Source organism: Scandinavium manionii, from assembly GCF_024764775.1.
Taxonomy (GTDB): Bacteria; Pseudomonadota; Gammaproteobacteria; order Enterobacterales; family Enterobacteriaceae; genus Scandinavium; species Scandinavium manionii.
This window is the reverse complement of record NZ_JALIGC010000035.1, coordinates 115,167-345,852: the sequence shown is the minus strand read 5'-3', so window position 1 is coordinate 345,852 and position 230,686 is coordinate 115,167. Positions and strand designations below refer to the sequence as shown.

At 54.9% G+C, this 230,686-nt stretch carries 198 protein-coding genes, 1 tRNA gene and 7 pseudogenes (2 of these 206 only partly in view); 124 read left to right on the top strand and 82 right to left on the bottom strand.

The features are described from left to right. From cysB to acnA, 5 genes are all read left to right on the top strand, one after another. A protein-coding gene (gene cysB, locus MUU51_RS07815) for an HTH-type transcriptional regulator CysB (protein ID WP_097161090.1) crosses the window boundary here: on the top strand, window positions 1-416 show its end. 559 nt of this gene lie to the left of the window's left edge; only the last 416 of its 975 coding nucleotides appear in the window; its start codon lies beyond the left edge, outside the window; the stop codon is at window positions 414-416. Window positions 417-740: 324 nt separating this feature from the next. Continuing rightward, a complete protein-coding gene (locus MUU51_RS07810; protein ID WP_509908846.1) occupies window positions 741-902 on the top strand; it encodes a YmiA family putative membrane protein in 162 nt (53 codons plus the stop codon). A 2-nt stretch (window positions 903-904) separates the two neighbouring features. Further along, the gene (locus MUU51_RS22300; RefSeq protein WP_159774542.1) at window positions 905-1,072 is read left to right on the top strand and encodes a YciX family protein; all 168 of its coding nucleotides are present in this window, start codon (window positions 905-907) and stop codon (window positions 1,070-1,072) included. Between the two features lie 127 nt (window positions 1,073-1,199). Next, window positions 1,200-1,298: a small membrane protein YmiC gene (gene ymiC, locus MUU51_RS07805; protein WP_235033676.1), complete on the top strand. Its 99-nt coding sequence runs from the start codon at window positions 1,200-1,202 to the stop codon at window positions 1,296-1,298. A gap of 173 nt (window positions 1,299-1,471) precedes the next feature. Continuing rightward, window positions 1,472-4,147 (top strand): aconitate hydratase AcnA, encoded by a 2,676-nt coding sequence (acnA, locus tag MUU51_RS07800; protein WP_159774544.1) that lies wholly within the window; start codon window positions 1,472-1,474, stop codon window positions 4,145-4,147. Between the two features lie 87 nt (window positions 4,148-4,234). Here the strand turns inward: acnA and trpS are convergent, their stop codons facing one another. Both trpS and ribA read right to left on the bottom strand, forming a co-directional pair. Then, window positions 4,235-5,254, bottom strand: coding sequence for a tryptophan--tRNA ligase (gene trpS, locus MUU51_RS07795; protein WP_258967525.1), 1,020 nt, complete (start codon window positions 5,252-5,254; stop codon window positions 4,235-4,237). A 236-nt stretch (window positions 5,255-5,490) separates the two neighbouring features. Continuing rightward, complete coding sequence (gene ribA, locus MUU51_RS07790; RefSeq protein WP_166665165.1) at window positions 5,491-6,081, bottom strand: GTP cyclohydrolase II; 591 nt, start codon at window positions 6,079-6,081, stop codon at window positions 5,491-5,493. A 179-nt stretch (window positions 6,082-6,260) separates the two neighbouring features. On the opposite strand from ribA, the gene pgpB reads away from it, so the two are divergent. The 5 genes from pgpB to yciH all read left to right on the top strand — a co-directional run bounded on the left by pgpB (window position 6,261) and on the right by yciH (window position 9,906). Further along, on the top strand, window positions 6,261-7,025 hold the full coding sequence (gene pgpB, locus MUU51_RS07785) for a phosphatidylglycerophosphatase B (protein WP_258967547.1): 765 nt from the start codon (window positions 6,261-6,263) through the stop codon (window positions 7,023-7,025). Window positions 7,026-7,176: 151 nt separating this feature from the next. After that, entirely contained in the window at window positions 7,177-7,485 is a 309-nt protein-coding gene (locus MUU51_RS07780; protein ID WP_159774548.1) for a LapA family protein, read from the top strand. Between the two features lie 6 nt (window positions 7,486-7,491). Next, window positions 7,492-8,661: a lipopolysaccharide assembly protein LapB gene (gene lapB, locus MUU51_RS07775; protein WP_159774550.1), complete on the top strand. Its 1,170-nt coding sequence runs from the start codon at window positions 7,492-7,494 to the stop codon at window positions 8,659-8,661. Window positions 8,662-8,854: 193 nt separating this feature from the next. Beyond that, window positions 8,855-9,580, top strand: coding sequence for an orotidine-5'-phosphate decarboxylase (gene pyrF / locus MUU51_RS07770; protein WP_159774552.1), 726 nt, complete (start codon window positions 8,855-8,857; stop codon window positions 9,578-9,580). Then, on the top strand, window positions 9,580-9,906 hold the full coding sequence (yciH, locus tag MUU51_RS07765) for a stress response translation initiation inhibitor YciH (RefSeq protein ID WP_159774554.1): 327 nt from the start codon (window positions 9,580-9,582) through the stop codon (window positions 9,904-9,906). Before pyrF ends, yciH begins: the two co-directional genes overlap by 1 nt. A 130-nt stretch (window positions 9,907-10,036) precedes the next feature. On the opposite strand, the gene osmB is transcribed toward yciH, so the two are convergent. The 3 genes from osmB to MUU51_RS07750 all read right to left on the bottom strand — a co-directional run bounded on the left by osmB (window position 10,037) and on the right by MUU51_RS07750 (window position 11,529). Beyond that, a complete protein-coding gene (gene osmB / locus MUU51_RS07760; protein WP_159758852.1) occupies window positions 10,037-10,255 on the bottom strand; it encodes an osmotically-inducible lipoprotein OsmB in 219 nt (72 codons plus the stop codon). Between the two features lie 323 nt (window positions 10,256-10,578). Beyond that, window positions 10,579-11,328, bottom strand: coding sequence for a DNA-binding transcriptional regulator YciT (gene yciT / locus MUU51_RS07755; protein WP_258967524.1), 750 nt, complete (start codon window positions 11,326-11,328; stop codon window positions 10,579-10,581). 18 nt (window positions 11,329-11,346) lie between these two features. After that, the gene (locus tag MUU51_RS07750; protein ID WP_110507940.1) at window positions 11,347-11,529 is read right to left on the bottom strand and encodes a YciZ family protein; all 183 of its coding nucleotides are present in this window, start codon (window positions 11,527-11,529) and stop codon (window positions 11,347-11,349) included. Between the two features lie 201 nt (window positions 11,530-11,730). On the opposite strand from MUU51_RS07750, the pseudogene MUU51_RS07745 reads away from it, so the two are divergent. Next, window positions 11,731-11,835: pseudogene (locus MUU51_RS07745) on the top strand (crotonase/enoyl-CoA hydratase family protein); the annotation flags it as partial. Here the strand turns inward: MUU51_RS07745 and pdeR are convergent. From pdeR to MUU51_RS07695, 10 genes are all read right to left on the bottom strand, one after another. Next, window positions 11,832-13,823 carry a cyclic di-GMP phosphodiesterase gene (gene pdeR, locus MUU51_RS07740; protein ID WP_159774558.1) on the bottom strand — a complete coding sequence of 664 codons (1,992 nt, stop codon included), beginning with the start codon at window positions 13,821-13,823 and terminating at the stop codon, window positions 11,832-11,834. The pseudogene MUU51_RS07745 and the gene pdeR sit on opposite strands and share 4 nt — an antisense overlap. 197 nt (window positions 13,824-14,020) lie before the next feature. Next, window positions 14,021-15,961, bottom strand: a complete 1,941-nt coding sequence (locus MUU51_RS07735) for an exoribonuclease II (RefSeq protein WP_258967523.1) — start codon at window positions 15,959-15,961, stop codon at window positions 14,021-14,023. An 81-nt stretch (window positions 15,962-16,042) separates the two neighbouring features. After that, window positions 16,043-17,188 carry a carboxymuconolactone decarboxylase family protein gene (locus MUU51_RS07730; RefSeq protein WP_258967522.1) on the bottom strand — a complete coding sequence of 382 codons (1,146 nt, stop codon included), beginning with the start codon at window positions 17,186-17,188 and terminating at the stop codon, window positions 16,043-16,045. A 147-nt stretch (window positions 17,189-17,335) separates the two neighbouring features. Further along, complete coding sequence (gene fabI, locus MUU51_RS07725; protein WP_159774564.1) at window positions 17,336-18,124, bottom strand: enoyl-ACP reductase FabI; 789 nt, start codon at window positions 18,122-18,124, stop codon at window positions 17,336-17,338. Between the two features lie 120 nt (window positions 18,125-18,244). Next, window positions 18,245-19,051 (bottom strand): putrescine export ABC transporter ATP-binding protein SapF, encoded by an 807-nt coding sequence (gene sapF / locus MUU51_RS07720; protein WP_159774566.1) that lies wholly within the window; start codon window positions 19,049-19,051, stop codon window positions 18,245-18,247. A gap of 1 nt (window position 19,052) precedes the next feature. Further along, entirely contained in the window at window positions 19,053-20,045 is a 993-nt protein-coding gene (gene sapD, locus MUU51_RS07715) for a putrescine export ABC transporter ATP-binding protein SapD (protein ID WP_159774568.1), read from the bottom strand. Continuing rightward, window positions 20,045-20,935 (bottom strand): putrescine export ABC transporter permease SapC, encoded by an 891-nt coding sequence (gene sapC, locus MUU51_RS07710; protein ID WP_159774570.1) that lies wholly within the window; start codon window positions 20,933-20,935, stop codon window positions 20,045-20,047. Before sapC ends, sapD begins: the two co-directional genes overlap by 1 nt. After that, window positions 20,922-21,887 (bottom strand): putrescine export ABC transporter permease SapB, encoded by a 966-nt coding sequence (gene sapB / locus MUU51_RS07705; protein ID WP_159774572.1) that lies wholly within the window; start codon window positions 21,885-21,887, stop codon window positions 20,922-20,924. The genes sapC and sapB overlap by 14 nt, the downstream gene beginning before the upstream one ends. Further along, complete coding sequence (sapA, locus tag MUU51_RS07700) at window positions 21,884-23,533, bottom strand: ABC transporter substrate-binding protein SapA (protein ID WP_258967521.1); 1,650 nt, start codon at window positions 23,531-23,533, stop codon at window positions 21,884-21,886. The genes sapB and sapA overlap by 4 nt, the downstream gene beginning before the upstream one ends. Window positions 23,534-23,623: 90 nt before the next feature. After that, window positions 23,624-25,939: a helix-turn-helix transcriptional regulator gene (locus MUU51_RS07695; RefSeq protein ID WP_258967520.1), complete on the bottom strand. Its 2,316-nt coding sequence runs from the start codon at window positions 25,937-25,939 to the stop codon at window positions 23,624-23,626. 172 nt (window positions 25,940-26,111) lie between these two features. Between MUU51_RS07695 and MUU51_RS07690 the strand changes: the two genes are divergently transcribed. Both MUU51_RS07690 and MUU51_RS07685 read left to right on the top strand, forming a co-directional pair. Beyond that, on the top strand, window positions 26,112-27,281 hold the full coding sequence (locus tag MUU51_RS07690; RefSeq protein WP_159774578.1) for a M20 aminoacylase family protein: 1,170 nt from the start codon (window positions 26,112-26,114) through the stop codon (window positions 27,279-27,281). 27 nt (window positions 27,282-27,308) lie between these two features. Beyond that, complete coding sequence (locus MUU51_RS07685; RefSeq protein ID WP_159774580.1) at window positions 27,309-28,703, top strand: MFS transporter; 1,395 nt, start codon at window positions 27,309-27,311, stop codon at window positions 28,701-28,703. A gap of 21 nt (window positions 28,704-28,724) precedes the next feature. On the opposite strand, the gene pspF is transcribed toward MUU51_RS07685, so the two are convergent. Continuing rightward, window positions 28,725-29,708 (bottom strand): phage shock protein operon transcriptional activator, encoded by a 984-nt coding sequence (gene pspF, locus MUU51_RS07680; RefSeq protein ID WP_258967519.1) that lies wholly within the window; start codon window positions 29,706-29,708, stop codon window positions 28,725-28,727. Window positions 29,709-29,866: 158 nt separating this feature from the next. On the opposite strand from pspF, the gene pspA reads away from it, so the two are divergent. The 15 genes and pseudogenes from pspA to MUU51_RS07605 all read left to right on the top strand — a co-directional run bounded on the left by pspA (window position 29,867) and on the right by MUU51_RS07605 (window position 44,329). Then, window positions 29,867-30,535, top strand: coding sequence for a phage shock protein PspA (pspA, locus tag MUU51_RS07675; RefSeq protein WP_133459929.1), 669 nt, complete (start codon window positions 29,867-29,869; stop codon window positions 30,533-30,535). Window positions 30,536-30,589: 54 nt separating this feature from the next. Continuing rightward, on the top strand, window positions 30,590-30,811 hold the full coding sequence (gene pspB, locus MUU51_RS07670; RefSeq protein ID WP_159774586.1) for an envelope stress response membrane protein PspB: 222 nt from the start codon (window positions 30,590-30,592) through the stop codon (window positions 30,809-30,811). Further along, window positions 30,811-31,170: an envelope stress response membrane protein PspC gene (pspC, locus tag MUU51_RS07665; protein WP_258967518.1), complete on the top strand. Its 360-nt coding sequence runs from the start codon at window positions 30,811-30,813 to the stop codon at window positions 31,168-31,170. The genes pspB and pspC overlap by 1 nt, the downstream gene beginning before the upstream one ends. 16 nt (window positions 31,171-31,186) lie before the next feature. Next, complete coding sequence (pspD, locus tag MUU51_RS07660) at window positions 31,187-31,408, top strand: phage shock protein PspD (RefSeq protein WP_159774588.1); 222 nt, start codon at window positions 31,187-31,189, stop codon at window positions 31,406-31,408. 217 nt (window positions 31,409-31,625) lie between these two features. After that, a complete protein-coding gene (locus MUU51_RS07655; protein WP_309582918.1) occupies window positions 31,626-33,311 on the top strand; it encodes an alpha-amylase family glycosyl hydrolase in 1,686 nt (561 codons plus the stop codon). A gap of 12 nt (window positions 33,312-33,323) precedes the next feature. Continuing rightward, window positions 33,324-34,613 carry an ABC transporter substrate-binding protein gene (locus MUU51_RS07650; RefSeq protein ID WP_159774592.1) on the top strand — a complete coding sequence of 430 codons (1,290 nt, stop codon included), beginning with the start codon at window positions 33,324-33,326 and terminating at the stop codon, window positions 34,611-34,613. Window positions 34,614-34,633: 20 nt separating this feature from the next. After that, window positions 34,634-35,515, top strand: a complete 882-nt coding sequence (locus MUU51_RS07645; protein ID WP_258967545.1) for a carbohydrate ABC transporter permease — start codon at window positions 34,634-34,636, stop codon at window positions 35,513-35,515. Beyond that, window positions 35,502-36,347, top strand: a complete 846-nt coding sequence (locus tag MUU51_RS07640) for a carbohydrate ABC transporter permease (RefSeq protein WP_258967517.1) — start codon at window positions 35,502-35,504, stop codon at window positions 36,345-36,347. Before MUU51_RS07645 ends, MUU51_RS07640 begins: the two co-directional genes overlap by 14 nt. 27 nt (window positions 36,348-36,374) lie before the next feature. Then, the gene (ycjQ, locus tag MUU51_RS07635; protein WP_159774596.1) at window positions 36,375-37,427 is read left to right on the top strand and encodes a D-guloside 3-dehydrogenase; all 1,053 of its coding nucleotides are present in this window, start codon (window positions 36,375-36,377) and stop codon (window positions 37,425-37,427) included. A gap of 19 nt (window positions 37,428-37,446) precedes the next feature. Beyond that, window positions 37,447-38,235 carry a 3-dehydro-D-guloside 4-epimerase gene (ycjR, locus tag MUU51_RS07630; protein WP_159774598.1) on the top strand — a complete coding sequence of 263 codons (789 nt, stop codon included), beginning with the start codon at window positions 37,447-37,449 and terminating at the stop codon, window positions 38,233-38,235. An 11-nt stretch (window positions 38,236-38,246) separates the two neighbouring features. After that, window positions 38,247-39,305, top strand: a complete 1,059-nt coding sequence (ycjS, locus tag MUU51_RS07625) for a D-glucoside 3-dehydrogenase (protein ID WP_258967516.1) — start codon at window positions 38,247-38,249, stop codon at window positions 39,303-39,305. Continuing rightward, window positions 39,299-41,572, top strand: coding sequence for a glycoside hydrolase family 65 protein (locus MUU51_RS07620; RefSeq protein ID WP_258967544.1), 2,274 nt, complete (start codon window positions 39,299-39,301; stop codon window positions 41,570-41,572). Before ycjS ends, MUU51_RS07620 begins: the two co-directional genes overlap by 7 nt. Beyond that, window positions 41,569-42,129: pseudogene (gene pgmB / locus MUU51_RS07615) on the top strand (beta-phosphoglucomutase); the annotation flags it as partial. The gene MUU51_RS07620 and the pseudogene pgmB, both read left to right, overlap by 4 nt. A gap of 130 nt (window positions 42,130-42,259) precedes the next feature. Beyond that, window positions 42,260-43,345 carry an ABC transporter ATP-binding protein gene (locus MUU51_RS07610; protein WP_159774604.1) on the top strand — a complete coding sequence of 362 codons (1,086 nt, stop codon included), beginning with the start codon at window positions 42,260-42,262 and terminating at the stop codon, window positions 43,343-43,345. Window positions 43,346-43,417: 72 nt separating this feature from the next. Next, entirely contained in the window at window positions 43,418-44,329 is a 912-nt protein-coding gene (locus tag MUU51_RS07605; protein ID WP_159774606.1) for an OmpG family monomeric porin, read from the top strand. 31 nt (window positions 44,330-44,360) lie between these two features. Here the strand turns inward: MUU51_RS07605 and MUU51_RS07600 are convergent, their stop codons facing one another. After that, window positions 44,361-45,371 (bottom strand): LacI family DNA-binding transcriptional regulator, encoded by a 1,011-nt coding sequence (locus MUU51_RS07600; RefSeq protein ID WP_159465364.1) that lies wholly within the window; start codon window positions 45,369-45,371, stop codon window positions 44,361-44,363. Between the two features lie 151 nt (window positions 45,372-45,522). On the opposite strand from MUU51_RS07600, the gene MUU51_RS07595 reads away from it, so the two are divergent. The 3 genes from MUU51_RS07595 to tyrR all read left to right on the top strand — a co-directional run bounded on the left by MUU51_RS07595 (window position 45,523) and on the right by tyrR (window position 49,732). After that, window positions 45,523-46,920 (top strand): YcjX family GTP-binding protein, encoded by a 1,398-nt coding sequence (locus MUU51_RS07595; RefSeq protein WP_258967515.1) that lies wholly within the window; start codon window positions 45,523-45,525, stop codon window positions 46,918-46,920. Further along, a complete protein-coding gene (locus MUU51_RS07590) occupies window positions 46,917-47,966 on the top strand; it encodes a YcjF family protein (protein WP_159774610.1) in 1,050 nt (349 codons plus the stop codon). The genes MUU51_RS07595 and MUU51_RS07590 overlap by 4 nt, the downstream gene beginning before the upstream one ends. A gap of 224 nt (window positions 47,967-48,190) precedes the next feature. Then, on the top strand, window positions 48,191-49,732 hold the full coding sequence (gene tyrR, locus MUU51_RS07585) for a transcriptional regulator TyrR (protein WP_258967514.1): 1,542 nt from the start codon (window positions 48,191-48,193) through the stop codon (window positions 49,730-49,732). A 40-nt stretch (window positions 49,733-49,772) separates the two neighbouring features. On the opposite strand, the gene tpx is transcribed toward tyrR, so the two are convergent. Further along, on the bottom strand, window positions 49,773-50,279 hold the full coding sequence (gene tpx / locus MUU51_RS07580; protein ID WP_258967513.1) for a thiol peroxidase: 507 nt from the start codon (window positions 50,277-50,279) through the stop codon (window positions 49,773-49,775). A 102-nt stretch (window positions 50,280-50,381) separates the two neighbouring features. Between tpx and ycjG the strand changes: the two genes are divergently transcribed. After that, window positions 50,382-51,347, top strand: coding sequence for an L-Ala-D/L-Glu epimerase (ycjG, locus tag MUU51_RS07575; protein ID WP_258967512.1), 966 nt, complete (start codon window positions 50,382-50,384; stop codon window positions 51,345-51,347). 313 nt (window positions 51,348-51,660) lie between these two features. On the opposite strand, the gene mpaA is transcribed toward ycjG, so the two are convergent. Together mpaA and MUU51_RS07565 are read right to left on the bottom strand one after the other, a co-directional pair. Next, window positions 51,661-52,386 (bottom strand): murein tripeptide amidase MpaA, encoded by a 726-nt coding sequence (mpaA, locus tag MUU51_RS07570; protein ID WP_159774616.1) that lies wholly within the window; start codon window positions 52,384-52,386, stop codon window positions 51,661-51,663. Between the two features lie 118 nt (window positions 52,387-52,504). Next, the gene (locus tag MUU51_RS07565) at window positions 52,505-61,084 is read right to left on the bottom strand and encodes a glycoside hydrolase family 94 protein (RefSeq protein ID WP_258967511.1); all 8,580 of its coding nucleotides are present in this window, start codon (window positions 61,082-61,084) and stop codon (window positions 52,505-52,507) included. A 492-nt stretch (window positions 61,085-61,576) separates the two neighbouring features. Between MUU51_RS07565 and MUU51_RS07560 the strand changes: the two genes are divergently transcribed. Continuing rightward, entirely contained in the window at window positions 61,577-63,193 is a 1,617-nt protein-coding gene (locus MUU51_RS07560) for a peptide ABC transporter substrate-binding protein (protein ID WP_159774620.1), read from the top strand. A 130-nt stretch (window positions 63,194-63,323) separates the two neighbouring features. Beyond that, entirely contained in the window at window positions 63,324-63,536 is a 213-nt protein-coding gene (locus tag MUU51_RS07555; RefSeq protein WP_258967510.1) for a hypothetical protein, read from the top strand. A gap of 76 nt (window positions 63,537-63,612) precedes the next feature. Here the strand turns inward: MUU51_RS07555 and MUU51_RS07550 are convergent, their stop codons facing one another. Next, window positions 63,613-64,026 carry a nucleotidyl cyclase domain-containing protein gene (locus MUU51_RS07550; protein WP_258967509.1) on the bottom strand — a complete coding sequence of 138 codons (414 nt, stop codon included), beginning with the start codon at window positions 64,024-64,026 and terminating at the stop codon, window positions 63,613-63,615. An 81-nt stretch (window positions 64,027-64,107) separates the two neighbouring features. After that, window positions 64,108-66,228: a putative bifunctional diguanylate cyclase/phosphodiesterase gene (locus MUU51_RS07545; RefSeq protein ID WP_258967543.1), complete on the bottom strand. Its 2,121-nt coding sequence runs from the start codon at window positions 66,226-66,228 to the stop codon at window positions 64,108-64,110. Between the two features lie 437 nt (window positions 66,229-66,665). Here MUU51_RS07545 and MUU51_RS07540 point away from each other — a divergent pair, with 437 nt between their 5' ends. The 3 genes from MUU51_RS07540 to ynaL all read left to right on the top strand — a co-directional run bounded on the left by MUU51_RS07540 (window position 66,666) and on the right by ynaL (window position 69,454). After that, window positions 66,666-67,835, top strand: coding sequence for a methyl-accepting chemotaxis protein (locus tag MUU51_RS07540; RefSeq protein ID WP_258967508.1), 1,170 nt, complete (start codon window positions 66,666-66,668; stop codon window positions 67,833-67,835). Between the two features lie 223 nt (window positions 67,836-68,058). Further along, entirely contained in the window at window positions 68,059-69,042 is a 984-nt protein-coding gene (gene zntB / locus MUU51_RS07535; RefSeq protein WP_159774628.1) for a zinc transporter ZntB, read from the top strand. Between the two features lie 274 nt (window positions 69,043-69,316). Continuing rightward, window positions 69,317-69,454: a proline-rich small protein YnaL gene (gene ynaL / locus MUU51_RS07530; RefSeq protein WP_159774631.1), complete on the top strand. Its 138-nt coding sequence runs from the start codon at window positions 69,317-69,319 to the stop codon at window positions 69,452-69,454. 54 nt (window positions 69,455-69,508) lie between these two features. Here the strand turns inward: ynaL and ttcA are convergent, their stop codons facing one another. The 4 genes from ttcA to nifJ all read right to left on the bottom strand — a co-directional run bounded on the left by ttcA (window position 69,509) and on the right by nifJ (window position 76,202). After that, window positions 69,509-70,444 (bottom strand): tRNA 2-thiocytidine(32) synthetase TtcA, encoded by a 936-nt coding sequence (ttcA, locus tag MUU51_RS07525; protein ID WP_258967507.1) that lies wholly within the window; start codon window positions 70,442-70,444, stop codon window positions 69,509-69,511. Window positions 70,445-70,614: 170 nt separating this feature from the next. Continuing rightward, window positions 70,615-70,779 carry a hypothetical protein gene (locus tag MUU51_RS07520; RefSeq protein ID WP_258967506.1) on the bottom strand — a complete coding sequence of 55 codons (165 nt, stop codon included), beginning with the start codon at window positions 70,777-70,779 and terminating at the stop codon, window positions 70,615-70,617. A 377-nt stretch (window positions 70,780-71,156) separates the two neighbouring features. After that, window positions 71,157-72,314 (bottom strand): porin OmpC, encoded by a 1,158-nt coding sequence (ompC, locus tag MUU51_RS07515; RefSeq protein WP_159774637.1) that lies wholly within the window; start codon window positions 72,312-72,314, stop codon window positions 71,157-71,159. A gap of 363 nt (window positions 72,315-72,677) precedes the next feature. Then, the gene (gene nifJ, locus MUU51_RS07510) at window positions 72,678-76,202 is read right to left on the bottom strand and encodes a pyruvate:ferredoxin (flavodoxin) oxidoreductase (protein ID WP_258967505.1); all 3,525 of its coding nucleotides are present in this window, start codon (window positions 76,200-76,202) and stop codon (window positions 72,678-72,680) included. 275 nt (window positions 76,203-76,477) lie between these two features. Between nifJ and MUU51_RS07505 the strand changes: the two genes are divergently transcribed. After that, entirely contained in the window at window positions 76,478-76,744 is a 267-nt protein-coding gene (locus MUU51_RS07505; RefSeq protein WP_159758936.1) for a putative hemolysin, read from the top strand. Here the strand turns inward: MUU51_RS07505 and hslJ are convergent, their stop codons facing one another. Together hslJ and MUU51_RS07495 are read right to left on the bottom strand one after the other, a co-directional pair. Continuing rightward, window positions 76,745-77,164, bottom strand: a complete 420-nt coding sequence (gene hslJ / locus MUU51_RS07500; protein ID WP_374684593.1) for a heat shock protein HslJ — start codon at window positions 77,162-77,164, stop codon at window positions 76,745-76,747. A 116-nt stretch (window positions 77,165-77,280) separates the two neighbouring features. Beyond that, on the bottom strand, window positions 77,281-78,270 hold the full coding sequence (locus MUU51_RS07495; protein ID WP_159774644.1) for a 2-hydroxyacid dehydrogenase: 990 nt from the start codon (window positions 78,268-78,270) through the stop codon (window positions 77,281-77,283). 256 nt (window positions 78,271-78,526) lie between these two features. On the opposite strand from MUU51_RS07495, the gene MUU51_RS07490 reads away from it, so the two are divergent. From MUU51_RS07490 to MUU51_RS07480, 3 genes are read left to right on the top strand one after another with little or no spacing between them, the layout of a single operon-like run. Next, complete coding sequence (locus MUU51_RS07490) at window positions 78,527-81,166, top strand: YdbH family protein (protein ID WP_258967504.1); 2,640 nt, start codon at window positions 78,527-78,529, stop codon at window positions 81,164-81,166. After that, window positions 81,166-81,357, top strand: a complete 192-nt coding sequence (locus tag MUU51_RS07485; protein ID WP_159774648.1) for a YnbE family lipoprotein — start codon at window positions 81,166-81,168, stop codon at window positions 81,355-81,357. Before MUU51_RS07490 ends, MUU51_RS07485 begins: the two co-directional genes overlap by 1 nt. Window positions 81,358-81,367: 10 nt before the next feature. Then, on the top strand, window positions 81,368-81,691 hold the full coding sequence (locus MUU51_RS07480; RefSeq protein ID WP_258967503.1) for a YdbL family probable chaperone protein: 324 nt from the start codon (window positions 81,368-81,370) through the stop codon (window positions 81,689-81,691). Here MUU51_RS07480 and feaR read toward each other — a convergent pair whose 3' ends face one another. Further along, window positions 81,692-82,600, bottom strand: a complete 909-nt coding sequence (gene feaR, locus MUU51_RS07475) for a transcriptional regulator FeaR (protein WP_159774650.1) — start codon at window positions 82,598-82,600, stop codon at window positions 81,692-81,694. It lies immediately after the preceding gene. 232 nt (window positions 82,601-82,832) lie between these two features. Between feaR and MUU51_RS07470 the strand changes: the two genes are divergently transcribed. Then, window positions 82,833-84,332: an aldehyde dehydrogenase family protein gene (locus tag MUU51_RS07470; protein WP_159774652.1), complete on the top strand. Its 1,500-nt coding sequence runs from the start codon at window positions 82,833-82,835 to the stop codon at window positions 84,330-84,332. Between the two features lie 112 nt (window positions 84,333-84,444). Here the strand turns inward: MUU51_RS07470 and nadS are convergent, their stop codons facing one another. From nadS to paaZ, 5 genes are all read right to left on the bottom strand, one after another. Continuing rightward, window positions 84,445-84,729 carry a NadS family protein gene (nadS, locus tag MUU51_RS07465; protein ID WP_159774654.1) on the bottom strand — a complete coding sequence of 95 codons (285 nt, stop codon included), beginning with the start codon at window positions 84,727-84,729 and terminating at the stop codon, window positions 84,445-84,447. 1 nt (window position 84,730) lies between these two features. Continuing rightward, window positions 84,731-85,063, bottom strand: a complete 333-nt coding sequence (locus MUU51_RS07460) for a type II toxin-antitoxin system RelE/ParE family toxin (RefSeq protein WP_258967502.1) — start codon at window positions 85,061-85,063, stop codon at window positions 84,731-84,733. 201 nt (window positions 85,064-85,264) lie between these two features. Continuing rightward, complete coding sequence (locus MUU51_RS07455) at window positions 85,265-85,531, bottom strand: GAPES1 domain-containing protein (protein WP_258967501.1); 267 nt, start codon at window positions 85,529-85,531, stop codon at window positions 85,265-85,267. A 117-nt stretch (window positions 85,532-85,648) separates the two neighbouring features. Continuing rightward, window positions 85,649-87,916 (bottom strand): primary-amine oxidase, encoded by a 2,268-nt coding sequence (gene tynA / locus MUU51_RS07450; RefSeq protein ID WP_159774656.1) that lies wholly within the window; start codon window positions 87,914-87,916, stop codon window positions 85,649-85,651. A 167-nt stretch (window positions 87,917-88,083) separates the two neighbouring features. Beyond that, the gene (paaZ, locus tag MUU51_RS07445) at window positions 88,084-90,123 is read right to left on the bottom strand and encodes a phenylacetic acid degradation bifunctional protein PaaZ (protein ID WP_258967500.1); all 2,040 of its coding nucleotides are present in this window, start codon (window positions 90,121-90,123) and stop codon (window positions 88,084-88,086) included. A gap of 287 nt (window positions 90,124-90,410) precedes the next feature. Here paaZ and paaA point away from each other — a divergent pair, with 287 nt between their 5' ends. From paaA to MUU51_RS07370, 15 genes are all read left to right on the top strand, one after another. Further along, window positions 90,411-91,340: a 1,2-phenylacetyl-CoA epoxidase subunit PaaA gene (gene paaA / locus MUU51_RS07440; RefSeq protein ID WP_235033680.1), complete on the top strand. Its 930-nt coding sequence runs from the start codon at window positions 90,411-90,413 to the stop codon at window positions 91,338-91,340. An 11-nt stretch (window positions 91,341-91,351) separates the two neighbouring features. Then, window positions 91,352-91,639, top strand: a complete 288-nt coding sequence (gene paaB, locus MUU51_RS07435; protein WP_097161024.1) for a 1,2-phenylacetyl-CoA epoxidase subunit PaaB — start codon at window positions 91,352-91,354, stop codon at window positions 91,637-91,639. A 7-nt stretch (window positions 91,640-91,646) separates the two neighbouring features. After that, a complete protein-coding gene (gene paaC / locus MUU51_RS07430; protein WP_258967499.1) occupies window positions 91,647-92,402 on the top strand; it encodes a 1,2-phenylacetyl-CoA epoxidase subunit PaaC in 756 nt (251 codons plus the stop codon). A gap of 11 nt (window positions 92,403-92,413) precedes the next feature. Then, entirely contained in the window at window positions 92,414-92,911 is a 498-nt protein-coding gene (gene paaD, locus MUU51_RS07425) for a 1,2-phenylacetyl-CoA epoxidase subunit PaaD (protein ID WP_159774662.1), read from the top strand. A gap of 7 nt (window positions 92,912-92,918) precedes the next feature. After that, window positions 92,919-93,989, top strand: coding sequence for a 1,2-phenylacetyl-CoA epoxidase subunit PaaE (gene paaE / locus MUU51_RS07420; RefSeq protein ID WP_258967498.1), 1,071 nt, complete (start codon window positions 92,919-92,921; stop codon window positions 93,987-93,989). Continuing rightward, on the top strand, window positions 93,986-94,753 hold the full coding sequence (gene paaF, locus MUU51_RS07415) for a 2,3-dehydroadipyl-CoA hydratase PaaF (protein WP_258967497.1): 768 nt from the start codon (window positions 93,986-93,988) through the stop codon (window positions 94,751-94,753). The genes paaE and paaF overlap by 4 nt, the downstream gene beginning before the upstream one ends. Before the next feature lie 2 nt (window positions 94,754-94,755). Continuing rightward, on the top strand, window positions 94,756-95,544 hold the full coding sequence (gene paaG, locus MUU51_RS07410) for a 2-(1,2-epoxy-1,2-dihydrophenyl)acetyl-CoA isomerase PaaG (protein ID WP_258967496.1): 789 nt from the start codon (window positions 94,756-94,758) through the stop codon (window positions 95,542-95,544). 2 nt (window positions 95,545-95,546) lie between these two features. After that, window positions 95,547-96,971: a 3-hydroxyacyl-CoA dehydrogenase PaaH gene (gene paaH, locus MUU51_RS07405; protein WP_159774670.1), complete on the top strand. Its 1,425-nt coding sequence runs from the start codon at window positions 95,547-95,549 to the stop codon at window positions 96,969-96,971. Next, complete coding sequence (paaI, locus tag MUU51_RS07400) at window positions 96,961-97,386, top strand: hydroxyphenylacetyl-CoA thioesterase PaaI (RefSeq protein ID WP_125355051.1); 426 nt, start codon at window positions 96,961-96,963, stop codon at window positions 97,384-97,386. The genes paaH and paaI overlap by 11 nt, the downstream gene beginning before the upstream one ends. After that, the gene (gene pcaF, locus MUU51_RS07395) at window positions 97,386-98,591 is read left to right on the top strand and encodes a 3-oxoadipyl-CoA thiolase (protein WP_258967495.1); all 1,206 of its coding nucleotides are present in this window, start codon (window positions 97,386-97,388) and stop codon (window positions 98,589-98,591) included. Before paaI ends, pcaF begins: the two co-directional genes overlap by 1 nt. 26 nt (window positions 98,592-98,617) lie before the next feature. Then, window positions 98,618-99,931 (top strand): phenylacetate--CoA ligase PaaK, encoded by a 1,314-nt coding sequence (gene paaK / locus MUU51_RS07390; protein ID WP_159774674.1) that lies wholly within the window; start codon window positions 98,618-98,620, stop codon window positions 99,929-99,931. Window positions 99,932-100,035: 104 nt separating this feature from the next. Next, the gene (gene paaX / locus MUU51_RS07385) at window positions 100,036-100,971 is read left to right on the top strand and encodes a phenylacetic acid degradation operon negative regulatory protein PaaX (RefSeq protein WP_159774676.1); all 936 of its coding nucleotides are present in this window, start codon (window positions 100,036-100,038) and stop codon (window positions 100,969-100,971) included. An 11-nt stretch (window positions 100,972-100,982) separates the two neighbouring features. After that, window positions 100,983-101,579, top strand: coding sequence for a phenylacetic acid degradation protein PaaY (paaY, locus tag MUU51_RS07380; protein WP_159774678.1), 597 nt, complete (start codon window positions 100,983-100,985; stop codon window positions 101,577-101,579). 403 nt (window positions 101,580-101,982) lie between these two features. Continuing rightward, window positions 101,983-103,962 carry an alkyl/aryl-sulfatase gene (locus MUU51_RS07375; protein WP_159774680.1) on the top strand — a complete coding sequence of 660 codons (1,980 nt, stop codon included), beginning with the start codon at window positions 101,983-101,985 and terminating at the stop codon, window positions 103,960-103,962. 54 nt (window positions 103,963-104,016) lie between these two features. Continuing rightward, entirely contained in the window at window positions 104,017-104,811 is a 795-nt protein-coding gene (locus tag MUU51_RS07370; protein ID WP_258967494.1) for a hypothetical protein, read from the top strand. A 236-nt stretch (window positions 104,812-105,047) separates the two neighbouring features. Here MUU51_RS07370 and azoR read toward each other — a convergent pair whose 3' ends face one another. Then, window positions 105,048-105,653: an FMN-dependent NADH-azoreductase gene (gene azoR, locus MUU51_RS07365; RefSeq protein WP_110508068.1), complete on the bottom strand. Its 606-nt coding sequence runs from the start codon at window positions 105,651-105,653 to the stop codon at window positions 105,048-105,050. Window positions 105,654-105,854: 201 nt separating this feature from the next. Between azoR and hrpA the strand changes: the two genes are divergently transcribed. Then, the gene (hrpA, locus tag MUU51_RS07360) at window positions 105,855-109,757 is read left to right on the top strand and encodes an ATP-dependent RNA helicase HrpA (RefSeq protein ID WP_258967493.1); all 3,903 of its coding nucleotides are present in this window, start codon (window positions 105,855-105,857) and stop codon (window positions 109,755-109,757) included. A 60-nt stretch (window positions 109,758-109,817) separates the two neighbouring features. On the opposite strand, the gene MUU51_RS07355 is transcribed toward hrpA, so the two are convergent. Together MUU51_RS07355 and MUU51_RS22180 are read right to left on the bottom strand one after the other, a co-directional pair. Next, the gene (locus tag MUU51_RS07355) at window positions 109,818-110,477 is read right to left on the bottom strand and encodes an O-methyltransferase (protein ID WP_258967492.1); all 660 of its coding nucleotides are present in this window, start codon (window positions 110,475-110,477) and stop codon (window positions 109,818-109,820) included. 21 nt (window positions 110,478-110,498) lie between these two features. Next, window positions 110,499-110,619 (bottom strand): annotated as a pseudogene (locus tag MUU51_RS22180) (hypothetical protein); the annotation flags it as partial. A gap of 84 nt (window positions 110,620-110,703) precedes the next feature. Here MUU51_RS22180 and MUU51_RS07350 point away from each other — a divergent pair. From MUU51_RS07350 to MUU51_RS07340, 3 genes are all read left to right on the top strand, one after another. Beyond that, complete coding sequence (locus tag MUU51_RS07350) at window positions 110,704-111,501, top strand: YdcF family protein (protein ID WP_286174155.1); 798 nt, start codon at window positions 110,704-110,706, stop codon at window positions 111,499-111,501. A gap of 209 nt (window positions 111,502-111,710) precedes the next feature. Next, a complete protein-coding gene (aldA, locus tag MUU51_RS07345; protein WP_258967491.1) occupies window positions 111,711-113,150 on the top strand; it encodes an aldehyde dehydrogenase in 1,440 nt (479 codons plus the stop codon). A gap of 115 nt (window positions 113,151-113,265) precedes the next feature. Further along, complete coding sequence (locus MUU51_RS07340; RefSeq protein WP_258967542.1) at window positions 113,266-113,682, top strand: GFA family protein; 417 nt, start codon at window positions 113,266-113,268, stop codon at window positions 113,680-113,682. 107 nt (window positions 113,683-113,789) lie between these two features. Here MUU51_RS07340 and MUU51_RS07335 read toward each other — a convergent pair whose 3' ends face one another. Continuing rightward, window positions 113,790-114,680: an alpha/beta hydrolase gene (locus tag MUU51_RS07335; protein ID WP_374684789.1), complete on the bottom strand. Its 891-nt coding sequence runs from the start codon at window positions 114,678-114,680 to the stop codon at window positions 113,790-113,792. 143 nt (window positions 114,681-114,823) lie between these two features. Then, window positions 114,824-115,825, bottom strand: a complete 1,002-nt coding sequence (gap, locus tag MUU51_RS07330; RefSeq protein ID WP_258967489.1) for a type I glyceraldehyde-3-phosphate dehydrogenase — start codon at window positions 115,823-115,825, stop codon at window positions 114,824-114,826. A 192-nt stretch (window positions 115,826-116,017) separates the two neighbouring features. Here gap and cybB point away from each other — a divergent pair, with 192 nt between their 5' ends. Continuing rightward, window positions 116,018-116,545, top strand: a complete 528-nt coding sequence (gene cybB, locus MUU51_RS07325) for a cytochrome b561 (protein ID WP_258967488.1) — start codon at window positions 116,018-116,020, stop codon at window positions 116,543-116,545. Window positions 116,546-116,663: 118 nt separating this feature from the next. On the opposite strand, the gene MUU51_RS07320 is transcribed toward cybB, so the two are convergent. The 3 genes from MUU51_RS07320 to pcaH all read right to left on the bottom strand — a co-directional run bounded on the left by MUU51_RS07320 (window position 116,664) and on the right by pcaH (window position 119,113). After that, on the bottom strand, window positions 116,664-117,590 hold the full coding sequence (locus MUU51_RS07320) for a LysR substrate-binding domain-containing protein (protein WP_159774696.1): 927 nt from the start codon (window positions 117,588-117,590) through the stop codon (window positions 116,664-116,666). 165 nt (window positions 117,591-117,755) lie between these two features. Next, the gene (pcaG, locus tag MUU51_RS07315; RefSeq protein ID WP_258967487.1) at window positions 117,756-118,376 is read right to left on the bottom strand and encodes a protocatechuate 3,4-dioxygenase subunit alpha; all 621 of its coding nucleotides are present in this window, start codon (window positions 118,374-118,376) and stop codon (window positions 117,756-117,758) included. Then, complete coding sequence (gene pcaH, locus MUU51_RS07310) at window positions 118,373-119,113, bottom strand: protocatechuate 3,4-dioxygenase subunit beta (RefSeq protein WP_159774700.1); 741 nt, start codon at window positions 119,111-119,113, stop codon at window positions 118,373-118,375. Before pcaH ends, pcaG begins: the two co-directional genes overlap by 4 nt. A gap of 239 nt (window positions 119,114-119,352) precedes the next feature. Between pcaH and hglS the strand changes: the two genes are divergently transcribed. Further along, on the top strand, window positions 119,353-120,696 hold the full coding sequence (gene hglS / locus MUU51_RS07305) for a 2-oxoadipate dioxygenase/decarboxylase HglS (protein ID WP_258967486.1): 1,344 nt from the start codon (window positions 119,353-119,355) through the stop codon (window positions 120,694-120,696). Window positions 120,697-120,772: 76 nt separating this feature from the next. Beyond that, window positions 120,773-122,281, top strand: a complete 1,509-nt coding sequence (locus MUU51_RS07300) for a carboxylesterase/lipase family protein (RefSeq protein WP_258967485.1) — start codon at window positions 120,773-120,775, stop codon at window positions 122,279-122,281. Here MUU51_RS07300 and MUU51_RS07295 read toward each other — a convergent pair. Together MUU51_RS07295 and MUU51_RS07290 are read right to left on the bottom strand one after the other, a co-directional pair. Continuing rightward, window positions 122,220-123,116, bottom strand: coding sequence for a LysR family transcriptional regulator (locus MUU51_RS07295; RefSeq protein ID WP_258967484.1), 897 nt, complete (start codon window positions 123,114-123,116; stop codon window positions 122,220-122,222). The two genes, MUU51_RS07300 and MUU51_RS07295, sit on opposite strands and share 62 nt — an antisense overlap. Before the next feature lie 46 nt (window positions 123,117-123,162). Continuing rightward, entirely contained in the window at window positions 123,163-124,773 is a 1,611-nt protein-coding gene (locus tag MUU51_RS07290; RefSeq protein ID WP_258967483.1) for an FAD-NAD(P)-binding protein, read from the bottom strand. 148 nt (window positions 124,774-124,921) lie between these two features. Here MUU51_RS07290 and MUU51_RS07285 point away from each other — a divergent pair, with 148 nt between their 5' ends. The 3 genes from MUU51_RS07285 to MUU51_RS07275 all read left to right on the top strand — a co-directional run bounded on the left by MUU51_RS07285 (window position 124,922) and on the right by MUU51_RS07275 (window position 128,755). Further along, complete coding sequence (locus MUU51_RS07285) at window positions 124,922-126,091, top strand: pyridoxal phosphate-dependent aminotransferase (RefSeq protein ID WP_258967482.1); 1,170 nt, start codon at window positions 124,922-124,924, stop codon at window positions 126,089-126,091. A 12-nt stretch (window positions 126,092-126,103) separates the two neighbouring features. After that, window positions 126,104-126,877 (top strand): ABC transporter substrate-binding protein, encoded by a 774-nt coding sequence (locus tag MUU51_RS07280; protein WP_159774712.1) that lies wholly within the window; start codon window positions 126,104-126,106, stop codon window positions 126,875-126,877. A 222-nt stretch (window positions 126,878-127,099) separates the two neighbouring features. Next, the gene (locus MUU51_RS07275) at window positions 127,100-128,755 is read left to right on the top strand and encodes a glucan biosynthesis protein D (RefSeq protein ID WP_159774714.1); all 1,656 of its coding nucleotides are present in this window, start codon (window positions 127,100-127,102) and stop codon (window positions 128,753-128,755) included. Window positions 128,756-128,846: 91 nt separating this feature from the next. Here MUU51_RS07275 and hpxO read toward each other — a convergent pair whose 3' ends face one another. Then, window positions 128,847-130,004 carry an FAD-dependent urate hydroxylase HpxO gene (hpxO, locus tag MUU51_RS07270; RefSeq protein WP_159774716.1) on the bottom strand — a complete coding sequence of 386 codons (1,158 nt, stop codon included), beginning with the start codon at window positions 130,002-130,004 and terminating at the stop codon, window positions 128,847-128,849. 163 nt (window positions 130,005-130,167) lie between these two features. Between hpxO and rimL the strand changes: the two genes are divergently transcribed. Beyond that, window positions 130,168-130,734 carry a 50S ribosomal protein L7/L12-serine acetyltransferase gene (gene rimL / locus MUU51_RS07265; RefSeq protein ID WP_258967481.1) on the top strand — a complete coding sequence of 189 codons (567 nt, stop codon included), beginning with the start codon at window positions 130,168-130,170 and terminating at the stop codon, window positions 130,732-130,734. Here the strand turns inward: rimL and ydcK are convergent. Then, window positions 130,726-131,706: a YdcK family protein gene (gene ydcK / locus MUU51_RS07260; RefSeq protein WP_258967480.1), complete on the bottom strand. Its 981-nt coding sequence runs from the start codon at window positions 131,704-131,706 to the stop codon at window positions 130,726-130,728. The genes rimL and ydcK overlap by 9 nt on opposite strands. Before the next feature lie 119 nt (window positions 131,707-131,825). Here ydcK and tehB point away from each other — a divergent pair, with 119 nt between their 5' ends. Continuing rightward, entirely contained in the window at window positions 131,826-132,422 is a 597-nt protein-coding gene (gene tehB, locus MUU51_RS07255; protein ID WP_258967479.1) for a tellurite resistance methyltransferase TehB, read from the top strand. On the opposite strand, the gene pepT is transcribed toward tehB, so the two are convergent. Next, window positions 132,419-133,651 carry a peptidase T gene (gene pepT, locus MUU51_RS07250; RefSeq protein ID WP_258967478.1) on the bottom strand — a complete coding sequence of 411 codons (1,233 nt, stop codon included), beginning with the start codon at window positions 133,649-133,651 and terminating at the stop codon, window positions 132,419-132,421. The genes tehB and pepT overlap by 4 nt on opposite strands. 93 nt (window positions 133,652-133,744) lie before the next feature. Here pepT and MUU51_RS07245 point away from each other — a divergent pair, with 93 nt between their 5' ends. Together MUU51_RS07245 and MUU51_RS07240 are read left to right on the top strand one after the other, a co-directional pair. Next, complete coding sequence (locus MUU51_RS07245) at window positions 133,745-135,337, top strand: ABC transporter substrate-binding protein (RefSeq protein ID WP_159774727.1); 1,593 nt, start codon at window positions 133,745-133,747, stop codon at window positions 135,335-135,337. Window positions 135,338-135,474: 137 nt separating this feature from the next. Next, window positions 135,475-136,143: a DUF3313 domain-containing protein gene (locus MUU51_RS07240; protein ID WP_258967477.1), complete on the top strand. Its 669-nt coding sequence runs from the start codon at window positions 135,475-135,477 to the stop codon at window positions 136,141-136,143. Between the two features lie 45 nt (window positions 136,144-136,188). Here MUU51_RS07240 and MUU51_RS07235 read toward each other — a convergent pair whose 3' ends face one another. Continuing rightward, entirely contained in the window at window positions 136,189-137,097 is a 909-nt protein-coding gene (locus MUU51_RS07235; protein ID WP_159774731.1) for a DMT family transporter, read from the bottom strand. Window positions 137,098-137,283: 186 nt separating this feature from the next. On the opposite strand from MUU51_RS07235, the gene MUU51_RS07230 reads away from it, so the two are divergent. After that, on the top strand, window positions 137,284-138,156 hold the full coding sequence (locus tag MUU51_RS07230) for a helix-turn-helix domain-containing protein (protein WP_159774733.1): 873 nt from the start codon (window positions 137,284-137,286) through the stop codon (window positions 138,154-138,156). Here MUU51_RS07230 and MUU51_RS07225 read toward each other — a convergent pair. After that, window positions 138,136-139,296 (bottom strand): annotated as a pseudogene (locus tag MUU51_RS07225) (benzoate/H(+) symporter BenE family transporter). The gene MUU51_RS07230 and the pseudogene MUU51_RS07225 overlap by 21 nt on opposite strands. Window positions 139,297-139,386: 90 nt before the next feature. Here MUU51_RS07225 and MUU51_RS07220 point away from each other — a divergent pair. Then, window positions 139,387-139,929, top strand: a complete 543-nt coding sequence (locus MUU51_RS07220) for a helix-turn-helix domain-containing protein (protein WP_258967476.1) — start codon at window positions 139,387-139,389, stop codon at window positions 139,927-139,929. A 359-nt stretch (window positions 139,930-140,288) separates the two neighbouring features. Then, a complete protein-coding gene (locus tag MUU51_RS07215) occupies window positions 140,289-142,250 on the top strand; it encodes a peptidase U32 family protein (RefSeq protein WP_258967475.1) in 1,962 nt (653 codons plus the stop codon). Between the two features lie 51 nt (window positions 142,251-142,301). On the opposite strand, the gene MUU51_RS07210 is transcribed toward MUU51_RS07215, so the two are convergent. Genes MUU51_RS07210 through MUU51_RS07200 form a run of 3 tightly spaced genes read right to left on the bottom strand, consistent with a single transcriptional unit; the run spans window position 142,302 to window position 144,834 of the window. After that, window positions 142,302-142,427, bottom strand: coding sequence for a DUF2474 domain-containing protein (locus MUU51_RS07210; protein ID WP_258967474.1), 126 nt, complete (start codon window positions 142,425-142,427; stop codon window positions 142,302-142,304). Beyond that, window positions 142,427-143,437, bottom strand: a complete 1,011-nt coding sequence (gene cydB / locus MUU51_RS07205; RefSeq protein WP_258967473.1) for a cytochrome d ubiquinol oxidase subunit II — start codon at window positions 143,435-143,437, stop codon at window positions 142,427-142,429. Before cydB ends, MUU51_RS07210 begins: the two co-directional genes overlap by 1 nt. Continuing rightward, window positions 143,437-144,834 carry a cytochrome ubiquinol oxidase subunit I gene (locus tag MUU51_RS07200; protein ID WP_258967472.1) on the bottom strand — a complete coding sequence of 466 codons (1,398 nt, stop codon included), beginning with the start codon at window positions 144,832-144,834 and terminating at the stop codon, window positions 143,437-143,439. Before MUU51_RS07200 ends, cydB begins: the two co-directional genes overlap by 1 nt. Window positions 144,835-144,983: 149 nt before the next feature. Between MUU51_RS07200 and MUU51_RS07195 the strand changes: the two genes are divergently transcribed. From MUU51_RS07195 to patD, 6 genes are all read left to right on the top strand, one after another. After that, window positions 144,984-146,399 (top strand): aminotransferase-like domain-containing protein, encoded by a 1,416-nt coding sequence (locus MUU51_RS07195; protein ID WP_258967541.1) that lies wholly within the window; start codon window positions 144,984-144,986, stop codon window positions 146,397-146,399. 313 nt (window positions 146,400-146,712) lie between these two features. After that, window positions 146,713-147,858: a putative ABC transporter substrate-binding protein YdcS gene (gene ydcS, locus MUU51_RS07190; protein ID WP_159774747.1), complete on the top strand. Its 1,146-nt coding sequence runs from the start codon at window positions 146,713-146,715 to the stop codon at window positions 147,856-147,858. Window positions 147,859-147,875: 17 nt separating this feature from the next. Continuing rightward, window positions 147,876-148,892, top strand: a complete 1,017-nt coding sequence (locus MUU51_RS07185; protein ID WP_258967471.1) for an ABC transporter ATP-binding protein — start codon at window positions 147,876-147,878, stop codon at window positions 148,890-148,892. Beyond that, window positions 148,889-149,830: an ABC transporter permease gene (locus MUU51_RS07180; protein ID WP_159774751.1), complete on the top strand. Its 942-nt coding sequence runs from the start codon at window positions 148,889-148,891 to the stop codon at window positions 149,828-149,830. The genes MUU51_RS07185 and MUU51_RS07180 overlap by 4 nt, the downstream gene beginning before the upstream one ends. Then, window positions 149,820-150,626 carry an ABC transporter permease gene (locus tag MUU51_RS07175; protein WP_258967470.1) on the top strand — a complete coding sequence of 269 codons (807 nt, stop codon included), beginning with the start codon at window positions 149,820-149,822 and terminating at the stop codon, window positions 150,624-150,626. The genes MUU51_RS07180 and MUU51_RS07175 overlap by 11 nt, the downstream gene beginning before the upstream one ends. 21 nt (window positions 150,627-150,647) lie before the next feature. Beyond that, a complete protein-coding gene (patD, locus tag MUU51_RS07170) occupies window positions 150,648-152,072 on the top strand; it encodes an aminobutyraldehyde dehydrogenase (protein ID WP_258967469.1) in 1,425 nt (474 codons plus the stop codon). 107 nt (window positions 152,073-152,179) lie between these two features. Here patD and MUU51_RS07165 read toward each other — a convergent pair whose 3' ends face one another. Continuing rightward, window positions 152,180-153,022, bottom strand: coding sequence for an MBL fold metallo-hydrolase (locus MUU51_RS07165; protein ID WP_159776944.1), 843 nt, complete (start codon window positions 153,020-153,022; stop codon window positions 152,180-152,182). Window positions 153,023-153,185: 163 nt separating this feature from the next. Between MUU51_RS07165 and MUU51_RS07160 the strand changes: the two genes are divergently transcribed. The 4 genes from MUU51_RS07160 to MUU51_RS07145 all read left to right on the top strand — a co-directional run bounded on the left by MUU51_RS07160 (window position 153,186) and on the right by MUU51_RS07145 (window position 154,642). Continuing rightward, window positions 153,186-153,263 (top strand) — tRNA-Lys (locus tag MUU51_RS07160). Window positions 153,264-153,358: 95 nt separating this feature from the next. After that, window positions 153,359-153,583, top strand: coding sequence for a hypothetical protein (locus tag MUU51_RS07155; RefSeq protein WP_110508110.1), 225 nt, complete (start codon window positions 153,359-153,361; stop codon window positions 153,581-153,583). 197 nt (window positions 153,584-153,780) lie between these two features. Next, window positions 153,781-154,317 (top strand): GNAT family N-acetyltransferase, encoded by a 537-nt coding sequence (locus MUU51_RS07150; protein ID WP_159776945.1) that lies wholly within the window; start codon window positions 153,781-153,783, stop codon window positions 154,315-154,317. A 76-nt stretch (window positions 154,318-154,393) separates the two neighbouring features. After that, window positions 154,394-154,642, top strand: a complete 249-nt coding sequence (locus MUU51_RS07145) for a hypothetical protein (RefSeq protein ID WP_200849745.1) — start codon at window positions 154,394-154,396, stop codon at window positions 154,640-154,642. A 51-nt stretch (window positions 154,643-154,693) separates the two neighbouring features. Here the strand turns inward: MUU51_RS07145 and yncL are convergent, their stop codons facing one another. Beyond that, window positions 154,694-154,786, bottom strand: coding sequence for a stress response membrane protein YncL (gene yncL, locus MUU51_RS07140; protein WP_159776946.1), 93 nt, complete (start codon window positions 154,784-154,786; stop codon window positions 154,694-154,696). 182 nt (window positions 154,787-154,968) lie between these two features. On the opposite strand from yncL, the gene MUU51_RS07135 reads away from it, so the two are divergent. Both MUU51_RS07135 and MUU51_RS07130 read left to right on the top strand, forming a co-directional pair. Further along, a complete protein-coding gene (locus MUU51_RS07135; protein ID WP_110508114.1) occupies window positions 154,969-155,142 on the top strand; it encodes a GhoT/OrtT family toxin in 174 nt (57 codons plus the stop codon). 71 nt (window positions 155,143-155,213) lie between these two features. Further along, window positions 155,214-155,978, top strand: a complete 765-nt coding sequence (locus MUU51_RS07130; protein ID WP_258967468.1) for an alpha/beta fold hydrolase — start codon at window positions 155,214-155,216, stop codon at window positions 155,976-155,978. Here MUU51_RS07130 and MUU51_RS07125 read toward each other — a convergent pair. After that, window positions 155,963-157,396 (bottom strand): aldehyde dehydrogenase, encoded by a 1,434-nt coding sequence (locus MUU51_RS07125; protein ID WP_258967467.1) that lies wholly within the window; start codon window positions 157,394-157,396, stop codon window positions 155,963-155,965. The genes MUU51_RS07130 and MUU51_RS07125 overlap by 16 nt on opposite strands. 170 nt (window positions 157,397-157,566) lie before the next feature. Here MUU51_RS07125 and MUU51_RS07120 point away from each other — a divergent pair, with 170 nt between their 5' ends. Next, window positions 157,567-157,896 carry a hypothetical protein gene (locus tag MUU51_RS07120; RefSeq protein WP_258967466.1) on the top strand — a complete coding sequence of 110 codons (330 nt, stop codon included), beginning with the start codon at window positions 157,567-157,569 and terminating at the stop codon, window positions 157,894-157,896. A gap of 133 nt (window positions 157,897-158,029) precedes the next feature. On the opposite strand, the gene MUU51_RS07115 is transcribed toward MUU51_RS07120, so the two are convergent. The 3 genes from MUU51_RS07115 to MUU51_RS07105 form a co-directional block, all read right to left on the bottom strand. After that, the gene (locus tag MUU51_RS07115; protein ID WP_258967465.1) at window positions 158,030-158,611 is read right to left on the bottom strand and encodes a nuclear transport factor 2 family protein; all 582 of its coding nucleotides are present in this window, start codon (window positions 158,609-158,611) and stop codon (window positions 158,030-158,032) included. Window positions 158,612-158,788: 177 nt separating this feature from the next. Continuing rightward, on the bottom strand, window positions 158,789-160,402 hold the full coding sequence (locus tag MUU51_RS07110) for an FGGY-family carbohydrate kinase (RefSeq protein ID WP_258967464.1): 1,614 nt from the start codon (window positions 160,400-160,402) through the stop codon (window positions 158,789-158,791). Between the two features lie 22 nt (window positions 160,403-160,424). Beyond that, window positions 160,425-161,174 carry an SDR family oxidoreductase gene (locus tag MUU51_RS07105; RefSeq protein WP_159776952.1) on the bottom strand — a complete coding sequence of 250 codons (750 nt, stop codon included), beginning with the start codon at window positions 161,172-161,174 and terminating at the stop codon, window positions 160,425-160,427. 122 nt (window positions 161,175-161,296) lie between these two features. On the opposite strand from MUU51_RS07105, the gene MUU51_RS07100 reads away from it, so the two are divergent. Next, complete coding sequence (locus tag MUU51_RS07100) at window positions 161,297-162,319, top strand: LacI family DNA-binding transcriptional regulator (protein ID WP_258967463.1); 1,023 nt, start codon at window positions 161,297-161,299, stop codon at window positions 162,317-162,319. On the opposite strand, the gene MUU51_RS07095 is transcribed toward MUU51_RS07100, so the two are convergent. After that, window positions 162,316-163,257 (bottom strand): sugar-binding transcriptional regulator, encoded by a 942-nt coding sequence (locus tag MUU51_RS07095; protein ID WP_159776955.1) that lies wholly within the window; start codon window positions 163,255-163,257, stop codon window positions 162,316-162,318. The two genes, MUU51_RS07100 and MUU51_RS07095, sit on opposite strands and share 4 nt — an antisense overlap. A 212-nt stretch (window positions 163,258-163,469) precedes the next feature. Between MUU51_RS07095 and dalD the strand changes: the two genes are divergently transcribed. From dalD to MUU51_RS07075, 4 genes are all read left to right on the top strand, one after another. Next, window positions 163,470-164,834: a D-arabinitol 4-dehydrogenase gene (dalD, locus tag MUU51_RS07090; protein ID WP_258967462.1), complete on the top strand. Its 1,365-nt coding sequence runs from the start codon at window positions 163,470-163,472 to the stop codon at window positions 164,832-164,834. Window positions 164,835-164,844: 10 nt separating this feature from the next. Then, the gene (gene xylB, locus MUU51_RS07085; RefSeq protein ID WP_258967461.1) at window positions 164,845-166,308 is read left to right on the top strand and encodes a xylulokinase; all 1,464 of its coding nucleotides are present in this window, start codon (window positions 164,845-164,847) and stop codon (window positions 166,306-166,308) included. Between the two features lie 64 nt (window positions 166,309-166,372). Continuing rightward, window positions 166,373-167,653 (top strand): RbtT/DalT/CsbX family MFS transporter, encoded by a 1,281-nt coding sequence (locus MUU51_RS07080; RefSeq protein ID WP_159768732.1) that lies wholly within the window; start codon window positions 166,373-166,375, stop codon window positions 167,651-167,653. A 51-nt stretch (window positions 167,654-167,704) separates the two neighbouring features. Then, the gene (locus MUU51_RS07075) at window positions 167,705-168,358 is read left to right on the top strand and encodes an HAD family hydrolase (protein WP_159768729.1); all 654 of its coding nucleotides are present in this window, start codon (window positions 167,705-167,707) and stop codon (window positions 168,356-168,358) included. 92 nt (window positions 168,359-168,450) lie between these two features. Here MUU51_RS07075 and MUU51_RS07070 read toward each other — a convergent pair whose 3' ends face one another. Genes MUU51_RS07070 through MUU51_RS07060 form a run of 3 tightly spaced genes read right to left on the bottom strand, consistent with a single transcriptional unit; the run spans window position 168,451 to window position 171,566 of the window. Then, window positions 168,451-169,710: a sugar ABC transporter permease gene (locus MUU51_RS07070; protein ID WP_258967460.1), complete on the bottom strand. Its 1,260-nt coding sequence runs from the start codon at window positions 169,708-169,710 to the stop codon at window positions 168,451-168,453. A gap of 3 nt (window positions 169,711-169,713) precedes the next feature. Continuing rightward, window positions 169,714-170,526, bottom strand: coding sequence for an ATP-binding cassette domain-containing protein (locus MUU51_RS07065; RefSeq protein WP_258967459.1), 813 nt, complete (start codon window positions 170,524-170,526; stop codon window positions 169,714-169,716). A 50-nt stretch (window positions 170,527-170,576) separates the two neighbouring features. Next, on the bottom strand, window positions 170,577-171,566 hold the full coding sequence (locus tag MUU51_RS07060; protein ID WP_374684788.1) for an ABC transporter substrate-binding protein: 990 nt from the start codon (window positions 171,564-171,566) through the stop codon (window positions 170,577-170,579). A 457-nt stretch (window positions 171,567-172,023) separates the two neighbouring features. Between MUU51_RS07060 and MUU51_RS07055 the strand changes: the two genes are divergently transcribed. From MUU51_RS07055 to MUU51_RS07030, 6 genes and pseudogenes are all read left to right on the top strand, one after another. After that, window positions 172,024-173,385, top strand: a complete 1,362-nt coding sequence (locus MUU51_RS07055) for an MFS transporter (RefSeq protein ID WP_258967457.1) — start codon at window positions 172,024-172,026, stop codon at window positions 173,383-173,385. An 18-nt stretch (window positions 173,386-173,403) separates the two neighbouring features. Beyond that, window positions 173,404-175,755 (top strand): beta-glucosidase, encoded by a 2,352-nt coding sequence (locus MUU51_RS07050; protein WP_258967456.1) that lies wholly within the window; start codon window positions 173,404-173,406, stop codon window positions 175,753-175,755. A gap of 23 nt (window positions 175,756-175,778) precedes the next feature. Then, window positions 175,779-176,753, top strand: coding sequence for an AraC family transcriptional regulator (locus MUU51_RS07045; protein ID WP_258967455.1), 975 nt, complete (start codon window positions 175,779-175,781; stop codon window positions 176,751-176,753). Between the two features lie 230 nt (window positions 176,754-176,983). Beyond that, a pseudogene (locus tag MUU51_RS07040) lies at window positions 176,984-177,283 on the top strand (pentapeptide repeat-containing protein); the annotation flags it as partial. A 48-nt stretch (window positions 177,284-177,331) separates the two neighbouring features. Then, window positions 177,332-178,186, top strand: coding sequence for a colanic acid biosynthesis glycosyltransferase WcaA (gene wcaA / locus MUU51_RS07035; protein WP_258967540.1), 855 nt, complete (start codon window positions 177,332-177,334; stop codon window positions 178,184-178,186). A 534-nt stretch (window positions 178,187-178,720) separates the two neighbouring features. Next, window positions 178,721-179,551, top strand: a complete 831-nt coding sequence (locus MUU51_RS07030; protein ID WP_258967454.1) for a DMT family transporter — start codon at window positions 178,721-178,723, stop codon at window positions 179,549-179,551. 264 nt (window positions 179,552-179,815) lie between these two features. Here the strand turns inward: MUU51_RS07030 and MUU51_RS07025 are convergent, their stop codons facing one another. From MUU51_RS07025 to MUU51_RS07010, 4 genes are read right to left on the bottom strand one after another with little or no spacing between them, the layout of a single operon-like run. Further along, a complete protein-coding gene (locus MUU51_RS07025; protein WP_159768705.1) occupies window positions 179,816-180,400 on the bottom strand; it encodes a dihydrofolate reductase family protein in 585 nt (194 codons plus the stop codon). 52 nt (window positions 180,401-180,452) lie between these two features. Continuing rightward, entirely contained in the window at window positions 180,453-182,594 is a 2,142-nt protein-coding gene (locus MUU51_RS07020) for a virulence factor SrfC family protein (RefSeq protein WP_258967453.1), read from the bottom strand. Beyond that, window positions 182,591-185,572 (bottom strand): virulence factor SrfB, encoded by a 2,982-nt coding sequence (locus MUU51_RS07015; protein ID WP_258967452.1) that lies wholly within the window; start codon window positions 185,570-185,572, stop codon window positions 182,591-182,593. Before MUU51_RS07015 ends, MUU51_RS07020 begins: the two co-directional genes overlap by 4 nt. Then, a complete protein-coding gene (locus MUU51_RS07010) occupies window positions 185,572-186,897 on the bottom strand; it encodes an SrfA family protein (protein ID WP_258967451.1) in 1,326 nt (441 codons plus the stop codon). Before MUU51_RS07010 ends, MUU51_RS07015 begins: the two co-directional genes overlap by 1 nt. A gap of 281 nt (window positions 186,898-187,178) precedes the next feature. On the opposite strand from MUU51_RS07010, the gene MUU51_RS07005 reads away from it, so the two are divergent. The 7 genes from MUU51_RS07005 to MUU51_RS06975 all read left to right on the top strand — a co-directional run bounded on the left by MUU51_RS07005 (window position 187,179) and on the right by MUU51_RS06975 (window position 194,785). Continuing rightward, entirely contained in the window at window positions 187,179-188,786 is a 1,608-nt protein-coding gene (locus tag MUU51_RS07005) for an ABC transporter substrate-binding protein (protein ID WP_258967450.1), read from the top strand. A gap of 9 nt (window positions 188,787-188,795) precedes the next feature. Further along, on the top strand, window positions 188,796-189,029 hold the full coding sequence (locus tag MUU51_RS07000) for a DUF2526 family protein (RefSeq protein ID WP_159768690.1): 234 nt from the start codon (window positions 188,796-188,798) through the stop codon (window positions 189,027-189,029). Window positions 189,030-189,588: 559 nt separating this feature from the next. Continuing rightward, window positions 189,589-191,475, top strand: coding sequence for a type VI secretion system Vgr family protein (locus MUU51_RS06995; protein WP_235033614.1), 1,887 nt, complete (start codon window positions 189,589-189,591; stop codon window positions 191,473-191,475). 39 nt (window positions 191,476-191,514) lie between these two features. Continuing rightward, entirely contained in the window at window positions 191,515-192,393 is an 879-nt protein-coding gene (locus tag MUU51_RS06990; protein ID WP_258967449.1) for a hypothetical protein, read from the top strand. After that, on the top strand, window positions 192,393-193,514 hold the full coding sequence (locus MUU51_RS06985) for a PAAR-like protein (RefSeq protein WP_258967448.1): 1,122 nt from the start codon (window positions 192,393-192,395) through the stop codon (window positions 193,512-193,514). The genes MUU51_RS06990 and MUU51_RS06985 overlap by 1 nt, the downstream gene beginning before the upstream one ends. Before the next feature lie 10 nt (window positions 193,515-193,524). Then, window positions 193,525-194,097, top strand: a complete 573-nt coding sequence (locus MUU51_RS06980) for a DUF8188 family protein (RefSeq protein WP_159768681.1) — start codon at window positions 193,525-193,527, stop codon at window positions 194,095-194,097. Between the two features lie 115 nt (window positions 194,098-194,212). Then, complete coding sequence (locus tag MUU51_RS06975) at window positions 194,213-194,785, top strand: DUF8188 family protein (protein ID WP_258967447.1); 573 nt, start codon at window positions 194,213-194,215, stop codon at window positions 194,783-194,785. A gap of 94 nt (window positions 194,786-194,879) precedes the next feature. Here the strand turns inward: MUU51_RS06975 and MUU51_RS06970 are convergent, their stop codons facing one another. Together MUU51_RS06970 and MUU51_RS06965 are read right to left on the bottom strand one after the other, a co-directional pair. Then, a complete protein-coding gene (locus MUU51_RS06970) occupies window positions 194,880-195,329 on the bottom strand; it encodes a DMT family transporter (RefSeq protein ID WP_258967446.1) in 450 nt (149 codons plus the stop codon). Then, window positions 195,326-195,844 carry a GNAT family N-acetyltransferase gene (locus MUU51_RS06965; RefSeq protein ID WP_258967445.1) on the bottom strand — a complete coding sequence of 173 codons (519 nt, stop codon included), beginning with the start codon at window positions 195,842-195,844 and terminating at the stop codon, window positions 195,326-195,328. The genes MUU51_RS06970 and MUU51_RS06965 overlap by 4 nt, the downstream gene beginning before the upstream one ends. A 119-nt stretch (window positions 195,845-195,963) precedes the next feature. Between MUU51_RS06965 and MUU51_RS06960 the strand changes: the two genes are divergently transcribed. From MUU51_RS06960 to MUU51_RS06950, 3 genes are all read left to right on the top strand, one after another. Further along, window positions 195,964-196,539: a helix-turn-helix domain-containing protein gene (locus MUU51_RS06960; RefSeq protein ID WP_110508130.1), complete on the top strand. Its 576-nt coding sequence runs from the start codon at window positions 195,964-195,966 to the stop codon at window positions 196,537-196,539. A gap of 65 nt (window positions 196,540-196,604) precedes the next feature. Beyond that, window positions 196,605-197,642: an NADPH-dependent curcumin/dihydrocurcumin reductase gene (curA, locus tag MUU51_RS06955; RefSeq protein ID WP_159768669.1), complete on the top strand. Its 1,038-nt coding sequence runs from the start codon at window positions 196,605-196,607 to the stop codon at window positions 197,640-197,642. A 262-nt stretch (window positions 197,643-197,904) separates the two neighbouring features. Continuing rightward, on the top strand, window positions 197,905-198,564 hold the full coding sequence (locus tag MUU51_RS06950) for a GntR family transcriptional regulator (protein ID WP_159768666.1): 660 nt from the start codon (window positions 197,905-197,907) through the stop codon (window positions 198,562-198,564). 85 nt (window positions 198,565-198,649) lie between these two features. Here the strand turns inward: MUU51_RS06950 and pqqU are convergent, their stop codons facing one another. Beyond that, the gene (gene pqqU, locus MUU51_RS06945) at window positions 198,650-200,764 is read right to left on the bottom strand and encodes a TonB-dependent receptor PqqU (protein ID WP_258967444.1); all 2,115 of its coding nucleotides are present in this window, start codon (window positions 200,762-200,764) and stop codon (window positions 198,650-198,652) included. 257 nt (window positions 200,765-201,021) lie between these two features. Here pqqU and yncE point away from each other — a divergent pair, with 257 nt between their 5' ends. After that, a complete protein-coding gene (gene yncE, locus MUU51_RS06940) occupies window positions 201,022-202,083 on the top strand; it encodes a 7-bladed beta-propeller protein YncE (protein WP_159768660.1) in 1,062 nt (353 codons plus the stop codon). An 82-nt stretch (window positions 202,084-202,165) separates the two neighbouring features. Here yncE and ansP read toward each other — a convergent pair whose 3' ends face one another. Continuing rightward, window positions 202,166-203,629: an L-asparagine permease gene (ansP, locus tag MUU51_RS06935; RefSeq protein ID WP_258967443.1), complete on the bottom strand. Its 1,464-nt coding sequence runs from the start codon at window positions 203,627-203,629 to the stop codon at window positions 202,166-202,168. Between the two features lie 272 nt (window positions 203,630-203,901). Continuing rightward, window positions 203,902-204,012 (bottom strand): annotated as a pseudogene (locus MUU51_RS06930) (LysR family transcriptional regulator); the annotation flags it as partial. A gap of 96 nt (window positions 204,013-204,108) precedes the next feature. Here MUU51_RS06930 and MUU51_RS06925 point away from each other — a divergent pair. From MUU51_RS06925 to MUU51_RS06885, 10 genes and pseudogenes are all read left to right on the top strand, one after another. Continuing rightward, the gene (locus MUU51_RS06925) at window positions 204,109-204,507 is read left to right on the top strand and encodes a (R)-mandelonitrile lyase (protein ID WP_258967442.1); all 399 of its coding nucleotides are present in this window, start codon (window positions 204,109-204,111) and stop codon (window positions 204,505-204,507) included. Between the two features lie 38 nt (window positions 204,508-204,545). Further along, window positions 204,546-205,091, top strand: a pseudogene (locus MUU51_RS06920) (AAA family ATPase). A gap of 98 nt (window positions 205,092-205,189) precedes the next feature. Then, the gene (locus tag MUU51_RS06915; RefSeq protein ID WP_258967441.1) at window positions 205,190-206,191 is read left to right on the top strand and encodes an MsnO8 family LLM class oxidoreductase; all 1,002 of its coding nucleotides are present in this window, start codon (window positions 205,190-205,192) and stop codon (window positions 206,189-206,191) included. Then, a complete protein-coding gene (locus MUU51_RS06910) occupies window positions 206,188-207,309 on the top strand; it encodes an amidohydrolase (RefSeq protein ID WP_258967440.1) in 1,122 nt (373 codons plus the stop codon). The genes MUU51_RS06915 and MUU51_RS06910 overlap by 4 nt, the downstream gene beginning before the upstream one ends. Window positions 207,310-207,351: 42 nt before the next feature. After that, a complete protein-coding gene (locus MUU51_RS22295; RefSeq protein WP_159768642.1) occupies window positions 207,352-208,665 on the top strand; it encodes an LLM class flavin-dependent oxidoreductase in 1,314 nt (437 codons plus the stop codon). 40 nt (window positions 208,666-208,705) lie between these two features. After that, window positions 208,706-209,638, top strand: a complete 933-nt coding sequence (locus MUU51_RS22290) for an ABC transporter substrate-binding protein (protein WP_509908845.1) — start codon at window positions 208,706-208,708, stop codon at window positions 209,636-209,638. Between the two features lie 11 nt (window positions 209,639-209,649). Further along, window positions 209,650-210,159, top strand: coding sequence for a GNAT family N-acetyltransferase (locus MUU51_RS06900; RefSeq protein ID WP_159768636.1), 510 nt, complete (start codon window positions 209,650-209,652; stop codon window positions 210,157-210,159). A 9-nt stretch (window positions 210,160-210,168) separates the two neighbouring features. Beyond that, window positions 210,169-211,089: an amino acid ABC transporter permease gene (locus tag MUU51_RS06895; protein WP_258967439.1), complete on the top strand. Its 921-nt coding sequence runs from the start codon at window positions 210,169-210,171 to the stop codon at window positions 211,087-211,089. After that, the gene (locus tag MUU51_RS06890; protein WP_258967438.1) at window positions 211,073-211,849 is read left to right on the top strand and encodes an amino acid ABC transporter ATP-binding protein; all 777 of its coding nucleotides are present in this window, start codon (window positions 211,073-211,075) and stop codon (window positions 211,847-211,849) included. Before MUU51_RS06895 ends, MUU51_RS06890 begins: the two co-directional genes overlap by 17 nt. A 44-nt stretch (window positions 211,850-211,893) precedes the next feature. After that, window positions 211,894-212,745 (top strand): transporter substrate-binding domain-containing protein, encoded by an 852-nt coding sequence (locus MUU51_RS06885; RefSeq protein ID WP_258967539.1) that lies wholly within the window; start codon window positions 211,894-211,896, stop codon window positions 212,743-212,745. A 29-nt stretch (window positions 212,746-212,774) separates the two neighbouring features. On the opposite strand, the gene MUU51_RS06880 is transcribed toward MUU51_RS06885, so the two are convergent. Continuing rightward, window positions 212,775-214,112, bottom strand: a complete 1,338-nt coding sequence (locus MUU51_RS06880) for a gluconate:H+ symporter (RefSeq protein ID WP_258967437.1) — start codon at window positions 214,110-214,112, stop codon at window positions 212,775-212,777. A 57-nt stretch (window positions 214,113-214,169) separates the two neighbouring features. After that, window positions 214,170-215,237, bottom strand: coding sequence for a mannonate dehydratase (gene uxuA, locus MUU51_RS06875; protein WP_258967436.1), 1,068 nt, complete (start codon window positions 215,235-215,237; stop codon window positions 214,170-214,172). 191 nt (window positions 215,238-215,428) lie between these two features. Here uxuA and MUU51_RS06870 point away from each other — a divergent pair, with 191 nt between their 5' ends. Continuing rightward, window positions 215,429-216,061, top strand: a complete 633-nt coding sequence (locus tag MUU51_RS06870; RefSeq protein ID WP_258967435.1) for a glutathione S-transferase family protein — start codon at window positions 215,429-215,431, stop codon at window positions 216,059-216,061. Between the two features lie 47 nt (window positions 216,062-216,108). Then, the gene (gene pptA, locus MUU51_RS06865; RefSeq protein WP_159768618.1) at window positions 216,109-216,339 is read left to right on the top strand and encodes a tautomerase PptA; all 231 of its coding nucleotides are present in this window, start codon (window positions 216,109-216,111) and stop codon (window positions 216,337-216,339) included. Between the two features lie 102 nt (window positions 216,340-216,441). Here pptA and MUU51_RS06860 read toward each other — a convergent pair whose 3' ends face one another. Genes MUU51_RS06860 through MUU51_RS06845 form a run of 4 tightly spaced genes read right to left on the bottom strand, consistent with a single transcriptional unit; the run spans window position 216,442 to window position 220,452 of the window. Continuing rightward, window positions 216,442-217,866, bottom strand: a complete 1,425-nt coding sequence (locus MUU51_RS06860; protein ID WP_258967434.1) for an amidohydrolase family protein — start codon at window positions 217,864-217,866, stop codon at window positions 216,442-216,444. 8 nt (window positions 217,867-217,874) lie between these two features. After that, on the bottom strand, window positions 217,875-218,669 hold the full coding sequence (locus tag MUU51_RS06855; RefSeq protein ID WP_159768612.1) for an ABC transporter permease: 795 nt from the start codon (window positions 218,667-218,669) through the stop codon (window positions 217,875-217,877). After that, complete coding sequence (locus tag MUU51_RS06850; RefSeq protein ID WP_258967433.1) at window positions 218,662-219,480, bottom strand: ABC transporter ATP-binding protein; 819 nt, start codon at window positions 219,478-219,480, stop codon at window positions 218,662-218,664. The genes MUU51_RS06855 and MUU51_RS06850 overlap by 8 nt, the downstream gene beginning before the upstream one ends. 9 nt (window positions 219,481-219,489) lie before the next feature. Further along, window positions 219,490-220,452 (bottom strand): ABC transporter substrate-binding protein, encoded by a 963-nt coding sequence (locus MUU51_RS06845; protein ID WP_235033622.1) that lies wholly within the window; start codon window positions 220,450-220,452, stop codon window positions 219,490-219,492. Window positions 220,453-220,987: 535 nt separating this feature from the next. Between MUU51_RS06845 and MUU51_RS06840 the strand changes: the two genes are divergently transcribed. Beyond that, window positions 220,988-221,968, top strand: coding sequence for an isopenicillin N synthase family dioxygenase (locus MUU51_RS06840; RefSeq protein ID WP_258967432.1), 981 nt, complete (start codon window positions 220,988-220,990; stop codon window positions 221,966-221,968). Here MUU51_RS06840 and MUU51_RS06835 read toward each other — a convergent pair whose 3' ends face one another. After that, the gene (locus MUU51_RS06835) at window positions 221,969-222,541 is read right to left on the bottom strand and encodes a flavin reductase family protein (RefSeq protein ID WP_159768600.1); all 573 of its coding nucleotides are present in this window, start codon (window positions 222,539-222,541) and stop codon (window positions 221,969-221,971) included. It abuts the gene before it with no gap. 152 nt (window positions 222,542-222,693) lie between these two features. Here MUU51_RS06835 and nhoA point away from each other — a divergent pair, with 152 nt between their 5' ends. Together nhoA and pbp4b are read left to right on the top strand one after the other, a co-directional pair. Beyond that, window positions 222,694-223,539, top strand: a complete 846-nt coding sequence (gene nhoA, locus MUU51_RS06830; protein WP_159768597.1) for an N-hydroxyarylamine O-acetyltransferase — start codon at window positions 222,694-222,696, stop codon at window positions 223,537-223,539. Between the two features lie 81 nt (window positions 223,540-223,620). Then, on the top strand, window positions 223,621-224,919 hold the full coding sequence (gene pbp4b / locus MUU51_RS06825) for a penicillin binding protein PBP4B (protein ID WP_258967538.1): 1,299 nt from the start codon (window positions 223,621-223,623) through the stop codon (window positions 224,917-224,919). Window positions 224,920-224,959: 40 nt separating this feature from the next. Here the strand turns inward: pbp4b and narI are convergent, their stop codons facing one another. The 4 genes in view from narI to MUU51_RS06805 are tightly spaced (each overlapping or abutting the next) and all read right to left on the bottom strand, a layout consistent with a single transcriptional unit that may run on beyond the window. After that, window positions 224,960-225,640: a respiratory nitrate reductase subunit gamma gene (narI, locus tag MUU51_RS06820; RefSeq protein WP_258967431.1), complete on the bottom strand. Its 681-nt coding sequence runs from the start codon at window positions 225,638-225,640 to the stop codon at window positions 224,960-224,962. Next, a complete protein-coding gene (gene narJ / locus MUU51_RS06815) occupies window positions 225,637-226,335 on the bottom strand; it encodes a nitrate reductase molybdenum cofactor assembly chaperone (protein ID WP_258967430.1) in 699 nt (232 codons plus the stop codon). Before narJ ends, narI begins: the two co-directional genes overlap by 4 nt. Next, window positions 226,335-227,879 carry a nitrate reductase subunit beta gene (narH, locus tag MUU51_RS06810; protein WP_258967429.1) on the bottom strand — a complete coding sequence of 515 codons (1,545 nt, stop codon included), beginning with the start codon at window positions 227,877-227,879 and terminating at the stop codon, window positions 226,335-226,337. The genes narJ and narH overlap by 1 nt, the downstream gene beginning before the upstream one ends. After that, a protein-coding gene (locus tag MUU51_RS06805; protein WP_258967428.1) for a nitrate reductase subunit alpha crosses the window boundary here: on the bottom strand, window positions 227,876-230,686 show its 3' portion. Its footprint extends 930 nt past the window's final position; the window shows 2,811 of its 3,741 coding nt (coding positions 931-3,741); the start codon falls outside the window, past its right edge; the stop codon is at window positions 227,876-227,878. The genes narH and MUU51_RS06805 overlap by 4 nt, the downstream gene beginning before the upstream one ends.

The window sequence follows — 230,686 nt, the reverse complement described above, 5'->3', positions numbered from 1 at the left end:
AAGAACTGGCGCAGTATCCACTGGTCACGTACACCTTTGGTTTCACCGGGCGTTCAGAACTGGACACCGCTTTCAATCGCGCAGGGCTTACGCCGCGTATCGTGTTCACGGCGACCGATGCCGACGTTATTAAAACCTATGTGCGTCTGGGTCTGGGCGTGGGCGTGATTGCGAGCATGGCCGTCGACCCGGTTTCCGATCCTGATCTTATCAAGCTCGAGGCAGGCGACATCTTCAGCCACAGCACCACCAAGATTGGTTTCCGTCGCAGCACTTTCCTGCGCAGCTACATGTATGATTTTATTCAGCGCTTTGCACCGCATTTGACTCGCGACGTGGTCGATACCGCTGTGGCATTGCGCTCCAATGAAGATATCGAAGAGATGTTTAAAGATATCAAATTACCTGAGAAATAATTTCTCAGGGTATTAATGATATCCCTGGCAACGGGGATATCGTGAATTAGATCACTTAACGTAAATTAAAATCTCCCTCATTTGCATTTATCCTTTTTCTGGTTTCCATTCCCAGGCCCTCTCGTCCCATTAATCTGCTGTTAAAACTCGACAAAAGTAGAAACTATTTTGCCGCTACGCAAATTTTTATCGTCAATTATTTATTTGCCGTCAAAGATTGAAGATCCAATGGGTAACCATTCGTAAAATCGCTGGATTTTTAGCGCTTTTTTTATTAGGATTTATCTCAATGATGATTACTGGTACCGATTGTTTGGTGCGATAATGATAAGTGACGCCGATTGTATGAGGTCAGCAATGCCAGCAGGACGTGAAGAACCGCAGAGGGATGCTGAGCTGAAGCGAAAAGCCTGGCGGGCGGTATTCCTGGGCTCCGCGCTGTTTTGGGTGGTTGTTGCGCTACTCATCTGGAAATATTGGGGTTAAAAATGGTTGTTTCTGGTCAGAGTCTGCCCGAGAAGGCCACATGTCAATCAAATGACAAACCGCAAGACCGCAAAAAGGGGCCGGTAACCGTTCCTGCTTCCTGGAAACTGACGGCTCAGCAGAAGGGTTTTATTGATTCCTTCGCTGATGCCGACGATAAAAAAAGCTAATCATTCAATTTAATATTTCGGTGAGTTTGCAGTACGTTCGTTTTTGTACTCGTTAATAAATACACCACAGCAATAAGACCACTGCCTGAATAGGCGGTCAGAATGAATAACTATGGGTGTTAATATAATGAATACTAACCGTAACCTGAAATACTGGTCATGGATTGGAGCGTTTACATTCTCAGTCCTTTTCTGGTGCCAGCTGGTCTGGATGCTCATCAAATAATCCTCTGATAAACCCGGTGCTTACGCCGGGTTTACTCTTTTTTGCCTGTCACGTTTCCCTGCCATTTATCAATTCGGGTTGTTATCAAAGCGTTACGTTGTGGTTGTGTTATCTTTATAGACAGACCCTGAGGAGCATCAGGGTTTCGCAATCCCTGTCATTAAGGAGGAGCTATGTCGTCAACCCTACGAGAAGCCAGTAAGGACACGTTACAGGCCCAAGCCAAAACGTATCACTATTACAGCCTGCCGCTAGCCGCCAAAACTCTGGGCGATATTTCTCGCCTGCCAAAATCACTCAAGGTCCTGCTTGAAAACCTGCTGCGCTGGCAGGACGGTGATTCCGTAACTGAAGAAGATATTTATGCGTTGGCGGGGTGGCTGAAAAATGCCCATGCCGATCGTGAAATTGCCTATCGTCCAGCGCGTGTGCTGATGCAGGACTTTACCGGTGTGCCTGCCGTGGTCGATCTCGCGGCGATGCGTGAGGCCGTGAAACGCCTCGGCGGTGACACCGCGAAAGTAAACCCACTTTCACCGGTCGACCTCGTGATTGACCACTCGGTTACCGTCGATCAGTTCGGTGATGACGAGGCGTTCGGCGAAAACGTGCGCCTGGAAATGGAACGTAACCACGAACGCTACGTATTCCTGCGCTGGGGCCAACAGGCATTCAGCCGCTTCAGCGTCGTTCCGCCGGGCACCGGTATTTGTCATCAGGTTAACCTGGAATATCTCGGCAAAGCGGTGTGGAGTGAGTTACAGGACGGAGAGTGGATTGCTTATCCGGACACGCTGGTCGGTACCGATTCCCACACCACAATGATCAACGGTCTCGGCGTTTTAGGCTGGGGCGTCGGCGGGATTGAAGCCGAAGCCGCGATGCTCGGCCAGCCGGTATCCATGCTTATCCCGGATGTTGTCGGATTCAAACTGACCGGCAAATTGGCGGAAGGCATCACCGCCACTGACCTCGTGTTGACCGTCACCCAGATGCTGCGTAAGCACGGCGTGGTGGGCAAATTTGTTGAATTCTACGGTGACGGGCTGGACTCGTTGCCGCTGGCAGACCGCGCCACCATCGCCAATATGGCGCCGGAATACGGCGCGACCTGCGGTTTCTTCCCTATTGATGGCGTCACGCTTGAGTACATGCGCCTCAGCGGTCGCAGCGACGATCAAATCGAACTGGTGGAAGCCTACGCCAAAGCGCAGGGAATGTGGCGTAATACCGGGGATGAGCCGGTATTTACCAGCACACTTGAGCTGGATATGAATAGTGTTGAGGCGAGTCTTGCTGGGCCGAAACGTCCACAGGATCGCGTGGCGCTCGGCGACGTGCCGAAAGCCTTTGCGCAGAGTTCTGAGCTGGAACTGAACACCGCGCAGAAAGACCGCAATCCGGTCGACTATACGTTGAACGGGCATCAGTATCAGCTTCCGGAAGGCGCGGTGGTTATTGCCGCCATCACCTCTTGTACCAATACTTCCAACCCTAGCGTGTTAATGGCCGCCGGGTTGCTGGCGAAAAAAGCCGTCAAAATTGGCCTTCAACGTCAGCCATGGGTGAAAGCGTCACTCGCGCCAGGCTCTAAAGTGGTGTCAGATTACCTGGCTCACGCCAAACTCACGCCGTACCTCGATGAACTGGGCTTTAATCTGGTGGGTTACGGTTGTACCACCTGTATCGGTAACTCAGGTCCGTTGCCGGACCCGATAGAAACGGCCATCAAGAAAGGTGATTTAACCGTGGGGGCTGTGCTTTCTGGTAACCGTAACTTTGAAGGACGTATTCATCCACTGGTGAAAACCAACTGGCTGGCGTCGCCGCCGCTGGTGGTGGCGTATGCGCTGGCAGGTAACATGAATATCAACCTGGTGACCGACCCGCTGGGACATGACCGCAAGGGCGATCCGGTGTATCTGAAAGATATCTGGCCGAGCGGCAAAGAGATTGCTCGCGCTGTGGAAGAAGTATCGACCGAGATGTTCCGCAAAGAGTACGCTGAAGTGTTCGAAGGCACGCCGGAATGGAAAGCGATTCAGGTCGATAAATCAGACACCTATGGCTGGCAGCAGGACTCAACCTACATCCGTCTGTCACCGTTCTTTGATGAAATGGGGATAGAACCGGACCCGGTGCAGGATATTCACGGTGCACGCATACTGGCAATACTCGGTGACTCGGTGACTACCGATCACATTTCGCCGGCAGGGAGTATTAAACCGGACAGCCCGGCAGGGCGTTATCTGCAAAATCATGGCGTCGAACGTCGCGATTTTAACTCCTACGGCTCCCGTCGCGGCAACCATGAAGTGATGATGCGCGGCACCTTCGCCAACATCCGTATTCGTAACGAAATGGTACCCGGCATTGAAGGCGGTATGACCCGTCATCTGCCCGGTACGGAAGTCGTTTCGATTTACGATGCCGCGATGCGCTATCAGGAGCAGGGCACACCACTGGCGGTCATTGCCGGGAAAGAGTATGGCTCGGGTTCCAGCCGCGACTGGGCAGCAAAAGGTCCGCGTCTGCTTGGCATCCGGGTGGTTATCTCGGAATCGTTCGAGCGTATTCACCGCTCTAATCTGATCGGAATGGGGATTTTGCCGCTTGAGTTCCCGGCCGGCGTTACCCGCCAAACACTGGGGCTGACAGGCGAAGAGCAGATTGACATCGTTGACCTGCAAAAGCTGAAACCGGGAGCCACTGTGCCGGTGACGCTGACCCGCGCGAATGGTAAAAAAGAGGTGATTGATTGCCGCTGTCGTATCGACACGGCGACGGAACTGACCTATTACCAGAACGACGGGATCCTGCATTACGTGATCCGTAATATGCTACGTTAACCCAAAAATAGCCCGGCGGCGCAAGTTTGCCAGGCCTACGGACCCAGCTGTAGGCGTGGCAAGCGCAGCGTCACCGGACGTGATAGCTCAGAACATCACCGGTAAGCCCAGCCCGCGTTTAACGGCAAGCAGCGTTTTTTGCGTATGCTCATGGGCTTTCTCACTGCCTTGCTTCAATATTCCCAGCAGTGTTTCTTTGTCGGTAATCAGCTGCTGACGGCGTTCGCGAATAGGGGCCAGCAGTGTCTGCAGGCAGTCTTCCAGCTCATTTTTGCACTGTCTGTCGCCGAGTCCCCCTTGTTGATAGTGCGCTTTCATGTCAGCCACTTTTTCGCTATCAGGATGGAACGCATCGAGGTAAGTGAACACGATGTTGCCTTCAATTTTACCCGGATCGCTAATGCGCAAATGCGAGGGATCGGTGTACATCGCGCTAACGGCACGCTGGATCTCCTGTTCGTTGGCGGAAAGTGTCAGCGTATTGCCGAGCGATTTCGACATTTTGGCTGAACCGTCAATGCCCGGCAGGCGTCCGTTGGCGCTCAGTAAGGCCTGACAGTGACGCAGAACCGGGGCGTTCATCAGACTGTTCATCTTGTGCACAATTTCATTGGTCTGCTCAATCATCGGTAACTGATCGTCACCGACAGGCACAAGGTCAGCGCCGAAGGCGGTGATATCGGCAGCCTGGCTGATGGGATAGACCAAAAATCCCGTGGGCAGCGAGCGGGCAAAGCCTTTCTGCTGAATTTCATGTTTGACCGTTGGATTACGCTCCACGCGCGAAACGGTGACGATGTTCATATACAGCATGGTCAGTTCTGCCAGCGCGGGAAGGGCGGATTGCAGGCAAATGGTGGTCCGAAGCGGATCGATGCCCACCGCCAGGTAATCGGCCATCACCTCAAGGATATTACTGGCGATTTTTTCGGGTCGGGAGCCGTTATCGGTCAAACCCTGCAAATCGGCAATCAGAACAAATTGCGGATGCAATTGCTGTAGCGCAACGCGCTGGCGCAGTGAACCCACGTAGTGGCCGAGATGTAATGGGCCAGTTGGGCGGTCGCCAGTTAAAATACAATGAGATGTCGCGGTTGGATGTGTCATCAGAAGCTCCTGTTTTGACCACCGGAGACGGTTCTGTTGACAGAGTGGACGCCTTCCGGCGGCCTGAACTAAAAAAAAGATAAAGGGGTATCAGGCGGCCTAAATTAAGGCTGCCACCAACGAGAAGTGAGGGAGATACGCGTGCTATTCATGTTTCGACCTTACACCAGTTCAGGCGCAGGCACAATCAACAGGTTCATGCTGGATAGGCGGTGCCCGCAGGCACCGCAACAGAATTAATTGCCAAGCAGATGGCCCATCTTGGCGGCTTTGGTATCGAGATAATGCTCGTTCTTCGGGTTGCGGCCGACAATCAACGGCACGCGTTCAACGATGTTGATCCCGGCTTCGGTCAGGATTTCGACCTTTTTCGGGTTGTTGGTCAGCAGACGCACTTCATCCACCCCCAGCAGCTTGAACATATCCGCGCACAGAGTGAAATCACGTTCGTCGGCGGCAAAGCCCAACTGGTGATTCGCTTCCACGGTGTCATAGCCCTGATCCTGTAACGCATAGGCGCGAATCTTATTCAGCAACCCAATGTTACGACCTTCCTGACGATGATAAAGCAGAATACCGCGACCTTCTTCAGCGATGTGCGCCAACGCCGCTTCCAGCTGGAAACCGCAGTCGCAGCGCAGGCTGAACAGGGCGTCGCCGGTCAGACATTCGGAATGTACGCGCGACAGCACCGGTGTTTTCCCAGAAATATCGCCGAACACCAGGGCGACGTGATCTTGCCCGGTTGCCAGTTCTTCAAAGCCCACCATCAGGAAATCGCCCCAAGGGGTTGGCAGTTTGGCTTCTGCCACACGTTTAAGCTGCATGTGATTCTCCAGATTATATCGGCATGCATGTGCCTTCTGTTTGCGCCTATTTTGCCACAATGCCGGAGCTTCACCTAATGGCTGACGGTTGTCTGCTGCTTAAGCGCACAATTCAGCCTCTTTCACCGTTATGGCTTTTTTCAGTTATGATTGTGATGTTTAAGGAAAAAGGAGACATGATGCTTTCTATCGCCAGACGAACCGCGGCAGGAGCTGCCGTGCTACTCGTGATGCCGGTTGCGGTATGGATTTCCGGCTGGACGTGGCAACCCGGACACAATGCCTGGTGGTTGAAGATGCTCTACTGGGTAACGGAAACCGTGACGCAGCCGTGGGGCATCATCACTCATGTCATTCTTTGCGCCTGGTTTTTGTGGTGCCTGCGTTTTCGCCTGCGCGCCGCATTAACGCTCTTTGCGATCCTGGCTGCGGCAATTCTTATCGGGCAGGGGGCTAAATCCTGGGTGAAGGACCGCGTCCAGGAGCCAAGACCGTTTGTTATCTGGCTGGAAAAAACGCAGCAGGTGCCGGTGGAGGAGTTCTACACTTTAAAGCGTAAGGACCGGGCACACTTAGTGAAACAACAGCTGGCCGACAAGAATGATTTACCAGCCTTTTTACGACATCACTGGCAGAAAGAGACCGGGTTTGCCTTCCCGTCAGGTCACACGATGTTTGCTGCCAGTTGGGCGCTGCTGGGCGTGGGGCTGCTGTGGCCGCGTCGTCGCACAATAACCATCGCGGTTCTGCTGGTGTGGGCAACAGCGGTAATGGGCAGCCGTTTGCTGCTGGGGATGCACTGGCCGCGCGATTTAGTGGTCGCCACCCTGATGTCCTGGCTGCTGGTGACGCTTGCCACCTGGTTTGCGCAAAAACTCTGTGGCCCGTTGACGCCGCCAGGGGAAGAAGCAAGGGAAATCCGAAACCGCGAGTCTGAAGAGTGACGCAGGTTGATTTCGGTCGTTTCCACCCACAAATCCGTAGCTGGCAGCACGCTTGGCAGTTTCGCCGTTGCGGCGAAGATGGTACTTTATAAGGCTGGAAGCGAAAGATCGAACATGATTTATTCACATAAACCACATAACGGGAAGTAATGTGAAATATTTACTCATTTTCTTATTGGTGTTGGCGATTTTCGTTGTCTCCGTCACCCTTGGCGCGCAAAACGATCAGCAGGTCACTTTTAACTATCTGCTGGCGCAAGGGGAGTTTCGGATCTCCACTCTGTTAGCGGTGCTTTTTGCCGCTGGATTTGCCATCGGCTGGCTGATTTGCGGCATGTTCTGGCTGCGTACTCGCGTCTCACTGCTGCGCGCTGAGCGCAAAATTAAACGCCTTGAGCAACAAATTAACCCGGTCACTCCCGCTTCGTCTGCGCCGGTCGTTCCGGCTGTGAAGGAATAACTTTCTATGTTGGAGTTGTTGTTTCTGCTTTTGCCCGTCGCCGCCGCGTATGGCTGGTACATGGGCCGCAGAAGTGCACAACAGTCCAAACAGGACGATGCTAGCCGCCTCTCCCGTGACTACGTCGCGGGCGTAAACTTCCTGCTCAGCAATCAGCAGGACAAAGCGGTGGACCTGTTCCTCGACATGCTTAAAGAGGATACCGGCACCGTTGAGGCGCACCTGACGCTCGGCAACCTGTTCCGCTCGCGTGGTGAAGTCGACCGCGCTATTCGCATTCACCAGACCTTAATGGAAAGCGCCTCGCTGACCTATGACCAGCGCCTGCTGGCAGTGCAGCAACTGGGCCGTGACTACATGGCTGCGGGTCTGTATGACCGCGCAGAAGACATGTTCAGCCAGCTGGTGGATGAAACTGAATTCCGTATTAGCGCGCTTCAGCAGCTGCTGCAAATTTACCAGGCAACCAGCGACTGGCAAAAAGCCATCGACGTCGCGGAGCGTCTGGTCAAACTCGGAAAAGAAAAACACCGCCCTGAAATAGCCCATTTCTGGTGCGAACTGGCCCTGCAGCAAATGGGCAACAGCGACATGGATAAAGCCATGACATTGCTGAAAAAGGGCGCCGCCGCCGATCGTAACAGCGCGCGCGTGTCTATCATGATGGGACGGGTGTTTATGACCAATGGTGATTACGCCAAAGCGGTGGAATCACTGCAGCGCGTTATCGATCAGGACCGTGAACTGGTCAGCGAAACCCTGGAAATGCTGCAAACCTGCTACCAGCAACTCGGTAAAGATGAAGAATGGGAACACTTCCTGCGTCGCGCAGTGGAAGAGAATACCGGTGCCACCGCCGAGCTGATGCTGGCGCAAATCATGGAACAGCGCGAAGGTGCTGATACCGCACAAACCTACGTCACCCGCCAGCTTCAGCGCCACCCGACCATGCGAGTGTTCCATAAGTTAATGGATTACCACCTCAATGAAGCGGAAGAAGGGCGCGCGAAAGACAGCTTGATGGTGCTGCGGGACATGGTTGGCGAACAGGTGCGCAGCAAACCGCGCTATCGCTGCCAGAAATGCGGCTTCACCGCCTACACGCTTTACTGGCACTGTCCTTCCTGCCGAGCCTGGTCCTCGGTCAAACCTATCCGCGGCCTCGACGGTCAGTAATTTTTAAAAAACCGATGCATTAGTTACAACATACTTGTTCGTTTTCAACATGCCTATTGTGGCATCGAGCCCGCCATCGCTGGGCAGGTGAAAACCGGAAAATGCAGCCTGTCAATTTCATGCTGTCGCAGGTAGAATGCACGCCGTTTACCGTTTTTACGCCGGTTGCGGCCCACAACAAGAAGGTCTGGTCATGACGTCTGAATCCCGTATTGTTACTTCCTCTCCCGTAGTTGTTGCCCTTGATTATGATAATCGCGACAAAGCGCTGGCTTTCGTCGATCGTATCGACCCGCGCGACTGCCGTCTGAAAGTAGGCAAAGAGATGTTCACGCTGTTTGGGCCACAGCTGGTGCGAGACCTGCAACAGCGCGGGTTTGATATCTTCCTCGATCTGAAATTCCACGACATTCCCAACACCACTGCGCATGCGGTTGCCGCTGCCGCTGATTTAGGTGTCTGGATGGTGAATGTCCATGCCACCGGTGGTGCACGTATGATGACCGCCGCGCGTGAGGCGCTGTTATCGTTTGGCAAAGATGCGCCGCTACTGATTGCCGTCACCGTTCTGACCAGCATGGAAGCCAGCGATTTACAGGATTTGGGCATTTCGCTTTCTCCGGCGGATCATGCGGCGAAGCTGGCGGCGCTCACCCAGCGTTGCGGTCTGGATGGGGTCGTATGCTCAGCTCAGGAAGCCGTACGCTTCAAGCAGGAACTGGGCCAGGCATTTAAACTGATTACTCCGGGCATTCGTCCTGCGGGCAGCGATGCGGGCGATCAGCGTCGAATCATGACCCCAGAACAGGCGCAGATGGCGGGCGTTGACTACATGGTGATTGGACGCCCGGTGACTCAGTCAGTTGACCCGGCGCAAACGCTGCGTCAGATTAACGCATCGCTTACAAAGGAGGCCTAATGAACGATTCCAACAGCCGTCTGGTGTATTCCACCGACAGCGGTCGAATTGACGAACCGAAAGCGGCTGTCGAGCGTCCAAAAGGCGACGGCATTGTGCGCATTCAGCGTCAGACCAGCGGACGTAAAGGCAAAGGCGTGTGTTTGATTACCGGCATTGATGCCGATGATGCCGAACTTACGAAAATTGCCGCCGAACTGAAAAAGAAATGTGGCTGCGGTGGGGCGCTGAAAGACGGCGTGATTGAAATTCAGGGCGACAAACGTGACCTGATTAAATCCCTGCTTGAAGCCAAAGGCATGAAGGTCAAACTGGCTGGCGGTTAACGTCACCTGTTTTCCATTATTGTCGTCAGATATAAAAAGGCCACGCAATTGCGTGGCTTTTTTACAGGTGAAAGTAGTGTGTGTAAGTCAGACCTGAATATCGTTTTCTTTATTATTTCCCTAAAGGGAATTATTTACCGACCTGGTGACCAATAATACCACCGACTGCTGCCCCGCCCAGAGTACCTAGCGTGCTACCGTCGGTCAGCACGGCGCCACCGAGGGCACCCGCGCCCGCACCGATAGCGGTGTTACGGTCACGTTTGGACCAGTTTGAACATGCACTCAGGGACATGATCAGCGTTGCAGCCAGCACGGCCGCGGTCATTTTTTTGCTCATTGAAGTCATAAAGTTCTCTCCTGAATAATATCTCCACGAAAGTGCCTACATTCAGTTTAGTCCTGAAGGGAAACCGTTCGGCATTCATGGAATTGTGTTGCGCAGGTGTTACTAAAATCACGCAAGTGATAGTCACTTCCTGTTATATCGCTAACATTAATTTTACGTCGTCGGGCGAGAACAGGGAGGTAAAAAATCTTAATTGGTGCGTCAGAAGAATCCTAGATATGACAGGGTGTTGAAGAATGAAACAGAATGGAAATATCGGGACGTGGAGTATTTAAGCAGAATATTATGCGGAAAGAAGCAACCCCCGCGGACGGGGGCTTTTTTCATGGACGTTTAACGATATCTACCGTTAAACCAGAGTGTTCGAGCAGATGCTTATGCTCGGCAGAAAGGCCATCATCGGTGATGACGCGATTAAACTTCTGCATTGGGCCAAGCGGGTAAGGGTGAACCGCGCCAAACTTCGAGCTGTCGCTCAGTACAATGGTTTCACACTCTTTATCCAGCACAGCGCTCACCACATCCGCACGCATCATATCGCGACCGGTGAAGCCGGTATCATGTTGCCAACCGTCCACCCCAATAAAAGCTTTGCTGAAATGCACCTGCTGAATGAACTGGCGGGTTAGAGGTCCAACCATACTTTCGCTTTTCTTCTGATAAATGCCCCCGAGTAAAATCACTTCGCCCGGTGTTTCTTTCAGGAGATGCGCAATATAGCTGCTGACGGTGATGATGGTAATCCCCGGCTGCTCAGAGAGCGCGCGGGCGAGCAGGGCGTTGCTGCTACCGTTCTCGATAAACACCGTTTCGCCTGGGCTGACAAGGCGGGCAGCCCAGGCGGCAAGTTCACGTTTGAGCGAGAAATTGTTCATCATTCGCGTCTCGACGTCTTCGCTGTCGAGCGGCACGGCGAAGCCATGAGTACGGCGCAGATAACTTTGTTTTTCCAGCAGATTCAGATCCTGACGGATAGTCACCTCTGAAACCCCGGTCATCAGGGCGAGATCGGCAACGCTCATGCGTCCTTTGTCGATCACCATTTGCAAAATAGATTGTTGTCGGGCGTTCATATCAAGGTCACTACTGTTTTAAATTTCCCAAGGGGATTTAGGCTGAGCGGATTTTTGTTCCTGCTCGCCGGACGCCTGAGCCAAAAGCTCTGCTTTCAGGATTTCGAGATTGTTAATTGCAGAGTGGTAATCACCCGCCACCAGAATATCCAGCACGGTATCAACACGTTGAGCTAACTGGCGCGCATCGAGGTTTGACATAGGCAATCCTGAGAGAAAAGTAAGAAAAATCAATGATGCAAAAAAAGGGGGCAAAAGAGAAGCGGAAAATGTCATGGGCTAAAAACACATAACGAAAAATTATAAATTACGACTCCGGATATCCGCAAGAAATGGCCTGGATTAGCCTGATAATGTGCGCAATGGGCGACGTGAAGCGCTGCGGCCTATGTGCGGGCCTGTGTGGACGCCGGATTCTGTCTCGAGGACAAAGACATTGCCTATATGGAGCGTCTGGTCATGTTGCAGAACCGGCGTACCCAGGTCTCGCTGCGCAAAGCCAGCTAACGCAGCTTGCGGGTCTGACGTCGCTTTAGCCAGCGCTCAAACACGGCAGCGGGCATTGGCTTAGCAAATAAGAAACCTTGCCGCTCGTTGACGCCATTCTTGGTCAGAAAGGCGTCTTCTTTCGCGCTTTCCACGCCTTCAGCGATCACCTGTAAATTCAGCGCCTGGGCCACTGCCACGATGGCGCGCACCAGTGATTGCGCGACGGGCTGCTTATGCACATCGCGCACGAACACCTGATCCAGTTTGATGGCGTCAATTGGGAAACGGGCCAGCTGTGAAAGCGACGAATATCCAGTACCGAAGTCATCCAGATGCACCTGCGCCCCGAGCGCGCTGAACTGCTGGATAACCGACTGCGCTAGCTCCTCGTTTTCAATCAGGCAACTTTCCGTCAATTCGACGTCGATAGGGCAATATTCAAAATTCAGGTCACGTAACGCCTGTTTTAAATCACTGAAAATGGTCTGGTCGGCAAGCTGACGCGCCGACACGTTCACCGCCACGCGCAGGTTAATGCCTTTGTCACGCCATAGCGCCACCTGGCGCACCACGTCGAGCATAACCCAGCGCCCGAGCGGCACAATCAGCCCGGACTCTTCGGCGTAGGAGATAAATTCGGCCGGCCCTATTAGCCCGCGTTCCGGCGACTCCCACCGGACTAAGGCTTCCAGGCTGCGAACTTCACCGCGCCAGGTGATTTTCGGCTGGTAGTGAATCACCAGTTGGTTGTTATCCAGCGCTTTACGCAGGTTGGTGTCGAGCCACAAATACTCAAACACGCGCTGGTTCATTTCCGGGGAGAAGACGCAGAATTTTCCGCGACCGCCTTCTTTGGCGGTGTACATGGCGGTATCGGCGTTACGGATCAGGCTTTCTTTGTCGTTCCCGTGTTGAGGGGCGAGGGAAATGCCGAGCGAACAGCCAGAATAGACTTCAATCAGCCCAATGCGGAACGGGTCACGCAGGCGATTGAGAATCCGCGAGGCCATCGCTTCCAGGCTGCCCTGGGAGGTTTGGGTCGCCAGGATGATAAACTCATCGCCGCCGAGGCGTGCCAGGGTCTGGCCTTCCTCCAGGCAGCTTAAAATTGATAACGCCACCGACTGCAGGAGCTGATCGCCAAACATATGCCCGTAGGCATCGTTCACCTTTTTGAAGTTATCGAGGTCGAGATACACAATGCCGACCTGATTATCTTCGCGAGTTTTAATCGCGTCGGTGATCATGTCATTGATGGCGTTACGGTTAGGCAAACCGGTAATGGTATCGGTATTGGCGAGAACCCGCAGACGCTCCTGGGCGCGGCGTTCTTCGGTAATGTCGGTGCCAGAGCAGATCAAATATATTTCGTTTTTACCGCTGCCGCTGTGCACGAATTTATTGCGGAATAAAAACAGGCGCTGACCTTTGCGGGTTTTAACCCAGCGCTCGACTTCATACGAACTGCCGTTTTTAAAGAACCCGCTAATATTACGGCGCGAGGCGGCGGCTTCCGCCGGGCTCATAAACAGCTTAAAAACGTTCTGTCCAATCACCTCATGTTCTTTCATCCCGGTATATTCTTCGCTCAAACGATTAAAGCGCTGAATATTGCCGTGGCGATCAAGAATAACGATAACGGAGTTGGCTTCGGAAACGACCTGCTCGGCGAAGGAGAGCCCTTGCACAAGGTCGCGAGCAACTGAGCCGGTATCATCCCAGGCTGATGCGCTACCAGCCCATTGCGATTTATTGATTTTACGGCCCACCAGATGCACCAGCACCGGGTTGCCATAAAGATTCAGGCTCAGCGTCAGACTGGAGGTGATCACCGTCATCTCGCGTATACAGTTCGCCTGATCCGCACTTAGCGCCACCACCTGACTCGTGTCGGTCTCCTCGATGGCCGCCAGCTGCAGCGCGTTGCTGTCACCGGACAATCGCCAGTAGGGACTGCTGGTCCCCAGATACCGAAAGAGCAGGTTTTTCTCCAGTTCCTCTGACATCTCTTCTCCCAAACCACATTAGCGCAACCATTGATAAAAGCCGGCACAGCCAGATTATTGTTTTAAGTGGAAATGCTCCACTTTATTGTGATCGCTTTTGCTGGAATGTGGGGGGAATTGTGGAAAAAAAGTGTGGAAGGAATCGTATTGCAGAAGAAGAAAAGGGCAGCCAACCAATGATTAGCCGCCCTTAAGTATTACACCTGGAATGGACGCGCGATAACGCTGCGGGTTTCCATTCGGACTTCGGCGATCGTGACGTCGATAACATCGGTCACTTTATAAACGGTTTCGCCTTTGATTTGCACGGTACCACTTTCCTGGCTGCAGACCATTTCATCACGCACGGCGTGCAGGAACGGTGCCGGAATAAATGCTACGGCGCCGTTATCCACCAGACGAACGCGCATTCCGCCGCGGCTGATATCAATGATTTCAGCAGCAAAACGGGTATCGGTGCCCGCTTTGTCATTCAGGAAACGTGCATACAGCCAGTCGGCCACATCACGCTCGGCCATACGATTCAGGCGGCGACGTTCTGCCATCTGAAGAGTGGCGTCTTCCTGCGGACGAGACGCGGTTTCACCTTTGATAATTGATTTCAGCAGACGATGGTTGACCATGTCGCCGTATTTACGAATTGGTGAAGTCCAGGTAGCGTAGGCCTCAAGACCCAGACCGAAGTGCGGACCCGGCTCGGTGCTGATTTCAGCGAAGGACTGGAAGCGACGAATGCGGCTGTCGAGGAAGCCAGTCGGCATCGCATCGAGTTCACGGCGCAGCTTACAGAAACCGTCCAGCGTCAGCACTTCCTGCGGATCGACGTGCACGTCGTGGGTCTTCATCAGCTCAGAAAGCTGTTCCGTTTTCGCCGGGTCAAAACCGGTGTGAACGTTGTAGATACCGAAACCAAGCTTATCGCGCAGCACGCGAGCCGCGCAGATGTTGGCGGCAATCATAGACTCTTCAACGATGCGGTTGGCGATGCGACGCGGTTCAGCGACGATATCCAGCACTTCACCTTGTTCACCGAGCACGAAGCGGTAGTCCGGGCGGTCTTTGAACACCAGCGCGTGGTTATGACGCCACTCGCCGCGCAGAGCGCAAATGCGTTCCAGCAGTTTGATTTGTCCGGCGATCGCGTCATTCTGCGGCTGCCAGCTACCGTTGCCTTCCAGCCAGTCAGAAACATCGTCATAGGCCAGCTTGGCTTTGGACTCAATGGTGGCAGTGAAGAATTCGATATCGTCTTCGATGGTGCCATCGGCAGAGATAATCATGCGGCAGGCGAGAACAGGACGCACTTCATTCGCGCGCAGGGAGCACAGGTCGTCAGACAGTTCGCGTGGCAGCATCGGGATATTGAAGCCAGGAAGGTAGTTGGTGAATGCGCGAATTTTCGCGGCGTTATCCAGCTTACTCCCTTCTGCGATCCACGCGGTCGGATCGGCGATGGCAACGATCAGATGCAGTTTGCCGTCAGCGGCTTCTTCTGCATATAACGCATCGTCCATATCCTGGGTGCTGGCGCTATCGATAGTCACGAAGTCCAGCGCAGTCAGATCGCGACGCTCCAGACCTTCATCCAGCATCTCGGTTGCGGTGCCTTCCGGGGCCACTTTCTCAAGATTATGGCGCGCCAGCGTTACCCACCATGGAACGAAATGATCGTCGCCGTGGGTAATGAAGTGCGTGAGTTCAGCGTAGAAACTGCGGTCGCCTTTCAAAGGATGACGGCGCATTTCTGCCACGGCCCAGTCACCCTCTTTAAAATCGTGTTCCAGGCCGCGCACAGGGCGGCACTGGATGGCATCTCTCAGCAGCGGATGATCGGGTACGATGGATAGACGATCGTCCTTCTTCTGCACGCGGCCAACAAAACGCGTCAGGAACGGCTCGACCAGTTCTTCTGGTTCGGCGCTTTCTTTTCCTTTGTCGCCACTATGGATGGTGGCAATGATGCGGTCACCATGCATCACTTTTTTCATCTGTGGTGGAGAGATGAAATAGCTTTTCTGGGCATCGACTTCGAGAAAACCAAAGCCTTTTTCGGTGCCTTTCACCACCCCTTCAGCGCGAGGGGTCTGGGAATGAAGTTGCTGTTTTAGCTGTGCAAGCAGCGGGTTATCCTGAAGCATAATTATGTATTTTCGTGGCCAAAAGAGCGGCTGACAGTTTTACGCGAATATGCCTGTCGCAGCAAGCGAACTTTAAGCCTTTTACGCATCCTGAGACACCTCGCCAAGGCCGATTTTCAGGCGGTTTAGCCAGCCGGATAACCCGCTCCAGGCCAACAGAGAGAAGGCTTGCTCTGCAGAAAGCCCCTGCTCAGTGAGGGGGGTAAACTGCGCAGCGCTGAATCGGTCAGGCGCACGAGTGAGCAACTGCGTCGCCTGGATAATTGCGTGATAAAGCGGCTTCTCCTGACCCCAAATCAGCAGTGCCCGGTCGCCCTGTAAGGCGGCTTCTTTCAGCGTATCCTGAACCGCGCTTTGCTGAAAACAGCTGACGCTGCCATTAATACGTGCGCTAACAAGAGCCGCTAACGGTGCGGCGTCATCATCGATTGGTAGTGCACGCAGTAACTCGCTCAATCGTTCGAGCAGGGTTTCATCCCACACCAGCAGCGGTGCCAGCGTTTCTAATCCCGTTTGCGACGCACAATGGGCGAGGGCGTCCATCTGTTCGACGCTGGCATAGCGGATTTCAACGCTGTCGAGACCCGGCTGCCACCGTCCTGTTTCGAATGCAAAAAGGGCGGCGGGGGCATCATCCTGCATTGGCATACCGGGGATCCAGCGCACCGGCAAGCCTTTTAACGCCTGACCGGCGGCAATCACCCGCGCCTGATAGCTAATAAAGCCCACGATTTGCGTGATCAGCACGATATCCGGCGTGGTCAGCCCTACGGCATCCAGCTGCTGACGAGCGCGTTCGCAGATAACGGACGGCGAGCCTGCCAGCTGACGGGCGTACTGGGTAATTTGCGCCAGACGGTGATTACTCTCGCGCGATGAATCAGGTCCCGGCAGCGGCGCCAGTCGCGCGGCGTAGTGATTACACAGACGCTGGACACCAAAGACCTGGGCGACGGTTAACGCAGTGCTCAGGCGTTCGTAAGCGCTAAACGTATTCAGGCGTGTGGGCGTAACGGCGTCAGGAAAAAGGTGTTCAGAAATATGCAGCGACACGTCCAGCCAGGGCTGACATGGCGAAGTCACCGAATCAGGCAGGGTTAAATCCAGTAAAAAACGGTTTGCGACGTGGGCGGCTTCCGGGACCAGAGGCAGCACATCGGCGGCCTGGTTTCTCGCTTGCGTTTCATGATACCAATGGCTTTTGCCGTGAGAGCGGCTTTGCTCCATGGGAGTTCCTTCAGGACGTCGTATCGTTGTGAGATAGCTATCCTGACGTAAGGCGGGGGCAGGTAAAAATATTGAAGCGTGATAACAAATAACAGACTGGAATAACGGCGGGGTTTCCGCCCTGCGTAAACAGGGCGGAAGAAGAACTTATTTCAGTTCCAGTTCGTTCATTGCGGCGATGCTGAAGCCACCGTCAACGTGAACGACTTCACCGGAGATACCGGCAGACAGGTTGGAGCACAGGAATGCTGCGCTGTTACCCACGTCTTCGATGGTTACGGTGCGACGGATTGGGGTAACCGCTTCGCAGTGAGCCAGCATCTTACGGAAATCTTTGATACCGGACGCGGCCAGGGTACGGATTGGGCCAGCAGAGATACCGTTAACACGCACACCTTCTGGACCCATCGCGTTCGCCATGTAGCGCACGTTAGCTTCCAGGGACGCTTTAGCCAGACCCATCACGTTGTAGTTAGGGATAGCACGTTCCGCGCCCAGGTAGGACAGGGTCAGCAGAGCAGAGCCTGGGTTCAGCATTTCACGGCACGCTTTAGCCATCGCCACGAAGCTGTAAGAGCTGATGTCGTGTGCGATTTTGAAGCCTTCACGGGTTACGGCGTTAACGTAGTCACCGTCCAGCTGGTCACCCGGCGCGAAGCCGATGGAGTGTACGAAACCGTCAAATTTCGGCCATACTTTTGCCAGATCGGTGAACAGAGCGTCGATGCTTTCGTCCTGCGCAACGTCGCATTCCAGAACAATGCTGGAACCCAGGTTTGCGGCAAACTCTTCCACACGGCCTTTCAGCTTCTCGTTCTGATAGGTGAACGCCAGTTCAGCACCTTCGCGATGCATAGCCTGTGCGATACCGTAGGCGATGGACAGTTTGCTGGCAACGCCAGTTACCAGAATGCGCTTACCGGAAAGAAAACCCATAGCTTTTAATCCTTATGTCATTTTTGTAGCGGCTGCATCAATTATAGGCAGGCCGTCGTTAAACGTCGCGATTCTAGCATAGAGTGGAAGGAGAGTTAATCCGACCACTTAAGATAGTCCTCAGCGATCTTTGCGCCACGCATCCGCCTTCAGCGCTTCACCGAAATGCCCGGCAATCAGGCGTTTGGTGAGATCATGCAGCGGGGAGGCGAGCACGTCGGCGGTGCTGCCGCGTTCGACGACTTCACCCTGATGCATCACCAGCACCTGATCGCTGATGTGTTTCATCATGCCGAGATGCTGGGTCACGTAAATGTACGAAATCCCCTGTTTCTCCTGTAATTCGAGCATCAGATTAATGAGCTGAGAACGCATCGACATATCTAACGATGCCAGCGCTTCATCACACACGATCACCTTTGGACGCAGGATCAGTGCGCGAGCCAGGCCCAGACGCTGTTTTTGGCCAGGGGCGAGCATGTGCGGATAATAGCTGACGTGATCCGGCAGCAAACCCACCAGACGCAGGGTGTCGATGATCTGTTTGCGGCGGGCTTCCGCGTCTAAATCAGTGTTCAGACGCAACGGGAAATCGAGGATTTGCGAAATACGCTGACGCGGGTTCAGTGATGTCGACGGGTCCTGGAAAATCATACGAATGCGCTGGCTGCGGAACGAATAATCGCCGTATTTCAGCGGGTGATCGTCAATCAGTAGTTCACCGGTGGTCGGTTCCACCATGCCCGCCAGCATTTTCGCCAGCGTCGATTTACCGGAACCGTTCTCGCCGATAACCGCCAGGGTCTGCCTTTCACGCAGGGTAAAGCTCAGCGGTTTAACCGCTTCGACCGTCTGACGGTGGAACAGCCCGGTACGGTAGCGAAAGGTCTTACTCAGATTGCGGACTTCAAGCAGGGTCTCGACCATTTCACTCTTTCTCCATGTTCAGCGGGAAGTGACAGGCGAAAAGATGGTTCTTCGCGCCGGTCAACCGCGGTCTTTCAATGCATTTGCGCTGGGCGTAAGGGCAGCGCGGCCCCAGACGACAGCCAATCGGCAGCGATTCCAGCAGAGGAATAGCGCCGGGCATCGTGTTCAGACGGCTTTTATGCGGCATTGAGCGGCCAAAGTCCGGCATCGCGCGAATCAGCGCCTGAGTGTACGGGTGATGCGGAATGCTCACCAGATCTTCACTCGGCGCGGTTTCAACCGTTTGCCCGCAGTACATCACGTTAATTTTATCCGCCCACTGACTCAGCATTTGCAGGTCGTGGCTGATGAGCAAAATGGTGGTGTTATTGTTTTGATTGAGTCGGCTGAGCAGGCGGAAAATCTGAGCCTGAGTGGTGGGCTCCATGGCGTTGGTCGGCTCATCGGCAATCAGCAGACGCGGCTGATTAGCCAGCGCAATGGCAATCATCACCTTCTGACATTCGCCGTCCGTCAGCTCATACGGGAAGCTGCGCATCGCATCTTTATGGTCCTTAATACCGACCCGGTGCAGCAGTTCAATCGCACGACGTTTACGCCAGCCGACGCGCTGCCACCAGCGGCCTTTGTAGGTCCAACTGGGGATGTTTTGCATTAGCTGACGCCCGATACGCTCGGACGGATCAAGACAGGACTGCGGTTCCTGGAAAATCATCGACACGTTATGGCCGACGAGCTTACGACGTTCACGGTTGGACAGGCGGAGCAGGTCGATATCATCAAAGCGCATACGGTCGGCAGTCACGCGCCAGTTTTCTTTGGTCACCCCGCAAATCGCTTTGGCGATAAGGCTTTTGCCCGAGCCTGATTCACCTACCAGCCCACGAATTTCGCCTTCAGCGAGGGTCATGCTGACACGGTCTACCGCTTTCACCCAGCCTTCGCTGGTACGAAATTCGATGGTCAGATTGCGAATATCAAGTAATGGCATTATCGCACCCCCGCGTTAATGGCGCGGCGAACACCGTCGCCCAGCAGGTTCACCAGCAGTACGCTGATCATAATTGCCGCCCCTGGTAGCATCACGGTCCACGGCGCGACATAAATCAATTCCAGCGCATCGCCCAACATCGCGCCCCATTCCGGGGAAGGGAGCTGTGCGCCCAAATCGAGAAAGCCCAGCGCGGCGATATCAAGGATCGCCATCGACAGCGCGCGGGTAATTTCAGTCACCAGGCCCGCGGCGATATTAGGCAGCACCGCATACCACAGAATGTTGCGCGTGGTGGCACCGTCCAGACGGGCGGCAACCACGTAATCTTTTTCCAGCTCGTCATGCACCATGCTGTAAACCGAGCGCACCATGCGCGGCAGCAGCGCCAGCCAGACGGCGAACATTGCGTGCAGCAAATGCGGTCCCGAGAAAGCGACGACAATAATTGCCAGCAGCAGGGACGGAATAGAGAGCAGGGTATCGAGAATATGGTTCAGCACCGCCGAACGCAGGCCGCGGGTGGAGCCGGCAAACGCGCCGAGCACCAGCCCGAAAATCGTGGCGCCGAGGGTGACGACAAAGGCACCGCCAACGGTCGGAGCCGCGCCGCTGAGCAGACGGCTCAGTACATCGCGCCCAAGATCGTCGGTGCCGAGGAAGAACGACACTTCACCGTAGCGGGACCACGACGGCGGCAATAGCTGATAGCCTAAAAACTGCTGATCGATACCGTAAGGCGCAAACCAGGTGCCGAAAATACACAACAGCGCCAGACCCGCGCAGCCATACAGGCCAATCATCGCGGTTGTGTCTCCGTAGAATTTATGCCAGACGGTGCGCATCACACCGGGTGGGCGTTTTTCCAGATAGACGCTATCGTAAGGCATACCATTCCTTATGTTTCAACGGGTTAGCCATGGCGCCCAAAATGTCAGAAATCACGTTCACAATAATGACCAGTGCACCAATCACCATCACGCCAGCGGAAATCGCCGCATAGTCCTGCTGGCGAATGGCGTTAATCATCCAACGGCCAAGGCCCGGCCAGCTGAACACCATTTCGGTGATCATCGCTAGCGTCAGCATGGTGGAAAACTGCAGACCGAGACGCGGAATTACCGGCGGCAGGGCGTTGTGCAGCACGTGGCGACGTAAAATCGTAAAGCGAGAAACGCCGCGCGTTGCCGCCGCCTTCACATAGTTGGTGTCATAGACGTCAATGGTGCTTAGGCGCATCAGACGGATCACTTCGGTGGTCGGCGCGACGGCCAGCGTCAGCACCGGCAGCACCATATGGCGCAGGGCGCTCATGATCATTTCATCGCGCCAGGGAGAATCCGACAGCCACGCATCGATCAGCGCAAAACCGGTGACATTTTTCACCTCATACAAAAGGTCGAAACGCCCGGAAACTGGCAGCCAGCCCAGCGTTAATGAGAAGAACAGCGTCAGCAGCAGCGCCAGCCAGAACACGGGAATGGAGAAACCGAGCAGGGCGAAGGCGCTGATGGTGTTGTCCTGCCATTTGTTGCGCATAATGCCCGCCAGCATCCCGACCGGGATGCCGACCAGCAGTGCAAAACCAAACGCCAAAATGCACAGTTCCATGGTCGCCGGGAACACGTCTTTCAACTGCTCAGAAATCAGCTGCCCGTTGATGCTGGACACACCGAAGTCCCAGTGCAGCAGACCTTCGAACCAGAACCGCCAGGCGTTCCAGAGCGATGCACCCTGTAACGGTGCATGAGGGGTGAAGTAGCTCAGGCTGAAGCCAACGAAGGTCAGGAGAAACAGCGTCACCATCAGTAAAAGCAGGCGGCGAAGGGTAAAAATGATCATGGTTTTTTCACCTCTTCCTGTTTTTCACGCGACACGCCGGCAAAGGACGCGTTGCCGAACGGGCTCAGTACCAGGCCTTTGATGTCGTAGCGATAGGCCTGCAACCGCAGCGATGACGCCAGCGGTAGTACCGGCAATTCTTTGGCCAGAATCTTCTGTGCTTCGTCGTACGCGTCGATGCGCGAAGCCAGCTGTTGTGAGGCCAGCGCCTTTTGCAGCACGGTATCAAACTCGCGGTTACACCAGTGCGCAAAGTTAGTCTGGGAGCCAATCGCCGCGCAGCTCAACAGTGGGCGGAAGAAGCTGTCGGGGTCATTACTGTCCGTCGCCCAGCCGGTGAGGGTCAGGTCGTGATTCATGTCCATCAGGCGCGCTTCCTGGAAGCGACCTTCCACCGGAACGATGATGACTTTCACGCCCACCTGAGCCATATCGGCCTGAATCAATTCGGCGGTTTTCAGCGGACTTGGGTTCCACGCCTGAGAGGTAGTCGGCACCCACAGGCGCAGCGTCAGATTTTCCAGACCCAGCGCTTTTAACTGCTCACGCGATTTCGCCGGATTGTATTCGGTAATTTTAGCTTCATTATCGTAGGCCCACGATGCGCGCGGCAGAATTGAGGCGGCGGTTTCGGCGGTGCCGTAATAAATCGACTGCATCAAACGCTGGTTATTGATGGCCAGCGCCAGCGCGTGTCGCACCGCTGGATTGTTCATCGGCGGCTTATCGGTATTAAACGCCAGATAGGCGATGTTCATGCCAGGGCGCAGCGTCAGACGTAAACGCGGATCGTCGCGCAGAATAGTGAGCTGGCTGGCAGCAGGCCAGGCGAGTACGTCGCATTCCCCGGTCAGCAATTTGGACAGACGCCCGGTGCCGCCGGAGCCTAAATCCACCACCACCTGCGGCATCAATGGTTCACCGCGCCAGAATCCCGGATGGCGTTGCAGGCGAATGTACTGCCCGGTGCGGTATTCATCAAGCTGATAAGGTCCGGTGCCGACGGGCTGGCGGTCCATCAACTCCTGCTTGCCGATTTTCGTCAGATTCGCCGCGTATTGGGCGGACATCACCGAGGCGTAGTGGGTGGCTAAATGCCACAGGAATGAGGCGTCCGGGCGTTTCAGACGAAATTCAACGGTGCGACCGTCGAGTTTGCGCACACTTTCGACGCTATCGGCAAACTGCAGGCTGTCGAAGTAGGGGAAATTCGGTCCGTTGACGTTATGCCAGGGATGATTGCGATTAAAAATGCGTTCGAAGGTAAAGACTACGTCATCGGCATTCAGCGCGCGCGTGGGTTGGAACCATGACGTTTTCTGGAACTGTACACCATTGCGCAAATGGAAGCGGTAGGTTGCGCCGTTATCCAGCACTTCCCAGCTCTCGGCGAGCTCCGGCACCAGACGGTAGGTATACGGGTCAACGTCTAACAGGCGGTCGTAAATTTGTGCCGCAAGGGTGTCGACAATCAGGCCGCTGCCCGCTTTCTGCGGGTTAAAGGTATTCACCTGGCCGCTAACGCAGTAGACGAAACCGCTGTCGCGAATGTCGCCATGCGGTGCCAATGCGGAAGGCGGAGCCGCCATCGCGTTGCCGCACAGCAACCCCATCACTGCCAGTAAGGATGATAATTTCAGGCGCATATGTTCTTCATAATTCAGAGCGATCTGCAAAGTGTATCGCACTTAAGGCGGCCTGGTACAAAACTCTGCGACCAACCGCTGTAAAAGTCGTCAATTTAGTGGGGTTAACTCATAAAGCACCAGCGCATTGCTTTCCAGCGAGTCGGCGATTTGCCAACTGTCGTGCAATTGTTCGTCACGCACGTCCAGCGTAGGGCGCGCTTTATGGCGGACCCAGCGCCAGATTTCTTCATCAGGGCCGCTGGCAACAGTGAACGCGTCCAGCAGCGGGTAGAGCGCGCCGTTATGCTGGTCGTAAAGATGCGATTTGATGCGCCATTTTCCGCTGAGCCCTTGCAGCTGAATGCGGTATTGCTGGCGAAAGCGTTGAATAAAGGCTTCCTCGCTCGAGAGCCATGGGTTGAAAACCACCGTGTTGCGCAGCAGCAGCTGGTAGCGTCCCTCGTGGCGCAACAGCAGCAGATTTTTGTCGTTAACCAGCACTTCGCCATGCAGCCTTTGCCACAGCCACAGCACCCAATAAATTGGTCGCGGCAGGCCGTGGTTGTACTGCAACGCCAGGCTTGACGTGTCGAGCGTGTCGTTGGCGCGTGCTTCGCCCTGCAAACCTGAATTGAGCCAGAACCCCGCCAGCCAGACCTGTTCCGACAGCCCCAGCAGATTGTGCATCAGCAGCGCGCCACGGAAAAACCAGCCGTTGGTGGCGCGGGTATTGCCGGTCAGCGTGTTCCAGGAGAGCAGCCACAACGGCAGGGTACGCTGCTGTTGGCGAAGCGCAGTCTGAATTTGTCGAATCTTTTGTACCGGGTAGTTTTCCGTGGAGGCAAGCCGGGCGGGATCGAGCTGCGCCAAATCCAGCAGTTCATTGGCATCAGCCGGACAGGCCAGAAAATCGGCCTGTTTTAGAATTGAGGAGTTAAAAAGCGCCTCGTCGTGCTCGGGCAAACTGTTCACCGCAAAGCGGTGCCACAGGCCAAATTTGGCACGCGGCAAAAATTCATTGATTGCCGAACGTTGGGTCTGCCAGACGTTTTGCCGGGTATCTTCGCTGGCCTGCGCTGACCAGTGCCAAACGAACTGCCAGCCCGCGGTCACCTCTGCCGGAAAATGGTTGACCGACTGTTGCAGGAAATGACGCAGTAAATCAGCCCGCGTTGTCAGCCCAGTGTGCAGGAGTACGGTCCATTTTTTCTCCGCCAGCCAGATGAAAATCTGATGCAGGTTATACCAGCACGCGTAGCCCGCCATCAGCGGGTCGTCCCAGCCGGTGGCAAACAGGCGGCTGCTCAGGAACGGTTCAGTGATATCGATCCCGTAAATCGGGATCTGCCCGTCAAGCGTCTCCAGCTCCCGGCGCACGTCTTCGCGCAGCAAATCATCAAGTTCGCGCAGGGTAATCATCACTCGCGTGTGACGCAGCGGGGCGACGCGCGAATCAAAATCACGTAAATCCACCACGCGTTCCTGCTGCTGATGCAGCGTCAACGGCGACGGCTCCCAGCCTCGCGTCTCTGGCTCATTCAGCAGGCTGAACAATTTATCAACCGCTACCGGAAAAAGGCTGTTGCTGGCGGTCATCCGTGGGCGAGCGACAGCGGACGTATTTTGTCGCAGGCGGCGGAACTCACGCGGCGTCATATGGTGATGGCGGCGAAACAGATCACTCATCATGCGGGTGCTGGCGAATCCTTGCTCCAGGGCAATCTGGTGCAGCGGGCGGTTGGTCAGGCGCAGCGCATCCGCCGCCTTTTCCAGTCGCAGGGTAGTGATGTACTGCATAAAACTGACCCCGACCTCCTTGCGAAACAGCCTGGAAAGCCAGGCTTCGGACACAAATTCCGCCGCAGCAATTTCCGCCAGGGTGATGCGCCGGGTATAGCTGGCGTCAATGCGTTCCACGACCTGCGTGATGCGCTTACTCCAGCCCGGATTATCCAGCCGCTGGCTGATGCGCGCAGGTTGCTGAAAACGGGTGGTCAGTAACAGCAGGATTTCGCCGAGCCAGCGGTTGGCCTCCAGCCGGTAGCGGCTCTGGTGATTAATCAGGGTAACCACTAAGAGCTGACGTAATAAATGACGGAGCTCGTCGCACTGCGGCCAACTGCCGCTGGTTTCATCGGGAATGTGGTAGTCATGGGTAAAAATATCGCTGTAAAGCCTTGTGAGCCAGTGCCCGGAAAGCGTGACCTGTAATGTTGCGTTAGGGGCCTCGCTCGAAAGCTGCCAGCGCTGATTACGGTTGATAACGGTCAGGCTATCGGTCTCGAGCGTTTGCCGCCGCTCCTGGGTTTGCAGCTCCGCGCTGCCTTCCAGCATCCACAGCAGCGTCAGACTATTGCTCTCTTCATGGCTGAGCTGTCGCACATCCAGAACGGTAACTGCAAACTCACTGCCGCTTTGATCCATGACTCACCTCACATCAAGACAAAATAGAACCTGTTGTTTTTTGTCATAACTGAATTGTATGAAAAACAGTCATTAAGAATGCGTTACTTCACAACAAATAAACGCACTTTGCCGGGGTTGTGGCGGCATAAACTCGACATTATCACTGTGAAGCAATAAAGGGATAACAAAAATGACACATCCAATTGTTGAAGCGCTACAGGACACCGAAGAGCAATTCATTGAACTGCGTCGTCACTTTCATCAGCATCCGGAAATCGGCTTCGAAGAACATCAAACCAGCGAGCAGGTCGCTCGCCTACTGACCCAATGGGGATACGAGGTACATCGTGGCCTGGCAGGCACCGGCGTGGTTGGCACCCTGAAAGTGGGCAACGGCAGCAAACGGCTCGGCATTCGCGCTGACATGGATGCGTTGCCGATGCAGGAGAGCAGTGGCAAAGAGTGGGCCAGTAAAACCGACGGTAAATTCCATGGCTGCGGCCACGATGGTCACACCACAACGCTGCTGTATGCGGCGGAATATCTGGCGCGTACACGCAATTTCAGCGGCACGCTGCACGTGATTTTCCAGCCTGCGGAAGAACTACTGTACGGCGGACGCGTCATGGTCGAGGACGGCTTATTCGATAAGTTTCCCTGCGACCATATTTTCGGTCTGCACAATATGCCTTCGCAAAAAATCGGCAAAATTGGCCTGCACGATGGTGCAATGATGGCGTCATCCGACACGCTGCATATCGAAGTGACGGGTAAGGGCGGTCATGGTGCGGTACCGGAGCACACCGTGGATGCCACCCTCGTGGCGTGCCATATCACCGTGGCGCTGCAGTCGATTGTGTCGCGCAACATCACGCCGTTCGAGCCAGCGGTTGTCACCGTCGGCAGCATTCAGGCCGGACACGCGCCGAACATCATCAACGAAAAAGTGCTGATGAAACTCACCGTGCGCACCCTCAGCGAAAAAGTACGCCAGACCGTATTGCAGCGCATTCATGATATCGCCATCGCTCAGGCGGAAAGCTTTAACGCCACGGCTACTCTGACGCACGTCAACGGCAGCCCGGTGCTGAAAAACGACCCGGCGGCAAATGAAATGGTGCGCAGCGTCGCGGGCGATCTGTTTGGTAAGGATGAAGTGGTCACCATCGGTTCGTTTATGGGCAGTGAAGATTTCGCCTTCATGCTCGAAAAGAACCCGAACGGCTGCTATTTCACCATCGGCGCGGGCGACGAGCCGGATCGCTGCATGGTGCATAACCCGGGATATGACTTCAACGACCAGATCCTCATCACCGGCGCGGCATTGTGGAGCGGGCTGACTGAACACTATCTGCGTTGATGACCGAACACGAAGGAGGGCCGCTCGATGAGTACCGTTCCCCTGACAGAAACCCGTCCGTTTGCCGGTAATGACCGGCTGCTGATGGGCATTGTTCTGAGCGTTTTGACCTTCTGGCTGTTTGCCCAGTCGGTCATAAACGTGGTTCCGGCGATGAAAAGCAGTATCGACATTTCACTGGAAACGCTGACCCTGGCGGTCAGCCTTAGCGCCTTATTCAGCGGTTGTTTTGTGGTGGCCAGCGGCGGGCTGGCAGATAAGTTTGGTCGCGTACGCCTGACGCTTATCGGCCTGGTGCTCAGCATTGTCGGCAGCGCGCTGCTGGTGTTGTCGCACGGCCCGGTGCTATTTCTGGCGGGCAGGGTGATACAGGGATTATCGGCAGCGTGCATCATGCCTGCGACCCTGGCGCTGATCAAAACCTGGTATGAAGGCAAGGCCCGTCAGCGGGCGATCAGCTTCTGGGTGATTGGTTCCTGGGGCGGCAGTGGACTGTGTTCGTTTGTGGGCGGTGCAATCGCTACCGGCCTGGGCTGGCGCTGGATTTTCGTGTTCTCGATGGTGGCCGCGCTGGTGTCCTTTTTGCTGATTCGTGGGACGCCGGAAAGCCGCAGTGAAAGTGCGCAAAACCGGAAACTGGATCTTGGCGGTCTGTTCAGTTTTGTTACTGCGCTGGTGATGCTGAACCTGTTTATCACCAAAGGACACAGCTGGGGATGGAGCAGCGGCCTGTCGCTTTCCCTGCTGAGCGGGGCGGTGCTGGCGACGCTGTGGTTCATTCGTTCGGGCTTGCGCAAAGGCGATGAGGCGCTGATTGATTTCGCGCTGTTTAAGAATCGCGCCTACAGCGGGGCGGTGCTGTCGAACTTTATGCTTAACGGCTGCATCGGCACGCTGATGATCACCAGCATCTGGCTGCAGCAGGGGCATCACATGTCGGCGTTCCAGACCGGGATGATGACCATGGGGTATCTGGTCACGGTGCTGGTGATGATCCGCGTCGGTGAAAAGCTGCTTCAGCGCTATGGGGCGCGCCTGCCGATGATGTTCGGCCCGGTGATTGCCGGCGTCGGCGTGGCGCTGATTTCGTGCACCTTCCTTGAAAAGTCAGTTTACATCGGCATCGTGTTCTTCAGTAACGTTTTGCTGGGATTAGGCCTCGGCTGCTACGCCACGCCATCGACTGACACCGCCGTCGTGAACGCGCCGGAAGAGAAAGTGGGCGTTGCCTCCGGCATCTACAAAATGGGCAGCTCGCTGGGCGGCGCGATGGGCATTGCGGTGACGGCATCGATTTACGCCATGCTGTTGCCGCTAGGCATGGCTCACGCCGCGCAGTATGCGTTGCTGTTCAACAGCGCATTGTGTCTGGGTTCGATGCTGGCGAGTGCAGTACTGCTGAGTAAGCCCGCGCAAGCGTAGCGCCGCCGGGCAAAGGCATTCTCAGAGCTGATGCTTCTTCAATAACGCTCGCAGTTGGTGATACGTTAACCCCAATAGTTCAGCGGCTTTTTTCTGATTGAATCGGGCCTGTTGTAGCGCTTGCTGCAGCAGGCCTTTTTCTTGCTGCTGCTGAAACTCCCGTAAATCCAGCGGTAGAGAAAGGACGCTGGTTTCAGCGACGTCTTCCACCGTGACCGGGCGCTGGAACGGATCGAGAATGATGTTATCCAGTGGCGCTTCAAAACTGGCGTGGCGATAGACCGAACGTTCCACCACGTTTTTCAGTTCACGAATATTTCCCGGCCAGCGGTAGTTGAGCAAGGTTTCTCGCGCGTGATCGGTAAAGCCCGGAAACAGCGGCTGGCTGAGCTCGCGACACATCTGAATGGCAAAGTGTTCCGCCATCAGCATGATGTCCGTTTGCCGTTCGCGCAGCGGTGGAAGCTGTACCACGTCAAATGCCAGACGGTCGAGGAGATCAGCGCGGAAGGTTCCGTCGCTGACCATCTGCGGCAAATCAGCATTGGTGGCGCACACCAGACGCACGTTGACCTGCAACGGCTGGCTGCCGCCCACGCGTTCCAGTTCGCCGTACTCAATCACCCGCAGCAACTTCTCCTGTACCAGCATCGGCGCGGTCGCCAGTTCGTCGAGGAATAGCGTGCCGCCGTCGGCGCGTTCAAATCGCCCCGGATGGCGTTTCTGCGCGCCGGTAAAGGCGCCCGCTTCATGGCCGAAAAGCTCAGAGTCGAGCAGGTTTTCATTCAGCGCCGCGCAGTTCAACGAGATAAACGGGCCTTGCCAGCGTGAAGAAAGAAAGTGCAGGCGGTTGGCAATAAGCTCTTTCCCGGTGCCGCGTTCGCCGATAACCAACACCGGCTTATCCAGCGGCGCCAGCCGTGAAACCTGTTCCAGCACCTCGAGAAAGCTGTTCGCTTCGCCGAGCAGGTTGTCCTTGTATTCTGCCATGATGAAATTCGCCACTAGTTGGTGTAATTCACCATCTCACTGTAGCCGTCAGAGAGACACAATTCAACCAGTGTGTGTAAAATCAATAGCATAAAAAGTTGGCACGGCATTTGTATTATCTCATCAGCAGGGCCATGCCCGATAACAGAACTGAACGTATGAGGATTTGAATTATGGGTATTTTTTCTCGTTTTGCCGACATCGTGAACGCCAACATCAACTCACTGCTGGAGAAGGCTGAAGATCCGCAAAAACTGGTCCGCCTGATGATTCAGGAAATGGAAGACACGTTGGTAGAAGTGCGTTCCACTTCGGCCCGCGCGCTGGCTGAAAAGAAACAGCTGACGCGCCGCGTAGAGCAGGCCAACGCGCAGCAAGCTGAATGGCAGGAAAAAGCCGAGCTGGCGCTGCGTAAAGAGAAAGAAGATCTGGCGCGTGCGGCGCTGATCGAAAAACAGAAGCTGACCGACATTATCGGCACCCTGGAAGGTGAAATCACGCTGGTCGATGAAACGCTGACCCGCATGAAAAAAGAGATCGGTGAGCTGGAAAATAAACTCAGCGAAACCCGCGCTCGTCAGCAGGCGCTGACCTTGCGTCATCAGGCGGCGAGTTCGTCCCGCGATGTGCGCCGTCAGCTGGACAGCGGTAAAATTGACGAAGCGATGGCGCGTTTTGAGTCCTTCGAACGCCGTATCGATCACATGGAAGCCGAAGCGGAAAGCCAAGGTTTCGGCAAACAGAAAACGCTGGATCAGCAGTTTGCAGAACTGAAGGCCGATGACCACATCAGCGCGCAAATCGCTGAGCTGCGCGCCAAAATGAAACAGGATAACGAATAATCATTTTCAGGCGGTGCTGAACGCACCGCCGCTCATCATCTGTAAGGAGACCCCATGAGCGCGCTTTTTCTGGCCATACCGTTGACGTTGTTTGTGCTGTTTGTCCTGCCGGTCTGGCTGTGGCTGCATTACAGCAACCGCTCCGGCGCTGATTTGTCGCAGAGCGAGCAGCAGCGTTTATCGCAGCTGACGGATGAGGCAAAACGGATGCGGGAACGCATTCAGGCGCTGGAACAAATTCTCGACGCGGAACATCCGAACTGGAGAGAACAATAATGGCGGGATTAGATTTCAGTAAGAAGCTGTGGCGTATTCCACAGCAGGGCATGGTGAAGGGCGTGTGTGCCGGGATTGCGCACTGGCTCGACGTTCCGGTGAAACTGGTGCGTCTGATTACCGTGCTGGCCATGATTTTTGGCCTGTTTTTCTTCGTGGTTGTGGCTTACATCATCATGACGTTTGCCCTTGACCCGATTCCTGACAATGAAATGTACGGCGAAAAAATGCCGTCCAGCGGCGAACTGCTGAATGCGGTGGATACCGAACTGGCGGCGGGTGAAAAGCGTCTGCGTGAAATGGAACGCTACGTCACCTCCGACACGTTTTCGCTACGCAGCCGTTTTCGCCAGCTGTAACTGAGAGAGGCATTTGATGAATTCAACATGGCAACGTACCGGGCAGAAAGTGAAACCCGGTCTGAAAATCGCGGGCAAGCTGGTTTTGCTGACCGCACTGCGTTACGGCCCGGCGGGCGTTGCCGGTTGGGCTATCAAATCCGTCGCTCGCCGTCCGATTAAAATGCTGTTGGCGATGGCGCTTGAACCGGTGCTGGCACGCCTTGCCAGCCGCATGTCACGCAAGTATTTCTCCTGACAGACGGGGAGGGCGCTCCCCCTTTCTTTTCCTTACCTTCCTTTTTTCTCGCCTTTCTTTGCATCATTTATCTCATTTTTTTGCGGCAGCTCACAATTAATGCATTCGAGCGGCTACAGATCCTCTTTTTGCGTTTTTTCCCATGCCCGTCGCGTTGACATCGCATTTTTCGGGGAGTAGATTTCAGTCCGTGGGACCGCTACCATGGAAAATAAACGTGAACTCAAAAATAAAATCTCTGATTGACAGTGTGTATGGCAATTCGTTTTTAACGCACCAGGAAGTAAGGCTTTTTTCAGATATTGAAAAAGCAAAATCTCGTATTATCGAACGCCGTAAAATGAACTGGGATCAGCAGGATGTGGTATTAATCACCTACGCTGATCAATTTCGCTCTGAAGGAAAGACAAGCCTGCCGATATTTACCCGTTTTTTTAATCGCTGGCTGAAAGAGCATTTTTCCCACGTTCATCTTTTACCTTTTTATCCGTGGTCGTCCGACGATGGATTCTCGGTGGTTGATTATCATCAAGTGGAACCGGCTTCGGGAGACTGGCAGGACGTTGCAGACCTGAAGCGATCGTCAAAGCTGATGTTTGATTTTGTCTGCAACCATATGTCCGCAAAAAGTGAATGGTTTGCCCGCTATCTGCGCCAGGAACCTGGCTTCGAAAACTTCTTTATCGCCGTTGACCCCGATACCGACCTTTCCGCCGTGACCCGTCCGCGCGCCTTGCCATTGCTGACGCCGTTTACCTTAAGCGATGAGTCAGTGCGCCATCTGTGGACGACCTTCAGCGACGATCAAATCGACCTTAATTTTGCCGAACCGGAAGTGCTGATTGCGATGGTCAACGTGCTGCTTCATTACCTGGAGCAGGGGGCGGATTACGTGCGTCTGGATGCCGTCGGTTTCATGTGGAAAGTGCCGGGCACCTCCTGCATTCATCTGCCGCAAACTCACGCGTTAATTAAGCTCTTCCGCGCCATCGCGGAAGAGGTCGCGCCGGGTACGGTGATCATCACTGAAACTAACGTTCCGCACAAAGACAACGTCGCCTATTTCGGTAACGGTCACGACGAAGCGCAGATGGTGTACCAGTTCTCTCTGCCGCCGCTGGTGCTGCATGCCATGCACAGCGCCAATGTCGAAACGCTTTGCGGTTGGGCGCAGAGTCTGGCGCTGCCATCGACGGACACCACCTGGTTTAACTTCCTTGCCTCTCATGACGGGGTTGGGCTCAACCCGCTGCGTGGGATCCTGGCTGAAGAAGATATCCTGCAACTGGTTGAAAAATTGCAGCAACAGGGGGCGTTGGTAAACTGGAAAAATAACCCGGACGGCAGCCGCAGTCCGTACGAAATCAACGTCACCTATATGGATGCGCTCAGTCCGAAAGAGAGCAGCGATGACGACAGACTCGCCCGTTTTGTGCTGGCTCATGCGGTGTTGCTCAGTTTCCCTGGCGTGCCAGCCATCTACATTCAAAGCATTCTGGGTTCGCGTAATGACTATGCTGGCGTTGAAAAAGCAGGCTATAACCGGGCTATCAACCGCCAGAAATACGACATGGATGAAATCGAAACGGCCATGTCTCAGTCGGGCAGTCTGCGTCAACGCGTCTATCATCGACTGTCGCATCTGATTGCTTTGCGTCGTGAACACCACGCTTTTCATCCGAATGCGAAAGCCGAATTTACCGCCCTCAACCGCAGCGTATTGCAAATTACGCGTACGGCGGAAAATAACCAACGTATTACGTGTTTATTTAATTTCAGCGACCACCCCCAGAGTGTTCTTCAAAAATATAGCTCAGCACGGGAATTAATAAGCGGTTGTGATATAGCTGAGGGCGAAGTGAATCTCGCGCCCTGGCAGGTTATGTGGATAGATTCTAAATAAAAGGAAGAATAAATGAAAATGGCAAAAACTGTGCTGGTAACAGCACTGGTTTCCTGCGCCCTAATTTCAGGGTGTCGGGATGATAATAAAACCGTCACGATCGAATTTATGCACTCGTCGGTGGAGCAAGAGCGCCAGGCGGTGATCACGAAATTAATTGAGCGCTTTGAAAAAGAGAATCCGGGCATTGTCGTTAAACCGGTCCCGGTTGAAGAGGATGCGTTTAATACCAAAGTTATTACTCTGGCGCGAACCGGGGCGTTGCCCGCGGTGATGGAAGTCAGCCATGACTACGCCAAAGTGCTGGATAAAGAGCAATTACTCGACCGTAACGCCATTGCTAAATCCATCGCTGATTCCGGTGAAGATAATTTCTATGATGGCGTATTACGCATCGTGCGTACTGAGGACGGAACAGCCTGGACCGGGGCGCCAATCAGCGCGTGGCTTTCAGGCGTCTGGTATCACAAAGACATGTTAGCGGCAGCGGGGATCGCGGAACCGCACAACTGGCAGGAGTTGTTAGCCGCCAGCAAGGCGCTGAGCAATCCTTCGATGAAAAAGTATGGCATCGCGCTGCCAACAGCAGAAAGCGTGATGACCGAGCAGGCGTTCTCACAGTTTGCACTGTCGAACAACGCCAACGTATTTAACAGTCAGGGTGGCATCTCACTCGATACCCCGGAAATGCGCAGCACGCTGGCGTTCTATCGCGATTTAGCTACCACCACCATGCCGGGCTCCAACGACGTGATGGAGATTAAAGACGCCTTTATGAATGGCTCCGCGCCGATGGCGATGTACTCCACCTACATTCTCCCGGCGGTGTACAAAGAAGGTAAACCTGAAAATCTGGGCTTTATGGTGCCGACACAAGCCACGTCTGCGGCGTACGGAATGGTGACATCATTGACCATTACGTCTGGTCAGGAAAAAGAGCAGACAGAGGCGGCAGAGAAGTTCGTCACCTGGATGGAGAAACCACAGAACTCCGCCGACTGGGTGATGATGTCGCCGGGGGCGGCGCTGCCAATGACCAAAGGCGTGGTTGAAACCGCCACCTGGAAAGATAACGCGGTGATTAAAGCCTTCGGTCAGTTGCCGTATGAGTTGATCGCTCAATACCCGAACGTGAAGGTATTCGGTGCTGTCGGCGATAAAAACTTCACACGTATGGGCGATGTCACCGGTTCCGGAACCATCAGCGCCATGGTCAACGCCGCGACGGTAGGTAAAAAACCGATTGAACCGCTGTTGGCTGAGGGGCAAAAACGCCTCGATGCTCTCGTACAACAGCCATGAAACAGGCAGGAAACGGGATGATGAAGAAGTTGATGTCGGGCCGCTCCGACTTACCGTTTGCCATGATGCTGCTCGGTCCCAGCCTGTTGCTGCTGGCTGGGCTGGTGGCATGGCCGATGGTCTCCAATATCGAAATCAGTTTTCAACACCTGCCGTTGAACCCACGCATCGCGTCGACCTTCGTCGGGCTGGATAACTACACGCGCATTCTCAGCGACCCGGGTTTCTGGCACTCATTGTGGATGACCTTCTGGTATACCGCGCTGGTGGTGCTGGGCAGTACCGGATTGGGGCTGGCGGTGGCGATATTTTTCAACCGCGAATTTCGTCTGCGCAAAACGGCGCGCTCGCTGGTGCTGTTGTCCTACGTAACACCGTCAATCTCACTGGTATTTGCGTGGAAATACATGTTCAACAACGGCTACGGGATCGTGAACTATCTCGGTGTCGATGTGCTGGGGCTGTATAAGCAGGCGCCACTGTGGTTCGACAATCCGAACAGCAGCTTTGTGCTGGTAGTGCTGTTCGCCATTTGGCGCTATTTCCCTTACGCCTTTATTTCATTTCTGGCCATTTTGCAGACCATTGATAAATCGCTGTACGAAGCGGCGGAAATGGACGGCGCGAACGGGTGGCAGCGTTTTCGCATCGTCACGCTGCCGGCGATCATGCCGGTGCTGGCGACGGTGGTGACGCTGCGCACCATCTGGATGTTCTACATGTTCGCCGATGTCTATCTGCTGACCACCAAGGTCAATATTCTTGGCGTCTATCTGTATAAGACGGCGTTTGCCTTTAACGATTTGGGCAAGGCAGCGGCAATTTCCGTGGTGCTGTTTGTGATCATTTTCGCAGTGATTCTGCTGACCAGAAAACGGGTGAATTTCAATGGCAACAAATAAACAACGTCTTAGGTGTTCCGCGCTGTTTTACGTCGGGCTGGCGCTGTTCCTCGGCTTCACGCTGTTTCCGTTCTTTGTGATGCTGATGACCTCGTTCAAGAGCGCGAAGGAGGCTATCTCGCTGCATCCAACGCTGCTGCCGCAGCAATGGACCTTCGAGCACTACGTCGACATTTTTAATCCGCTGATTTTCCCGTTCGTCAGCTATTTCCGTAACAGCCTGGTAGTGTCGATTGTCTCTTCGGCCATCTCACTGTTCCTCGGCACGCTCGGTGCGTGGGCGCTGTCGAAACTGCGCTTTCGTGGACGGGAAACCATCAACGCCAGTTTTTACACCGTCTACATGTTCTCCGGCATTTTGCTGGTGGTGCCGTTGTTCAAAATCATCACCGCGCTGGGCATTTATGACACCGAGCTGGCGCTGATTCTCACCATGGTGACGCAAACGCTGCCGACCGCCATTTTCATGCTGAAAAGCTACTTCGACACCATCCCGGATGAAATCGAGGAAGCGGCGATGATGGACGGGCTGAACCGGCTGCAAATCATCTTCCGTATCACGGTGCCGCTGGCGATGTCGGGCCTGATATCGGTGTTTGTGTACTGTTTCATGGTGGCGTGGAACGACTATCTGTTTGCCTCGATTTTCCTCTCCAGCGCAGAGAACTTCACGCTGCCAGTGGGGCTGAACACGCTGTTTAGTACGCCGGATTATATCTGGGGACGAATGATGGCCGCATCGCTGGTGACCGCGCTGCCCGTCATCATCATGTACGCGCTTTCCGAGCGCTTTATTAAGAGTGGTTTGACCGCCGGCGGCGTTAAAGGCTGAGGCAGTCAGTTTGACAAGGAATAAGTGATGAAAAAATTAGTGGCAACAGCCCCACGCATCGCAGCGCTGGTGGAGTATCAGGACGCACCGGTAGCGGTAAATGAAGTGAAAATTCGTGTGCGTTACGGCGCGCCAAAACACGGCACCGAAGTGGTTGATTTTCGTGCGGCGAGCCCTTTTATTGATGAGCAGTTTGACGCCGAATGGCAGCTTTTTACCGCCCGTGACGCCAACGCGCCGCGCGGCATTGAGTTCGGCAAATTCCAGCTCGGCAACATGGTGGTCGGCGATATCATTCAGTGTGGTGCGGACGTGACAGACTATCGCGAAGGCGACAGCGTTTGCTGCTACGGCCCTCTGGCAGAAACCGTCATCGTTAACGCAGTCAATAACTACAAACTGCGCAAAATGCCCGCCGGTGCATCGTGGAAAAACGCCGTCTGCTATGACCCGGCGCAGTTCGCGATGAGCGGCGTGCGCGATGCCAACGTGCGCGTAGGCGACTATGTGGTGGTGATTGGCCTGGGCGCGATTGGTCAAATTGCGGTGCAGTTGGCGAAAAAAGCGGGGGCATCGGTCGTGATTGGCATCGACCCAATTGGCCATCGCTGTGAGATAGCGCGTCGCCACGGGGCCGATGTGTGTCTCAACCCGTTCGGCACCGACGTTGGGCTGGAAATCAAAAAACTGACCGGTAAGCAAGGCGCCGACATCATCATCGAGACCAGCGGTTACGCGGATGCGTTGCAATCCGCCCTGCGAGGCCTGGCCTACGGCGGCACCATTTCCTACGTCGCGTTTGCCAAACCGTTTGCCGAAGGTTTCAACCTCGGGCGTGAAGCGCATTTCAACAACGCAAAAATCGTCTTCTCCCGCGCGTGCAGCGAACCTAACCCGGACTACCCGCGCTGGAGTCGTAAGCGTATCGAGGAAACCTGCTGGGAATTGCTGATGAACGGTTATCTGAACTGTGACGACCTGATCGACCCGGTGGTGCCGTTCAGCGAGAGTCCGGAGAGCTACATGAAATTCGTCGATAAACAGCCTGAGCTGAGTATCAAAATGGGCGTCACTTTTTAAGCGCAAGGAAAGCAACATCATGAAAATCGCAACGCAGAATCAGGCCTTCTTCCCGGAAAATATTCTGGAGAAATTTCGTTACATCAAAGCGATGGGCTTTGACGGCTACGAAATCGACGGTCGTTTGTTGGTGAATAATCTGGACGAAGTAAAAGCGGCCATCAAAGAAACCGGGCTGCCGGTGACCACCGCCTGTGGTGGCTATGATGGCTGGATCGGTGATTTTATCGAAGAGCGTCGACTCAACGGATTACAGCAAATCGCTCGCATTCTCGAAGCGCTGGCGGAAGTGGGCGGTAAAGGCATCGTGGTTCCTGCTGCATGGGGAATGTTCACCTTCCGTTTGCCGCCGATGACCTCGCCGCGCAGCCTCGATGGCGATCGCAAAGCGGTCAGCGATTCGCTGCGTTTCCTGGACGAGGTCGCAGGCCGTACCGGGACGACAGTTCTGCTTGAACCGCTGAACCGCTATCAGGATCACATGATCAACACCCTGGCGGATGCCCGTGGCTATATCAGCGACAATCAACTCAAACACACGCAAATTATTGGCGATTTCTATCACATGAACATTGAAGAGGACGATATTGCGGGTGCACTGCACGCGAACCGCGATCTGCTCGGCCATGTTCATATCGCAGATAACCACCGTTATCAGCCGGGTAGCGGCAGCCTGAATTTCGCCGCGCTGTTTGACCAATTGCGAGCAGATAATTATTCCGGGTTTGTCGTGTATGAATGCCGCGTGCGTGCCGCCGACCTGGCAAAAGCGTATCAGGATTCCCTCGTTTACCTGCGTGAGTGCTAAGAGGACATCGCGTGAACAATGCTACAGCTGTCGTCCCGTTGCGCGTCGCCATCATCGGCGCGGGGCAGGTGGCGGACAAAGTCCATGCTACATACTACGCCACGCGGTGTGACCTCCAGATGGTGGCTGTCTGTGATAGCCGCCTGGAACAAGCGCAGGCGTTTGCGGCGAAATTTGAGATTGCAGGCAGCTATGACGACGTACGCCTGATGTTGCAGGAAGTACAGCCTGACGTTGTGAGCGTCTGCTCGCCTAACCGTTTTCATTTTGAGCATGTTTTAGCCGCTCTGGAAGCGGGCTGTCACGTGATGTGTGAAAAGCCTCCGGCTATGACGCCGCAGCAGGCTAACCAGATGCGCGCTATGGCGCGTCAACAGGGCAAAGTGCTGGCGTATGATTTCCATCATCGCTTCTCCCTCGACGCCCAGCTTTTACGCGAGCAAGTGCAGGTAGGGGCATTGGGCGAAGTGTATTTCACCACCGCCACCGCCTTGCGACGCAGCGGCGTTCCAGGCTGGGGTGTATTTACCAATAAAGCCATGCAGGGCGGTGGGCCGTTGATCGATATCGGCATTCATATGCTGGACGCCGCAATGTATGTGCTGGGTTTTCCCGCGGTGCGACGCGTCATGGCCCACAGCTTCGAGAAGCTCGGCACCGTGAAAAGCAGCGGTCAGTTTGGCGAATGGGACCCGACGCAGTACACCGTTGAAGATGCTCTGTTTGGTACCATTGAGTTTGAAAATGGTGGCCTGCTGCGGATCGAGACTTCCTTTGTGCTTAACATCACCGAGCAGTCACGGATGAACGTCACCTTTTGCGGGGATAAAGCCGGTGCCACGCTGTTCCCGGCGCATGTTTATAACGATGTGAATGGCGAACTGAACACGCTATACCAGCGCGATCAGGCCGACGACAATCGCCATTTTCGCAGTATGGATGCGTTCGTACGCCATGTGCAGGGCGAGCCGGTCACGATTGCCGACGGTGAACAGGGCTTCATTATTCAGCAACTGGTCGCGGCGTTGTATGAGTCTGCGGAAAAAGGCAAATGGGTGACAATATGCTGAATATTTCTACGTTGAATGATCCGGCTTTCAGCCCGCACAGCCTGAATAAATACGCATCGCTGATGACCTGCGCGAACGGTTATATGGGCGTGCGCGCAAGCCATGAAGAGGACTACACCCAGCAGGTGCGCGGCCTGTATCTCGCCGGGCTGTATCACTGTGCCGGACGTGGCGAAACGAATGAACTGATTAATCTGCCTGACGTGGTCGGCATTCAGCTTGAGGTGAACGGGGCACCCTTTACGCTACTGAGCGGCGAGACCGAAAGCTGGAACCGCGAGCTGGATTTCAGCGACGGCGAACTGCGGAGGGATTTAATCTGGCGCTCTCCATCGGGCGCACGTGTGCGCATTGCCAGCCGCCGTTTCACCTCAATGGCAGAGTTGCCGCTGTTGGCGATGCAATTCACCGTGACCGCGCTGGACAAAGAGGTAAACCTCGAATTTTCCACCGGCATTGATGGGACGCAAACCAACAGTGGTCGTCAGCATCTGGATGAGCTTTCGCTGCGGGTCTTTGGTCAGCAGGTGTTGCAGGGCGCGTGGGCGACACAGTCGGCGGATGCTGAAGTGGTGATCACCAGTAGCATTCAGTTGACCAAAGACGCGGAAAGCTGCTTTGCGGCGAAGAATCGCCGCCTGATGCAAAACAGTACGCTGTGCCTGAAGGCGGGCGAGAGCGTCACGCTCGAGAAAATCAGCTGGATAGTGCAGCGCGGGCGTGAAATCTTATCGCTGGAGAGCTTTAGCCGACACTGTCTGAATGATTTGCAGTCGTGTACTGCGCAGGGCTACGACGCGCTACTGGCCGCTTCGCGAGCGGAGTGGCTGAAAGGCTGGCAGGCGCGTCGGGTTATCGTAGACTCCGGCATCGCGGCCGATCAGGTCGCCCTCGATTTTGCCCATTATCATCTGGCGGCCATGACGCCACTGCATGACGACCGCAGCAGTATTGCGGCCAAAGGGCTGACGGGGGAAGGCTACAAAGGGCATGTGTTCTGGGATACCGAAGTCTTTTTACTCCCTTATCATCTGCTGACCGAGCCATCTACTGCGCGGTCGTTATTGCGCTACCGTTACCTGAATCTGCCCGGCGCCCGGGAAAAAGCCCGACGCAATGGCTGGCATGGGGCGCTGTTCCCGTGGGAGAGCGCGCGCAGCGGCGAGGAAGAAACGCCGGAATTTGCCGCCATCAATATCCGCACCGGCCTGCGGCAGAAAATCGCCTCCGCGCAGGCGGAACATCACCTGGTCGCGGATATCGCCTGGGCGGTGGTGAACTACTGGCACGCGACCCATGATGAGGCGTTCATGCGCACCGAAGGGGTCAGCTTATTGACCGAAACGGCGATGTTCTGGATGAGCAGAGCGGTGGAGGCCAACGGGCGGCTGGAGTTGCACGATGTTATCGGTCCGGATGAATACACCGAGCACGTCAATAACAACGCTTTCACCAACTATATGGCCTGGCACAACGTGTCACAGGCGCTGCATTTGGTACCGCAGTTTGGCAAACTTCAGCCTGTGTTTTCCGCCAGAGCCGCCGATTTTCTGCAACGTCTGTGGCTACCTGACGCTGATGCACAGGGCGTGCTGGCGCAGGACGACACGTTCATGCAAAAGCCAACCATTAATCTCAGCAAATATAAAGCCCACGCCGGGAAGCAGACCATTTTGCTCGACTACTCGCGGGCGGAAGTCAACGAGATGCAAATCCTTAAACAGGCCGATGTGGTGATGTTGAATTACATGCTACCGGATCGTTTTTCTGATGCCGAATGCCTGGCGAATCTGGCGTACTACGAGCCACGAACCATCCACGATTCCTCGCTCAGTAAAGCCATTCACGGCATCGTCAGCGCGCGCTGCGGCCGCGTAGAGGAAGGATATCGCCAGTGGCGAGACGGGACGGAAATCGATTTGGGCGACGAGCCGCACAGCAGCGACGACGGGATTCATGCCGCCGCGACGGGGGCTATCTGGCTGGGGGCCGTTCAAGGCTTTGGCGGGCTAAGTATTTGCAATGGCGAACTGCATCTGGCCCCGGCACTCCCGGCGCAATGGCAGCGGTTATGCGTGCCGGTTCGCTGGCAGGGCGCGAGCCTGACCCTGGATATCACGCCGGAAGCGGTCACCCTGAACACCAGCGCAGAAATTCATCTTTGGCTGTGGGGCCGCGAAATTTGCCTGAATGGGCAGCAGCGCTATCAGCAGTCTGATTTTTTTAGCACTCAAGTTGGGACCGCTACCATGGAGAAGGCCGGATGAAACTGGATGCCGTTATCTTCGATCTTGATGGGGTCGTGACCGACACGGCGCATCTGCATTACGTCGCCTGGCGCGATGTGGCGCAGGAAATTGGGATCAGCATTGACGAAACATTCAACGAGCAGCTGAAGGGCATCAGCCGAATGGCGTCGTTGCAGCGTATTTTGCAACACGGCGGTAAAGCGGCGCACTTTTCCCCCGCCGATTGCGAGGAGCTGTGCGCGCGTAAAAACAACCGTTACGTCGCCACGCTGGCGTCGCTCACCCCTGAGTCGATTTTGCCAGGCATTACTGCGCTTTTGCAGGCGCTACGTGGCAGAGGAATACGCATCGGGCTGGCCTCGGTGTCGCTCAATGCTCCGGTTATTCTGAATGCGCTGGGAATTTCGCATCTCTTTGACTATTGCGCAGATGCCTCGCGTATCGTGCATTCCAAACCCGACCCGGAAATTTTCCTGCTGGCCTGCCGGGGATTAGGTGTGGCAGCGCGCCACGCTATCGGGATAGAGGATTCCCTGGCCGGGATCCAGGCGATTAACGCCAGCGGCATGGCATCAATCGGGATTGGCGAAGATTTGATGGGGGCGGGGCTGTTATTACCGTCCACACGGGAACTGAACTGGCATCGGTTGGATGCGTACTGGCAACGCCTCCATCCAGCCTCTGCACCTGTAAAGGAATAAACCCATGGCTCAATTATCACTGCAACATATTCAGAAAATTTATGACAACCACGTGCACGTGGTGAAGGATTTCAATCTCGACATTGAAGACAAAGAGTTCATCGTTCTGGTCGGGCCGTCCGGCTGCGGTAAATCAACCACCCTGAGAATGATTGCCGGGCTGGAGGCGATCAGCCATGGCGAGTTAATGATCGACGGCGTACGCATGAACGATGTTCCGGCGAAGTCACGCAATATCGCGATGGTTTTCCAGAATTACGCGCTCTATCCGCACATGACGGTGTACGACAACATGGCCTTTGGTCTCAAGATGCAAAAAATTGCGCCGGAGGTCATTGAAGAACGTGTCAGCTGGGCGGCCCAGATCTTGGGTTTGCGTGAGTATCTGAAGCGCAAACCGAGCGCGTTGTCCGGCGGTCAGCGCCAGCGCGTGGCGCTCGGGCGGGCAATTGTGCGTGAAGCGGGGGTGTTTTTGATGGATGAACCGCTGTCGAACCTCGATGCCAAGCTGCGCGTACAGATGCGAGCTGAAATCTGCAAGCTGCATCAAAAACTCAACACCACCATGATTTACGTCACGCACGATCAGACCGAAGCCATGACCATGGCGACACGGATAGTGATTATGAAAGACGGTATCGTGCAGCAGGTTGGGGCGCCGAAGCAGGTCTACAACCAGCCCGCAAACATGTTTGTCGCCGGGTTTATTGGCTCTCCGGCGATGAATTTTATCCGCGGCGCCATCGACGGGAATGATTTTGTCACCGAAACCCTGCGCTTGCCGATCCCTCCGGACAAGATGGCGGTGCTCAACGCGGCGGGCTATCAGCGTAAAGCGATTGTGTTGGGCATTCGCCCGGAAGATATCGTCACCGGCGCGGAGTCGACTATCCCGGTAGAGGCGCGGATTAGCGTGGCGGAATTAACCGGCGCGGAATTTATGTTGTATATCACCATTGGTGGGCATGAACTGGTGGTTCGCGCGCCGTCGACCAATGATTATTTCGCAGGCGATAATATTATGTTGTCATTCGATATGGCGAAAAGTCATTTCTTTGATATTGAAAGTGAGCGAGCCATCCGCGAATAACAGAAATTAAAAACCTGGGAGGATGTCATTCCTCCCATTATCTCTACGTTGTTAATTTTCAGGATGAATATTATGAACACACTACCTCGGTGTGCAGCACTGCTATTGGGTGCGTGTACTCTCACAGCTTATGCAGAAAATAATGATGGCTGGAAATTTAATATTGGCGCGATGTATGAAATCGAGAACATTGAAGGGCAAGCCGATGATATGGACGGGTTATACGAGCCGTCGGTATGGTTTAATGCCTCAACAGGACCATGGAAAATATCGCTAGCGATGTATCAGGAAGGCCCGGTCGATTACAGTTCCGGCACGCGCGGGACCTATTTTAATCGGCCTGAACTGGAAATTCGTTATCAGGTGCTGGATAACGATGACTTTACTCTCGGTCTGACTGGCGGTATTCGTAATTATGGCTATCACTTTAAAGATGAACATAATAAAGAGGCGGGAACCGCTAATATGCAGCGTTATAAGTTTCAGCCAGACTGGAATTTACGCCTGACGGATGACGTGCATTTCAACGGTTGGCTGGCGGCTTATCAGTTCGTGAATGATCTTCAGCAAACGGGGTATTCCGATAGCCGGGTAGAAACCGAAACCGGGTTTACATGGAAGCTGACAGAGACGGTCTCGTTGCTGACGAATTATTATCTGGAGCGCGGGTTTAACCTTGATAAGAGCCGGAACAACGGTGAGTTTTCAACCCAGGAAATTCGTGCATATCTCCCCATCTCTTTTGGTTCCACCACGCTGACGCCGTATACCCGTCTCGGTCTTGACCGTTGGACAAACTGGGACTGGCAGGACGATCCGACTCGCGAAGGCCATGACTTCAACCGGCTGGGCTTACAATACGCCCACGACTTCGATAACGGTGTTTCGGTTTCTCTTGAATACGCCTACGAGTGGGAACACCACGATGAGGGCGACGACGATCGCTTCCATTATGCGGGTGTCGGCATCAACTACGCGTTTTAACGCCCTGTGGCCGGAGGGCAAACCTCCGGCGTTAGGCCAGTGAGTCGGTCAGCGAAATATGGGTGGAAACGATAACCCGTCGTGGACCTGGTTTACCGGCGAGGCATTTGAAAAGCTGATCGCAGCTTTTTAGACCCAGCTCGTAGGTAGGCACATCAATTCCGCCTGGTGCGGGAGACAAAATGAACGACAGCGTTTCGTTACTGTAGCCAACCACGGCAAGCTGTTGCGGTATTTGAATGCCTGCTTCAAATGCGGCCCGGTACAGGCTTAACAGCTTCATGCTGTCGGTGGCGAAAACGGCATCCGGACGCGGTTCCATTGCCAGCAACGACTTCGCCGCGACCAGCGCGGTTTCATGGGTATAACCGCTATCGATGACCCATTCTTCACGCAGTGGAATATGGTGCTGGCTGAGGCACTCTTTATATCCCGCCAGGCGGTCAACGGAAACGTGATAATCCAGCGGGGCATGCAGGCAGGCGATATTTTTATGCCCACGAGAAATAAGTGCATGGGTCAATGCAATACTGTCCTGATAATTATCGGTGTCGACGGAATAGACGTGCTGATAATCCCCTTCAACTTTACCAATCACCACCACCGGAATTTGATACGCATCGACGCGCGAGAAAAAGGATTCATCGGCCGGGGAGCTCAGCATAATGATCCCTTTGATCATCTTTTGCCGAATTTTGCTTTCGCATTTAAGCAGGTCATCTTCGGTGCTACGTGATGTTTGTAATATCACATCAAAGCCTTCTTCCTCCGCCCGGGAAGTAATGGCGTGAAGCACTTCAGCAAAGAAAGGATTGCCTGCCGTGGTTTTCGTTGAGCGAGTAGAAATGACCATAATAGCGTCAAACCCAGAAGACGTTAGCGCCCGGGCAAGCTTATTCGGCTGATAATTAAGATCCTTAATCGCTTTCTGCACTTTTTCCAGCGCCTCTGGCGAAATATTGGTTTGATTATTCAGCACGCGAGAGACGGTAGATTTTGAGACACCAGCAACCCTGGCAATATCATATATGGTCGGTGACATACACCTGTCGAGCTCCATCGTAGAGTCAATCAGATGCATCTTACTGGAGAAAAAGCCTGAAATACAGCGAAGTGCGGTTGATAATTATCTTCATGGACCTCATGTCATGTATCCTGAAGGATAAGCAAGAATCGGACAAAGCGGGATGGCGATGAAGCGACTCAAAACCGAATTTAATGCGCTGCTCAATCGCGGTGTGGACCGACATCTGCGCCTGGCGGTGACCGGGCTTAGCCGTAGCGGCAAAACCGCGTTTATCACCGCGATGGTGAATCAACTGCTGAATCTGCACGCAGGCGCGCGTTTACCGCTGCTGAGTGCGGTACGTGAGGAGCGGTTGCTCGGCGTGAAGCGCGTGCCGCAGCGCGACTACGGGATCCCCCGTTTTACCTACGACGAAGGCCTGGCGCAGCTGTACGGCACGCCACCGACGTGGCCGACACCGACGCGTGGCGTGAGCGAGATTCGCCTGGCCCTGCGTTTTCGTTCTAACGATTCCTTGCTTCGCCACTTCAAAGACACCTCCACGCTGTACCTGGAAATCGTCGATTATCCGGGCGAATGGCTGCTGGATTTGCCGATGCTGGCGCAGGACTACCTGAGCTGGTCGCGACAGATGACCGGCCTGCTGAGCGGGCAGCGAGCTGAGTGGTCTGCCCGCTGGCGTCAGCTTTGCGAAGGGCTAGACCCGCTGGCACCGGCAGACGAAAACCGTCTGGCGGAAATCAGCCAGGCGTGGACCGACTACCTGCACGCCTGCAAACAGGAAGGTTTGCACTTCATTCAGCCTGGTCGTTTTGTGCTGCCGGGCGAAATGGCGGGCGCACCGGCCTTACAGTTCTTCCCGTGGCCGGACGTGGATGCCACAGGTGAGGCCAAACTGGCGCAGGCTGACAAACATACCAACGCCGGGATGCTGCGGGCGCGTTTTGACTATTACTGCGAACACGTCGTTAAAGACTTCTATAAAAATCATTTCCTGCGTTTTGACCGCCAGATAGTACTGGTCGATTGTTTGCAGCCGCTGAACAGCGGGCCGCAGGCGTTCAACGACATGCGTCTGGCGCTGACGCAATTGATGCAAAGCTTCCATTATGGGCAGCGCACGCTGTTCCGCCGCCTGTTTTCCCCGGTCATCGACAAACTGCTGTTTGCCGCAACTAAAGCCGACCACGTCACCGTCGATCAGCATGCGAACATGGTTTCCCTGCTGCAACAGCTGATTCAGGATGCGTGGCAGAACGCGGCCTTTGAAGGTATCAGCATGGATTGTCTGGGGCTCGCGTCAGTGCAGGCTACGCAAAGCGGACTGATTGACGTCAATGGCGAGAAAATTCCCGCGCTGCGCGGTAACCGCCTGAGCGACGGCGAACCGCTGACGGTGTATCCGGGCGAAGTGCCCGCCCGTTTGCCGGGGCAGGCGTTCTGGGAACAGCAGGGCTTCCAGTTTGAGGCGTTTCGCCCACAGACCATGGACGTCGATAAACCGCTGCCGCACATTCGCCTTGATGCAGCCCTGGAGTTTTTAATTGGAGATAAATTGCGATGAGCGAACCGTTAAAACCGCGTATCGATTTCGCCGGGCCGCTGGAAGCGGACAAAACGGAGCACCTGCGTGGGGCTCAAACCTTTGAACAGAATCAGGCCGACAACTTTGCCCCGACGGTGATTGACGATCCGTTAGAGGACGAAGGGCAGGCCGAGGCCGTGGTCGAAGCGGCGCTGCGCCCGAAACGCAGCCTGTGGCGACGGATGGTGACCGCAGGGTTAGGTATTTTCGGTATTAGCGTGGTGGCGCAGGGCGTGCAGTCGACGATGTACGCCTGGCAAACCCAGGACTGGGTGGCGCTCGGTGGATATGCTGCAGGGGCGTTGATTATTGGTGCAGGCGTGGGGTCCGTGGTGACCGAATGGCGGCGCCTGTGGCGCTTGCGACAGCGGGCGGAAGAGCGTGATGAAGCGCGTGACCTGCTGCACAGTCACGGCACCGGCAAAGGGCGGGCGTTCTGCGAACAGCTTGCAGCGCAGGCCGGAATCGACAAATCGCACCCGGCACTCCAGCGTTGGTACGCGGCCATTCACGAAACGCAGAACGACCGGGAAGTGGTCACGTTGTATTCCCATATCGTGCAGCCGGTACTGGACGCCCAGGCGCGGCGCGAAATCAGCCGCTCGGCGGCAGAATCAACGCTGATGATTGCTGTCAGCCCGCTGGCGCTGGTGGATATGGCGTTTATCGCCTGGCGTAACTTACGCCTGATCAACCGCATCGCCATGCTGTATGGCATTGAATTAGGTTATTACAGCCGCTTGCGCCTGTTCCGCCTGGTGCTGTTAAATATTGCCTTCGCTGGAGCCAGCGAACTGGTGCGCGAAGTCGGTATGGACTGGATGTCGCAGGATTTGGCCGCGCGTCTTTCCGCCCGTGCGGCGCAGGGAATAGGCGCTGGCCTGCTGACCGCGCGTCTGGGCATTAAAGCGATGGAAGTGTGCCGTCCGCTGCCGTGGATCGATAACGACAAGCCGAAGCTTGGCGATTTCCGCCGCGAACTTATCGGGCAGTTGAAAGACACCCTCAATAAGAAACCGGCTTAACGTTTCGTTTGCCATTTATCCCTCTCTTTACTGAGAGGGATATGTCACTCAACCGCCGCTGCAAAAATCACATTTGACCTTGTCCCTTTGTGCTTTACTCGCCGTGTTTACGGCAAAGCGCCTGATTTTCCGCCATACTGTCAATAATTGTTGACAGCCATCTTCCCGCAGGCGGGGAACTGTCTTATCATCCATGCGTTATTGGCTATGAGGGTGATACTCCCATGCGTCTTGAAGTCTTTTGTGAGGACCGTCTTGGTCTGACCCGTGAATTACTCGATCTGTTGGTGCTGCGTGGGATTGACCTGCGCGGGATCGACATCGACCCCATTGGCCGAATTTACCTTAATTTCGCGGAGCTGGAATTTGACAGCTTCCGCACCCTGATGGCGGAAATCCGTCGCATCGCTGGCGTGACCGATGTGCGTACTGTGCCGTGGATGCCGTCGGAACGTGAACATCTGGCGCTGAGCGCGTTACTGGAAGCGATGCCGGAGCCGGTACTGTCGCTGGACACTAAAAGCAAAGTCGAGCTGGCGAACCCGGCGAGCTGTCAGTTGTTCGGTCAGTCGCAGGAGAAACTGCGCAGCCACAACGCCGCACAACTGATCAACGGCTTCAACTTCCAGCGCTGGCTGGATGACACCCCGATGGAGTCCCACGCAGAACACGTGGTGATCAACGGGCAAAACTTCCTACTGGAAATTACCCCGGTCACGCTGGAAGGCGAAAATGCCACGCGCGTTCTGATGGGGGCCGTCGTGATGCTGCGTTCTACATTACGCATGGGCCGTCAGCTGCAAACCATGACCAGCCAGGACGTCAGCGCCTTCAGTCAGATTATCGCCGTTAGCCCGAAAATGCGTCACGTGGTTGAGCAGGCCCGCAAGCTGGCGATGTTGAGCGCGCCGCTGCTGATTGTCGGTGACACCGGCACCGGGAAAGATTTGCTGGCGAACGCCTGTCATCTGGCAAGCCCGCGTGCGCAGAAGCCGTATCTGGCGCTGAACTGCGCGTCGATTCCGGAAGATGCGGTCGAAAGCGAACTGTTCGGCCATGCGCCGGAAGGCAAAAAAGGCTTCTTTGAGCAGGCCAATGGCGGCTCGGTGCTGTTGGATGAAATCGGTGAAATGTCACCGGGGATGCAGGTCAAACTGTTGCGTTTCCTGAATGACGGTACGTTCCGCCGCGTCGGTGAAGACCACGAAATTCACGTCGATGTGCGGGTGATTTGCGCCACCCAGAAGAACCTCGTCGAACTGGTGCAGAAAGGGCTGTTCCGCGAAGATCTCTATTATCGTCTGAACGTGCTGACCCTGAACCTGCCGCCGCTGCGCGATCGGGCTCAGGACATCATGCCGCTGACGGAGCTGTTTGTGGCCCGTTTTGCCGATGAGCAGGGGATTGCGCGTCCGAAACTGGCCGCTGATTTGAACACCGTGCTGACCCGCTACGGTTGGCCGGGCAACGTGCGTCAGTTGAAAAATGCCGTATACCGTGCACTGACACAGCTGGACGGTTACGAGCTGCGCCCGCAGGACATCTTACTGCCGGACTACGACACCACCACGGTGGCGGTCGGAGAAGATGCGATGGAAGGTTCGCTGGATGATATCACCAGCCGCTTTGAGCGTTCGGTGCTGACTCAGCTTTATCGTAGCTATCCGAGCACACGTAAGCTTGCCAAACGCCTGGGCGTTTCGCATACGGCGATTGCGAATAAGTTGCGGGAATATGGCTTAAGTCAGAAGAAAAACGAAGAGTAAATGCGATGCCGCCTTCAGTGATGAAGGCGGCATTTTTTTATCAGGCTTTCAGTGCTTCCAGCGCAGCATCATAGTCCGGCTCGTTGGTGATTTCGTTCACCAGCTCGCTCAGAACCACGTTGTCGTTTTCATCAAGCACGATGACCGCGCGAGCAGACAGGCCTTTCAACGCGCCGTCTGCGATGCCAACACCATACTGCTGCAGGAACTCTGGCGCACGCAGGGTGGACAGGGTAACAACGTTGCTCAGGCCTTCTGCACCGCAGAAGCGGGACTGGGCGAACGGCAGGTCAGCAGAAATGCACAGCACGACAGTGTTGTTCAGTTCGGTTGCCAGCTGGTTGAATTTACGCACGGATGCAGCGCATACGCCGGTATCAATGCTCGGGAAAATGTTCAGCACTTTACGTTTACCAGCGAACTGGCTCAGTGCGACGTCGGAGAGATCCTTAGCGACCAGAGTGAATGCTGATGCTTTGGCGCCCGCCTGCGGAATGGAGCCCTGAACGGAAACGGGGTTGCCCTGGAAATGCACAGTTTGTGACATGATTATCTTCCTGTTTACATATAGTTAACGTCGCGGCTAGTGTATGACATCAACAGTTAACACGGCAAATCCTTTTAGTGCTGGTAAATCGAGGGGCAGGGAATGAGAAGTTTGAGAGTGTACGAGGAAGCCTGGCCACTGCATACGCCATTCGTCATCGCCCGCGGCGCCCGCAGCGAAGCGAAAGTGGTGGTGGTGGAAATCCAGGAAGAGGGTGTGACAGGGACAGGAGAATGTACTCCCTATCCGCGCTATGGCGAGAGTATTGCCTCGGTGATGGCGCAGATTGCCAGTATTGGCGAACAGCTTGAATCCGGACTGACGCGCGACGCTTTGCAGCAGCTTCTGCCCGCGGGCGCGGCACGCAACGCCGTAGACTGTGCGCTGTGGGATATTGACGTGCGCAAAGCGGGGCGCTCGCTGTCGGATTTAGCGGGCAGCGAATTACCCTCCGAAGTGACAACGGCGCAAACCGTGGTGATTGGCACACCGGATCAGATGGCGAATAGCGCCAGGGCGCTGTGGGATAAGGGCGCGCGGTTGTTAAAGGTTAAGCTCGATGACCATCTGATCAGCGAAAGAATGTTCGCCATTCGTGCAGCCGTCCCGGAGGCCACACTGATTGTCGACGCCAACGAGTCCTGGCATAGCGATGGGCTGGCTTCACGCTGTCAGCTTCTGGCAGATTTGAACGTCGCGATGCTGGAACAGCCGTTACCCGCAGGGGAGGATGGTGCGCTGGCGAACTTTATTCATCCGCTGCCGATTTGCGCTGATGAAAGCTGTCACACCCGTAAAAGTCTGGCGAAACTCGCCGGACGCTATGAAATGATTAATATCAAACTGGATAAAACCGGTGGTTTAACCGAAGCGCTGGCGCTGGCGACGGAAGCCAAATTGCAGGGATTTGATCTGATGCTAGGCTGTATGTTGTGTACCTCTCGCGCCATCAGCGCCGCACTGCCGCTGACGCCGAAGGTGCGCTTTGCCGATCTCGATGGCCCGACGTGGCTGGCAATAGATGCCGAACCCGCATTACGCTTTGGCACCGGTACGCTTTACCTATGAAATCGTTAATTTATTTATAAACAGGATCCGGCACAAAACGATCATCCGGCATCCGCAAGGCGCGTTTAGGATATGCCCGTCACAAATTTGAGGGTGCTGAGATGATTGAGTGGGAAGACGAAAGCGTCGCAACGCAGGACGAGCTGATGAAACGGATGATTGATACCGTGGCTGCCGTCGTGCTTGTCCTCATCGTGGTAGCTGGGTTGTATTTTGCCTGACGTACCAGATGATTTGTAAAAAAACCCGCATTGCTCCGGCCATGCGGGTTTTTTATTGGCTGATCCGTCGCCGCAAATGACTCAAAAAAATCTCATCGCGTTGATGATAATTCCGGATGCCAGTGCAGCAGGCCGGTCATTGCCGCCAGATATTTTTCGCTCGCTTCATCGGATGAAATCGGCGGGAATTCCGCGGTGATGCAGTGCAGGCCGAGATCGGCACACCAGCTGCCAAACGAGCCTGGCGTCGCGTAGCCAACGCTTGTCACCAGCGGCAGTTCAAAGCTGTCTGCCAGCCATTGGCCCAGAACCGTTTGCTGCGGATCTTCAATACAGGCCAGCGGATCGTGGAACGACACCACCCACGCCGGGTGAATTTTGTGGATCAGTTGACACAGCGCTTCGGTTTCCGGTTCGGAGCCGGGGTTATCCCCTGTCAACAGCACCACGTCACGGCTCTCTGCGGAACTGTTCCAGCGATAAACCGTTTCACCGGCTTTCCAGTTTGCGGCCGGAAAGTTACGGTTGAGATCAACCCCGTTAGCGTTGGCACGTAACCCCAGCTGGCAACCGTCCGGGTTAACGGTCAACACCACGTGATGACGTCGCAGGTCAGGGGCCAGGGTGCGCAGCGCGCAGGAAAGGGTGACGATGGACGAGTTTTCGTCACCGTGGGTGCCCGCAATAATCAGCCCGCTGTTGTGGTCGGCGAGCGGGGCGGGGAACCAGATCAGCGGTGCGCCCAGCAATGAACGGCCATAGTGTTGAGTTCCAGGCGGAAACGCGCCGCGCTGCTGGCGTGGTCGGGTGGAAGACATGCTCAATCCTGCTTTATTGTGTTGTTTCTGGCAGTGTTGTTCATAACTCACCGAGAATCAAATAGTTTCCCTTTTCCCCGCCTCACTTCACATGACCGGTGTCCCGGGTGAAGCAGCGTTATGTCTGAAATATCTCCACCGTATGGTTTTGCCCGTCATCGACGAGTGGGATCCTGTCGTCCGGCAGCGTAACGCCATCCAGCACAACCCGATACGGTCCGCCATCACGTGAAACGGTTATCTGATACTGACTTTGGCCCTGCAGGTAGCGCATGCTGACCCTCGGCCAGTCTTGCGGGAGTTGGACATGCACCGTGAAGGCTGAAGCGTAACGTTTGATCCCCAGGAGTTCCTCGGTCAGCAAGCGGTAAGCCCAACCTGCGGAGCCTGTATACCAACTCCAGCCCGCGCGCCCACGATGTGGCTCAACGCTGTAGACATCGGCGCTCATCACGTAAGGTTCGGCTTTATATTTCTCGATGGCGCTGGTGGTTAGCGTGTGATTCACCGGGTTGATTAGGGACCACAGCTGCCAGGCACGCTCGGTGTTGCCCATGCGTGCAAAAGCCATCACCGCCCAGATGGCGCCGTGGGTGTATTGCCCGCCGTTTTCGCGCACGCCCGGCAGATACCCCTGAATGTAGCCTGGGTTCGGGCCATGCCCATCGAACGGAGGAGTAAGCAGTTTAATCAGCCCCGCATCGTCATCCACCAGATGTTTATCCAGCGCATTCATGGCCTGGCTGCTTCGTTCCTGACCTGTGGCGCCAGACAACACGGCCCAGCTTTGAGCAATTGCATCAATCCGGCAGTCCTGCGACGCTTTGGAACCCAGTGGAGTGCCATCGTCAAAATATCCGCGCCGGTACCATTCGCCATCCCAGCCAGAGGTTTCCAGGCTCTTCTGCAAGCGTGTGGCTGCGGTCCGGCAGAGTTCGCTGATGCGGGTGTCCTGCCGCTTGTCGGCCAACGAGGCAAAGCGCTCTAATACGTCGAACAGGAAGAATCCGAGCCACACGCTTTCACCTTTGCCGTCGATCCCCACCCGATTCATGCCGTCGTTCCAGTCCCCCGCGCCCATCAGCGGCAGGCCATGCTGACCGAAACGCAGGCCGTGCTGAAGGGCTTTGACGCAGTGTTGCCACAGGGTATCTTCGAGAGCGCTGATAACCGGCTGTTCGTACACGGATTCTTCGCCTGCCTGCAGCGAACGCCCCTCGAGCCAGGCAATACGCTGTTCGAGGATGCCGGTGTCGCCGGTGGTTTCCACATAATGACAGACCGCCAGCGGCAGCCAGAGATAGTCGTCCGAACAGCGGGTGCGCACGCCGTTGCCCTGCGGCGGGTGCCACCAGTGCTGGACATCGCCCTCGATAAACTGCCGGGACGCGCACAGCACTATCTGTTCGCGAAGCCGTTCTGGCGCGGCATGGCTGAGGGCGAGCGTATCCTGTAGCTGATCGCGGAAGCCAAATGCCCCCCCGGACTGGTAGTAGCCGCTGCGCGCCAGCAGGCGACAGGCGATGGTCTGATACAGCAGCCAGCCGTTGACCAGTAAATTCACGCTGGTATCCGGCGTGTTGACGACCAGTTTATCCAGCAGGTTGTGCCACATCCGGTGGACCTGGTTCAGTTCATTACGAGCTGCATCTTCATTGAGATAGCGGCTAAGCAGCGCCTGAACCTGGGCCTGATCTTCACCCACGCCGAGCACAAAAATAAACGTCGTCTGGTCGCCATCGATGAGCGTGGTCGCAGACTGTACCGCGCCACAGGGATCGAGTCCGGCCCCGGTTTTATTCGACAGCCAGCGCAAATTCATCGCGGCCGGTTTTTCCAGAGAACCGTTCCGTCCGATAAATTCACGCCGATCGCCCGTCAGCGAGCAATGCGCACCGCTGACGGCAAAAAAGGCCGTGCGACCGCCGCCATCCGCCCCATAAAAGTTATTTGCCATGACCGCGCAGCCGCCGCTCACGCTGGCTTCATGGGTGACGATATGGAGGGTAGAGCGCGCGCGCGACTCAGCAAGGGTCCATTCCACAAAACCGGTGACTGAGAGTTTACGCGGGCGACCGGAGTTGTTACTGAGCGTCAAAATAGCCAGTTTGACCGGGGCTTCTTCGGCCACCAGAATGGTCAGTTCGCTGTCGATGCCGCTCTCGCGATGGGCGAATACGCTGTAGCCAAACCCATGGCGAGAGAGATAATCGCCCTCGCCGCGCACCGGCAACGTAGTCGGAGACCAGTACGCACCGCTCTCTTCGTCACGCAGATAAAATACCTCGCCGCTGCGATCGCTGATCGGATCGTTTTCCCACGGTGTGAGTCGGTATTCATGCGCGTTCTCATACCAGCTATAGGCCTGGCCCGCCTCAGACAACACGCTGCCGAAACGGGCATTAGCCAGCACGTTTGACCACGGCGCGGGCGTCGGTTGATTCTCCCGGAGCACAATCTGGTATTCGCGACCATCCTGCGAAAAACCACCGTGACCGTTGAAATGCAGAAGCTGACGGGTGTCGGGCGACCACGGAATATGCAGGTTGTCACCCGGGCTAACGTGCGGCACGAACGGCCTCGGTAGCGCTTTTAAAGTGTGAATACGTTGATCGAGCTGTTCATTCAGACCGCCCGATCGGTCATCAAGAAACAGATGCGCTACGCTCATCAACAGCAGTTTGTCTTCAGCCGAAAGGTGCTCGCCGTTGCGCACAAAAATCCCGCCGGATTTATCCAGCTGGCTGGCTTCTGACCCGGCGTAAATCAAATCCATTATCGTGTTTTGCAGTCCCTGCTGATAACCACCGGGGCTGTTATTGAGGATAACCAAATCCACCGCCAGCCCTTTCAGTCGCCAGTACCGGTGCGCCTGAATCAGGGTGGTGACGGAGAGAATACTTTCCTCGTTAGTGATGGTGAGCAACACGATCGGCAGATCGCCAGAAATTGACCAGCCCCAAAGGCCGGACTGTCCGCGACGGTTGCGGCTGATATCGCGACTGTCGGCGCGCAGTTCCTGACACGGGTAGACAATGGCGCTGGCAAGGCGGTTAAACAGCGCGGCGTCATCTTCGTTGGCGTTGATTTGACGCAATACCACCAGACTGTGCGACCAGGCGAGTTCGAAGACGCGATCGGCGATCGGGTGATCGCGGTATTTTTCCAGAAGCGCCAGGCTTTGCTGGCGGTTGTCACTCACGCCATAGACGATATCGACGATGACGGGCTGGCCTGGTTGCAGAGTGATGGTCTGGCGGATAGCCAGCATCGGATCCAGCACTGAACCGGAGGTGTTGCTGAGCGGCCCGCTTTGATGGGCTGCCAGCGCATTCGCCGGGCCATTGCCGCGCCCGAGGAAATTCGCCCGATCGGTTTCGAACGACGCTTCGCTCTGGTTGTCACCATGTACCACCATCATGTGGAACAGCCATGGGATTTTTTCATCCGGCGAGCGAGGTCGACGGTGGCACAAAATGGCATTCTGCGCGGCAATCAACTCCGTCTGGATAAATAGATTACTGAACGCCGGGTGCGCCTGGTCGCTGGTGGCAGGGGCCAGCACCACTTCGGCATAGGTCGTCAGTTCGAGGGGACGCGGCTGACGGCCACGGTGCAGCAACGTGATGCGGCGCAGTTCAATATCATCTTCCGGCGACACCACAATCTGCGTTTTGATGCTCAGGTTACCGATAGTGCGCCTGTATTCTGCGCCCGATTCGGTAAAGATAATTTCGTCGTTGCTGTCGATATCGCCGACCGGCTGCCAGCTGTTGCTCAACAGCTCGCCGGTTTGCGTATCGCGGATATAGCAGAATGCCCCCCAGTTATCGCGGGTGGTATCGCTACGCCAGCGGGTAAGGGCCAGATCATTCCAGCGGCTATAGCTGCCGCCGGTATGGGTCATCATCAGGTGATAATGGCTGTTGGACAGCAACTGAACTTCGGGCACCAGGCTGTCCGCCCCGGTAAATATACGTGGCTCGTAGCGCACGGGTTTAACCCGGCCTTCATGGGACTCAAAATGACGACGAGGGCTGTAGAGATCGACCGCATCCGGCACACGCTCTTGCAGCAGCAGACTCGCCGACTGAAACGCGGTGCTGGCCATAAATCTGTCGACCATTGGCGCGTCGAGCAACACGTGCGCCAGCGCCTGAAACGCCATGCCCTGATGGTGCGCCATCCACGATTGCACCACAGCATACAGCTGCCCGGTGGCGAGACGCGACGGCGTGTAGTCCAGCGCTTCATAAAAACCGTATTCACCTCGCGCGCCGATTTTCTCCAGGCGGGTCAGGTTTTCACAGGCTTTTTGCGGTGAAATCATCAACGCCAACAGCGTGGCGTACGGTGCAACCACCATGTCATCGGCCAGCCCGCGCCGCAGCCCGAGGCCGGGCACGCCAAAGGCCTGATACTGGTAATTCTGCTGAACATCAAATGCATGGTAGCCCGACTCGGACACGCCCCACGGCACCCCGCGCTCTTTGCCCCAGTCTATCTGGCGCATGACCGCCGACTGACTCATTTCATCCAGCAAACAGCCCGGCCAGGTTGGCATCACCAGGTTTGGCATCAGATATTCAAACATCGAACCACTCCACGACATCAGCGCGGTTTCGTTATCAATAGTGGTGAAAAGACGCCCGAGCGCGAACCAGCTTTTGAGCGGCAGTTGATTGGTGGCGATGGCAAGGAAACTGGTCAGCCGAATTTCGGACGGCAGCAGGTCATAATGGCTTTTATCCGCCATATTGCTGTCGCAGTTGTAGCCGATGCTGAGGAGATTGGTCACTTCGCTGTACAGGAAAGTGAAATCCATTTGCGCATGCTCATTCAGGCGCTGTTCGAGCTCGGTAATGATGTCCAGGCGCATACGGGCCAGCGAGATGGCGGAGGCCGGAGGTGAGCCTTCGCCGGTATGCTTTGCCTGCGCCAGCCAGCACAATGACGGCAGCGTCTGCGCGTCATACGTTGAGGTTAACCAACTGAGCAGATGTGTCCATTCGTGGCACAGCAGGACCAGCTGATGCTGAAGATGTTCAATCCAGCGCACCACCACTGAGTTTTCATGATTGCACAAGGCGTGCAAATGGTTGCTTTGGCTGCGCATCCATTTGAGTTCGGTAAACAGCTCATTCGGTGGCAGAAGGGCGGCGCTGTGGCAATGCTGACGCAGCAATCGCAGCGCGGTCGGAGTGCTCTGGCCCCAGTGTTTCTCGAGAATAACCAGCGTATCGTCTATCCCTGCCAGCACCTGTACGGCGTTTAATATTGGCTGATTACGCATGGCCGACAGCCCTTCGCGCAGGGTCAGTAAATGCCCAGCCATATTGCCGCTGTCGACGCTGGAGACATAGCGCGGACTTAGCGGGGCAAGGGTGCGAGTGTCATACCAGTTATACAAATGCCCGCGGAAATGCTCCATTTTATCGAGCGAATCGAGGGTTAGCGTGATGCGTTGCAACACGTCGCCAATCGGCAGATAGCCAAAATCCCAGGCGGTCAGGTTAGCCATCAGCGACAAGCCAATATTGGTCGGTGAGGTTCGGTGCGCAATCGTGGGCTGCGGTATTTCCTGATAGTTATCCGGCGGTAGCCAGTTTTCTTTGGCGTTGGCAAAGGTTTCAAAAAAGGCCCAGATTTCACGGCTGGTCTGGCGCAACAGCTGTTTTTGTTCTTTGTTAGGTGAAAACGTTTTACGTGCAGGCTGGCGGCTCAGCCAGCTCAACAGCAGTGGTGCCAGGCACCAGACAATGCCAATGGGCAGTGCAACGGTCGAGAGCCACGGCGCAACGTACGCGGTGAGCCCCGTTAATGCCACGCCGGCGACGACGTTGAGCCACATCGCCCGGTAAAAACGGATGGGGGAGGTTTTGAATAGCGTATTATCCGGGCTGAAACTGACCCACTGGCTGAGATTGCGCTTACTAAAGCCCAGCCGCCACAGTGTTACGGCTATGGCGTACAGCGAATACCCGGCCTCGTGCGGCAGGGTGATGAAATTCAGTCCGACGCGGGAAAGACGTTTCAACGCCCCAGCCACCACCAGCAGCAGGTGCTGCGTTAACAGACGACGGGCAGGTTTACGCAGAAGGTCGTGAGTGACCGCCAGCGCCGTGGGCATCAGCCACACCGTCGCCAGCACGCCCAGCCAGTACAGCGGGTTTGGCACCCATATCAGGGTACAAAACAGTAGCGCCAATAAAGACGGGGCTACCAGGCTGCGGCGCAGGTTATCCAGAAGTTTCCAGTAAGAGAGGGCGGATAACGGGTTTTTGTCGTGACTGCCATCCGCTTTTCGCACCCGCGGTTTAAGCCAGTTGAGCAATTGCCAATCGCCACGGATCCAGCGCGTACGCCGTGCCACATCCGATAAATAGTTATTTGGGTACTGTTCATACAATAAGACTTCGCTCAATAACCCGGATCGGGCATAGCATCCTTCCAGTAAATCATGACTGAGGACCAGGTTTTCAGGGCAGGTGTTGGCGGTGGCCTGTACAAAGACATCGACGTCATAAATCCCTTTGCCGACGAATGATCCTTCGCCAAACAAATCCTGATAGATATCGGAAGACATCATCGAATAAGGGTTGTTACCCGGAATACTGCTGCACAGGGCGGCATAGCGGCCTTGCCCGTTGCGCGGCATTTCTTCCGCCAGCCCCGGCTGCAAAATACCGTAGCCTTTCACCACGCGCTGACGTGCGGGGTCGTATTCGGGCCGGTTGAGCGGATGCGCCATCGTAGCGACCAGCTTGTGCGCCGTTTCGCGCGGCAGAACGGTATCACTGTCGAGGGTTATAACGTATTTGATGCGTTCAGGGAGTTGTTCAGCAGTCAGGTCCATTGCGCTGGAGAACTGTGCGGTGGGATGGCGTAACCAGCTGTTCAGTAGCGCCAGTTTGCCACGTTTACGCTCATATCCCATCCAGACGCCCTGCGGTGGGTTCCACTCTGGGGCGCGATGCAACAGATAAAACCGCGGACGGCTCGCCGGATAACGCCGGTTCAGTACCTGAGTTTGCGCAATGGCCTGATCGAGTAGGGTGCGATTATCCAGTGAGTTTTGGCTGATGGAATCGGTGAGGTCGGTCAGCAGCGCAAAACGCAGATGTTCGTGCTGATTGCCCAGCCAGCAGATTTCCAGGCTGGTAAGCAGTTTGGTGATGTTTTCAGGGCTGGTCAGCAGACACGGAATCACCACCAGGGTCGCCGATTCCGGCGGGATCCCAGCTGAAAAATCCATGCGTGGCAGCGGGCGCGGGTGACGAAAACGGGTGGTCGTTTCACTGAGCAAATCGCTCACCAGCTGGCTGACCGCCACGACCAGCGGCACCGTCAGGAGCATAAGCAGCCCGCTGATGCCTGACAGCGCCATTTCGTGCATGATAGCTGCCGTTGTCGCCGTCGTCAGAAGACTCAGGCTGCCAAGCCAGGAAAGCAGAGGGATTTGGTTGAAACTATGACGCAGGCGAATAAAGCGCGACGTGTCCGCCGCCAGCTCCATTTCGAGCTGCTGACGTCCGTCGCCCATCAGCCAATAGCCAATGTGATGGCCTGGGGTCTCCGGCGCGTTTTGCGTTGCGAGGGTCAAAACGTGTTGGGCGACCTCAGGCTCACTGGTGCGGCTACCTCGGGCAAGAATTTCAATCACATGGCGATAGTGGTCACGGGTATCAAAATGCATCAGCGGATAGACTCCCGCCGGGTCGAGGCGCAGCGTTTGCTCCACCACGCTCATTGCTTCTGCGAAATCCGCCCAGTTGGTATCACTTAATAACCGCAATCCGGCAATGCTATTGCTCACCGAAATCTGACCGGTCGCCAACTGTTGATTGAAACGATGAATGAGCGCATCGGTAGTGACGCCCTGTTCTGCAAGACGTTGCTCAATCCAGGTAAGCGGTAGCGCCAGCATGTTGCTGCGTCCCTGAAGACGACGCACCATTTCAGCGACAAACGCGCTGCTGAGCGGGGGGCGCGAGCGCGCCATATCGGCAATCACCATAATCACATCGGCAGGGGCCTCTTCTGCACAGTCAAAAATGCGCGTCACCCAGCTATCGGCCAGGTTGCGTTCCTGCTGCGCTTTCACCACATCGATGCTGACGCGGCGCAGGTTTTCAATTAACGCCAGGCGCATCATGCCAGGGAGCGCCCAGACTTCTCCTAAGGTCAGCTGTGTGTGTTGCTGGTAGGCGCGGATGTAAATGGTCAGGCTGGCGGCGTCCCAGCGCCCGTCTCCGTGGGCGATCGCTTCGGCTGCAATATCATAAATGCGAGGGCAATTATGCGGTGAAGCCAGCGCAGGCAGGCCTTTGCCGAAGTTTTTCGGCAGGTGTTGCCGGACGAGGCGAATTTGCTCCTCTATCAGGTAATAATTATCCAGCAGCCATTCCCCGGCGGGCATGATGCTTGCCTTTTTGCCGGCATTCAGCGTGTAGCAGTTTTGCGTGATGATGGCTTCGTTGTCGCTCAGGCGCTTGAGAAGATAATACGGCAATTTATCAGGCGATAATTTATGCGAGCGGGCGAGCTTTTTGCCAAAGCGTTCCATTTGGGCTGAGGAAAAGAGTTCTGCACGAAGACTATTTTCACCGGCAGGATCGTTGGCCAGGAGCGGGACGAGATCGGGAGCTTGGGTCAGGGGCAGAGAGCGGCTCAGCCACCCTTTGGGATTCATTTTCATAGCGTTGCTCTGATGCGACATGAACGCGCAGGAGCAGTTGCGAAATCAGTTCAGAAACGTTCTCTCAAGATGGGCGTGAGGCATCGGGGATTTAACAGCTGCCGGAATAACACTTAAGTATAGAACACCGACGTTGAGTCGGAAGGCACTTCAGGGATCGACGCGGGAAGACAAACAGGGCTAACTATCCCGGGCAGAGCATCGTGTGCGTGAGACGATTTTTTGAGGCAGACGGCTTTGATTTGAAGCCACAATCAGGGGAAGTGACGGTGGTCTCGAATGAAGGAGTTTTATCCTATCACGAAGTCATCGAATAACATGCGAACAATCACCATCAAGGTTGGATTCATTCTCAGGGCTGCAATGGCAGCGTTTCTGACACCTTTTCGCCATCTCCTTCAATTTATTGCCACAAGTCGTTTGCAATTCCTCCTGTTGAAACAAATAATTACCCGACTAAGTTGGCTGAGTTTATTGGAACAAGGGGATCCCATGAAGTTTCCTGTATCGTCTATCTGTTTTGCGCTGGCGCTGAGTGGCGTTTCTTCTCTTTCCTTTGCGGCCGACGTTCCGCCGGGAACCGTTCTGGCGCAGCAGCAGGTGCTGGTTCGTCACATCAAAGATGAGCCTGCGTCGCTGGATCCGGCGAAGGCGGTAGGGTTACCGGAAATTCAGGTGATCCGCGACCTGTTTGAAGGCCTGGTGAACCAGGACGGTAAGGGCAATATTACTCCGGGTGTGGCGACCAAATGGCAGACCAACGATAACCGCACCTGGACATTCACTTTGCGCGATGACGCGAAATGGTCCGATGGCACGCCGGTAACCGCACAAGACTTTGTTTACAGCTGGCAGCGTCTGGTTGACCCTAAAACGACGTCGCCGTTTGCCTGGTTCGCCGCTCTGGCGGGTATTACCCATGCGCAGGATATTATCGATGGCAAAGCGACGCCGGATAAGCTCGGCGTGACAGCAGTCGATGCTAAAACCCTGCGTGTTCAGCTGGATAAACCGTTGCCGTGGTTTGTGAACCTGACCGCCAACTTCTCTCTTTATCCAGTGCAAAAAGCCAACGTCGAAAGCGATCCGAACTGGACCCGCCCTGGCAAGCTGATCGGTAACGGCGCCTACGTGCTGAAAGAGCGCGTGGTGAATGAAAAGCTGGTGGTTGTGCCAAACGCAAACTACTGGGATAACGCTAAAACCGTCATCAAGCAGGTGACGTTTGTGCCGATTAATCAGGAATCGAACGCCACTAAACGCTATCTGGCGGGCGATATCGATATCACCGAATCGTTCCCAAAAAATCAGTACAAGCAGTTGCTGAAAGACATTCCAGGCCAGGTGTATACGCCGCCGCAGTTGGGGACGTACTACTACGCGTTTAACACTCAAAAGGGGCCAACCGCGGATTCTCGCGTGCGTCTGGCGTTGAGCATGACCATTGACCGTCGCATCATGGCGGATAAAGTGCTCGGCACCGGCGAGAAACCCGCCTGGCACTTTACCCCGGACGTGACGTCGGGCTTTACGCCGCAGCCAACCGCCGCGGAAAAAATGAGTCAGGAAGAGCTGAATGCGCAGGCTAAAACGCTGCTAACTGCCGCTGGCTATGGACCGGGGCGTCCGCTGAAACTGACACTGCTGTACAACACCTCTGAAAACCACCAGAAAATCGCCATCGCGGTAGCGTCGATGTGGAAGAAAAATCTGGGCGTTGATGTGAAGCTGCAAAACCAGGAGTGGAAAACCTACATCGATAGCCGCAACACCGGCAACTTTGACGTGATCCGCGCGTCCTGGGTGGGTGATTACAACGAACCGTCAACCTTCCTGTCGCTGCTGACCTCCACGCACAGCGGGAACATTTCTCGCTTTAACGATCCGGCGTACGACAAAGTTATCAACAAGGCGACGCTGGAAACGACCGATAAAGCGCGTAATGACGACTATAACGAAGCCGAGAAAATCATTGCGGCTCAGGCTCCGATTGCGCCGATTTATCAGTACACCAACGGGCGTCTGATTAAACCGTGGCTGAAGGGCTATCCAATCGATAACCCGGAAGATGTGGCGTACAGCCGCACAATGTACATCATCAAGCATTGATTCCTCTGAATCGCTTCGAGCCCGGCGTGAATATGTCGGGCTTTTTTCAGGATAAATAACCACTCTTTGAATATGGATAACGCAGCGTGCGCGAACTATGCTTAGTAGATATCCTGTATCAGGAGGGGATATGTTGACGCATTCTGAAGCAAAACGATGGGCCGCGATCATGCTGAAATCCGCACTGTGCGATGGTATGAAGGCAGAAGAAATTTTCAGGCAAGTGCATTTGGTGTGCGATAAGCATGGGAAAGAGTGTCTTGAGGAATTAATAGAAGAGATCCTGGTGGAAGCCGGGCGAATCGGGCCTCAGCATAGCGCCGGTGAATACAAGCACCATTGACGCCAACGTACAACAAAACCGTCTGCGTGAAGTAATGTGCCCACAAATGGGGTTCACTTCACAATGGGCGGTTTTTTTATGCCACCAGAACTCTGCTGCGGCCGTGATGTTTGGCCTGATAAAGCGCTTTATCGACGCGTTTAAAATGCTCATCGATATTTTCTGTTGCCGCATGAGGAATGTTCGCCCCTTCAAACAGGATGACAGGCGCCAGGCCAGGAAAAGTGGCTAACGTCAGCCGACAGTGCCGCGCTAATTCACCTGCAGTGGACGCCAGCGTCCAGATTTCGACGATTTCATGCTGATGCTGAAGGTCATTGAGATACAGCGACAGCCGCGTTTGCGTACAGGCAGAAAGCGGCCCGAATCGCAGGGCTGATAAAGAGCTTTCCCCCGTCAGCGCTTGCGTGGCGTGGTTGGCAAAAATTAAACGCTCATCAAGCGGATCCACCACCCAAAGCGGCGTGGTCAGGTGATAATAAGCGGACAAACCGCGGGCAACATTGCATTATCTCCCTGGGCGAATGTCACTCCGCCACCGGCACGTATTAAACATAATGCATCTGCGGTTTCACGCCTGTTTTTTTTGCACCGCCGTGACGATGGGCGCGACGGTGATGTTTTTCGCACTGTCGATTTTCGCAAGCAACTGCGGGATCTCTTTTACCGGCAGGGCTTGGGAGAATAAAAATCCTTGTAAATAGCCACAGCCGAGGCTGGTTAATAGTTGCTGCTGATCCTGCGTTTCGATACCTTCGGCCACCACATTCATGTTCATCGAATGGGCGATATCAATAATAGTGGCGACAATTTTGACGTTCTTGCTGTTGTCGCGAATATCGCGCACGAAACTTTTATCTATTTTCAGCTCCCGCGCTGGCAGGTTTTTCAGGGTCAGCATGTTCGAGTAACCGGTGCCGAAATCATCGATTGAAACGGTGATGCCTATCCGGTTGAAGTCGTTAAGAATGTCGATGCTGCGCTCAAGATTGCGCAGGGCGGTGCTTTCGGTCAGCTCAATGGTCAGGCGCGACGGCGACACGGCGTGCCGTGCCAGCGCTCCGCAAATGGTGTCGTAAATATCGAATTGCTCAAACTGCGCCGCAGAAAGGTTAATTGACAGACTCCAGTCCTGATGGCCCTGATCGTCCCACTGGCGCAGCTGCATGCAGGCCTGGTCAATAACCCAATAGCCCACAGGAATGATAAGCCCGCTATTTTCCAGGGTTGACAGGAACACTTCCGGCAGCAGGATGCCCTTCGCCGGATGACGCCAGCGCAGCAGCGCTTCGAAGCCGTGAATACTTTTATTTCCTGCGTGATACTTTGGCTGATACCACAGCTCGAACTGATCGCGCTCCAGCGCCTGAGTGAGATCTTGCAGAAACTCAGCGCCTTCCCAGGCTTTTTGCACCATATCAGGATGGTAAATCGCCCAGCCGTTTCGGCCCTGCTGCTTAATGTTGTACATCGCGGTATCGGCACGCAGCTTCAACTCCTGCAACGTTTTACCGTGCTGAGGGAACAGGCTGACGCCGGCGCTCAGCGACACTTGCAGAATTTGCCCGGCCTCGTAAAACGGACGGCGAACGCACTCCACCATGCGCGCCACTAAATCTTCGACGTCGCCCGGTGTGGCGTCAGGAACCAGTAAAATAAACTCATCTCCGCCCAGGCGGGCGAGGGTCATTTTCGGTGAAAGGCAGGCGCTGATGCGGTTGGCGACGGACACCAGAAGGTGATCACCGACGTGATGCCCCCATGCGTCATTGACCAGTTTGAAACGGTCCAGATCCATAAAAATCAAAGCAAACGGCGACTGAGTCACCTGTGATTGCTGCAGGCAGGCTTCGAGACGTAAATCAATCTGGCTGCGGTTCGCCAGACCCGTCAGTCCGTCAAAACGCGCCTGCTGCTCAAGCTGTTGGTTGAGCTGCTGCAGATTCTCAGTAAGACGATTAGTTCGCAGTTGCGAATCGACCATCGAGATTATCAGCATCACGCCAAGAATAGCCAGGGTTGTGGCCGACACCCAAATGGACAGCCCGAGCTCGCTCACGCCACCGACCATGGACATATTGTGGCCCTGATCTTCGAATTCTGCGGCACTCATGCCGGTGTAGTGCATGGCGGCGATGGCGATGCCCATCACAACTGCTGCGGTCATACGATTAATCAATGCACCTTTGCTGTTGAGGCGCAGGCTGAACGCCAGCCACAGGCCGACTCCGGAGGCGACAATGGCGATGATTATCGAGAGCGCCACCAGGCCGTAATTCCAGCGAATGTTGTCATGCATCATCAGCGCGGCCATGCCGACGTAGTGCATGACAACCACACCACTGCTGAGAATGGCGGTGGCGAGGCACAGGCGTTTGAGAGATAACACATTGCCGTTAACGGCAATATTGATAGATAAAGTCGCTGCAACGACTGCCACCAGTAATGACACCGCGGTTATCGCAAAATCATAATGCATCATCATCGGCATTTTCATCGCCAGCATGCCGATAAAATGCATAGACCAGATCCCAATTCCCAGCGTTGAACCGCCGGCAAGTCGCCAGAAAAGGGCAGCTTTTTTATTGGAGGCGGCAATCTTTGCCGCACTGTCCAGCGCCACAAATGACGCAATAAAGGCGACTAAAAAGGAAATACCGACCAGAACCGGGTCCCACGAAACGTACAGCATCATGCAATCCACTTCTTTTTAAGATTGTTAAAGTAATGTAACAGCAAATCCTCAGGTGATGCCAATGAAATAAAGGAGAAGAAATGCCGTATTTCTTTTGATTGAATCTGCGCTTTTGATTTTTTACTGAAAGGTAAAAAATATCGCGCAGAAAACAGACTAAGACTTAAGTATTACTTAAACGCCATATAGCGCCAGTAAAATGAAATGCGATTTGTGAGGCTGCATGGGCGATAAACCATCGCATTGTTGACATGAGATGTTGATTTTCAGAATAAAAACCTGGAAGGGTGGTTGCGTGTCAGATAAATCATTTGCCAAAGTCAAACTCACCATCTTTAACCGTGAATATTAATTTGCAATGGGAATTATATTGAAATGGCGAAAGCAACTGCTATAACCATATCATCCCTCGGAGTATCTCTGTGAGTCTGATTATGTTAAGAAATATTAGTGTCAGAACATTCATATTGATGTTTTTACTGGTGGTTTTCTTCAGTATCGATATTTTTTTCGTTCTGTTGTCCGCGAGTGTAGCGATAATGGTCATATTTAATATTTCATGGCTGGTGGCAATAACGCTATTGTGGCTTTATATGACTAAATATCTGGTGACGCCAATTAATGCGGTAAAACGCAGCATTGATGAAGTCACGTCAGGTAATTTATCGGTGTATATCCCTGAGTTTGGTAATAACTGTGCAGGGCGATTAATTCCAGGCATTAATAGTCTGTCGACGAATATTTCAACGCTGGTATCGGAGATACGTGCATCGTCGCAAACCGCGATGACCTTATCTGAGCAACTGGCGAACCGCAGCGCAGAACTCTCGGTGACATCAGAGCAACAGTCTGCAACCCTGATGCAGACCGCGTCCAGCATGGAAGAGATCGCCGCCAGCACCAAAAACAATGCGGAAAATACCCGTCTTGCCAGCGGGCGTGCGGGCGATGCTACGCTCTGTGCTCGTAAAGGCGGCGAATTGATGGGGGAGGTGGCGACCAATATGCAGTCTATTACCGACTGCGCCCGTCAAATGACGGAAATTATTAGCCTGATTGACGGCATTGCGTTCCAGACCAATATTCTGGCACTTAATGCAGCGGTAGAAGCAGCACGGGCGGGCGACCACGGAAAAGGATTCTCGGTGGTGGCCGGTGAAGTGCGAAATCTGGCTCATCGCAGCGCCGAGGCAGCGAAAAATATTAAAACCCTGATCAGCGTTACCAGCGATAACGTGACCCAGGGGGCCAGTATTGTTGCCGAAGCCGAGAAGAATATGCAGGAGATTGTTTCTGGCTCCGGATTATTGAGTAATCTGATGGAGCAAATTTCCTCCTCGACGCTGCAACAGGAAAAAGGAATTGAACAAATAGCGCAGGCTTTATCTGAACTGGAAAAAGTGACGCAGAGTAACGCTGCGGTGGTAGAGGAATTAGCCGGCTCGTCAGATGTCTTAAAACATCAGGTCGTGGAATTGCAGACCCGGACACGGAATTTCCGCCTTGGCAACGATGCGCCAGCGTCGGTCGCTCCGGCGATAACGCCACAGCCAGTGCCTGCGGCGGCAACCGGCAATGACCGGAACTACTGGCACTCGTTTTAACCGCATATGATTCTCGCTTAACGGGTCTGCTCTGGCAGGCCCGTTTTATTTCGCGCTCCCGATATTTCATTCTTGTTAACGATTTGCACATTGCGCAGCGCAGCGGCCTGCCAGATAATTCGGCTTTCATGAACGAATTCAGTGCGATGCCGGGGCGGCATTTTGCGTATTGTCCTCGCGAGGCTAGACTTCATTGCACATTCAGAAGATTAATGGAGGCGTTGTGGAAGCCATTAAGGGAGCCGAAGTGAACGTACCTGATGCGGTTTTTGCCTGGATGCTGGACGGAAAAGGCGGGGTTATCCCGTTGGATGATGACAGAACTATTGATAAAGAAAACCCGTGCTGGCTGCACCTCAACTACACCCATCCCGATAGCGCAGAATGGCTGGCAACCACGCCGCTGCTGCCAAACAGCGTGCGCGATGCGCTGGCAGGCGACAGCCTTCGCCCTCGCGTGACGCGTATGGGCGAAGGAACGCTGATTACGCTGCGCTGTATCAACGGCAGCACTGATGAGCGACCGGACCAGCTTGTAGCGATGCGTCTGTATATGGACGAGCGCCTGATTGTGTCGACGCGCCAGCGTAAAGTGCTGGCGCTGGACGACGTGGTAAAAGATCTGGAAGAGGGTACCGGCCCCACTGATTGCGGCGGCTGGCTGGTAGATGTCTGCGATGCCCTGACCGATCACGCCAGTGAATTCATCGAGGAGCTGCACGACAAAATCATCGACCTCGAAGATAATCTGCTCGATCAGCAAATTCCCCCGCGCGGCTTTCTGGCTCTGCTGCGCAAACAACTGATTGTGATGCGCCGCTATATGGCGCCACAGCGAGACGTCTTTGCGCGCTTAGCAAGTGAGCGTTTCCCGTGGATGAATGATGATCAGCGCCGCAGAATGCAGGATATCTCTGACCGACTTGGCCGTGGGCTGGATGAAATTGACGCCTGTATCGCCCGAACAGGGGTGATGACCGACGAAATCGCACAGGTGATGCAGGAATCTTTATCACGCCGAACCTATACCATGTCACTGATGGCGATGGTGTTTCTGCCGAGCACATTCCTGACGGGGTTGTTTGGCGTTAACCTCGGCGGCATTCCGGGCGGAGGTTGGCATTTCGGCTTTTCGCTGTTCTGTATCGGGCTGGTGGTGCTCATTGGTGGTGTTACGTGGTGGTTACACCGCAGTAAATGGTTGTAAAAAATAGGCTTTATGACAACTTATGCCCCTAAAAACGCCGCCAAATTTGAGCGAGGTCAATAAACGCTCTACCTATTCAGGGCAATATCTTTCTCGCAGGTGAATGCAACGTCAAGCGATGGGCGTTGCGCTCCATATTGTCTTACTTCCTTTTTTGAATTACTGCATAGCACAAATTGATTCGTACGACGCCGACTTAGATAAGTCGGCTTTTTTTTGCCTCACACTCCAGAACAACTACCCTTAAGGAACACCCAAAGAACTGGAGGCAAAAATGACGTGGCGACTCAGCGATCCGATTCCCACCGATCCCGTGCCGGTGCCTGACCCCATTCCACGACCACAGCCGCTGCCCGATCCGCCAGGCGATCCAGATCCGCATCCGATTATCGATCCGCCGCCGTTTGGCTAGTCATCGGACGTAAAAAAGCCCTCGCGAAGAGGGCTTAATCATCGAGTGTGGCGCTTACTTGATTTCGACAATATCGAGACGGTTAGCGAGAATATCCGTTTCTTCATCTTCCGGCTGCCAGCCAGCAGGCTGTAACGGGATTTCTTCTCTGTCGAACGCCAAATCGCCGCCGTTCACGACTTCTGCGCCGTGTTTCAGACCTTTAAAGTCAAACATGTCGGTATCGCACAGATGCGAAGGCACCACGTTTTGCATCGCGCTAAACATGGTTTCGATACGGCCGGGATAACGTTTGTCCCAGTCGCGCAGCATATCGCCAATCACCTGACGTTGCAGGTTAGGTTGGGAGCCACAGAGGTTGCACGGAATGATCGGATACGCTTTCGCTTCGGCGAAACGTTCGATGTCTTTCTCGCGGCAATAGGCCAGCGGGCGAATGACAATGTGCTTTCCGTCGTCGCTCATCAGCTTCGGCGGCATCCCTTTCATTTTTCCGCCGTAGAACATGTTCAGGAACAGCGTCTGCAGGATATCATCGCGGTGATGGCCGAGGGCGATTTTAGTCGCGCCAAGCTCCGTGGCTGTGCGGTAAAGAATGCCGCGGCGCAGACGTGAGCACAGCGAGCAGGTGGTTTTGCCTTCCGGGATCTTCTCTTTCACGATGCCGTAGGTGTTCTCTTCGACAATCTTATACTCAACGCCGAGCGTCTCGAGATAAGCCGGAAGAATGTGTTCCGGGAAGCCCGGCTGCTTCTGATCGAGGTTAACCGCGATCAGGCTGAAGTTCACCGGCGCGCTCTGCTGCAGATTGCGCAAAATTTCCAGCATCGTGTAGCTGTCCTTGCCGCCGGACAGGCACACCATAATGCGATCGCCTTCTTCAATCATGTTGTAGTCGGCAATGGCTTCGCCCACGTTACGACGCAGGCGCTTTTGAAGTTTGTTCAGGTTGTACTGGTCTTTCTTGCTCGTTTCTTGATTTTGCGACATGTAATGATGGCTCTGGTCGTAGGTAAATGGCAGCCAGCGTCAGGAGCACTGACGAACACCGGGATCATTGATGGATTGTAGCAATAATCTGCTGCTGCCCTGGCGAAAGTCTGGCGTGTATGGTACGGATTACAGCGCCGAATACCAGCGTGATTTATGTCGCAATGCGTTTACTTGCCGGGTTTTTTGATTTCGCTGATGGGCATCATTAGTTCTTTCAGCAGCGCGTAGCGTTGCGCTGGGGTCAGATACAACGGACCAAGGTGATTGCTACCCGTCGGTTCTTGCAGCCAGGCAGCTTTGAGATTGCGAAGCCAGGTGTGGACACTGTTCATGATTTCATCTCCTGTTGTGATGAATTCACTGTAGAATAGTAAAACCGGAAGAAAAACGGATGGCATTAAAAAATCAGTTCCGGGTTTGTTGCAGTAGGCTGAAAGTGAGCAATAAACAACCGGACGACACTCATTTTTATCCATATTGTGCGGTAGAAAAAAGATTGAACTTATCCCTCATTGTTACATTTTAGATGGTCGTTTCTTTCTCAATGGGATAATAAAGTGAACTCACAAGACAAACTTCTGTCATTTGTCGGGAAGAATAGGGGCCGGTTAAGTTCATTCTCAGCCTCAACGTGATTTCTGATTGTGTTTTTCAGGCGTAAAAAAACCCGCCGATAATGGCGGGTTTATTACAACAAGCTTCGACTATATTAGAACTGGTAAACCAGGCCCAATGCTACAACGTCGTCGGTGTTCACGCCGTTGTCTTTGTAGAACTGGTCGTCGTTATCCAGCAGGTTGATTTTGTAATCAACATAGGTGGACATGTTTTTGTTGAAGTAGTAGGTCGCGCCCACATCAACATATTTAACCAGATCTTTGTCGTCGCCGTAGGAAGAGTTCAGACCCTTACCTTTAGACTGCAGGTAAGAAACCGCCGGACGCAGACCGAAGTCGAACTGGTACTGTGCGGTGATTTCAAAGTTCTGAGTTTTGTTTGCGATACCGCCGTCTTCGTCTGGGCGATTAGCGTAAGACTTGCCAGCACTACCATAGGAAGTCATGTTACGAGTTTCAGAATACATGGTTGCCAGGTAGATGTTGTTCGCATCATATTTCAGACCGGCAGTCCATGCTTCAGCTTTCTCGCCGCCTGCATCCATAGTGTCGCCACGACCATAGTTAACCTGGTCGTTGGTACGATCGGAAGTGGTGTACGCAGCACCAGCGCTGAAGCCTGCGCCGATGTCGTAGGTGGTGGAGATACCGAAACCGTCACCGTTCGCGTTACGATAGCTACGGTCACCGTTGTTGGTGCCTTCGCCAGAACCTGGGTTTTCGTTTTTACCCTGATACTGCAGCGCGAAGTTCAGACCATCAACCAGACCGAAGAAATCGCTGTTACGGTAGGTTGCCACGCCGTTAGCACGGTTGGTCATGTAGTTGTCGGCTTTAGAGTAAGAGTCGCCGCCGAACTCTGGCAGCATATCGGTCCAGCCTTCAATGTCGTACAGTACGCCGTAGTTACGACCGTAGTCGAATGAACCGTAGTCGCCGAATTTCAGGCCTGCAAACGCCAGACGAGTCCATGCCTGATCGCTGGAGCCTTCAGTGTTGTTCGCCTGAACGTTATATTCCCACTGGCCGTAACCGGTCAGCTGGTCGGTAATCTGAGTTTCGCCTTTGAAGCCCATACGGATGTAGGTCTGATCGCCGTCAGCACTGCTGTCATCGGAGAAGTAGTGCAGGCCATCAACTTTGCCGTACAGATCAAGTTTGTTGCCATCTTTGTTATAAATTTCTGCTGCGTGAACTGCGCCTGCAGTTAATAACGCAGGGATTACGAGTGCCAGTACTTTTCTTTTCATTTTAATAATCCTTTAAGCTGTTTTTATACTCTGCCTTCCTTACGGGAAGTAAGGCCATGCTAATGTAGAGATATCTAAAGAAGGTAAGCCTCAATTGTTACGATATAAGTAAAATCTAAATAAAATAATACGACTGAAATCTTGATTCGTTTGGTGAATGAATGGTGTGGAGTCATTGATGGTGGGAATTATACAGAGGAAGTAAATCGATCTATTATGGCGCCGTTATATGCCTAATTTGCCACACAAATTGAGACGTTGCTGTGTGTCGTTATGTGATTTCTATATTAGTCAATATTAAAGTGACAAGCCCGAACAGATGTTCGGGCTTTTTTTTATTTATTTTTGGATTGCGGGTGATAATTAATCACTGGATGACTTTTCCGCCTTGCCTGCCATTTGCGCAAGAAAATCGTAGCGTTTTTGCAAATCGGCTGCGGCGTCTTTCCACAGCTGTTCGGCAACCTCAGGCTGCTGCGCGTTCAGACGACGGAAACGCTGCTCTTTCATCAGCGTGTCGGCGAGGGCATCTGACGGTGGACGCGAATCCAGTGCCAGCGGCAGTTTACCTTCATCAGCACGACGCGGATCAAAGCGATACAGTGGCCAGAAGCCGGTAGCGGTGAGCTGACGCATCTGATCATGGCTCAGAGCCAAATCGTAGCCATGTTCCTCACACGGACTATAGGCAATGATAAGCGACGGTCCGGGATACGCTTCTGCTTCCTGAATGGCTTTCACCGTCTGGTTAAGCTGCGCGCCGAGCGAGATTTGCGCCACGTAGACGTGCCCGTACATCATCATGCTCACGCCCAAATCTTTGCGCGATTTACGCTTCCCGTGCTCGCCGAATTTGGTGACTGCGCCGAGCGGCGTTGATTTCGAAGCCTGACCGCCAGTATTGGAATAACACTGCGTATCCAGCACCAGAATATTAACGTTTTCGGTCAGACTCAGAACGTGGTCAAGACCACCAAAGCCGATATCGTAGGCCCAGCCATCGCCACCAATCAGCCAGATGGATTTCTCCACCAGCGCGTCAGCGTCGGTGAGCAGTTCCGTCGCGCCGTCCACGCCCTGTAAATGCTGGCGTAACGACGCGACCTGTTCACGGCGTTCTTCAGGTGTGGCTTCGGCGTGCAGCGCCTCGTTCAGCTCAGCCGGTAGTTTATCCGTGAACGTTTCGAGCAGGCGCATCACGCGTTGGCGGTGCTGATCGACCGATAAACGGAAGCCCAGTCCGAATTCGGCGTTGTCTTCGAACAGTGAGTTCGCCCATGCCGGGCCGCGACCATTAATGTCGGTGGTATATGGCGTTGAGGGCAGGTTGCCGCCATAAATAGACGAACAACCGGTGGCGTTGGCGATCATCATTCGGTCACCATACAGCTGAGTCAGCAGCTTGATGTACGGTGTTTCACCGCAACCGGAGCAGGCACCGGAGTATTCAAACAGCGGCGTGATCAGCTGCGAAGTACGGATATCGATACGTTCCAGTTTGGTTCTGTCGATTTCCGGCAGGTCGAGGAAGAAGTCATAATTCACTTTCTCTTCTTCAACGTGATCCAGGCGCGACATCATATTGATGGCTTTGATACCTGGATCCTGACGGTCTTTCGCCGGGCAGACTTCCACGCACAGGTTACAGCCGGTGCAGTCTTCCGGTGCGACTTGCAGCACATATTTCTGGCCGCGCATATCGCGGGATTTTACGTCCAGGGAATGCAGGCTCGCTGGCGCGTTTTCCATATCCTCTGGTGAAACCACTTTGGCGCGAATGGCAGAATGCGGGCAAGCCGCGACGCAGTGGTTACACTGGGTGCAAAGGTCTTCTTTCCAGATTGGAATTTCTTCGGCGATATTGCGTTTTTCCCAGCGCGTGGTGCCGACAGGCCAGGTACCGTCTGGCGGCAACGCGGAAACTGGCAGCGCATCGCCAAGCCCGGCCAGCATCGCGGCGGTCACGGTTTTGACAAAATCGGGCGCGGCATCGGAAACCACCGGTGGGCGATTTGGACTGTTGGTATCGACCGGCTGCAGCTCCACTTCGGCCAACAGTTCGCGCGCCATCGCCAGCGCCTGCCAGTTGCGTTCGACCAGCTCCTGACCTTTGCTGCTGTAGCTTTTGGCAATAGCGCCCTGCAGTTCAATCAGCGCGCTGTCGCCCGGCAGAATTTGCGTCAGCTGGAAGAACGCCATTTGCATCACGGTGTTGATGCGCGCCGCCAGGCCGCATTCACGGGCGATTTTCGCCGCATTGACGATATAAAAACGGGCCTGCTTCTGATTCAGAACGGCCTGAACTTCACGCGGCAGGCGAGACCACACTTCCTCAACGCTGTAAGGCGTGTTGAGCAGGAAAATCCCACCCGGCTTCAGGCGCTCGGCCATCTGATATTTGTCGATGAACTGCAGCTGGTGACAGCCCACAAAATCTGCTTGTGACACCAGATACGCCGAGCGTACCGGCTGCTCAGAAACGCGCAGATGCGACACCGTCAAACCACCGGCTTTTTTCGAGTCATACACGAAATAGCCCTGGGCGTACCATGGCGTGGAGTTGCCAATGATCTTGATATTGTTCTTAGTCGCCGACACGCTGCCGTCGCTGCCCAGCCCATAAAACAGGGCTTCGAGCTTCGCGGTCGAGGGCAGGGTGTTTTCCGGAAGCGGCAGGGATAAATTGGTCACGTCGTCGTAAATACCGACGGTAAAACGTGGCTTCGGCTTGGCGGCGCTCAGCTCATTAAAAACAGCCAGCACACAGTCTGGGCCAAACTCTTTCGAGGACAGACCGTAGCGGCCACCAATGACGCGTGGCAGCGTTTCGCGCTCGCCGCTGTTAAAGGCTTCCGCCAGGGCGGTCATTACATCCAGATACAGCGGTTCGGCGTGAGCGCCAGGCTCTTTGGTGCGATCCATCACCGCCAGCGTTTTCACGCTTTGCGGGATCTCTGCCAGCAGATGAGCGGTTGAGAACGGGCGATACAGACGCACTTTCAGCACACCGACCTTTTCTCCGCGGGTCAGCAGTTCATCAACCACTTCTTCGCAGGTGCCAATCGCCGAGCCCATAAGTACGATAACGCGTTCGGCCTGCGGATGGCCGTAGTATTCAAACGGCTTATACTGGCGGCCGGTGGCGTTCGCGAAATCATTCATCGCCTGTTCAACATGGCTGTAAACCGCGTCATACCACGGGTTGGTCGCTTCGCGAGACTGGAACCAGGTATCCGGATTAGCAGACGTGCCGCGAATCACCGGATGCTCCGGGTTCAGTGCGCGGGTGCGGTGTGCGTCGATTTCGGCCTGCGGCAGCAGATTGCGAATGGTGTCGTCGGCCAGCGGCACGATTTTGTTGATCTCATGCGACGTGCGGAAACCATCAAAGAAATGAATGAATGGCACCCGGCTTTTGAGGGTCGCGATATGCGAAATCAACGCAAAATCCTGCGCTTCCTGTACGTTAGCCGCGCTGAGCATCGCACAGCCGGTCTGACGCACGGCCATCACATCGGAATGATCGCCAAAAATAGACAGCGCGTGGGTCGCGACGGTACGCGCGGCGACGTGCAGCACAAATGGCGTCAATTGGCCGGCCAGTTTGTACAACGTCGGGATCATCAGCAACAATCCCTGGGATGAGGTAAACGAGGTGGAGAGGGCACCGGTCTGTAAAGCACCGTGAACCGCGGCGATCGCCCCGGCCTCAGACTGCATCTCCACGACACGTGGGACGTCGCCCCACACATTCTTCAGCCCATTTCCCGCCCAGGCATCGGCCTGTTCCGCCATGGTTGAGCTTGGCGTGATGGGGTAGATGGCGATAACTTCACTGGTGCGAAACGCCACCGAGGCGCACGCGCCATTACCATCGGTTGTAATCATTTATGACACCCTTACATTGCGCAAGAAAAAGGGACCCGTGATACGTCGACGTGTCCTGTAGTTATCTCTTCATTTTAGCAAAGCACCGGGAAAGCCATTTTTGCTTTTGTGTCCTTGGGGGCGTTTGGACGTTGTGCAGATCAATTCTGACGGCATTAAATTGGCAGAAAATGTTTCAGAACACCGAAATGCGCGCCTCGTCTCTCGACGGCAGGGCGCTTGCTGCCTATTATGAACAGGTTTTGCGAACCGTATTTGACAGGGGAAAGAAGAGAATGCGAGCAGCTTTTTGGGTAGGGTGTGCAGCACTGTTATTATCAGCATGCAGCAGTGAACCAGAACAACAGGCCACAGCGGCCCACGTCACGCCGGGTATGCGGGCAGCAATGTCAGACTCAGGTCAGGCAAACTGTGCGATGGTCGGCGGCGCATTATCGGTTGCCCGTCAGCTGGACGGTTCTGCTATTGGGATGTGCGCATTACCCAACGGCAAGCGATGCAGTGAGCAGTCTCTTGCAACCGGGTCCTGCGCCAGCTACTAATTAGTTCATCAGGTCGGCGAGCTTATAAACCAGCGAATCATTAGACGTTGCCAGCGTTAACTGGTCTTCGGTCAAGTCTACCTGCACGCCATCCCGCAGCATGGTTTTGAGTGTACTGTCCAACTTATTGAGCTGCGGATCTGTGCACAGCATTCGTGTTATCGCGAGCTTTTGCACGGTCAAATCGCCGTCAGAAAGCTTTCCTTCACCGGTAAACTGGTTACACATGTTGGCGGAGATATGCATATCCTCACCAAAACTCAGCTCCAGCAGCTTCTGGCTGGTGACATCCGTCCCATTCACGCTTTCCAGCACAAAACGATGATGCTGTAGTTGCTCCGGTTGAGTGGTCACAGCGCTGGTCGATACACAGCCTGCCAACATCATTCCGGCCGCAAGCAGCGCGACGGTCATTTTAATAGTGCCCATTAAATATTCACCAAATAAATAATACAAAATCAGAATGACACTTTATTGCGGTGGGGGTGAGTGGAGATTGTCTGAAAGTGCTCCCCGTGGCCGGGGAGCAAGAATGGTTAAACCAGCGCGTTCGGTGTGCTTTCGCCATTATCGATTTGACGCAGGTTTTCCAGCGTGGTCTGCGAAATGCTGGTCAGCGCTTCGGCGGTCAGGAATGCCTGGTGGCCGGTGAACAGCACGTTGTGACAGGCCGACAGGCGGCGGAACACGTCATCCTGGATAACATCGTTAGATTTATCTTCAAAGAACAGATCGCGTTCATTCTCATATACGTCCATTCCCAGCGCGCCGATTTTCTGGTTTTTCAGCGCTTCGATGGCGGCCTGCGAGTCAATAAGCCCGCCGCGGCTGGTGTTAATGACCATCACGCCATCTTTCATCTGCTCGAACGCGCTGTGGTCCAGTAGGTGGTAGTTTTCTGGGGTCAGTGGACAGTGCAGGGAAATGACGTCCGACTGTGAAAACAGCGTCGGCAGGTCAACATATTCCACGCCGAGTTCCAGTGCTGCGTCACTTGGATACGGGTCGAACGCCAGCAGTTTCATGCCGAAGCCTTTCAGAATACGCAGCGTTGCGACACCGATTTTACCGGTACCGATCACGCCCGCCGTTTTACCGTGCATGGTGAAACCGCACAGGCCTTCCAGCGAGAAGTTGGCATCGCGGGTGCGTTGATAGGCGCGGTGAATACGACGATTCAGCGACATCATCAGCCCGATGGCATGTTCCGCGACCGCTTCTGGTGAATAGGCTGGCACGCGAACCACATGCAGACCCAGCTCTTTAGCCGCATCGAGATCGACGTTATTAAAGCCCGCACAGCGCAGGGCGATATACTTCACGCCTTGTTTTTTCAGCTCTTCCAGAACCGGGCGGCTGCCGTCGTCATTGACGAAAATGCAGACGGCTTCACAGCCGTGCGCCGTTTTGGCGGTCTTTTCGTTTAAAAGGAAGTCGAAAAATTCAAGTTCAAAGCCAAATGCATCATTAACATCTAGCATGTACTTTTTATCGTACTGCTTTGTGCTGTAAACTGCGATTTTCATAAGACTTTTCTCCAGTGATATTAACGTCACGGTAGCATATTTAAAATAATCATACAAATTTTAAAAATTAGTTTAATCATCAGGTTATAACAAAGAGTGTAGAGCATAACGTGCAGAGGTTTGATGGATTTTCAGGAAGGTGCAAAACACACCATCTATGCTTAAACCTGACGGTGACTTTAACAGGTGGGCTAAACATGCCACAATATGCGCCACTTCGGCTTTTAATTACACAGAATCAGGATGTTAACAGCCCATGAAGGGTACCTGGAAAGCCACGATTGCGCTACTGCTGTTACTGATCCTCCTGCCGCTGACACTTCTGCTGACGTTGACGCACTGGGTGCCGAGGCTCGCGGGTATCTGGCTTCCGGCCGGTACGCGAATCGCCATAGAGAAAAGCCCCCGTTTAACCCGCAATTCGGTGCTTGTACCTGAATTGCGTTATCTGGTGGGGGACTGCCAACTTGCAGAGGTTCACGATCTCGAGCTGTCACACCCTGGTCGTTGGCGCGTGCACGTGGGCCAACTCGACATGAATTCCACCTGCCTGAGTAAGCTTCCCGAAAGCACGCCGACGCCTGGCGCGCCGCGCAGTCTTGCCGAGTGGCAATCCATGCTGCCGAACAGTTGGCTGACTATCGATCAGTTACGCCTGTCGCCATGGGAAAAATGGCAGGGGACACTGGCGATATCATTGACCCCATCAATGCAAACGCTGGCCTACAACGGAGATGGGGTGCATTTACAGGCCAACCTGAAAGGACAGCAGCTGACCGTCAACCGCTTTGAAGCAAAAGTTCAGGCTGACGAACCCCCGATTAAACTGGTTGGCGAATTCACCATGCCGCTGGTGCCGGACGGTTTGCCCGTAAGCGGCCATGCGGTCACCACCTTCCAGATGCCAAATCCCTCCGCGCTGGTAGATGCCGAACTTGAGTGGCATGAAAACCAGGGCCAACTGGTCATGATGGAGCGCGGTAATACAGAGCCACTGCTTGATTTGCCATGGGAGCTGACCCGCGAACGGCTGACGATCAGCGATGGCCGCTGGAACTGGCCGTGGCAGGATGGCGTTCCGCTGAGCGGACGCGTCGGCTTAAAAATCGATAACTGGCAGCAGGGCATCGATAAGATGCAGATTTCAGGGCGGCTCAACGTGCTGACGCAAGGCGATGCCGGGAAGGGTAACGCCGTGCTGACCATCGGGCCGGGCACATTGAGTATGGACCATAGCGCCATGCCGTTGCAGCTGACCGGTGAAGCGAAATACGACGATCTGGTGCTGTACGCGATTCTTTCGGCCCAGCTCAGCGGCCCGTTAACCGACCCAACACTCAGCTTTGCGCCTGGCTCATTACTGCGCTCGCGCGGTCGTATTATAGATTCCCTGAATATTGATGAAATCCGCTGGCCATTGGCGGGCGTGCATATCAGCAGTCAGGGCGTTGATGGGCGTCTACAGGCGATCCTGCGCGCCCATGAGCAGGAAATGGGTGATTTTGTCCTGCACCTCGATGGTCAGGCTAATAATTTTCTGCCCGATAAAGGCAGCTGGCGCTGGCATTACTGGGGCGACGGACATTTCACGCCAATGCAGGCGCGCTGGGATATGAAAGGCGACGGGGAATGGCGCGACAGCTCTATCGTGCTTAACAGCCTGTCGACGGGCTTCGACAAACTGCAGTACGGCACCATGAATGTCAGCCAGCCGCGGCTGGTGCTCGAAAAGCCGATTCACTGGATCCGCAACGAGCAACACCCGTCGCTGACCGGGGCGCTTTCCCTTGATGCGGGCGAAACACTGTTCAGCGGCGGCAGCGTTTTACCGCCGTCAACGCTCAAATTCAGCGTAGACGGGCGCGACCCGACCTGGTTCCAGTTTAAGGGCGATCTTCACGCGGCGGACATTGGCCCGATCCGCCTTAACGGGCGCTGGGACGGCGAACGTCTGCGCGGCGAGGCCTGGTGGCCGAAACAGTCGCTGAAAGTGTTCCAGCCGCTGGTTCCACCCGACTGGAAAATGAATCTGCGCGACGGCACGTTGTACGCCCAGGTGGCGTTTTCCGCTGCAGCCGGGCAGGGATTTGAAGCCGGTGGGCATGGCGTTTTGAAAGGCGGAAGCGCCTGGATGACGGACAACCAATTCAACGGCATCGACTTTGTTCTGCCGTTTCGCTTCAGCGAAGGTGCCTGGGAGCTGGGCACACGCGGTCCGGTGTCTCTGCGCATTGGTGAAATCGTCAACCAGGTGACGGCCAGCAATTTTACGGCTGATTTACAGGGCAGCTATCCGTGGGACGAACGCAACCCGCTGATGCTCAGTGACGTGAACGTCGACGTTCTGGGCGGCAAGCTTTCGATGCTACAGCTGCGAATGCCGCAGCACGACCCGGCGCTGCTGCGAGTGCAGAATATCTCCTCCAGCGAGCTTATCAGCGCGGTGAATCCAAAGCAGTTTACGATGTCAGGCCCGGTGAGCGGGGCGCTGCCGCTGTGGCTCGACAATGAAAAATGGATAATCAAAGATGGCTGGCTGACTAACCCCGGCCCGATGACGCTGCGTATTGATAAAGACACCGCCGATGCGGTGGTGGAAGATAATATGGTCGCGGGTGTGGCGATTAACTGGCTGCGCTATATGGAAATCTCCCGTTCATGGACCAAAATCAATCTCGATAATCTCGGCCTGCTGACGCTGAAATCTACTGTGACTGGCATCAGCCGGGTGGACGGCAAAAGTAGCACCGTGAATTTAAACTATACCCATGAAGAGAATGTGTTCGATCTTTGGCGCAGTTTGCGCTTTGGCGACAATCTTCAGGCATGGCTTGAGCAAAACGCGGTCCTTCCCGACCCGCGCTGCCGGGCAGGCAAGGACTGTAAGGAGCAATAATGAAAGTGAAAATCGCCATGCTGAGCGGGCTGGCGGCCTTTAGCCTCAGCGGCTGTACGCCGCGCATTGAGGTCGCGGCCCCCAAGGAGCCGATAACCATCAATATGAATGTCAAAATCGAACATGAGATCCACATCAAGGTCGATAAAGACGTCGAAAACCTGCTGAAATCTCGCAGCGATTTATTCTGAGGCCGCAGCGATGAAAAAATTACTGTTAATGGCGGTTCTGAGTGTTGGGCTAATCAGCCAGAGCGTGTTTGCGCTGACGCTTGACGAAGCCCGAGCACAGGGGCGTGTCGGGGAAACCCTGACCGGCTATCTGGCGCCAGTGGCACAGGATAAAGAAACGGTGGCGCTGGTGAAGCAAATCAACGACGCGCGCAGCGAAAGCTATCAGCAGCTGGCAGACAGCAACAATTTGCCGGTGGATGAAGTCGCAAAGATGGCCGGGAAAAAGCTGGTTGTGCGAGCGCAGCCGGGAGAATACGTGAAGGGCCTGAACGGAAAATGGCTGAAGAAGTGATCAGCGATTGCGTTTGCGGTACTCGCCGGGCGACACGCCAAAGCGCTGGCGAAAGGCGGTAGAAAAATGGCTGTGATCGGTAAAGCCCCAGCTGAACCCGATTCCCGCCAGCTTTTCGTCATCGGCGGCGCTGCGTATCGCTTTGGCGCAAAGATCCAGCCGCCGGTTTTTAATGTATTGCGCCACCACCAGACCTTTATTAGCGAACATCCGGTACAGACTTCTTACCGACATCCCCGTTTCATTGGCCAGCCATTCTGGGCGCAGCATTTCTGACTGCAAATGGCTGTCTATCAGTTGCACAACCTTATCGAACTGCTTGTCGCGGCGTGACGGTGTCACTTCTTGCTGCTGCAACACTGGGCGCAGCAGGCACACAATCGCCTCCAGCGCGGCTTCGCTTTCTTTGCCGGACAGCTCGCGGTTATTCATGCTTTCCTGCAACAAGCGATGACTCATTTGCACCATCGGCAAGTTTTTCCCTAAACGCTGAACGCAATGGCTTTCGCCCACGCGCAGCTGTTGTTCCAGCAAGCTTCTTGGCAACAACAGCGAAGTCTGACGGGAGCGTTGTTGCCAGATGATAGAACACGGACGGGAGGCATCGACCAGCGTAATGTCGCCGGGGTGGATAACCGTCTGACGTTCGTTTTGCTCAATTATTGCCTGGCCTTCCAGCTGGAAAACGGTGTAGAACCAGCTGTCGTTTTGTTTACTGATCTCGTTTTTGGTGCGGTAGAGATTAACGTTGGCGGTGGTGACGGTGCTAAGTTTTAGCCCCTGCGCATAGCCGGTTTCCAGATGCCCCGAAAACTCGCCTTCCAGTGGGCGAGCGGCAAAGTTGCCACACTCCTGGTTTATCTGGGCCAGCCACTGCTGGAATTGCTCATTGCCTGAGATCTGCGCCATGTCCTGCCTCGGTCATTGAAGTGCCAACACATTGTTGCATTTATGTTGCATAAACAAGCTTATCCTGGTGACTATACGAAAGAACTATCACTGGCGACAGGAGGCAGCATGACTATTGTCACTGTTTGCGAGGGCTGTCACAGGCGACAAAGCGAATGACACAGAGACAAAAACGGAAAAGGCGCGCGGCTTCTACACTGGTTAAAACCGTGAAAGGTAATAAGGAGCTGATATGTCTGATTCACAGGTCGCGCTGCTTGAGAGCGTACAACAATTTCTGGCGCGCCAGCACGGGCTCTATATTGACGGAAAGCAACAGGCCTCACGCAGTGACAAGCGCCTGACCGTCTGGGACCCGGCGACGGGCAAAGCCATCGCCACCACTGCAGATGCGGACAGCGCGGATGTTGATGCCGCGGTAATGTCTGCCTGGCGCGCGTTCGTTGACCGCCGTTGGGCCGGGCGGATGCCTGCGGAGCGCGAACGTATCTTGCTGCGTTTTGCTGATTTAGTGGAAAAACATTCAGAAGAACTGGCGCAGCTGGAAACGCTGGAGCAGGGCAAGTCGATCAACATTTCCCGCATGTTTGAGGTGGCCTGTACGCTGAACTGGATGCGTTACACCGCCGGGCTGGCGACCAAAATCACCGGGCAAACGCTGGATGTTTCTATTCCGCTGCCTGCGGGTGCACGCTATCAGGCGTGGACGCGTAAAGAGCCGGTGGGCGTGGTAGCCGGGATTGTGCCATGGAACTTCCCGCTGATGATTGGCATGTGGAAAGTAATGCCCGCGCTGGCGGCAGGCTGTTCTATCGTTATCAAACCGTCCGAAACCACACCGTTGACGCTGCTGCGCGTGGCGGAGCTGGCGACCGAAGCGGGTGTGCCAGAAGGCGTATTTAATGTGGTAACCGGCAGCGGTGCCGAATGTGGCTCAGCGCTGACGTCGCATCCGCATGTCGCCAAGGTGAGCTTTACCGGCTCAACAGCGACGGGCAAACAGATCGCCCGCACGGCGGCAGACCGTCTGACGCGCGTCACCCTGGAACTGGGCGGTAAAAACCCGGCAATTGTACTGAAAGACGCCGATCCGCAGTGGGTAATTGAAGGCCTGATGATGGGCAGTTTCCTTAATCAGGGCCAGGTGTGCGCGGCCAGCTCGCGCATTTACATTGAAGCGCCGCTGTTTGACACCCTTGTCACTGGTTTTGAGCAGGCGGTGAAATCCCTGAGCGTCGGGCCGGGTATGTCCGAAAGCGCACAGATTAACCCGCTGGCCTCACGCGCACACTGCGACAAAGTCGCGGCGTTCCTGCATGAAGCCGAGCAAAACAAAGCCGAGTTGATTAGCGGTAACACCGGGCCAGAAGGCCAGGGTTATTACGTTCGACCGACGCTGGTGGTCAACCCGGATGCGCGTCTGCGTTTAACGCGCGAGGAAGTCTTTGGGCCGGTGGTGAACCTGGTGCGCGTCGCGGATGGTGACGAAGCGCTGCGTCTGGCAAATGAAAGTGAATACGGCCTGACCGCCAGTGTCTGGACGCAAAATCTCTCTCAGGCGCTGGGCTACAGCGACCGCTTACAGGCTGGTACGGTGTGGGTCAATAGCCATACGCTGATTGACCCGAATTTGCCGTTTGGTGGTATGAAGCAGTCCGGTACCGGACGCGATTTCGGCCCGGACTGGCTCGACGGCTGGTGTGAAACCAAATCAGTGTGCGTGCGTTATTAACGAAGCCATTAGCTCTCCATTCGGGAGGCCTGTCCGGCGTTCTGCATTCAGAACTGAGCGCATCGTGCGGTGGTGTGGGAGGAGGCTGGTCGTGAGATCAGCCCTATCCCGATCAATGGGCCGCTAGCACGTGAAAGAAAGCAGGGTCCGCCTGAATCACGGCCAGAACTTTGGCTGCCAGTCCTGTCGGGTTACGTCTTTTCGCTTCCCAGCTTTTAATGGTATCGAGGCTGGTGCCCAGTGCTTTCGCCATTTCGCTTTGAGAAACGTTGAGCTGCTCTCTGATGGCTTTCACGTCGGCAATTTCATAGCAGGTAACACGGCCGGGGGCTTTGTCGCCGTTTTTGATGTCGACCGCTTCTTCCAGGGACGCTTTCAACTCGTTAAAAAAAGTCATATCACACCTCGTCTTTCAATAATTTAGTCAGTTTCTTGAGGGCTGATTTTTCTGAATCCGTCAGGGAATCTTTGACGTTTTTGGGGTAAGCCAGCACCAGCCAGACAATCACTTCGGTGGCCAGAAAGTAGATAACTCTGGCGCTTCCGCTTTTTCCCTGTGACCCCGTCGCCATTCTGATTTTCCGCAAACCCCCGGTTTGCTGTATGACATCGCCCCGGGTGGGGAACTGGATAAGCTCTCTTTGCAGTTCTTTCAGTTCATCATCCGTGGCGATCGTTTTAATCTGCCGGGTGAACTGAGGCGTTTCGATAAACTCGATGGCATGGGTCACGAGCACACTCTCCTTGTGTGGGTACAATGTACACCTGAATTGGGTACTATGTACACCATTAATTACGATGAAGACGGGTAGTTGCTGTGCATACTATTCCCGCGCCAGGCGTTTCGCTGGATGGAGAGTGAAATGTGCGTACGTGCTCGGAAAGATTCGGAGGGGCATTCCAATATTGAAAATTAAAAGTCTACATTTCTATTAATCGACGATCCGGCGGCGCGCAACGGCCGCCGGATCGTTTTCACCCGGTTCAGAGACCAGGGGGGAAGATAATGCGGTGGAGATATTATAAGCAATGCGCTGATTAATATATTCTTCATGAAACAGTGCAGACTTGCCATTTTCAGCAATATATCCCATATAGCTGGATAAATTGCGGTACTCCCGGAACAGTAAACCGGCGAAGACAGCGGTAGTGAGAATGACAATCGCCGTAAGGGTGAATGTCCGCTTTTTTTTAACCAAGATACCTCGATCCTTTCTCAAGCCTGTCCACGCTTCCAGTATAGCGCGGGAAATATAGCATCCCTGTTTCTCTTTCACGAAGCCTGAGATCAAAAAAGGGGCCGAAGCCCCTCTGATTTACTTCTTCTGTTCGCCTAGCGTCGGCGTTTCATTGAAGAAGTTCCACGGTTTCAGCAGCGCGTGAACCCATTCGGTTGGCATAATCGGCCACTCTTCGGCGCGGGCCACATGCGTGGTGCCGGTAGTGATCCACACCACGTCATCCTGGTTATCCACCGATTCATTGTCTTTGGTGTACTGGCCAAGACCGGTGTCATGGGTGGAACGGTTAGGGTATTTGCCTTCAGGATAACGTTCATCCGCTTTGTAGCGGGTCACCCACAGCTGTTTATCCATAAAGCTCAGGCGATGATAAATCCACTCGTCAGGTGAGAATTTCGCCCCGGTCGCCACCGGATGAGTGCCACCGGCGTACGGGATTATCTGGTACGAAACCGGATTGCCCATACGGTTCTCTTTGCTGGTGTTGCTCAGCAGACGAATGGTACCCGGATCGAATTTCTGCGCTGCCTGCTGCTCGGTGTCGATCGTATGCTGGTCAATCTGCATGGTACTGGTCCGCGGGCCACCGGCGGTGTTTGGCTTCACATCTGGATCCATCGCTACCAGGCGGTTGTTTTCGCCATCTACGTCCAGGTCGAGACGGAAGTTGTAGATGTGCTGGTGGGTGGTGCCTACGATGTTGTGGTCGATAAGCGTGCCGTATTTGGTGTCAGCTTTGGCAGTCGCGTCGTGCATGGTTTTGGACTGCACGCCTTTCACCGCTTCGATGCCCGTCGCACCGGCATCAATGCCAATAGTGCCGTTTTCGTGGAACACCCAGTCAAAGATGTAGTCGTAGTTGCCGACCGTGCTTATCCAGCGGATAACCAGCTCACGGCGCTCGGTACTGACGTTCGGCTTACCCATTTCCTGATGCTTATATTCCGGCCCGGCGTAGCGTTCAAAGACTGCGATCGCGTGCGGGATGTTCATGGGTGCACCGGTATAATCGGCGATGGTTTCGTCCAGCAGCACGGCGTTCGACGGTGCATCTTTACCGCGGGCAATAGGCGATGTCAGGGTGCCCATGCCGTAGTCGCCGGAGTCCAGATATGCTTTGAAGTACCAGCCCACGTCCGGGTCACCATAAGGAACGATCATCCCGCCAAGTGAACCTTCGTACATGATTTTGCGTTTGGTGCCGTTGTCGTTATAGGTCACGGTCGACAAAATCGGCCCTACGCGAGAATCCAGGCGCAGGTGGAAATCCCAGTTCTGCCAGTGAATCATATCGCCAGTGATAGTGTAGTTCTTGCCTTCTGGTTCGATGATATCCAACGGTTTAAGCTGTTTAGCGATACGGTCACGTCCATCATACGGGCGCGGTGCCATCGGCACAGGAATGACCGGGCCTTCTTCAATCTTAATGATTTTCTTCTGCTCAAGGTCGACAACCGCCACCAGGTTTTCAATCGGGTGCGCCCAGTAGTTGCCGTCGCCGACGTCCAGATAACTCACCACTTTTAGCAGACGATCTTCCTGCTTCAGGCCGTCTTTGCCGTCAAAATAGCCGACGGTCAGTGGGGTGGTGATAACGTTGGTCGGGTCAGTAATGCCGTGTTTTTTCAGCACGTCAGCAAATTCTTTGCTGGCGTTGATGATGTTTTGCACGGAGGAGAAATCGTCCAGCAGCACCATGCCGTGCGCGTCCTTGATTGGCGCCCAGTGCAGCACTTTTTTATTCTTTAAATCGACCTGGCTTTCAATCACGTGTTTGCCGTCGAGCATCGTCACATTTGCCAGACGATCTTCATCGACCGCGGTGCCGCTCATGACGAAGTTCCAGACTTTCCCTTTTTCAGGCTCGGCGAGGGCAATCTGCGTAAAGCGCGTATTCGGTTTGAAGTCCGGCGAGGCTTTAACAATCTCAACCGCTTCTTTGATTTCGTTGGCGGTCAGCGCATTCAGCGGGTGTGGGCGCTTCTCGACCTGGAAAGTCTGATCCAGTCCGGACTGGAACACGTCGTTGATGAAGGTATCCGAAATCCAGGCTTTGTTATTTTTCATCACCACCGGCACCTGCAATGTCAGGGTTTTACCGTTGACGATGGCGGTTTTGGCGCCCGGTTTCACCTTCACAAATGCGCCGTCTTTGGCGATGGTGAACATCTGGGCGTAATCATCCCACTGCACGTCGGCCCCAAACTCCTGCAAGGTCTTGTCCATCGGAACCATATGGGCTTCGCCGCCGTGCGCGAAGACAGGGGCTTGCCAACTGCACATCAGGGCGACCGCAAGGGCCAACGCCGTTTTACGGGCGGAAAAAGGAGAAAAGCTTCCCATTTGTTAACCTCGTATAGTTATGTTCTTAGAGTCACGACACGCTCACCCTAACAGCGAGCAGACGCACGACGTTTGCCTGCACCTGCCAGGTGTTTTGTCAGATTTGCCAGATTAGGGGGATTGAACTGTTGGCCCGGTGAGCGATGCGCCACCGGGCAACAGGAAGGTTAGAAATCGCTTTGCTGACGGGCCACCAGCGTCAGGATCGAATAGAGCGCGACCGGCTGCTGATGCTGGTTAAACACTTCCACCGCCCATTCCACCACGCCGGTAGGTTTATCGTCGGCGGTTTTCTGACGCTTAACGGTTTTACGTTTCACGGTCAGACGTACCTGAATGGTATCGCCCGGTTTCACCGGTTCGATAAAGCGCAGGTTTTCCATGCCGTAGTTGGCGATAACCGGGCCGACGCCCGCATCGACAAACAGACCTGCAGCAGCAGAAATCACGAAATAGCCGTGCACCACACGTTCGCCAAACATCGATTCCGCGGCGCCGATTTTGTCCATATGCGCGTAGAAATGATCGCCGCTCAGGCAGGCAAAATTCACGATATCCGTTTCGGTCAGGGTACGGCGCGGGGTCAACAGGCTGTCGCCCGGCTGCAATTCTTCAAAATATTTACGGAATGGATGCACGCGGTCTTCCTGCACCTGCGCGCCGCGAACCCATTGCTGACTGACGCTGGCCAGCATCGTTGGGCTGCCCTGAACAGCGGTGCGTTGCAGGTAGTGCTTCACCGCTCGCAGACCGCCCAGCTCCTCGCCGCCGCCCGCGCGGCCCGGGCCGCCGTGCAGCAGCTGCGGCAGCGGAGAACCGTGTCCGGTGGATTCTTTCGACGACTCTTCATTGAGAATTTGAATACGGCCGTGAGCGCGGGCCGCACCGAGAATAAATTCGCGGGCAATCGCCGGATCCATGGTGACTAGCGTGCCAGCCAGACTGCCCTGACCGGCGCGGGCCAGTGCCAGACTTTGCGCGCGGGTCTGATACGGCATCAGCGTGGCGACCGGACCAAAGGCTTCAATGGCGTGAACCGCCGGGCTTTCATCCGGATGCGGACAGAACAGCAGTGTCGGCGGGAAGAATGCGCCTGCCGCCTGCATATCCGCTTTGCCACCCAGACGCACTTCGCAGCCAGCGGCCACCAGCGCATCAACTTTTTCCTGCACGTCAGTTCGCTGATCGGCGTTGACCAGCGATCCCATTTTCACGCCTTCTACGGCCGGGTCGCCCATTTTAACGCCCTGCAAACGGGCTACCAGCGCGTCGCTCACCGCCTGAATCTGCACCTGTGGCACGATGATGCGGCGAATGGCGGTGCATTTTTGTCCCGCTTTGGCGGTCATCTCACGTACCACTTCGCGGATAAACAGTGCGAATTCTGGCTGCTCCGGCGTGACGTCTTCACCCAGCACGCAGCAGTTCAGCGAGTCGGCTTCCATGGTGAATGGAATAGAGTTTTTGACGATGTTCGGATGAATACGCAGCGACTGCCCGGTTTGCGCCGAGCCGGTAAAGGTCACGACATCCTGGAAATCGAGTTGATCAAGCAGGTCGCCCGCGCCGCCGCAAATCAGGCTGATCGCACCGTCCGGTACCAGCCCACTGTCGACGATGGCTTTGACCATTGCCTGGGTCACCTGCGCGCTGGCGGTGGCGGGTTTGATGATGGCGGGCATCCCGGCGAGCCACGTTGGTGCCAGTTTTTCCAGCATTCCCCAGCACGGGAAATTGAACGCGTTAATGTGCACCGCAACGCCTGATTTTGCAGTCAGCACATGGCGAGCGGCGAAACCGCCATTTTTCGACAGCGGAATCAGTTCATCTTCCGGCCATAATACGTCGTCAGGCAACTCGCGTGCGCCGAGTCCCGCGTAGGTAAACAGCGTGCCAATTCCGCCTTCGATATCCACCCAGCTATCAGCCTGGGTTGCCCCGGTTTGTGCGGAAAGGGCATAGAACTCCTCTTTTTGCTCCAGCAAATGTTTTGCCACCGCTTTCAGCATGGCGGCACGTTCAACAAAGGTCATTTTACTGAGCGCGTCACCGCCATTCTCAATGGCGTAACGGCGCGCCTGCGCCAGATCCAGCCCTTCGCTGGTCACTTCCCAAAGTGGTTCGCCGGTAATCGCATGATGGATTGTCCGCGCTCGGCCCCGGCCTGACTGCCAGCTACCGGATAAGAAACTGGTTAACTGCTGCATTGTGTCTCTCCGTAAATGTTACGTCGTTTCGTCATACATAGTTTGATTATGAATCATAAAAATCAATGATGATTTTAATAATTTATTAACAATGCGATCTTTGTCTGCATCTGTTTATTTGTTACTTCATTGTTATGTAACGATATTGCGATTTACTCTGCGAAGGGCGTCACAGAATACACAAACCATTCTTGGGGTTTTAGTTAACCTTTATGTAACTTCACATAAACAATGTGATTCATAAAAATGCACTTAATGAATCAAATGGGAATCATAAAGGTGACAATGTGACTGAAGAACAACGCTTTGAAGCGCGCATCGCCGAAGAGACGGCCATTGAGCCGCAGGACTGGATGCCCGAGGCGTACCGCAAAACGCTGATCCGCCAGATTGGCCAGCACGCGCACTCTGAGATTGTCGGTATGCTGCCGGAAGGTAACTGGATAACCCGTGCGCCGACGCTGCGCCGAAAAGCCATTCTGCTGGCTAAAGTGCAGGACGAAGCCGGGCACGGCCTTTATCTCTACAGCGCGGCGGAAACCCTCGGCTGCGCCCGCGAAGACATCTATCAGAAGATGCTCGACGGACGAATGAAGTACTCCTCCATCTTTAATTACCCGACGCTGAACTGGGCCGATATCGGTGTGATTGGCTGGCTGGTCGATGGGGCAGCCATTGTCAATCAGGTGGCGCTGTGTCGCACGTCTTACGGACCGTATGCCCGTGCGATGGTGAAAATCTGTAAAGAAGAGAGTTTTCATCAGCGTCAAGGATTCGAAGCCTGCATGGCGCTGGCGAACGGCAGCGAAGAGCAGCGCGCGATGTTGCAGGACGCAATCAACCGCTTCTGGTGGCCTGCGCTGATGATGTTCGGGCCGAACGATGACAGCTCGCCGAACAGCGCCCAGAGCCTGGCGTGGAAAATCAAACGCTTCGGTAATGATGAACTGCGTCAGCGCTTTGTCGACAACACCGTTCCGCAGGTGGAAATGTTGGGCATGACCGTACCGGACCCGGACCTAACGCTCGACGAAACCACCGGTGAGTACCGCTTCGGCGCTATCGACTGGAATGAATTTAATGACGTGATTAACGGGCGTGGTATTTGCAACCACGAACGTCTGGCCGCCAAGCGTAAAGCCTGGGAAGAGGGCGCATGGGTGCGGGAAGCCGCGCTGGCGCATGCCGAAAAACAGCAGGCCCGCAACGTGGCGTAAGGAGAACAACAATGAGCAATGTCTACTGGCCGTTATATGAAGTGTTCGTTCGCAGCAAACAGGGTTTATCGCACCGTCATGTGGGCAGCCTGCACGCCGCCGACGATCGCATGGCGCTGGAAAATGCCCGTGATGCCTACACCCGCCGCAGCGAAGGTTGCTCAATCTGGGTGGTAAAAGCGAGCGAAATCGTAGCCTCACAGCCGGAAGAACGCGGCGAATTTTTCGACCCGGCGGAGAGCAAAATCTATCGCCACCCGACGTTCTACACCCTGCCTGACGGCATCGAGCACATGTGAGGCAGTCATGAAGAATCACGATCCTATCGCGACTTACGCTCTGCGCCTCGGCGATAACTGTCTGGTGCTTTCTCAGCGCCTTTCAGCCTGGTGCGGTCACGCCCCGGAGCTGGAAATCGATCTGGCGCTGGCGAATATCGGCCTCGACCTGATGGGCCAGGCGCGCAATTTTCTGACCTACGCCGCTGAACGTCAGGGCGCAGGCGATGAAGACACGCTGGCGTTTGGCCGCGACGAACGCCAGTTCTGCAACATTCTGCTGGTAGAGCAGCCGAACGGTAATTTTGCTGACACTCTGGCGCGCCAGCTGTTTATTGATGCCTGGCACGTGGCGTTGTTCAGTCGCCTTACGAGCAGCAAAGACGCACAGATTGCCGCCATCGCCGCCAAAGCCATTAAAGAAGCGCGTTATCACCTGCGCTTCAGCCGTGGCTGGGTTGAGCGTCTGGGCGCAGGGACCGAGCTTTCGAGCGCGCGGATGCAGGCCGCCATCGACAATCTGTGGCGCTTCACCGCCGAACTGTTCCAGGCCGATGCGCTGGAAGAAACGCTGATTGCTGAAGGCGTCGCCGTCGACCCGCGTGAACTGAAAGCCGGCTGGCTGGCGGAAATTTCCAGCGTACTGGCAGCCGCAGAACTCAAGGTTCCGCCAGAGCCGCCGTACCGCACCGGCGGTAAACAGGGGCTACACACCGAACATCTGGGGCCGATGCTGGCAGAAATGCAGTATCTGCAGCGTTCGTATCCCGGTCAGCAGTGGTAACGGAGGTCGCTATGCAACGTCTCGCCAGTATTGCTCCCGCTGAAGTCCATGAGATTTGGACGCTGTTAAGTCAGATTTCAGACCCGGAAGTGCCGGTGCTGACCATCACCGATCTCGGGATGGTGCGCAGCGTGACGCCGCAGGGCGATGGTTGGGTGGTGGGCTTCACGCCAACCTATTCTGGCTGCCCGGCAACGGAGCATCTGCTCGGTGAGATCCGCACCGCGATGACCGCGCACGGCTACACGCCGGTGCATATCGTCCTGCAGCTTGACCCGCCGTGGACCACGGACTGGATGACGCCGGACGCCCGTGAACGCCTGCGTCAGTACGGCATCAGCCCGCCACAGGCCCATGCCTGCCACGCGGGAATGCCGACGGATGTGGCCTGTCCGCGCTGCGCCAGCACCCAAACCACGATGATCAGTGAATTCGGTTCCACGGCCTGTAAAGCGTTATACCGCTGCGACAGCTGCCGGGAACCCTTTGATTACTTTAAATGTATTTGAGGTTGCCATGACGACGTTTCATTCGCTTACGGTGGCAAAGGTCGAGCCGGAAACCCGCGATGCGGTGACCATTACGTTCGCCGTACCGCAAACGCTGCAAACTGCCTACGCGTTTCGCCCCGGTCAGCATCTGACCCTGAAGGCCAAACTGGCAGGCGAAGAACTCCGCCGCTGTTATTCGATTTGTCGCCGCGCCGTGCCGGGCGAAATCAGCGTGGCGGTGAAGGCCATCGAAGGCGGGCGCTTCTCCCGCTATGCCAGGGATGAAATCAAAGCTGGCATGACCCTCGAGGTGATGATCCCTCAGGGTAATTTCGGCTATCAGCCGCAGCCTGAGCGCAGCGGACACTATCTGGCGATCGCCGCAGGCTCCGGGATAACCCCGATGCTGGCGATTGTGGAAACCACATTACAGGCCGAGCCGGACAGCGTGTTCACCGTGATTTACGGCAACCGCAGCAGCCAGAGCATGATGTTCCGCCAACAGCTGGCCGACCTGAAAGACACGTATCCGACGCGCCTGCAATTGCTGAGTATTTTCAGTCAGGAAACCCTCGACAGCGCGCTGCTGCATGGCCGCATTGACGGTGAAAAATTGCATGCGCTTTCCCGCTATCTGCTGAATTTCAGTCAGTTTGATGAGGCCTTTATCTGCGGCCCGGCGGCGATGATGGACGACGCTGAAACTGCACTTGTAGCGCTTGGAATGTCGCAAAATGCCATTCATCTCGAGCGCTTCAATACGCCGGGCAGCACCGTGCGCCACGCGTCAAGCGTGCAGGCCGACGGCCAGACGGTCACCCTGCGCCAGGACGGGCGTGACCGCGCGATAGTCCTTTCCGCTGACGACGAAAGCATTCTCGACGCCGCCCTGCGTCAGGGCGCGGACTTACCTTACGCCTGCAAAGGCGGGGTGTGCGCCACCTGCAAATGCAAAGTACTGCGCGGTGAAGTGTCGATGGCAACCAATTACAGCCTCGAGCCGGATGAACTCGCAGCAGGATATGTTCTGAGCTGCCAGTCGCTGCCGCTCACTGCCGATGTGATCGTCGATTTTGATGCGAAGGGGATGGCATGAGCGAATTACTGATTAGCCGCCACGACCGCGTATTGCAGCTGACGCTCAACCGTCCGCAGGCGCGCAACGCCCTGAACAACGCGTTATTGACCCAAATTGCCGACGCGCTGGAATCAGCCCAGCAGGACAGCAGCATCGGCGCGGTCATCATTACCGGCAGCGAGCGCGTGTTTGCCGCCGGGGCTGATTTACAGGAGATGGCGGAAAAGGATTTAGCCGCGACCCTGAACGATATTCGCCCACGCATTTGGGCGCGCATCGATGCCTTCAGCAAACCTCTGATTGCCGCCGTGAACGGCTACGCGCTGGGCGCCGGTTGTGAACTGGCGCTGCTGTGCGATGTGGTGGTGGCGGGCGACAACGCCACATTTGGTCTGCCGGAAATCACCCTCGGCCTGATGCCGGGCGCAGGCGGCACGCAGCGTCTGATCCGCTGCGTGGGCAAATCATTAGCGACACAAATGGTGCTGACCGGACGCAGCATTGATGCCCCGCGCGCGCAGCAGGCGGGGCTGGTGAGTGAGATTTACCCCGTTGGGCTGACCACGGAATATGCCATCAGCCTGGCGGCTGCAATGGCGAAACACTCCCCGCTGGCGTTGCAGGCTGCGAAGCAGGCGCTTCGTCAGTCGCAGGAAATGATGCTCGGTGCCGGACTCGCGCAGGAGCGCCAGCTGTTTACGCTGCTCAGCGCCACCGACGATCGTCGCGAAGGTATCGCTGCGTTTCTTGCCAAACGCCAACCCGAATTCAAAGGACGCTAACGATGGACGCTTTTATTCTCAGTCACGTTGAGCATGGGGTGATGACGCTAACGCTGAATCGTCCGGATCGACTGAACAGCTTTAACGAGGTGATGCACGGGCAGCTCGCCGAGTGCCTGAAGCAGGCCGAACGCGATGAAACGATTCGGTGTCTGGTTATCACCGGCGCCGGACGCGGATTCTGCGCCGGACAAGATCTGAACGATCGCAACGTTGACCCGAGCGGTCCGCCGCCGGATCTCGGTTATTCGGTAGAAACGTTCTGGAACCCGCTGGTTCGCCGTCTGGCAACGCTGCCAAAACCGGTTATCTGTGCGGTAAACGGCGTGGCGGCAGGTGCGGGTGCGACGCTTGCCCTTGGCTGCGACATAGTCATTGCCGCGCGTTCTGCGAATTTCGTGATGGCGTTCAGCAAGTTGGGACTGATTCCGGACTGCGGCGGAACCTGGGTTTTACCGCGAGTGGCGGGGCGTGCTCGGGCCATGGGCCTGGCGCTGCTGGGAGACAAACTCAGCGCCGAACAGGCTCAGCAGTGGGGCATGATCTGGCAAGTGGTGGATGACGCGCAGCTCAGCGACGCCGCCAACCAGCTGGCGCGCCATTTCGCTACGCAGCCGACATATGGCCTCGGGCTTATCAAACAGGCGATCAACGCGGCGGAAACCAACGACCTGGACGCACAGCTCGACCTCGAGCGTGACTACCAGCGCTTGGCGGGGCGCAGCGCGGATTACCGCGAAGGCGTCAGCGCCTTCCTCGCCAAACGTCAACCACAATTCAGCGGGAAATGACCATGAGCCAACAGATTCGAACCGTAGCGGTCATTGGCAGCGGCACCATGGGCGCTGGTATTGCGGAAGTGGCGGCGATGGCCGGGCAGCAGGTGCTGTTGCATGACATCTCAGCCGACGCCATGTCTCGCGCTATTGACGCGCTGCGTCAGCGTCTGGAATCCCGGGTTGCGCGTGGCAAACTCAGCGCCGACGCCTGCGAACGCGGTCTGGCGCGCATTTTGCCGGTGACTGACATCGCCGCACTCGCTGCTGCCGATTTAGTGATTGAAGCGGCAGCTGAAAATCTTGACGTCAAAAAAGCGTTGTTTGCGCAGCTGGGTGAAATCTGCCCACCGCACACGCTGCTGACCAGCAACACTTCATCCATATCGATTACCGCGATTGCGGCGGGCGTGAAGCACCCGGAGCGCGTGGCGGGGCTGCATTTCTTCAACCCGGCGCCGGTAATGAAACTGGTGGAAGTGGTGAGTGGTGTGGCGACGTCCACCGAAGTGGTGACGCAACTCAGCCAGTGCGTGCTGGCCTGGGGCAAACAGCCGGTTCAGTGCCACTCCACACCGGGTTTTATCGTCAACCGAGTGGCGCGTCCGTTCTATGCCGAAGCCTGGCGCGCGTTGGAAGAGCAGGTTGCCGCCCCGGAAGCGATTGATACGGCGCTACGTGAAGCGGGTGGTTTCCCGATGGGACCGCTGGCGCTGACAGATTTGATTGGTCAGGACGTGAATTTCGCCGTCACCTGTTCCGTATTTAACGCCTTCTGGCAGGAACGTCGTTTTCTGCCGTCGCTGGTGCAGCAGGAACTGGTGCTGGCGGGGCGCTACGGTAAAAAAAGTGGGCAGGGTGTTTATCCCTGGCCGCAGGGGGCCGCCGAGCCGGCGTTTTATCCGGCTGTGCCTGCGCATCGTCAGGCATCCAGTGTGCAAAAAGAACGTGACGTTGTCACTCTTGATGAGGTGCTTCTGATAGAAACCACGGGTGAAACTGCTCAGGCGGCGGCTACACGCACTCGCCAGCCGGTGGTGATGATGGACCGCAGCGAAGGCGCGGTGGTGGTGATTGCCGCCGCACCGGGCAACCGTCTGGAGTCGACGGAGAAAGCCATTTACTGGTTGCAGCAGCAGGGCAAAAAAGTGCTGCTGGTCGCCGATTATCCGGGGCTGCTGGTGTGGCGCACCGTGGCGATGCTGGTCAACGAAGCGCTGGACGCCCTGCAAAAAGGCGTCGCCAGCGAAGAGGATATCAACACCGCCATGCGTCTGGGTGTGAATTATCCGCGCGGTCCGCTCCAGTGGGGCGAACAGCTCGGCTGGCAGCGCGTGCTGGCGCTGCTGGAAAACCTGCAACGTCATTACGGCGAAGAACGCTATCGCCCCTGTTCCTTGCTGCGCCAGCGTGCGCTTCTGGAGAGTAGCTATGAGTCATAACGACGCCTGGCATAACGCCCGCGTGATGTACGAACGCGACACCTGCGCCCAGGCGCTGGGGATTGACATTATCGAGATGGGTGAAGGCTTCGCGGTGCTGACCATGACCGTCACCGCCAACATGCTTAACGGCCATCAAACCTGCCACGGCGGACAGCTTTTTTCGCTGGCGGATACGGCATTTGCCTACGCCTGCAACAGCCAGGGGCTGGCGGCGGTGGCATCGGGCTGCAACATCGACTTTCTGCGTCCGGGCTTTGCCGGAGACAAACTCACCGCCACCGCGCGCGTGATGCATCAGGGCAAATTGACCGGGGTGTATGACATTGAAATTGTTAACCAACAACAAAAAGCTGTGGCCCTGTTTCGCGGTAAATCACACCGCATCGGCGGCAGCGTAACGGGAGAAGCCTGATGCGTGACGCATTTATCTGTGACGGAGTGAGAACGCCAGTGGGGCGCTACGGCGGTGGACTTTCCGGGATTCGCGCCGACGATTTGGGCGCGGTGCCACTGCGGGCGCTGCTCGACAGGCATCCGCAGCTGGATGCTGAACGTATCGACGATGTGATTTTCGGCTGTGCCAACCAGGCGGGGGAAGATAACCGCAACGTGGCACGCATGGCATCGTTACTGGCGGGCCTGCCGCAGACGGTCTCCGGCACCACTATCAACCGTTTATGCGGTTCTGGACTGGATGCGATTGGCTTTGCTGCCCGCGCAATCCGTTCCGGCGATGCGGATTTACTGATTGCAGGCGGCGTGGAATCCATGTCCCGTGCGCCGTTTGTGATGGGCAAAGCCACTACGCCGTTCCAGCGTCAGGCTGAAATGTTCGACACCACAATCGGCTGGCGTTTTGTGAACCCGCTCATGCAGCAGCATTTTGGTACTGACAGCATGCCCGAAACGGCAGAGAATGTAGCTGAATTGTTAAAAATTAGCCGTGCCGATCAGGATGCGTTCGCCTGGCGCAGCCAGCAGCGCACCGCAATTGCCCAGCAAAACGGCATTCTGGCTGAAGAAATTGTCCCGGTCAGCGTGAAGGGCAAAAAGGGCGCGTTGACCGAAGTGACGCAGGATGAGCATCCCCGGGCGGAAACAACGCTCGAACAGCTCGCCGCCCTGAAAACGCCGTTCCGCAAGAATGGGGCGATCACCGCCGGTAACGCCTCTGGGGTAAACGATGGGGCGGCGGCGCTGCTAATCGCCAGCGCGGAAATGGCCGCACGTCAGGGGTTAACGCCACGAGCGCGCATTGTGGCGATGGCCACCTCGGGCGTTGAGCCGCGTCTTATGGGCCTTGGGCCGGTGCCTGCCACCCGCAAAGTGCTGGAGCGTGCGGGGCTCTGTATCAACGATATGGACGTCATCGAGCTGAATGAGGCATTTGCCGCCCAGGCGCTCGGTGTGATGAGACAGTTGGGGCTCCCGGACGATGCCCTGCATGTCAATCCTAACGGTGGCGCCATTGCATTAGGCCATCCGTTAGGCATGAGTGGTGCCCGACTGGCGCTGGCCGCCAGCAATGAACTGCACCGTCGCGGAGGGCGTTACGCCCTGTGCACGATGTGTATCGGTGTGGGTCAGGGCATTGCCATGATCCTGGAGCGCGTGTGAGCTGATTAACCTGCGAGTACCCTACAATGACAACGACAAAATTAGAATCGATTGAAACCGCATCCGTTGATGAACTGCAGGCTTTACAGACCCAACGCCTGAAGTGGACGCTGAAACATGCTTACGACAATGTGCCGATGTACCGCCGTAAATTTGACGCGGCGGGGGTTCACCCTGACGATTTCAAAAGCTTAAGCGATATCCGTAAATTCCCGTGCACCACTAAACAGGATTTACGCGATAACTATCCGTTCGACACATTTGCTGTGCCGATGGAACAGGTGGTGCGTATTCACGCCTCGTCTGGTACCACGGGTAAACCGACGGTGGTCGGTTATACCCAAAACGATATTGATACCTGGGCCAATCTGGTTGCCCGCTCTTTGCGTGCGGCAGGTGGCAGCGCGAAGGACAAAATTCACGTGGCGTACGGCTACGGCCTGTTTACCGGCGGGCTGGGTGCGCACTACGGAGCAGAACGTCTGGGCGCGACGGTTATCCCGATGTCCGGCGGTCAAACCGAAAAACAGGCGCAGCTTATCCGTGATTTCAAGCCTGACATGATTATGGTCACACCGTCCTACTGTCTCAATCTGATTGAAGAACTGGAGCGCCAGATGGGCGGTGATGCCAGTACATGCAGCCTGCGGGTTGGCGTGTTTGGCGCAGAGCCGTGGACCATGGCGATGCGCAAAGAAATTGAACGACGTCTGGGCATTACCGCGCTGGATATCTACGGTCTGTCAGAAGTCATGGGGCCGGGCGTAGCGATGGAATGTCTGGAAACCTCCGACGGCCCGACTATCTGGGAAGATCACTTCTACCCGGAAATCGTTAATCCGAACGACGGCACGCCGCTGGACGACGGTCAGCAGGGCGAGCTGCTGTTCACCACGCTGACTAAAGAAGCGCTGCCGGTGATTCGCTATCGTACCCGAGACCTGACCCGATTGCTGCCGGGCACTGCGCGTACGATGCGCCGGATGGACCGCATCAGCGGGCGCAGCGACGATATGCTGATCATTCGTGGCGTAAATGTCTTCCCGTCACAGCTGGAAGAGGAAATCGTTAAGTTTGAGCATTTGTCGCCGCACTATCAGCTGGAAGTGAATCGTCGCGGGCATCTGGATTCGCTGTCGATCAAAGTCGAGCTGAAAGAGAGCAGCCTGGCCCTGTCGCATGAGCAGCGCTGTCAGGTGTGTCATCAGCTGCGCCATCGGATCAAATCGATGGTCGGGATTTCTACCGACGTGACCATCGTCAACTGCGGCAGTATTCCGCGCTCCGAAGGTAAAGCGTGTCGCGTGTTTGACCTGCGTAAACTGGCGGCGAACGGTTAATTATTGCGTGCCCGGTGGCGCAAGCTTACCGGGCAACCGTTCGGGTCGGGGTGAGGGTAAAATAATCTGTGCTATGATTCAGTCAGGGAAAAAATCACAACAGAATGAATCAGATGAGTAAACTTGATCTCTTTATCCAGCAGGCCGTCGCAGCCGTGCCAGTCAGCGGAACCTCTTTAATCTCCTCCCTTTACGGGGATGCGTTATCCCATCGTGGCGGCGAAATCTGGCTTGGGAGCCTGACGGCGCTGCTTGAAGGCCTTGGTTTTGGCGATCGCTTTGTTCGCACCTCATTATTCCGACTCAATAAAGAGGGCTGGCTGGACGTCTCGCGTATCGGGCGGCGCAGTTTTTACCGTCTGAGTGACAAAGGGCTGCGTCTGACCCGACGTGCTGAGAGCAAAATTTACCGCGCTGAACCGCCCGCGTGGGACGGCACCTGGCTGCTGTTGCTGTCGGAAGGGCTGGATAAAAATACGCTCACCGATGTGAAAAAACAGCTGATTTGGCAGGGCTTCGGCACGCTGGCCCCGAGCCTGATGGCGTCGCCGTCGCAAAAGCTGGCGGACGTTCAGGCGCTGCTGCATGAAGCGGGCGTGGCGGAAAACGTCATCTGTTTTGAGGCCCGCTCTCCGCTGGCGACCTCCGTCAGTGCATTGCGCGCGCGCGTGGAAGAGTGCTGGCAGCTCACCGAACAAAATCAGATGTATGAAAATTTCATCAATACCTTCAGACCGTTGCTGCCGCTGCTGCGGGATGCTGCCCCTGCTGAGCTGACGCCGGAGCGCTGCTTCGCAATTCAGCTGTTGGCTATTCACCTTTACCGCCGGGTGATCCTCAAAGACCCGCTGCTGCCTGAAGAACTGTTGCCTGCGCACTGGGCCGGACAGGCCGCTCGTCAGCTGTGCATTAATATTTATCAGAGCGTGGCGGCTGGTGCACTGGCGTGGGTGAGCGAGAAGGGCGAAACCTCGGTCGGCCCGTTGCCGCAGCCCGCGTCGCCGTTTTATCAACGCTTTGGTGGTCTGAATCTTAAATAAGGAGTGTGACCATGCCGGTTTATCAAATTGATGGCTTAACGCCCGTGGTACCTGAAGAAAGTTACGTCCATCCCACGGCGGTGTTGATTGGCGACGTTATTCTCGGAAAAGGCGTTTACGTCGGTCCGAATGCCAGCCTTCGCGGCGATTTCGGGCGAATCGTGGTGAAAGACGGGGCCAATATTCAGGATAACTGCGTCATGCACGGCTTCCCGGAGCAGGACACCGTGGTCGAAGAAGACGGGCATATTGGGCACAGTGCGATACTGCACGGCTGCGTTATCCGCCGTAATGCGCTGATCGGAATGAACGCGGTGATTATGGACGGTGCAGTCATTGGCGAAAACAGCATTGTCGGCGCAGCGGCGTTTGTGAAAGCGAAGGCTGAAATGCCGGCGAATTATTTGATTGTTGGCAGTCCGGCAAAGGCCATTCGTGCGCTGAGTACCGATGAAATGGAGTGGAAAAAACGTGGCACGCGGGAATATCAGGTACTGGTGGAACGCTGCAAACTGACTATGCACCAGGTGGAGCCGTTGCGCGAAGTGGAAGAAGGGCGCCAGCGGTTGGTTTTTGATGAAAATCTGCGCCCGAAATCGGCGAAATAATTCAGAAAACAAAATCAAATTATTTTCTGTCTCTCCCTGTATTCCACAGCCGAATATCGCTCATAAAAGGACGGACGTAACGGTCCTCGCGTTCTCAGCATAAATGCGGCAGGACGTGCACTGAGGGAGGGACGTCCATCACATCACTACAATGCCCCAGGGCGTGAAGCGAGTATTACGCGCTCCCACTGTACATAGGATGCATAACCCAGCTCTTCCCCCCTGAATTCTGCACGTACTTACAAATGTAGTCAAAAATGGATAAATGTAACTATTTGGATATATTTGGAAAGCGGGTAGCTTAGATATGTAAGCTATCATTATTCATGTTGCCCAATAGTTTCTTAAGGTTGCTGTTTGTAAAAAGCGAGCGGCAGACAGGATGTACAATAGAGGATCATTTATGAGACTTACGCTACTAGTCAAAAGCCTTGTCCTGGCAGGGTTATTCACCTCTACGGCACTGACGCCTTTGTTCGCGCAGGAAGCGCCTAAAGAGGCAACCTCAGCGACAAAACAAGCTAATGATGCACTTTATAATCAGCTTCCTTTTTCTGATAACACTGACTTTACCAATGCCCATAAAGGCTTTATTGCCGCTTTACCGACTGATGTCATCAAAGGTGAGCAAGGTAATGTTATCTGGGATCCGCAGAAATACGCCTTTATTAAAGAAGGCGAAAAATCGCCTGACAGCGTCAACCCGAGCCTGTGGCGCCAGTCTCAGTTGATCAACATCAGCGGTCTGTTTGAAGTGACGGAAGGGGTTTATCAGATTCGTAATCTTGACCTCTCAAATATGACCATCATTGAGGGTAACGAAGGGATTACCATCGTTGACCCCCTGATTTCAGCAGAAACCGCGAAAGTGGGCCTTGAGCTGTATTACAAAAACCGTGGTAAAAAGCCGGTGGTTGCGGTGATTTATACCCATAGCCACGTTGACCACTACGGTGGGGTACGCGGTGTGGTTGATGAAGCTGACGTAAAATCTGGCAAAGTGAAGATTTACGCCCCTGCAGGCTTTATGGAGGAAGCGGTATCCGAGAACATCATGGCGGGTAACGCTATGAGCCGCCGTGCTAGTTACATGTACGGTAACCTGCTGAAACCAGACGTAAAAGGTCAGGTTGGTGCGGGTCTTGGTACGACCACCTCTGCAGGGACAGTGACATTAATTGCCCCGACAAATTACATCACCAAAACCGGACAAAAAGAGACGATTGACGGTCTGACCTATGATTTCATGATGGCGCCAGGTTCTGAAGCCCCATCAGAAATGCTGTGGTTTATCGAAGAGAAGAAACTCATCGAAGCGGCAGAGGACGTCACCCATACTCTCCATAACACCTACTCGTTGCGCGGCGCGAAAATTCGCGATCCACTGGCATGGTCGAAATACATCAACGATGCTATCAACCTCTGGGGAGATAAAGCCGAAATTATCATGGCGCAGCACCACTGGCCGACCTGGGGTAACGAGAACGTCGTTAAGCTGATGAAGGGACAGCGCGACCTGTATCGCTATATCAACGACCAGACCTTACGCATGGCCAATACTGGTCTGACGCGTGACGAAATTGCGGCAAACTTTAAGCTGCCAGATGGCCTGGCGAAAACCTGGGCCAGTCGGGGTTATTACGGTTCCGTCAGCCATGACGTGAAAGCCACTTATGTGTTCTATCTCGGCTGGTTCGATGGCAACCCGGCAACGCTGGATGAGTTGCCACCCGATGAAGCGGCAAAGAAATATGTCGATTACATGGGCGGTGCGGATAACATCCTGAAAAAAGCCAAAGAAGATTATGATCAGGGCAACTTCCGCTGGGTCGCACAGGTTGTCAGCAAAGTTGTCTTTGCCGATCCCAATAACCAGGCGGCACGTAATCTGGAAGCGGATGCGCTTGAACAGATGGGTTATCAGGCTGAATCCGGTCCGTGGCGTAACTTCTACCTGACCGGTGCACAGGAGCTGCGTAATGGCGTGCAGAAACTGCCAACGCCGAATACGGCCAGCCCGGATACGGTGAAAGCAATGACGCCGGAAATGTTCTTCGATTACCTCGGGGTGCATATCAACGGTGAAAAAGCGGCTAATGCCAAAGCGGTATTTAATATCGATTTGGGCAGCGACGGCGGTAAATACAAGCTGGAGCTGGAAAACGGGGTACTGAACCACACCGCAAATGCCGAAGCGAAAGATGCGGACGCGACTATTACACTCAACCGCGACACACTGAATAAAATCATCCTGAAAGAAGAAACCCTGAAACAGGCTGAAGATAACGGTGATGTTAAGGTCACGGGTAATGGTGCGAAGCTGGATGAGATGCTGAGCTATATGGACAAGTTTGAATTCTGGTTCAACATCGTCACACCATAAAATAATTCCCCTGCGGCGCCTGCGTTGCAGGGGATTTTCTTAAGGTAAACAGTTATGCGTTTGTCTTCATACTCACTTCTGCCGTCTCTTTTTTGCCTGGCCTCTGCATCTGCGTTTGCCGTAGAAGACCATGCGCCGGATGCGGCCCAGGCGAACAACCCTCTGGCGAATATGACTGCATTTAATATGCAGAACTATTACATCGGTGATGTCAGCGGCACAGATAAAGATGCCAACCAGTTCTGGTTTCGTTATGCACAGCCGTTTGCTCTGGGCGACAGTAACTGGTTATTACGTGGATCACTTCCGGTCAACACGTATCCGACCCCTCCTAATGGTGGGCATAAAACCGGTCTGGGTGACCTGAACCTCTTCGCATCATGGCTGATTGATACCGGTAATCCGGCTGTGAGTTTTGGTTTTGGTCCACAAATTACAGCCCCGACTGCAACCGATGAGGCGCTGGGAACAGAAAAATGGTCAGCGGGTCTGGTCAACGTGCTGTTTGATGCCAGCTCGAAGAAATTCCAGTACGGTTATCTGGCTTCCTGGCAGCATAGTTTTGCCGGGGAAGATGACCGAAGTGACGTGAATCTCGGCACATTCCAGCCATTCTTGTTTTATCAGTTAGGCGGAGGTACCTACCTGCGTGCTGCACCTATCTGGGTCTATAACTTCCAGAATGACAGTTACAGTGTTCCGATGGGGCTGGGTATTGGGCAAGTGATTAAGCAGCAGAAAACGGTGTATAACTTCTTCATCGAACCACAAGGGTCAGTCGCTGATCACGGGCCAGGACAACCTCGCTGGCAGATTTTTGCCGGACTTAATCTGCAATTCCTCAATTAATTTCGCCAGGAGAACTGTGGGTTTTACCCTGCGCCTTCTGCATAAAATGTGGTTCGTTACGGTGCCGGGTGCCTCCCGGTGAGCTTTGTCAGTTTTCACGGAGCTCCTTAACCGGGAACAGCGTCAGAACCCTTTTGCACATGACCTCTGGCAAAAAGATAACGGAAAATAAGAGGCCGTTTACTGTATGAGGAAACGGAAAATCCCTCTCACCGGGCGGCGAGAGGGGGAAATCTTTATGCAGCAACCAGGCTGTTGATTGCGGCTTTGGCATCAGACTGCGCTTTGGCCGCCACTTCTGGACCGTAAGCCACGCCTTCAGCGAACACGAAATTCACGTCGGTGATGCCGATGAAGCCCAGGAACAGCTTCATGTACGGCGCCAGCAGGTCGGTTGGGGTATCTTTATGGATACCGCCACGGCTGGAAACGACGACTGCACGTTTACCCGTGACCAGGCCTTCTGGACCGTTTTCGGTGTAACGGAAGGTCACACCGGCACGCGCAACCAGGTCAAAATAGTTTTTCAGCTGAGTTGGGATGTTGAAGTTATACATTGGGGCGGCGATAACAATAACGTCGTGCGCCTGCAACTCAGCGATAAGCTCATCAGACAGCGCCAGCGCTTCTTGCTGACGTGGAGACAGCGGGGCGTCGCTCGGACGCAGCGCGCCAACCAGTTCGCCATCCAGCACCGGGATTGGCTGTGCAGCCAGGTCACGAACGGTGATTTGGTCTGCCGGATGTTTTTCAGCCCACTGATCAACAAAATAGTCAGTCAGCTGACCAGACTGAGAGTACCCTGCCAGAATACTGGATTTGAGAACTAAAACTTTGCTCATGGGTGTTTCCTTTTATGAGATTGACGGGCCTGTGCCCAGATGCTTGATGACATGCTATTCACAATCCTGTCGCAGGGATAGCGCAATATATCGAAGCCTTCGTTCAAATTTATTGATGAAGGAAAGGGCGACTGCGATGTGGTACTCTAACACCAATGAAAACAGAGACATTTTTCCGGCAGTGCGCTGCCCGTTAACGCTATGACAGAACAACATAAAATGACCTTTTCGCAGCTCCATCAACAGCTCGATGGCCTGATGCTGCGCGATAAAACCCGCTTTGCCCGTCGTCTGCATGGCGTGAAGAAGGTTAAAAATCCTGAATCACAACAAGCTATTATGCTGGAGATGGCGAAAGAGATTTCGCAGGCAGCGGGTAAAGTCCTGCTGCGTGAAGCGGCGCGCCCGGCGATAACCTACCCGGAAAACCTGCCCGTCAGTCAGAAAAAGCAGGATATCTACAACGCCATCCGCGACCACCAGGTGGTGATTGTGGCGGGTGAAACCGGCTCGGGGAAAACCACCCAGCTGCCGAAAATCTGCATGGAGCTGGGGCGTGGCGTTAAAGGGCTGATTGGTCATACTCAGCCGCGCCGTCTGGCCGCGCGCACCGTGGCCAACCGTATTGCCGAAGAGCTGCAAACGGAGCCGGGCGGTTGCATCGGTTATAAAGTCCGCTTTAGCGATCACGTCAGCGACAACACCATGGTCAAGCTGATGACCGACGGTATTTTGCTGGCAGAAATCCAGCAGGACCGGCTGCTGATGCAATACGACACCATCATTATCGATGAAGCGCACGAACGCAGCCTGAACATCGATTTTCTGCTCGGCTATTTCCGCGAACTGCTGCCTAAGCGTCCGGATCTGAAAATCATCATCACTTCGGCGACCATCGATCCGGAACGTTTCTCAAAACATTTCAATAACGCTCCGATAATCGAAGTTTCTGGCCGCACCTTCCCGGTCGACGTCCGCTATCGTCCGATTGTCGAAGATGCCGACGATACCGAACGCGATCAGTTACAGGCAATTTTCGATGCGGTTGACGAACTGGGGCAGGAGAGTCCGGGCGATATCCTGATTTTCATGAGCGGCGAGCGCGAAATCCGCGATACCGCCGATGCGCTCAGCAAGCGCGACCTGCGCCATACCGAAATTCTTCCGCTGTACGCCCGCCTGTCAAACAGTGAGCAAAACCGCGTATTCCAGTCGCATAGCGGACGCCGCATCGTGCTCGCAACCAACGTGGCGGAAACCTCGCTGACGGTGCCGGGGATTAAGTACGTTATTGACCCCGGCACCGCGCGTATCAGCCGCTACAGCTACCGCACCAAAGTGCAGCGCTTGCCGATTGAGCCGGTTTCTCAGGCCTCGGCGAATCAGCGTAAGGGCCGCTGCGGACGTGTCTCGGAAGGGATCTGTATTCGTCTCTATTCGGAAGACGATTTCCTGTCGCGTCCTGAATTTACCGATCCGGAAATTCTGCGTACCAACCTGGCGTCCGTTATCTTGCAGATGACCGCGCTGGGGCTCGGCGATATTGGTGCATTCCCGTTCGTGGAAGCGCCAGATAAACGCAATATTCAGGACGGTGTACGCCTGCTGGAAGAGCTGGGCGCGATAACCACCGACGAGCAGCAGTCCGTGTACAAACTCACGCCAATGGGACGCCAGCTTTCGCAACTACCGGTGGACCCGCGTCTGGCGCGCATGGTACTGGAAGCGCAAAAACACGGCTGTGTACGTGAGGCGATGATCATCACCTCGGCGTTGTCGATTCAGGATCCGCGCGAACGTCCAATGGACAAACAGCAGGCCTCTGACGAAAAACACCGCCGTTTCCATGACAAAGAGTCCGACTTCCTGGCGTTCGTTAATCTGTGGAATTACCTTGGCGAGCAGCAAAAAGCGCTGTCGTCGAACCAGTTCCGCCGCCTGTGCCGCACCGAATACCTCAACTATTTGCGCGTGCGCGAATGGCAGGATATTTACACCCAACTGCGTCAGGTGGTGAAAGAGCTTGGTATTCCGGTCAACAGCGAACCTGCTGAATACCGCGAAATTCACGTTGCCTTGCTGACCGGTCTGCTTTCGCATATCGGCATGAAAGATGCGGATAAACAGGAGTTTACCGGCGCGCGCAACGCCCGTTTCTCGATTTTTCCGGGTTCCGGCTTATTCAAAAAACCGCCGAAATGGACAATAGTCGCCGAGCTGGTTGAAACCAGCCGTCTGTGGGGGCGCATTGCTGCACGTATCGATCCGGAATGGGTCGAGCCTGCCGCCCAGCATTTGATCAAACGTTCGTACAGCGAGCCGCACTGGGAGCGCGCGCAGGGCGCAGTAATGGCCACTGAAAAAGTGACCGTTTACGGCTTGCCGATTGTCGCCGCCCGCAAGGTCAACTACAGCCAGATTGACCCGGCGCTGTGCCGCGAGCTGTTTATTCGCCATGCGATGGTGGAGGGCGACTGGCAAACGCGTCACGCCTTCTTCCGCGATAATTTGAAACTGCGCAACGAAATTGAAGAACTTGAGCACAAATCCCGTCGCCGCGACATTTTGGTAGATGATGAATCACTGTTCGAGTTTTACGACCAGCGCATCAGCCACGACGTGATTTCCGCTCGCCATTTCGATAACTGGTGGAAAACCGCCAGCCGCGAAACGCCTGATTTGCTCAACTTTGAAAAAAGTATGCTGATTAAGGAAGGGGCCGATGACGTCAGCAAACTCGACTATCCGAACTTCTGGCACCAGGGCAATCTTAAGCTGCGCCTGAGTTACCAGTTTGAGCCGGGCGCAGACGCCGACGGCGTGACGGTGCATATTCCGTTGCCGTTACTCAATCAGGTCGAAGAATCTGGGTTTGAGTGGCAAATCCCTGGCCTGCGTCGTGAGCTGTTAATCGCGCTGATTAAATCACTGCCGAAACCGGTGCGCCGCAACTTTGTGCCCGCGCCGAATTACGCCGAAGCGCTGTTAGGCCGCATGAAGCCGTTGGAGTTGCCGTTGCTGGATTCGATGGAGCGCGAGCTACGCCGGATGAGCGGGGTGACAATTGACCGTGACGACTGGCACTGGGATCAGGTGCCCGATCACCTGAAGATGACCTTCCGCGTCATTGATGACAAAAACAAGAAGCTTCAGGAAGGCCGCGACCTGACTGCGCTGAAAGATGTGTTGAAAGGCAAAGTTCAGGAAACGCTGTCTGCGGTGGCGGACGACGGTATCGAGCAGAGCGGGTTGCATCTCTGGAGTTTTGGTTCGCTGCCTGAAAGCTATGAGCAGAAGCGCGGCAATTACAAAATGAAGGCCTGGCCAGCGCTGGTGGATGAACGCGACAGCGTGGCCATCAAACTGTTTGATAATCCGCTGGAACAGCAGCAGGCGATGTGGCGTGGTCTGCGCCGTTTATTGCTGCTGAATATTCCGTCACCGATTAAATATCTACACGAAAAGCTGCCAAACAAAGCCAAGCTGGGCCTGTACTTTAACCCGTACGGCAAAGTGCTCGATTTGATTGACGACTGCATTTCCTGCGGCGTCGACAAGCTTATCCACGAGGCCGGTGGCCCGGTGTGGACCGAAGAGACCTACGCGGCCTTGCATGAGAAAGTCCGCGCGGAGCTCAACGATACGGTGGTGGAGATTGCCAAACAGGTCGAGCAGATCCTGACGGCGGTATTCAATATCAACAAACGTCTGAAAGGGCGCGTGGATATGACGATGGCGCTGGGCCTGTCTGACGTGAAAGCGCAGATGACCGGGCTGGTGTATCGAGGGTTTGTCACCGGCAATGGATTTAAGCGTCTCGGTGATACGCTGCGTTACCTCAACGCGATTGAGAAACGACTGGAAAAATTAGCCATCGATCCACACCGGGATCGCGCGCAGATGCTGAAAGTCGAAAGCGTGCAGCAGGCCTGGCAGCAGTGGTTGAATAAGCTGCCGCCGTCGCGTCGTAATGATGACGACGTGCAGGAGATTCGCTGGATGATTGAGGAACTGCGGGTGAGCTATTTTGCGCAACAGTTGGGCACGCCGTATCCGATTTCTGACAAGCGGATATTGCAGGCGATGGAACAGATTACGGCATAACGCCTGGCTGCATGTTGCCCTCTCCCGATGGGAGAGGGCAAAGGGATAAAGCGTAAACACTCAATTCTTCACCCACGCCAGCGTAAAACCATCCCAGCCTTTCTGGCCCACGGTTTGCAACGCCGTGCAGGTCAAACGCGGGTTGTTCCCCATCATCTCAATAAACTTCCGCATGCCCTGAACGCTTTTGTCTGTGCTCTGCGGATGCGTCACTTCGCCCTCCCGGACCACGTTATCGCCGATAATCAGCGTTCCTGGGCGGGCAAACTTCAGCACCCATTCCAGATAATTTGGGTTATTCGGTTTATCCGCATCGATAAATACCAGGTCAAAAACTGTATCCGGCTCAAACGCCGCCAGCGAATCCAGCGCCGGACCTTCGATGACCTCCACCTTATTCGCCACGCCTGCCAGTTGCAGATTTTGCCGGGCAACCTGCGCGTGAAGCGGACTGAATTCCAGCGTAATTAGCTTACCGTCGGCAGGCAATTCCCGCGCCATCCACACGGTGCTGTAGCCGCCGAGTGTGCCAATCTCCAGCACCCGTTTGGCGCCCGTCATGCGCACAAACAGTGCCAGCAGCTGCCCCTGATTCGCCGCCACATCGATGGCGGGCAAACCTTCTCGCTGGTTATTTTCCAGTACTTTTTCAAGCACAAGATCTGGCGGAAGTAATTTCTCAATCAGATAATTATCGACTTCAGACCACAATTTTTGCATTCCTGAACCTCATGTTATGCGTCAGCCTGACAGAGAAAACCCGCCGCCTCCCAGCGACGGGTAAAGGGAGATTTGTGCCAACAGCAGATTGTTTTTCACCAGCAACCACCCTTAACGGGTTAAAGAATAGCGTCTGCTGGGCAATAACTCGCTTTCGGAGTGATCTCCTGTCATCCTCCGCACAGGACGTTACCCTGTGGTACGACTCACGAAAGTAGGGAGTATTATGCTGACCACCTTTCCACATCTGAACGAAACGACTTTGCAAGCCGCCAACCGCGTAGGTGAATGGCTGGCGCAAAATGATTTTCCCACGCCACCGGTCAATGTCGACGCCGATCTGGTGGTGCTGGCGGGCAATGCGGTGATGCCAACCATTGACGCCGCCTGCCGTCTGGCGGCAGAAAACCGCACGTTGTTGATAAGCGGGGGCATTGGCCATTCCACCACTTTCCTGTATGCCGCCGTGGCCCGTCACCCGCGTTATAATGCTCTGCGCACCACCGGCTGTGCCGAAGCGTCCATTCTCGCGGAAATTGCGCATCAGTACTGGAATATTCCGCAGGAGCGCATTGTGGTGGAACCGCGCTCCACTAACTGTGGGGAGAATGCCCGTTTCACGCGCGACATAATGGAAGATCGTGGGATCCGCTGCCATTCCGGGATTGTGGTGCAGGACCCGACCATGCAGCGCCGCACCATGGCGACGTTCGCACACGTCTGGCAGGACGATGCGAATGCCCCACAGTGGCGCAGCTATCCGGGCTATTTACCGGTGCTGCGTAATGGAAATCATGGCCTGACCTTCGCCGAAGAAGCGCATAACGTCTGGCCGGTGGAGCGTTATCTCTCCTTATTACTGGGCGAACTGCCGCGTATTCATGATGATGAAAACGGCTATGGGCCGCGCGGGAAAGGTTTTATCGCGCACGTCGATATGCCTGATGACGTGCTGGACGCATGGCGCGTTCTGAGTGAAGACGTGCTGCTGCGCGAGGCGTTGTCGAGCCGTTCCCTGTTGTAATTCCCTCCCGTTAATGCCCGTTTGCGACAAAATATCCGCAAACGGGCATTCGTTGTTATCGAGTTGTTGACGCTGAATCGCGTTCACTGGCTTACTTTTATGAGATGTCTCACAAAAACAGGATGATAGGGTTGGGATTTGTACCGTGAATTCTCGATATTTAACAATATATTCACTTGTTAAAAACGATGTATTCACAGGAGCAGCACATGACAGCACCCGTACAACACCCTATGTATATCGACGGTCAGTTTGTGTCCTGGCAGGGCGACGCCTGGATTGACGTGGTCAATCCCTCAACCGAGGCGCTGATTTCGCGCATTCCTGACGGTTCCGCCAAAGAGGCGCAGCAGGCTATCGACGCCGCCGAACGAGCGCAGCCTGCCTGGGAAGCACTCCCGGCCATTCAGCGTGCGGGCTGGCTGCGTAAAATTGCGGCGGGCATTCGCGAACGTGCTGAAGAAATCAGTGCGCTGATAGTCGCGGAAGGCGGCAAAATTCAGCAGCTGGCGGATGTTGAAGTGGCATTCACCGCTGACTATCTCGAGTACATGTCAGAGTGGGCGCGCCGTTACGAAGGTGAAATTCTGCAAAGCGACCGTCCGGGCGAAAACATCTTCGTGTTCAAACGTGCGCTGGGCGTCACCACCGGCATTCTGCCGTGGAACTTCCCGTTCTTCCTGATTGCCCGCAAGCTGGCTCCGGCGCTGATCACCGGTAATACCATCGTTATTAAACCGAGCGAATTTACCCCGAACAACGCCATTGCGTTCGCAAAAATTGTTCATGAGATTGGCCTGCCAAAAGGCGTCTTTAACCTGGTCCTGGGCCGTGGCGAAACCGTCGGTCAGGAGCTGGCTGGCAACCCGAAAGTGGCGATGGTCAGCATGACTGGCAGCGTCGGCGCGGGCGAAAAAATCATGACCGCCGCGGCGAAAAATATCACCAAAGTGTGCCTGGAACTGGGCGGCAAAGCCCCGGCGATTGTGCTGGATGATGCCGATATGGAGCTGGCGGTGAAAGCGATTGTCGATTCACGCGTCATTAATACCGGGCAGGTCTGTAACTGCGCTGAGCGCGTGTACGTGCAGAAAGGCATTTACGACCGTTTCGTTAACCGTCTGGGTGAAGCGATGAAAGCGGTGCAGTTTGGTGACCCGGCGCAGCGCACCGATATCGCGATGGGGCCGCTGATCAACGCCGCCGCGCTGGATCGCGTGGAGCAGAAGGTGGCGAAAGCGGTTGAACAGGGCGCGAAAGTGGTCATTGGCGGTAAAGCGGTGGAAGGCAAAGGCTATTTCTACCCGCCGACACTGCTGCTCGACGTGCGTCAGGACATGACCATCGTGCATGAAGAAACCTTCGGTCCGGTGCTGCCAGTGGTGGCGTTCGATACGCTGGAAGATGCACTGACGATGGCCAACGACAGTGAATACGGCCTGACGTCATCGGTCTACACCCAGGATTTAAATAAAGCGATGAAAGCTATCAAAGGGCTTAAATTCGGCGAAACCTACATCAACCGCGAAAACTTTGAAGCGATGCAGGGCTTCCACGCAGGCTGGCGTAAATCCGGGATTGGCGGCGCCGATGGGCGTCACGGGCTGGAAGAATATCTACAAACTCAGGTGGTGTATCTGCAATCCTGATTGCGGATGCGAGACAAAAGGGCCCGATGCGGGCCTTTTTGTACGAGGGGGCCTGTGCAGCATAATGGCTTCTGTGCTACATATTTTCACTCTATTCCTTGGCGGTGAGGTGTCTGTGTCAGAGAAAGTGAATGCACAATGTCACTGTGGTGCAGTGAAGTTTACGGTCGACCTGTCGGACGGGTTTAACACCATCAGGCGCTGTAACTGTTCGTTTTGTCGAATGCGCGGCGCGGTGGTGGTATCGGCGCCGTTATCCGGCATTCAGGTGACGGAAGGGAAAGATAAGCTGACGGAGTACCGCTTCAATACCCGCACCGCAGCGCACTATTTTTGCTCGGTGTGCGGCATTTACACCTTCCATCAGCGGCGTTCTAACCCGCAACAGTACGGGGTTAACGTGGCCTGCATCGAAGGTGTTTCGCCGTTTGATTTTACCGACGTGACGGTATCGAATGGGATACATCATCCGTCCGACGGCGGGGGCGGCGTCGCGGGGATCCTGTCGTATACCCCGACGGCTAAAAATTAAAGGGATCACACTCGGTAAGCGAATGAGTTAAAACAAGGCAGTGCGCGAAAAAGCGATTAATCTGCCGTGAAATAACAGGGCATGAGGCGATACTCATGCCCTGAAAATTACACCTTCGTTTCTATCCAGGTCATCATCAATTCGGGCCAGACCGACACCGGCAGGCCCTGAGCGTCACGAATGCCGAATCCGTGTTTCCCTTGCTCGAACAGATGCATTTCCACCGGTACGCCGAGTCGGCGCAGGGCGCTGAACATCACCACGCTGTTTTCGACTTTGACCGACGGGTCGTCTACCGCGTGCAGCAGAAACGACGGCGGCGTTTGCGCGCTGGCGCGCTGTTCGAGGGAATAATGCCGGATTTGCTGTTCGTCGGGGTTGTTGCCAATTAATTCTTCACGCGAGCCGGGATGATCAATATCCGCCACCATGGTGATAACCGGATACACCAGCGCCATAAACGCCGGGCGAGCGGAAAGGGCGTCAATCTCATCCTTCGGTTCGTACACTGTTTCATCGTAACGGGTACCGAGACTGGCAGCGGCATGACCTCCGGCAGAAAAACCCATCACCCCGAGCTTATCGGCATCCAGCTGCCAGCGATGCGCATTGGCTCGCAGCACTCGCATCGCGCGCTGCACGTCTGCCAGCGGCGCGTTGGCACCTTCCACATGACCATCTCCCGGAAGGCGGTAGGTCATCACAAATAGCGTATAGCCGCGCGCGTTGAAAAACGGCGCCAGCGCGCTGCCTTCTTTATCTAATACCACGCGTCGATAAGACCCACCCGGCGTGACCAGGATCCCAACGCCGTTCGGTTCCGCCGGGGCATACACCGTTATCTGCGGGGCGCGTACGCCGGTAACCGAGCGGTCCCAGGCTGACGGGCCAGTATGTTGCTCTTCGAGCACGAAATGAACAGGGCTCTGATGCGCGCCGGGCGCATCTCCCTGCGGCCAAACGGGAAAACTGGCCGCCTTGCGTGAGGCTTCTGCCATCAGTTGCAGCAGCTCATCCGGATTGAATGTCGTCATGTCCACTCTCGCTTAGGGTAAAACAACGTTTTAGCACAAGGTGGGAAAGCGGTCAGCGCGAAGGGGAAAATGTGTGAGGCGGATGGGCGAGCCATCCGCCGTAGGGCTTACAGCTTAACGAATTTTTCCAGCACGCGAATAAGCTGGGTGACGAATCCATATTCGTTATCGTACCAGGAGACGGTTTTCACCAGCTGTAAATCGCCGACTTCGGTGATTTCGGTCTGGGTTGCGTCGAACACCGAGCCAAAGTGGCTGCCAATGACATCGGACGACACAATTTCTTCGTCGGTATAGCCGAACGAATCATTGCCTTGGGTCGCTTTTTTCAGCGCCGCGTTTACTTCATCTTCGGTGACGTTTTTACCCAGAATCGACACCAGTTCGGTGACGGAACCGGTTTTCACCGGGACGCGCTGTGCATGACCTTTGAGTTTCCCTTTCAGTTCAGGAATAACCAGCCCGATAGCCTTCGCCGCACCGGTGGTGTGTGGGATGATGTTTTCTGCCGCAGCCCGCGAGGCGCGTAAATCTTTGCCGCGCGGGCCATCAACCAGCGCCTGGGTGCCAGTGTAGGCATGAATGGTGGTCATGGTGCCGACTTTGATTTCAAACGCGTCATGCAGCGCTTTCGCCATCGGCGCGAGGCAGTTGGTGGTACAGGACGCTACGGAGATAATGGTGTCGTTACCGTCCAGCGTATCGTCGTTGACGTTAAAAACGATGGTTTTCATGTCGCCGGCCGGGGCGGAAATCAGCACTTTTTTGGCTCCGGCCTGAATGTGCGCCTGGGCTTTATCGGTAGCGGTATAGAAACCGGTACATTCGACGACGTATTCAACGCCTGCTGATTTCCAGGGGATATTTTTGGCGTCTTTCTCGGCGTAGACGGCGATTTTTTTACCGTCGACAATCAGCGCGTCGTCGGTGTGATCGACGCTCCATGGGAACGGGCCGTAGTTAGAGTCGTGCTTCAACAGATACGCCAGCACGTGTGGCGATGTCAGATCGTTTATTGCCACCACTTCCTGTGCGCTTTTCACTTCAAGCATGCGGCGTAACACCAGGCGTCCAATGCGTCCAAAACCATTAATGCCTATTTTGCTCATTGACCTTCTCCTTCGAGGGTTATCTCACGATGCGAGTAAAACTCATCCAGGCTTAGACCAGTCGGTCCATTTGGGCAACTGAACATCTTTCAGGCAGCGCTAACGGTTTGAAAATCTATACAGAAAAGTTAATGAATTTTTGAGGCGGGGCCGCTATGTTAGCTCTCTCACAGTTTTCCGGGAATAATAACGATGCGAGATAAATACTCGAGCCTGCAAATTGGCATTCACTGGCTGGTGTTTCTGCTGGTGATTGGTGCGTACTGCGCGATGGAGCTGCGCGGCTTCTTTCCACGCACCTATCGCCCGTATTTCAATATGGTGCATGTCTCCTGCGGGATTTCAATTCTGGTGTTAATGGTGGCGCGACTGTTGGTGCGCCTGAAGCATAAAGCGCCGCCGATTGTGCCGAAACCCAAACCGTGGATGACGGGGATGGCGCATCTGGGGCACCTGGTTATTTATCTACTGTTCATTATTCTGCCGATTATTGGGCTGGTGATGATGTACAACCGCGGCAACCCGTGGATTGCGTTTGGCATCACCATGCCGCACGCCGCAGAAGCGAATTTTGATTTGGCGGATAACCTGAAGGAATACCACGTGTGGCTGGCGAATTTCGGCTATTACGTGATTGGTCTGCACGCGCTGGCGGCGCTGATGCATCATTATTTCTGGAAGGACAACACGCTGCTGCGCATGATGCCGCGTAAAAAGTAACATGATGTGCCGGGTGGCGCAGCGCTTACCCGGCCTACCTTTTCCCGTAATTCCCGTCTTTCCCGAATTCCCCGTCTTTCTCGTAGGCCCGCGCAAACGAAGTGCCGCCGGGAACGTATTAATGCCCCGGCATGGATTTACGAATGGCGCTCAATAGCGTCTGGGCGCCGGTCGACAGCGGCGAATCCACCCGCGTCAATATTCCAATCGGTTCGCCTGTACCCTGCGTTGGCACCGGCAGCGCGACCAGCGTGCCATGACGTAAATCATCTTTCACCGCGCCGGACGGCACAAACCACACATAGTCAAAATCTACCGTCAGCTGGCGCGACAGCGACGCTGACAGCGTTTCAATACAGCCGGGCGGAATTTTACAGCCCTGGCTCAGTACCAGCGCTTCGGCGTTTTGCCGTGGCACCGTGCCTTTAGGCGACACCACCACCGGCCACTCCATCACTTTGCTGAGCGTGACCGTTTCCTGCAACAGTGGGTGATTCGGACGCACCACCAGTTTCAGTGATTCCAGAAACAGCAGCTCGTAATTCAGGCCACTCATCAGGTCCGGGTCCGACATGCGGCCAATGCCTAAATCGATTTCAGCGGATTTCAGCCCGGCCAGCAACATGGTGTTATTCATGGTGGCGACCTGCAGCGTTATGTCTTTTTGCTGCTTGTGGAATTCACCAATCACTGCCGGAAGAATGCCGAGCGCGGCGGTCGGCAGGGCGCCGATACGCACCACGTCACCACCGATCCCTTCTTTGCGGTTCAACGCCTGACCGGCTGTATTCAGCGCATCAAGCACTTTTACCGCGTGAGTCAGAAACTGTTCCCCGACCAGCGTTAGCTGCGCGCCCATACGACCGCGGTCAAAAAGACGCGTGCCGGTAAGTTGTTCCAGTTCGTTGAGAGTTTTCGACAGCGCGGGCTGACTGAGGTTAAGCGTTTCCGCCGCCCGGCCCAACGTGCCCTGTTGAGCGACGGCGACAAACGTATGCAAATGGCGCAAACGAATGCGCTGACTGAAGAGACCATTTTTTTCCATAACCGGATGTTAAAGAGAGTGCGGGGCGGGTATCAAGGTAACTTGTTTGAATTTGATAACTTGCTAGCAAAATATCATTAACATAATGGTCAGTTGCGTTACATGTGGTTATGGAATAGCCGATAAAAAGCCCGGCATTTTGTCTTTGCCGGGCTAATTTTGCGCTTAGAGATCGAAGAAAACCGTTTCAGCTTCACCCTGGAGGTGAATATCAAAGCGGTAAACAACCTCGTTGCCGCGCTGTTCGCGTTGGCCTATCAGCGTGTTGCGGCGGACTTCCCACTCAATCAGGTTCAGCACCGGGTCGCGCTGATTGGCATCCTGCTCATCAGAGAAATACATTCGTGTATTCAGACCGATGTTGATCCCGCGGGCCACAATCCACAGGTTCACATGCGGGGCCATCAGGCGACCATCACGCCCGACGACCGCCCCGGGTTTGATGGTTTCAAAGCGCCAGACGCCGGAGTCGAAATCAGAGCAGCCGCGTCCCCAGCCGCGAAAATCATTATCGAGGCGTTTTTCCTGCTGGTGATCGGCAGGGTGGTGATAACGCCCGGCGGCGTTGGCCTGCCAGATTTCGAGCAGGACATCACGCACCGGTGTGCCGGAGCCGTCGAACACCCGGCCTTCAAGGGTAATGCGCTCGCCTTCGGTATGGCTGTTGGTCAGCACCGGGCCGAAGTTTTTCTCGAAGATATGAAAACCGGCGGCTTCCGGCGCCAGACCGATGTGCACATACGGCCCGGCGGTTTGCGAGGCGGTTTCAGCTAAATAGTCTTTCATCGTGCGGCTCCCTGAGTGCGGTTTTCAAACAGCGTGGCACGACTGCCGCGCAGCACCAAATCGAAGCGATAGGCCAGGCAATCGAGCGGCACGGCGGCGTGGGTGTCGAGTTCGGCAATCAGGGTGCGAATGGCATCATCATTATTGATGGTCTTCACAATCGGACACTGTTTGATAAGCGGGTCACCCTCGAAATACATCTGCGTAATCAGCCGCTGGGCGAAGGCTTCGCCGGACAGTGAAAAGTGGATGTGCGAAGGGCGCCAGTCGCTGGCCTGATTACGCCACGGATACGGGCCGGGCTTGATAGTACGGAAGAAGTAATAGCCATTTTCGTCGGTCAGAACGCGGCCACAGCCGCCAAAATTTGGGTCAACGGGGGCCAGATACTGATCTTTCTTGTGCCGGTAACGGCCGCCCGCATTGGCCTGCCACACTTCGACCAGGGTGTTTTTCATCGGACGACCAAAACCGTCACGTACGTAGCCGTGGACGATAATGCGCTCGCCAATCGGCAGCCCATCTTTGGCGTAGTTAAGAATAAGGTCGTTATCCTGCGGGCCAAGATCGTCACTGCTAAATATCGGGCCGGTGATTTCCGACAGCGAGTTTTGCAGGGAGATCAGCGCATTGCGCGGTGAACGCAGCACGCTGGTTTTATAGCCGGGTGCAAAGGCAGGCGGGTGATTATTGTAATCACGATGCACCACTTCGCGTGGTGTCCATTTATCGTTCATAGGGCGCTCCGGGTCAGAGGAATTCTTTATTGTTGTGATATCGTCACTCGGAGTGTGTGTAATCATATTGTTAATTTAAAGTGAATTTATACGGCTTTTTGCATAACGCCAGGTTATAAACCGCACAAAAGCAGGGCGTAAAGCGAGAGGTTATCCGCGATCACAATTCAGAAATTCTTCCTCCCGGCGGCAAATGGCTTATGTACACTCCAGGTAATATTCACTGGAGACATGACATCATGGCGAACACCATCACGGCTGATGAGATTCGGGAAAACTTTTCGCAGGCAATGTCAGCGATGTACCAGCAGGAAGTTCCGCAGTACGGCACGTTGCTGGAACTTGTGGCGGATGTAAACCTGGCGGTGCTGGAACATAATCCGCACTTACATGAACAGCTGGCGAACGCTGACGAGCTGGCGCGACTCAACGTTGAACGCCACGGCGCGATTCGCGTAGGTTCTGCTGATGAGCTGGCGACTCTGCGCCGCATGTTTGCAATCATGGGAATGAAGCCGGTCAGTTATTACGATCTCTCCCAGGCGGGCGTTCCGGTGCACTCGACGGCGTTTCGCCCGGTGGAAGATGCCGCACTGGCGCGTAATCCGTTTCGCGTGTTTACCTCGCTGCTGCGCCTTGAACTCATCGACAACGTTGCGCTGCGTGACAAAGCCGCAGAAATTTTGGCGAAGCGCGACATCTTCACGCCGCGCTGCCGCGAATTAATCAGCCACTTCGAGACTCAGGGCCAGTTCACGGCGGCCGAGGCGAAAGAGTTCGTCAAAGAGGCGCTCGAAACCTTCCGCTGGCACAGCCACGCCACGGTGGAGCAGGACACATACCTCGCGCTGCACAATGAACATCGCCTGATTGCCGACGTGGTGTGCTTCCCCGGCTGTCACATCAATCACCTCACGCCGCGCACGCTCGATATCGACCGCGTGCAGCAGCTGATGCCGGAATATGGTATTGAGCCGAAGGTCCTGATTGAAGGTCCGCCGCGACGTGAAGTGCCGATTCTGCTGCGCCAGACCAGCTTTAAAGCGCTGGAGGAGCCAGTGCTGTTCGCCGGAGAACATCGCGGCACCCACACTGCGCGTTTCGGTGAAATCGAACAACGCGGCGTGGCGCTGACCCCGAAAGGACGCGCGCTGTACGATGCATTGCTTACAGAAGCCGGAACCGGCAAAGACAATCTCAGCCATCAGCAGCATTTATCGGAGATGTTCAAAGCGTTCCCGGACAGCGAAATGTTCCTGCGCCGTCAGGAGCTGGCCTATTTCCGCTACCGTCTGACGCCGACCGGAGAATCTCATCGTCAGGCGTTTCGCCCCGGCGACGACCCGCAGCCATTGATTGAGCGTGGCTGGCTGGTGGCGCAGCCCATCACCTACGAAGATTTCCTGCCGGTTAGCGCCGCGGGTATTTTCCAGTCCAATCTCGGGAATGACACTCAGGCCCGGAGCCACGGCAATTCCAGCAAAGCCGCGTTTGAAGCTGCGCTCGGCTGCCCGGTGCTTGACGAATTCCAGCTCTATCAGGAAGCCGAAGACCGCAGCAAACGGCGGTGCGGGTTGCTGTAAACCACGCACTTGCGGCGTTGCGAATCGGGTTTAAACCCGCATAAACTGGGTGCATTGCTGATAAAGGAAGTACGCGATGAATAATCCCTCCGCGCCGCTGGTGCACACCCGGCAGGGCTCCCTGCTGGGGCTGACAGACAACAACATCCACATCTGGCGCGGCATTCCGTTTGCGGCGCCTCCTGTCGGGCCGCTGCGCTGGCGTTCTCCTCAGCCTGTTACGTCGTGGCACGGGGTGCGTGAAGCGCAGACATTTTCACCTGCCAGCTGGCAAAACATCGAATACTGTCGCGAACTGGGCGGCGGTGACCCCGGTCGATTCTCCGAAGATTGCCTATATCTTAACGTCTGGGCGCCCGCGTCACCGGCGAAGCCATTGCCGGTGATGGTCTGGCTACACGGCGGCGGGTTTACCATTGGCGCGGGCAGTTTGCCGCCATATGACGGGCACGCGCTGGCGAAGCGCGACGTGGTGGTGGTCACCGTTAACTATCGGCTCGGTCATTTGGGCTGTTTTTCGCATCCGGCGCTGGACGGTGAAGAGGGCGAGCGGGTCTGCAATTTCAGTCTGTTAGATCAAATCGCGGCGCTGAAATGGGTGCAGGAAAATATTGCCGCTTTCGGTGGAGATAGTGACAACGTCACATTATTTGGTGAATCTGCCGGGGCGCGCAGCGTGCTGTCGTTGTTAGCTTCTCCAAAAGCCAACGGATTGTTTCATAAAGCGATTATTCAGAGCGGATATACGCTGCCAGACACCCCGCTCGATAAAGCGATGGCCCAGGGCGAAGCCGTCGCTGCCCATTTCGGCTTGCAGAATGCCAGCGCAGAACAGCTGCGTGCGATCCCTCCAGAGGCTTTCTGGCCGCTGGAAGGCGCGCTAAAACCCGGCCCGGTTCCGGTGTGCGGCGATGCGGTTTTACCGGAGTCGATGCTGGAGATGTTCTTCACCGCGCGCCAGCATCCGGTGCCCATTATGGTGGGGTCGAACAGCGATGAGGCCAGCGTGATGGCGGTGTTTGGTGTTGACCTCGCCGGGCAAATCCAGAAGCTTCGGCAGGAGCGCCGCCTGGGACTGGGGCTGATTAAGCTGTTGTATCCGGGCGTGAAGGGCGATATCGAACTGGGCCGTCAGGTGTGTCGCGATATGGCGTTTACCACGCTTGGATATGTGGTGATGCAGGCGCAGCAGCGGGTCGGCCAGCCGTGCTGGCGTTACTGGTTCGATTATGTCGCGGAGGCGGAGCATCACATCTATAAAAATGGGACATGGCACGGCAACGAAGTGCCGTATGTGTTCGACACGTTAACTCTGGCGGAGCCTTCGCGTAATTACGTCAACGCGCGGGATGTGGCATTTTCGGCACAGGTGGCCGATTACTGGGTAAATTTTGCCCGCAATGCGAGCGTGGCGTGTGACACGCTACACGGTCCGGTGCGCTGGCCCGCATCAATCAAAGGGCGCGACCGTCTGCTGCGGATCGGGCTGAACAAACGGGCCGGATTCAAAGTGGAAAACCGATTTATGCGTGCACGTCTGGCGCTGTTTCGGCGAGTGATGCGTCATCACGTGACGCTGGATTGAGCAGCCCGCTACGGAACTGGGTCAGCCCGATAGCTTTGGCGGAGACTTCTCTCACCACCAGCCGATAGCTGGCCCCGGTTTTGACGCTCAGCGCGTAGGGTCGCACCAACCGTCCGCTGAGCAAATCCTCTTCCACCAGCGTTTCATCGGCAATCGCCACGCCAAATCCCTGGATCGCGGCGGTGATCGCCAGGTCCATGGTGTCGAAATGTTGATTCTTTTGCATCGCCGAGGTTAACGGCACGGGAAGCTGGGCCAGCCACAATGACCAGTCGGTTTTATCGCGAGTGGGATGCAAAAATGTCATACCTGAAAACTGAGTATTATCCGCTAGCCGATGGCTGACCACCGGCGTCAGTGACTCCTCAAACAGCAAATCGCCTGCATTCATATGGGTGCCAAAAACAATCGCCGCATCAAAGGGTTCGGTTTTGAAATTCACCGAATGTTCAGTGGTGGTGGTGAGCGCAATCTGCATGTCGGGGAAACGCTGCTCGATGTCCACCAGCCGCGGCACCAGCCAGCGCATGGCGCAGGTCGGCGCTTTCAGACGCACCACCGTTTGCTGTTGGCGTGCCTGTTCCGCCACCATCACCATCTGGTTAAACGAGGTCATTAGCTCCGGATAGAGCGCGCTGCCCTGAGGTGATAAACGCAGGCCGCGCGCCAGCCGCTCAAACAGCGGAAAACCAAACCAGGCTTCCAGTGTGGCAATCTTCCGACTCACCGCGCCCTGAGTCAGGCACAGCTCCTTCGCCGCGTGCGTCAGGTTGAGATGACGGGCGGTCACCAGAAAGGTTTCGATGGCGTTCAGGGGCAACTGGCTACGTGACATGCTGGCTCCAGCTATGCAATTTATTCATGGCGAGTATGACATAGCGCTACAACTCGATAAACGGCAATCGCCTACGGCAACGATCGGCCGGTTTTGACACCGCACTGGCGATGTTTTCCCCGATTTCAGCACTGACCGTCAGGCCTTGTACAAACGGCCTGTCATGCATCAAATACGGCAGGGCGCCAAAGGCGATACGCCCGCGCATGCAGGGCGGCTCCAGCAAGGTGTAGTCATCGGCGACGTCAGGAAAATCCTCTCCGGTGGTCTCAAGCTGCTGGCGTAAAGAGGGAAACGGCAAATCTTTTATCTTCATCGATTTCTGCCCGCGGGCATCGATAAAAGTATCGAATTCGTAAGTGCCATCCTGACCCGAAATAACGGTGCCGTTGTCTTTCACCGTCATGGTGTAATCCTCGCCGAGGGCATGCAGACTGAGGATCCCGGCCTCACGCAGGGCCAGCAGGCGGCGAATAGACTGCGGCGGAATAGCGGTGTAGTTATCGATAAACACCTTCGCCAGCCCGTGCTTAAAGCGTTCCCGGTCTGCGTCAGTCAGCGACGGCACGATATCTTCTACCGGCTCGTGAAGTCTCAGAATGGTGTAGCGCCAGGGCACGGTGTGTTTGTCACGTTTATTACGTTCGACCTCCTGCAAATTCGCTTCCGCCCAGTGGAATGGCCCGTGCTGATGACGGTCGGCAAACCATGCTTTCGCGAAGGTATCTGCATTTAAGGTGTGAAGGGCGATTTTCGCGCTCCACGCCGGGTCGGCATGTTCAAGTTCCTTAACGATCAGCGCAAATACGCGGTCGAGTAATCCGTCGCTTCCGGCGGCAATTTCCCGCTGAAGCGCCGATTCCGTCACTATGGCGAGTGGCTCATAGGGAAGTGGGCAGTAAAAATCAGCCTCGGGTAAAATCCCCGAGCGGGAGAGTAGCGTAATCTGCAAGGCCTGGCTGGCATCGTCGAGCGTGAATTGCGTGGGCTGGTCGTCGGTCTCTGTAAACTTCCCGTGCTGCACGACAACGGCCATCGCGGCGTCAATGGCGCTTAACGAGGCCCCCATAATGCCGATGTTGCCCGCGTCGATTTTGGCTTCAATCAAGCCGGACCACGGGCTGGGAAAATACGTGCGCGTCGCCGTGTCGTCGTCCGGCCAGACGTGCCCGGTGGCGATCACCGCTAAATCAAAGGGCGCTGCAACGGCTTCACCTTCAGCCCACAGGGTCACGCCCGCGTCCGTAACCTTGAGGTCCGTGACTTCGCAGGACTCGTTCACCGTAACCTCAAAACCCTGGCGTTTTGCCTGGTCGACTAACTGCAAGAACTGGTCGCGGTAGTATTCCCCGAGTAAAATCCGCGGCAAAAACTGGCGCTCGTGTAAGGTGTCGGTCTGCACGCCATAGCGCGCCAGATGCGCCGGACTCTGACTTTTGAGCCATTCCAGATAGCGGCTAAATATCGGTGGAATTTCAATGCTGGCTATGTTCGCCAGCATCAGGCGGGAGTTGTCTTCATCCGCGTAAGGCATCCCGACGCCCGCTTCCTCGGCGCGTTCATACACCGTAATGGCGACCGGGATCGGGTTCTTCAGTATCGAGAAAAAGGTATAAATGCCGGTTGGGCCACTGCCGACTATCGCGATTCTTTTCATTGTTGCTCACCTGAATTTGCCTGCTGTAAGTCTAGACTCTGCTGCCAGCTATGCAATTTTCTCATGGCTACTATGACAACAATTCGATTGTCGCCTTCTGAGGCTTTGTATTGAATAGTTATGCATATTTACTGAGAAAGGATTGGCAATGACTCTGCGTTCGCCGGTGAAAACCCGTACCAAGCTGCCCGATGTGGGCACCACCATCTTTACCGTGATTGGCCAGCTTTCTTCTCAGCATAACGCCATTAATTTATCCCAGGGCGCGCCAAATTTTGCCTGCGATACGCGACTGGTGCAGGGCGTGACGCGGGCGATGGAAGAGGGGCATAACCAGTATGCGCCGATGACCGGGCTGCATGCTCTGAAAACGCGTATCGCGGAGAAAATTGCCGATTTGTACGGCACGCAGTACGACGTTGACAGCGAAGTGCTGATCACCGCCAGCGCCAGCGAAGGACTTTATTCCGCGATTAGCGGACTGGTTCATCCGGGCGATGAAGTCATTTATTTTGAACCGTCATTCGATAGCTATGCGCCGATTGTCCGTTTACAGGGCGCCACACCGGTGGCCATCAAGCTGACGGTGCCGGATTTCACCGTCAACTGGGACGAGGTGCGCGCGGCAATCACGCCGCGTACGCGGATGATCATTATCAACACGCCGCATAACCCAAGCGGGAAAGTGTTCGATGCCAACGATTTACAACAGCTTGCGGCCTTGACGCGTAACACCGATATTGTGGTCCTGTCTGACGAAGTGTACGAGCATGTAGTGTTCGACGGTCAGCCGCATCACGGTATGGCGACGCACCCGCAGCTGGCAGAGCGCAGCGTAATTATTTCGTCGTTTGGTAAGACTTATCATGTCACCGGCTGGCGTGTGGGTTATTGCGTGGCTCCGGCGGAACTGATGGATGAAATCTGCAAAGTGCATCAGTTTTTGATGTTCTCCGCCGATACGCCCATGCAGTATGCATTCGCGAAACATATGAATGATCCGCAAACCTGGCTGTCGCTGGCGGCGTTTTATCAGCGCAAGCGCGACCTGCTGCAAACCCTGCTGGCGGAGTCTCCGTTTAAGCTGCTGCCAAGCCAGGGCTCGTTCTTCCTGTTGGCTGATTACAGCCATTTCAGTGATGAAAGCGACAGTGAAATGGTGAAACGCCTGATAGTTGATCACGGTGTGGCGACCATTCCGCTGTCGGCGTTTTATACCGACGGGACAGACAACAAATTGATTCGCCTCTCTTTTGCTAAAGATGAGGCCACATTACGGGCAGGCGCTGCGGCCCTGTGTCAGGTTAAATCACGTTAAGGGGCGTTGGCGATGAAACTGAAAGCATTGATTGTGGGCATGGGCCTGTTCTGTTCGGTCTCTTCCTTTGCGGCAGGCGAGCTGCGTTTCGGCGTGGAAGCGGAATATCCGCCGTTTGAAAGCCGGAATGCTGCGGGCGAACTGCAGGGTTTTGATATCGATTTGGGTAATGCCATCTGTAAAGCTGCCGAGCTGAAATGCAGTTGGGTAGAAAGTTCGTTTGATTCGCTGATCCCAGGCCTGGTGGCCAAGAAATTCGATGCCATTAACTCGGCGATGAACATCACCGAGCAGCGGCGCAAAAGTATCGCTTTCACCCAGCCGATTTACCGCATTCCATCGCAGTTAGTCGGTAAAGAAGGCAGCGGGATGCAGGCCACGCCGGAAGGGCTGAACGGTAAAACTATCGGCGTGTTGCAGGGTTCTATCCAGGAAACCTACGCCAAAGAGCATTGGGAAAAGCACGGCGTGACCGTGGTGTCCTATAAAGATCAGAACATGGCATGGGCAGACTTGCTCAACGGTCGCATCGACGCCTCGCTGGTGATGTCTGCTGCCGGGCAGGCCGGGTTCCTCAGCAAGCCGCAGGGCAAAGGTTTTGGCTTTATCGGCAAGCCAGTAGCTGATGACACCATTCTGGGCAGCGGCATTGGCTTTGGCCTGCGCAAAGGTGACGCCGCTGAGAAGAAACAGCTGGATGCGGCTATCGATAAAGTGCGCGCCGACGGCACTATCACCAAACTCGCCGCGAAATATTTCCCGGGCATCGACGTTAGCGTTAAGTAAACCCGCGGATATAAGGCTCCGGCAGCGTTATCGCTCCCGGGGCTTTTGCTTTTTATGGATTGACCAAAATTTACAGCAGGATTCAGGGTCTTCCGATCGCAATTATTTATTTCCCGGTTTAGGCGCATTTTGTACCGCCAGCAATTGGATTATCAGCGTTTTTTGTCTAGAGTGGGCGATTCTTAGCGAAGTCGATTATCACAGAAGGACGCTGACTCAGGCATGAACCGCAGACACTTTATCAAATCTTCAATGGCTGTAGCCGCGGTGAGCGCTACAACTGGAATCGCGTCACTATTCTCCAAAGCCGCACTGGCCGACGACTCGTCGATTGCCGATGGACAAACCCGCCGCTTTGACTACTCCGTTCTGCAATCCATGGCGCGCGATCTGGCGAGCCAGCCGTGGGGCGGCGCACCGAAAGACCTGCCAAAAACCCTGGCAGAGCTGACGCCGCAGGCTTACAACAGCATTCAGTACGACGCCTCTCAGTCGTTGTGGAATAACATCGAAGATCGCAAGCTGGATATCCAGTTCTTCCACGTCGGGATGGGCTTCCGCCGCCGCGTGCGCATGTTCTCCCTCGATACCGTTTCACAGCAGGCGCGTGAAATTCACTTCCGCCCGGAGCTGTTCAAATACAACGACGCGGGCGTCGACACCAAACAACTGGAAGGGCAGACCGATCTCGGTTTCGCCGGATTCCGTACCTTTAAAGCCCCTGAACTGGCGCGCCGCGATATCGTGTCGTTCCTCGGCGCGAGCTACTTCCGCGCGGTCGACAACACCTGGCAGTACGGCCTGTCCGCCCGTGGCCTGGCGGTGGATACCTTCACCGACACGCCGGAAGAGTTCCCGGACTTCACCTCGTTCTGGTTTGAAACCGTCAAACCGGGCGCCACGGTCTTCACCGTGTATGCGCTGCTCGACAGCCCAAGCGTCACCGGGGCCTACAAGTTCACCGTCAACTGCCAGGAAACGCAGGTGATCATGGATGTGGAAAACCACATCTTTGCGCGTAAAGACATCAAACAGCTCGGCATTTCCCCGATGACCAGCATGTTCAGCTGCGGCAACAACGAACGCCGCACCTGCGACACCATTCACCCGCAAATCCACGACTCCGATCGCCTGGCGATGTGGCGTGGTAACGGCGAGTGGGTTTGCCGCCCGCTGAACAACCCGCAGAAACTGCAGTTCAACGCCTTCCAGGACAAAAACCCGCGTGGGTTTGGTCTGCTGCAGCTTGACCGCGATTTCTCACACTATCAGGACGTCATGGGCTGGTACGACAAACGCCCAAGCCTGTGGGTCGAGCCGCGTAACCAGTGGGGCGAAGGCGCCGTATCGCTGATGGAAATCCCGACGACCGGTGAAACCCTGGATAATATCGTCTGCTTCTGGCAGCCGAAGAAAGCGGTGAAGGCGGGCGACGAGCTGGACTTCAAATATCGTCTGTACTGGGCCGCACAGCCGCCGGTACGTTCCCCGTTAGCGCGCGTGATGGCAACCCGTACCGGTATGGGTGGTTTCCCGGAAGGCTGGGCGCCGGGCGAGCATTACCCTGAGAAATGGGCACGTCGTTTCGCTATCGATTTTGTCGGCGGCGACCTGAAAGCAGCGGCACCGAAAGGCATTGAGCCGGTGATCACCCTGTCTAACGGTGAAGCGAAGCAGGTGGAGATTCTGTACGTCGAACCGTTCGACGGCTATCGGATCCTGTTCGATTGGTATCCGACCAACGACTCTACCGACCCGGTTGAAATGCGCATGTTCCTGCGCTGTCAGGGCGATGCGGTCAGCGAAACCTGGCTGTACCAGTATTTCCCGCCGGCAGCGGATAAACGTCAGTACGTTGATGACCGCGTAATGAAGTAAGGCGCGTCAAGCCCGGTGGCGCTCGCGCTTACCGGGCCTACGATTGAGACGTTGTAGGCCCGGCAAAGGCAATGCCGCCGGGCAAAGCCACTCAACCTAACGGGCCGCCGACGATGGTCTCGCGCATCCCGGCCAAAATGCGGTCGCCGGTTTCGTGGTACAAATCGGCGTACCAGGCTTTGGTTTCCTGCATATCTTTGCCGTGGGTCACGTCGCAGCGTTTACGCGCTTTGAGCACCAAATCCTTCACCCGCCAGGCGCGTTTTTCCTGATAGCGCAGCAGGGCGTCTTCAATGCCCAGCGAGTGCGTTTGCAGGGTCATCGCCAGTACCACCGCGTCTTCCATCGCCGCACAGCCGCCCTGGCCAATATCCGGCGTGGTGCTGTGCCCGGCGTCGCCGAGCAGCGCCACGCGCCCGCGCACCAGCGTTTCCAGCGGTTCGATGTCGTGTATTTCAATGCGGTTGGTGGTCTGCGGATCAATCTGCGCAATCAGCTGCTGCACCGGGTCAGCCCAGCCGCTGAAATAGCGCTGTAAATCTGCGCGCGCGGTGTCCCGGTCTTCTGCCAGTCCGGTTGGTAGCGGCACGTCGAAGAAAAAGTAGAAGCGATTCCCGGCGACCGGCATCAACGACACGCGTTTGCCTTCACCGACCCAGGTCGTCCACTGGTTGGCGGGCGCGAGAGAGTCGTCGATAGCGACCAGTCCGTTCCAGTTGACGTACCCGGCGTAGCGGCGCTCTGTCTGATAGCCAATCACCCATGAGCGGATCGCCGAATGCGCACCGTCGGCGGCGACCAGCAGATCCGCTTCGGCGGTGTGTCCGTCTTCAAAGGTGGCGCGCACGCCGTCCGCAAAAGATTCCACGCTCACCACCCGTTTGCCGAACTGCACGTCGTAGCGGCCGTAGGTGTCGAGCAGCATGTCCTGCAGGCCGGCGCGGGCCACCGGCCACGGGCGTTCGCCGACGCTTTGCACCAGCGGGTCGAGGCTGAAACGCGTCATGGTCTGGTTATGGCGGAAATCGCGATAGGACATATACTCCAGTGGTCCCCCTAATTTTCGCAGTTGCTCTTTCATACCCAGCCAATTCAGGCACTTAACGCCGTTTGGCCAGATTGAAATGGCGGCCCCAACCGGTTTAATCTGTTTAACAGCTTCATAAACCTCGGTTTCAATGCCGCACTGCTTCAGGGCGATGGCCGCAGAGAGGCCACCAATTCCACCACCAATCACGATTGCTTTCATCTTGTTGTCTCTCCTTTGGGTTACAAACGAGTAAAGCAAGAGACGTGCCAGCCGGGCGTGCCGCGTCAGCGCGGGTTTTGCGCACTATACCCAGCCATGGCGCACAGTTGTGATGAAGGTGTGCATTGTTTTAGTGCGTTTTCGCTGGCAAAAAGGAGTCATCATGATCGAAGAACTTCCACTGCAGGACGAGACAATCCCGGTTTCAAAGGGGCTTTCGCTGCATGCAGCGCATGAGCGTTTTGTTTCACCGCTGCACCAACTGGTTCTTAGCAATCGCCACTGGCTACAGCATTCGCTGAACTGGCCGCAGTTTGTCGGTGGGGAAGACGATACCCGGCAAAACCTGCTCAGTAACCGGATGTTGCACCAGCGCGGTTACGCCAAGGTTTTCATGATTGTGCAGGGTGATGACGTGGTGGGGGTGCTGTCGTTTAACGCAATCGAACCGCTGAACAAGACGGGCTACATCGGCTACTGGTTAGATGAAGCGCATCAAGGACAGGGGATTATCAGCCGTTGCTTGCAGGCGTTTATGCATTATTACGCGCAGCAGGGTGAAGTGCGGCGGTTTGTGATTAAGTGTCGGGTTGAGAATGAGCGCAGCAACCAGGTGGCGCTGCGCAACGGGTTTTTACTGGAAGGTTGCCTGAAACAGGCGGAGTTTCTCAACGGCCATTATCACGACCAGAACATTTACGGCCGGATAATCGACGAGGTTTTAGAGTGAGCCGAGCAGCGGCGTGCGAGTCACGCGTTCGTCGCCGTTGATAACCTTGCGTCCGCGAATGTGAATGCGGTCGCCGGCATAGGCTTCGATAATGGCGTTGCCGCAGATTTCGACGCGATGCTCGATAACCACATCGCCGATGACCCGCGCGTTGCCCTCAATCAGGATTTTGTCGTCGAGCAGAATCGGCCCGCCGCGCAGCCAGGCGTGACCGCCGATCAGCACGTGATGCTTGAGCACGCAGTTGCCTTCGACCACCGCGTTTTCCGCCACCTGCGAGCTGTATCGCAACGTGGGGATCGCGTCTTCGCCGTTGCCCGCCACCACCCGTGCATTGCCGTAAACTTTCGCGCAGTCACACACCCAGACGTTGTTTTCTTCGTTGCCCTGCAACAGCGCGGCGTCGAACACTTCGGCCCGATGTTCAATAAACGCTTGATCGACCATCGCCTCACCGTAGATTTGCGCCTGATGCACCACCCGGGAGCGGCTAACGGTGGCGCGATCGTAGATTTGCAGATGTTGCGTGCTGTCGGGCGTTAAACCCATGGCGGCGATAATGTCGCACTCGTTGAGAATGCGCGCCTCGCCGAAAATATGGCATTTTCCACGCACCCGCGAATGTTGAACCGTGACGTTGTCACTTATCTGTGCCTGATGGCTGATAATCGCGCCGTCTATCCAGGCGTTATCTTCAATCACCACGCCGTGCGACAGAGTACAGGCCTGCGTAATGCGCGCATTGCCCGTTATCTTCGCGTCGGCAAACACCACGCTATTTTCGTCGTAAATCCAGCAGTCACCGTCGTGACTGAGCGCTGTTTCAGCGTCGATCCAGCCGCCCGCGGTGCCCTGCAGCACGTCAGTGAAATCACGCAGGGCAATAATCTGCCACAAGGTGACGCTTTTCTTTTCGCCATCTTGCTGATAGCTGTATACGCGTGAAATTTCGCTGAGACGGTACTTGTTCATCACTCTTCTCGTAACGGGGGCTTAACATAAACGTAGCAAAGAATCTCAGTGACGCGACCCATAAGATTCTTTTAAAATGCATCTTTAAAGCATAAACCGATAGCCGATAAGGACTCCCGATGACCCGCTGCGATGAAAATTACTTCACTGATAAATACGGCATGACGCGCACCCACTCGGAAGTGCTGCATGCGGCAACGAAAATTGCGCCGGGTAAAACCCTCGATTTAGGCTGTGGCAACGGGCGTAACAGCCTGTATCTGGCGGCGAACGGCTTTGATGTGACGGCGTCGGATAAGAACCCGGCGGGCATTAATCATCTGGAAACGGTTCGTCAGGCGGAAGGGCTCGAGAACCTGCGATCTAAAGAGGTCGACCTCAATACGCTGACGTTCGAGGACGACTATGACTTTATTCTGTCGACCGTAGTGATGATGTTCCTCCAGGCCGACACCATTCCGGGGTTGATCGCCAACATGCAGCGCTGCACCAAACCGGGCGGCTGGAACCTGATCGTAGCGGCGATGGATACCGACGACTATCCATGTAACGTCGGTTTCCCGTTTGCCTTTAAGCAGGGCGAGCTGAAGGATTACTACGCAGGCTGGGAGTTTGACCGTTATAACGAGGACGTCGGTGAGTTACACCGCACCGACGCCAACGGCAATCGCATTAAACTGCGTTTCGCCACTATGCTCGCGCGCAAACCCGCTTAACGCGCAGCCAGCAGACACAGCTGAAGGGCAACGTTGTACGAGGCCTCGAACGATTTCAGCGGCAAAAACTCAAACTTCGAGTGGAAGTTGTGTGCGCCGGTGAAGAAGTTCGGGGTCAGCAGCCCTTTGGCTGACAGCGCTGCGCCATCGGTGCCCCCGCGCATCGGCGTTGGTTTCGGCGTAATCCCCAGGCTTTCCATTGCCTCAAACATCAGGTCGATAGCGCGACGATCTTCACCCACGGCGTTGCTGATGTTGCTGTAGGTATCGCTAATCTGAAATTCCACTTTACCCGTCGGATACTGCGCGGCAATCTTTGCGGCGACGTCGGCAATTTGCTGTTTACGGCGCTCAAAACTGTGCAGGTCAAAATCACGAATATTGGCGCGCAGAATCGCCTGGCTCTGCACCGCGTCCATGCCGTTAAACCAGACGTAGCCTTCGCGGCCCTCGGTGTGTTCCGGCGTTTGCTGACGGTCAAAATGACTGATGTAATCCGTGGCCATCAGTAATGGGTTCACCAGCACGTCTTTGGATGACATTGGGTGGGCGGTTACGCCGGTGAAGCGGATTTCCGCGGCGGCGGCGTTAAAGTTCTCGTAAACAATTTCGCCAAGCTCGCAGCAATCGATCGTCCAGGCGAAATCGACATTGAAGCGACGCTCCAGATCCAGCGCTTTGGCCCCGCGCAGGCCCACTTCTTCATCCGGCACGAACGCCACCACGATATCGCCGTGACGATGTTGCTCCGTCAAATTCTCCAGCAGAGTCATCACCACGGTGACCGCCGCTTTGTTATCCGCCCCGAGCACGCTGGTGCCGTCGCCGAAAATAATCTCTTCACCGGGATAGGCGAGGATTTCAGGATGCTCATTGACGCGCAGCCAGACGTTTTGTTCGGCGTTCAGACAGAGATCCTGACCAGTAAAATGCAGGATTTGTGGATGAATATCCGGTGCTAAACCGACGTCTACGGTATCAATATGGGTGATAAAACCGACGCGTGGCGCACCGTCGACGTTCCCTTTTTTCACCGTGGTGACGGTGGCGTGTTCGTCAATTTCAATGCTCTCCAGACCCAGCTGTGCCAGCTCGTGGGCGAGCTCGCGCGCCATTTCATGCTGACCGACAGTGGTCGGCAGCGTGGTGGCGCTGGCATCGCTTTGACTGGTGATAGCCAGGTAGCGGAAGAAGCGTTGGGTTAATTGACTGGCAAGCGGAGAAGACATAGTGATTCCTTCTTTATTCTAGTTATCAGGTGTTTGCAATTTGTGTTTGATGGTATCAATTGAAGTCTAAATCAATAAGAACAGGAAAAGGACATGAAAAGCAAACTGACAACGCTGGCACTGGCGATAGCGGCCCTGACGGTAAGTTCCACCGTGGCGGCGAAGACGCTGGTGTACTGTTCGGAAGGATCACCGGAGAACTTTAACCCGCAGCTCTACACCTCGGGGACCAGCGTCGATGCCAGCGCTGTGCCGGTGTATAACCGGCTTGTGGATTTCACACCGGGTACTACGGTACTGGTGCCAAGCCTCGCGGAAAGCTGGGACGTGAGCGACGACGGGAAGGTCTACACCTTCCATCTGCGCAAGGGCGTGAAGTTCCAGAGCAACAAATACTTTACCCCGACGCGGGATTTCAACGCCGATGACGTTATCTTCTCGTTCATGCGTCAAAAGGATGAAAACAACCCGTATCATAAGGTGTCCGGCGGCAGTTATTCCAACTTCGAAAGCCTCGAATTTGGCAAGCTGATTACCCAAATCGACAAAGTGGATGACCATACGGTACGTTTCACCCTGGCGCACCCGGAAGCGCCGTTTGTGGCGGATCTGGCCTGGTATTTCGCCTCGATTCTCTCCAGTGAATATGCCGATGCGATGATGAAAGCGGGCACGCCGGAGCGCGTCGACATGAACCCGGTAGGGACCGGACCATTTAAGCTGGCGCAGTACCAGAAAGACTCCCGCATTCTGTACACTGCCTTCCCGGATTACTGGCAGGGCAAGGCTAAAATTGACCGACTGGTGTTCAGCATCACGCCGGATGCCTCGGTGCGTTATGCCAAGCTCGAGAAAAACGAGTGTCAGGTAATGCCGTTCCCCAATCCGGCCGATTTGCCGCGCATGAAAGAAAACAAAGACATTAACCTGATGAGCAAGGCCGGGCTGAATACCGGTTTCCTGTCGTTCAATACCCAAAAGCCGCCGTTTGATAACGTGAAAGTGCGTCAGGCGCTGGCGATGGCCATTAACAAACCGGCGATCATTGATGCGGTATTCCACGGTACCGGTACGGTCGCGAAAAATCTGCTGCCGCCGGGCGTGTGGAGCGCCGACAGCGCGCTGAAGGATTACGATTTCGACCCGGAGAAAGCTAAAGCGCTGCTGAAAGAGGCGGGTTATCCCGACGGTTTAAGCGTCGATTTATGGGCGATGCCGGTGCAGCGACCGTATAACCCGAACGCCAAGCGCATGGCGGAAATGGTCCAGGCTGACTGGGCGAAAATCGGCGTCAAAACCACCATCACGACCTATGAGTGGGGCGAATATCTGAAACGGGTGAAAGACGGTGAGCATCAAGCCGCGCTGATGGGCTGGACAACGGCGACGGGCGATCCGGATAACTTCTTCGGCCCGCTGTTTACCTGCCAGTCAGCCAACGGCGGTTCGAACTCGGCGAAGTGGTGCTATGCGCCGTTCGATAAGCTTATCGCTGAAGCGAAATCGATAACCGATCAGCAGAAACGCACCGCGCTGTATCAGCAGGCGCAGCAGATGATGCACGACCAGATGCCCGCGGTAATGATTGCCCATTCGACCATTTTCGAACCGGTGCGCAAAAACGTCAGCGGTTATGAAATCGACCCGTTTGGTAAGCATCTGTTCTATCAGGTAGATGTAAAATAAACCCTACATATCACCTGTCATTTCGGCAGGTGATCATTATTTTACGAATATATTCGCCTTCGCTTTTTTTCCTACAACATTATCCGTGACGTTTTGCTATAAAGAGGGCGCATTTGTACTTTTACAGGGACTCATTTATGCGTAGCAAAACTATTTTTAAAGTGGCCGCCATTGCAGTCACGTTAGCGTTAACAGGATGTGCATCTAAAATCGCTCAGCCGGAGAAGTATTCTGGCTTTCTGAAAAACTATTCTAACCTTAAGGAAACGACTTCTGCGTCTGGGAAGCCGGAACTCCGCTGGATTGACCCGAATTATAATCCGGCTGATTGGGATAATATTGTTTATAACCCAATTGTATATTATCCGGTGCCTAAACCGACGACCCAGTTTGGCGAACAGGCAATGGCTGAGATACTGAATTACACCAACCAGGAAATGAAAAAAGCGATTTCTGAAAGGAAACCGCTGGTCACCACCGCAGGCCCGCGCAGCCTGATTTTCCGTGGTGCCATTACCGGAGTGGATTCAAGCAAAGAAGGGCTACAGTTCTACGAGGTCATCCCGGTCGCGTTAGTGGTAGCGGGAACGCAAATGGCGACAGGGCACCGCACCATGGACACCAATCTCTATTTTGAAGGCGAGCTTATCGATCCGAAAACCAATAAGCCAGTGATCAAAGTGGTACGTAAAGGTGAGGGCCAGGACCTCGCGAACGAGAACACTCCCCTGACGGCGGAAACGCTGAAAGCGGTAATTGATGAGATGGCGATTGATGCCGTGAAATTTACGCCGAATCAGTCGTGAATTTGAAGTCATTCTGAGAACCGGCGGCGCAAACCGCCGGTTTTTTTATGCCGCGCTTTTACGCATCACGCCGCGTTTAAACCAGGTTTCCGGTTTCGCAAACATCACCAGATTACCCACCAGAATCAGCCCCAGGCCAAACACCGCATTGGCGTGCCAGACGTAACCCTCATAGAACGTAGAAATGGTCAGCGCCACCAATGGGAACAGCAGGGTGCTGTACGCCGCGTTGGACGGGCCGATGCGTCCGACGAGGGTAAAATAGGCCCCGAAAGCGATAACTGAACCGAAAATCGCCAGATACAGCAGCGCCCCCATGTAACTGAAGGTGAACTCAGGCATGAAATTATCGCCGCGGATCAGTGCAATCACGCCCATAACTATCGTGCCGTACAGCATCGCCCAACTGTTGGTGGTCAGCGTTTCCAGTCCTCGGCGCTGGTGGCGAATACTCAGCATGTTGCCCAGCGAGAAGCCGTACGTGCCCAATGCGCTCAGGCCGATGCCCATCAGTAGTTCGGTGCTCAGGCCGCTGGCCTGCAAATCATCCCAGAACAGCGTCACGATGCCGATTAACCCGAGCAGGGCGGCGAGGTAAAAACGTCCCGGCGGCTGCTGGCGGTAAAACAGGAAGCTGTTGATGGCGTTAAACAGCACCGCCATTGAGAAAATCACCGATTCCAGCCCGGTGTTGATCCACTTCGCCGCGGTGTAAAAACACCAGAAGTTAAAGCAGAACACGCAGCAGCCCTGGATGATGCAGAACAGATGATCGCGCACCTGCAATTTACGCAATCGACCCATCACTTTCAGCACCACCATCAGGGTGACGCTGGCGACGGCAAAGCGCCAGAAAATCGACACTGGCGCAGCGACCGGCCCCTGTTGCAGGAAAATCGCAATCCAGGTGGTTCCCCAGATAACCACCACCAGAAAATAGAGCAGCACATTCATTATTTTTTTCTCTGTTCAGTCAGTAATAGTCCGAAGTGTGACCGACGGCGCAAAAGCGTGCTTGCAGGAGATTGCTGGCGAGTTGCATATTCTTGCGCATTTTTTCAATCGCAGACGGAGTAAAGCTGGCAAGGGCGGGCGACAATTCATAGACTGTCACTCTGATTCACTGCCACAACGACAACGATGTCTGAAACCTACGGTACGTTTGAAACCCTGCGCCAACAAAACGCCGTCCTGCGGGACACGGTGGCATTGAATTCCGGCATTCAGCTGGCGGCCTGGTTCAATCAAAACGATACCGTGACGGTGCAGAGCGACCATCACACGCTCAGCCTGTACGTAGCCGATGGCTATGAGAGCTATCACAAAACGCCTTACGGCTGGAAAAATGGCGGGGGGCCGGACCGTTTTTGTCTGATGCCGAAAGACAGTGAATCGAGCTGGGATATCCGCGATAACCTGTCGTTTGTGCATCTGTATTGCACGGATGCACACCTGCGCGAAACCGGAGAGAAAATCTGGGATCGCAGCCCGACGTCGTTTCGTCTTGACGAAAAAACCTTCGCCACCGATGACAAAATCACCGCGCTGTACCGCCATTTTCTGCTCGACGCCGACTGGCAGCAGCAGGCCAATCATCTGGCCCTCAGCTCGGCGACCACGCTGTTGTTAACGCATTTAATCCAGCATTACACCAGCGCGCAGTGGCAGTTGCCGAAAGTGACCGGCGGGCTGGCACCGTTTGTGCTGCGCAACGTGCTGGCCTACATGGAAGCGAACCTTGCTCAGCCGCTGACGCTGGCGGATTTGGCGCAGGAAGCGGCGCTCAGCGAATATCACTTTGCGCGCATGTTTTCGCTGTCGATGAAAATGGCGCCGCATCAGTACGTGATGCAGCGCCGGATGGCGCGGGCGCAGGAGCTGGTGCGTCACACCGCGCTGCCATTGACCGACATCGCGCTGGCCTGCGGCTTTAGCTCCGCCAGCCACTTCAGCAACCGCTTCAAAAGCGCGCTGGGGATGACGCCATCCCAGCTACGCGCGGCGGGCAAGTGACAGCAGGCTAAAACACATTCCGCCCGCCACGAGTCCCCAAAATGCCGATCCGACTCCGGACAGTGTTAATCCGCTGGCGGTGACCAGGAAGGTGACAATCGCCGCATCCCGTTCGTTTTCTTTCGCCAACGCCTGCACCAGGCTGCCGCTGATGGTGCCGAGCAGCGCCAGGCCCGCCAGCATCTGGATCCAGGCGACGGGCAACGCCGCCATTAATGACGTAATCGACCCGCCGAAAATGCCTGCCAGAAGATAAAAACCGCCTGCCGTCGCGGCGGCTTTCCAGCGCTGATCGGCCTGCGGATGCGCTTCCGGACTTTGGCAAATCGCGGCGGTGATCGCCGCAATACAAATCGAATAAACGCCAAACGGCGAAAAGGCTAACGCGATACCGCCGGTTATGACGATTAACAATGACACTGGGGCTGAATATCCGGAGGCTTTCAGGGTGGCGATGCCCGGCGCGTTCTGCGACGCCATCGTCACCAGAAAGAACGGCAGGCCGACGCTCAGCAGCAGCGAAGGGGTAAATTCCGGCGCGATGTAGCGCGGCATCACAAACGCCAGATGCAGCGTGTCGCTGTGCAGTTCGCCGGAGTAAATGGCGACCGCGCTGCCCGCCAGCAGTGCGGCAACCACCGCATAGCGCGGGGCGAGGGCTTTAAATACCAGCCACGCCGCCAGCATACTGCCGCACAGCAGAATATTGGTTTGCAGGCTGGTGAAAGCCTACAAACCAAAACGTAGCAATATCCCGGCGAGCATCGCCGCCGCCAGTGAATGCGGGATGATTTTCATCAGCCGCGCAAATAGCCCGGTCAGCCCGCACAGCACAATCAGCGCGTTGGCGAAAATGAAAATGCCCACCGCCTGATTCAGCGTCACGCCTTGTAATCCCGTTACCAGCAGCGCCGCGCCAGGCGTCGACCAGGCCGTCAGCACCGGGACTTTGCGCCACAGCGTCAGGGCCAGCGTGCTGACGCCCATCGCCAGGCCGAGCGCCGTCATCCAGCCCGCAATAGTGTGCGCATCGGCCCCGGCGGCGGCCGCGGCCTGCCAGATGATGGCGGCGGAACTGGCATACCCCACCAGAACCGCGACAAAACCGGCCAGCAGAGTAGAGAAAGGAAATGAGCGCATAAAACCCCCTGTGCGTTATAACGTCCGGAAGAAATGTAGCATTGGGCGTTATAGCGCACAAGTGGTAAACTTTGGCAAAAAGGAGCCGCCATGAACATTGCACAACACCTGGCCACCACGCTGAAAACCCTGCGTCAGCAGCGCGAGTGGAGCCTGTCAAAGCTTTCGGAAGAAACCGGCGTGTCGAAGGCGATGCTCGGGCAAATCGAACGCAACGAATCCAGCCCGACGGTGGCCACGCTGTGGAAAATTGCCACCGGGCTGAATGTGCCGTTTTCGCTGTTTATCAGCCCGCCGGAAAGCGAGGTCACGGCCTACGATCCGCAGCAGCAGGCGATGGTCGTCACCCCCATTTTCCCGTGGGACCCGGTTTTGCACTACGATCATTTCGCCATTACCCTCGCACCGGGTGCAATAAGCGAATCCACGCCGCATGAAACCGGGGTGATTGAGCACGTGGTGGCGATTAACGGCACCCTGGATATGTGTCTCGACGGGGAGTGGCAGTCGGTGCAACAGGGCCAGGGATTACGCTTCGCCGGGGATAAACCGCATGCGTACCGCAACAGCACCGACAGCACTGTGTTGTTCCATTCGTTAATCCATTACCCAAAAGAAAAAGCCGCCGACTAAGAGCCTGGCCCATAAGGGCTATTTTATTTGTCATTTTGAACCTGGGCCGTGCTCAAAATCCTCACGTACTACGTGTACGCTCCGGTTTTTGCGCGCAGTCCGTGTTCAAACTGCCTGCAACAATAACGCCTACTGGGCCAGGCTCTAAGCTGCGGCAAAAGTGACAGTTCACAACGTGACGAGGAAAAATCCGGAATACGCAGCCACTGTACGGCGTTGTCGCTGCGCCCGGAAATAGCAATTTCTTCAATGCTTTGCCGCTATCTGGAAAAAGGCCATTCTTATGGCGTGGAAAATGATTTCGCCGCGCCTCACTTCTGACTACAATAGCCGCCATTTTGACCCAACGGATAATAACGATGCGCCTGCAAAACCATCATCTTGAACTCCTGAGCCCGGCCCGTGACGCCAGTATTGCCCGTGAAGCGATTCTTCACGGCGCGGATGCGGTGTACATCGGCGGTCCTGGCTTTGGTGCCCGTCACAATGCCAGCAACAGCCTGAGCGACATCGCCGAGCTGGTGCCGTTTGCCCATCGCTATGGCGCAAAAATTTTCGTGACGCTGAACACCATTCTTCATGATGATGAGCTGGAGCCTGCGCAAAAGCTGATTACCGACCTGTATCAGACCGGCGTGGATGCGCTGATCGTGCAGGACATGGGTGTCATGCAGCTCGATATTCCGCCGATTGAACTGCACGCCAGCACCCAGTGCGACATTCGCACCGTCGAGAAAGCCAAATTCCTTTCCGACGTTGGATTCAGTCAAATCGTGCTGGCGCGTGAGCTGGACTTGCAGCAGATCAAAGCCATTCACCAGGCTACCGACGCCAACATCGAATTCTTCATTCACGGCGCGCTGTGCGTGGCGTATTCCGGCCAGTGCAACATTTCTCACGCCCATACCGGACGCAGCGCCAACCGCGGCGACTGCTCCCAGGCGTGCCGTCTGCCATACACCCTGAAAGATGATCAGGGCCGCGTGGTGGCGTACGATAAACACCTGCTGTCGATGAAAGACAACGACCAGACCGCTAACCTGGCGGCACTGATCGACGCGGGCGTGCGCTCCTTCAAGATTGAAGGGCGCTACAAAGACATGAGCTACGTGAAGAACATCACCGCGCATTATCGCCAGATGCTGGATGCGATTATCGAAGACCGCGGCGACCTGGCGCGTGCTTCCGCCGGGCGCACCGAGCATTTCTTCATTCCGTCGACCGACAAAACCTTCCATCGCGGCAGCACCGACTATTTCGTGAATGCGCGTAAAGGCGACATCGGCGCGTTCGACTCGCCGAAGTTTATCGGCCTGCCGGTGGGTGAAGTGCTGAAAGTCAGCAAAGATCATCTCGACGTCCAGGTGACCGAACCGCTGGCGAACGGTGACGGCCTGAATGTGATGATCAAACGTGAAATAGTCGGTTTCCGCGCCAATACGGTGGAGAAAATTGGCGAAAGTCGCTATCGCGTGTGGCCGAACGAAATGCCTGCGGATCTGTATAAAGCGCGTCCGAATGCCGCGCTTAACCGTAACCTCGACCACAACTGGTCGCAGGCGCTGACCAAAACCTCCAGCGAACGCCGCATTGCGGTGGATATCGAAGTGGGCGGCTGGCAGGAACAGTTGATCCTGACCTTAACCAGCGAAGACGGCGTGACCGTGACCCATACGCTGGACGGCAATTTTGAAGAAGCGTCGAATGCCGAAAAAGCGATGAGTAATTTACAGGACGGCGTGGCGAAACTCGGCCAGACCATTTACTACCCGCGTGACGTGCAGGTGAACCTGCCGGGCGCGCTGTTTGTGCCCAACAGCCTGCTGAACCAGCTGCGTCGTGAAACGGTGGAGATGCTCGACGTGGCGCGTCTGGCCGCATATCAGCGCGGCAGCCGCAAAGCTGTTTCTACGCCTGCGCCGGTGTACCCGGAAACGCATCTGTCGTTCTTAAGCAATGTTTACAACCATAAAGCGCGTGAGTTTTATCATCTCTACGGCGTGCAGCTGATTGACGCCGCGTATGAAGCGCACGAAGAGAAGGGCGACGTGCCGGTGATGATCACCAAACACTGCCTTCGTTTTGCATTTAACCTGTGTCCGAAACAGGCGAAAGGTAACATTAAGAGCTGGAAAGCCACGCCGATGCAGCTGATCAACGGCGACGAAGTGTTGACCCTGAAATTTGACTGCCGTCCGTGCGAAATGCACGTCATCGGTAAAATGAAAAATCACATCCTCAAGATGCCGCATCCGGGCAGCATTGTGGCCTCGGTCAGCCCGGATGAATTGATGAAGACCTTGCCGAAGCGCAAAGGCTAATGCCTGATGGTTTGCAGGCCCGGTAAGCGCGAGCGCCACCGGGCAACCTGTTTATGACGTAAACCCCGCCGCGCTCATCAGCAGCCGGAAAAACATACCCATCGCCGCCAGCGTCAGCACGCTACCGCCCCACAAAATCACCATCCACAATAGCTGTTTGTATAAAGGTTGTTGCATCAGTGATACCCCTCGCCAGTCTGTACTTTTCCGCGAAACACGTAATAACTCCAGAAGGTATACACCAGGATTATCGGGATGATAATCAACGCGCCGACCAGCATGAAGCCCTGACTTTGTGGCGGCGCCGCGGCCTGCCACAGGCTGATATCCGGAGGAATAAGATTCGGCCAGATGCTGACGCCCAGCCCGCTAAAGCCTAAGAAAATCAGCCCCAGCGTCAGTAAAAACGGTGCTGCATGACACGCATTATTCGCCAGCGTGCGCCACAAGCCAAAGGCCACAATCAGCGTCAGACCCGGAACCGGCAGCAAATACCACAGGTTCGGCAGGCTGAACCAACGTTCTGCAATCGCCCCGTGCGCCAACGGCGTCCACAGGCTGATAACGGCAATCACCGCCAGCATCGTCAGCGTTAATCCTTGCGACACGCGCCGCATCTTGCCCTGTAAGGGATACTCACTTTTCATCACCAGCCACGTCGCGCCGAGCAGGGCATACGCCACCACCAAACCGACGCCGCAGAACAGGGTGAACGGCGTCAGCCAGTCGAAAGCGCCTCCGGCGAACGCCCGGTTTTGAACGGGAAAGCCGTTAAGCACCGCGCCAACCACTACACCCTGACAGAACGTGGCGAGAATCGAGCCGCTCAGAAAAGCGCGGTCCCAGAACGGGCGGTGTGAGGGTGTGGCGTTGAAGCGAAATTCAAAGGCCACGCCGCGAAAAATAAGGCCGATCAGCATTAACGTCAGTGGGATGGTTAAGGCGTCGATGATCACCGCGTAGGCCAGCGGAAATGCGCCGAACAGCGCCGCACCGCCGAGCACCAGCCAGGTTTCGTTCCCGTCCCACACCGGGGCGACGCTGTTGACCATCACGTCGCGCTCGTCGATACCGCGCACGAACGGGAACAGAATGCCGATGCCCAAATCAAAGCCGTCCATCACGATATACATCAGGGTGGCGAAAACGATGATCACAAACCAGATAACCGATAAGTCGATGCCCATTAGCGGGTCTCCTTATGTTGATAACCGTCGATTGCAGCAGAAAGTGGGCGAGCCGGTGTGCCGTGGGGGTCGGGTTCCCAGACTTTCGGCCCTTTACGGATCAGCCGAATCATGTAGCTGTAGCCCACGCCAAATACCGACGAATAGACGATAAAGAACGCCAGCAGGCTAACGCTCATATGCAAATCACCGTGCGCCGAGACCGCATCTTTGGTGCGTTGCAGGCCGTACACTACCCACGGCTGGCGGCCAACTTCGGTCGTTACCCAGCCCGCAAGAATGGCAATCAGCCCGGACGGTCCCATCCACAGCGCAAATCGCAGGAACGGTTTACTGGTATACAGGCGCTCGCCTTTACGCAGCCACAGCGACAGCCCGCCGAGCAGCAGCATTAGCACCCCGAGCCCGGCCATCGTGCGGAATGACCAGAACACGATGGTCGAATTGGGCCTGTCTTCTTTGGCAAACTCTTTCAGCGCCGGGACCTGTTTATCAAGACTGTGCGTCAGGATCAGGCTGCCGAGCGCCGGGATTTCCAGCCCGTAGCGGGTGCGTTCCTGTTGCATATCGGGCCAGCCGAAAATCAGCAGCGGCGTCGGTTCACCTGGCACATTTTCCCAGTGTCCTTCGATGGCGGCGATTTTCGCCGGCTGATGCTTCAACGTATTCAGGCCGTGCATATCGCCGACCAGCGCCTGGATCGGCGCGACAATCAGTGTCATCCACAGCGCCATCGAAAACATCGCGCGAATAGCGGGGGTGTTATTACCTTTCAGCAAATGCCAGGCGGCAGATGCGCCGATGAACAGCGCACTGCTGAGAAACGCGGCGATGGTCATGTGCAGCAGGCGATACGGGAACGAAGGGTTAAACACCACCGCGAACCAGTCGACCGGCACCACCTGGCCATTGACGATTTCAAAGCCCTGCGGGGTTTGCATCCAGCTGTTCGACGCCAGGATCCAAAACGTTGACATCAACGTGCCCAGCGCCACCATGCAGGTGGCGAAAAAGTGCAGGCCCGGGCCGACTTTATTCCAGCCGAACAGCATCACGCCGAGAAAACCGGCTTCGAGGAAGAAGGCGGTCAACACTTCGTAGGTCAGCAGCGGGCCGGTAATGCTGCCCGCGAACTGTGAGAATCCGCTCCAGTTGGTGCCGAACTGATAGGCCATCACCAGCCCGGACACCACGCCCATGCCAAAGTTAACGGCGAAAATTTTCGACCAGAACGCCCATAGCGAGCGCCAGACCGGTTTTTTGGTTTTCAGCCATAATCCTTCGAGTACCGCCAGATAACTGGCAAGCCCGATGGTAATGGCTGGAAAAATAATGTGAAAAGAGACCGTGAACGCGAATTGAATTCGCGCCAGATGAAAAGCATCAAGACCAAACATGGACAACCTCGATATAAAACAGCGATCGCAGTCATGGTAAGGATTACGGCCCTGGAGTAGCAGAAACAGTCGAGGCTTATTTGTCTATAACAGTTACATAAATCATGATATTTTTTATTACTGTTATGAAAATGGCGGCAAAATTGACGATGAAAAAATACCAGCAACTGGCGCAGCAAATAACCGAACAGATTGGCCTTGGTGTATGGCAACCGGGCGATCGTCTGCCGTCCCTGCGCGAGCAGGTCACCATCAGCGGCATGAGCTTTATGACTGTCGGCCACGCCTATCAACTGCTGGAAAGCCAGGGCCGAATCATTGCCCGCCCGCAGTCCGGCTATTACGTTGCGCCGCGTCCGGTGAAACAGCTGAAAGCCGCGCCGCCAGCGCAGGTGATGCGCGACGAAGCGGTGGACATTAATACCTATATTTTCGGCGTTCTTCAGGCCAGTCGCGATGCGGCGGTGCTGCCATTTGCCTCGGCGTTCCCCGATCCGCGCCTGTTTCCGCTCCAGCAGCTTAACCGTTCCCTGGCGCAGGTGAGCAAAACCGCCACCGCCATGAGCGTGATTGAAAATCTGCCGCCGGGGAATACCGAACTGCGTCACGCCATCGCACGCCGTTATGCGTTGCAGGGCATGAACATTTCGCCGGATGAAATTGTGATTACCGCCGGAGCCCTTGAAGCGCTGAACCTCAGCCTGCAGGCGGTGACGGAGCCGGGTGATTGGGTGATCGTCGAAAACCCCTGTTTCTATGGCGCATTGCAGGCGCTGGAACGCTTGCGATTAAAGGCGCTGTCGGTGGCATCAGATGTGAAAGAGGGCATCGACATGGTCGCCCTGGAGCAGGCGCTGAAAGAGTATCCGGTGAAAGCCTGTTGGCTGATGACCAACAGCCAAAACCCGCTCGGTTTCACCCTAAGCCCGGAGAAAAAAGCGCAGCTGGTCACGTTGCTCAGTGCGCATAACGTGGTACTGATTGAGGACGACGTCTACAGCGAACTGTGGTTTGGCCGCGATAAACCGCTTCCGGCCAAAGCCTGGGATCGCGACGACATGACACTGCATTGCAGTTCATTTTCAAAATGCCTGGTGCCAGGCTTTCGCATTGGCTGGGTGGCGGCGGGCAAACACGCGCAGCGCATCCAGCATTTGCAGTTGATGAGCACGCTGTCGACCAGTTCGCCGATGCAAATGGCGCTAGTCGATTATCTCGGTACCAAGCGCTATGACGCCCATCTTCGCCGTCTACGTCGTCAGCTGGCCGAGCGCAAGCATCAGGCGTGGCAGGCACTGCTGCGCCATTTACCCGCCGAAGTGAAAATCCACCATAATGACAGCGGCTACTTTTTATGGCTGGAACTGCCCGCCGGTCTCGACGCCGGAGAGCTTGGCGCCCGGGCGCTGGCGCACAAAATCAGCATCGCGCCGGGCAAAATGTTTTCAACCACCGACAGCTGGGCGTCGTTCTTCCGCTTTAACACCGCCTGGGGCTGGAGCGATCGCGAAGAGCAGGGCGTAAAAATGCTCGGTCAGCTTATTATTGAAATGCTTAACGAATAGCCATTCTTATTTCCTGAATATCTTTTTCTCGAAACAAAAATAACCCGGCGATAATTTAATAATTATTTACCGGGTTATTTTTTAGCTTGCCATAGGAAATATGCATATCTGATAGTGTTGCCTAACACCTTGTCTATACTGCATTTAGTTCAGATAACTCACGGGGTTTTCAGCGGAATGCGCCCTTTGTCACAACCTGGTGAAAATTCCCGGCGCAGGCAGGTCGCCGTGCATTCCGCCGTCTACGGTTATTAAGGGACATATTTTTACGGCACGGCTGCCGCCTGATTAATTCCGACAGGAGTAAAACACGATGAGCAAGCAATTTGCCCGCAGCAGCCTGTGCGCGCTGGGTATGACTATCATGACAGCACACGCCGCCGAACCACCGACGACGCTGGGAAAAGCAGAAGGTCGCCTCGATATTATTGCCTGGCCGGGCTACGTCGAACGCGGCCAGAGCGATAAAAACTACGACTGGGTGACTCAGTTTGAAAAAGACACCGGCTGCGCGGTCAACGTGAAAACTGCCGCCACCTCTGATGAAATGGTCAGCCTGATGGCCAAAGGCGGTTACGACCTGGTCACCGCGTCCGGCGATGCCTCGCTGCGCCTGATCATGGGCAAACGCGTGCAACCGATTAACACCGCGCTTATCCCTAACTGGAAAACCCTCGACCCACGTCTGGAAAAAGGCGCCTGGTTTAACGTTGGCGGAAAAGTTTACGGCACACCCTATCAGTGGGGCCCGAACCTGCTGATGTACAACACCAAAACCTTCCCGACGCCACCGGACAGCTGGAAAGTAGTGTTCGTCGAACAAAATCTGCCGGACGGCAAAACCAACAAAGGGCGCGTGCAGGCCTATGACGGCCCGATTTACATCGCCGATGCGGCGCTGTTCGTGAAAGCCACCCAGCCGCAGCTCGGTATTTCTGACCCGTATCAGCTTACCGAAACCCAGTACGCCGCGGTGCTGAAAGTGTTGCGCGATCAGCACGCGTTGATTCACCGCTACTGGCACGATGCGACCGTGCAAATGAGCGACTTCAAAAACGAAGGTGTGGTGGCATCGAGTTCCTGGCCGTATCAGGCTAACGGTCTGAAAGCGGATAACCAGCCGATTGCGACCGTGTTCCCGAAGGAGGGCGTCACCGGCTGGGCTGACACCACCATGCTACACGCGGAAGCCAAACACCCGGTGTGCGCTTATAAATGGATGAACTGGTCGCTAGAGCCAAAAGTACAGGGCGATGTTTCCGCCTGGTTCGGCTCGCTGCCAGTGGTGCCGGAAGGCTGTAAAGCCAGCACGCTGCTCGGCGAAAAGGGCTGTGACACCAACGGCTACACCTTCTTCGACAAAATCGCTTTCTGGAAAACACCTATCGCCGAAGGCGGTAAGTTCGTGCCTTACAGTCGCTGGACGCAAGACTACATCGCCATTATGGGTGGTCGTTAACACCCGGGAGTTTGAACATGACTTACGCAGTTGAATTTCAGGATGTCTCGCGTCTGTATGGTGATGTTCGTGCGGTGGATGGCGTCAGTATCGCCATCGAAGATGGGGAGTTTTTTTCAATGCTGGGGCCGTCAGGCTCCGGCAAAACCACCTGCCTGCGGCTGATCGCCGGATTCGAACAGCTTTCCGGCGGCGCCATCAAAATCTTCGGTAGAGAAGCCAGCGTTCTGCCCCCGTGGCAGCGCGACGTCAACACCGTGTTCCAGGACTACGCGCTGTTTCCGCACATGTCGATTCTCGATAACGTCGCCTACGGGCTGATGGTGAAAGGCATCGGCAAAAAACAGCGTCACGCGATGGCCCAGCAAGCGCTGGAAAAAGTGGCACTCGGTTTTGTTCACACCCGTAAACCGTCTCAGCTTTCCGGCGGCCAGCGCCAGCGGGTGGCCATTGCCCGGGCGCTGGTCAATCAACCACGCGTGCTGCTGCTCGATGAACCGCTGGGTGCGCTGGATCTCAAGCTGCGCGAACAGATGCAGTTCGAGCTAAAAAAACTGCAACAGGATTTGGGTATCACCTTTATTTTCGTCACCCATGATCAGGGCGAAGCGCTGTCGATGTCTGACCGCGTGGCGGTGTTTAACAACGGTCGCATTGAACAGATCGACACCCCGCGCGAGCTGTATCTGCGCCCGCGCACGCCGTTCGTCGCCAGTTTTGTCGGCACCTCAAACGTATTTGATTCCGCGCAAACCCTGAAGCTGTGCGGCATGACCGGACAATGGTCGCTGCGCCCGGAGCATATTCGACTTGATGCGGGAGGCGACATTCAGGTCAACGGCGTGGTGCAGGCAGTGCAGTATCAGGGCGCGGCGACTCGCTATGAAATTCGCTTATCCGGCGGTGAAAAGCTGCTGGTGAGTCAGGGGAATTTCACCGGTGGCATCGTGCCCGATGGCCCGACGCCGGGCCAGAACGTGCTGGCATCGTGGTCGCGGGAGGCCATGGTCCCGCTGGACGGAGGGGTGAGATGACCATGAGCATTGCCCCGTTACCTTCTGCCATCCGCGCCGGTCGGCTGTCCGGTTTGTTCTGGCGTAAGCCGTCGCTGGCGCTGTTTTTGCTGCTGCTCGGGCCGCTGATGTGGTTCGGCGTGGTGTATCTCGGCTCGCTGCTGACCTTGCTGTGGCAGGGGTTCTACACCTTCGACGACTTCACCATGTCGGTGACGCCAGACCTGACGCTCGCCAATCTTAAAGCGCTGTTTAACCCTGCCAACTACGACATCATCGTGCGCACGTTGGTGATGGCGATTTCCGTCACCATCGCCAGCGCGATTCTGGCATTTCCGATGGCGTGGTACATGGCACGCTACACCCGTGGCAAATGGAAAGCCTTCTTTTACATTGCGGTGATGCTGCCGATGTGGGCGAGTTACATCGTCAAAGCCTACGCCTGGACGCTGCTGCTGGCGAAAGACGGCGTGGCCCAGTGGTTTCTGGGTCACATGGGGCTGGAAGGGCTGCTCAACGAATTTCTGCTGTTGCCCGCAGTCGGTGGTAACACGCTGTCGACGTCCGGCTTTGGTCGCTTTCTGGTGTTTGTCTACATCTGGCTGCCGTTCATGATTTTGCCGGTTCAGGCCGCGCTTGAGCGTTTACCACCGTCGCTGTTACAGGCGTCGGCGGATTTAGGAGCCTATCCGCGCCAGACGTTCCGTTACGTGGTTTTGCCGCTGGCGATCCCGGGGATTGCGGCCGGGTCAATTTTTACCTTCTCGCTGACGCTCGGTGATTTCATCGTGCCGCAGCTGGTCGGCCCGCCGGGGTATTTCATCGGCAACATGGTGTACGCGCAGCAGGGGGCGATCGGCAACATGCCGATGGCGGCGGCGTTCACCATCGTGCCGATTGTGTTAATCGCGCTTTATCTGGCGTTCGTGAAACGTCTGGGAGCATTCGATGCACTCTGAAAGAGCACCGTGGTTCCTGAAACTGGCGGCCTGGGGCGGAGTTATCTTCCTGCATTTCCCACTCGTCATCATCGCCATCTATGCTTTCAATACGGAAGATGCCGCGTTTAGCTTTCCGCCGAAAGGCCTGACGCTGCACTGGTTCAGCGTGGCAGCAGGCCGCAGGGATATTCTGGAGTCAGTGACGTTGTCACTTCAAATCGCAGCACTCTCTACCACCATTGCGCTGGTGCTTGGCACGCTTGCTGCAGCGGCGTTATGGCGCAGTGAGTTTTTTGGCAAGAACGCCATTTCGCTGCTGCTGTTATTACCGATTGCGCTGCCGGGGATCATCACCGGGCTGGCGCTGTTGACGGCATTCAAGGCCATCAACCTTGAACCGGGTTTTTTAACAATAGTCATTGGGCATGCCACGTTTTGCGTAGTGGTGGTCTTTAACAACGTGATCGCACGTTTTCGCCGCACCTCATGGAGCCTGGTGGAAGCGTCGATGGATTTAGGTGCGAGCACCTGGCAAACCTTCCGCTACGTCGTGCTGCCGAATCTCGGTTCGGCGCTGCTGGCGGGAGGAATGCTGGCGTTTGCGCTGTCGTTTGATGAAATCATTGTCACCACATTTACCGCAGGCCACGAGCGCACACTGCCGCTGTGGCTACTGAACCAGTTAGGCCGACCGCGCGATGTGCCGGTGACTAACGTGGTCGCGCTGCTGGTAATGCTGGTGACGATGCTTCCGATTTTGAGTGCCTGGTGGCTGACCCGCGATGGCGAAACGGTCGCCGGTAGCGGTAAATAATTGAAAAGTACGGAGCGGGATATGCAACACAACTTATTGATTAACGGTGAACTGGTCGCAGGTGCAGGGGAAATGCAGCCGGTATATAACCCGGCAACGGGTGAAATCATTCTGGAAATTGCCGAAGCCACGGCGGCGCAGGTCGATGACGCGGTGCAGGCTGCCGATCGGGCGTTTTCCCAATGGGGCCAGACCACACCGAAAACGCGCGCCGAATGCCTGTTGAAACTGGCGGATGTGATTGAACAAAACGCCGAAGATTTGGCGAAACTTGAATCCCTTAACTGCGGCAAACCGCTGCACTGTGTTATCAACGATGAACTGCCTGCGGTGGTCGACGTGTTCCGCTTCTTTGCGGGCGCGGCGCGTTGCCTGAACGGGCTGGCAGCGGGTGAATATCTGGAAGGGCACACCTCGATGATCCGCCGTGACCCGGTAGGCGTAGTGGCCTCAATTGCGCCGTGGAACTATCCGCTGATGATGGCAGCGTGGAAACTCGCTCCGGCGCTGGCGGCGGGCAACTGCGTTGTTATCAAACCGTCCGAAATCACACCGCTGACGGCGCTGAAACTGGCGGCACTGGCGAAAGATATCTTCCCGGCGGGCGTGATTAACGTGCTGTTCGGGCGCGGCAAATCCGTCGGCGACCCGCTGACCGGCCACGAAAAAGTACGCATGGTGTCGCTCACCGGGTCGATTGCTACCGGCGAGCACATCATTTCCCACACCGCACCGTCCATCAAACGCACCCACATGGAGCTGGGCGGCAAAGCGCCGGTCATCGTGTTTGACGATGCGGATCTGGAGTCGGTGGTGGAAGGTGTGCGGACATTTGGCTTCTACAACGCCGGGCAGGACTGCACCGCCGCGTGTCGCCTGTACGTGCAGAAGGGCGTTTATGCTGCTCTGGTCGAAAAGCTCGGCGCGGCAGTTTCCACGCTGAAAATGGGCTGTCCGAACGATGAGTCCACTGAACTTGGGCCGTTGAGCTCTAAAGCGCATCTGGACCGCGTCAGCCAGGCGGTGGAAAAAGCCCGCGCCCTGAGCCACATCAACGTCGTGACCGGCGGCGAAAAAGCACCGGGTAAAGGCTATCACTTCCAGCCGACCGTATTGGCGGGGGCGAAGCAGGAAGACGACATCGTGCAACGCGAAGTATTCGGCCCGGTGGTCAGCGTCACTGAGTTTGACGATGAAGAACAGGTGCTTGGCTGGGCCAACGATTCACAATATGGCCTGGCATCATCGGTGTGGACTAAAGACGTGGGCCGCGCCCACCGCATGAGCGCGCGCCTGCAATACGGCTGCACCTGGGTTAACACTCACTTTATGCTGGTCAGCGAAATGCCACACGGTGGACAGAAACTGTCGGGCTACGGCAAAGATATGTCGGTTTACGGGCTGGAGGATTACACCGTGGTTCGGCATGTCATGATAAAACACTAAATCTGTGCCCGGTGGCACTGGCGCTTATCGGGCTTACGAAATGAAGTTTCAACACCGAACTGTTTGCCCGGCAAGCGTCAGCGCCACCGGGCAAACAGCGTTTACCGTTACTCTTCCAGATACACGATCCGATACCCATCCTTCGCCTCAACCAGATGCGCAAAGCCGGGCTTGCCCAGATGCATTCCGGCAATCAGTAAATTTTCCCTGGCGACCTGCTCGAACAACTTTTTGCGGGTGGCTTCTGCCTGAGCAGGATCGTTATCGAACGCAATGGAAACGGCGGGGATTGCGGTCTGAATATGCGGGAAATGCACGATATCGCCCCAAATCAGCAGACTCTGTTCGCGGGATTCAATGCGAAAGCCGGTGTGACCTGGCGTATGACCAGGCAGCCAGATTGGGGTAATGCCGCGCACGACCGTATTGTCGCCGAGCACGTTTATCCGCTGGGCGTAGGCGTCCAGCGTGCGGCGGAACAGGGCAAAGTTGCGCTGGGCACGTTCGCTGGCGCGCTGATATTTGTCGTCATCCAGCCAGTGTTCGATTTCCAGCGGATGAAGGTAAACTTCGGCCTGGGTAAAAACCGGAAGACCCTGGGCGTCCAGCAGGCCGCCGATGTGGTCAGGATGACCGTGTGTGAGCAAAACGGTGTCGATATCCTCAGGGCTGACGCCAACCGCTGCGAGCGAGTTTTGCAGCAGTCCTCCGGAATTGTTGAGCCCGCCGGTACCGGAGTCTATCAATACGGTGTGGCCGTGACCGCGAATAAGATAACCGTGAATGTGGATATTCCCGGCGTCGGTTATCCCGGCATCGCGCTGAATGTCGCCCGCGATGGCGCTGTCGACGCCAGACAACAGCTCCAGGCTGGCGGCCATGTTGCCGTCGCTCAGGGCGGTTACCTGAAAATCACCAATATGACGTGTAGCTAATTCAGAGCCGGACATTGCGTTCTCCCGTTGATTTTTCATCATCTTACACGCCGCCTCATGTCTTCGAAATTGAGAATATTTCACGGCCTATCACGGCGGTGAATGACCTGAATCGTCTGTAATATTAAGCCTAATAATTGTAATGCTAACGATTGGAGCGTAATATTTGCTGCCCAAACCGCCACTAGCTCAGCTGGAAGAGCAAATGACATTTTATGTTGTAGTGTACGAGGTTCGAGGCCTCGGTGGCGGTCCAATTTCCTTTTACTCTGGCTTCTGCTGGGGTTTTCAGTATCCTGCTCCTGACAATCAATTCAAAAACACGATTCATACCCCCTTAAGGAGAGAGCGATGTTAGAAGGCTATTTTGATCTCGATGGCACCACTGGCCCGGATGCATCAGAAAATAGAAAGCGTCTGCTGGCCGTTCAGGCAGCGTTAGAAATTTCGAAAGCGTCGGTTTCTGCGTCTACCGCAAATTCTGGTATTCGTAGCCAGATGGACCTGCGTAACGTGGCGCAGGAAGTGGCTTCCTTAGCGGACGCCATCCAGGATGCGCTGGAAGGGGCTGAGTAAGCCCTCTTAATTGTGCTAAGTCGCCTGCGGGCGGCTTTTCTTTTGCCCATTCCACCAATAAACGCCAGGCAAAAAGGCGAAAACCACCCATAATTCAGGGTACCTAATGTCAGCTTTTGGGTTCTTCGTGGCTGGCGTCCTTGCTATGGAGCGGAAAGACAATCGACACGCAATTTCTTTTTTCTGAACGGCTTATTATGCGCCCGGTGCGCCCTGATGACGCCGACTGCCTCTTTCGCATTTACGGCGATCCCGCGACCAACACTTTCAATCCTGCTGGACCTTATCCCGACGTGACGTTTGCCAGAACGCGGCTCGCGCAGTGGCTCGACGGCTGGCAGAAACATGATATTGGTGAAATGGCTATCTATGACCGGCTGCAACCTCAGGCACTGATTGGCTTCGGCGGGATCAGCGTGCGTCCGCTGGGCGATGAGCTGACTTACAATCTGGGCTACCGTTTTGCAACGGACGCCTGGGGAAAAGGGCTGGCAACCGAATTTTGCGTCCGCATTCTCGACTATGCGTTTGACGAACGTGCGCTGGAAAAAATTACCGCGGTGGTACGCGCCAACCATCTGGCATCGCAGCGGGTGCTGGTGAAAGCCGGACTGGCGTTACGTGGGCAGGTGAATGACGTCGCCGATGCGGAGCCGAGTCTGTTCTACGTGTTGAAAGCGGAAGAGTGGCAGCGCAACCGCCAGGAGATGCTTCGCCCGCAGACTTCCAGATAAATCGGGTTTTGACAGCCTTCAGAGAGGTATGCGAGGATCGTTAGCTTTCTCATCCTGGTTATAATTTTACGTTGTCATGAAGAAATTGTTTATTTGCGCCTTTACCGCGCTGGCTTTTTTGAGTGGTTGTACAAATTCACCGGCGCACCGCATCGCGGCGTGCGAAAAGAAGGGCGGTTCTGAAGCGGCCTGTACCGCGGCGGAGTGGGATTACGAGAAGGTGAATCCGTTACCGCAGTACGATCCGAGTAACTACGATAACGCGGCGGCGTTGCAGGCTGCATTCAACGCAAACGCTTCGAAGGTAACGACTCCAGCCAATTGATTAAAAAACAAAAGCAGCCTGATGGCTGCTTTTTTGTCGTGTGTTTTCGTCTCAAATCCAGCCAAAGCGAATCGATAACAGGCTAATAAGGGCAACGGCTGCAAAGAGATTAATCAGGAACACGGTTCTGCTCGACACTTCCATAACGCCTTCCTCTTTTTATCGGCCTCTATTGATATAGTCGTCAGCCAGAGGGTTCGCAATCAGACAAAGTCTGTTTTTACATAACCTGGGCGGTCTGTCGAAGTGAAATGTAAAAATTTGATACGCGTCAAAAAAAATGGCATATTGCGCGCGAATTTTTTTGATACGGATCGGTTTTTTCCATGACGCTTTACCAGCATATGCTGATTTTCTACGCCGTAATGGCTTCCATCAGCGCCTTCATCACGTGGTTTCTCACCAAAGAGAGCAAGCGTATCCGCCTGATTGCCACCGTGTTGATTGGTGCCACCTGGCCGTTTAGCTTTCCGGTCGCACTGTTGTTATCGATGTTCTGATCCGGACCGGGGCTCGCCATCCCCTTATTGATACTGTATAAAAATACAGTCAATAAGAAAGGGAGTCACCCATGCACAGTCTCAATTCTGTTATTGCTGGCGCCACTGTGCGCTGGCACGATTTTCCCGGCAACGGCATCCCGGTGGTGTTTATCCACGGCTTAGGGTGCGCCTCTTCCTATGAGTATCCGCGCATCGTTACCGAACCTGCATTGCGCGAACGACGCACGATCCTGATTGATTTGCCCGGCAGCGGCTACAGCGATAAACCCCATGACTTCGATTTTTCTACCACGCAGCAAGCCGCGGTGGTGATGGAGGTCATTGATTATCTGGGGCTGAGCCAACTTGATCTCTACGGCCATAGCATGGGCGGCAGCATCGCGATTGAAGTGGCGGAGCGGTTAGGGCAACGTCTGCACACGTTAGCCGTCTCTGAGCCTAATTTTCACTCTGGCGGCGGCTTTTACAGTCGACTGGTTGTCGCCGAACCCGAATCAGAATTTGTTGCCCGGAGCTATGAAAGGATCCTCGCCAATGACAAAACACCCTGGAGGGGATGTCTGCAAAATGTCGCGCCCTGGGCCATGTGGCGCGGGGCAAAAAGCCTGGTTGAAGGCGTGTCGCCCTCGTGGATGGCGCGCTTTCTAGCCCTCGACTGCGAGCGGGCGTTGATATTCGGTGAACGCTCATTACCGGATGACGATGCAGCTGCGGTAGTAAACGCCGGGATCCCGCTGCATATTGTGCCTGAAGCAGGACACTCCATGTCCTGGGAAAATCCGTCTGCGCTGGCGGTGGTATTAGGGCAGGTTTTTGCTCAGAAGGGCAGCTGACGTGGCGTTGTTTGCAGCGTTATCCAGCGCAGTTCGGTGAATTCATGAATGCCCGCGCGGCCACCGAAACGGCCATAACCAGACGATTTGCAGCCGCCAAACGGCATTTGCGCCTCGTCGTGAACCGTGGGGCCATTAATGTGGCAGATGCCGGATTGCAGATTTTGCGCCACGCTCCACGCTCTGGCGGTATCACGGCTGTAGACCGCGGAAGAGAGGCCGTACTCGCTCTCATTGGCGATAGCCAACAATTCCGCATCGCCGCTGGCGCGAATAATAGCTTTCACCGGCCCAAAGGATTCTTCGGCCCACAGGCGCATTTCACGGGTGACGCCGTCAATTAGCGTGGCGGGCATGTGCGTGCTGTCGGCTTTTCCTCCGGTCAGCACGCGTGCGCCTTTGCTGACGGCGTCATCAATCAGCGCGTTGCAGCGCTCGACGGTGCGTTTATCCACCACCGGCCCCAGCAGCCCGGCAGGTAATGCTTTCACTCGGCTCACCAGGTTGTCAATAAACGTCCCGGCAATGGCGTTGTCCACGATGATGCGCTCGGTCGACATGCAAATTTGCCCGGCGTTGGCGAAAGCGCCAAAGGTGGCACCGGCTGCCGCCTGCGTAATATCGGCATCATCCAGTACTAGCAGCGGGGCTTTGCCACCGAGTTCCAGTACTACAGGCTTAAGATAGCGGCCGCAAGTTTGCGCGATAATCCGTCCTACTCCCGTTGAACCAGTGAAATTGACTCGACGCACGGCCGGGTGCGCAATCAGCGCTTCTACTCGTTCCGGAGCATCAGCCGGATCGCAGGAAAGATAATTGACCACGCCTGCAGGGAACCCAGCGGCGTCCAGCGCTTCAATAATCAAACGTTGGGTCGCAGGGGAAAGCTCAGACCCTTTGAGAATAACGGTATTACCACAGGCCAGCGGGGTGGCAATGGCACGCACGGCGAGGATCACCGGGGCATTCCAGGGGGCCATACCGAGCACCACGCCGGCACCCTGGCGCACGCCCATAGCGAGGTTGCCCGGAACGTTTGAGGGAATAATCTGGCCGTCGATTTGGGTGGTCAGCGCGGCGGCTTCACGCAGTATCTCTGCGCCAAGATGGACGTTAAAGCCCGCCCAGTGCGGCGTCGCGCCGGTTTCAGCCGCCATCACGGTCACGAACTGCTCGCTGCGTTTTTCCAGTTCATCGGCAGCGTTTAGCAGAAGACTGCGGCGAAGCGCTGGCGTGGTGTCGCGCCATGAAAGAAACGCTTTGGCAGCCGCGTCTGCTGCCCGGACGGCGTCATTGACGCTGGCAGCCGCCGCCCGACTGGCAACGGCATCGTTAACAGGATTATGCCGCTCAAAGGCGCGCTGGTCTTCAGCCATCACCGACTTACCGGCAATAAACAGGGGACAGATGACAGTCATACTTACCTCATTGTTCTGGTTGACGAAATGAGTGTAGAGAGTGGTGGAGAGAAGGCCAGACACAGGGCGTTAATCGCACGCTTTATTTTGACAGGCAGATAAGCATTAAAAGCCCATAACGAACCCATTAACCCCTGTAGATTGCACGGTTTTCTTTTAAGGAGGGATTTGTGAAATTTAGAACAATACTGGTGTTAGGCGTGGTGTCGGCAGGAATTCCTGTGTCGGGTATTGCAGGCGTTTTTGCCGAATCAAACGGGTCAATGCTCTCCTGTGCTTCAAATGATGGGACGACATACCAGGTCGATGTCACGCTTTTCCCGAAGACTCTTAGAGTCAATAACACCTATTTAGAGCTGCAGTCTACCCGTGATGCCAATGACAACTTTAAAGTCGGTGTTTATAAACAGGCCGCCGGGGCATCTGAGGCGCTGTTTGCGGTAAAAGAAGGGTACAGACCGGTGCTTTTCGAAAATAACACGCCGTATATTTGCAGTTAATACCCGCAGTAAAAGACTCTCGTTCACCCCGCAGGCCTAATGCATTGTGCGTTTTACTATGGGTAGCACATCCCGAGAAAGTGTGAATGCACATCGACTCTCTGGACTTTCAGTAAAAGTGAATGCGTCAGGCTCAGGCAGCCAACCAGCGTTGACCTTCTGCCTTCATTTTTACTTCCAGTTCGCTGCCGCGAGTGGCAAATACACGCCCAAGAGGGAACCCGCTCTGCTCCAGCAAATAGGCCAGTGCGGCATATTCGCGCGGGTATTTGGTCACGATCGTTTGGTCAATCGCCACGGGGCCGAACGGGAAGGTGAAGGTCCCCATATCGTAAACTGACTGACGATGGAATAACTTCCATACGCCATCTCGTTTTTCTGCCAGATCATAAAATCGGTTGTGGCATTCACAGCCAATATTCAGTTTAACGTTCTCGGCAATGATCATTGCGTTAGTTTGAAGGATTGCTTTATTTCCGGCTTCATTGAATGTCACCTCAGGAGAAGCTATAAGATGCTTTGTACGCAGATCGGAAGCTCCCATGCGCATTGAACCATTAACGAACTCACTGGCCAGCCCTTCAAACCACGTAATTTCGATGGTGCCGTCAGGATGGAACAGTTCGCGGAGTTGATCCCATTCTCCCAAGTCGCGGTGCATCCAGCCATTCATCAGGTCATTAAGTTGCTGGCGGTCCTGGAGTTGGTTTTGCATGGTTATTATTCCTGTTAGTGAGCGGTATTTGTTTGACTGGGTTCAGTTTGGCCCCGAAAGAAGATGAATTCAAATATATAGATTTGACTGATTAATCATTTTTTCTGATGGAGGGGTGTGGCAGGGATGACGGACCAGCGTGGATTGATCCGTCCCCCAGACACGGGAATGACAATATCAACTCTCCCGAATCCTCTTCGCCGTTTGCTGCAAAAGCATGTAGCTCTCGTAGCGAGACTTGTGCATCTGACGGTATCTCTCTTGTGGATCAAACTGGCGGTCAAGCTTCGTCATTTTCTGCATTGCTTCTCTGACGGTGGGGGCCAGGCCTCCTGCCACTGCGCCAAGAATGGCTGAACCCAGTAATACCGGCTCGCTGCACTGCGTGGTTACCACAGGAAGATCGCATGCGTCTGCCAGCAGCTGACGCACCAGTGGATGCTGGCCTGCACCGCCGCTAATCACAATCTTATCCGTCACCACCCCTTCATGGCGTTGAGCGTCAACGATCTGCCGTAGACCGTAGCCAATCCCGCAAAGCCCTGCGATGTAAAGTGCGACCAGATTGTCCAAATCATTTTCCATTCCCAGACCTGCAATGGCTGCCCGGGAATGGGGATCGGCAAAGGGGGCGCGGTTGCCTAAAAACTCCGGCACCACGTGTATTCCACGGGCCAGCTCTATTGTGCGGGAAGGCTCGGTGACTTTCGCCAGCGCGAGATCTGCGAGATAAACGGGTAATGGTACGTTAAGGGCTTCTGCCTGTTTGCGTGTTTCAGCGGCAGCAGGATGGAAAGAGACCAGTTGATCAATCGCCGCACCTGCAGCGCTCTGACCCCCTTCGCTCAGCCACATGCCTGGCACCATAGCTGAATAGTAAGGTCCCCACACACCGGGAATATAAACGGGATTTTCCGTAGAGGTCATTGTGCAGGCGGAAGTGCCAAACACCCAGGCAAGATTGTGCCGCGCACCTTTATCCACACCCACGGTACCGATACCGCCAGCATGGGCGTCAATCATCCCCACGGCGACAGGCGTACCGACAGGCAACCCCAGTTCATCTGCCGCGCTGGGGCTAAGTCCTTCTCCGCAAGGGGTTCCTGGCTCAACGATTTGCTGACCAATACGCACGAAATCTTCATCTGCCAGTTCGTTAAGACCGATGGTACGAAAATAGTCGGCATCCCACCGCTTTTCGTGCGCCAGATAGGTCCATTTGCAGGTTACGGTGCAGGTTGAGCGGACGAGATCTCCCGTGGCGCGCCAGGTGAGGAAGTCAGCCAGATCGAAGAACTGCCAGGCATTGTCATACACTTCCCGGCGATTTTCCTTCAGCCAGAGCAGTTTTGGCGTTTCCATCTCTGGGGATATTTTGCCACCAATATATTTCAGTACGGGGTGTGCTGTGGCGTTAATGCGCTCGGCCTGCCCGGTGGCGCGGTGATCCATCCAGACGATGATATTGCGATCGGGATGGTTTGCGTCACTGACCGGAAGCGACTCGCCGTTTTGCCCCAGCACCACCAAAGAACAGGTGGCATCAAAGCCAATTCCTTTCACGCTGGTGGCCGGGACGTCGGCGGCACTCATCGCTTCACGAACACTCTCACAGACCGATTGCCAGATTTCGCAGCTGGATTGCTCGACTTTATTCCCTGAACTGCGATGTAGCGTGATTGGACGCGACGCGTGGGCTAGCAGATGACCATCATGGTCGAATATCCCGGCGCGTACGCTGCCTGAACCAACATCCACACCGATCAGGGTACTTTGTGTTTCACTTTTCATATTGGTATCCATTATCCCTGGATCACAGATCGACGCTGTTTGGCAGAATGACCAGATCGCGAACGGTCACGTTTTTACTGCGCGTCACCATAAACAAGACGGACTCGGCGACTTCAATCGGCTGCATCAGGCTACCGTTGGCCAGAGCCTCTTCCATTTTCTCTTTCGGCCAGTCGTCGAGCAGGGCGGTGACCACCGGGCCCGGCAGGACTGCACCCACACGTACGCCATACTGTGCAACCTGGCGACGGGTTGAGTGAACGAATGCCTGTACGGCAAACTTGGATGCGGTATAGATAGGTTCCCAGATGACCGGCACTACACCTGCGATGGAGCTGGTGAAAATGATATCCCCGGATTTCTGGGCGATCAGGTGAGGCAGAACCGCCCGCACGCTGCGAAACGCGGCGTTGATGTTAAGGTGAAGCACGCGGTCCCAGACGTCCGGATCGCCTTCCGCCACAGGGCCGCCAATATAGGCGCCAGCATTAGCATGGAAGATATCCAGACGCCCGGCCTTTTCCAGGATCCCCGCGAGGATATTGTCGACCTGCTGCGGCTGCATCAGATCCACCACCAGGGCAAAGGCGTTATCACCCATTTCCGCGGTTAACTTCTCTAGCTTTTCGCCGTCGCGGTCGATCAATACAACCTTCGCGCCTGCCGCCAGCAGCGTTCTGGCGCATTCCAGCCCGATGCCGGAGGCGGCACCGGTAATGGCAGCTACTTTGCCGTTCAGTGCGCAATTCTTGGAGGGTAATGTGTTTTTCATTTTATAATCCTTGTCAGCCAGGCAGATTATTGGGATGTAATACAAATTGCTCAATCGATAGAGCAGATTTAGCACCAGATGAAATGTGCAGCAAGCCCGATAAAAAACGGAGAGAGAAATTTGTGATACGCACCAGGAAAACGAAGAAAATAACGATTTACGATCTGGCAGAAATGACCGGGGTGTCGGCAAGTGCGGTGAGCGCCATTCTTAATGGTAACTGGAAGAAGCGCCGCATCAGCGCGAAGCTGGCCGAGAAAGTCACCCAGGTGGCTCAGGAGCAGGGCTACGCGGTCAATCGGCAGGCCAGCCTGCTGCGCAAAGATAAATCCCGCGTGATTGGTATGATTGTACCGAAATACGATAACCGCTACTTCGGCTCCATTGTCGAAAAATTTGAAGAGATGGCGCGTGAACGCGGCCTGTTCCCGATTATCACCTGTACCCGCCGCGACCCGGAGCTGGAACTGGAGGCGGTGCGTACCATGCTCTCCTGGCAGGTTGAATGGGTGATTGCGACCGGGGCGACGCGGCCTGATGAAATCTCTGAGCTGTGTTCGCAGGCGGGCGTTCACACGCTGAATCTCGACCTGCCGGGCACGCTCGCGCCTTCGGTTATCTCCGATAACTACGCCGGAGCAAAGGCACTGACCGAACGTATTCTGCTCAACGCTGAGAAGCGCTTTGGCAAGAAGGTCGCGCTGACGTTTATTGGCGGCAGGCGCAACGACCACAACACCCGTGAACGTCTGCGCGGCTTTCGGGATGCGCATCAGGCGGCGGGCCTTGTCGTGTCAGCTAAAAACACCTTTGTTGACGGCTACTCGCCAAAGCATGTTCAGGCGAGCCTGGCGGATTTTATGCCGCCGGAAGATGGCGTCTACGGCCTGTTTGTCAATTCGACCATTTCGCTGGAAGGGGTGGTGCAGTGGTTGTCCGCCCGTGGGCAAACTGGCACGCAGCAGCCGCCGATGGGCTGCTTTGACTGGGATCCGTTCGTGCCGCTGTTGGGTCACGATATCGATATGGTGCGTCAGGATGTCCCGGCGATGCTGGAAGCGGCGTTTTCAATTATCGATTCCGGCGACGCCAAAATTCAGTGCATCGAAATCCCGCCCACGCTCACTATCGGCAGCCCGCTTTAGCGGGTCAGCAGCCACCGGGCGGTGTGCTCATCGGTCACCAGGCCGTTAATCCACTTGCCCTTAAGCGCCGAGAAAATCACACTGCGCTTATCCTCACCGCAGGCGGCGGCAATGCGCGGACACGGGCTGCGGCGGATATCAAAGCTGGTGATCAGATTGTTGATATCGCTCTCTACCACGTCGCCGCTGGCATCAATAAAGCGGCCCAGAATCTCCCCGATGGCCCCCTGCGAGGTCAGCGTATCCAACTGTTCGAGGGTGATGAAACCGTCTTTCACGATAGGGCTGTCCTGCGTCAGCGCGCCGATGCCGACGAAAATAACGTCTGCATCCAGCGCGACATCGGAGACGTTGTTAAACAGGCGGTTCGAGCACCACATCTGATGTTCCAGCGACGTCTGCGCGTAGCGAGGCGCAGGCCACTGATAATAATTGGCCTGGATTTTACTGGCCAGCAGCAGCGGTACATCGTCATAGTAGTTACACTTCCCGTCCGCGTTCATGGCGCTGATTAATGCCACACAGCGCGTATTGGCGCTGTCGAAATCAATCCGCCGGATGGTTTTTTTTAGCGTTAAGCCTGAGCCCACGCCAACCACCTTATCCTCATCGCTGTGAAGATATTTCTTCATCAGCTGATAGCAACCGAAGGAGACGCTGTCGAGCGTCATGTCGCGGGTAAAAGCGGGGACAACGCTGCACTCGATAAGATCGTATTTCTCTTTCAGCATTTGCGCGTAGTTCAGGCAACTGGCCACCGGGTGGTTAAGACCGATGGAGACGATGCCTTCTTCTTTAGCCGCCGCCAGCAGGCGCTGTACGACAGGCCGGGAGGTCCCGAGCTGGGTGGCTATCTCGCTCTGGTTTTGTCCGGCAATGTAGTACATCCACGCGGCGCGTACTTTCTGATCCAACCGGATATCGTCTTCAGTTATCAATTTTTTCAGCACCTTAGAAGGGGACACGGAAAGCTTGTTCCCGTTGTGATACCTGCATTCTGGCGTGTGCAGGCCAGGCAGGCAACACTAATTTATCTGCATCTGGTCATTTGTAATTTAATAGGTCATTTGCTCTTTTGTGATGTAACGCTCTTAATTTAATTAAATGTTCAATTACATTCAGTTCACAAATCTGAATGGAGAGCTACGTCATGACTACGAATACCTGGTTACACATTGGTCTGGGATCTTTTCACCGCGCACATCAGGCCTGGTACTTGCACCGTTTGATTGCTCAGGGGGATACCCGCTGGCACATCGCTGCAGGGAATATACGCAATGATGCGGAACATGTCGTCGCCGCTCTGACGGCGCAGAAGGGCCGCTACGTGCTGGAAACGGTCAGCCCGGAAGGAGAAAGGGCGTATGAAGAGATCACCTCCATTCAGAAACTGCTGCCATGGCAGGCTGACCTGCAGCCGCTGATTTCAGAAGGAGCGAAGCCGGAAACCAAAGTCATCGCATTCACCGTGACGGAAGCGGGTTACTACCTGAACACCTCCCACAGGCTGGAGGTCGCAAATGTCGATCTGGCCGGTGACCTGAAGGGCGGCAACAAAACGATTTATGGCGTTATCACTCGTATCCTTGAGCAACGTATGGCAAACGGCGCGGGTCCTCTGACCTTGCTGAACTGCGATAACGTGCGCCACAACGGTGAGCGTTTCCACGACGGGCTGGTGGAGTTCCTCGAACTGTGCGGCAAGCAGCCCGTCATCGCGTGGCTGGCAGCCAATGCGACCTGCCCGAACACGATGGTTGACCGCATTACTCCTCGTCCGGCGGCGGATCTGCCTGCGCGCATCAAAGCGCAGACCGGCATTGACGATAACGCTCCGGTGATGGGTGAAACCTTTATCCAGTGGGTGGTTGAGGACACTTTCCGCGACGTTCGCCCGGATCTTGAGGCCGTTGGCGTGGAGATGGTCGAGTCGGTCATCCCTTACGAAGAGGCGAAAATCCGTATCCTGAACGCCTCCCATAGCTGCATTGCCTGGGCGGGCACGCTGATGGGGAGGACGTTTATTCACGAAAGCACTCTCACGGATGCTATCTACGCCGTGGCCGACCGCTACGTCACCGAAGATGTGATCCCAAGCCTGGGCGATAACGGCATTGACCTGCCGACCTACCGCGACGTGGTTCTGAAGCGTTTCACCAATCCGTATATCGAAGATACCAATCAGCGCGTGGCGGCGGACGGTTTCTCGAAAATCCCGGCGATGATGACTCCGACGATGATCGAATGCTATCAGCGCGGTACCGTGCCGCACGCGACCGCCATGCTGCCAGCGCTGTTCTTTGTCTTCATGGAGCAGTGGCATAAGGGCCTGCTGCCGTATGAATACCAGGACGGCATTCTGGACGCAAATGCGGTGCATGCCATGTTCAATGCCGAAGATCCCGTGGCGCTTTACGCCGGTGACAAAGCGTTGTTCGGGGAATTAGCGCAGCGGGACGATTTCACCGCGCTGCTGCGTGAAAAAATTCAGGCTGTTTATTCGCTGATCCGCTGAGGAATACATCATGTACTTAGGCATCGATCTCGGCACCTCAGAAGTAAAAGCGCTGGTCATTGACGAAAACGGTGACATCGTGACCAGCCACAGCGCACCGCTGACCATACAGCGGCCCCATCCGCACTGGTCAGAACAAAGCCCACAGGCCTGGTGGGAGGCCACCGACTACCTGATGAGCACGCTGAAAGAGAAATGTGAACAGCACTGGTCGGCAATTAAAGCCGTTGGTCTCTCCGGGCAGATGCACGGCGCGGTGTTGCTGGATGAGTCAGACAATGTGATCCGCCCGGCCATTCTGTGGAACGACACCCGCAGCTCGCAGGAATGCGCGGAGCTGGAAGAAATAGCCCCAGAGCTTCACGCGGTGGCCGGGAACCTCGCTATGCCGGGATTTACCGCACCGAAGCTGCTGTGGGTTCGCAGGCATGAGCCAGAAAACTTCAAACGTATCGACTCGGTTTTGCTGCCGAAGGATTACCTGCGGCTGCGAATGACGGGGAAAAAAATCTCTGACATGTCCGACGCGGCAGGCACGCTCTGGCTGGACGTGGCGCGCCGCGACTGGTCAGACAGCCTGCTTGCTAAGTGCGGTCTGTCCAGGCACAACATGCCAGCGCTGGTGGAAGGCTGTGACGCCTCTGCCACGCTTTCCCCGGAAATCGCCGCGCGCTGGGGGCTTAACCCGTCGGTGGTGGTCGCCGGTGGGGGGGGAGACAACGCGGTCAGTGCCATAGGCGTGGGGGCGGTTAACCCAGGGGATGCGTTTATTTCTCTGGGCACCTCCGGCGTGCTGTTTGTGGTTAACGAAGCCTATCGCCCGGCGCCGGCCTCTGCGGTGCATGCGTTTTGCCACGTGCTGCCCAATCGCTGGCATCAGATGAGCGTCATGCTGAGCGCTGCCAGCTGCCTGCAATGGTTCTGCCGACTGGTGGGTGTGACCGAAACGGCGTTGCTTGAGGAAGTCGCGCAGCTGAGCGAGCAGGAAAAGGCGGAGGCACCCATGTTCCTGCCATATCTTTCCGGGGAACGCACACCTCATAACGATCCGAATGCGAAGGGCATTTTCCACGGGCTAACGCATGCCAGCAGTCGCGCCACCATGGGGTATGCGGTGCTGGAAGGCGTGAGCTTCGGTCTTGCAGATGGACTGCGGGTGTTGCAGGAAAGTGGTACGCACATCGAGCAGTGTTCATTGGTCGGCGGTGGTGCCCGTAGTCCATTCTGGGCGCAGCTGCTGGCGGACGTGCTCAATATGCCTATTGTCACCCACAAGGGGGGCGAAACCGGCGGTGCGCTCGGGGCAGCCCGTCTGGCCTGTCTGGCGGCGGGTAAAGATCTGGCATCGGTTTGCAGAAAACCTGAAATATACCAGAGCTGGTCGCCACGGGCTCAGCAGCATGCCGCGTTGATGAAACGCTACGCGCACTTTACGGCGCTCTACCTGAACGATCTGAATTATAGAACCTTCTGATTTTAATAATAAAAGTGACCCGGCTGCGGCCGGGCTTACCCTGTACAAAAGAAACGAGGTCACTATGTCCGTTGCGAATAAACAATGGTTTGGATTACCGCTTCACCTGCTGTGGGGCTATATCGCTATCGCCGTATTCATGACCGGTGACGGGTTTGAGCTGGCGTTCCTCTCTCACTACATCAAAGAGCTGGGCTTTTCGCCCGCCCAGGCATCGTTTGCCTTTACGCTCTATGGCCTCGCCGCCGCGCTGTCCGCCTGGGTTTCCGGGGTGGTTGCCGAAATTATTACGCCGCAGAAAACCATGTTTATCGGATTTGTGCTGTGGTGTGTGTTCCACGTGCTGTTCCTGACCTTCGGTCTGGGGCATGCTAACTACGCGCTGATCCTGCTGTTCTACGGCATTCGCGGTTTTGCGTACCCGCTGTTCCTCTACTCCTTCATCGTGGTGATTATCCATAACGTGAAGAGCGAGAATGCCAGCTCCGCGCTGGGCTGGTACTGGGCGGTCTATTCGATTGGTATTGGCGTGGCGGGCAGCTACATTCCGAGTTTTACCATTCCACTGGTTGGCGAACTGGGTACGCTGTGGATGGCGCTGTTCTTCTGCCTGGCGGGCGGGGTGATTGCGATGATCTCCCTGCGTAACGTGCATACCCCAACGCACATGCATAACCTGACGACCAAAGAGAAACTCAACGAGCTGAGCCGGGCGATTACGCTGCTCTATACCAACCGTAGCATTATGTATTCGAGTATGGTGCGCATTATCAACACGTTGTCGCTGTTTGGCTTTGCGGTAATCATGCCGCTGATGTTCGTCGATGAGCTGGGCTTCAGCACCTCTGAGTGGCTCCAGGTGTGGGCGGTATTCTTCTTTACGACCATTTTCTCGAATATTTTCTGGGGCATAGTGGCGGAAAAAATGGGCTGGATGCGCGTCGTCCGTTGGTTCGGCTGCATCGGTATGGCCCTTTCAAGCCTGGCGTTCTACTACGTGCCGCAGCATTTCGGGCATAACTTCGCCATGGCGCTACTTCCGGCTATTTCTCTGGGGATTTTCGTCGCGGCATTCGTGCCGATGGCGGCCGTTTTCCCGGCGCTCGAGCCGCGTCACAAAGGGGCTGCGATTTCGGTCTACAATCTCTCTGCGGGCTTGTCTAACTTCCTGGCACCAGCAATTGCGGTAGTGCTGCTGCCGTACTTCAGCACCATTGGGGTGGTGATTGCCTACACCACGCTTTATATCATCGCCTTTTTCCTTTGCCACTTTATTCGTGTTGAACAGCCTGGCTTTGAAAGCCGTGTGGATAAAACCGACAACGCGGTGGTGCGGGCGTCTTAAGACAGTGACGGCTGGCGTACCCTGCCAGCCGCTAATGGAACAGGAACAGCAATGAGCGTACAAGCGGTTATTTTTGATATGGACGGCGTCATTATCGATTCGGAAGGCTTCTGGCAGCGGGCCCAAATCGAGGTGCTGGCAAAACAGGGAATTGCGATAACGGTTGAGGAATGCGAAAGCACCACCAAGGGGAAACGGATTGATGATATTGCAAGGCTATGGTGTGAAAGATACGCGTTGAGCATCTCTTCGCGGCAGGTCGAAGTGCAGATTGTCGCGCGGGTTTGCGCCGCCATTCGCAGCGAGGGCGTGGCTATGAGCGGGCTGGATCAGGCACTGCGCAGCTTCCGGGCCGCAGGTTACCGCCTGGCGCTGGCGACGTCATCCTGTAAACAGATAATTGAAGCAGTGTTTGACCGACTGAAGCTGTGGGACTGGTTTGACGTGGTATGCAGCGCGGACGAGGAGCCTTTCGGCAAGCCTCATCCCGCTGTCTATCATAAGGTGATGTTTAAGCTGGGGCTGGAGGCCAGGGAGTGCCGAGTCATTGAGGACAGTCTGAGTGGTTTTACCGCCGCCCGGCGGGCAAAAATCGAAACCTTTGTGGTGGCCGCCGATTACCAGGACGTAAAGTTTTCGGCGGCGCTCGGGCGCTATCCAACGCTTGAAGAACTTATTGATGCTTTGCAGCCAGCGCTCGCCTGACGTTTGCCCCTACCAGGGCGGCGCAGAAACCATCCCGGGTACGTCAACGGACGTTGTGACCCCGGTTTCTGCGCTTCCCCTCTTTTCTGAATTCAGGCGCGACCGTGGCTCACCCGCGAACGCCTCGCCATCGAATCCACAATGACGGCAATAGCCAGCACGCCGCCGGTGATCATATAGCGTAACGACGACGGCAGATTGAGCAGCGTCAGCCCGTTGGAAATACACTGAATAACGATGATGCCGAGCAGGGCAGAGTACGCGCTGCCGCGTCCGCCAAACAGGCTGGTGCCGCCGATCACCGCTGCCGCGATAGCGTTAAGATTCACATCCCCGGTCCCCGCCTGCTGGCTGGCAGAAGCCAGGCGTGAAGCGGCAAGGATCCCGCCGGTTGTGGCCAGCACGGAACAAATCATAAACGCGCTGATGTAAATACGGCGTACATTAATGCCGGAGCGGCGCGCAGCCTCGCGATTACCCCCTACGGCAAACATTGAGCGGCCCCATTTTGTGCGTTTCAGGGCATAGTTCAGTACCACGACGACGAGGATAAACAGCCCAAAAACCCACGGTACACCTCGACCTATATTGAGATAAAACACCATAAACTCGAACGCGGCGGTGAGAAAAATGCTGCGCGCCCAAAGTGAGCTGAGCGGTTCGCAGGACAGGTTGGCCTGAGTCCGTCGCGCGCGGGTGCGCAACCCCTGGACCAGCATTAGCACTCCCGGTAGCAACGCAAACAGATGTGCCAGCCAGCCCGGCATCACCAGTACCTGGCCGAAACGCACCAGCGGGGAAACGTAGGGCAGGTTAATACTTCCCGACGGGCCGAGGATATACAGCTGCATACCGAGCAGCGCCAGCAGTCCGGCAAGGGTTGCCACAAAGCTCGGCATCCCTAAGCGGCTGTAAAGCTGGGCGTAGAGCAGGCCTACGGCGGCGCCCACTGCCAGCGCAACGGCTATTGCGCCAATGACGGGCCAGCCCTGGTTCACCCACAGCACGCCGATAATGGCCGAGGCCAGGCCGCTCATCGACCCGACGGAAAGGTCAATCTCACCCAGCAGCAACACGCAGACGATACCCAGCGAGATAAAGCCCACCGTGGCGCAGTCGAAAAGCATATTGACGAGGTTATTCGGAGCCAGATAAATCGGGTTAAGCACGGTAAAAACGATGGAGATAATGATAAGCCCAAGGACCACGGGGATCATCCCCAGGTCGCCTGTTTTTATGCGGTTGATATACGCGCGCAGCAGGCCGGAGATGCTGTCCTGGTGGCTGACACGCTCGTCGCTACGGTCTAGCCTGGTTTCAGGCATCAGCGGTTTATTGGTGGTTGTGGTCATGGCTCAGCTCACTCCCGTCGTATGTTCATGCGTTTTTCTTTCGACCCGGCGCGACACGGCGTTCTCCGTCGCCCCGGTAATGGCAGCGACCAGATCCTGGTTGGTAGCTTCCGGTGTGAAGATGCCTTGATTGCGGCCCAGCCGCAGAACAACGATTCGGTCGGCAACGGCTCGCACGTCTTCCATATTGTGGCTGATGATAATCACGCCCAGCCCGCGCTCGCGTACCCGCTCAATCAGGTTCAGCACTTCTGCAGTCTGCGCCACGCCGAGGGCGGCCGTGGGCTCATCGAGCATAATGATTTTTGGATGGAGCAGCAGCGAGCGCGCGATGGCAACCGTTTGCCGCTGTCCGCCAGAAAGGGAGGCGACCGGTTCGCGCACGGAAGGAATGCGGGCAGCCAGCTCGTTGAGCAGCGTCCATGCCTGCACCTCCATGCTCACTTCGTCGAGCTGCCAGGCCGACAGCTCATGCCCCAGAAACAGATTCGCCACCACGTCGAGGTTTTCGCACAACGCCAGATCCTGAAAAACAGTGGAAATTCCATGCTCCAGCGCCTTGCCCGGGCTATCGAGGGTGATTTCCTTACCTTCAAATTCAATAGTGCCGGAAGTAGGTTGATGAACGCCCGCCAGCACTTTAACCAGCGTCGATTTACCTGCGCCGTTATCGCCAACCAGTGCCACGACTTCACCCGCATAAACGTCGAGATCAATATCCGTCAGGGCGGAAACGGCGCCAAAGTTTTTAGAGATTTTCCTTAACTGAAGAAGCGGGCTATCCGTGCGCGGGGCGAGGCCATTGTCGATTAACATAGTAAAAACCTTCTTATCGTCGGTGCGTCTGCGAACGCACCTGCTGCGACTTAGTTGAGGATCCCTAATTTCTGGCAGGCCTGCTGGTACTCTCCGGTACAGACCTGTTGCGGGGTCTGGATTTTCTTATCAAAGATTTCCGCTTTGATATTTTTGGCGGTGATCACCGCCGGAACAAAGAGCTGTGACGGTGTGTTGTAGAGGGTTGAGGTGGCCTTAGGCTTCTGACCATTGATCAGCTGCACAGCAACATTCGCGGCAGCGGCAGCAACGATTTCCGACGGTTTGGAGATGGTGTTGTACTGATCACCGGCGATAATCAACTGCAATGCGGCGATTGTCGCATCGTTGCCGGTTACCGGAGGAATGGGCTGTACACCGCCGGATTTAAAGGCGGCAATAGCCCCACCACCGGTCCCGTCGTTCGCCGCGACCACACCCTTAATTTTATCGCCGAAGCGGGTTATCTGACCGGCAGCCCACTCTTGCGCCTTTGGCGGAGCCCATTCCGGCGTGTCGAACTCAGCTAACGTTTTGTAACCGGTGTCCTTCAGCCCGCGGTGGATACCGTCGCGAATCAGACCCGCAGCGGCATCGGTCGGCGAGCCGTTAATCTGCAGCACACCGGCGCCAGCGGGCACGTTTGTCGCCTTCAGTTGTTCAACCAACGAGGCGGATATCGCGTAGCCGATGCCTTCGTTATCAAAGGAGATATAAAAATCGGCCGGCTTGCCGGGGATAGGGCGGTCGTAAGCCACCACTTTCACGCCCTGGGAGTGGGCTATTTCCACCAGACCGGCAGCGGCAGAGGAGTCAACCGGATCCAGGACAATCACTTTCGCGCCCTGGGCAATGGCGGAGTTGAACTGCTGCTGTTGCAAAGAGGCGCTGGCATTGGCGTTCTGGTAGATAACCTTGCACTGCTGGCAGAGCCTGGTCAGCTCCGTTTTAAAGCCGGGAAAATCATGTTGCTCATAACGGGTGGATGCCTGATCGGGCATCAGAAAAGCAACAGTAGCGGCTTCCTGCGCCTGTGCCATGCCGCTAAAACCTATTGCCGCAATAAGCGATGCTTTGAATACTGTAGGGTAACGCATAGTTCTGCTCCTCACTGACTCGAATAAGATGACCGCCTCACCATTAATTCACTGAGGCAGCGGTTTTGCTTAAACATCAGGAAACCAAAATACAGCTTTTCATTATCATTGCTGCTACATTTGCTCAATCGGTGAAGCAAGAATTGACACTCCTGATTCAGGTTGTCAAGAAAGGGCAGAAAAGCGATGTGGATTTTGTGACTGAGAGCAGATAGGCAGGGAGGAGAGCAGGCATAAGCGCATGTGGTTCCAGGATGTCCCTGCCTGCGAAGCCCTGTGATTTCGTTCACACTTCTCTATAAAGACAAAAAACAGGAATCCCCCGGACAAAGAACGCAAAGTGATTAAATAACCCCTGGCATATACTGCCCGGGCATATTACAAAAATGGGCAGTTCAAAATGGAAACAGAAAACAAACTCTCCACAAGCTATGTCGTTATCGGCATTAAAGAAAAAATAGGTTATGGTTTCGGTGACTTTGCCTCTAATTTGTCATTTGGTTTTGTCTCTCTCTTTCTCTTGTTTTTCTATACCAATATCTACGGGCTTAGTGCCACACAGGCCAGTTTGATTTTTGTTATTGCCCGCGTTATTGATGCCATCTTCAATATTCTGATTGGCTTTGCGATTGATAAAATGCACAGCCGCTATGGAAAGCTGCGCCCCTGGTTGTTATATGGCGCCATTCCGCTCGGGTTCTTGACCGTGCTTTGCTTTGTACCGTTTGGCGGTCAAGCGAAATTCTTTTTTGCCCTGATCTCGTATACAATTTACTGCCTGGCTTACACTGCGGTGAACACGCCATACTCGGCGCTGACCAATCGACTGACGCAACATGAAGCATCACGATCGTCTTTGTCAGTGTACCGGTTTGTGCTGGCTATTATTGGCTACCTTATTGTATCAACCACTGCCGATTTACTGATCTCCCCCTTTGATGACAAACAGTTAGGCTATGTCTTTGCGGTATCCTGTTTTGCACTGCTGGCCACCTTCCTGTTCCTTGCCTGCTTTGGCATGACCAAAGAACGCGTCGGTGAAGAAGAAGAGACGCCAGCTCCCACCCTGCGCGAAATGTTTCGCGCCGTCGTCGGCAATACGCCACTCATCAACCTGTCGCTGTTTACCGTCTTTTTCTATATTGCCTATACCGTATGGATGGCTATTGCTATCTACTTTATTAAATACATTATCGGCAACGAAGGTTTTACCGCCACATTCTTTATGATTCAGTCAGCGGCTTATATTTTAGGGACTGTGATATCAGAAAAAATCATTGCAATAATGGGCAAAAAGAAAATGGTGCAAGTGGCACTGTTGATAGGCGCCCTTGGTGTATTAATGCAGTATTTTGTTGCTGCCCATAATATATGGCTGATAATGAGTGGCGTAAGCCTGTTTAGTATTACGTTAGGGATGGGGTTTGTTGCGATGTGGTCGATGATTGCCGACACTGTAGAATATGCGGAATGGCATCACGGCGTGCGTACCGAAGGCGCTATTTACGGTTTCTTTAATTTTATCACCAAGATTGCGATGGCGATTGGTGGCGGTTGCGCCGGATGGATGCTGGATTATTATCACTATGAGGCCGGGAATATCAGCGCCAGTGCCCTGAATGGTATCAATATTTTGATGACGCTGTTCCCCGGCGCGATGTTTGCTATCAGCGCTATCTTTATCGCTGCCTATTCGCTGGATGAAAAAACCTATCGCGATATTGTGCAAAAAATCAGCCTGCGTAAACAAAACGCGCTTTAACCTCATGGAGTCAGAGAAATGAATCGTGATTTTAACCGCCTTATCGCCGCAATGACTACAGAAGAGAAAGTCGCTCTACTGACCGGGAGCGGCCTATGGCGTACTGCCAGCCTGCCGCAGCACGATATCGACGATATTGTTATGACCGACGGCACCTATGGCGTGCGCTACAGCAGTGCGCAAATCGATGGCAGCGAGAAATGGAGCATGGATGATTTCATTTCAGTGATCACCCAGACCGCCGACCAGGCCAGTGCTGAAGAACCGGCGGCGAAAGGGGGCAGTGAAGCCCTTTTTAGCGCCTCGCTACCGGCCACCTGCTTTCCGAATGGTTCAAGCCTGGCGTGCAGTTGGGATGTGGATTTGGTTTATCAGATGGGTCAGGCGCTGGGACGCGAATGCCAGCACATGGGCGTAGGCATCCTGCTCGGGCCAGGGATCAATATTCGCCGCACGCCGCTTGCCGGGCGCGGATACGAATATTACGCTGAGGACCCGGTGGTGAGCGGGGATATTGCCGCCGCACTGATTAATGGCTTACAGGACGAAGGCGTGGGCGCCAGCCTGAAGCACTTCGCCGCCAACAATTCAGAGTACCGACGCACGGAGATGGACTCGGTTATCGAGGAACGTGCGTTACGCGAAATATACCTGGCGGGCTTTCAGCGGGCGATTGCCAAATCGCAGCCGTGGACGGTGATGTCTTCCTATAACCGCTTAAACGGCGTGCAAACGTCTCAGGATCCGTTCCTGTTAACGCAGGTACTGCGTGATGAATGGGGCTATGACGGACTGGTCATGTCTGACTGGTATGGTATTAAAGACCGTCCGGCGTCCTTGCTGGCAGGGAATGATTTGGCAATGCCAGAAACCCGCCGCGATAAACAGACACTGTTGACAGCGATCGACGCAGGAGAAGTCCCGATGGCCGTTGTTGATCGTGCCTGCCATCGCATGCTGGTGCTGCTGGATAAAGTGCAGCGCAACCGTCGTCCGGACGCACGGGCCGATTTCCCCGCGCATCATGTGCTTTCGCAGCACCTGGCAGCAGAATCGATTGTACTGCTGAAAAATGACGATGATATTTTGCCGTTGCGCCCGGAAAAAACGCGCCGTATAGCCGTACTCGGTAAACCGGCGCTGGAGCCAGTGATTCAAGGGTCCGGCTGCGCGACCACGGTACCGTATCTACTTGACCGCCCGCTGGATGAAATTTTTGACCTCGCAGGCGATGACTTTAACGTTACCTGGGCAGTTGGCGCACCAGACGATCTCAACGATGATGAAGCTGCCCTGGAGCAGGCCAGAAGGGTGGCACAAGATGCTGATGTGGCGGTGATCTTTGTCAGTACCGCCGTAGGTGAAGACGGTGAAAACGGCGATCGTCATGATCTGAATATTCTGGCGGGGCATGAGCGCCTGATCTGTGAAGTGTCACAGGTTCAGTCGAATGTGGTGGTGGTACTGGCAAACAGCGATGCGGTGGTAATGCCGTGGCTCAGTCAGTGTAAAGCGCTGCTGGAGACCTTCTTTGCCGGACAAGGAATGGGACGTGCAGTAGCAGAAATTCTGTTCGGCAAACGCAACCCTTGCGGCAAACTGACGGTGACGGTACCGAATACGTTGGAAGAGACGCCAGCCTGGCTGAACTATCCGGGTGAAAATTTACGTCATCATTATGCAGAAGGGCTGTTCGTCGGCTATCGCTATTATGATAAGCGCTGCCTGACCCCGCGCTTCCCGTTTGGTTTTGGCTTAAGCTATACGCAATTTACCTACGCGAATCTGGATCTGTCGGCCCCGCAGGTGGGGGAAGCCGACACGCTCACGCTTTCATTTGATCTCACGAATGTCGGCCAGCGTGATGGCAAAGAGATAGCCCAGCTCTACGTTAGCGCACCGGACGGTGAACTTATCCGCGAAGTGATAGCGCTTAAGGGCTTTAGTAAAGTGGCCTTAGCCGCCGGTGAAACTCGTCGGGTGAGTCTGCAATTACCGATAGCCGAGCTGGCCAGTTACCATCCGGGACTGGCCGATTGGGTCATCACGCCGGGGACATGGCAGATTCACGTGGGCCGTTCCTCTCGTGATTTATCGCTGTATGCCGAAGTCGAAGTGGACTGCCCGTCACGCCATGTACCTCTGCGCGATGATAATTCCCTGCAGCAGTTAATTCAGCAACCGGAAGCCTTTGCACGGGTAGTGGCGCTTATTGCCGGGAAAAGCCAACTGTCGCCAGACCAGGTGCGTGAAAAGCTGATCCGCCTGGCACCAGATCTGTTCTGTGGACTGCTCATTGCCCTGACGGAGTTCCTGGCGCTGGACATTGAGCGTGACGAGCTAAATGCCGTGCTGGTCGGGCGAGAATAACCGTTAACGATAAGAGATATTGCATGTTTCCTTTTTCAGTGACTCATCCGGGCCCGACGGCACAAACCGGGCGACAAACGGTCAATAGCGGCTACGAGCTGATTGCTTTTGACGCGGAGAAACTGAACGTGTTTGCCGCTGAGGTGCGTTATTGCGAACCTCACTGGCATCCGGCTCCGGAGCTTATCACGGTGCTGGCGGGACGGTTTTCACTCGCCGTTGGCCAGCAGCGTGTGGTGCTTTCGCAGGGAGAGATGCTCTATATCAATGCGCAAGAGGTGCATTCCCTGTGTGCAGAAGAGGCGGGTAGCGAACTGGTGACTGTCCAGTTTTCCCCGGGGCTTTTTGACGAGCTGCACTCGGCACCGTCGCTGAAATGGCGTACTCAGGCGGGGGTTGCCACCGAGGCTGACCGACAGGTGCAGCGGCGGCTGGCGGCACTGCTTGACCAGCTTGTCGATAACCGTGCGCCGTTTCAGCGTATTGCAGCAACTTACCTGTTGCTGGATGCGCTGGTGGCGGCGGGAGAGCCGACGCAACGGGAAGAAAGCTCGCTGCGTGAAGAAGCAATGATCAAAGAGGGGATCGAGTTTATTAATCAGCACTTTGACCAGCCGCTGACGTTGAGCGATGTCGCCCACCATTGTGGGGTGAGCTACTCGTGGTTTTCACGCATGTTTAAGAAGGTGAGCCGGCATAATTTCAAAGAGTACCTGACGCTGGTACGACTCAACAAAGCCCGTACTCTGCTGCGCGATACCCGAACGTCGATAACCGAGATAAGCCACAACTGCGGCTTTCAGGAACATAAATACCTGATTGCCGCCTTCAATAAGTATTGTGGGTTGACGCCAACCGAGTACCGCAAGCGCTTTATCTCCCGCCAAAATGTCATCGAAAGCGAGCTAGCGCTGGGGGAAGATTGCCTCTGTCTGCCACTCAACCCTGCGCTACTCGAACGGCTAAGGCTGAGCCAGCTATGCGAGTCTGCGCTTTAATACCTGCGTCGAAGCCATGAGTTTGATAATTTCCAGTTCCGCCTCAAAAAATCTATCTATGAAAGGGAGAGCAGCCTTGCTCCGCATGCGGCAATATATGAATGAATGTTAATGAGTGTCAGTTTGTCTTTGAGCATATTTCTGAAAATGTCTGGGTCTGATTGCAGGAAGGTAAGGAGAGTGATTAACTGCGATCCTGATTTTTTATCGGTACTCACTGTAAGCTGAACATGAACAGCAAAAAAAGAATTCAAAGAAAACTGCTGAAATATCATAATCCTATTAAAAACTCTCATCATCAGTCGGATATGGCAGGTGCTGACCTGCGGTTTATGGATCTCCGGAGGCTTAACTTGCGCAATATTAATTTATCGGGATGTGATCTTTCGTTCAGCGATCTTCGGGGGGCTGATTTCTCTTATGCTTCACTGACAGGGGCGAATTTCAGCCACTGTAAAACTGAAGGTGCGATTTTCAGTCACGCAGATTGTACCGGCGTGAATTTTTCCGGGAGTGATGTTCGAGAAACCCGGTTTACCGGGGCGCTGACGGAACTGGAGAATATTGACAGTGACACACTGTCATCCCAGCCGCTCATCTCCGTCTATATGCCCACCTGGAATCGGGAAACGCTGACGATCAGGGCCATACAATCGGTGTTGAAGCAGGACTATGAACACTGGGAACTCATTATAATCGACGATTTTTCATCGTCATTTGAGCAACTCCAGACGTATATTGCCGATCTGAATGACCAGCGCATTACCTATGTCCGCAATGAATTTAATTCCGGGGCCTGTGCTGTACGGAATCAGGCAATACGAATGGCCCGGGGCTATCTGATAACAGGTCTGGATGATGATGATGAATGGTTGCCGACACGCCTGTCCTCTTTTCTTGCCTGCCAGTATAAACTTCAGCAGCACGGCTTTTTATACGCCAATGATTACCTCTGCGACAGTATCGGATACCACCATCCTGATGAGTTGCAGGTGTATCCGAAACCGGCCTATAAAAAGAGTCTGTTTGATAAGCGGAATATTATCGGCAACCAGATGCTGACCTTAACCAGTAGGATGCAGCAGGTTCTGTTCGATGAGCGCCTAACGGCCGCACAGGATTACGATGCCTTTTACCGGCTGGCAGAAACCTTCGGCGATCCTTTCAAGCTGGATGCGATCACTCAGGTGCTTTATGTCAATCACGGAGAGGTCCGCATCACTTGTTCAGGACGAAAGTTTGCGGGTTACCTGGATTTTTACCGTAAGCACAAAGCCAAATTAGACGTATCGAGTAAAAAATATCAGCTTTTCACCCTGTACTACATCCGCAATAAAAAGATGCGCCCGCAAACGCTGATGAAACTGATGACGCTACGCAATCTGAAACGCTATCTGATGATGTATTCCAGCTTCCGGAACAGGAAGTTCTAATGCGGACAGATAATGAAAGATCTTCGGTCTTTAGTATCGTGGGTTAGTTCAGGTTGAAAGTTGAGGCGATTTATGAGACGTCACAGCTTTCATTTTTCGCTCATAGTGGGCATCCTGTTTTCCAGAGATGTCCCCTTTGATTAAGGATAGCGTTGCATCGATCTGTTGAACTCACAGCTCGAAGCAGCCTGTTAACTTCTGGCGGCTAAAAAAATAGGTTTAACGTGGGAAAATTTCCGTTTTCCAGGCGGACCCCAACTTCAGCACTGAACGTACTTCAGGTAGCAGTCGACTTACTATCTTCAAACTTTGTATACCCCCTCCGTTTATATGTATATTTCATCGAATATTAAGAACAGTTATCGAGATTTTTTGGACTTAGTCACTGATAGATACCTTAATGATCAATATACTAATACCTTCGCATGGGAATCAAGGGTGGACCGTTCAATTCAGTGCTACACTATTTTTTTGTTTTTGTGGAAACACTTTGTAGATATGACTATGAGTGGTAATCTCTAAGGGTAATAAATAATGTACTTAAAGGCTGTTTCTAATATTACGCTATCTGCATTAATGTTCGCTTTGGCAGGGATGATCGTCAAATATGTTTCTTATAAGATGGATGTCTTTTCATTAGTGTTCTGGCGAAATGTTTTCAGCTTTATCTGCGTATTGTTTGTGGGTTGGCATTCTGGAAAATTAAGCTTTAAATCTGAAAGAAAAAAACTGCATGCACTGCGGTCACTATTTACATTTTTTGCACTCATTACCTACTTCTATGCCGTTAAGAATACGGAGCTGAGTACAGCAGTGTTACTTCAGCAGACATCACCAGTTTTTGTCCCGATCATTTCATTTCTGGTGTTCAGAAGGTTGTCAGATCGCTATGTTTGGATTGGCACATTTGTCGGGTTTCTGGGCGTCACAATAACAAGCTGCATGGTAACGCATAGCATCAATGGAGGTGATTTATCAGGCATCATTTCGGGTGCAATGGGAGGGGCAGCAACGATTACAATCTGGATGATGTCAGATACAGAATCTCCATATCGACAAATGCTCTTTTTTTCTCTGTATACCTTACTCTATTCATTCGTGTTTCTTCCATTGGTATGGGATTCTTTTAATCTCTCCCTCCTACCTTATTTGATTATTCTTGGTGTGATAACTACTCTGGCACAATACTTCCTTTCTGTCGCATGTGCCAATGCTCCGACTGATAAAATCGTATCATGGAGCTACCTTTCAGTAATATTTGCTGCATTACTTGGTTACTTAGGCTGGAATGAAAAAATAACGATTAGTATGCTGTTAGGGATGATTCTAATTGTCCTTGGCGCGGAAATTTCATTAAGAAAATAAGTATAGGTTATTCTTTTGTCGCATTTATAGATGCACGCTTTAAAACTTTAAGGACCAGAATTCCAATGTCCGCAATTCGCTGCAAGCGGACCTTATGACCTGGCTTTCTGTCAGATCCGGGCCAAGAGAGGACATTGCTGACCCTTAGGTGCTACTGTCAGTTAAGGGAGATCACATACCGCAAAACATCGATTGGCTACATATTCGCAGAAATGCAGCCGTTCGGATGTTTTTTTCCTCTTGCAGAACTATCAGAACCTTGCACTATTTATTTCGTTTCACCTCGTATTGCAGGCACACTACGCCCGACGGGAAAACTTTACTATTCACCAGCATGAGTGAGGTTCTGTCTTTTATGTTTTTGAACAAGGGAATGCCTTGTCCCAGCAGAATCGGATTGACGAATAGCCAATACTCATCGATAAGGTTTTCCGCCATTAGCGCATGAGTCGCTGAGGGACTGCCAAACATTAAGATTTCGCTGCCCGCGTTATGCTTGAGCTTGCTGATTTCGTCGCTTAAATTGCTACTGATAATTTGCGTATTAGGGTGATTTTTTTCCAACAGGGTTTTCGACAACACCACCTTGTGGGCAGATTTGTACCAACGCGAATGCGTATGATCATGCTGGCTGGCGTCAGGCTTATCGGCAGCAGTTGGCCAGTACGACTCCATCATCTGATAGGTGGTACGCCCATATAAGGCGGTGTCGGTCTGCTGAATCCGCTGCTCGACGTATTCAAACAAGTCGGGGCTTATGCTTATCCAGGCCAGACCCGCCGGGCCCTCAACGGTAGAAGCGACAAAACCATCCAGCGACACATGGACAAACGAAACTATTTTTCTCATGATTTTCTCTCTGATTAAGTTTTGATTACATAGCCCGTGAGCCGCAGATGGGTTACAGCAATGTATTCAGTTGAGCGCGGGCTTCCGGGGAAAGATCCAAAGGGTGGCGATAGTCCGCCGCTTCGGTGGCACGGGTGAACAACGCGACTAACCAATCATAGACATAACGCGTGGCAGCGTGGGCAGGGCGCTCACCTAACTGCGTCAGACGTTCGGTATTACTCGCCGTCGGAGCAAACAGAGTACTGCTTTTCACTACGCGGCTCGCCGGGCGTGAGTCGACGGGCATATCCGCGTAGCCCAGCCATGCCAGGAAATTACTGATAGTGGCCCTCAGGCGTGCGGCGCTTGCGCGCTCATCCGGAAGGACCGCCTGCAGCTGTTTTGGCAAATCGAGCCGGTAGCTGGTGATTATCAGACAATCTGCCAGCTGCTGGAGCACCGCCGGAGCAATTCCATAGCGACGTGCGTGGGATTCGCTGCGACTCCACTGGCGCAGGTAATTCACCCACAGCGCATGAGCCTGAAAGCCGCTGTCCTGTCGAGCACTGCCGCTGAGCTGCGGATCGTCCGGGAGAGCGAAAAGATCCATGTTATCGCTGAACAGTTCACTGACTTTTTCTTCACGTGGCTGCTGCACCTGACTGAGCTGTTCGAAGGTGGAAAGTGGAGGCAGTAAGCCTTCCAGCAGCTCGCCCAGGGTCGCAGCGTGGCCCTGCAACTCACGGACGAGATTTTCTGCCTGGCGACGCGCGCTGGCGGGATCGTTCTGCGGCGCGTGCTGCCAACAGACCATAATCTGGCGCATAGCCTGTCGCTGACGTTCACTCAGGCGTTCGAAACGCGCCGCGCGCAACGCAGGTACCGTCGCCTGTGACAACCATTCGATCAGCCGTTGCAAACTGCTGCCATCAAGCGCCTGTAACGTCCCCCAACGCTGGCCCGGCTTCTCAATTAACAGTTGAACGGCTTCGTCGAGATTCAGCTTCCGCACGAAGCGGTCGTCCTGCGGCGTAATGGCCCACACCAGGCCCGGTAACGCGCCGTCGTGCAGCGGTTGAGTGTCGCCGACCCAGCGCATCAGCGCCCGGGCATGGGTTGGGATTTGCGCGCGTGTGGCCGCCGCATTACAAATCAGCAGCAGATCGGGCTGCATCTGCTGGCGATAATGTTCCAGCAGCCAGCGGCATTTACTGGCCCACAGCGCATGGTCAGTTCCCTGGGCGGGCTGCGGGATATCAATCAGGTCGACGTTATTCAACACGCCATTATCAGTGGGCAAGACCAGCTCAACGGTCAGCAGCGCCAACGCGTTTAGCGGCAGACTGACAGCATTGTGTAACTGTTCGTCGATCAGCGGATGCACTACCGTTTCGCCTTCTGGTTCGCTCTCTGGCGTCAGAAAACCCTCTGCGGGTAAGGTGAAACTGTCGACTAGCAGGCTGAGCGGTGCGGCCAGTTCGCGTGCGTTTCCGCATTGCTGGAGCACATGCGCCAGCGTCAGCCACTGGCGGGTTAGTTCCTGCTGCTCACCCCACAGCAGCGCCCAGGCGCTGGCACGCGCGCTAAGGTCGAGACACGGTAACAGCTGAATAAACTGCTGCCACAGGGCGTCGTCAATCTGCTGATGTTGGGCAGGCATATTCGCTTGCCAGAAGTGAGCGATAGCTGCCACATCTTCTTCATTAATCCCCGGTACCGGCTGCGTCTGACGAAGCGATTGCCAGGCATTCAGCCGCGCGGCCACCACCGATTTTTCTACCTGACGCACCACGCCTTGCTGCCACGCATGGGCGAGAAACACCTGCACCAGTTCTGCTTCGCGCATAATGCGCAGGCGTAACGGAAAGGCGTCGTCCGGGGTTTGCGCGCAGTGGCTAAAACGCAGCGCCATCCGCGTCACGGCGTGACCGGGGTTAAGGTGCGTGAAATAGTCGAGTGTTTTACTGCCGGCGTACACCAGCAAACGGCCGTTACCGCTGCCGCAAAGGGTGCCAAGCAGGTGCGCTTTTGCCGCCTGCGAATGGCCGTATAGCGCAATGCTTGCCGGGGCGGACTGCGCGGTTTCCAGGGCCGTTTCCTGCGCTTTCAGCTGATACAGACGCGTGAGTAACGCGTCGGCGTCGGTATCGAAAAGCGGCGAGGTCCGACGGTTCATGTGGGTCCAGTCGATGATATTTTTCAGTCGGCTCATTTCAGGTACACGCTCCCGCTGTCGATCCAGTAGTGGCTGCCGCTGTGGCGGCGGTCGGCCAGAGTATTCAGTTTTAGCGTCAGGGCGTCCGGCGCAACCGGTGTGCCGTCCTGAAGCCAGGCGTCGGCCAGCACAAAGGCTTCCGGGCCTTCCGCTTTGTTGCCGCCGGTGAGCTGCAGGCGAACCTGCAACACGCCGTCTCCGGCGATGGCTTTTGCCACTTCCGGCGAGTTGATGCTCAGGGTGTACAGCGGCGTCGCGGGCCAGCGGGCATTGGCGAGCTGACGGAAACCGAGTGTGACGTTGCCGCGCAGCGGGAAATGCACCCGCGTATCGACCTTCGCCCCCGGTTTGTCCAGATCGAGCTCTGAATACCAAATATTTTCTTCGCGCAGCGTGTTGACGGTGCTGTCCAGCACGCCGAGATAGCGTACGGTGGAGTAGGCGCCGATATCCGCCGCTTTAAAATTAAAGCGCGGCAGACGTAAATCCAGCGCCAGGCTGCACAGCATCGCGCCGACGGCGGCGGTGGATTTCGGGTTGCCGATGCGGCCTTGCTGGCTGAACGGATACCATTCGTGAACGTGATAGCTGTCCATCCACACCATGCGATTCACCGGCACCGGCTGCAAATAGCGGATCAGCGCCTGAACGCCCGGCAGACAGCCCGGACGCCCGGTCACCAGTAGCACGTCGCAGGCATAATGAGAAATCGCTTCGCACACCGCATGCAGTGGGGCGGCGATGGTAAATTCGCCCGCCAGCATTGCATCGTGTAAATCGCGGAAGCTGACCTGCAACGGTGTGGCGAATAGGTCGAAAGGCTCCGAACCGGCTGGCTGCGCGTGGCTGATTGCCTGACCGACATAGTTCATCACGTTGCGGGTCGGCGTCTGTGGTAACAGTTCGCCGAAGGTGGCATGCAGGCCTGCCAGCGGATCGTTGATGTCGCTCTCTTCCCACGCACCAAGAATGGCGTGACCAACAGGCATAAACAGCTGCAGGGCCGTTTGCTGCCGCAGCACGGCCTGCGTATCAATACGCCCGGAATCGCCAAACAGCGTTGCCATCAGGGCTGGCGCATCGGCAATACCGGATTTTTGCAGCTGAGTTTGCAGCGCGGGCAGCACACAGCGCTGAATAATGTCGAGCAGAATATCGTCGCCTGCCACCTTAAACCCTTCGCGGAACAGCAGCTGCGGCGTGATTTTGACGTTGCTGCCGGTGCCTTCATCCAGGCGATAATGGGTGATAGCCATATCGGTGGTGCCGCCGCCTAAATCGATGGCCGCCACGCGCAAGGCGCGACCTGGACGACTACTGGGTTCCGGGTCACGATCCGGGCGGGCAAGGGCGGCGAAGAATGCTTCAGTCTGTCCGCCAAAGTGCGACATTGCCTCATTATACAGCCATACCAGCTGCCCACAGCTGGCTTCATCCCACTCCATGTGGATTTTTGGCACCGGAACAACGCTTTTGTCCTGCTGTTTTTGCGTCACAAAATCGTCGTCCTGCGGGTGCCAGCCCAGTGCTTTCCACACCAGGGCAATGGCTTCAAACATGCGGCGACGGAAAATCTCGCGTTCTTGTTTCGGCATCGCCGACGGCAGAGTCAAAATCAGGGTACGCAGCTGGCGAGGCGAGGACGGGAAACCGAGGCGCTGGCGTGTCGCCACGCTGTTGATTTGCCCCAGCGCCTGCGACAGAATTTCGCACAGCATATGCGTCATCAGCGTGCTGCGGCTGTACTGCGGTGAAAACACCGGCATCCGCTCATCCTGCGGTAGTGTAAACAGTGGTTGTCCGTCATCATTCATCAGATAAGCCAGCGGAAACGCGGCAGCCAGCGGTTCGCGCTGAGTCCGGCTGTTCACCTGGCTGAAGCGCCAGTCCTGAACGGTCGGTGTTTCATCCCATAAATAGCGGCGCGGGCTGGAGATCCCACTGTTGCCTTCGGTGCCCAGACGCTGCATCGCCAGCTTGCGGGCTTCATCGCCCACGCGAACGATTGACGGCCAGACGAACGCATCTTCGCGCCCGCTTTCCACAGAGAAATGCTGTTTACCAAAGCGCGCTTCGGAGAACTCCAGGCGGCTGGTGAACAGTGGGGCATTGAGGAACTGCGGTTCACTCAGCGAGCGTACCTGTAATTCTGCGGTCTGGCGCAAACCATCGTTGGCATCGCCATGATCTTCGATGATCACCCCGCAGGTATGGCTGTTGCCGACGTCCAGAATCAAATCCACCGGGATCGCCGGGGTACTGACGGTGGCGGTGGCGATTTTCACTTCCGGCACGCTGAGCTGTTCACCTAACAGGGCCAGCAGGTTCAGCCAGTGTCCCTGATATTCAAAGCCGCGCATCGCCTGGGCAATGTCACGCTCGCTGCGGTTTTCTTCCACGCTGGCGTGATGACTGAACACTTCGCGTAGCCAGCCGTCAATCCAGGTCTGGTCGAGGAAATCCGCGACTTCTTCATCGCGCCAGGCGAGTGCAAAACGTGTCCCGTTCAGCAGGTCATTTTCAATCGGGGCCAGAGCGGAAGGGGCGTCGTCACGAATTTGGCTGTCGAGGGCGATGGTGACGCGGTGGGTGTTTCCGGCGCTGTCCGGATCCGGCAGTTTGCGAATTTGCACTCGCGCCCAGTTGTCCGGGCCTTCGACAAACGTGCGGGGTGGATTAAAACGCAGGAACGGCAGCGGTAGCCAGACGCCGTCGAGTATTGCCAGAGATTGCTCAAGCGGCAAGGTGCTTTCGGGTTTCACCACTTCAGCCTGCTGGCCGTCAATAGCAGGCAGCGTGTAGCGGCTGTTGACGATGTCGTAGTTCAGACGCAGCAGCGGACCGTTAGCGGTTTTGCGCACGAAGCGTCCATTGCTTAAGGAATCCTGTGGCGTCAGACCAAAATCGAGAAACTGCACCCCGCTGTTGGCAATCAGGGTAACGCTTTGTTGATAATCACATAGGGTAACCAGCATTAGCGCGCCCCCACTTTACGGAACGTCAACGGAACGACGGTGTTTACGTCGTAGCGTCCGGTGCATTCCGCCACGTCGCTGACGCCTGCTTTACAGGTAATTTCTGGAACCGGATAGCGTGAACCATCGCTGCAACGCGCGTTGCCACGGCTTTTTACCAGCAATTCGCCGTTCTGATGCAGGCCGGAGAAAACTTCAGCCTTACAGACCACATTGTCGCCATGCACCAGACGCGCGTTGCCTTTATTGTTGAGAATTTCATAGCGAAGAGACGGGGCTTTACCGGTGACCGGATCTTTCACGTCGACCAGCACACGCCAGGTGCCGTTAAGGAATTTGGTCGTGCCAGCGCGCATCTGATCGGCCTCCATCACCAGCGCATCTTTCGGAATGGCAGCGATAATCACCGGTTTTTCTTCCGGCTTCTCTTCTTGCACCGGCTCTTTGACGCTCGCCAGATGCAGCGGCAGGGAGTGCGTCAGTTCTGGCAGTGCAGGTGCCGTTGGTTTTGTCACAGCGATGGGGTCCACATGGGCCAGGATCGGTTCCGCGGAGGTCGTCGACCGAGGCCATAACAGCGGCCCGGCAATGGCGGCGACGAGTACGGCCGCCACCGGTAAGCTCCAAAGCGGAATGCGGCGAGAGGCTTTCTGCGCAGCGACGTCTACTGGGGCCTCTGGCTCGACGTTTTCTTCAATGGGCTCAGGAAATTCTTGTTCTTCTGCGGCAACGCTCATTACCAGCGGCGCGGCCAGTAGCGGCTCATCGGCCTGGCTGAAGGTGACTTTCAGCGCGTCTTCATTTGGGATGTCTTCGTAAAGGTCGACAACGGGTTCTGGTATGGGCGCTAAATGCAGGCAACCAAACAGTTCCTCCCGGGCGCTTTCGTTCAGATTCACAAAGCCCCAGAAGGTGATAACCGGTTTGCCGCCGACCAGGAAAACGTGATTTTCGCCGGGAAACTGTAACGCTTTTTCCAGCAACGCGCCGAACAGCTGCTGCGCGGTTTTCTCGGACTGTTGACATTTGCGGGCCAGGCCCAGTGCGCCATCGGCCATCATTTCCAGCTGACTCAGCGCGCGTTCACGCAGGTCTTCATCGGCGGCTTTCCACGCCAGCACGTCGCCTTCAACCGGCGAATACCAGTCCACGCGATCGCCGTCATCGTTGACCTGCGGGATAGCCAGACACTCCACCAGCGTCTGCTGTTTGCGCAGGCGCAGCGTCTCACGAATCTGTAATGCTGATGCAAATACGGCCTGGCCGCCGCCGCCCACGGACTGGAAATCGTCCAGACTGCCGCTGCGTAATAGAGTTTTTGCCACGTTCTTATCCCATCGACTTTTTCACACCGCTACTCTAACGCAGGCGGGAAGGGGATAAACGGGCGAGGAAAAGCCAAAAACAGCAAATACTCTGGCTATTGAAAACGCGTGAAACGCTTGCTTTTTGACAAAGTTCTTAAGTGAAATTATTGGCCAATAAAACGGCGAAATTTGCTGGGTAAGCATAACCTGATGCATTTTGGTTATTTGCCAGAATAACCCCCTTGTGCTGTGATTAAGCTTCGATTACCCCAAATAATAAGAGCAAAAGGCTTATAACTATGTCTCCAACACCGACAGGGAAAACGCTGCTGGCCCTGGCCCTCAGCGCATTGTTACCGGCAGGGGCCGCGATGGCGGCAAATAATGACACCCTTATCTACTGCTCCGAAGCGTCACCAGAGTCATTCAACCCGCAGATTGCCAGTTCGGGGCCGTCGTTCGTTGCCAGCTCACAGGTGCTGTACAACCGCCTGATAAATTTCGATCCGCAGAAAAACACCCCGATCCCCTCTCTGGCAACCACCTGGACTATTTCCCCGGATGGTAAAACCTATACCTTTACCCTGCGTCAGGGCGTGAAGTTCAACAGTAATAAATTCTTTAAACCGACGCGTGATTTTAACGCCGATGACGTTATTTTCTCGGTCATGCGCCAGAAGGATGAAAATAATCCTTATCACAAAGTATCGCAGGGGAATTACGAATATTTCACCGACGCGGGCCTCGATAAACTGATTAAAGACGTGAAGAAGATTGATGATTATCACGTCCAGTTTGAGCTAAACGAACCAAACGCTTCTTTCCTGGCCGACTGGGGAATGGATTTCGCCTCGATTCTTTCGGCTGAATACGCCGACGCGATGATGAAAAAGGGGACGCCGGAAAATGTTGATACCTGGCCTATTGGCACAGGGCCGTACGCGTTCCAGCAATATAAAGTTGACTCGCTGATCCGCTATGTCGCTAACCCGAACTATTGGGATGGCGAGGTACCGACGAAACACCTGATTTTCTCCATCACCCCGAATGTGGAAACCCGTCTGGCGAAACTGCAAACCAACGAATGCCAGATTATCCCCGCGCCGTCGCCGGTGCAGTTCGGCGTTATCAAAAAGAACAAAGATTTGGTGCTGCATTCTGTGGATGCGCTTAACGTCGGTTATCTGGCGTTTAATACCGAGAAAAAGCCGTTTGATAATGTGCTGGTACGCCAGGCGTTGAACTACGCAACGGACAAAAAGTCGATCGTCAATGCGGTGTTTATGGGTTCCGGTTCGGTCGCAAAATCACCGCTGCCGCCGAAAATGCTGGGTTACGACAGTAATTTGGCAGACTACGGTTACAACCCTGAAAAAGCCAAAGCGCTGCTAAAGCAGGCAGGGCTTGAGAAAGGCGCGGAAGTGACGCTGTGGTCGATGCCAGTCCAGCGCCCGTATAACCCGAACTCGCGCCGTATCGCCGAGATGATCCAGAGTGACTGGGCGAAAGTAGGCATCAAAGCCAAAATTACTACCTACGAATGGGGTGAATATCTTTCCGGGATGCGCAAAGGCGAACACGATTCGGCACTGTTTGGCTGGATGTCCGACAACGGCGATCCGGATAACTTTGCCGACACGCTGCTCGGTTGTGACAGCATAAAAACCGGCTCCAATGCCGCGCGCTGGTGCGATAAAGGGTATGATGGCCTGGTGAAAAAAGCCAAGATGACCAGCGACCCGGCCGCGCGCGCGAAACTGTACCAACAGGCGCAGGAGATTTTCTACCAGCAGGCTCCATGGATTGCCCTGGCCAACGGTAAAACCTTCTTCGCCACCCGCAGCAACGTGACCGGCTACAGTGTCAGCCTGATGGGCAGTGATTTCTCGAAAGTGAAGCTGAATTAAGGAGCAGATATGTCACATTTGGATGAGGTAAGTACCCAGGTAGACGCGGCCATTGAGGATGGTTCTATCATCGGCATGAATGAATTGCTGATTGTGTTGAGCGATGACGCAGATCTAAGCCGGGAAGATCGTTATACCCAGCAGCAGCGCCTGCGCACCGCAATCGCCCACAAAGGCCGTCATCACAAGGAAGAAGAGGACGCACGGCAGGAAAGCCTCACCAAAGGTGGCACGATTATTTGAGTGTTTGCTTTATGGCATTCCCCGGTAATGGGGGGAATGCCATTCCCATACTTAAAATCTTTCCAGTACGAACACGGTATTTTCCTGAAACTGGCGTTGGCTATTAACTTATCGTTATATTGATGGGGTCAATAATAAGTGATATGACGCGCTCTTAAAAATCATTGAATTCCGTAATGCTATATATATTCTGAATTGATATAAATCAAAGTCTAATGAATTAGCTATAAACCTCAATCCACATGTAAAAATATAACAATAAAATCAGCGAGATGATTTACGTCGGGTTATTTTCTGAATAATCCCCTCAGTATAATGCACTTTGAAGTTACCACCAGGCAAGATATCTATCTGATTAGGTAATGTTTATAATCTATTTGGCTATTTTATTTGATATGGTACGTCATTTAACGTGTGGTTAAATGACACGGCAGTTGTCTATTTAACTCTGAATCTATATAAACTCAATATATTGCCATGCTTTAAGTGATGATTTCTCTCTACTGAGCAGCAGTCTATGGATGATGAAATATAGCGCAGGAAATTATGGATCATATCAATGACAAATAATGGATTGTATTTTACGCTGAATGTAAAAGGGTTACCCGGTGAGACTTTTTCGGTCGTGGGCTTTACCTTACAGGAACAATATTCAGCCCTGTTCTCCCTCGAACTGGAGCTCGCCAGCGCGATACCTGCTGTCGATTTTGGTACAGTCTTGGACAAAGATATTACGCTGACGGTTTGGCGTGATGCTGTCATACAACGTGTTGTTAACGGCATTGTGGTGTCGATGGAGCAGGGCGACACCGGTTTTCGCCGCACCCGCTATTCACTTTCGGTTCGTCCAGCGCTCTGGCGGGCCAGTCTGAGGCGTAATTCACGGATTTTTCAGCAACAAAATCTGCAAACTATCGTTGAAACGCTGCTGGGTGAGCATGGTATCAGTAATTACGCCTATTCGCTGCGCTATGAACATGCCGTCCGTGAGTTCTGCGTCCAGTATCAGGAGGACGATTTAACATTCATTGAACGCATGTTTGCCGAGGAAGGTATCTTTTACTTCTTTGAACATGACGGTGACAGGCACACGCTGGTCTTCGCTGACCACTGTGGTGGCCAGAATGCCGGCCCCGTTTTACCCTACAACACCGCCCCGGCTCAGAAGCCCTGTATCACGACGCTGCGTCGGCGTGAAAGTCTGCGTCCGACAGACGTCCTGTTAGGGGATTACACCTTTAAAAATCCCCCTTGGGATGCGGTTTACCGCGATCACGCGCGGGATATGCAGCATCAAAACCAGCGCTATTTTCATTACGATTATCCGGGGCGCTATAAAGATGACTCCGGGAAACGCTTTTCCCGCTGGCGGGTGGAAGCGCTGCGTAATACCGCCCATCAGGGAGACGGGGCTTCTAATTACGCCGCCCTACAGCCGGGTACGGATTTTACGCTGACTGACCATCCCCGCGAGGAGATGAACACTCGCTGGCAGATAACCCGTATTACCCACACCGGCCACCAGCCGCAGGCACTGGAAGAAGAAGCCGGTGAGGCGGGAACCACGCTGGTCAATCAATTCACCTTTATTCCCCGCAACCAGACCTGGCGCCCTCTACTGACGGATAAACCGCGTATCGATGGGGCGCAAATTGCCATTGTCACAGGGCCCCCAGGTGAAGAGATTTACTGCGATGCGTATGGTCGTGTTCGGGTTCGTTTTCTCTGGGACCGGTCAGGAAAAACCGATGACAGCAGCTCGTGTTGGATACGGGTCTCCCAGCCCTGGGCGGGAAAAGGCTGGGGAAGCCTGGCCATTCCGCGCATCGGCCATGAAGTTATTATTGAATTTCTGAACGGTGACCCCGACCAGCCGGTGGTCATCGGGCGAACTTACCATGTCAATAATTTGCCGCCGGGTGGCCTACCCGGAACCAAAACCCAGATGAGCCTGCGCTCCCAGACCCACAAAGGCGCTGGATTTAACGAACTGCGTTTTGAAGATGAAAAGGGCAAGCAGGAGGTGTTTATCCATGCCCAGAAAGATATGAACACCAAAATATTACATGATCGTACGATGACAATAGCCAACAACGATACAGAAACAATTGGAGGATTTCAGAATATCACGGTGGATAAAGATCAGACACTGACTGTGAAAGAAAACAGAATAGAGAATATCACTGGTAATGAAACGATTACAATTGGTGGAGGCGAAGATGTTACCGTCGATGGGAGTTATACGCTAACAGTTAAATCAGACTCCTGTAAAATTATACGTGGGGGAGCCAGCATAGAATTAATGAATGAATCTATTGATTTAAAAGTGGGCGCTGCATCTATTGCAATGAGAGCGAGTGGTCAGATTGAAATTAGTGGGGCAACAATTAAGATTACTGGAGGCGGAATTGTTGACATTGATGGTTCCGAAGTACAAATCAACTAACAGTGATTTCGTTAATTCAACAAGGGATTGGTTAAGAAAATGAACGAAAATAGTGATGGCGTGATAAAAACGAATGATTCACTGCCGCGCATTACAAAATATAGGGTTGAGCAAGAGATTGCAATAAAACTTAATGACATCCCTGTTAACAGCACTCAGGTTAAAACGGATTATACTATAACACATAGTGAAAATGAACCTCTGTTGTATTTCGTGCATGTTGATGATTATATTTCAAAGATATCTCCTGATGCACATCAGCCGTTATTAGATGTAGTGAAAGAAATCGACAGGTTAAAAAGTAATGTTGCTGTGTGGATTCATCCCTCGACAGGAAAGCCTGTGAGCATAATGAATCATCAACATATCATTATTGAATGGCAAGAGTATAAAAAAGAGTTTCTCAAAAAGAATGAGTTTATTCGCGCCGAAGAAGTAAAACAGCATGTTATTAATTTCATTTCAGCCTTCGATGAGCAAATTCTTTCCCATGAACAGTTAGTGTCTAATCTGGACACTCAAATATTCTTTACCACTTTTTTTGATCGTTTTTTAGTTCGAACGCAAAATTTTGAGCGTGACGTGTTGATGGAATTTAATTCGCAGCTTTTTGAAAAGGTGGTGACGCCATTAACTGTAACGCAGCAGATCATACAGGAATCACCTGAGAGCGTTGTGGTGCGCAAAACGGGAAAACCAACTGGCTTTATTGATGTAGATGAAATAGAACGGCAATATAACCAAAAATACAAGCCATCTCTTGATTATCAGTTTTCAATTTACTCTGTGGAATATGATTCTCAGATTGAATTTAATACACTCGGTAAATATTTGGAATATGCAGATGTCCGAATGCGAGAGCGAGTAGAGAGTAATCTTGAACTGGATATTAGTTGCCGAATTCGGAGGAAGGTCTAATGGCTCAATCATTTGTTCGCCAGGGGGTTAATATTATTTGCAGCAACATGACCGTGTCATCCCCCAGAAAATTAGGCTTGCATCCGGATAAAGTACTCGTGAAAACTGCAGGCATTACGATAAACACTGTTGTTCCTGCGCCATTGTTAAATATTCTGGATAAAAAACTAGACGATTGTTTTAAATGCAAAATGCCGAAAAAAGTGTGGGGCGGACTGGCTGCATTTTTTGCAGGCATTGCGATTGTGGCAGTTGTTATAGTCGTGGTGGTTACCGCTCCTGTGTCGGGCCCCATTGTTGCCGCAATAGCCGGGGTTGCGACTGTGACATCCGCTGTTGTTGTTGGCTCAGCCGCTGCTGTGGGCGGTATAGCATCCACAATCTATGCTGTTTATAAGCTAAGTCATGAATGTGACAAGGTTTTCGATGCACAATGGAAGTATTTCCACAATACGGTTTTATTTGAAAAACAATATGCACTGCTCAATCATTCATATTTAATGTGCCCAGTCGGCGGCAGACTGAATATTATTATTAGTGACCCACTGGCTTCACAGGCTGCAAGATTAATATCCAGCGCTAACAACAAAGAAGTTTGGCTTCAGTGGACAAGTAAATTTATTACAGGCGTTTTAGCTTTTGGCTTCGGGAAACCTATTGGCGTAACTATTGCCTCAGGGATGGAAATCTATAGCACAATGACAGACAAAGGTCTTTCCAACCAGAGTGCTAACATTTTCGGCGAGGCGGGAAAAGCGTTGCAAGATCACGCAGTGAGTACTGCAGCAGAGGCAGCAGTTAAGCATAGTTTAATCCGCAACGGTGGGATGATGATTTTAAATGTCGCCATCTACGCGGAGGGGAAAGGGATTTTAACCACAGCACAGGCTAATAAGATGTTAGATTGGTTAGTCAGTAATGGGAAAGTTTTTTCCTGGAATGAGTTTCGTGCTGAATTTAAAAAAGGGATAGTCGGTGCGTTGTGTGGTTTTGTGGTAGATCAAGTGTCTAATAGGGGTGAGCGCTATTATGAAAAAGAAAGTAGAGATGCTAGGGACTCATTAGATAGGAAAGACCAGAACGATGAAAATCATATCAAAATAATTTCCATGCTTAAATAAGGAAAAAGTAATGATTAGGGGGTTAGGTTATACTTTTGGTATGTTTATTGGCATCCCTATTTTACTCATAATAGTGAATTTTTTGTTCTTTCGTGGTAATCAGGTAACTCAAAATGAGGTTACTGAATATATTGAAGAGTCAAAACTTATTGAAGTTGTCGTTCCTGGAGGGGTTACACGCATTTCAGAAGGCTACTATCCCAAATTAACTCAGGGTGATAATGTAAAAAGTATCTATCGAATCATATTTTATTCGCAAGAGCATCATAAATATATGATGTTGATTACTTTCGATGGTTATGATTTTCGTGGAAAATACAATCATGATAACAATGATCTTAGAAATACCATAATTTATTATGGTGGAAGTTTCTTAGTTCGCGCTAACAAGGCGCAGTGGAGTGATCCCTCTTATGGTTCTGAAGCGAACCCGGTCCCAGTTTTCGGTGTGAAAGTCATTAAAAGTGGAACCGGAGAGCCTGATGCGGAATTTGATGTCCCGGATAATCTTAATCGTATATTTGTTGAGCAATACCTTGACCATTTTTTATCTAAAGAGGATTTTAAGAAACTCTTTGGATAAAAACACCGAGAGGAAACGCAGTGGAGCCCATACGGATTCCTCTGTTTGCCTAAGAAAGACCAGAATGATGAAAATCATATCAAAATAATTCCCATGCTTAAATAAGGAAAAAGTAATGATTAGAGGATTAGGTTATACTTTTGGTATGTTTATTGGCATCCCATTGATTCTCGTAGTAGTTAATTTCTTTTTCTTTAGAGGAAATCAGGTAACACAAAATGAGGTTACTGAATATATTGTTGAATCTAAACTTATTGAGGTTTTTATTCCTGCAAAATCTACAGAAATTTGGGACAGTTACAACCCTAAATTAACGCGTGGTAATAATTCAAAATGTTTTTTCCAGATAATGTTTTACTCACAGGAACATCATAAACATATGGCATTGATTACTTTTGATGGTTATGATTTTCGAGGTGAGTATCATTATGATAATAATAGAACCAGAAATGATGTGATTTATTCCGGTGGAAATTTCTTAGTTCGCGCCAACAAGGCGCAGTGGAGTGATCCCTCTTATGGTTCTGAAGCGAACCCGGTCCCAGTTTTCGGTGTGAAAGTCATTAAAAGTGGAACCGGAGAGCCTGATGCGGAATTTGATGTCCCGGATAATCTTAATCGTATATTTGTTGAGCAATACCTTGACCATTTTTTATCTAAAGAGGATTTTAAGAAACTCTTTGGATAAAAACGCCGCGAGGAAACGCAGAGGAGCCCATACGGATTCCTCTGTTTGCCTAATCATTGTTGAAGAGTAAAACTGGGTGAATGGTAAAGAACGCTCAGAACGATCGCCTGGCCACCAGCCATGCGCCGACGACCAGCATCACCGCGCCGCAAACCGGGCCGACCAACGCGCGCCACGGAATGCCCTGCTGGCGCAGAATATCCATTGCTAACCCGCCAATTAACTGGCTGGCGACCAGCACCGCGATCGTCGTTGCCGCGCCCACGTATTGATAGCCGCTGATGCTGGCAAAGACGAAAAATGAGCCCAGCAGGCCGGGGATTAACGTCCACCATTTGACGCTCGAGGCCAGTTCCTGAAAGCCGCCCAGCCCGTGTTTAATCAGCAGAATCGACACAAACAACACAATACCGACAAGCGAATTGAGCAACATGGCAATGAGGATAGTCGATGCCGATTGGGTGATGCGTACCATCAGCGTGTTCTGGATAACCAGACCGATACCGGCGGCAATCAGAAAGGTGAGGGTCAGCGACTGGTTCATCCGCGGGCGTCCGGATCCTGGCGATCGTCGAGCTGTAACTGCATAAACGTCAGATCGAGCCAGCGCCCGAACTTGGTCCCGACCTGTGCCATTTGCGCGGTGGTAACGAAACCGAGCGTTTCGTGCAGCTTCAGCGATGCCTGATTCTGCGACTCAATGCCCGCCACCATGACGTGTTTACCGATGTGTCTGGCCTCAGAAATTAACTGAGTCAGCAGCGCACGGCCGAGGCCTTTACCCTGATGCTGGGGGTGAACGTAAACGGAGTGCTCGACGGTATGACGAAAACCATCGAATGCGCGCCAGTCACCAAAAGAGGCGTAGCCAGTCACAGCGCCGTTTTCTTCGCTAACCAGCACCGGATAACCCGCAATCTGGCGGGCTTCGTACCACGCGATGCGGTTATCGGTATCAACGGTTTGATCGTTCCAGATGGCGGCGGTGTGCAGCACCGCGTGATTATAAATTTCCGCGATCGCCGCGCAGTCTTCAATGCTCGCGTAACGAATGTTCATGGCTGGCCTCAGTGTTCACTATAGTAGTACGGTATAGATACTATAGTTCTGTTCGGTTTGACAAGAGGGCGGTGAGGCTGTGGGTAGAAAACCGCAGAAATGCACTATAGTATTACGCCATGAATACTATTGAAGACAATCTCAACCAGCGCATCAGCGCGCGTATTCGCATTGAGCGCGAATCCCGGGGCTGGTCGCTGAGCGAGCTGGCAGAACGGGCCGGTGCGTCGCGGGCGATGATCCACAAGATCGAACGCGGTGACAGCAGCCCGACGGCGACCATGCTCGGGCGGCTTTCCGGTGCGTTTGGGATAAGCATGTCCACTCTTATTGCCAGGGCGGAAATGCAGGAAGGCAAGCTCCTGCGCCTTGCCCATCAGCCGGTGTGGCGCGATCCGCAAAGCCATTATTTACGCCGCCACGTCTCTCCGCGCAGTGATTTACCCATCGATTTAGTGCAGGTCGAACTGCCTGCGGGCAGCGATATCCCGATGCCCGCATCGTCGTATGCCCTGGCGCGTCAACTGATTTGGCTGCAGCAGGGAGAACTGCTGTTCATCGAAGGCGACACTCGGCATGCGATGCAGGCCGGTGACTGTCTGGAACTCGGGCCACCGAACGACTGCCGCTTTGTGAACGAAACCGATCAACCCTGCATTTACCTCGTCGTGCGACTGAATCATTCAGGCTCATAAAGACAAGGCGCAGGTGCGGATTAACGTCCAGGATTAATAGCTGAATTCCCAATAAGGAGCAGATCATGAGTCAACAGACATCACGTCATCGTCGCTGGGTGCTGGCATCGCGTCCACACGGCGAACCGGTACAGGATAATTTCCGCCTGGAAGAGGGCGATATTCCGACGCCGGGCAACGGTCAGCTGTTGCTGCGTACCGTCTACCTTTCGCTCGATCCTTATATGCGTGGCCGCATGAGCGACGCGCCGTCCTATTCACCGCCGGTAGAAATCGGCGCCACGATGGTTGGCGGCACGGTCAGCCGCGTTGAGCAGTCGAATCATGCCGATTACAAAACCGGGGACTGGGTGCTGAGCTACAGCGGCTGGCAGAACTATGAGGTTTCCGACGGGCAGGGGCTGGTCAAACTTGGCGATAGCCTGGCGCATCCGTCATGGGCGCTGGGTATCCTCGGGATGCCGGGCTTTACAGCGTACATGGGCTTGCTGGATATCGGCCAGCCAAAAGCCGGTGAAACGCTGGTGGTTGCCGCGGCTACCGGGCCTGTGGGGGCGACGGTCGGGCAGATTGGCAAGATTAAAGGCTGCCGCGTTGTGGGCGTGGCAGGCGGTAGCGAAAAATGCCGTCATGCCGTGGAGACACTTGGCTTCGATGTTTGTCTCGATCACCGGGCGGAGGATTTCGCTGAGCAGTTGGTAAAAGCCTGCCCAGATGGCATTGACGTGTACTACGAAAACGTCGGCGGTAAAGTCTTTGATGCGGTCCTGCCGCTACTGAACACCTCGGCCCGCGTGCCGGTATGCGGTCTGGTGAGCGGCTACAGTGCCACGGAACTGCCGGCCGGGCCGGATCGTTTGCCGCTGCTGATGGGCACGTTGCTGAAAAAACGCATTCGCATGCAGGGTTTTATCATTGGTCAGGACTACGGGCACCGAATCGGTGAGTTCCAGGCTGATATGGGCCAGTGGATAAATGACGGTTCGATAAAATATCGTGAACAGGTCACCGATGGGCTAGAAAATGCGCCAGAAACGTTTATCGGTATGCTAAAAGGTAAAAATTTCGGTAAAGTTGTTATTCGTGTCGGCACCGACGGGTAAAAAAACAATAGCGGCGCCATGCGCGCCGCAACTTTTCGTGCAAAAAATCCATTAGCGTCTTTAATTAATCATGCAATAGCCTATTGGTATGCTGTGTACGGACTAAATTAACAACCTAATAATTAAATAGTTAATATTTATAGCAGATTGGTCCATGTTATTTCCAGCACTACCCACGATACAGGATATATCCTGGTATTGTGCTGAGTTGTTTATTCGCAGGCCGTAATGAGAACAATGATTATGGAAACAGGAAATAACCATGCTTGATTTTGAAAAAGCGCAACGTATGAGCCTGACGATGCAGGTCGAAGTGAATTTAAAAAGCGCGTTGATTATTGGGGCACTGAAGCCCGGAGCTCGCCTGGTAACCCGGGATTTGGCTGAACAGCTCGGGACCAGTATCACCCCGGTGCGGGAAGCGCTACTGCGGCTGGTGTCTTCCGGAGCACTGCAGGCCACACCGGCCCAGGCATTTTTAGTGCCGGAGGTGTCGCTCCAGCGGTATAACGAAATCAATCAGATCCGTAAAAAGCTGGAAAGCATGGCAGTGTCTACGGCAGCATCGCTGATGACGGAGGAAAAACTGCGGGATTTGCGTCGCCACGTTGATGCTTTCCATAATGCGAAAGCGCAGGGCGATATGGAGGGAGCATTACAATCTAACTGCCGGTTCCGTTTTCATCTGTATGACTACGCTGAGATGCCGACGCTGACTGCGCTCATCGAACAGTTATGGGTACGCATAGGGCCGTGTTTTAATTTTTTACATCCGCTGCCGTGCGAAATTTTTAAACAGGATCGGTATTATGACGATCTGTTGAGCGCGCTGGAAAAAAGGGATCAGGTGGAGAGTGGGGCGGCGATTTGTCGGGCTATCGATCAGGGTGCGGCTATTTTGCAGCGCCAGTACGTAAATTAATGCAGATAATTAATTTCGGTAATTAACAGATAACATGCGTGCCGGGTATTCCGGCACGCTGATATGGCTATTTAAACTAATTATGTTACTGGAACTGATAGGCCACCGATAAACCCACACCATAATTACGGCCAGGCGCTGGCTCGTAATAACGACCGTTAGATTCGTTCACAATTACCGAACCTACGTATTCGCGGTCGAACAGGTTATCGACGCGGCCAAAGACATCCATTTTCCAGTTGTCGGCGATGTTGAATTTATAACCGGTGTTCAGGCCGACCACGGTCCACGACGGCGCTTTGGCGGTGTTTTCGTCATTGGCCATGATATCGCTCAGATAGCGGATATCGCTGCCTGCATACCAGCCCATCTCCGGCTCATAGCCAAACGAGGCGTAACCCATGTTACGGGCGATGCCCGGAATACGGTTACCGTTGCAGTTGGCATCATCACAAACGTTGCTGCGGTAGGTCGCGTCCAGCCACGTCCAGGCGGCTTTCAGTTTCCAGCTTTCACCAAACTGTTGATCGAGCGACAGCTCCGCGCCCTGACGACGGGTTTTACCGGCGTTTTTATAGGTGGTGCGCCCGCCACTGCTGGTGTCGGTCACGATTTCGTTATCTGTGTCGGTCTGGAACAGGGCGGCGGTCAGCAGGCCATTGCCAATACGCGTTTTGCTGCCGATTTCGACCGTTTCGTTAGTCGATGGCTCAAGGCCAAAGTTCAGCCCGCTTTGGTTATCCGGGCGATAGGAAAGCTCGTTGATGGTCGGCGTTTCAAAGCCGCGTCCCGCCGAGACATATACGTTCCACGCATCGGTCACCGCATATTTCAGAGAACCTGCCGGAAGCCATTTATGGTAGCTGGCATCGCCGCTGTCGTCGCCGTTACCCGGTGCGACGTAGAAATCGTTGGAGTCGAACCACACTGAGCTATAGCGCACGCCTGCGTCCAGCGACAGTTTGTCGGTGAGCTGCCATTGAGTTTGCAGATACGGGTCGAGGTTCCACATCAGGTTACGCTCGTTACGGCGCATTGCGCCTTTCTGCCCGTAGTCCGGCACGCCGTTATCCATCACAAAGTTTTCGTAACCTTTGCGCTTCTCGCTCATGTTTTCGTAATCGAGGCCGGTGGTAAACGTGACTGGCACCAGCAGTTCACCGCGGTGCGTCCAGCGGGTATCAATGCCCTGATAATGGCGGTCGAGGTCGATCACACCACCGGAGTGTGAAGGGTTGAGTTGCGGACCCATTGGGATTGACTGATATTGCGTGGTCTGGCGTTCCCCGGCGTACATCATCACGCTGAGGTCGTCGTTTTCGCTCAGCTGGCGTTCATAACGCATACCCGCCTGGGTCTGTTTGATATCTTTGCGGGTGTTGTACTGAGCGCCACGTGGCGATTGCTGCGGATCGGCGCGCCATTCGTTGTAGCTCAGGCCGCCCGGATCGTTAGCTTTAATGTCGACGCTGTTAAACATCAGGGTCAGTTTGCTGACGTCGTTAATGCGCACGCCGAGTTTGGCGTTGGCGAGGTTTTTACGCGCGCCGCTGTGATCGCGATAACCGTGGGTGTCGAAACGGGTGGTAGAGACGGTGTAATCCACGTCTCCTGCCTGCGTACCGTCGCCGACTGCGCCGCTGGCTTTCAGGCCGTAACGCCAACTGCCATAGCTGCCGTAATAGCTGCTGGCTTCAATGGTGGTCGGCTGCTGGCCGGTTTCGGTGGTGACATTCATCACCCCGCCGGATGAGTTACCGTACAGCGCGGAGAATGGGCCGCGCAGCACTTCGATATCTTCGACGCTGCTGATGTCGATGTTTGAGGTCTGACCCTGGCCGTCAGGCATTGTAGCGGGAATTCCGTCCACGTACAGGCGAATGCCGCGCACGCCGAAGGTCGAGCGAGAGCCGAACCCGCGAATAGACAGCTGCAAATCCTGGGCAAAGTTCTGACGATTCTGTATCTGCAGGCCGGGCACCGCACCGAGGGATTCAGACAGGTTCACGCGCGGTGTAGCGTGGCGCATGTCGTCACCATTCACCACGCTCACGGCGGCGGGTGTATCGAGTTCAGAGACGGTTTGTGGGCTGGCGGAGACCACCATCGTCTGTTCATCGGCGGCGAACGCGTCTGGCAGTGGAAGAAGCGGCAAAAGTAATGCCGGAAGCGCGGCCCTGCGGACAGTAATGATTTTCATGCAATTCTCGTGATAATGAACCAAATGGAACAACTGTGAATATGTTAATGCTTTTGTAAATTATTTGAAAATCATAACGGCACTTAACGTTAAACGAAGGTTTAACAATGGCACATTTCCAGCGAAACAGCGGAAATATCACTGCCCTTTTAATCTAATAATGATTACTATTCTCAACAACTAACGTGGCGCAAAGACGCTACGAGCAGGAAGCATGTCGGGCAATACAAAATTTGGTTTTTAAAAAGGGATTCGTCATGTCTTTACGTCATATGTCCATGCCGCGTTTACGCCGTTCACTACTGTTATCTTCACTGTTGCTCGCGGGCTCATTCAGCGCCCATGCGGCAGATGACATGCTGCGCAAAGCCGTCGGCAAAGGGGCCTACGAAATGGCGCTCAGCGAGCAGGAAAGTGCGTTGTGGGTAGCCACGTCACAAAGCCGTAAAACCGATAAGGGCGGGGTGATTTACCGTCTCGATCCGGTAACTCTGGAGGCAACCCAGCTGATTCACAGCGATTTAAAACCGTTCGGCGCGACGATTGATAACCAGACGCAGACCCTGTGGTTTGGCAATACCACCAACGGCACCATTACCGCCATTGATGGCAAAACCGGCGACGTAAAAGGGCGCGTGGTGCTCGATTCGCGCCAGCGCAGCGAAACCGTTAAACCGTTGCAACCGCGCGAGCTGGCATCTAACGACAAAACCAACACCGTGTACGTGACCGGCGTCGGCAAAGAAAGCGTGGTTTGGGTGATTGATGGCGCAACGCTGAAGCTGAAAGCGACCATTAGCGGAACAGGTAATCGTAGCACCGCTCTGGCGCTGGATAACGATGCGCAGCGTCTGTATACCGTTAGCGCTGACGGCGAGCTGATCACCATCAACACCGCCAGTAACAGCATTCTGACTCGTCAGAAACTGGTGGATGACGGCAAAGAACACGCCTTCCTGAATATCGCGCTGGATACCGCTAAACACCGCGCTTACATCACCGATTTCAAGCAGCCGGAGCTGTTGGTGGTGGACTACCGGGACGGCAAAGTGCTGAACAAAATCGCGGTGCCAGAATCGCTGGCCGTGAAGTTCAACCCGGTGCGCAATGAAGTTTACGTGACTCACCGCAAGGCGGGGAAAGTCAGCGTGATTGACGCGAAAACCAATAAAGTGGTGAAAACCTTCGATACGCCAACGTACCCGAACAGCCTGGCACTTTCCGCCGATGGTAAAACGCTGTACGTGAGCGTGAAGCAGGAATCCACCCGCGAGAAAGAAGCCACGCAGCCGGATGATGTGATTCGGATTACGCTTTAATCCACAAAAAAAGCCCGGCAAGCTTGCGCCGCCGGGCTTTCACTATACTGCCCGGTAGCGCTTACGCTGACCGGGCCTATAATTACTTCACATCATCCGGATGAACCGGCGCGGTACGGTGAATTTCATTCACGCGCTTACGCACGCCAAACCAGCCAGCAACCAGCAGCACGGCCAGCAGCGGAATCGAGCCGATGGTGTAAGTGCCGTTCGGATAATCGAAGGCCATAAGCACCAGCACGCTGAACAGGAACAGCAGCGTCAGCCAGGAGGTAAACGGCGCACCCGGCAGCTTGAAGCTGACATCCGCGCATTTCCCTTCCTTGATGAACTTACGCAGGCGCATCTGGCACACCACGATAAATGCCCAGGAAGCGATGATACCGATAGACGCGACGTTCAGGACAATCTCAAACACCTGAGACGGTACCAGATAGTTCAGGAACACACCAAAGACATAGACCACCAGCGTCGCAAGGATCCCTGCATAAGGCACCTGTTGTTTGCTCATTTTTGACATGAACTTCGGCGCGGAACCGCCCATCGACATCGAGCGCAGAATACGACCCGTCGAATATAACCCGGAGTTCAGGCTGGAGAGGGCTGCGGTCAGTACGACCATATTCATCACGTCGCCAATATACGGCACGCCGAGCTTCGAGAAGAAGGTCACGAACGGACTTTGTCCTGCCTGATAGGCATTCCATGGCAGCAGCAGAACCAGCAATACCACAGAGCCGACGTAGAACAGACCAATACGCCAGATAACGCTGTTAATCGCTTTCGGTACCATAGTCTGCGGGTCTTTACATTCCCCCGCGGCGGTCCCGACCAGTTCAATAGAGGCGAAAGCAAACACCACGCCCTGAACCAGCACCAGCGCAGGCAGCAGGCCATGCGGGAATAAACCGCCATTATCGGTGATTGAATGGAAGCCGGTGGTGCCGCCGTCAAGCGGCTTGCCAGTGCCGAGGAAGATAGTCCCGACCACGAGGAATGCGACGATCGCCAGCACTTTCACCAGCGCGAACCAGAACTCCATTTCGGCGAACCACTTCACGCCAATCATGTTCATGGTGCCGACAATCGCCAGTGCACCGAGCGCAAAGATCCACTGCGGTACATCGCCAAACGCACCCCAGTAGTGCATGTACAGTGCGACGGCGGTGATATCGACAATCCCGGTCATCGCCCAGTTAACGAAATACATCCAGCCCGCCACGTAGGCGGCTTTTTCGCCGAGGAATTCACGCGCGTAGGACACGAAGCTGCCGCTGGACGGACGGTGAAGTACCAGCTCGCCGAGCGCACGAAGAATAAAGAAGGAGAAAATACCGCACACCAGATAGACGATGGCGAGAGAGGGGCCAGCCATCTGTAAGCGCGCACCAGCGCCCAAAAACAGACCGGTACCGATTGCGCCGCCAATGGCGATCATTTGAACCTGACGGTTGCCCATCGCTTTGTGATAACCCGCTTCATGCGAGTTCAGCCAGCGGCGTTTAGCTGCGTGATGCTCCGCCGCGCTGTTGTTTTGTGTGGTCATTGTTGTATCCCATTTACCTGTCTTTACCCCAATCTGGGGCCCAAAAAGTACCGCCGCGTTTAAACGATTGCGTGGCAGCATACAATTCTGCCTTTCTCAACATTCTGACGCAGAGATAAGGCAAAACATGGCGCAGCATCGTACCTGCAAATGGTAAGCGACGCAAAACTTACCCGCCGATCCAGTGACGGACGTCGTAACATTTCGTGTGGTCAGATCTGCTGTTTAATCGGAAATCAATAGCATAACTAATTGGGAGAGATTCCAGTAAGTTACGCCAGACGTAGCGCATCAATCAGTAAGGCAAACGCCGCGGTGTTCTGGCGTCTTCCTGGGGAGTAGAGGTAATAGCCGGGGAATAGCGGGCACCCGTCTTCAAGTACTCATTTATGAATCATATTCATAGTACCAATCTGATTATGCAGTCTTATCCTCAGAGGCGTTCCGCGCTACGCTGAATACATAAACCAGGAGGAAGTATGAAAATTATTCGTAGTGGTTCACTGCCGTCCGTTACCGGTCCAGAGCAATGGTTTACCGGCAAGGTCAGAATTGATGCGCCGTTTCAGGCAACAGTACCGGCAAAAGTCGGCGGAGCAACGGTAACGTTTGAACCGGGCGCACGCACCGCATGGCACACACATCCGCTGGGGCAAACGCTGATCGTGACACAGGGCCGCGGCTGGTTGCAGGAAGAAGGGAAAGAAGCGCAGGCGCTGAATCAGGGCGATATCGCGTGGATCCCGCCGGGCATCAAACACTGGCACGGTGCAAGTTCCGAAACGGCGATGACGCATATCGCCATTGCTGAATCCGAGAATGGCTCACCTGTGACCTGGCTCGATAAAGTCACCGACGAAGAATACGCCGGGCGTTAAGTGCAAGATTGATCGTTTTTGATGGCGGGAAGGAAGCGATGAGAATAAACGTGGTTGGCACTAGCGGCGTGGGAAAATCAACCCTGGCTCGCCGTCTGGCTACGCAATTGAATGTACCTTACATAGAAATGGATACACTCTACTGGCGCCCAGATTGGCAGGGAACACCAGACGATGAACTGTTTGCTCGGCTGGAAGAAGTACTGGCCGTCAGTGAAGGCTGGGTACTCGACGGCAATTATAACCGTACTCGGCCGGTGAAATGGCGTAACGTCGAGATGATTGTATGGGTGGATTATGGGTTCTGGCGAACACTCCGGCAGGCTGTTTGCAGAGCCTTTTCGCGAGCGTGGACGAAACAGGAACTGTGGCCGGGCACCGGAAATCACGAAAGTTTTCGACTCTCGTTTTTAAGTCGAGACTCGATTATTTTATGGACGCTAAAAACCTAGCATAAAAATCGACAGCGTTATTTAGCCGATATGCACGACCCACAATTTGCCGGGCTGACCTTCGTCAGGCTGCGAAATCAGGCCGATACTGACGCTCTTATTGCAAAATTGACGGTACGCACTACCAACTGATATCTAATTTTGTGCAGAGCAAATGTAAATAAATTGTTTCTCACGCGACTCAAGCCCTTCTAATAATGCAGACATGTTCCTCATCAAGAGCCTGCGACATGTCTTACCGAATCAGCATTCTGGATAAAAGCCCACTGGCAGATGGCGAGACCGCATCTCAGGCACTGGCACGCACGTTAACACTGGCGCAACAGGCTGACGTCTGGGGCTATCACCGTTTATGGATTGCCGAGCATCACAACACGCCACAGCTGGCAAGCCCGTCCCCGGAAGTGGTGATTGGCTGGCTGCTGGGGCAGACGCACCGTATTCGTATCGGGTCCGGCGGCGTGATGCTGCAACACTACAGCCCATACAAAGTGGCGGAAAACTTCAATCTGCTGGCGTCGCTTGCCCCGGGGCGCGTTGATCTTGGCGTCGGGAAAGCGCCGGGCGGTTTACCGCATTCCACTCGCGCGTTGCAGCAGGGCGTCGATCCGCAGCAGAAGGGGACGTTTGCCGATCAGCTCGCGCAACTGGACAACTGGTTATCGCTGACGCGAGCGGAAAGCGCCGATGCGGTTCTGGCGACGCCTGTTCCGTCGCAGCGCCCGGACGGTTTTCTGCTGGGGGCGAGCCTCGAAAGTGCCGAACTGGCCGCCCGACTCGACTGGAATTTTGTTTTTGCGGCGCACCTCAACGGTGACACAAATTTACTGCGTGATGTTCTGACTCGCTGGCGCGACCGCAGCCTGCGAGATGCGATAGTCGCAGTCCAGGTTATTGTCGCGGCGAATGCGTCACAGGCCGCAAAGCTTGCCGCACAGGTGGAGGTCTGGGGCGTGCGACTGGAAAATGGGCAGCGCGTGTCGGTGGCCAGCCAGCAGCAGGCCGACGCTTTTGCGCATCAGGCGGGCAGCCCGGCGGTGGAAATTGTGCGCCGCGAATCGGCGGTCATTGCGGGCACCGCGCGGCAGGTTCATGACCAACTCGATACGCTGCATCACACCTTTGGTATCGACGAATTCATTATCGACACCCCGGTGGCTGAAGGTGCGGCCCGTCTGGCGTCGTTGCGCCTGCTGGCAGAAGAACTTAACCGCGCGGAGGTGCTGTCATGAGCTTAGAACAACAGCTGATTACCTGGCGGCGCGAGCTGCACCAGTTCCCGGAGCTGTCTTTACAGGAGGTGGCGACCACCGCGCGCATTCGCGACTGGCTGCAAAGCGCCGGGCTGTCGATTTTGCCCTATGCGTTGAAAACCGGCCTGGTGGTTGAGATTGGGCAGGGTGAAAAAGTGATAGCACTGCGCGCAGACATCGACGCTCTGCCGATTGAAGAGGCCGCAGACGTAGCGTTCCGTTCGCAAAATGCAGGTGTCATGCACGCCTGCGGCCATGATATTCACACCAGCGTGATGCTTGGCGCGGCACTATTGCTCAAAGCTCGCGAAGCACAGTTACCGGGGCGAGTCCGTATTCTGTTTCAACCTGCCGAAGAGAATTTTGGCGGCGCAAAAACGCTGATCCGCGCCGGCGCGCTGGAAGGCGTTTCCGCCATTTTCGGTATGCATAACGAACCAGGGCTGCCGGTGGGCGCCTTTGCCACTCGCGGCGGGGCGTTCTACGCCAACGTAGATCGTTTCGTGGTGCGGGTGCACGGAAAGGGCGCCCACGCAGCCCGCCCTCATGAAGGGCAGGATGCGATCCTACTCGCCAGCCAGTTGGTGAGCGCTCTGCAAAGCGTCGCCAGTCGCGAAGTAAACACCCTGGATTCGATGGTACTGAGCGTGACGCGCATTCAGGGCGGCAATACCTGGAACGTGCTGCCAGAAAACGTCGAACTGGAAGGCACGCTGCGCACCCACCGAACCGACGTTCAGCAGCAGGTTAAAGCGCGAGTGAGTGAAATTGCCGCCGGGTTTGCTGGCGCGTTCCGGGCGCAAATTGATGTTATCTGGCACGCGGGGCCAACCGCGCTGGTGAATACCGCCGAATGGGCCGAATTCGCCACCACCGTGGCCGACGAGGTGGGTTACCACACCACGACCGCAGATTTACACATGGGCGGTGAAGATTTTGCCGTGTATTTGCAGCAGACGCCTGGCGCATTCGTCAGTATCGGCAGCGCCAGTGAATTTGGCCTGCACCATCCGGCGTTTAATCCGGATGAAAAACTGATCACTCCGGCGGCACACTATTTCGCAACGCTGGCAGAAAAAGCCTTACAGCACATTTAATTTCATTCTTAATTTTTATTACCGGCAGGGTAAGGGGTCATTATGTCTACAGCACGGCAATTACGGCTTGGCACGATATTACATGGTGCATCTGGAAATATGTCTGCCTGGCGTCATCCGGCGGCGCAGGCCGACGCCAGTATTAATTTTGAGTTTGTGAAACAGACGGCGTTAAAAGCGGAGCAAGGCAAGCTGGATTTTATTTTTGTTGCCGACGGCCTGTATATCAACGAAAAGTCGATCCCTCATTTTTTAAATCGCTTTGAACCGCTGACCGTTTTATCGGCGCTGGCGAGCGTGACGCAGCATCTCGGTCTGGTCGGCACGCTGTCGACATCTTATAGCGAGCCGTTTATCACCGCCCGTCAGTTCGCGAGCCTCGACCATTTGAGCAACGGCCGCGCGGGCTGGAACGTGGTGACGTCGCCCCTGGAAGGGTCGGCGAAAAACTTTTCCCGCGCGCAGCATCCCGAACACGCGCTGCGCTATCGCATCGCTGATGAATATTTGCAGGTTGTGAAAGGGCTGTGGGATTCCTGGGAAGACGATGCGTTTGTGCGTAACAAGGCCAGCGGGCAGTTCTTTGATGCGTCAAAACTGCACACCCTCGATCATCACGGTGATTTTTTCCAGGTTGCCGGCCCGCTGAATATTGGACGTACGCCGCAGGGCAGACCGATTATATTCCAGGCGGGTGCGTCGGATGACGGCAAAAAATTAGCCGCCACCCACGCCGACGCTATTTTCACTCATCATGAATCCCTGGCAGAAGCGCAGGATTTTTATCGCGATGTGAAAAGCCAGCTCGAAATTCACGGCCGTCGTGCAGATGAGCTGCATATTTTCCAGGGCGTGAGCGTGATTGTCGGGGATGACGCCCATGATGTGGAACAGCAATATCAGACCACTGCCGCGCTGGTGTCAGTGGACGACGCGCTGAATTATCTGGGGCGTTATTTCGAACATCACGATTTCAGCCAGTATCCGCTGGATGAACCTTTCCCAGAACTGGGCGACCTCGGACAGAATAGTTTCCGCAGCACCACGGATGAAATCAAACGCAATGCCCACGTGCGCGGGTTAACCCTGCGACAGGTGGCGCTGGAAGCGGCCAGTCCACGCCCGCGCTTTTCCGGCACGCCGGAGGAGGTTGCCGACGGTTTACAGCTGTGGTTCGACAGCCACGCAGCGGACGGATTCATCATCCAGGGCGGCACGCCGGATACCTTCCCGCGCTTTGTTGACCGGGTTGTGCCGGTGCTACAGGCGCGTGGCCTGTTCCGTCAGGACTACCCGGGCACCACGCTTCGCGAAAGCCTCGGGCTGACGCTGCCCGTTAATCAGTTCACACAATAATCGGCAGAACTGTTCAAAAAACAATAAGAGAGACTTCACCATGCAAAAATCATCGCTACTGCTGGCTATCGCGCTGGCATTTTCCGGGCTGGCGCAGGCCAGTGACGTCACCATTAACGGTACAGGCGTGAGCGTCGAGGCCAATAAAACGCCGGTGAATACCGATAAAAATCCGTCGGCGATAGCTCAACTTCCAGCGGGCTTTACACCGGCGGTGCCGGGCAAATTCACCGTTGCCGTGGCGGGCCTGAATCAGCCGCCGCTGACCGTGTTTTCCGATGACAACAAAACCCTGCTCGGCAGCGAAGTGGATATCGCTCGTCTGGTCGCCGACAGCCTCGGGCTGCAGCTCAACGTGGTAGTGACCTCCTGGGAAGACTGGCCGCTCGGCGTGGCCTCCGGCAAATACGATGCCGCAGTCAGCAATATTACGGTGACCAAAGAGCGCAAAGAGAAGTTTGATTTCGCGACCTACCGCAAGGATTCGCTTGGGTTCTACGTCAAATCGGGCAGTTCAATTGGCAAGATTGAGAAAGCGGAAGATATCGCCGGGCTGCGGATTATCGTCGGCTCCGGTACCAACCAGGAAGCCATCCTGCTGGCGTGGAACGCGGAAAACGTCAAAAAGGGCTTAAAACCGTTTATCCCGGTTTATACCAAAGATGATGCCGCGCAAACCCTGGCGCTGCAGTCCGGACGCGCCGATGCCTATTTTGGTCCGAACGTGATTGGTGCGTGGAAAGCGGCATTGAACGGCAAAACGCAACTTGTCGGCAGCGTCGACGGCGGCTGGCCAAAGGCCGCCCACATCGCCGTGACGCTGAAAAAAGGCAGCGGTTTAGCTGAACCGGTACAAACGGCGCTGAACGGCGTCATCCAGAACGGTGACTACGACAAAGTGCTGAACCGCTGGGGCGAAGGCGTGGAGCGCATTCCGCATTCTGAACTCAACCCTGCCGGACTCGGCGACTGAGGAGCCTTACCATGACTGAACGCTTTCGTGATGTTTCCCCGGAAGATGCCGAGCTTGAGCCGATTTTAGATGGCCTGTTTGCAGAATATGCCGCGCGTTACGGCGACTACTTTGCCCGTGATGCGGAAGTGGAACAGACCGAGTGGTATCTCGCGCCACAGGGGCTGTTTATCGTGCTGGAGCGCGACGGCGCGATCATCGCTACCGGGGCGTACAAACCCTATGACGCCCAAACGGCGGAAATTAAACGCATCTGGACCGACAAATCCCTGCGCCAGCAAGGGCTCGCCGGTCGGGTGGTGGCCGAACTTGAACGCCGGGCACGGCTCGCGGGCTATGTGCAGATGTACCTGACCACCGGTTTTCGCCAGCCGGAAGCGGTGCGTTTGTATCTCAGCCAGGGCTATCAACCGCAGTTCGATCTCGATCGCGACCCGGAAGAGTACAGTCGTCCGCCGTTTGACGGTCGACTTCGGTTCACCAAAGCACTGGCGCTGCCGGTGCTCAGCAAAAGTGCCTGAGGAGTGACGATGAAGAGCAACGAAACCATCAAAGTGGTGCCCGCGCGTTATCCGCTGCGTATCGTCGGGGCGGGCGTGGCGCTGCTGGTGCTGGCGATTGTGGTGCAGTCGGTAGCTTTTAATCCGCGCTGGGAATGGGCAGTGTTTGCCCGCTGGTTCTTTGACCCGGTGATTCTGGAAGGGCTCGGGCAAACGCTGCTGTTAACGTTGCTCGGCACGGCACTGAGCGTGATGTTTGGTGGCCTGCTGGCGCTGTGCCGGCTGTCGTCCTCCTGGTTGCTCAGTAGCCTGGCGTGGGCGTACATCTGGCTGTTCCGCTCGTTGCCACTGATCGTAGTACTGATCGTGCTGTACAACTTTTCGTATCTCTACGACACGCTGTCGGTCGGCATTCCGTTCACCGGGATTACTTGGGCCAGTTACCAGACTATTAACGTGCTCGGCCAGTTTTCAACGGCGGTGGTGGGTCTGACGCTGGTGCAAAGTGCCTACACGGCGGAAATCATTCGTGGCGGTTTTCTTGGGGTCGATCACGGGCAATATGAAGCCGCGTCGGCGCTCGGTTTACCCGCCTGGCGACGCACGCTACGCATCATTTTACCGCAGGCGTTGCGCACCATTTTACCGTCCGGTTTCAACGAAATTATCAGCCTCGCGAAGGGGACCGCGATGGTGTACGTACTGGCGATGCCGGAGCTGTTTTACACCATCCAGATGATCTACAACCGCACGCAGGAAGTCATTCCACTGCTGATGGTGGGCGCAGTGTGGTATCTGGTGATCACCAGTTTCCTCTCCGCCATTCAGTATTTGGTTGAACGGGCGCTGGCGAAGAGCGAACGCCGCTCCGCCGTGAACAGCAACCGCAGCCGCGCCGCGGTATCTACCGTCACACCAACCCCGGAGGCTGCCCATGCTCAACTCTCCTGAAGGCCATATTTCGATTACCGGCGTCAGTAAATTTTTCGGTCGCCATAAAGCGCTGGATAACGTGTCGCTGGAGATCCCGCCCGGAACGGTGACGGTGATTTTAGGCCCATCAGGTTCGGGAAAATCGACGTTGCTGCGCACCATTAATCATCTGGAGCGCGTCGATGAAGGGTTTATCCAGATTGATGGGGACTACATTGGCTATCGCCGTCAGGGCGATAAGCTGTACGAACTCAAGGAAAAAGAGATCCTACGCCAGCGTGTGAACGTCGGCTACGTGTTCCAGAATTTCAATCTGTTCCCGCACATGACGGTGCTGGAAAACCTGATTGAAGCGCCGGTGGCGCATCGCCAACTGAGCCGCAAGCAGGCCACGGAACGCGCTTATGCGCTGCTTGACGTGGTCGGGCTGCGCAATAAGGCCGATGCCTGGTCGCGTCATTTGTCGGGTGGGCAACAGCAGCGCATTGCTATCGCACGGGCGCTGGCGCTCAACCCGCGGGTGATGCTGTTTGATGAACCCACGTCGGCCCTCGACCCGGAACTGGTGGGTGAAGTGCTGGACGTTATCAAAAAGCTGGCCCGGTCTGGCACCACGCTGGTGGTGGTGACGCATGAGATTGGTTTTGCGCGCGAAGTGGCGGACCAGGTGGTATTTATGGTCGATGGCAAAATCGTGGAACAGGGCGAAAGCGACGCGGTCCTGAACCGCCCCCAGCACCCGCGTACCCGACAATTTTTATCAAAGGTATTGTCATGAATAAATGGATGTTTCTGGGAGGGCTGCTGTGCGCCACCTCGGCGATGGCAGAAGGGCGCATTGACCTGAAGGCGAATGAGCAGCCGCTGCCGGTAGTACGCGATGAAGCGGCGATTGCAAAGATCCCCGCCAGCTATAAGTTTGTCGAGCCGGGCACGCTGACGGTGGCGATTTCTGCGTTAAATTCACCGCCGCTGGCACTACTGGCCAGCGATAACCGCACAAGGATTGGCAGCGATCCGGATATTGCCCGACTGCTGGCGGGTAGTTTGGGTCTAAAACTGAAACTGGTGCCGACGGCGTGGGAAGACTGGCCACTCGGTATTACTTCCGGGCGCTATGACGTGGCGCTGGTGAACATTGCGGTCACCGAACAGCGCAAAGAGAAATTTGATTTTGCGACCTATCGCGTCGATTCGCTGGCGTTTTCGGTGAAAACGGGGAGCCCGATAACGACGATTAAGGGGTCGGCCGATCTCTCCGGTAAGAAGGTGATTGTCGGTTCTGGTACGAATCAGGAGCGCATTTTACTCGGCTGGAATGCTGAGAATGAAAAAGCAGGGCGCACGCCTGCGCTGCCGGTGTACCTGACTGATGACGCTTCCGCCAATCTCTACATTCAGTCCGGACGCGCCGACGTGTTCTTCGGCCCGCAGTCCGTTTCGGCGTATAAAGCGGCATTGAGCGGGAAAACCACCGTCGTTGGTCTGGGCCCCAAAAAAGCCTATGTGGCGACCACCACCAAAAAGGGCAATCAGCTGGTGTATGCCCTGCAAGCCGCGCTGAACGGCGGTATTGAACGCAGCGAAGTGCAGCGTATTCTGGCGCGCTGGGGTGAAGACGGCGAGGGCGTGGCGCAGTCCGACGTTAACCCGCCGGGGATCACCTATCCATAATTTGGGTCCACGGCGTAAAGGCATAAACGTTATGACGTAATAATGAGGCTGAGTAACAACACCATCAGTAATCCGACGATCGAGCTGATGAGTTCAAGTAGTCCCCATGTTTTGAAGGTATCTTTCATGGATATACCAAAAGTCTCTTTGAATAATAAGAAACCACCATCGTACATTAGCGTTATCGTATTACTGCCACAGGCGACCGCCAGGCACATTAGCGCTGGATTCAGATGAAATGCATTAACCATTGGCGCGACAATGCCGGCTGAGGTGATAGCTGCGACTGCACCCTGGCCGGTGAGAATACGAATAATAGCCGTGATTATCCACGCGACAATAAATGGAGAGAGTGGGACGTCACTCATAATACTGACAATATGCCCCCCAACGCCTGAGACGATAATTACCTGCTTCAGGATCCCGCCTGCACTAATAACAAACAGGACGTTGGCAATTTTGGCAATGGAATCACTCACGCAATGCGTAATATTCTCAGTGGACATTCCTCGTTGCTTACCCAAAAACCAAATGGCGGCCATTGTTGCCAGCAGCATACTTATTTCTGCGCTGCCTAAAAACGTGCAGAGTTTTGCCAGACCGCTATCGACGCCCATAAATCCCTTTACCACCGATGCCACCACCATCAGCACGGCCGGAATCAAAGGTATTAGCATGCTGATACCAAAAGAAGGAATATCGGCTGACGACTTCTCTTCTACCGGTTTCATCATAGAGTTCAGGGGGATTGATTTAATGCCGGGCAAAAATTTAGGCAGTAAAATCCCGGTGCAAAAAAGGGCAGGGATAATGACAATAATTCCGTAAAGATAGACCTGAACAATATCGGCATTAAATGCACTGATAAGCGCTACCGGGCCAGGCTGTGGTGGGAAAAGACTATGTCCCAGCGTGGCGCCTACCACCGTAGGAACAACCAGCTTCATGTAGGGAATGTTCGCCTTTTTGGCAATATTCAACACCAGCGGCATAGCTATCAAGAATGCCACTTCATAAAACATCGCAATCCCAAAAATGACGCCAACAAACATCAGTCCGGTTGACAAGAAACGCGTGCCGCAGCGCTTAATGACGGTATCGGCAATTTGCTGGCTGGCGCCTGATTCGGTCATAAACCGGCCAATGATCGCCCCAAATATAATAATAAGTGCCAGATGTCCTAAAATACCGCCGAGACCATCCTGAATGACCGGAACAATTTTATCGACTGGGATGCCTTCCATAATAGCGACAAATATGCCCGCGATCAGCAACGCAAATATATTGTGGAATTTATATTTTAGATTCATTATGACGAGAAGAGCGATACCAACCAGAACCCAAAAAAGAGCCAGCAAGGGGGACATATGTTTACCTGCATTCAACGTATTGAATAAATGCCGACTGGATAGCCGGCCTGGATATTAATGTTGTTTTTCGAGTGCTTCCCACAGGCCGAGGAGATAGGTTACACCTAATGCACGGTCGTATAAACCGTATCCGGGGCGGCCAGTTTCACCCCAAATAAAGCGACCGTGGTCGGGGCGAATATAGCCATCAAAGCCATTGTCATGCAACGACTTCATTACTTTGAACATATCCAGTGAGCCGTATTGTGATAAGTGAGCCGACTCATAAAAATCTTTATCTTTAATAATCTTGATATTTCGTACGTGGGCAAAATGAATACGTTTGCGTTGAGTAAATTCAGCCAGTATGTCGTAAACGTTATTATCAGGATCTTCGGCAATTGAGCCGGTGCATAACGTAATCCCATTTGCTTCTGAATCAACTGCATTACACAGCCAATCAAGATCGTCTCGATTTTTCACAACCCGCGGCAGCCCGAAGATGGAGTAGGGAGGATCGTCGGGATGAATCGCCATTTTAATCCCGACCTCTTCACATACCGGAATGATGGCTTTCAGGAAATAGACAAGATTTTCACGTAATTTGTCGTCATCGACATCTTTGTATTGCGCAAACAATTCTTGCACTTTAGCCAGACGTTCTGGCTCCCAACCGGGCAGGGCGAAACCGTTTGAATTATCGAGAACATCTTTAACAACATCTTCAAGACTTTTGTCGATGCCTTTCTTTTCAAAGGCCATCGTCAGAGAGCCATCCGCTAAAACATAGTTCATATCCGTCTTCATCCAGTCAAAGACCGGCATGAAGTTGTAGCAGATGATTTTAATACCGATCTCAGCCAGATTGCGGATAGTCGTTTGATAATTCTCGATATAGCGGTCGCGCCCAGGGCTGCCGATTTTAATCTCATCGTGAATATTCACACTTTCAATAACTTCCAGCTTCAGACCCGCTTCACGCGCCTGCGTGGCCAACGCCAGAATTTTATCTTTTGGCCAGACTTCGCCCACGGGAACATCGTACAACGCCCCCACAATGCCTTCCACGCCAGGCACCTGTCGTATGTGTTGCAGGGAAATCTTATCTTCTGCGGGTCCAAACCAGCGCATTGTCATTTGCATACTCATCACACCTTTAACTGAAAGCCTGTCTACCATGCTAGTATCTATGTGAAGGGCTGTTAAGACTGATTTTTTCGACATCAGTCACAAAATAGACCGATGACGGAGGGCAGTCGCAATCGACGAGTCCAAAACCCCTATGCAGGAATCTGGTCCATACTTTTGTTTCTGCATTCGTAGGAGGCAAACCTATGTTAACGCTCTATGGTGTACCGGGCTGGGGCTCGGCAATCAGCGAAGTGATGCTGACGATGGCAGAGATGCCGTACCATTTTGTCGACGTGAACGGCTTCGATAATCCCGGCCCGCAGCATGATGTGCTGGCCCAAATCAATCCGCTGTGTCAGGTGCCGACCCTGCGGCTGGACGATGGCAGCGTAATGACCGAATCCGCCGCCATTGCGCTGATGATCCTCGACCATTGTCCCGAACTGGCACCGCCCATTGGCTCAGCGCAGCGCACGCGGTTTCAGCGTCTGCTGGTGTGGCTGGTGGCGAACGTCTATCCGACGTTTACCTACGCTGATTACCCTGAACGCTTTGCCCCTGACGCTGCGGAGCAGTTGCAAAACAACTGTATTGCTTACCGGAAAACGCTGTATCAATGGATGGATGGTCAACTGGTGGGACCGTACGCAATGGGTGACAACGTCACGTTAATCGATGCGTACATCGTGGTGATGCGCACCTGGGGCCCGCGTGCAGCGTGGTTTGCCGAAAATTGCCCGCGCATGAGCGCGATTGCGGACCACATCGAAAAGCGTGAAGAACTGCACCACGTCCTGAGCGAAAACGAAATCTTAACTGCACAAAACGCTAATTAAGCTGCTGAGAAGATGATAGTTTTAGGGAACACAATAAGGAGACCACCATGCCGCATGTAGCCATTAAATGTTTTCCCCGTGACCTAAACGACGAACAAAAAGACGCGCTGGCCGCGGATATCGCCGCTGCGATTACCCGTCATCTGGGCAGTAAAGACGGCGCAATTAGCGTCGGTCTGGAGCAGGTAGCCGAAGCCGACTGGAAAGCGCAGGTCTGGGATAAAGAGATTGGTCCCCAGCTCGAGACGCTGCTTAAAAAGCCCGGTTACAGTCTGTAAGAAAAAGCCCTAAATGCCCGGCGGCGCTATGCTTGCCAGGCCTACGTTTTGTAGGCTCGATAAGCGCCAGCGCCATCGGGCAAAAAAGAGGTTACGGGGTTATCATCCTCCCCGCATACCCGCTTTTTGTTGGAGCCGTTTAACCGCTTCTGCCGCCTGAGCGCCCAGCTCGCGCAAATCCAGCCCTGGAATCACGTCGTTTTCGACAATCACTTTTCCCTGACACAACAGCGCTTTCAGCGTCGCCCGCCCGCCGCAGGCCACTGGGCCGATCGCCACGTCGTGTAAACCGAAATAGCGTGGGTCGTCGAGCCGATACAGCGCGATATCGGCGGGCATTCCTGGACGCAATTCCCCGGTATCGAGCCCAAGCACAGCTGCACCGCCGGACGTTCCCCAGCGGATCACATCTTCTATGGTGGCCGCATCGCCGCCGCCTTCGAAGGTGCCGCCGTCATAGCGCGGACGGGCGAGCATCCCTTTACGTGCGCGCTGTAGCTGCCAGGCCGCGTGGGTTTCACTTTGCATATCGGCGGCTTCGTTGGAGGCCGCACCGTCCACGCCGATGGATATTTTTACACCAGCCTGTTCCAGAGCGACGATATCCGCGATGCCGCTCCCGAGCCGGGCGTTGCTTTGCGGACAATGGGCAATACCGCTGCCGCTGGCCCCGAGTAGGGCAATTTCTTCCGGCAGCAGTTTCACCAGATGGGCGAACCATACGTCATCGCCGATCCAGTCCTGTTCGGCGCAAAACTGCAGCGGCGTTATGCCGAATTTTGCCCGTGATGCATCGAGATAATCGACCGTTTCCGAGAGATGGCTGTGCAAACGCAGGCCCAGCGCCCGTGCCAGTCGCGCGCTTTCCCGCAGTTCCTGCGCGGTGGTTGAGTGCAGCGTGGTGGTCGGGGCCATGACGACGCGACGCATCGCATCCGACTGCGGCTGGTGATACTGCCCGGCGAGGCGTTCGACGTCCTGCATCCAGTCGTCAAAACGCTCGGGTCGCAGCGCGGTCGGCAACGCGCTTTCCAGACCGCGCGTTTGCGTTGCGCCGCCCCGGCACAGCACGAAGCGCACGCCAAGCGCCTGCGCTTCCTCAAACAAAATGGCGGCCCCGTCGAACGGCATGCCCGGCCAGTACAGATAGTGATGATCGGCCACCGTTGTGCAGCCGGAGCGCACTAATTCCACCAGACCAATTCGCGCGGCGAGGCGAAACGTTTCTGCATCAAACGCGCCGCGAAAACGGTAGGGCGTCGAAGCCAGCCATGCGCTGAGGCTCTGGTTGAGTCCTTGCGGTTCGCCCTTGAGCAGCGACTGGAACAGGTGATGATGCGTGTTCACCCAGCCCGGATACGCCACGCAGTCGCGGGCATCAATCACCCGATCATCGGCGTTTGGCGTCAGCGTCCCGATGGCGGCGATTCGCCCGTCGGCCACGCGAATATCGGTCCCGGCACTGCGTGGTTTTTCGCGATTCCCGGTCAGAATGGCGGTACAGCCTTTAATCAGCAGCGAGCTCATAATTTTCCTCAGGCCAGTTCACTGTCGTGCCAGCCGCGCAGGCACAGTCGGGTGATTAATGACATCAGCGCCCACAGCGCGAGGCCGGTGCAGGTGATCAGGAACAGCGCGGCGAACATCAGAGGTAGGTTGAGTTGAAAACCGGCCTGCAAAATCTGCCACGCCAGCCCGGCACCGGAGCCGCCAGTTCCGGCGACAAATTCCGCCACCACAGCGCCAATCAGCGCCAGCCCGCAGGAGATGCGTAATCCGCTGAAGAAATAGGGCAACGCGTTCGGCACACGCAGGCGCATTAGCACCTGCCAGCGGCTGGCCTGGTTGATATGAAACAGGTTTAGCAGACCAGGGCTGACGCTGCGCAGGCCGAGAGTGGTGTTGGTCAGAACTGGGAATACCGCCACCAGCATTGCGCAGACCACCAGCGCCAGGGTGGTGTTGTGGATCCAGATGATCACCAGCGGGGCGATCGCCACCACCGGCGTGACCTGAAACAGGATCGCCCACGGCATCAGGCACGATTCAATCACCCGGCTCTGTACGCAAAGAAACGCAATCAGCGTGCCGGTAATCACCGCCAGCAGAAACGCCAGCAGGGTGACTTTCAGCGTGACCAGCAGGCTACCCAAAAGCGCAGCGTGTTGTTGATACAGGGTGACAGCAATATCGCTGGGTTTGGGCGCCAGGTAGACAGGTACCGCAAACTGACGGAAGCTGATTTCCCAGACCGCGAGCAGAATAATCAGCACCAGCAGCGGCCACAGTGCGCGCTGCACCTGCGGATACTGAATCAGGGGTTTAGTCATGCACGCCTCCGCTGGCCTGTTCGAGTAAGTCGGAAAGTTGCGCCACCTGGCGAATGAATGCGGGTGAGGTACGAAACGCCGCATCGCGTACGGCGGGACCGTCTATTTCGATATCTGCTATGACGCGCCCCGGACGCGCACCCATCACGATCACTCGCGACGAAAGCCAGACCGCTTCATAAATGCTGTGAGTGACAAACAGCACCGTCAGATTGCGACGGCTCCACAGCGCGCGAATATCGGCGTCGAGCTTGTGGCGGGTAAATTCATCCAGCGCGCCGAATGGCTCGTCCATCAGCAGCAGATCCGGGGCGATCACCAGCGCCCGGGCCAGCGCCACGCGCATTTGCATCCCGCCGGAAAGCTCGCGCGGGCGGGCATGAAGGAAGTTTTCCAGCCCGACTGCCAGCAGCGCCTGCATCACCTGCGGCGTGCTCTCCTTTTTACCGATACCGCGCAGGCTCAGAGGCAGCCGCACATTTTCCTCGATGGTCGCCCAGGGCATCAGCGTGGCTTCCTGAAACACCATCGCCATCTGGCACTGCTGTGCCAGCGACGGCTGGCCGTTCCAGCGCAGCATTCCGGCGCTGGGTTGTTCCAGCCCGGCGAACATTTTCAGCAGCGTGCTTTTGCCGCAGCCCGATGGGCCGAGCAGCGACACCAGTTCGCCACGGCCAATATTCAGATTCAGACGTTCCAGTGCGACGGTGCCGTTTGGCCATACTTTTTCTACGCCGCGCGCCATCAAAAAGCGCGGCTCCTCATTTTGCTGCACCGCACCCGGCGGCTCAAAAGATAAGACGTGATGCATAGCGCCTCCTTACATCGCGGCCTGCGGATAGAATTGCGTGGTGTACGCGGCTTTGTAATCGGTTTCTTTGTTCAGCAATCCGGCGCTGACCATAAAGTTGCGCGTTGCCTGCCAGCGTTTGTCAGTCATCACGCCGAGACCTTTATTCGACGCGTCGCCGCCGTCAATCAGATGCAGGGCTTTCATCTGTGCCACGCCGAAGGCCAGAACCGCGTCAGTCATCTGCGGATTCTCTTTCTTGATCAGCTGATTGCCGATTGTGGGGTCCGCCAGATAGGCTTTCCAGCCTTCCATTGATGCTTCGACAAAGCGCTTCATTACGTCTGGTTTCTCGGCCAGCAAGTTGTTGCGCGTAACCAGAATGCCGCCGTACGCCGGGTAGCCGTGCTCGGCGAACAGCCAGAATTTGCTGTCCGGCTGGGCGGCTTTTGCCTGCTGCACTTCGGAAGTGGCATACGCTTGCTGAACGGTGTTTTTATCCGCCAGGAATGGCTGCATGTTGAAGGTGTACGGGCGCACCTGGCTGTCTTCAAGCTTGTACTGACTCTTCAGCCACGGCCACCAACTGGCCTGACCGCTGGCAGACACCAGCACGGTTTTGCCTTTCAGGTCGTCGAGCGAATTGACATTGCTGTGGGTGAGGATCCCCTGCGGATCGAACTGGAACGGGGCGGCGATGGCTTTCAGCGGGAAGTTCTGTTCCACGCCTTTCAGCACCTGCAAATCGTAGCTAACGATAACGTCGGCGCGGTTAGCCAAAAGTAAGGTCATGTTATTGAGCTGCGGGCCGCCGGAGCGCACTTCGACGTCCAGACCGTATTTTTTGTAGATCCCCGCCGCGACGGCCTGGTAATAGCCGCCTTGTTCCGCCTGGGCAACCCAGGTGGTCTGGAGGACCAGTTTATCGGCCGCGAAGGAGAGAGACGTTGCGCTGAGCGTGGCGCACAGGGTGAGCAGACGAACGGACGACATTGACATAAAAGACCCCCAAATCAAAACGTTGTACACGGTCTGTCGGGGGCTAAGCGATGCTCACGACGCAATGCGCCGCCCCCTGACGAGGTACAGCCGAGGCTGTAGAGCAATGTCCCGCGTGCTGCCACGCTGACCGCTTATACTCTGTTTGCGATGTAGCAAACGGCGTGCCATTCGCGCTAATTATTCGCAATGCCTTGAATTAACAGATTATCCACTGAATTTGCGGCGACGCCCGCTGAAATTGTTGTTTCACACAGGCCAGCGTTGCACAACCATGAGGCAAAAAGTTTCACCGCTGCACATCGGCCGTGCATTCGCCGTTTGCGCGCGTATCTACCTCGCTGAAATCAAAAGGGTTCACAGCCTGGCACGGGCATTGCTTGAGTCAGCCTGAGTAGAAGCTGTCAGCCGGGAACTCAGCCGGTGGGTCATTGCTCAGTCGTCTTTACCGACGATGCCGCGACCTGTCCGCTGGTTGAGAACCGCTCCACGGCAGGTCCTCTGTTAATTGAGTTAACGAGGTTTCCCTATGAACAGCACTTCGGCTTTCGCCATGCATGAACTCAGCAAAGAATCCCGCATGGGCGCTCGCGGTCAGGAAACAAACCGCGAAGTGCGCATTATCGACCTGTCTAATTTTGACCAGCGTAAGGCTTCAATCGCCGATGAGCTGTGGCAGGCGTCGACCGAAATCGGTTTCTTCCAGGTCTCAGGCCACGGCATTCCGCTGGAGGATATCAACGCAGCGTTTGCCCGTGCGGAGCAATTCTTTGCGCTGCCACAGGAAGTAAAGGGCCGCTATCCGCTTAATCGCAACGCGGGCTGGGAATACCGGGCGCAGATCAGGCCGTCTACGGGTAAGCCCGATCAAAAAGAATCGTATCAGGTGACGCGTCCACGCATGTCCGGCCTGTGGCCAGACGAAGACACGCTGCCCGGTTTTCGCGAGGCAGTGCTGGCGTTTGAACGTCAGTGCTGGGCCGTGGGCATGAAACTGCTTTCTTGTTTCGCGCTGAAAATGGGCTTCCCGGAAGAATTTTTCAGGCAGGCACATGACCCGTCCAAAGAGACATATCAGAGCACACTGCGAATGCTGCACTATTTCGCGCTGACCGGGGAAGCAGATGGTCCTTGGCGTGCCGGGGCGCACACTGATTTTGACTGCCTGACGCTGCTGTTTCAGCAGGCGGGACAGGGCGGTTTGCAGGTCTGTCCGGGGAAAGAGTTGGAAACGCAAAGCTGGACGTCCATCGAGCCGCTGGAAGGGCTGATTACCTGTAATATCGGCGATATGCTGATGCGCTGGAGCGATGACCAGCTGCCGTCGAACTTCCACCGCGTGCGCAGCCCGCTGCCGGGCGAATCGGTGGAGGCGCGTTACAGCCTGGCGTTTTTCTGTCAGGCCAATGAAGATGTGGTGATTGAAGGGCCGGACAAAAAGTACCCGCCAATCACCGCCCGGGACTATCTGGCGCAGCGCATTAGCGCCAACTTCTCCGGCAAATATTAATTACTCCGCGGCTTTAATCATCCGGCCGCTGGTGACAAAGGTTCCAGCGCCGAGATGATGCAGCGTATTGCGGCGATCGCCGTTGAACTGCCAGCGTCCGGCGATAAACGCCTGTTCATCGGCGGCCGCCGCCACCACTTCCCCAAACAGCGTGTCGTATTTCTCCTGCGCTGCCGTCGCGGGCAGCAGTTTGCACTCCATCCACGCCAGACATTTCTCTTCAACGACCGGCAGGCCAAGTACCGGGCCGTGTTCGACCGGAATACCGTAACAGTTGAATTTATCCTCATCGCGACCACTGACACTGCCGACGGCATAGGTCCAGTTCGCCGCATCCACGGCGGGGATGACGATGCCGAATTTTCCGCTACGCTCGATAAGTTCGCGCGACCAGGCGCTTTTATCGACCACGATAGCGATGCGCGGCGGTTCAAATTCCACCGGCATTGACCACGCGGCGGCCATGATATTGCGCCGGTCAATACTCTCGTCGAAGCTGGTGATAAGCACAGTTGGCCCATGATTGAGCAAGCGGCTGGCATGTTTTAATTCCACGGGACGAAAACGGCTCATAGCAATTCTCCAGGTTGTTTGCTGCATTTAAGCGTGTTCCAGCTGCGGAAAATAGCGGTCGCGCACAAACGGAAAAAAATCACCGCACAAAAACACCTGTCAGCTGAAAAAAATACGTTATAAACAGTTTATATCTCAAGCATGGAGGCCGTATGAGCCCATTTTTAACCGCGTATTTTGCCCGTCTGAACTGGAATTCTCCTGTCGCTGTTGATATCGACACCCTGCGGGCGCTGCATTTGCGCCACAACTGCACCATTCCGTTTGAGAATCTGGACGTGCTGCTGCCGCGCGAAATCCAGCTCGACGATCAGGCGCTGGAAGATAAGCTCATCTATGCCCGTCGCGGAGGTTACTGTTTCGAACAAAACGGCCTGTTTGAACGCGTGCTGCGTGAAATCGGTTTTGATGTGCGCAGCGTGCTGGGGCGCGTGGTGCTGTCGAATCCGCCGCAGATGCCGCCGCGTACGCACCGTTTGCTGGTGATTGATTTAGCCGGTGAGCGCTGGATTGCCGACGTTGGCTTTGGCGGACAAACGCTGACGGCTCCGATTCAGCTTCAGGCAAATAAAGAGCAAACCACGCCGCACGGCGTTTATCGTCTGCTGAACGAAGGCAACGACTGGATTTTACAGTTCCGTCACCACGACCGCTGGCAGTCGATGTACCACTTCGACCTGGTGCCGCAGTATTTCTCTGATTACGTGGCGGGGAATTTCTGGTCGGCACACTGGCCGCAGTCGCATTTCCGCCATCATCTACTGATGAGCCGCCATTTGCCAGAGGGCGGCAAACTGACGCTGACCAACTTCCATTTCACCCATCAGCAAGACGGGCATACTGTTGAGTCAATCAATTTACCGGATGTCGAAAGTTTGTATTTGCTGCTGCAGGATAAATTTGGTCAGGGCGTCGACGACCCGAAAAATGGCTTCACACTGGCGGATTTAGCCGCGGTGATGGCGGCGTTTGATCTGCATCCGGAAGGCGGGAAGTAGGATAACTTTCGGGCTTGAGTGAGCTTTCACGCTATGGTGGAATTATTGCGTTCACCAGATATTTGGATTAAGGGATTAATGATGAAACTTAATATAATTGCCACAGTGTTACTTGCTTTTTCCGTATCTACTTTTGCTGTCGATTATCCGGTGCTGTCTCATACCAGTCCTGAGAACGTTGGTTTTGATATTAAAAAACTGGGTAAGCTTGACACCTGGGTGACAAATCAAGTTCAGGCCGGGTATTCCGGCATGAACATTCTTATTATTAAAGACAATAAAATTGTTCTGCAAAAAGCCTGGGGCGAAGCGAAAAAATATGACGGTTCGAGATTAATGGCTGTTCCCATTCATGCTACGACCAGTACGATGTATGATCTTGCTTCGAACACAAAAATGTATGCCACGAACTTTGCCTTACAGAAACTTGTCTATGAAGGGAAGATAGATGTAAATGATTTAGTCTCTAAACACATCTCCGGATTCGGTGATACGCCAGAAGACAACATCAAAGGTAAAAGTACGTTGCGGATCTCTGATATTCTTCATCATGTCGCTGGCTTCCCCGCTGACCCGCAATATCCTAATAAAAATGTCGCAGGTAAATTATTCTCGCAAAATAAAAGCACTACGCTGGAGATGATTAAACATACTCCGCTGCAATATCGACCTGGAACACAGCATATTTATAGTGATGTCGATTATATGATACTGGGCTTTATCATAGAATCTGTTACCGGAAAGCCGTTAGACCAATACGTTGAAAATAATATTTATAAACCGCTTGGATTGAAACATACGGTTTTTAATCCGTTAGAGAAAGGATTTACGCAACAGCAAATTGCCGCGACGGAACTGAACGGGAACACCCGCGATGGTGTGATCACTTTCCCTAATATACGCACTGAAACAGTATGGGGGCAGGTTCACGATGAGAAAGCCTGGTATTCAATGGGGGGTGTATCAGGTCATGCTGGATTGTTCTCTGACACAAGTGATATTGCTGTACTGATGCAAGTCATGCTCAACGGTGGCGGCTATGGCAATGTTAAATTGTTCGATAAGAAAACGGTAGATGAATTTACGGGCAGTTCGAAAGAAGATGCGACGTTCGGCCTGGGCTGGCGGGTAAACGGGAACGCCTCAATGACCCCCACTTTCGGTGTGTTAGCCAGCTCAAAAACATATGGTCACACTGGCTGGACTGGAACGTTGACTGCAATCGATCCCATTAATCATATGGCTATTGTTATCCTCGGAAACCGGCCACATTCACCCGTGGCTGATCCAAAATCCAATCCAAATGTATTTGTGAGTGGGTTACTCCCAGCAGCAACATACGGCTGGATTGTTGATCAGATATATGGGGCGTTGAAATAAAAAAAGGGGCAATGGCCCCTTTTTTGATATATGGGGAAATTCACCGCCGAGAGCGGACGACTTGATATCGCCGGGTGAAATACTCCACCGGGGCGCTCCACACATGCACCAGACGGGTGAACGGGAACAGCAGGAAAATGGTCATTCCCAGCGCCAGATGGACGCGATACACTAGCGCGACCCCCACGAGATGCGTAGACGCGCCGCCCTGGAAGGTCACTACCGATTGCGCCCATCCCACCAGTTTCATCATTTCGCTTCCGTCCGGGTGCTGTGCCGAGAACGGAATCGTCGACAGGCCCAAAATGCACTGAATCAGTAATATGCTGAGGATCAGAATATCGGCGGTCGTCGACGTGGCGCGAACGCGTGGGTTGAACAGCCGACGAATCAGCAAGCCCGCGCCGCCAATCAGCGTCAGCACCCCACAGGCCCCACCAAGGATCATTGCCATTTGCTGCTTCACGGAAATCGGCAGGAACGATTCATACATCCAGTGAGGGGTCAGCATCCCGAACGCATGGCCGAAAAAGACGCCAAGAATGCCGATGTGGAACATGTTCGACCACAGCACCATCCCGCGTTTATCGAGCATTTGGCTCGAACCCGCGCGCCAGGTATATTGCCCGTAGTCATAACGCAGCCAGCTGCCGATGATAAACACCGAGCCGCAGATGTAGGGGTAAATATCGTAGAAGAAGACGTCAAAGAAGTGGCTCATTTGGGGCCTCCGGAACGGACGTCGACGTACTGCGGCGCAACGTCCTGGCTAAAACGTTTCTGATAACTTTGTAGCGGCGAGCTGTCGCAGGCGGAAGTGGCGTTGTCCTCGATAAACTTCACCTGTTCTTCCTCCCAAACGGCGTCCAGCGCCTGTCGGGTATCGTCGCGCGGTTCGACTTTCACCTGATGCGTGACGCTGTCACTTCTTAGTGGGCTGTTAGCCAGCAAAAGCAAGGTATCGAACAGCTGATAGTAGTTCGACTGCCGTTCTTTAAGCCTGCCACCGAGCAACGCCAGAATCGGCGCGACGTTCTGCAAGCCTTCGCGGGCTTCCTCCGGCGAACGTGTGCTGAGAAACTCCAGATACAGCGGCAGATGGTCCGGCAGTTCGCGACAGTCGAGCTGCAAACCGGCCTGCTCATACTGCGCCATTAAATCCACCATCGCCTGGCCGCGATCGCGGGATTCGCCGTGAACATGTTCAAACAGCAGCAGTGACATTGAACTGCCGCGTTCAAACAAGTCGCACCACAGTTCCTGCTGGTCGAGCAGCGGGGCGCTGAGATAGTTCTCCACCCACGGCGCCAGCGTGGGCGCATCTTGCGTCACCAGCGCCTGTGCTTCATCCCGATTATCCCACAGCATTGCATCCGGATATTCCAGCAGCAGGGCAATCATCTTGAGGATCGGCATTATTCACCCTCCCCATGCTGGCGTACGCCGGAGACGTCGATGGCGTCGATGCGTTTGCTGTTGAACAGGTTGAACTTGGTGTCGGAGCCGTGGCAGCCGTCACCGAATGTGAACCCGCAGCCGTTACGTTCCGGGAAGGCTTCTTTCGCCATTTCGCGGTGGCTGGTTGGGATCACGAAACGGTCTTCATAATTGGCGATGGCGAGATAGCGGTACATCTCTTCCACCTGTTCCACGCTCAGGCCGGTCTCTTCCAGCGCACGGGTGTCGGTCACGCCTTCCACCGTTTGCGAGCGTTTGTAGTGGCGCATCGCCATCATGCGTTTCAGCGCGCGCAGAACCGGGCCGGTGTCGCCCGCGGCCAGCAGGTTAGCGAGATATTGCACCGGAATGCGCAGGCTCTCGACCGACGGCAGAATATTGCCGTTATGCGGCAGTGCGCCGGCATCGGCGACAGACTGAATCGGTGACAGCGGCGGCACGTACCAGACCATCGGCAGCGTGCGGTATTCCGGATGCAGCGGCAGCGCAAGCTGCCATTCCATCGCCAGTTTGTACACCGGCGACTGCTGCGCGGCCTCAATCACGTTCTGCGGAATGCCCTGTTTGACCGCTTCTTCAATCACTGCCGGGTCGTGCGGGTTGAGGAATACCTCGCACTGACGCTCATAGAGATCGGTCACATGTTCAGTGCTGGCGGCTTCTTCAATGCGGTCGGCGTCGTACAGCAGCACGCCGAGATAGCGAATGCGCCCGACGCAGGTTTCTGAACAAACGGTTGGCTGGCCGGATTCAATGCGCGGATAGCAGAATGTGCATTTTTCTGACTTGCCGCTTTTCCAGTTAAAGTAGATTTTTTTGTACGGACAGCCGCTGATGCACATGCGCCAGCCGCGGCACTTATCCTGGTCAATCAGTACGATACCGTCTTCTTCGCGTTTGTAGATGGCACCTGACGGGCAGGTTGCCACGCAGCTTGGGTTCAGACAGTGCTCACACAGGCGCGGGAGGTACATCATGAAGGTGTTTTCGAACTGGCCGTACATCTCCTTTTGCATGTTTTCGAAGTTCCGGTCTTTGGCGCGTTTTTCAAATTCGCCGCCGAGCAGCTCCTCCCAGTTCGGGCCCCATTCGATTTTATTGATGCGTTCCCCACTGATAAGCGAACGTGGGCGAGCGGTGGGCAGATGTTTGCCTTCCGGCGCGCGATGCAAATCCTGGTAGTCGTAGGTGAACGGCTCGTAATAATCGTCGATCGCCGGCAGCACCGGGTTGGCGAATATTTTTGCCATCAAGGCAAGGCGTCCACCGAGGCGCGGCGTGAGTTTGCCGCTGATCCCGCGGATCCAGCCGCCTTCCCACTGTTCCTGATCTTCCCAGTTTTTCGGATAACCGATGCCGGGCTTGGTTTCGACATTATTGAACCACGCATATTCCATACCTTCGCGGCCGGTCCAGACGTTTTTACAGGTCACGGAGCAGGTGTGACAGCCAATACATTTGTCGAGATTGAGAACCATGCCAACCTGAGAACGGATTTTCATTTTTTCGCCTCCTGGACCTGATCGTTGCCTTCGTCATCCAGCCAGTTAATGTTCTTCATTTTGCGGATCATGATGAACTCATCGCGGTTGGAGCCGACGGTGCCGTAATAGTTAAAGCTCCACGCCAGCTGGGCGTAACCGCCAATCATGTGCGTGGGTTTCGGGCAAATGCGGGTCACGGAGTTGTGAATGCCGCCGCGTCGGCCAGTCACTTCGGAGCCTGGAATATTCATGATGCGCTCCTGAGCGTGATACATCATGGTCATGCCGGGTGGAATGCGCTGGCTGACCACCGCGCGGGCGGTGAGGGCGCCGTTGGCGTTGAAGGCTTCTATCCAGTCGTTATCCTCAATGCCGAGCTCTTTGGCGTCGGTTTCGCTGAGCCAGACAATCGGCCCGCCGCGCGACAGTGTCAGCATTAACAGGTTTTCGCTGTAGGTCGAGTGAATGCCCCATTTCTGGTGCGGCGTCAGGAAGTTGAGCGCTTTTTCCGGGAATCCGTTGGGCGGAATGTCTTTCATCTGACTGACGCTGCGGGTGTCGATTGGCGGACGATAGGCCACCAGACTTTCGCCAAACGCACGCATCCACAGGTGATCCTGATACAGCTGCTGGCGTCCGGAAAGGGTGCGCCATGGGATCAGTTCATGCACGTTGGTGTAGCCTGCGTTGTAGGAGACGTGTTCGCTCTCGAGGCCGGACCACGTCGGGCTCGAGATGATTTTGCGCGGCTGGGCGACGATATCGCGGAAGCGGATTTTTTCGTCTTCTTTGTTGAGCGCCAGATGCGCATGTTCGCGGCCGGTGATTTTGCTCAGCGCCTGCCACGCTTTGACCGCCACCTGGCCGTTGGTTTCCGGGGCGAGGGCGAGGATAACCTCGGACGCGTCAATAGCGGTTTCGATGCGCGGGCGGCCTTTTGCCGGGCCGTCGGCCTTCACATAATTCAGTTTGCCGAGGAACTCAATTTCGCTATCGGTGTTCCACGAAATACCTTTGCCGCCGTTGCCGAGTTTGTCCAACAACGGCCCGAGCGAGGTAAAGCGCTCATACGTCGCCGGGTAATCACGTTCCACGACCGCAATACCCGGCCCGGTTTTGCCTGGCACGTACTCGCATTCACCTTTGCGCCAGTCGGCCACCTCAAACGGCTGCGACAGTTCGGCCGGAGAATCGTGCATCAGCGGTTGCAACACCACATCGGTTTCGGTACCCAAATGACCGACGCATACCTGAGAGAACACTTTGGCGATACCTTTGTAGATTTCCCAGTCGCTGCGTGCTTCCCAGGCCGGATCGACTGCCGCCGACAGTGGATGAATAAACGGATGCATGTCAGAGGTATTCATGTCGTCTTTTTCATACCAGGTGGCGGTCGGTAGCACGATGTCGGAGAACAGGCAGGTGCTGGACATGCGGAAATCGAGCGTCACCAGCAGGTCGAGCTTGCCTTCGATGGCGGCGGTTTGCCATTCGACTTCCTCCGGCTTCACGTCATCGCTTTCACCGAGTGCGTCGCCCTGAATACCGCTCTCGGTACCGAGCAGGTATTTGAGTAAATACTCATGGCCCTTACCCGATGATCCGAGCAGGTTGGAGCGCCAGACAAACAGATTGCGCGGGTGGTTGTTACCGCTGTCAGGCTGTTCGCAGGCCATGCGAATATTGCCAGATTTCAACGCCTGCGCAGTGTAATCGGCTGGCGTTACGCCCGTGGCGTCGGCCTTCTCTTTGATGCTTAACGGATTCAGATTGAGCTGCGGCGCGGACGGCAGCCAGCCCATCCGTTCAGCGCGGACATTGAAATCAATCAAATGCCCGGTGAATTGACTGGCGTCCGCCAGCGGAGAGAGCAGCTCTTTGGCGGTGAGTTTTTCATAACGCCACTGGCTGGAGTGATTGTAGAAATACGAGGTGCTGTTCATCTGGCGCGGTGGACGGTTCCAGTCCAGCGCAAACGCCAGCGGCAGCCAGCCGGTTTGCGGACGCAGTTTTTCCTGGCCGACGTAGTGTGCCCAGCCGCCGCCACTCTGACCCACGCAGCCGCAGAATACCAGCATGTTGATCATCCCCCGGTAGTTCATGTCCATGTGATACCAGTGGTTGACCCCGGCACCGAGGATGATCATCGAGCGGCCGTGTGTTTTGTGGGCGGTATCGGCAAATTCACGGGCGATTTGCGCGATGTGGTATTGCGGCACGCCGGTGATTTGCTCAGCCCATGCGGGGGTGTAGGCTTTGATTTCGCTGTAATCTTTGGCAGAGAGTGGATCGTCCAGCCCGCGGTCGAGACCGTAATTCGCTAAAATCAGATCGTAGACGCTGACCACCAAACCTGCGCTGCCGTCGGCAAACGTCAGCTGTTTAACAGGTAACTGACGCACCAGGATCGGGTCCTGCTTCACGCTGCGGAAATGCGGATTTTCGTTGCCGCCAAAGTAGGGGAAAGCCACGCCCACGACACTGTCATGATTACCCAATAAACTGAGCTGTAGCTCAATTTCACTGCCCGCAGCCAGTGATTCGAGATTCCATTTCCCCTGCTCGCCCCAGCGGAAGCCGATCGCACCGTTGGGCACCACCAGTTCACCCGCGGTGTTGAAGGCGACGGTTTTCCACTGCGGATTATTGCTTTCGCCAAGGTTATCGACCAGATCCGACGCGCGTAGCATCCGGCCCGGTACGTAACTGCCATCTTCCCGCGCATCGAGTTGCACCAGCATCGGCATGTCGGTGTAACGGCGACAGTAGTTGATGAAATAATCGCTCGGGTTATCGAGATGAAACTCGCGCAGCATGACGTGGCC

What these genes read in the sequence shown, in the direction of transcription:
- MUU51_RS07810 (WP_509908846.1), top strand. Translation starts at nt 741, where the DNA reads ATGATAAGTGACGCCGATTGTATGAGGTCAGCAATGCCAGCAGGACGT.
- MUU51_RS22300 (WP_159774542.1), top strand. Translation starts at nt 905, where the DNA reads ATGGTTGTTTCTGGTCAGAGTCTGCCCGAGAAGGCCACATGTCAATCA.
- ymiC (WP_235033676.1), top strand. Translation starts at nt 1,200, where the DNA reads ATGAATACTAACCGTAACCTGAAATACTGGTCATGGATTGGAGCGTTT.
- acnA (WP_159774544.1), top strand. Translation starts at nt 1,472, where the DNA reads ATGTCGTCAACCCTACGAGAAGCCAGTAAGGACACGTTACAGGCCCAA.
- trpS (WP_258967525.1), bottom strand. Translation starts at nt 5,254, where the DNA reads ATGACACATCCAACCGCGACATCTCATTGTATTTTAACTGGCGACCGC.
- ribA (WP_166665165.1), bottom strand. Translation starts at nt 6,081, where the DNA reads ATGCAGCTTAAACGTGTGGCAGAAGCCAAACTGCCAACCCCTTGGGGC.
- pgpB (WP_258967547.1), top strand. Translation starts at nt 6,261, where the DNA reads ATGCTTTCTATCGCCAGACGAACCGCGGCAGGAGCTGCCGTGCTACTC.
- lapB (WP_159774550.1), top strand. Translation starts at nt 7,492, where the DNA reads ATGTTGGAGTTGTTGTTTCTGCTTTTGCCCGTCGCCGCCGCGTATGGC.
- pyrF (WP_159774552.1), top strand. Translation starts at nt 8,855, where the DNA reads ATGACGTCTGAATCCCGTATTGTTACTTCCTCTCCCGTAGTTGTTGCC.
- yciH (WP_159774554.1), top strand. Translation starts at nt 9,580, where the DNA reads ATGAACGATTCCAACAGCCGTCTGGTGTATTCCACCGACAGCGGTCGA.
- osmB (WP_159758852.1), bottom strand. Translation starts at nt 10,255, where the DNA reads ATGACTTCAATGAGCAAAAAAATGACCGCGGCCGTGCTGGCTGCAACG.
- yciT (WP_258967524.1), bottom strand. Translation starts at nt 11,328, where the DNA reads ATGAACGCCCGACAACAATCTATTTTGCAAATGGTGATCGACAAAGGA.
- MUU51_RS07750 (WP_110507940.1), bottom strand. Translation starts at nt 11,529, where the DNA reads ATGTCAAACCTCGATGCGCGCCAGTTAGCTCAACGTGTTGATACCGTG.
- pdeR (WP_159774558.1), bottom strand. Translation starts at nt 13,823, where the DNA reads ATGTCAGAGGAACTGGAGAAAAACCTGCTCTTTCGGTATCTGGGGACC.
- MUU51_RS07735 (WP_258967523.1), bottom strand. Translation starts at nt 15,961, where the DNA reads ATGCTTCAGGATAACCCGCTGCTTGCACAGCTAAAACAGCAACTTCAT.
- MUU51_RS07730 (WP_258967522.1), bottom strand. Translation starts at nt 17,188, where the DNA reads ATGGAGCAAAGCCGCTCTCACGGCAAAAGCCATTGGTATCATGAAACG.
- fabI (WP_159774564.1), bottom strand. Translation starts at nt 18,124, where the DNA reads ATGGGTTTTCTTTCCGGTAAGCGCATTCTGGTAACTGGCGTTGCCAGC.
- sapF (WP_159774566.1), bottom strand. Translation starts at nt 19,051, where the DNA reads ATGGTCGAGACCCTGCTTGAAGTCCGCAATCTGAGTAAGACCTTTCGC.
- sapD (WP_159774568.1), bottom strand. Translation starts at nt 20,045, where the DNA reads ATGCCATTACTTGATATTCGCAATCTGACCATCGAATTTCGTACCAGC.
- sapC (WP_159774570.1), bottom strand. Translation starts at nt 20,935, where the DNA reads ATGCCTTACGATAGCGTCTATCTGGAAAAACGCCCACCCGGTGTGATG.
- sapB (WP_159774572.1), bottom strand. Translation starts at nt 21,887, where the DNA reads ATGATCATTTTTACCCTTCGCCGCCTGCTTTTACTGATGGTGACGCTG.
- sapA (WP_258967521.1), bottom strand. Translation starts at nt 23,533, where the DNA reads ATGCGCCTGAAATTATCATCCTTACTGGCAGTGATGGGGTTGCTGTGC.
- MUU51_RS07695 (WP_258967520.1), bottom strand. Translation starts at nt 25,939, where the DNA reads ATGGATCAAAGCGGCAGTGAGTTTGCAGTTACCGTTCTGGATGTGCGA.
- MUU51_RS07690 (WP_159774578.1), top strand. Translation starts at nt 26,112, where the DNA reads ATGACACATCCAATTGTTGAAGCGCTACAGGACACCGAAGAGCAATTC.
- MUU51_RS07685 (WP_159774580.1), top strand. Translation starts at nt 27,309, where the DNA reads ATGAGTACCGTTCCCCTGACAGAAACCCGTCCGTTTGCCGGTAATGAC.
- pspA (WP_133459929.1), top strand. Translation starts at nt 29,867, where the DNA reads ATGGGTATTTTTTCTCGTTTTGCCGACATCGTGAACGCCAACATCAAC.
- pspB (WP_159774586.1), top strand. Translation starts at nt 30,590, where the DNA reads ATGAGCGCGCTTTTTCTGGCCATACCGTTGACGTTGTTTGTGCTGTTT.
- pspC (WP_258967518.1), top strand. Translation starts at nt 30,811, where the DNA reads ATGGCGGGATTAGATTTCAGTAAGAAGCTGTGGCGTATTCCACAGCAG.
- pspD (WP_159774588.1), top strand. Translation starts at nt 31,187, where the DNA reads ATGAATTCAACATGGCAACGTACCGGGCAGAAAGTGAAACCCGGTCTG.
- MUU51_RS07650 (WP_159774592.1), top strand. Translation starts at nt 33,324, where the DNA reads ATGAAAATGGCAAAAACTGTGCTGGTAACAGCACTGGTTTCCTGCGCC.
- MUU51_RS07645 (WP_258967545.1), top strand. Translation starts at nt 34,634, where the DNA reads ATGAAGAAGTTGATGTCGGGCCGCTCCGACTTACCGTTTGCCATGATG.
- MUU51_RS07640 (WP_258967517.1), top strand. Translation starts at nt 35,502, where the DNA reads ATGGCAACAAATAAACAACGTCTTAGGTGTTCCGCGCTGTTTTACGTC.
- ycjQ (WP_159774596.1), top strand. Translation starts at nt 36,375, where the DNA reads ATGAAAAAATTAGTGGCAACAGCCCCACGCATCGCAGCGCTGGTGGAG.
- ycjR (WP_159774598.1), top strand. Translation starts at nt 37,447, where the DNA reads ATGAAAATCGCAACGCAGAATCAGGCCTTCTTCCCGGAAAATATTCTG.
- MUU51_RS07620 (WP_258967544.1), top strand. Translation starts at nt 39,299, where the DNA reads ATGCTGAATATTTCTACGTTGAATGATCCGGCTTTCAGCCCGCACAGC.
- MUU51_RS07610 (WP_159774604.1), top strand. Translation starts at nt 42,260, where the DNA reads ATGGCTCAATTATCACTGCAACATATTCAGAAAATTTATGACAACCAC.
- MUU51_RS07605 (WP_159774606.1), top strand. Translation starts at nt 43,418, where the DNA reads ATGAACACACTACCTCGGTGTGCAGCACTGCTATTGGGTGCGTGTACT.
- MUU51_RS07600 (WP_159465364.1), bottom strand. Translation starts at nt 45,371, where the DNA reads ATGTCACCGACCATATATGATATTGCCAGGGTTGCTGGTGTCTCAAAA.
- MUU51_RS07595 (WP_258967515.1), top strand. Translation starts at nt 45,523, where the DNA reads ATGAAGCGACTCAAAACCGAATTTAATGCGCTGCTCAATCGCGGTGTG.
- MUU51_RS07590 (WP_159774610.1), top strand. Translation starts at nt 46,917, where the DNA reads ATGAGCGAACCGTTAAAACCGCGTATCGATTTCGCCGGGCCGCTGGAA.
- tyrR (WP_258967514.1), top strand. Translation starts at nt 48,191, where the DNA reads ATGCGTCTTGAAGTCTTTTGTGAGGACCGTCTTGGTCTGACCCGTGAA.
- tpx (WP_258967513.1), bottom strand. Translation starts at nt 50,279, where the DNA reads ATGTCACAAACTGTGCATTTCCAGGGCAACCCCGTTTCCGTTCAGGGC.
- ycjG (WP_258967512.1), top strand. Translation starts at nt 50,382, where the DNA reads ATGAGAAGTTTGAGAGTGTACGAGGAAGCCTGGCCACTGCATACGCCA.
- mpaA (WP_159774616.1), bottom strand. Translation starts at nt 52,386, where the DNA reads ATGTCTTCCACCCGACCACGCCAGCAGCGCGGCGCGTTTCCGCCTGGA.
- MUU51_RS07565 (WP_258967511.1), bottom strand. Translation starts at nt 61,084, where the DNA reads ATGAAAATGAATCCCAAAGGGTGGCTGAGCCGCTCTCTGCCCCTGACC.
- MUU51_RS07560 (WP_159774620.1), top strand. Translation starts at nt 61,577, where the DNA reads ATGAAGTTTCCTGTATCGTCTATCTGTTTTGCGCTGGCGCTGAGTGGC.
- MUU51_RS07555 (WP_258967510.1), top strand. Translation starts at nt 63,324, where the DNA reads ATGTTGACGCATTCTGAAGCAAAACGATGGGCCGCGATCATGCTGAAA.
- MUU51_RS07545 (WP_258967543.1), bottom strand. Translation starts at nt 66,228, where the DNA reads ATGCTGTACGTTTCGTGGGACCCGGTTCTGGTCGGTATTTCCTTTTTA.
- MUU51_RS07540 (WP_258967508.1), top strand. Translation starts at nt 66,666, where the DNA reads ATGTTAAGAAATATTAGTGTCAGAACATTCATATTGATGTTTTTACTG.
- ynaL (WP_159774631.1), top strand. Translation starts at nt 69,317, where the DNA reads ATGACGTGGCGACTCAGCGATCCGATTCCCACCGATCCCGTGCCGGTG.
- ttcA (WP_258967507.1), bottom strand. Translation starts at nt 70,444, where the DNA reads ATGTCGCAAAATCAAGAAACGAGCAAGAAAGACCAGTACAACCTGAAC.
- MUU51_RS07520 (WP_258967506.1), bottom strand. Translation starts at nt 70,779, where the DNA reads ATGAACAGTGTCCACACCTGGCTTCGCAATCTCAAAGCTGCCTGGCTG.
- ompC (WP_159774637.1), bottom strand. Translation starts at nt 72,314, where the DNA reads ATGAAAAGAAAAGTACTGGCACTCGTAATCCCTGCGTTATTAACTGCA.
- nifJ (WP_258967505.1), bottom strand. Translation starts at nt 76,202, where the DNA reads ATGATTACAACCGATGGTAATGGCGCGTGCGCCTCGGTGGCGTTTCGC.
- MUU51_RS07505 (WP_159758936.1), top strand. Translation starts at nt 76,478, where the DNA reads ATGCGAGCAGCTTTTTGGGTAGGGTGTGCAGCACTGTTATTATCAGCA.
- MUU51_RS07495 (WP_159774644.1), bottom strand. Translation starts at nt 78,270, where the DNA reads ATGAAAATCGCAGTTTACAGCACAAAGCAGTACGATAAAAAGTACATG.
- MUU51_RS07490 (WP_258967504.1), top strand. Translation starts at nt 78,527, where the DNA reads ATGAAGGGTACCTGGAAAGCCACGATTGCGCTACTGCTGTTACTGATC.
- MUU51_RS07485 (WP_159774648.1), top strand. Translation starts at nt 81,166, where the DNA reads ATGAAAGTGAAAATCGCCATGCTGAGCGGGCTGGCGGCCTTTAGCCTC.
- MUU51_RS07480 (WP_258967503.1), top strand. Translation starts at nt 81,368, where the DNA reads ATGAAAAAATTACTGTTAATGGCGGTTCTGAGTGTTGGGCTAATCAGC.
- feaR (WP_159774650.1), bottom strand. Translation starts at nt 82,600, where the DNA reads ATGGCGCAGATCTCAGGCAATGAGCAATTCCAGCAGTGGCTGGCCCAG.
- MUU51_RS07470 (WP_159774652.1), top strand. Translation starts at nt 82,833, where the DNA reads ATGTCTGATTCACAGGTCGCGCTGCTTGAGAGCGTACAACAATTTCTG.
- nadS (WP_159774654.1), bottom strand. Translation starts at nt 84,729, where the DNA reads ATGACTTTTTTTAACGAGTTGAAAGCGTCCCTGGAAGAAGCGGTCGAC.
- tynA (WP_159774656.1), bottom strand. Translation starts at nt 87,916, where the DNA reads ATGGGAAGCTTTTCTCCTTTTTCCGCCCGTAAAACGGCGTTGGCCCTT.
- paaZ (WP_258967500.1), bottom strand. Translation starts at nt 90,123, where the DNA reads ATGCAGCAGTTAACCAGTTTCTTATCCGGTAGCTGGCAGTCAGGCCGG.
- paaB (WP_097161024.1), top strand. Translation starts at nt 91,352, where the DNA reads ATGAGCAATGTCTACTGGCCGTTATATGAAGTGTTCGTTCGCAGCAAA.
- paaC (WP_258967499.1), top strand. Translation starts at nt 91,647, where the DNA reads ATGAAGAATCACGATCCTATCGCGACTTACGCTCTGCGCCTCGGCGAT.
- paaD (WP_159774662.1), top strand. Translation starts at nt 92,414, where the DNA reads ATGCAACGTCTCGCCAGTATTGCTCCCGCTGAAGTCCATGAGATTTGG.
- paaE (WP_258967498.1), top strand. Translation starts at nt 92,919, where the DNA reads ATGACGACGTTTCATTCGCTTACGGTGGCAAAGGTCGAGCCGGAAACC.
- paaF (WP_258967497.1), top strand. Translation starts at nt 93,986, where the DNA reads ATGAGCGAATTACTGATTAGCCGCCACGACCGCGTATTGCAGCTGACG.
- paaG (WP_258967496.1), top strand. Translation starts at nt 94,756, where the DNA reads ATGGACGCTTTTATTCTCAGTCACGTTGAGCATGGGGTGATGACGCTA.
- paaH (WP_159774670.1), top strand. Translation starts at nt 95,547, where the DNA reads ATGAGCCAACAGATTCGAACCGTAGCGGTCATTGGCAGCGGCACCATG.
- paaI (WP_125355051.1), top strand. Translation starts at nt 96,961, where the DNA reads ATGAGTCATAACGACGCCTGGCATAACGCCCGCGTGATGTACGAACGC.
- pcaF (WP_258967495.1), top strand. Translation starts at nt 97,386, where the DNA reads ATGCGTGACGCATTTATCTGTGACGGAGTGAGAACGCCAGTGGGGCGC.
- paaK (WP_159774674.1), top strand. Translation starts at nt 98,618, where the DNA reads ATGACAACGACAAAATTAGAATCGATTGAAACCGCATCCGTTGATGAA.
- paaX (WP_159774676.1), top strand. Translation starts at nt 100,036, where the DNA reads ATGAATCAGATGAGTAAACTTGATCTCTTTATCCAGCAGGCCGTCGCA.
- paaY (WP_159774678.1), top strand. Translation starts at nt 100,983, where the DNA reads ATGCCGGTTTATCAAATTGATGGCTTAACGCCCGTGGTACCTGAAGAA.
- MUU51_RS07375 (WP_159774680.1), top strand. Translation starts at nt 101,983, where the DNA reads ATGAGACTTACGCTACTAGTCAAAAGCCTTGTCCTGGCAGGGTTATTC.
- MUU51_RS07370 (WP_258967494.1), top strand. Translation starts at nt 104,017, where the DNA reads ATGCGTTTGTCTTCATACTCACTTCTGCCGTCTCTTTTTTGCCTGGCC.
- azoR (WP_110508068.1), bottom strand. Translation starts at nt 105,653, where the DNA reads ATGAGCAAAGTTTTAGTTCTCAAATCCAGTATTCTGGCAGGGTACTCT.
- hrpA (WP_258967493.1), top strand. Translation starts at nt 105,855, where the DNA reads ATGACAGAACAACATAAAATGACCTTTTCGCAGCTCCATCAACAGCTC.
- MUU51_RS07355 (WP_258967492.1), bottom strand. Translation starts at nt 110,477, where the DNA reads ATGCAAAAATTGTGGTCTGAAGTCGATAATTATCTGATTGAGAAATTA.
- MUU51_RS07350 (WP_286174155.1), top strand. Translation starts at nt 110,704, where the DNA reads ATGCTGACCACCTTTCCACATCTGAACGAAACGACTTTGCAAGCCGCC.
- aldA (WP_258967491.1), top strand. Translation starts at nt 111,711, where the DNA reads ATGACAGCACCCGTACAACACCCTATGTATATCGACGGTCAGTTTGTG.
- MUU51_RS07335 (WP_374684789.1), bottom strand. Translation starts at nt 114,680, where the DNA reads ATGGCAGAAGCCTCACGCAAGGCGGCCAGTTTTCCCGTTTGGCCGCAG.
- gap (WP_258967489.1), bottom strand. Translation starts at nt 115,825, where the DNA reads ATGAGCAAAATAGGCATTAATGGTTTTGGACGCATTGGACGCCTGGTG.
- cybB (WP_258967488.1), top strand. Translation starts at nt 116,018, where the DNA reads ATGCGAGATAAATACTCGAGCCTGCAAATTGGCATTCACTGGCTGGTG.
- MUU51_RS07320 (WP_159774696.1), bottom strand. Translation starts at nt 117,590, where the DNA reads ATGGAAAAAAATGGTCTCTTCAGTCAGCGCATTCGTTTGCGCCATTTG.
- pcaG (WP_258967487.1), bottom strand. Translation starts at nt 118,376, where the DNA reads ATGAAAGACTATTTAGCTGAAACCGCCTCGCAAACCGCCGGGCCGTAT.
- pcaH (WP_159774700.1), bottom strand. Translation starts at nt 119,113, where the DNA reads ATGAACGATAAATGGACACCACGCGAAGTGGTGCATCGTGATTACAAT.
- hglS (WP_258967486.1), top strand. Translation starts at nt 119,353, where the DNA reads ATGGCGAACACCATCACGGCTGATGAGATTCGGGAAAACTTTTCGCAG.
- MUU51_RS07300 (WP_258967485.1), top strand. Translation starts at nt 120,773, where the DNA reads ATGAATAATCCCTCCGCGCCGCTGGTGCACACCCGGCAGGGCTCCCTG.
- MUU51_RS07295 (WP_258967484.1), bottom strand. Translation starts at nt 123,116, where the DNA reads ATGTCACGTAGCCAGTTGCCCCTGAACGCCATCGAAACCTTTCTGGTG.
- MUU51_RS07290 (WP_258967483.1), bottom strand. Translation starts at nt 124,773, where the DNA reads ATGAAAAGAATCGCGATAGTCGGCAGTGGCCCAACCGGCATTTATACC.
- MUU51_RS07285 (WP_258967482.1), top strand. Translation starts at nt 124,922, where the DNA reads ATGACTCTGCGTTCGCCGGTGAAAACCCGTACCAAGCTGCCCGATGTG.
- MUU51_RS07280 (WP_159774712.1), top strand. Translation starts at nt 126,104, where the DNA reads ATGAAACTGAAAGCATTGATTGTGGGCATGGGCCTGTTCTGTTCGGTC.
- MUU51_RS07275 (WP_159774714.1), top strand. Translation starts at nt 127,100, where the DNA reads ATGAACCGCAGACACTTTATCAAATCTTCAATGGCTGTAGCCGCGGTG.
- hpxO (WP_159774716.1), bottom strand. Translation starts at nt 130,004, where the DNA reads ATGAAAGCAATCGTGATTGGTGGTGGAATTGGTGGCCTCTCTGCGGCC.
- rimL (WP_258967481.1), top strand. Translation starts at nt 130,168, where the DNA reads ATGATCGAAGAACTTCCACTGCAGGACGAGACAATCCCGGTTTCAAAG.
- ydcK (WP_258967480.1), bottom strand. Translation starts at nt 131,706, where the DNA reads ATGAACAAGTACCGTCTCAGCGAAATTTCACGCGTATACAGCTATCAG.
- tehB (WP_258967479.1), top strand. Translation starts at nt 131,826, where the DNA reads ATGACCCGCTGCGATGAAAATTACTTCACTGATAAATACGGCATGACG.
- pepT (WP_258967478.1), bottom strand. Translation starts at nt 133,651, where the DNA reads ATGTCTTCTCCGCTTGCCAGTCAATTAACCCAACGCTTCTTCCGCTAC.
- MUU51_RS07245 (WP_159774727.1), top strand. Translation starts at nt 133,745, where the DNA reads ATGAAAAGCAAACTGACAACGCTGGCACTGGCGATAGCGGCCCTGACG.
- MUU51_RS07240 (WP_258967477.1), top strand. Translation starts at nt 135,475, where the DNA reads ATGCGTAGCAAAACTATTTTTAAAGTGGCCGCCATTGCAGTCACGTTA.
- MUU51_RS07235 (WP_159774731.1), bottom strand. Translation starts at nt 137,097, where the DNA reads ATGAATGTGCTGCTCTATTTTCTGGTGGTGGTTATCTGGGGAACCACC.
- MUU51_RS07230 (WP_159774733.1), top strand. Translation starts at nt 137,284, where the DNA reads ATGTCTGAAACCTACGGTACGTTTGAAACCCTGCGCCAACAAAACGCC.
- MUU51_RS07220 (WP_258967476.1), top strand. Translation starts at nt 139,387, where the DNA reads ATGAACATTGCACAACACCTGGCCACCACGCTGAAAACCCTGCGTCAG.
- MUU51_RS07215 (WP_258967475.1), top strand. Translation starts at nt 140,289, where the DNA reads ATGCGCCTGCAAAACCATCATCTTGAACTCCTGAGCCCGGCCCGTGAC.
- MUU51_RS07210 (WP_258967474.1), bottom strand. Translation starts at nt 142,427, where the DNA reads ATGCAACAACCTTTATACAAACAGCTATTGTGGATGGTGATTTTGTGG.
- cydB (WP_258967473.1), bottom strand. Translation starts at nt 143,437, where the DNA reads ATGGGCATCGACTTATCGGTTATCTGGTTTGTGATCATCGTTTTCGCC.
- MUU51_RS07200 (WP_258967472.1), bottom strand. Translation starts at nt 144,834, where the DNA reads ATGTTTGGTCTTGATGCTTTTCATCTGGCGCGAATTCAATTCGCGTTC.
- MUU51_RS07195 (WP_258967541.1), top strand. Translation starts at nt 144,984, where the DNA reads ATGAAAAAATACCAGCAACTGGCGCAGCAAATAACCGAACAGATTGGC.
- ydcS (WP_159774747.1), top strand. Translation starts at nt 146,713, where the DNA reads ATGAGCAAGCAATTTGCCCGCAGCAGCCTGTGCGCGCTGGGTATGACT.
- MUU51_RS07185 (WP_258967471.1), top strand. Translation starts at nt 147,876, where the DNA reads ATGACTTACGCAGTTGAATTTCAGGATGTCTCGCGTCTGTATGGTGAT.
- MUU51_RS07180 (WP_159774751.1), top strand. Translation starts at nt 148,889, where the DNA reads ATGACCATGAGCATTGCCCCGTTACCTTCTGCCATCCGCGCCGGTCGG.
- MUU51_RS07175 (WP_258967470.1), top strand. Translation starts at nt 149,820, where the DNA reads ATGCACTCTGAAAGAGCACCGTGGTTCCTGAAACTGGCGGCCTGGGGC.
- patD (WP_258967469.1), top strand. Translation starts at nt 150,648, where the DNA reads ATGCAACACAACTTATTGATTAACGGTGAACTGGTCGCAGGTGCAGGG.
- MUU51_RS07165 (WP_159776944.1), bottom strand. Translation starts at nt 153,022, where the DNA reads ATGTCCGGCTCTGAATTAGCTACACGTCATATTGGTGATTTTCAGGTA.
- MUU51_RS07155 (WP_110508110.1), top strand. Translation starts at nt 153,359, where the DNA reads ATGTTAGAAGGCTATTTTGATCTCGATGGCACCACTGGCCCGGATGCA.
- MUU51_RS07150 (WP_159776945.1), top strand. Translation starts at nt 153,781, where the DNA reads ATGCGCCCGGTGCGCCCTGATGACGCCGACTGCCTCTTTCGCATTTAC.
- MUU51_RS07145 (WP_200849745.1), top strand. Translation starts at nt 154,394, where the DNA reads ATGAAGAAATTGTTTATTTGCGCCTTTACCGCGCTGGCTTTTTTGAGT.
- yncL (WP_159776946.1), bottom strand. Translation starts at nt 154,786, where the DNA reads ATGGAAGTGTCGAGCAGAACCGTGTTCCTGATTAATCTCTTTGCAGCC.
- MUU51_RS07135 (WP_110508114.1), top strand. Translation starts at nt 154,969, where the DNA reads ATGACGCTTTACCAGCATATGCTGATTTTCTACGCCGTAATGGCTTCC.
- MUU51_RS07130 (WP_258967468.1), top strand. Translation starts at nt 155,214, where the DNA reads ATGCACAGTCTCAATTCTGTTATTGCTGGCGCCACTGTGCGCTGGCAC.
- MUU51_RS07125 (WP_258967467.1), bottom strand. Translation starts at nt 157,396, where the DNA reads ATGACTGTCATCTGTCCCCTGTTTATTGCCGGTAAGTCGGTGATGGCT.
- MUU51_RS07115 (WP_258967465.1), bottom strand. Translation starts at nt 158,611, where the DNA reads ATGCAAAACCAACTCCAGGACCGCCAGCAACTTAATGACCTGATGAAT.
- MUU51_RS07110 (WP_258967464.1), bottom strand. Translation starts at nt 160,402, where the DNA reads ATGAAAAGTGAAACACAAAGTACCCTGATCGGTGTGGATGTTGGTTCA.
- MUU51_RS07105 (WP_159776952.1), bottom strand. Translation starts at nt 161,174, where the DNA reads ATGAAAAACACATTACCCTCCAAGAATTGCGCACTGAACGGCAAAGTA.
- dalD (WP_258967462.1), top strand. Translation starts at nt 163,470, where the DNA reads ATGACTACGAATACCTGGTTACACATTGGTCTGGGATCTTTTCACCGC.
- xylB (WP_258967461.1), top strand. Translation starts at nt 164,845, where the DNA reads ATGTACTTAGGCATCGATCTCGGCACCTCAGAAGTAAAAGCGCTGGTC.
- MUU51_RS07080 (WP_159768732.1), top strand. Translation starts at nt 166,373, where the DNA reads ATGTCCGTTGCGAATAAACAATGGTTTGGATTACCGCTTCACCTGCTG.
- MUU51_RS07075 (WP_159768729.1), top strand. Translation starts at nt 167,705, where the DNA reads ATGAGCGTACAAGCGGTTATTTTTGATATGGACGGCGTCATTATCGAT.
- MUU51_RS07070 (WP_258967460.1), bottom strand. Translation starts at nt 169,710, where the DNA reads ATGACCACAACCACCAATAAACCGCTGATGCCTGAAACCAGGCTAGAC.
- MUU51_RS07065 (WP_258967459.1), bottom strand. Translation starts at nt 170,526, where the DNA reads ATGTTAATCGACAATGGCCTCGCCCCGCGCACGGATAGCCCGCTTCTT.
- MUU51_RS07060 (WP_374684788.1), bottom strand. Translation starts at nt 171,566, where the DNA reads ATGGCACAGGCGCAGGAAGCCGCTACTGTTGCTTTTCTGATGCCCGAT.
- MUU51_RS07055 (WP_258967457.1), top strand. Translation starts at nt 172,024, where the DNA reads ATGGAAACAGAAAACAAACTCTCCACAAGCTATGTCGTTATCGGCATT.
- MUU51_RS07050 (WP_258967456.1), top strand. Translation starts at nt 173,404, where the DNA reads ATGAATCGTGATTTTAACCGCCTTATCGCCGCAATGACTACAGAAGAG.
- MUU51_RS07045 (WP_258967455.1), top strand. Translation starts at nt 175,779, where the DNA reads ATGTTTCCTTTTTCAGTGACTCATCCGGGCCCGACGGCACAAACCGGG.
- MUU51_RS07030 (WP_258967454.1), top strand. Translation starts at nt 178,721, where the DNA reads ATGTACTTAAAGGCTGTTTCTAATATTACGCTATCTGCATTAATGTTC.
- MUU51_RS07025 (WP_159768705.1), bottom strand. Translation starts at nt 180,400, where the DNA reads ATGAGAAAAATAGTTTCGTTTGTCCATGTGTCGCTGGATGGTTTTGTC.
- MUU51_RS07020 (WP_258967453.1), bottom strand. Translation starts at nt 182,594, where the DNA reads ATGAGCCGACTGAAAAATATCATCGACTGGACCCACATGAACCGTCGG.
- MUU51_RS07015 (WP_258967452.1), bottom strand. Translation starts at nt 185,572, where the DNA reads ATGCTGGTTACCCTATGTGATTATCAACAAAGCGTTACCCTGATTGCC.
- MUU51_RS07005 (WP_258967450.1), top strand. Translation starts at nt 187,179, where the DNA reads ATGTCTCCAACACCGACAGGGAAAACGCTGCTGGCCCTGGCCCTCAGC.
- MUU51_RS07000 (WP_159768690.1), top strand. Translation starts at nt 188,796, where the DNA reads ATGTCACATTTGGATGAGGTAAGTACCCAGGTAGACGCGGCCATTGAG.
- MUU51_RS06995 (WP_235033614.1), top strand. Translation starts at nt 189,589, where the DNA reads ATGACAAATAATGGATTGTATTTTACGCTGAATGTAAAAGGGTTACCC.
- MUU51_RS06990 (WP_258967449.1), top strand. Translation starts at nt 191,515, where the DNA reads ATGAACGAAAATAGTGATGGCGTGATAAAAACGAATGATTCACTGCCG.
- MUU51_RS06985 (WP_258967448.1), top strand. Translation starts at nt 192,393, where the DNA reads ATGGCTCAATCATTTGTTCGCCAGGGGGTTAATATTATTTGCAGCAAC.
- MUU51_RS06980 (WP_159768681.1), top strand. Translation starts at nt 193,525, where the DNA reads ATGATTAGGGGGTTAGGTTATACTTTTGGTATGTTTATTGGCATCCCT.
- MUU51_RS06975 (WP_258967447.1), top strand. Translation starts at nt 194,213, where the DNA reads ATGATTAGAGGATTAGGTTATACTTTTGGTATGTTTATTGGCATCCCA.
- MUU51_RS06970 (WP_258967446.1), bottom strand. Translation starts at nt 195,329, where the DNA reads ATGAACCAGTCGCTGACCCTCACCTTTCTGATTGCCGCCGGTATCGGT.
- MUU51_RS06965 (WP_258967445.1), bottom strand. Translation starts at nt 195,844, where the DNA reads ATGAACATTCGTTACGCGAGCATTGAAGACTGCGCGGCGATCGCGGAA.
- MUU51_RS06960 (WP_110508130.1), top strand. Translation starts at nt 195,964, where the DNA reads ATGAATACTATTGAAGACAATCTCAACCAGCGCATCAGCGCGCGTATT.
- curA (WP_159768669.1), top strand. Translation starts at nt 196,605, where the DNA reads ATGAGTCAACAGACATCACGTCATCGTCGCTGGGTGCTGGCATCGCGT.
- MUU51_RS06950 (WP_159768666.1), top strand. Translation starts at nt 197,905, where the DNA reads ATGCTTGATTTTGAAAAAGCGCAACGTATGAGCCTGACGATGCAGGTC.
- pqqU (WP_258967444.1), bottom strand. Translation starts at nt 200,764, where the DNA reads ATGAAAATCATTACTGTCCGCAGGGCCGCGCTTCCGGCATTACTTTTG.
- yncE (WP_159768660.1), top strand. Translation starts at nt 201,022, where the DNA reads ATGTCTTTACGTCATATGTCCATGCCGCGTTTACGCCGTTCACTACTG.
- ansP (WP_258967443.1), bottom strand. Translation starts at nt 203,629, where the DNA reads ATGACCACACAAAACAACAGCGCGGCGGAGCATCACGCAGCTAAACGC.
- MUU51_RS06925 (WP_258967442.1), top strand. Translation starts at nt 204,109, where the DNA reads ATGAAAATTATTCGTAGTGGTTCACTGCCGTCCGTTACCGGTCCAGAG.
- MUU51_RS06915 (WP_258967441.1), top strand. Translation starts at nt 205,190, where the DNA reads ATGTCTTACCGAATCAGCATTCTGGATAAAAGCCCACTGGCAGATGGC.
- MUU51_RS06910 (WP_258967440.1), top strand. Translation starts at nt 206,188, where the DNA reads ATGAGCTTAGAACAACAGCTGATTACCTGGCGGCGCGAGCTGCACCAG.
- MUU51_RS22295 (WP_159768642.1), top strand. Translation starts at nt 207,352, where the DNA reads ATGTCTACAGCACGGCAATTACGGCTTGGCACGATATTACATGGTGCA.
- MUU51_RS22290 (WP_509908845.1), top strand. Translation starts at nt 208,706, where the DNA reads ATGCAAAAATCATCGCTACTGCTGGCTATCGCGCTGGCATTTTCCGGG.
- MUU51_RS06900 (WP_159768636.1), top strand. Translation starts at nt 209,650, where the DNA reads ATGACTGAACGCTTTCGTGATGTTTCCCCGGAAGATGCCGAGCTTGAG.
- MUU51_RS06895 (WP_258967439.1), top strand. Translation starts at nt 210,169, where the DNA reads ATGAAGAGCAACGAAACCATCAAAGTGGTGCCCGCGCGTTATCCGCTG.
- MUU51_RS06890 (WP_258967438.1), top strand. Translation starts at nt 211,073, where the DNA reads ATGCTCAACTCTCCTGAAGGCCATATTTCGATTACCGGCGTCAGTAAA.
- MUU51_RS06885 (WP_258967539.1), top strand. Translation starts at nt 211,894, where the DNA reads ATGGCAGAAGGGCGCATTGACCTGAAGGCGAATGAGCAGCCGCTGCCG.
- MUU51_RS06880 (WP_258967437.1), bottom strand. Translation starts at nt 214,112, where the DNA reads ATGTCCCCCTTGCTGGCTCTTTTTTGGGTTCTGGTTGGTATCGCTCTT.
- uxuA (WP_258967436.1), bottom strand. Translation starts at nt 215,237, where the DNA reads ATGCAAATGACAATGCGCTGGTTTGGACCCGCAGAAGATAAGATTTCC.
- MUU51_RS06870 (WP_258967435.1), top strand. Translation starts at nt 215,429, where the DNA reads ATGTTAACGCTCTATGGTGTACCGGGCTGGGGCTCGGCAATCAGCGAA.
- pptA (WP_159768618.1), top strand. Translation starts at nt 216,109, where the DNA reads ATGCCGCATGTAGCCATTAAATGTTTTCCCCGTGACCTAAACGACGAA.
- MUU51_RS06860 (WP_258967434.1), bottom strand. Translation starts at nt 217,866, where the DNA reads ATGAGCTCGCTGCTGATTAAAGGCTGTACCGCCATTCTGACCGGGAAT.
- MUU51_RS06855 (WP_159768612.1), bottom strand. Translation starts at nt 218,669, where the DNA reads ATGACTAAACCCCTGATTCAGTATCCGCAGGTGCAGCGCGCACTGTGG.
- MUU51_RS06850 (WP_258967433.1), bottom strand. Translation starts at nt 219,480, where the DNA reads ATGCATCACGTCTTATCTTTTGAGCCGCCGGGTGCGGTGCAGCAAAAT.
- MUU51_RS06845 (WP_235033622.1), bottom strand. Translation starts at nt 220,452, where the DNA reads ATGTCGTCCGTTCGTCTGCTCACCCTGTGCGCCACGCTCAGCGCAACG.
- MUU51_RS06840 (WP_258967432.1), top strand. Translation starts at nt 220,988, where the DNA reads ATGAACAGCACTTCGGCTTTCGCCATGCATGAACTCAGCAAAGAATCC.
- MUU51_RS06835 (WP_159768600.1), bottom strand. Translation starts at nt 222,541, where the DNA reads ATGAGCCGTTTTCGTCCCGTGGAATTAAAACATGCCAGCCGCTTGCTC.
- nhoA (WP_159768597.1), top strand. Translation starts at nt 222,694, where the DNA reads ATGAGCCCATTTTTAACCGCGTATTTTGCCCGTCTGAACTGGAATTCT.
- pbp4b (WP_258967538.1), top strand. Translation starts at nt 223,621, where the DNA reads ATGAAACTTAATATAATTGCCACAGTGTTACTTGCTTTTTCCGTATCT.
- narI (WP_258967431.1), bottom strand. Translation starts at nt 225,640, where the DNA reads ATGAGCCACTTCTTTGACGTCTTCTTCTACGATATTTACCCCTACATC.
- narJ (WP_258967430.1), bottom strand. Translation starts at nt 226,335, where the DNA reads ATGCCGATCCTCAAGATGATTGCCCTGCTGCTGGAATATCCGGATGCA.
- narH (WP_258967429.1), bottom strand. Translation starts at nt 227,879, where the DNA reads ATGAAAATCCGTTCTCAGGTTGGCATGGTTCTCAATCTCGACAAATGT.